Origin of the sequence: Nostoc sp. UHCC 0302, assembly GCF_038096175.1 — a bacterium.
In the GTDB taxonomy this organism is placed as follows: domain Bacteria; phylum Cyanobacteriota; class Cyanobacteriia; order Cyanobacteriales; family Nostocaceae; genus UHCC-0302.
Genome location: NZ_CP151099.1, coordinates 2,654,187 through 2,884,872, shown reverse-complemented (window position 1 = coordinate 2,884,872; position 230,686 = coordinate 2,654,187). Strand labels below are relative to the sequence as shown.

The window sequence follows — 230,686 nt, the reverse complement described above, 5'->3', positions numbered from 1 at the left end:
GCCCAAGTCATTATTGAATTTCTAGGTAATTTATGATCGAAGTGACACCAGAGCAACAGATTTTTATGCAAGATGATGTTAAGACTCGTCTACATCATTTAGCAAATCACCTTGAGCAAATTCAGTCTTTGTGGACTGAGGCATCATCCCAGGAATTGATACTCGACCTGATTAAGCAAAGCCGATACTTTCTTGAGTGGACTGTCCCAGATATGGTAAAAGCTGACGACATTGACCGAGCCTGTGAATTAGTTGATTTGGGTCGGATTTTGACCCGTTGGCTATTCCATTGGGATGAGATTTGGACTGATGCCCAACAAAAGCAGTCTGCTGCCGGACAAACCCAAGTTTGGTTACGTCGGGTTTTGGAAATAGCTGATACAGAGCCAGAAGCACTCAGCGCTTAGAAAAGCAACGCTCTAGTAGTCAAATCGCTGTGAAGCCACTACCGCCGTTTTTTTGGTGGTTCATATCTAGTCAATAAGTCAGCCAAATCATAAATCGTTACTGTTGGCTGTGGCTCTGGTTCAATCCTCGGTAGAGGTTCTGGCACAATTTCAGCCCAGCCCAAACCAAGCGCATTCCTAAGTTCTAATTCCATGTTCAGATTCCCCTGTTAATTGTTCCACATCATCAATCGCCTCTATTAACTCACCCAAAGTGTTCACAACATTGTTAAGAACCGTATCGTTCGAGGTTGAAAAGTCAGGTGACCCTTGTAGCTGACGATAATCCTTACTACTCCCCACAAGGCGCAAAGTATATTGACAGCCTTGTAAGATAGCGCGAATTTCTAATGTTGACAGTTTCATTTCCATACAGCGACACCTCTAAAATTTGTCCTGGTGAATACTAAAGCTTGTTCCTACCAAAGCACTGCCTAAAAAAGCTGAGAAACTCACCAGCATTCCTCCGAGGCAGATGTTTTTTTGGTACTGCCAACCAGAGATAATGATGTTGGGATTAGCATTCATTTCGACAATCTCCATTCCCCAGCAAGCCATTGCTCCTACTCCCGAAAATCCAGTAGTCAGTAATGATGCGATTGCTGCTGCTTCCAGAGTTCGATCAATAAAAATTTTAGGATTAAATCTTCGTCTAGTACGGCGGCGGAGAACTATTTTGGTAGAGGCCGATTGAATTGTTTGGCGTGTTCTCATGCTACGTCGTTTACCTCCACATAAATTCCTGAACCTGTATTCGTAATCTTCACTGTGTTGTTATTGATCAGTGTTTGAATTACAGCAATATTAAAATGGATGCTGCTAAGCCTTGCGCTACCTCCACAACGCTTTATATATTGCAGGCATAGAGAAGAGCTATCTTGTGAGTTCTTTCTCGGCATAATGTTTTCTCCTTGTAATATATGGTTCATGCAATTGGCCTTTTGGGATGCATCAAGTAAAATCCAAAGTACGCTAATCTAGAGAATGCCGTTGTAAGAAGTAGGTGGCAAAACAATTGTCAATTCGCAATTCGCAATTCGCAGTTAAATACAATAAATCGCTTAATTGCTTAATTGTTAATTAGCGGGTTTCAAGCCCCCACTGATTTTAATTGCGAATTGCGAATTGGAAATTGCGAATTGGTTTGGCTCTTATGACTTTCTCCCAATTACGGATAGGCGATTATTTTCGGATACCTGGGATGATTTCAGGATACGTATATAGAAAGGCTAACGAGTCTCAATGCAGTATCAATTCTGCATTACAGCCAATTAGATCCGAGATAGAAGTTAGACGACTAACTCCAACAGAGGTAATCAATCATTTCAGGCAAGAGCATGAAGAGTCTAACCAATTTAAAGATGTAGTAATTCGTCATTAAATTTACCTACTAGCACAAATCAAGATATAGTTTGGGTGGAACTTTATTCCACCTTTTTTATTTCTAGCCATTGCATCTCTCTGCTGAGAAAGCTGTTGTTGTAACTCCCATGCTTTGCTTCTAAAAATATTCATTAGACATTTTCCTTGTTATTCTCCACAGCAACTTCAACACATCCTATAGCTGCTTCCAAATAATGCAATACATCGCCTATATGTGTGGCTGCTTCTGGGTCAATCTTCATATCTGCAAGTAACTTCTGCCATTCTGGAGACTGCGCTACAGCCTGAATCTTCACGTAGCACGAGTTAAAATCTTTCAGTATTTCAACTGGTTTCATTGGTGGGTAACAAGGAATAAATTATTACAAGTAGATAATCTAGCGTGGTAAAGGGTGGGTAATTGAAATACCTACCCACTTTTCTTACGCCGCTATCAATTCCTCAGTCTGAGTCTCGAATTCTAGCATCCACTTCCACATAGGGATAGTGCTAGTCTCAGGCGTATCTATATTAGTAAAAGCATCAAATTCTTGCTTTTCCTTAATACTGATGGGGATAGAAAATACTGTCTGATGCTCATAGTTTATGCCCTCATCACTAATACTAATACCTTGTTCAACTTCCAAATAGCTCCCGAATAGAGAATCTAACTTTGGTGGTACTGTATTGTGTTCGGCATGAACTCCCGCTGACTTTAGACCTTTGATAGCATCTTTTACGGAACTAGACATTACACCTCCTTGACTCAACCAATGATACGCGGCTGGGTCATTTTCCCAAAAGCAATCGCAGTTACGAACTCTGAACACAATCCCCAGGTGTTCGTCACCCTTGTAAATATTGTAAGCAGTCTGAATATCAGTGCGTCCCAGGTAGTGCAGGCGGTAGTTGTCCTGGGGCTGGCACAAGTCCACCGCACGAATCCCGTGGTAGTTGCAGTTGCCGCAGCCACTTCCATTGCAGGTAGGGCAGATGGCAGCAGGTGAATTCCATTTGGGAATGCTGAAGTCCCATTCGACCAGGAGTTGTTTTGCTGTGACTATTTCTGTGGTGTTGTTGACTGGTGCGAGTTCTTCAGTAGTTGATGAGTGAGCGGTGGCAGGTAACAGAGCGAATAAAGTCCCCCGCTTGTAGTGCCAGCAGATATCGTTGAAACACTTTTGCCACCAGCCACGGCGGAATATTTCCTTGCCATTGACCATCACCACCCAACGCTGAGTCAAGTGATTGTCGTCGTAGGTGATAGTTGCAATCAACTTTGAAGCGCAATATATTTCGTGATCATAAAAGCTGATTTCCACAACTGTAAACTCTTCTGGTGCTACAGCTTGCGCTTGTGCTTCGATGTGACGCTCTAGTTCGGCTTGGGCAATCGCTTGTTCATTGACCTTGTGGAGTTGGGAGGATTGGTGAGCGGTGATTGCGTTTACCCAGGTTTGGCGTTGTGTTTTGTTGCCTACTGCGGTGATGCCTAATTCTAGAGCAATTTTCTTGAGTCGGTCGAGCTTGAAGTTAGAGAGTGCTTGCTGTGTATAGATGGGTTGCGTCATAATAGAATCTCCTTTAATTAGGGTCAAAGGGCGATTGCTTGGTTTGCGAGACTGGGGCGATCGCCTTTTGTTTATGCTTTCTATTATTGATGGTATCACAACTACTAGTAGTATAAATATTCAATCGCATGGTTTTCTATTAGTCTTGGTAATACAACCTTTCGTTATCTATTAGATTTTTCTATTACTAGTAGATACACAGAAAGTAACACCACAACTAGTAGTAGTGATACCATCAGGAGTATGAGTTAGGGATATGGCAGTGTTAATTACGCTTAAAAAAGTCAGAGAAGCAAAAGGGATATCCCAAAATGACTTGGCGAGGATAACTGGTTATAGCGTCCAGAATATACAAAAAATTGAGCAAGGAAGAGTATCCTCCCTCACTCTTGATGCTTTTGACCGCTTTTGCAAAGCACTAGACTGCCTTCCAGGTGATTTGCTTGAATACACGCCTGATAATAATGAGCCGACAAAGGTAATTTCTCAGGAACAAGCCAAAATAGATATCACAGTAAATCCGAAGCAAAATATCAATTCTTCTGGGAGAAAAAAGTCTGTAGGGCAGGTCTTGCCATTTGAAAGGAAAACTGCATGAGCCAAGTCAATGAACCGGAAAATGACAAAATACCTGATGAAGAACCAGAGCAACTACCTCAGTCGGTTGACTATGATTGGCGCGACCGCTCAAAACCTCGTAATCAAGAAGATGACCTAATTATAGATGGCTGGCGGCGGCGTGCTGATGGAACATTTGAGAAAATTGAAGATACAGAGGCAAAATAATGACATCCTTTTTATGTGATCAAATCATTGATTTTGAAGCTACCCAAGCTTATGAAGCCCAAGACATTGAAAGGCTAATCGAGCAGACAAAAACTTTGCTTGCACAGTCACAGAGTTCTAAAGTTGTAGTTTTGCTCAGAAATGCTCATTATTTAACTACAAGGGCATTTGCTATTCTTTACAACTATATTAGAGAACCAATTTCCTCCAATGTAGTTTTTGTGTTGGTTTCTGCTGATAAATCAAAAATATTTCCTCCCTTGCTAGATTTGGTTGAGCATCATGAAGCGGCTTAAGGAGCGATCGCCCATTATGGGCGACTAGCTTTGTCTGTTCCAAATGGGATTGCAGGGCAAAACTCAAATCAGTCAGTAATAGTCGTAAATTAAAAGCCCCACGGGTAAGTTTCTCAGGCTACCCAGCGGGGACAGTACATAACCAGGGTATAAGGCTATGAACTTCTCAACGATACCAAAACTTTCTGCCCTATGCACAGGGTTTAATTCTGTTGTTAACAGCTATATACAAAAATTATATAGCGGCAATAACAATAGTAATACTTACCCAATAAATGCTAAAGCAGAAACACTGTATCAGCCTAGCGTACTTTTAAACACCTCTCCTACCGCTGAAAGCAGGAGAGAGCCATGCTGACACAAGAACCCGAACAAACACCACCACTCGACTACAGCAGTCTCAACAGCAGCATACTTGACACCTTAGCTGCCATTGACCGTTTTGAGTGGCAGGCAATAGAAGAACTAGCCCTGATGCGGGACAACCGCTATTTTAAGGATGCTGGATACACCAGTTTTGAAAGTTATTGTGAGAAAGAACTGACCAGATATGGCGGTTACCGTCGCGTCAGGGATTTACTCGCAGCTTCTAAGGTAGTTGACACTCTGCCAGAGTCACTTAGGGAAAAGATTACTAAACCATCCCAGACTCGTCCTCTGCTCCGGCTAGTCAAAACACCTGATAAGTTGCAGGAAGTCGTTGCGAGCGCTGCCAAAGAAAAACCCTTCCCCACTGCCGCCGATTTTGCTAAAGCAGTAAGGGAGGTAATACCTAAAACATCCAATTGTACAGATGGGGATATTAGCACACAGCAAGAAAAACCCAAAACGCAATTGTGTCAATCAGTCAAGATTTCATCACAATCGCATCCCCGTTATGGCGAATCTGGAGTGATTGAGGCTGACCCACCAAACACTTCACAGCAAATTGTCACTTTCAGCGATGGCGAGAGACTACTGGTAAACAATCGTGATTTGACTGATGAAAATGACACAATTGCGTCATTTTCCACCGAGCGCAGATACCCCCAAGAATACGCCGAAGTGATTACGGAGCTTAAGAAACAGCACAGACAGGAGCTAGAGCGCCTGGAGCAGGAATTGAGGATTGGCTTGCAAACAGAAGCTAATGCTAGAGCCGAAGCACAAATAAGAGAACAACTTGAATCATCCCAAAAACTTTACCAACAGCAGAAGTCAGAGAACATTCAGTTACAGCAGCGCCTAGATGAGATGGATGGGTTGAGGCAACTGGAACTGGAAAATCAGCGATTGCAGCAACGTATTCAGGAACTGGAAAACGCCGTAGAACAACGCCCTACCCAGCAGTGGGGCAATACCATGACGACTCAAGCAACCAAGGCACTGAACAAACAGGTGAAACAGGCGCTGGAGAAAACTATTGATTTGCGATCGCTGGCCCAGGAACCGCCTAAAGAAAACGCCCAGGAATGTCTACGCTTAATGGGCATGGCTTTAAAGAATCTCGCCAGCGCAATGAATAACACCCAAGCACTCGAAGCTGCGGCGATTATCTTGCGGAGTGAGCCGACACCGCAAGCGATCGCTTATCGAGCGGAACAATTGGAAATGTTGCCCCAGGCGGTTAGTGATATTCGGCGGGTACTGTCCAAGGCAGGGTGTACATGGCAGGAGTTTTGGAGTGTTGCCCAAGAATATGAGGTAATTAAGTCGGATTATTGGGCAGAACTTACCACCCAAGAAAAACAGTTAATTAAATCTCTCGAAAATTTATCTACTGAACCCCGTACGATTGGCATTGGTTCTATTGTTGCCCACGCTGACCCGTACCGAACTCTGTATTTGCAGAGGGGTGAAGTTGTGGAAGAGCTAGGGGAAACAGTAGTTGTCGCCTGGGAGCATTGGCGCAATGAGTTGAAAAAGACTGAAAGCTATTCCAGAGACGAGTTGCGATTTTGGCAACCGCACCCATAAGTAGATGAGGTTTTGACTAGAGCGATTGCAAGCGTTAGAAACTCTGCAATCACCCTTTGAAATGTGTCCCCGCCGCAAATGGTAGACAACACTAGGATTTTAACAAACCTGCTAGTTGTACTGCTAAAGCGAAGAGTCGTTTTTTTAGACAAACAAATATGAATACTCGCACCTGCGACCGCAGCAGGGGCAAACTTTCGTGCGTCAATATAAACAAGAGGTTGAAAGATGACTGCAACTATTACCCGTTCCAAGCCTAAAAAGGCTGCTGTTAGTAAACCACAGTCACCATATAAAAGGCTTCATGTGATTATTCCCATTGAAGATTTGTTGTGGGCATCGCAGCAAAAGCCATCAGTTACGCAATTGTGGCAAGAGTGTTGGACGGCTGACCCCTATGGTTCTCGATGGATGCCTTTGACTTCTGCTTTGGGGTACAGTACTTTTATCTCTGCGAAGAAAATTCTCTCCGACAGTGGGTTGTTCATTTTCAAGCCGGACAAGTCGATACAGGACGGACGAGAGACAGCTAGCTGGATGGTGAAAAATTTGCATGGCAGTCGGATGAAGGAGTTTTGGGAGAAAGCTAATTCTGCGTCACCAAAACCAGATGCTGAAAAACAAGAACCAAATGCTGAGATTTCAGAGATAGATGCTGGCTGTGAAGAAATGGGTGCTTTAAATCAAGCATCTATTTTAGGTCAAAGTGACTCAGAGCAAGGGTTCTGTGAACCCTCACAAACTGGTCAGGAACACCTAACGAACTCTTCAAAAGAGTTCGTTAGGTGTGTCTCTGACACGCTTACAGGAAATTCGCGTGACGAGGAGACGGCTCATGCGCCCTTGGGGGGCGCTTCGCCTCAGACTGTTGAAAGCGTGTCAGAGTTGGAGGAAGACTTGCCTGTGGCAATGGACTGCACGACGCTAGCGCTTGTGGATAATGCACAGGGTGAATCTGCTTTGTTGTTGGCTGAAAATCAGAATTGTGGTGTTGAACCGAGGGACTGTCATGAAGGCACTTGTTCCGCCGCGTCGCCTGCCCAAATTGAAAAATCTTCAACTTCAGTGATCGCAGATCAGAAAATAGAACCGAATCGCCCCTCTGCTGAGTTAATGACTGAAAATTTAGTTTCGGGTGGAGAAGCCAAAACAGTTCATGAGAGTGAAAGTTCCGCCGCACGCGTTACTGAAAAATGGTCGCGTGAGGCGATTGTTGCAAGGTCAAATATGCGACCGGAGCGTATGCAGAAACTCAAAGTGGCGACGAATTCGGGGCAGAATCCGGGGTTTGACTTTTTGCAAGAGTGCTGGGATGATCCGGCTTTGCAAATTGTGATCAAGAAGTTGCTGGCGAAGTTTCCGCAATGGAGAATTGCGATTGTGGATGGGGTGTTGGTGAAGTGGGATGAGTAGCGCGATTGTCCAACATAGCAATGCAAAAGGGTGATCGCCTCCATAAACCTTGGTAGTAATTAGTGGGATAAGTAGGAAAAGTAGGATGTTTTTTATTTTCCTTGATTATTTTGTTTTCCCTTGATACAGTCAGTATGTTGTTAGTAGCTAGCCCAATAATGAAAAAACTTTCTTCATTTATTTTGGTAGTACTTTTGTTTATTAGTACCTTATTTTTTGTAAGCCCTAATGCTTTTGCCATAAGTGACTATCAAAAAGGTATCGATCAGATGTTTCAAAAACAGGGATTTAATCAAGGTGTTCTTTTTGCAACTGATGAAAACAATGAACTCTTCACTCCTTCTATCTCACATACTTCTGGATTTAATATTTCAAATTCTGAAATTAAAACATTAATCACTTTGTTCAAAAATCCTCAAAGTGCTTATTCGTCTGGCATTGTAATTAATAATATAAAATACGTTCCCATTGAAGCTAGCTCTGAAGCAATTTTTGGCACTAAGGATGGAGTTGAAAGAGCTACTAGTGGGGTAGTAGCAGTTAAAATAGATGCAGACCGAATTGTGGTTGGGATTTACGATGACCCATCTTTTGATCTCGATAACGCTAGTTTCCGCGATTTCCTTGTTTTTAGTCTTAAGAGTGAGTATAACTAAGTAGCAGGACTTGGTTAACACGTCACGACTTATAGTTAACCAATCAAAAAATCGAAAGGACATAGCTGTTCTGAAAGCATCTATTGGTTCAGTAAATGTGTTTAAAGATTTGTTCGCCCACCTACTTAGCTGGTTCTTTAGCTGATAGGTATAACTAGCTTTCTCTTTTTTTTGTACTTGCTTGACAAAGGTACAATTATTTCAATCTTTTATAGACGGTATTAAATTATTATCCTCGTAAAAACTTTTATCGAGGATTTTTGCGTATAGAGAACTTCGATTAATTCACTACCTTCACTAGCAAGACCCAATGCTAAAAATGCAAATCTATCTCTTTGAACATTTGGCAGCAGATTGTTACCTTCAGCGATGAAGCGGCTCCACGTGAGAGACTGTTTCTAAAGGATTATGAAGATGCTGATTCTGACTGCGCTAGTCGTCGCAGCATCAAGCGAATCATTACCGTATAGATCATTGCTTCACTAACTTCGGGAAGTAGTTCATAATCTTTACTTAGGCGACGATAGTGATTCCACCACCCGAAAGTTCGTTCTACACTTCCTAGCTTCGGTAACACCACAAATCCTGGTTCGGTGCGACGCACTACTTCTACTTTAGCCTCACACAATTGCTGAATCACTCGTGCAAGGTTCTCCCCACTGTAGCCTTGATCTACCCAAATCAGTACAATATCCTCTGTGGCATCTGCCGCTTCCATCACTACAGATGTAGCTCCCAAACGTTCAGGAAAATTGGCTGGGCGTGACGACGACTGCCAATAGTAGTCCCAATGTATCCACAAAAATATGACGTTTGCGTCCTTTTACTTGCTTGCCTCCGTCATAGCCATAAACCTCCCCCTTTTTTCCGTCGTTTTTACCGACTGACTATCGATCATACTTGCTGTAGGGTTATCTGCGAATGGCACTAAGTTAAGCGTAAACCCCTTATATAACTGGCTTTTGGATGTGGGGTGTGGGGTGTAGGGTGTGGGAAATCAAGAAAATGTTGAACTCCTTGACGCAACTAAAGTTTAATTGTCTTAAACACCACACCCTACACCCTGCCCCCAACACCCTGCCCTAGCGAGATTTCACGTTTTCTTAGTGACATTCGGTTATCTGCTTTCTCGACGCTGTTGCGAACTTCTTGCCTAAGATGGGTATTGAGCTGATGCCAGACCTCAAGGCGTTGCCAATGACGAAAATACTTGTAAACTGTTTGCCAGGGTGGAAAGTCGTGGGGTAAAGAACGCCACCTACATCCTTCAGATAACACGTAGAAAATCCCATTCAGCAATTCCCGCATATCCACCTCACGGGGCCGACCAATTGGACTCGTTGCTGGTAGGAGCGGTGCAATCTTCTCCCACTCCGAATCAGTCAGGTCACTGGGATAAGGTTTCCGAGACATGATTGGCGCTTAGATTTAAACTCCTTGTCTATTTTGGAATTGATTTACTCCTCCAAACTGTTAGCTTTACTTTTCTTTAGAAACAGCCTCTGATAATTCCAATAGAAGATATGTTATGGGCATCGCAACAAAAGCCCTCAGTGACGCAATTGTGGCAGGAGAGTTGGACGGCTGGCCCCTATGGTTCTCGGTGGATGCCTCTAACAAGTGCTTTGGGGTACAGTACTTTTATCTCTGCGAAGAAAATTCTTTCCGACAGTGGACTGTTCATCTTCAAGCCGGACAAATCGATACAGGATGGACGGGAGACTGCTAGCTGGATGGTGAAGAATTTGCATGGTAGCCGGATGAAGGAGTTTTGGAGAAAGCTAATTCCGAAAATCAGCAACCAAATGCTGAAAAACAAGAACCAAATTCTGAAAAACGAGAATCAAATGCTGGGGATTCAGAGATAGATGCTGGCTGTGAAGAAATACGTGCTTCGTATAAAGCATCTATCTCAGTCAAAGTCAGTTAGCGCAAGGCTTTCAGGAAACCTCACGAACTGCTCAGGAACAATGCAAAAGGGTGATCGCCTCCATAAACCTTGGTAGTAATTAGTGGGATAAGTAGGAAAAGTAGGATGTTTTTTATTTTCCTTGATTATTTTGTTTTCCACTGATACAGTCAGTCAGTATGTTGTTAGTAGCTAGCCCGATAATGAAAAAACTTCCTTCATTTATTTTGGTAGTACTTTTGTTTGTTAGTACCTTATTTTTTGTAAGCCCTAATGCTTTCGCCGTAGATAATACATTGCAATCGTATGTCGATCAGTATCTTGTAGGTCAGGGACTTAGTGGAGGCTCTATTCTTGGGCAAGACGGCGCTCAATTGGCGGCTTCTTCTGGGGTTAATGTTTCGGATAGTGAAGCTAAGGCATTAATCACTTTGTTCAAAGATCCTAAAAGTGCTTTTTCGTCTATCGTGACAGTTAATAATACACGATACATTCCCACTAGAGCTGACTCTGAAGTAATTTATGCAACTAAGGGAGCTACTGGGGTAGTAGCAGTTAAAACTCCAAAATCAATTGTGATTGGGACTTACAATGAATCACTTAGACCCGATACAGCTGGTTCTATTGTTGGTAAGCTAGGTGGTTTTTTAGCTGAAAATGATTCCTAGCTTTCTCTTTTTTTGCACTCGCTTGACAAAGGTGCAATTATTTCAATCTTTCATAGACGGTATTAAATTATTATCCTCGTAAAAACTTTTATCGAGGATTTTTACGTATCACCTTCATGGGTTTTGGGTTTGAGCCTCCAAGCTACGATGTAGAGCTAAACGCCCATGTATCAGTCTTTTTGCCATTTTTGCCAAAATTTTTGTAGGCTCTTATTTTGGCAAAGGTATTGATATAGTATAGAGAATTTTATAATAAGCAATGTATTATAAAGTTAATATAAAGCAATTAAGCGGTTATATAAAGTTTATTTGAATGTTACCTTAACTGTCTTAACTGTCCTTGCACCTTCACCATAGTTCTAAGAAGATATTTAAGTGTAAAAAGTGTAGTAATGCTTATTTACTGTCATGAGCGTTTAATGAGAAAGCTAGTCCAGAAGATGTGGGGCCAGTAGATACCATTGCCCTTGTTGGTAAGTATAGAACAGTAGTAGGAGATACATACAATCTATCAAAGATTGAACCAGATACTCGCCTTACTAATATTAATAGCTTACTAAAATACGAGTGATAGTAGCTCATACAACACTACTTTTCAATTTACAAAGGAAGCAAATCAATGATAAAAAACTTAATTGCCCTCAAAAAAATAGTAGTGCTAACTGCTGTTATCTTAAGCCTTGTTTATTCTTTTGTTAGCGTTCCAGCTTATGCTTTTGTACAATCTGACTTAGATAAATTAACTAGTACAAAAGAGGCTCCATACATTGATCTATCAGGTGCAGACTTACATGAACTTGATTTATCAGGAGCAAAATTGTATGGCTCGAACTTATCAGGAGCCATACTATACAGAACTAACTTATCTGGTGCTAGCCTGAGTGGAGCGGATCTATCAGGAGCTAGCCTTTCAGAAGCTAATCTATCAGGAGCTTATTTACAAAAAGCTGATTTAACAAGAGCCTATTTACAGAAAGCTAATCTGGAAGGAGCAGTTTTATATGGAGCTGATCTTCAAGATGCTACTTTGTTTGGAGCTAATCTAAAAGGCGCTAAAATCAAGGGTTCTAACTTTGAGGGTGCTAAGCTCAAGGGAGCCAATATTAAACTTGTCCGAAATATTAACTTAGGAAAAGAAAAATGGTAAAACGTTAGATTGGGCGTCTACCATTTTCCACAATTAGTTATGATTTTAGATTATATACAAAAGTATCCACTACGAACAAAACAGATTTTAGGGATTAGTTACGAACAATTGCAATCACTGCTAAATTGCGCCTTAAAACGAAATCGATACATCAAAGCTAAACAAGAGAGTCATAAAATTAGAATTAATGCGGCTGGTGGTGGTCGTCCCGAAAAGTTATCAACCGAAGAACAAGTATGTTTATGTCTATTTTATCTAAGACAGATGCCAACATTCCAAGTATTAGGAATGCTATTTGGTGTTTCCAAAACCGAAGCTAATGATACATTTCACGACTGGATACCAATTCTTCGTGATATATTACCTGCTAGTTTATTAGAACAAGTATCAAATAATGAAAGTGATTTACTATTTGTTCAAGAAGTATTAACAAATTTTAGGCTATTAGTCGATAGCTTAGAACAGCCAATATATAGGGATTCCGACCAAAAAGAGCAACAGAAATATTTTTCTGGAAAGAAGAGACAACATACATTAAAAAGTCTGATAATTGGCATACCAGAAGGCAAAGATATTGTAGAGGTAGAAGTAGGTGTTCCTGGGCCAACAGCAGATATAAAATTGTTTCGTCAATCTCAAAATAAATTTGATAAATCTCAACCCTTTTCAGGTGATAAAGGCTTTCAAGGAGGTGAGAATATCACTACTCCTCATAAAAAGAAACCAAAACGAGAATTAACTCAACAGCAAAAAGATGAAAATAAGGCTTTATCTAGTAATCGGATATTCATTGAACATTTGATTCGATTACTTAAAATATTCCGCATAGCCTCACAAAGATTTCGCTTAAAGCTTGAGACGTATGAGCAGATTATTTTAACAGTTTGCGGATTAGTTAGGTTAAGAATTGGTAGCTTAGTTCTGCCAACTTAGCTAGTAGCAAAAATCATAAATTTTTAGAAATTAGGAGTTAATTTTTATGCCTCTAAATTATCACTAACTATCTCAAAGCCTTATAATTACGTATTTACGAAGATATCAAAGTTTTGCCCCAAAGCTTTGAACAGTCTGGCTTTGGAATTTTCGGACAAGTCTATTGAAGAAGCTATCAAGTGAAATTTGTATAGCTTTGAATAAACCCTTCTGAATTTATTTCAGAGCTAAGCGAGTAAAAGAGTTACTTTTACTCGTTTATAAAATAGAAACAAATGTATTTGCCACAATTTACTGCATTATCACTTGATTAAGTAAAATGACTACTTCAGAATTAGCTCATATTGATCAGCCAAATAGACAAGATTTTTTAGATGTTAATGAAAATTTTTCGTTAAAAGCAGATTCAAAAAAGCTATTCAACTTAAAAGTAATTGAATATTTATTGCTAGCAGCTTTTTTCTCTGCTGGAATTTTTATTATTTTTTATTCCTCGGATAAAACAGTTGTAACTAGTGGAGTAATATCTTTAACTGTTTCATTTTTTTTGTTGTTAATTAATAGGCAGTTAGTTCAGGAAGTCAAGAAATCTATTAATCAGTCCGAGATTACTAGAAAAGCCCAACTGTATACTTATCTGTTAAATAATAATTCTGGGAATAAAGATACAGCAGCTTTGACAAGAGGGAAAGCTTTACAATACTGTCAAGATTTAATTGACGATTATAAGAGAGTTCGGAGCTCAGCCAGGAACCTTTATTATGGGCTGCAAATTGCAACAGTAATTTTATCGGGAGTTACGCCAATTTTAGTCTTAGTAGATAAATTAGAAGCAGGACAAGCATGGCTCAAGTGGCTACCTGTTCTCTGTCCAGCTATTGCCTCTATAGTCGCTAGTATAGTTACCTCTTTCCCTTTTCAGAAGAATTCGATTGCTGCTAATACAGCAGTTGAATTATTGGAAGCAGAGCAAGAAAAGTTTATATTGGGGGTGACTCCTTCTTACCGCTGTTATGATGTCTCGGATGAAGCTCAACAGCAACAGAAAGCAAGCCAAGCATTAGAATATTTTATCGTTCAAGTTAATAATATTCACCTCAACCAACTACAGCAACAAGCTCCTGAGCAACAGTCTGAAAATGCAGAGAAAGTAGTATCATCTCCAGTTAATGAGCCAAAACTTGAACAGAACTAATACCAATTCTTTGTAAGCGTTGCACCTTTTTTGCTTCTTATTTGTAATTTAAAAGTACGTCTTCAGTGGAAGACTATAACTTTATTTATATCTGAATTCATCTTTTTCTTACCTTTACTGTCTGTACAAAAGAATTAGCTTTATTCTAAATAGCTGAATTCAATTATCAAATATTATTAGTAATTAAGGTGCATTCGCCCTGCTCTGAACAAGCAATTTTTTCAAAATATCAATGATATATGAATAGTACAGTGCCATTTTTATAGACAGTATACTACAAGTTCATAAACCACTTTTCAAGTACTACAGTAAATAAGAAGATGAATTATGTCGCTACTTCGTATCCTTCATTTAGTTGGTTCTGCACAAGATAATTTTTACTGTAATTTATCACGCCTTTATGCTCAAGACTGTTTAACCTCAACAGCAGAGCGTGATCGCTATGACTTTGTGATTGCATACATCACACCCGATAGCCTCTGGCGATTTCCTTCCTCCCTCAGCCCAGAAGATATCGCTGACGCTCAATCGATGCCTATGTTTGATGCCATACAGTTTATAACAACGCAAAACATTGACTTGGTGTTACCACAAATGTTTTGTATTCCAGGAATGACTTACTACCGCGCTTTATTTGACCTGCTGAAAATACCTTACATCGGCAATACTCCAGATGTTATGGGCATCACAGCTCACAAAAGCCGAACCAAAGCCATTGTTGCAGCCGCAGGGGTAAAAGTGCCTCGCGGAGAACTACTTCGGCAAGGGGACATTCCAACAATTCTACCTCCAGCAGTCGTCAAACCCGTAAATTCCGATAACTCTTTTGGAGTAGCCTTAGTTAAAGATTTTACTGAATATGACTCTGCTTTGAAGAATGCGTTTGAATATGCTTCGGAGGTCATTGTGGAAGAATTTATTCATCTCGGTCGAGAAGTTAGATGCGGCATCATTGTTAAAAGCGGGGAACTAGTAGGTTTACCCTTGGAAGAGTATTCGTTAGACCCCCAAGAAAAACCTATCCGCAACTATGCTGACAAACTCAAACAAACAGATGATGGGAACTTGCATTTGACAGCTAAAGATATAACTAAAGCTTGGATTGTAGACTCTAACGACCTTATTACCCAAAAGATTCAGCAAGTGGCCAAGAAATGTCATCAGGCTTTAGGTTGCCGCCACTATAGTTTATTTGATTTCCGAATCGACCCAAAGGGCGAACCTTGGTTTTTAGAAGCTGGGTTATATTGTTCTTTTGCCCCTAAGAGTGTGATTTCTTGTATGGCGAAAGCAGCAGGAATCTCCTTAAATGAGTTATTAACGGCAGCTATTAATGAAACTTTGGGCAATAATCAAAAGGTTTGATAAAATCAGTTCTTTGTCCAATTTGGGGAAGATTTAGCAAAGATACTGGCTTGAAAACCTAACCGCAGCTAACAACTTGGGTAGAGGTTTGAGATTCAAGAGGAACTCGATGACCCAGTTGCCCCAGTCGCTTGACTAGCCTTTTTGTGTTCAAGGGGCGACAAACGAGTTATATTATGTCCGGATAATAACTTACAATTAAGTGCCAGTTTGAAGCCACTAATAAAAAGCCATATACGCTGCTCACAGCAATCTCCTAGCTATTCTTTTTTCTTTAAAACCGTCTGCCGTAGCAATGTTACGTTTTAGATTAGTGTCTTGTAGCAAAATATTGTGCTGATATCTCTGCACATTGCCGGTAAGGAAAAAGCTACGTTTATATCCACATTTCTGTAATTAAGAAAGTTTAAGCTATGCCTTTCTTCTATTCCTCCTATTCTGAATCAGGTTTGAATATTTCAACAGAATCTCGATAAATCCGAAATTTGCACTTGTCGTCAATTGTCCCTGCAACTATTTCTAAAATGTCTTTGAGTTGATACCATATCTTTTCTAAAGTAGGATTTTAATTATAGCCTAATGTGCTAATGTCTAGGATATTAATTTACAGCTTTGCTATCACGCAATTACTTAAAATTTACTTGAATAAATGCACAATATCAGCAGTAAATCAATAGGTTTTATTTTACTGACCCACACAAAACCGCTACAAATTTACAGGTTAATAAATAAACTGAATATGTTGTTTAATTATCCTGTAATAGTATGCCATCATGATTTTTCAAAATGTGATTTATCTGTAGAGACTCTGCCAAAAAATGTCTTACTAGTACGCCCTTATATACAGACAGAGTGGGGAGGGTTTTCTATAGTAGAAGCTACAGTACAAGCGATTGAATTAATGTATAAGTCTTCAGATGCACCCGACTGGTTTGTATTACTTAGTGGAGCAGACTATCCGATTAAACCTGCAAGGCAAATATTAGATGATTTAAGCTCAAATCCATACGATGCTTATATTCAATATGAGCAAATTACATATAAAACTTATAAGAGTAATTTAATACCAAGTATGTTATGGCTGAAAAATTCTTATGAACGATATTGCACTAAATCGTTTGTTTTCAATTATTCCAAAAAAACCTATGCTAAATTTAATCTAGAAATCTGTTTGGAACATCCGTTATTAACAAAAGCTTTTCTTCCCTTTTCAAAAAAACTTACTTGCTTCAGTGGTAGTCAATGGTTTTGTGCCAATCGCAAAGCTGCCGAGTATATTATTGATTTCCACAACAATAAAAACGCTATAACCTTGCACTACAGTAAAATCGAGAAGTTTTCAGACGAGTCATATTTTCAAACTATACTTGCTAATGCATCCCACCTCAAGCTAAAAAATGACCGTCGGCGCTATATTGATTGGTCAGATGGAGGTTCTCATCCAAAGATATTGTTGATGGAAGACTTACCAAATCTATTGGCATCATCTGCTCATTTTGCTCGGAAATTTGACATTGATATAGATAGCAAGATTCTTGATGAACTTGATATGATTACATCCTAATATTCACTTAAAATTCTGAGCAACTCAGCAACCTACAGAAAAAGGCTCTAGCTTTAGGTTTTGAGCTTACTCCTCAGCCCCAAGCAAATACTGTTTCTTAGGAGCAACTACACGGGTGGTGAACCGCTCCCTATGAATGGAAGAAACACTCGAAATCTAAAAATCTATTAATAATAAGGGTTTCGGCTCGTGTTTCTTGAAAGCGCCCCACTGGCGGCGATGGCTACGCCCGCCGCAGGCATCGTCACCCGTTACTGATGTAGAGAAACTTTTATAATGGAAAGTACCCTGACAGCTAAAACCGAATCCTCAGTAGTGCTTTTAAGCCTGCTTGAAAGCGTGGTTCTGGGCTTTTATGGTTACTAAATTGGTGAAGTGGCATTACCACTATCCCGGTCGGAAGATTATCTAAATAACACCAGCCCAGGTCAGGGTAATCATCATGATTTGATTCTAGAGTTGATATTGGCTTTAGGAAATTTCCGTGTGCCCAGAAATTCTTGTAGTACCTAAATTTTCACCTTTTTTGGTGTTTTCAGCCTTTACAAGTACAGCAAAAAGTTTCTCGGAAGAGGGATTAGAATGAAATACCCCTGGCGATAACCGAAGGCTTAAACGAAGCTTATTGTTTGTTTTTTGTCAAACATCACAAAATCGCGTTGCTCTCTTTCTTAATTTTAAACTAAAAAACAAGCAGCATCATGATAAACTGACAATAGCTTTTGGGTCAAATTATTTATTTTCTCTGTAAAAAATATTTGAATATTTTTAGGTAAGTTTCTACTTTTGCTATTGCGTATTTTTTTAATCTAAAATTGTGTAAATTTTTGCCATCTTTCACCTTTAGTCTCAAGACAAAATATTTAGAGTAGGTAATATAAAAATGGTTTCGCCTCTGTTGATAAGTACTTGTGAACCGAAAGCAGAAGCAGCAGCAGGAGCTGCACGCGCAGCTTATAGGCTACATAAGGGATTACTTAAGTCAGGAATTAATTCTCGGATGTTAGTCCAAGATAAGAAAATTGACGATCTAACTGTAATCGGTTATCCCAACAAATTAGGGACAATAATATCGAAACTTCGTCCTTCTTTGGATGCTTTACCACTAAAAGTTTATGGTCATAGCAAACAAAATCCTATATATATGCGCTTACAGTGGCTTCCCAATAACATTACCTCGCAGATCGCTAATTTAAATCCAGACGTTATTAATCTGCATTGGATATGTGACGGGTTTGTACCAATTGAAGCTATAGCAAAATTTAATAAGCCTATTGTTTGGACATTCCAGGATATGTGGGCTTTTACTGGGGGATGCTGCTATAGCAAAGGGTGCGATCGCTATACAAAATCTTGTGGAAATTGTCCTATACTCGGTAGTAACCAAGCTTCTGATTTATCGAATTGGGTTTGGAAGCGCAAAGCTAGAGCATGGCAAAATCTCAAGCTGACGATTGTCACCTGTAGTAACTGGCTTGCTGAATGTACTAAGTCAAGTTCATTACTTCAAAATACTCCCATCAAAGTTATTCCCAACGGTTTAGATGTTGATATATATAAACCAATTGAGCGCAAAACAGCTAGAAACTTACTTAAGTTACCGCAAAATAAACAACTAATTTTATTCGGAGCGCTTAACGCAACTGGTAATAAAAGAAAAGGATTTCACTTACTGCAAGGAGCATTACAAAAGTTAAGCAATACTGAGTGGAAAGACAAGATAGAACTTATTGTTTTTGGTGCATCTCAACCGAACAAACCTGTTGATTTTGGTTTTAAAATACATTACCAAGGTAAAATTTCTGATGAAAATAAGCTAGCACTTCTTTATTGTGCAGCAGATGTGATGATTGTGCCATCAATTGAAGAAGCTTTTGGACAAACGGCTTCTGAATCTCTAGCTTGTGGTACACCTGTAGTTTCTTTTGATACCACAGGCTTAAAAGATATTGTTGAACACCAAAAAAATGGCTATCGAGCCAAGTGTTTTTGTGATGATGATTTAGCCAATGGAATTACTTGGGTGCTTGAGAACGAACAGCGCCATGAAAAGCTCTGCTTGAGCGCTCGTGAAAAAGCCGAACAAGAATTTAGTTTGGAAGTAGTTACACGTTCTTATTTGTCTGTTTATGAAGAAGCACGCAATTTAAGCTAATCGGCATTCAAGGTGCAACATAACAGCTACTACCTTTGTTTTTAATTTTTCGATGCCACTTAATAACTAACTCGCCTTGATTTAACAAGCTCCTACACTTCTAGTCTTCACTGCAACTCAAATCTCATAGCGTGGCTAACAAAAAAATCAATCACGCTATAACTATCGCTCTTCCATCAGTCTTGGAAAAAGCAATCGCTGCAAGGCTTACGGGCTTCGGTTTCCAAGTTTTAGCTATATTTTTGAATTTCTATTAGAAAATAAAACCTCAAACCCTGATTGGGTCATAGTTTTAATTTTCTGCTTCAATTATTGTTTTCCGAGAGTGATGAAAGAGCGCTATTTACAAATGTCGCCAGAAGTTCCTACTGATGGTCTTGAGACTGACAACCTGGGGTTCTTCAGTTGGTTCAGTAGTAGTAGCAACAGCCGCCACAGCAACTTGTGGTGCAGGAGTGGCTAACAGAGAATTGAGTAATTCTATTTGATAATCAACATCTTCTACCGAGCAATATACCTTGTATGGTTCAATTTGCATACCCAAAGGTGTTGGGACAATCTTCAGATATTGATTTAGGACATTGATATAAGCAACTGAAAAGTTTTTCTGCTCTACATAAGGACGAATAATCTCTAGTAATTCAATGGCTCTGTTGATTTCAGAAGCTTCACAATTACTGTCGATTTGTGACTGACTTCTTCTATAGCCTTTCATCATCTTTTCGGCTACTAGATTGTTGAATTTACTTACCGCTCTCTGATGATTGCCTAATGTGTGGACTTTGGTTTGCGCCTTATAACCGACTCTGCCCCACTGCACTGTTAAATTACCATCTTCAACTTTTGCACTCCAGAACTTGTTGCTGTTATGAATTGCGTCTACAAAGACTAAATAGGTTTCCATGTTTATTACCCTGTCAATTCACGACTTGACGGGCATTGCCCCATCGAATTTGATGCTGTAATGCTTCAAGTAAGATTTCAGCTTCCAGAGTTGTTAGCTCATCTAAAACAGAGCAGACATTCTCAAACAAGTTTTTATACAAAGGATATGAAACCAATAAGCCTATATTAGACAATGCATCTTCGAGCGCATCAGCAACAGTATGCTTAGTAGAACTGTCTTTTTCTTGAGTAAAAACATAAGTTGCTAATGCCATTCGGAGCATAAGCTTAGTTTCTCTATCTAACTTTTCTAAATACACACCATATTTATCAAGGAGTTGGTCAATAATTGGAGTCTGTCCGTAATAAGTAACTAAGTCTGTTGTCATATCTAATCGCCTTGTTAACTATTAAAAGGTTGCTGTCAATTACTAAAGAAAAGAGTGATCGCCCCCCATAGAATCAGGGGCAATCGCCTTATCATCAGTTCATGTTTCTGAACTTGGCAGCACGTAGTGATTGAGTTTTCGCTGTCTGCACAACAGGACTACTGGCAGGTCGGGCAGTGCTAGCCCAAGCCTGCATCCGTTCGACCGCCGCCGCATCCTGAATGGCAAGCGGGGTAATGGTTTGACGACAAGCCTCCAGGTCAGCAAGTGTGACCTGCTGTGGTCGTCCTTCGTCGAATGCTAGTAGTGCGGCTTCAGCAGCTAGCGTTTCGAGTTCTGCGCCTGAAAACTTTGTAGTCGAGGCTGCGATCGCTTCGAGATACTCCGATTCGACAGTGATGCCAAAGCGTTGCAGATGAATCCCTAAAATCTGGACTCGTTCCGGTTCTGTCGGCAAATCAACAAAGAACATTTCATCGAAGCGGCCTTTCCGTTTTAGTTCACTTGGCAGCGCAGATGGGTCATTGCAGGTTGCAACTATAAACACACCGCTGGTGCATTCAGCCATAAACGTGAGCAAAGTACCTAAGATGCGTTGGGAAACACCACTTGTATCTCCCTGTCCTGACAGTGCCTTCTCTACTTCATCAACAAACAACACACACGGTGCGATCGCCTCTGCTGTTTTCAATGCACGTTTAACATTACCTTCAGACTCACCCACAAGAGAACCTAGAAGGGACGCAATGTCGAGTTGTAGAAGTGGTAGATTGAGTATATTGGCGATGTTTTTGGCACAGTGACTTTTACCTGTTCCGGGTGGGCCAGCCAGCAGCACACCTTTTGGCTGTGGTAACGAGAGACTTCGCGCCTCTTGGGTGAACAGCCGCCGCCGACGATTCAACCACTCGCGCAAGTTATCCAATCCCCCAAACGGTATGTTTGCAGGCTTGCCCAACTCGATACCCATCTGAGCCAATAGCCGAGTTTTGTACTCGACAGCTTTGGGTATGAAGTCGGCATCCACAACAACACCATCGTCGGTTAGCTTTTCTTTTACCGTCAGGCGTAAGAAATCACTAATCTCTTCCAAGGTCAGTCCTAAAGCTGCGCGAGAAAGGGTTTCAAGATCGGAACTGGTTAAATTCAACTCAAAAGGCTCATCAATTTGAGAAGCTAATTCCCACAGGTCGTACAAGTATGAATTAATATGTTCTTTTACCTGCTCAACAGTGGGGAGAGGTACTTCACAGTAAGGAATTAAGCGTATAAGTGACTCGTGTAGTTGAATGTTTTGCCCCAGCAGCACAATGCGTTTCCCAGTTGGCTTGAGGCGATGGTAGAGATTTTTTACTTTACTGACAATCTCCCAGGATAACGAAGGCGAATTCTTCCCAACAAAGGGGTGAATATCTCCAAGAATGAAGACTCCATCACTACTAAAATTCGCAATATAATCAAACACGTATAACAGCGGGTCAGCGTGTGGTGGTTTCTTATACTCCGCTACTGGCTTAAACATCAAGCCACCATCCGACGCAATCAGACATTGTTCTAAACTGGAAACACCGAGGTTCCAGAAGAACACAGGACTTTTTAACTTATTGTTAGCTTCAGTAGTTAACCACTGAATAATCGTTGCTTCGTCGGGGGACAGCACATCAAGCGCTGCAATGGGGATTTGTGAATCAAGCGTGGAGAGTAAATTTGAGAGTTTCATTGTTTTGGTATTTCGTAAGGGACTGGAGATAATTCGTCATGAGTATTTACGAGTTTGACGATTACCTCATAGACTTCGGCATCGCCGTCAAAAACCTCAGCCATACCATTGCGCTCTAATTGGGCAATGGCAGAAACAATTGCATTCAACAGCACGCACAATCCCTCAGTATTAGCTTTAATGATTACTGGCTCATGTGCTTTCTGTTGTGCATAAACGTGAACAAATGGGTATTCTTTAGCTAATTCGTTCATGATTGGTTTTGAGGGGGAAACTTGTTGATTCCCCCATATTGATTACTGACGCAGGCGTGTTTGACTACTGTTCGTAGTCCGAAGTTGTTGGGTTTGGGCTTCGTCCTTAAACTCTCGTTCGCCCACAACTCCCAATGCCTCTTCAAACGGTTGCGTAGCTGATAAACAACTCACTCCGTCAAATCCCTCAGCCTCCACACGAACTTCACCTGTAGCTGAATCAAAATGAATCAATATTGAACGTTCCATGCGTTATCTCCTTGTATATTGCTGTTGTTGCTGTTGTTGCTGATGTCCACTGAAGGTAAGACGTAGGGTTTGCACAGCCCCGTTGGTTTCTTCAGCGATCGCACAGTCTCCAAATTGCTGCTGAAGCTCGAAAGCCTTGGCACGAACCATCCGCTGTCCATAAGCCAGCATCAACTTGTTACTAAAGAAGTCTTGCCCTAACCGAGGGTCTGTCTCGTAAGCATCATGTATTACTTCGTACACCTCACTGTCTTGATTCCACTTGAATCCAATGTCTGCACGAGCTTTAATCGTGCGACCAGACACGATAATTTCTGCACTCCTTCCCTCAGAGCTACCGTAATAACCTTGCAGTGGCTGCGCTTTTTCATAAACCAGTGGTTGAAGTTTAAGGTCAGTGAGAGCTTGTACTAAGCATTCGCGGTTAGTGAGTTTGGTTTTTACTGTTGAGAAATGCGACATAATTTATCTCCTGTGGAGTTGAAATTGAAGAAATGTGATCAACGTACAAATGCAATGCCATATGTGAGCTATCGTGAACATCGCACTTTTAACTTCGGTGTTTAAGTCAAGAGCGATGGCATACTCGCCCTTGACCATTTCTTACCGAAATTTGAACGACATGACAGTAGCTTTGGACAAGCCCACGTCGCCAGTTGCTAGCTGTTGCAGATTGCGTTGTTCATCTAACAACTTGGTGCGGATAGAATTCATCTTTTGTTGTAACTGCGAGCGTGTATCTGAACCTAGTAGTATGCCAAGGGAAGTTTGCTAAGTAATACTTCGTTTTGATAAACTAGTCAAAAACGAGGTATAACATGGCGAAAAAGTACATTGTTGACTTGAGTGAAGATGAAGTTTTTCAACTGCAATCAATTATTAAAAAAGGTAAGCACAAGGCAAGAACTATAACCCGTGCAAACATTCTTTTGATGGCTGCTGAAGATGAAACAGACTCAGCGATCGCAGACAGAGTTAGAGTTCATTCAGCCACAGTACAAAGGATAAGAGAAAAATTTGTCATTGGTGGGTTGAATTTTGCATTAGAGGATGAAAAATATCCCCCAAAACCGAAAAAATTAGATGAAAAGCAAGAAGCATTTTTGATAGCAACTGCTTGCTCTAACCCACCAGAAGGGAGAGTACGTTGGACAATGCAATTATTAGCAGATCATTTAGTGAACGTTGGTATCATAGATTCAATTTCCGACGAAACAGTACGCCAGACTCTAAAAAAAATGAAATTAAACCGTGGTTGAAAGAACAGTGGTGTATTCCCGAAGTAAACGCAGAATTTGTGTGCCGAATGGAAGATGTATTGGATTTATATAATGAGCCATACAATCCGAAAAAACCTGTACTCTGTTTGGATGAACGCCCATATCAATTAGTAGAAGAAGTTAAAAAACCTTTGCCACCAGAACCGGATCAGCCTGAACGTTATGATTATGAATATAAACGTAATGGGGTAGTCAATTTATTTGCCCTTTTTGAACCTTTAGCTGGATGGAGGCATATTGAAGTTACACAACGTCGTACCAAGGTTGACTTTGCTAAACAATTGAAAGAACTGGTAGATGTCCATTACCGCGATGCTGAGGTAATTCGTTTAGTAGTTGATAATCTAAATATTCATACTCCAAGTACATTATATGAGGCTTTCACGCCACAAGAAGCACGTAGAATTATCCAAAAATTAGAGTTTCATTATACTCCTAAACACGCTTCTTGGTGAGCCAGTGCGTTGGGCGGGTTCCCCGACTTGAAGCAACTGGCGAACCCGAAGGGTTGAATCAAGTGGAAATTGAATTATCCGTTTTATCACGTCAATGTTTAGAACGACGTATTCCTAATATAGAAACATTAACTTCTGAAATTGCTGCTTGGGAGTCACAGCGTAATCAACAACAAACAAGTGTCCATTGGAGCTTTAAAACCAAGGATGCACGTAAAAAAATGCAACGTTTATATCCAGATTTAACTTAGCAAATTTCCCTTGGCAGACTACTAGAGTATCACTGTTGACTTGCGGTTTCTCCCACTTGTGAGCTTGGTTGCTGTCTATATTATCTGTAGCAAGAGTATTCAGTATGCTTAATTCTGAGTCTTGAGCAAAGCGATTTTTTATATCTTTTAATAGAGAATTAGTCGTGAGCGCTACCTTTGCCGAAGCATCTGCAACGATTGCTGATAACCTTGTCATTTTCTGATTGGATCGAGGTGGATAAGCCGGTACACCTATAACGCCAGCATATAAACATCCAAAGAAAGCAACAATAAATTCTAGTCCTGGTGAATAGAGTAATAAAGCTCGTTCACCTGTAAATCCAAGAGACTGTAATTGGGAAGCGATCGCTTGCGCCTGCTGTTCCAATTGTTTGTAGGTTAAGCTGTCTGACTCTGTTTCTCCATCTTGCAGAAAAGTAAAAGCCTTTTGATCCGGGTTGTGTAGTGCTCTGTTATGCAAAATATCTATAAAACTAGCAACGTTAGTAACTTGATAAGAATTATTAAAAACGGCTCTCCCAGATTAGATATGATAAATTAGTAGCAGAAATACCAATTGAGTAAAATTCTTCTTCTAAAATTATCAAAGTTAGTTAAACCATAAGCTCTTCTTTTAATCAGCTTAATCTTTTGATTAATTCCTTCAACAACTCCTTGAGTAGTTCGGCTATCAAAATAAGCGAGAATCTCATCTATCCATCTACTTATTGTTTGACAACTTTTCGGGAAGTATTTATAAGCTGTTTCTGTCCATTCTCGGAATTTATATAAGGCTTCATCACTGTTATTTGACTGTCAAATATATCTCTAAGTCCTTCTTTCATTCGATACATTTTTCCTAGCTCAGGGGCAACTTTCTCCACTGATTCTATCTTCGCCTTTTCCTCGGAGTTAAGGTTTTTTTTTCTTTAATAAAGGGTATTTACTATGAGTCAACCCCGCTAATGTACTTTCTCTCTCTTTCTTATTTTTAATTTTTTCTGCTGCTCTTTTTGCTTTCTTTCTCTTTTGATCTAACTCCTCGTTTATTTGTTTCATGACATGGAATCTATCGGCTACTATTTGAGCATTTGGCATCATTTCTTGGATTAAACTTTTATATGGTATCCATAAATCTATGCTAACTTCTTCTATTTGGGTTAAAATCTCTAAACCTAGACTAGATAAGTATTCTGCTATTACTGCTTTATTTCTTTTCTCCAATAATGCTATTGGTTTTTTTGTTTCTAAGTCCACCAGAACTGCCGCATAATTTTTTCCTCCTTTTAACTGGGTGATTTCATCTATCCCCAACTTTTTTAACTTATTAGGTTTTTCTGTGAGTAAATCAACTTCCAGTTCTTTTAATACTGTTTCCACCTCAGAGGTTGTCATTCTATTTCTGATGGCTGCACTCTTTACATTAGTTTCTAATACTTCCTTAATTACTTTCATCGCCAGTCTTTTTGTATAAGTTCTTCTGGCTTTGATAAAATCTAACTCTTCACTGAATACTTTCTGACATTTTTGACATTTCAACTGACGACGATTTACTTTTAACAATACTTGATAATCGCTTAGGGGTATATCTCTGACTCTATACCAATGATTTTGATGGATTTTATCGGAGGTATTTCCACAGTGAGGGCATTTAGCAACTTTCAGCTTATTTTCAATTTCTATTACTATTTCATCATCTGTAAGAAAATGGTAATTAATAATCTTGACATCTTCAAGATTAATAACTTTAGTAATGAAATGAAGTAAGGGATTAGATGGCATATTTATTAAAACAAAGGTTTTAATATCAATATTTTTGAATTTTTATATTATTTAATTAGTCTAGAATTCTATTTATAGCTTGGGTTTGCTCTATTAAAAAATCTAAATTATCTAAGATTTATTTAATTATTTATATTATTTTACCATAGTTACTCTGGGAGAGCCAATCTAGGACTCTTGTTGAAAGTGGTGGTTAGTGAAGCAAATGCCCCAGAAAGATTACTTGCTGCCTACGCTTTGATGGAACTGCTAGAGGAACGTCCAGAATTGTTGGAAAAAGTTGAAGTCATGTGGGTTGATTCCGGTTATGACGGGGATAAATTTGCGCTTTGTGTTTGGTTAATGATTCAAGCTCATGTTGAGGTAATGCGGCGTACTGAGCAAGAATTTCAGATTTTGCCCAAACGTTGGGTAGTAGAAAGAACATTTGGGTGGTTTAACCAGTACCGCCGTCTTAGTAAGGATTATGAGCATCTCCCAGAAATGAGTGAAGTAGCTATATATGCTGTCATGACTCGTATTATGTTACGTCGTCTTGTTGTCTAAAGATTTACTTTATAAATGGTCTCTTAGACTCTAGGTTAAATCAATAATATTAAGCTAATGAGTGCATTGAAGTTGCATAAAATCAGGGCTAAAGCCCTTACTGCAAGGGAATCAGTCTAGAAAAATGAATGACGATTAGCTTAATGTTGTTGTCGATGCGTCGTCCACGTATAAACGAAAATCCGTATAGCAAACCATACTCAAGTAATTTAAATGATGCCGAATGCTTAATTCTCAAGCTGCTTCTATCTCATTGGTGAAAAGTTAAGGTAATTGCACATTTGTCAAGAGAGTGTAGGAAAAGGCGATAAATCTTTAAAAGATTTAGTCGAAGAAACTTCCAAATATAATAAAGAGTAGCAATTACTTCGCAACAATCCATCGCGAACCGCATTTTCTTCTCCACATCCTATGAAAAATCAGGTTCGTGTTTAAGTGATTTAAAAGAACTCGAAAACATTTGAGCAATTTCCGAAACGATGGATTGTACAACGCATATTCGGCTAGCTCAACCGATATTTATCCCAGAAATTTACTATCACTACCTACTATTATTTTTTAGTTACGTCGAACTCTTAAGAAAAGGCAGTTTTTTCTCTCTTTCTGTGGGTGTACCGTTATTAGATACTTATGTGATTTTACTTACATATTATATCAAGAAAAAATGATGTAATTTTATTACTCAGCAAAAAAGCAAAACCCTTTCTTTTGCGATAAAAACCGATAAAAATTAGGTAGCAATTTTGAGCAGCTTTTTACTTTGCATGGGTTTATACGTAGATGTACAAGATATGAGTTTATCAATTTACGACTTCATTTTAGCTTCATTTATAAGGTTTTCAGGTCTCGATCTCTTCCTGATGGATGAATTTACAATCTACTTTTAGATAGTTTTAATAAATTAGGAAAAGCAAATATGCTGTTCCTAGCACCAATTAAGTATTTTTACGCTCTGCGATAATCTAGTGATCAAAGTAGTCCTATTTAATAATTTTTTGACTGTTGTAGATTAAGCACAGCATCAACAAAGTTCCACCTGATTTAGTTATCAATAATCATCTTAAGTTAGTTTCTTAGGTGCGGGTCTTCTAATCTTCTTTATATTGATATCATAAACTTATTCTATATGTAATTTCATATAGAAAGTGACTAAGACGCTGATATCATGAGAAGCATTCTTGATTTAGTTACGTCATCAAAAATTTTTGGTTTCAGTATTTTTTAGTATGCAGCTAATTTCAAATTATAAGTTTTGCGAAAATATAGTTAGTAAGCTAATAAGAAGCTGAAAACATTGAAATTAGTGTATTAAATCTGCGAGTAAATGCAACTTTTTTCTTCATAATTTGTCTAGAGATATCTTGAAGGAAAGCTTTTTCAAAAAAAAACTTTTTAAATGTTGGAGATACTTAAATGGCTAATATTCAGGATTTAGTTTTTAAGGCTCTCCCAGAGTAACTATGGTAAAATAATATAAATAATTAAATAAATCTTAGATAATTTAGATTTTTTAATAGAGCAAACCCAAGCTATAAATAGAATTCTAGACTAATTAAATAATATAAAAATTCAAAAATATTGATATTAAAACCTTTGTTTTAATAAATATGCCATCTAATCCCTTACTTCATTTCATTACTAAAGTTATTAATCTTGAAGATGTCAAGATTATTAATTACCATTTTCTTACAGATGATGAAATAGTAATAGAAATTGAAAATAAGCTGAAAGTTGCTAAATGCCCTCACTGTGGAAATACCTCCGATAAAATCCATCAAAATCATTGGTATAGAGTCAGAGATATACCCCTAAGCGATTATCAAGTATTGTTAAAAGTAAATCGTCGTCAGTTGAAATGTCAAAAATGTCAGAAAGTATTCAGTGAAGAGTTAGATTTTATCAAAGCCAGAAGAACTTATACAAAAAGACTGGCGATGAAAGTAATTAAGGAAGTATTAGAAACTAATGTAAAGAGTGCAGCCATCAGAAATAGAATGACAACCTCTGAGGTGGAAACAGTATTAAAAGAACTGGAAGTTGATTTACTCACAGAAAAACCTAATAAGTTAAAAAAGTTGGGGATAGATGAAATCACCCAGTTAAAAGGAGGAAAAAATTATGCGGCAGTTCTGGTGGACTTAGAAACAAAAAAACCAATAGCATTATTGGAGAAAAGAAATAAAGCAGTAATAGCAGAATACTTATCTAGTCTAGGTTTAGAGATTTTAACCCAAATAGAAGAAGTTAGCATAGATTTATGGATACCATATAAAAGTTTAATCCAAGAAATGATGCCAAATGCTCAAATAGTAGCCGATAGATTCCATGTCATGAAACAAATAAACGAGGAGTTAGATCAAAAGAGAAAGAAAGCAAAAAGAGCAGCAGAAAAAATTAAAAATAAGAAAGAGAGAGAAAGTACATTAGCGGGGTTGACTCATAGTAAATACCCTTTATTAAAGAAAAAAAAACCTTAACTCCGAGGAAAAGGCGAAGATAGAATCAGTGGAGAAAGTTGCCCCTGAGCTAGGAAAAATGTATCGAATGAAAGAAGGACTTAGAGATATATTTGACAGTCAAATAACAGTGATGAAGCCTTATATAAATTCCGAGAATGGACAGAAACAGCTTATAAATACTTCCCGAAAAGTTGTCAAACAATAAGTAGATGGATAGATGAGATTCTCGCTTATTTTGATAGCCGAACTACTCAAGGAGTTGTTGAAGGAATTAATCAAAAGATTAAGCTGATTAAAAGAAGAGCTTATGGTTTAACTAACTTTGATAATTTTAGAAGAAGAATTTTACTCAATTGGTATTTCTGCTACTAATTTATCATATCTAATCTGGGAGAGCCGGAATTTTTAGGACTGATTGTTTTTGTCAACCCTCGAAGAAATGGGAGTTAATGCTTAAAGTATTATCATCTCACCCTCGTAAATTGGCAAAGGTATTGAAACTATCACTAACTATCTCAAACCCTCATAACTGCGTTTTTGCAAAAATATCAAAGTTTAACCTCAAAGCTTTGAACACTTTGCTTTTGGAGTTTTCGGACAAGTCTACTACCGATGCGAGACTCCCCCATATAGCTGAAAGCAAGTGGTGTGAGAGATAGGCTGCTAGTCGTAGTGGTAAGCGGGGCGTTGCATATTTGCGGGATGATTTTACGGAGACTGCCAATTGTCTAAGCTACACATAAGCCAATCTTTCTTTCTAAACTGATATTTTCCTGAACCAAATAGATATCGCAAAACAATTAATTTGGCAAGCAGTGACCCAATACTACCTTAATCTGTGCGCGAATGGTAATGAACGTAGTTTTTGAGTTGTCGTTGTGAGAGACGATAACTCTAGTACGATAGATTTACTTCTTTATACTCTTTTTTGGTGAAGGTATTGCTAGATGAAATTCATTTATTTTTTCAACTCAATTACATCTGACTGCTGAGACCTTCAGTTGTTCGTCCAGTCATCTCACTGGGATGAATGCGGTAGATGACAATAACATTTGCCCGTCCCCAAACATCTATCCAAGTTCGATTAATTGCAGGTGAAAGCTTTGGATTCTTTGCTTGAATCAACTGCATCGCATGAGCAAACTCTTGCTGCTCAGTAATGCGATAAGCTCGACCCATGACAATTACACTTTGCCAATGGGATAAATTGTGAATTTCTTCGACCTGTAGACATACCTCCGGATTCGCATCAATGTACTCCGTCTTCATTCCTTCGGTTGTAAAAATATACAGATTGGGATTCTCGAAATAATAGTGCATCGGCACTACATAGGGATGTCCTTCTGATGTACAGCCTAAATGTCCATACTCTATCCTCTGTAAAAGGTCATGTATTTCCTTTGCTCCCATTTCATCAATATCTAACACCGTTTTTTTTCTTTTGCAACTAAAATACTTTGACGGACTCTGCTTCTATATAAATCAATTAGGATAAAATCTTAATCCTCCAGAAGAAATACACCAACCGAAATGAAAGTAACAAATCTGGATGATGCTGGTGCTGATGTTTTAGTAATATTTATCTACTTTTACTAGTCAGATATTAATATCTATGTCTGGAAGTTAAACCCAATGTAATATTAAGTACATCCCAAACAATATAATTACCTCTACACTGGATTGTAATTCTCTGTGATCGCATTTATCCTAATCCAAGAAGTTGCCAAGCCGTGCCTCTGTAACCATAGCTAAAAATATCTGGATGTAATATTTATGCCAAATTTTCCAGTGAATCTACTAAGCGTGAGCCAGGATAGTTAAAATAGAAGTTGCCATCTGTGATGTAAATTATACCAGTTAAACAGTGAATTAATCATTTTTTGAATTCGTAGTAATTCAGTTGTTAAAATTACGTCTGTTTTATTCTTGTTTTTACTTCCTTTTGGTCGTCCATGCTTACGTTTTTCTTTAAGCTTTATTTCTGGGACTGGTGTTGAGCTATTTTTTTCTACATAAATCTTTATTACCTGTTCTATTTGAATCGGAAATGAGTGCCTTTGCTCAACACTTACTAATGATAACGTAAAGAAGGATAGCCCTAATATTGGTTTACTTACTAGGCTGGAAAAAACCTATCTAAACCATAAGTATTTTTCCCTGACTTACTTATTACAACTTCATCTCCTGCAAACAAATACACCTCATTTGCATGGAATAAATGCTTGCGAAAAAATAGCCAAAACAACGTCGACCAAGGAATTACTGTATGAAACAATCTCACCATCGTCCGATAACTACCACCAGTGCCTAGGGCAAACGCATCTAAATATTGACGAGTCTAACTAAAAGTAGAATGCATCAGAGTCTAAGTCCCGTATGACTTTCAGTAGATTAAACCTTTTTTTTGAAATAATGATAATCATTATAAAGTGGGGTAGAAGCAACCAAGGGTTGTCATTGAAGAACGTGATATTCTCATAAAAGCTCCAAATAAGATTACGTTTTCCTATTTCCTCTCCATAAAGCTCAAACCAAAAATCACAATTGCTGACTATTTTTTGGGAATAGAAGACCCACGGATAGATCGCACGAAGCGGCATAACTTAATTGATATCATGACCATTGCGGTATGTGCAGTGATTTGTGGTGCAGATGGTTGGGTAGGTATAGAGACTTATGGTTGTGGTAAGTATGAATGGTTAAAAACATTTTTAGAACTACCAAATGGTATTCTGTCCCACGATACATTTGCACGAGTCTTTGCTTAAAATTTATCCTCAAGAGTTTCAGTCATGTTTCCTTAATTGGATGAAATCCATACAAAAAATCACTAATGGTGAAGTGGTTGCACTTGATGTTATCTCAAATTGAATCTCGGCTTAATCCAGATTTAGTTTGGTCAAGCTTTAATAGTGTTGGAATGGTAGAATCTATCCGTTCATTAGATGGTGAAACGACGGTTGAAACTCGTTATTTTATCAGTAGCCTTGAGTCAAATGCTAAACAGTTTGGTAATTCTATTCGCAGTCATTGGGAAATTGAAAATTCATTGCATTGGGTATTGGATGTGGCTTTAAGAAAAGATGATTGTCGGATTAGGAAAGATAATGCCCCCCAGAATTTCACAATATTACGGCAAATTTCGGTCAATCTCCTAACTCAAGAGAAGCGTGTAAAACGTGGAATAAAAAATAAACAGTTTCTCGCTGGGTTGGATAACAATTATTTAGAAAGGGTTTTAGCCTTAGCATAAACTGAATTATAAACGATTCAGTTTAATATTCCAGTGAAAAAATTTACTTACTTTCAAGGAGTAATTCTTTTTTTGTGCCTAATCAGGAAGTTTTTTAGTACTAATAAAGAGTTATTTGGTTGGAAATAAGCTAATTTATAATTTTGCTCAAAGTTGATTTATTTTATTTATCAAATCATCAGGTATTGTAATTATCTAGATAATTTTGAGAGGCTTATTAGTTTTTGTTAAGAAATAAGGTGCGTTTTCCCTACACTAGTGCCTGTCCAACGAGATATTCCTAACATGGTGACTCGTCCGCTCATTGCTAACATAGCCAGAATTATCTGGTTCATTCGGCGCATCGTCGTAGCGTTAATCTGCGGTAGCAGGCATTGTAACAGTGATAAAATATCCGGCATGGGCGAATAGAAAGCAACGGGTGTTCGCATTAAACCATTAACACATTAGGTTTTTGCTCAAAGGGCATCCTACACTTTTTTGTCATCATCAGAAAATTCAATATCTCTCAAAATAGACTACTGGAGCTTATCTTAAGTATTAACTCTAGATTAAATGTATATATTTAAGCTACTTATTAGAGTGTATATTTTAGCGTTCGCTCGTTTTTTGCCTGACTTCAGAAAATCGCGTTGCTCCCATTGTTGCCCATCTCCCCCGAAATTTTTCGCTCTTCTTTCCCAGAGCAAGACATCACAGCTAGAGAAGTTGTTGCGTTATGTTAAGAGTTATCCAACATATCAAAGATTCAGTTTATATTTTCCTGATTGTGGCTTATTATATTGATGAGAATGGAAGTTTAATATCTTCCCAACAGCAATCGAGAAATATGTTTTATCAAGTCGTTCATAGCACCCTGGGGCGCTGCCGTATTCGTGTGCCCAGACTGGCAGATGACTTAGAGTTTGCTGAAAACCTCAATCGCTTGGTTGAGTCATTGCAGTTTGTCACTGAGGTTCGCATCAATCCCGCAGCTAGTTCGTTGATTGTTAACTACAAAGTCAGTGCAGTTAATCTTGAAGATGCCCAAAAATATCTGTCAAACTGTATTGAAAAGGCAAGTTGTATTCAACAAGCGAATTTGATTGAAACTTCTAATGAAGAAACTATAGAAGAATCTGACTTGATTCCAGAAGTTAACCAATGGAGAGATTTAGGTCTACCCCTCCTCAGTCTGAGTTTGGCAATATTTGCAGCTCCGTTGGAGTTACCACCTCTGTTGATTATAATGGCGATCGCGGGTGCTGCAATGCCTTGGTTCAATCGAGCGGCTGACAGCATTGTTAATCAAGGTCATCCTAATATTGATCTTTTAGACTCGACGTGGATGACTCTACAAGTCGTCCAAGGTCAATATATTGCCCCGTCCTTGAAAACTAGTTTAGTAGAAATCCGCAGAAGCTTGCGCGGTACAGTTGAGGAAGCCAGAGAACAAAAAGCTCTAGACTATTTAAATTATTTGCATCAAGATATTTGGATACAGCGTGATCAATTACAGCCAGCAGTGAGAGCAATAGACTTGCAAGCGGGCGATCGCATCACGATTTATGCTGGTGAAATAATTCCTGTAGATGGTAGGATTCTATCTGGTAGTGGTTTGGTGGATTGCTCCTACCTCACAAGTATATCTACACCTATCCATTATTCTCTAGGGCAAGAGATATACGCCTCTTCTCGGTTATTGGAAGGAGAGTTGTCTATCTTAGTGGAACGGACGGGTGAAAATACTCGCTTGGGATTGATTGCTCATCTGATGCAAACTACTCCAGTGCATGATACGCATATTGGCGCACAACAAGCAGAATTTGTGAAAAATGCCATCGTACCAACCTTAGTTTTAGGCGGCACTATTTTTGCTGCAACAGGTAATTTAGGAGCTGCTATTTCTCCTTTTCAGTTTGACTTTGGTAGTGGTATTCCTATTTCTATCTCATCAACCATCCTCTCTGCCTTGACTCACGCTGTCCAAAATGGCATTTATATCCGTAGTGGTCGTGTTGTGGAATTGTTGAGTCAGTTAAATACTCTTGTCATTCATGACTCTGCACTATTGTATCTAAATACAACTGCATCAGAATGTATTAAGGCGATCGCTACCCTACAAGAACAGGGTATTACTATCTACCTCATCAGTGACGATAGTTTGGCAAAGACTACCATTCTTGCAAAAAAATTTGGTATTCATCCTCACCATATTCTTGCAGAATCTTACCCCCAACAACAAGCAAACTTAGTTGATGGACTCCGCAACCAAGGGGAGTGCGTAGCAGTGCTGGGAATAAATGGTGATTGTCATGCAGACATTTCTGTCTCACTTGGCTTTGGGGGGAATGTTTGTACAGAAGCAGATGTGGTGCTGCTTGATCAGCAATTGCAAGGATTGATTTATGCTATTGCGATCGCTAAACGAGCAATGGAGGTAGTTTACCAAAATACAGCAACTATTGTTGTGCCTAACCTGATGATGCAAATTGGTGGCGGTATGGTCTTGGGTGTCAATCCAGTTTGGAATGTCATTGTGAATAATGGCTCGGCATTTATTGCTGAGTTCTTAAATGGTTCGCGCCCCATTTTTGATTCGATTGGGCCATCACAACAGAAAAATCATCACAAAACAAATATTATGACAATTCCTGCAACTTCTACCGAGTTACCTTTACCTATTTTGAACGGTAAAAAATTGAATCAACAACCTTTGACTCAATGATAGAATCAAGGTAGATTGACCTATCAAAAATTCATAACAAAAGCAGATTAATGCTGACGGGCTTTTCTATATTTTCTAGCAATTTGTCTACTTTCCTCCAAGTAGGCTTGAACTACATAAAGGGCCATACAAAATAAAACAACGTAAGCAACTAAAGCAACTACAACTATGCTATCCATTTTTATTCTCCCTAGCTTGGCTCTCTTTGAATAAATTGTTTCTTTTCTTTATCTACAGACCATTTTAAGATTAATCAGGTCTGCTGTAACACAATGTAATGTAAATCTCTATTGTTTTTGATTGTCAGAAATAGTTTATGAGATATTACTAAAGAACAGAGTATTTCTCACTAAATCTATATCGTCTGGAAATCTCTTGTGTCTCATGCTTACAGGTTTCAATTAGCTGAAAAGCCATAAACGACATAACTAGATAAGCAGCAACAGAAACTATAACAATGTAATTCATTTTCTTTTATCAAAAATTGCTTAGTTATTACTTCTAAATATTAAAAAATTAAATCTTGATTGCCTTCTACTAAAATATGTAAATACTCTCCGCCCAAAGTGAGAGAATAAGCAAGCATACAAATACTTCTTAATCTAAGCAGTTAGATATCATGAAATATAAAATGAAAACCAGAGCAACCCACTCCTGTTAAGGGTTTTTCCTTCTGCTTCTTGATTTCTTCATATAACTTGATTTGATCAAAATTATTTACAGCTTTTCTAAAGGAATAAGCCAAATGACAACAAAAGATAAAATTCTGTTTTATATGTTAGTGTTTGTGCCTATTTCCTTTATAGCGGAATGGCTACATTTACATCCTGTTATTGTTTTCGTTATTTCTGGTTTAGCAATTATCCCCTTAGCAGCGTGGATTGCCAATTCTACGGAAGAAATTGCTACTGTTGTGGGGCCATCTCTCGGTGGGTTGCTCAATGCTACTTTTGGCAACGCAACTGAGATGATTATCTCTATTGTTGCTCTTCGTGCTGGTTTGGTGGAGGTAGTCAAAGCCAGCATTACAGGTACTATCGTTGCTAACCTACTTCTGGCTTTAGGAGCAGCAATTTTTTTGGGAGGGTTACGTTTTAAAGAGCAAAGTTTTCAGCCTAAGGTGGCCCGAATTAATGCTTCTTCACTAAATCTAGCTTTGGTAGTGCTACTTACGCCTACTGCTATCGACTTCACATCTAAAGGATTAAAGCCTACAACTATCAATAATTTTTCTGCGGTTGCTGCGATTTTGTTGTTAGTGTTCTACCTGTTGATGCTGCTGTTTTCTATGAAAACCCACAAGGATATGTATGAACTCAGAGCTACTGAGCTTGATGAATCAGAACAGGCAGAAATTAAGTCTCATCAACATGAAACATCTTTGTGGAAGAATGTTGCTATCTTGCTAATTTGTACCATTGCGTTGGTATTTGTTTCTGATGTCTTAGTTGCTAGTCTACAAAAAGCAATTACGACTTTAGGCTTTACTAGTTTATTTACAGGGGTAATTCTGATTCCACTTTTTGGAGGTGCTGTAGAGTATATTACTGCTGCTACCTTTGCTATGAAAAATAAAATGGATTTAGCAGTAGCAGTGGCGATGGGTTCCAGCCTGCAAATTGCTATGTTTGTTGCTCCAATTTTGGTGTTAGTGGGCCAGTTGATGGGACAACCGATGAATCTAGATTTTAACCCGTTTGAAGTATTGGCAGTGGCGATCGCTGTTTTAATTACCAACTCCATCAGCACAGATGGAAACTCTAACTGGCTAGAAGGAGCGTTACTGCTGATTACCTACGCAGTTTTAGGAGCAGCATTCTATTTTCATCCATAAACCTGTAGAGATGTTGCAACGCAACATCTCTACTACAAATACCGGGTCACAACCTAAAATGAAATCACCAAATAAGGTTCTTCAAATTTGCCTCCGGTAACTGGCTGATTTCGTAGTTCATCTGGTAAAACAATATTTCGCCGTTGATCACCTGCTTCAACCGTGAGTTCTGTACCCAACTGGGTAAGCTTGACTTGCGATTTGCTGAATCCTGGCAAGAATAATCGTACCCGACGTTGCGCCAAATCAACTGTTAAAGGTTGGGGAACATGAGGAATAGTTTTAAAATCTGGTAGTGCATCTAGTAGGGGTTGCCAATTGTGTTTTTGCAACGCTGGAATTAGGTTTACTTCCAATGGAGCAAAAGCTTGCTCTAGTTCAGTTTTGTTAGCTGCTTCATAACTTTGATAAGCTAGAACCCCACTTACTCGCAAATCAACCTGCTGTGCGCTACCCCAAAGCCAACGAGCCTCAGCGATGGCTGCTGGTTCATCTGTAGTTACTAAATAAGCGCTTAACCTTTTGGCATCTCCGACAACTGCAACGCTTTTAGCAATCCAATCTTGAATTTGCACAATAGCATCTTGCACTTTTCGAGTGTCCATATTTGCATTCAACAAAGCACTGGCGAGAGGACCCCCAATCGAGTCGGCGATTTTACTCAAATCTAGAGATTCTAACGCTTCACGAAAGCGGCGATAATACCAATCTGCAATGTTGGGGATTCCCAGCATTCTCAATGATTCTAAATCTCCCCGCCCATCATAAATGATGACATCATAGTCTTCACTTTGATAGTACTTTCGCAGAGCGTTGAAGGATAGAAGGCTATCAAAACCCGGTAGGATCATCACCTCTCCCGAATATATCTCCATTTTTACAGAGGACGGGAGGTAGAGAGCCAACCACTTTTTGACTTCTTCCCAAACTTGTTCTAATAGTACTGTTGCTTGCAACTGTACCACACTTAGATTAGGCGCAATCTCTTGGGGAGTTGCTGGGAGGGAAGTTTCTAACAGCAGTTCTGCGCTGGGATTGGGATTGTGGGTTACTAGTAGCACCCGTTGAGAATACTGAGCAAACCATTTAGCAGTGGCGATCGCCAGTGTGGTGTGTCTCGTATCCGCCTTGCCTAAAAATGTAATAATTCTGCTCATCAAGGCATAGCCCTTATGTCTTTTTCAAGGACTGAAGTTTACTCTTTAGCGAGAAGAGTGGGGTATTTATCAGTAATAGTTAACTAATAGTTAACTGATTTTTATGATTCCAAAGTACTGAAACAGAAAGCAGCAACAAGAAGAAAAGGAGTGCCAGGTACCAAGGGGAGAAGTATCCCAATTATACCCAAAACAATGCAAATGGAACCGATAACAATTCTCCCGGCGTTTCTGATTTGCTTGAGCATAGGAGTTATCCTACAAGTTGTTAAAATTGCTTGTTTAATTTAGCGTATCAGGTAATCATGCAATTATGAGCAGTATATAAAACAAGCTGCATGAATTTTCATTTACTATCACATTTGAGGTGCTTATGTCTTATTCTACAAGCTATGCCCCGCAGTCTTCCTTTGTGTCTGGGGCATTGGATAACCTGAGGATTTTATTACCCAATTTAGTTTTATCTTTGGGTATCTCTATTATTGGTTCGATTGTACTGACTGGATTAACATATTGGCTCAATGCTGCCATCGGTATTCCAGTAATTCCATTTTTGTTTATTATGATTTAGAGTAAGTTTAACGGATTAGAGATAAGTAGGGGCGTAAAGTCTTGCATCCCTACTTTAAATAAGTCCTCAGAAAGGATATGTACGGCCTGCGTTCCATTCTTGGAACACAACTTTTCACCGCAGCTTAAAATTGTTGATATTAGACAAATCCGCTATGGATTATCAAATTGTTCATGCTGTTGAAGGACGGATTCGCATCCGGATTCCCTTATTAGCTGAGGAAGCAGAGTATGCTAGTAAATTGCAAAAGCGGGTTGAGTCCTTGAACTATGTTACCAATGTTCGGATTAACCCTCTAGCTGAGTCAATGATTGTCACTTATAAATATAAGTTTGTTTCATGTACTGTGATGCAGACTCATCTTCAAGAAGCGATCGCACAGGTGGCTTCTCCAAAGTCACCGTCTGCATCTGATGTATCAGAACCAAAAATTGCACAAGTGGCTTCTCCACAGTCACCGTCTACACCTCCTGCATCAGAACCAGTAGTAATAGAAAAGAAATCTCCTAGTGTTTCAACAGGAGTTGCACAAGAGTTGTTTGCTTATAGCGTAGAACAGGTTAACCCAGATAAAGACCCTTGGGAAGAGGAGGCAACTCCAGCAATTGAGGCACCGAGCGATCAATTCCAAGCAGATTTATCTACGCCGGAGGTATCGGCGATTGAAGACGACCAAGCCAAGGATAAGTTAGTAGACACTGTTACACAGCAGGTAAATTCTGATGTAATACCGTTGCAAACATCAGCTTTAGCAAAGCGTTTAGAGGTACATCCTAAAGCTTTAAGCCGATATAAGTCAAAACCTGACTTTAGCCAGTGGAGCCAGAAAAAAGACCCAAACAGCATTGCTTGGACTTATGATAGTGTCTCAAAAATCTTTTGCCCAACGGAGCTAACTGTAAGTACAGAGCAGTCTAATCTTCAGGAACAGAGGATGCAGACGGAAGTAGAAAAAGTTGGAAGTGAAGTGCTAGGTGGAATAGTGGGAGGAATTGTCGGCGAAACTGTAGGCGGTGTAATTGCAGGGCCGATAGGAATGGTTGTTGGTGAACAAGTTGGCACCGTCATTGGCCCAATCTTGGGAGAGGATTTAGGTAAACAAGCCGAACACGTCAATCACCCAGAAGCACAAAAGCACCCTGAGCTAGAAACGCAAGAACAAATAGAAGTTTCGGCGAGTGAAACAATAGGAGGAAAAATTGGTGAGACTGTGGGAGAAATAGTCGGTGAGGTTTTGTTAGGACAAGAGGGTGGAGTAATTGGTAAAAATATGGGCGAAAAAATTGGCTCGGCTGTTACAGAAATACTTGAGAAAGAAGTAATAGTGAACAGCGAGTCTGGTGAACAAGAATCTGATCAAAATTAGTTACTGTGGGAGTGCTTGCAAGTGTTGACAACCAATGAAGAAATCATGACTTCTACAAGAAATCGGAAAAGGGAGAAGGGGAAAAGGGATTGAATTTCCTTTTCCCACCTCTTGCAAAAGTACCTTTTGCAAGAGACATTCTAAATAGAATCCACAACGAGGGTATGAAAATTTGTTCCCCTAAGCCCCTACACCCATTTTTAAGATAGGTCTAATTAAGATCTGCATATTTTAACCAGTCATAAACTAATGGCATCTCATCAGCTAATTTCCCCAATTGCAATAATCCCTTCATTGCTCCACAGTTAGAATGACCACAGACAATAATCTGCTTAATCTCTAAAGCCTGAACTGCATATTCAACTGCTGCTCCTTCACCACCATTAGTCGCACCATAAGGCGGAATAATATTACCCGCATTACGAATAATAAAAAGTTCTCCAGGTTCAGTTTGAGTTAGCAAATTTGGATCAATCCGCGAGTCAGAGCAGGTAATGAATAACGCTCTGGGGTGCTGTTCATTCCCAAGATGCTCAAACAAGTCTCGGTGTTCTTGGAAATAACTGGTTTGAAATTTATGTAAACCAGCAAACAACTTTTTCATTTATTCGAAAAACTCCAATAATTGATCCAAAAAATAAATTTTGCAGATTTATGATGAAAAATCTTCTACCAATTCTATGTAAAGATGCGCTTAATCCCACCTCCCTATAGTCCGGGTCAGAGGAGGACGCCGAAGGCGGGAGTTAGATATAGTACAACTTCATAGAGAAACGGTATTACTAAGTAAACCTTCTGCTAATTAGTTCTATGGCATCTTTGAGTTGTTCTTTGTGTTTCCAAACACAGCCGCCATAGATCATTTTTCCATCAGGATCAGCTAAAAATATATAATCGTCTCTAAAAAATGGGCTTGTCCAAGTTTTAACTAGAGTGCCATCTCTGAGGATAAACTTAGACTGAGAATGTTTAATCAAGTTTGGGCGGCAATATGCAATTCTAGGTACAGTTGCTAAAATCTGCATAACTGCTGCTGTTGTTGTGGCGATCGGTTGTGAAGATATCCACTTCTGGTCTTCTACTTTAGAACCCCATTTACCAATCTTAAATTTTGAGAATGGAATTCGTGGAAATATGTTTACCATGATTAGTGTTCCATCACTATATAGGCAAAAGAAAATTAAGAATTCTCTTTGTGTCCTATGTACAAGAAGTTTTTTCACCCCGGTTGTAGAGCAGCCGAAGTGATGGATAATCTGCCTGTGCATCAAGTACTGAAGATTTGACTATCAATTCAGTGAACAGTTATCAGCGGCAAACTGCGTATGCTGTGAAACGAGCAACTCAAATGGAGACACTGATAACTGTTAAAAATTTATAGATTGAGCGAGTGTGTTGCTTTGCATAACACAATTTTTTTGATTTGTTAGGTTGAACTGAGTTCAACCTAAACTAAAAACTACACCATTAGTTAGTGATGAGAGTATGTCAATTCTCACACTTATTTGGGTTCAGCGTTGCGACACTTACTGTCATCGCACTTGTCAAGCACGATCGCTCTGAAACTTGCAATAATTTACCGTGAGGCAGTGTAACGTCAAGAATAAAGAATAGCAGCAGCAAACCCAATGGGCCGAAAGCAAGAGCAAATGCTAATTTACGCACATTTAAGAAATTTGGATGATCAATCATGATGTCTCCTTTGAGAAGAGGTAGTTGTTGTCATCAATAGTAGTTATCGGCATTGCTGGATTAGGGTATAGTTTGCCCACGCTCCAGATACACACAGAAGGTTAATTAGGAGAATAGACATCTTCAGAAATTAATTATGCGTTCACTAAAACCTTTTGTAGAGAGGAACGGTCATACTCCTAATACCAATTCTTTGTGAATCTGTACATTATTTTGACCCCTCCCAACCTCCCTGTTTACGGGGAGGTGCCGCAGGCGGTGGGGTTCTTTTTATGCATCTTCACATGGAAATGGCATAACACAAGAAGGAAGCTATACCCTTACTTTATTACTGGTAATGTCTAACAAGAGTGTGACAGTAGGGTAATTAGTCAAAAGCCTATCATATCAGACATTGCATCTATAGAATAAGCGCCATATTCCAGAAAATCTTTACTCTTAGATAAGTAAGCTAAAACACATTTATTTTGCATATTTACTTATGAAGATAGTTCAGAGTCAAAAGCGGAGCCGGAGATGCTCCGCCTCCGGTCAAGTTTTAGTCTGCACTCTGGAACGCCAGTTGCTACAAGTCAGAAAACCCCCTACAGCCCTTCTCCTAAAGGAGACGCTCCGCGAACGGGCATCCTGCGGCAGGCGCTAACACTAACGCACTGGCTCGACTCTTGACACCCTCAACCAAAGAATGTGCAATTTTTATTTGCGTAAGAGCTTAAAGACTGATAAATGATCGAGAAGGGGTGTGAGTATGAAGATATGAGGTTTAGGGGAAAGGCTATGTAACCCCTTGCATTCAAAAGGTTTGAGCCACCTCAATTTATTTAAGACTTACGCAAAGGTAATGTATTTTCGTCATTGCGTAAGTCCTGTTATTAATAGAGTGACCCTATAGCCTTACACTCTTACTTCCTCACACCCCTAATTTTTCAACTAATAACAAGTCATCTCTTACAAAGTTCAGATGCCTGCGGCAAGCCGCAAAGCGTCTACGGAGGAAATCTCCGCTCTGACTTCGCGCTTTGTAACTTTTCACAAACTAAGTAACTGTTTACTCTTCAGGGCTTATCCAATCGTTACCTCACGGGGAGCTACTTCACTTTTGCCATTCTTGGAAGACCTGATATCAGATTTAGCTTCTGCTATCAAATCTTGGAAGGATTCAGAAGCTTCAGCAGCACTAGCTTGTACTTTGTCAAAGGCTTCAAAAACCCAAATTAATCCAGTCTTAGCTGTAGATCGCGCTGAGTCTGATAAATTATGACCCGTTGCAGCATCTACAGCACCAACGATAGGTGCAATAGCCAGTGCCCCAACACCAATTACCGCAGCAGTCATTGGCTCTAGTCCTAACAATAAAGCTTCTAGTTCAAACATTCTAAATAGCCTCCAAAAAAGGTATATCGCTAATCATGATTCGTATTCGCCACCGTGCACTACAGATGACGGCATTGGTTTCCAAACATCATCAACAAGTCTGAGTTGGCTTTACCTTATTAACTATGCATAGAAAAATGGAAACAGAATACTGCACACCCTTGACGGCAGTTACACGAAATATATTAGCAGGTAGTAAGAATCTCTTCTTGAATTTGATTCTACATCCATACTCACCAATGATACAAGTAATTATGATGCTCAATCAATGAAAAATTGTTAAGTCTAAAAATATTAGTCAGTATACCTATACATATTATAGTAAATCTTAATTTTACTTAATAATACTAGTCCTGTTAGGTATATATCATCCGTGGTGATCGCCCAAAGTGCTATGTCTCCAGCACTGATGGCACAATGTTAATGGTTATATAACTTCTCAAATAGCTAAAATTAATAGCTTTTTGGTCTGTCATCAATAATGATTGATGATTGATGTTATTAATATAATGCTAAGTAAAAATGAATTGAGATATCTTTGTTATTTTGAAGCTCACATCATATAATTCTCTTAAGCGTAACCAGATTTTGTACTCTTGTTTCATAGTGAAGACCAAGAGCTATTAAGTAGTTTCAGCACTAATGTATTATTAAGCTCTCGTAATTGTAATAGACAAGCAATAATTTACTGAATTTAATAGGCTTTTCGATGGCTGATGTCAATAATGCAGCTTTTTTGATAGTTAGTTAGCGATCGCTTAGCCAAATATCAATCAAGACCTATTAAAACTGCACTTCATATTGAGAAAAATAGTGAGATGTAAAAACAGTGAGAACTACACAACACAAGACATCTGATCCTGAACCTCATCAAAATACTAAATTTCCTCTGAGGTCGAAGAGTAGAGTATTGATGAGTGGTCTTTTATTTGGGCATAGTTTGCTCTCGCATTTAGATTCAAAAACCCGCCTGGGGCTAACTATTATGTTGGCAATGACAGTTTTTTTACGGCTGCCAAATACCATACATTTAGCCAATCGCATTCTTACAGCTTGGATTTTAGGAGTTTTCTGCTTTTTGACATTAGTAGTGTTGATGATGTGTAGTGCAACTCCCCAAAAAACGCGTTATCGCGCTCAACGTCAAGAAGCTCAGCATTTAGCTGTTTTTCTTTTAGTAGTCATTACTGCCTGTACAAGTATCTTTGCGATTGGGCTAATGCAAGCAATTAACGACAACAAAAATATTCCTGAATCTACCTTAGCACTGCAAATTGCGCTGTCTTTAGTAGCTGTGATCTGTTCTTGGTTTCTGACTCACACCATATTCGCGCTCCACTATGCCACCTGCTACTACCATCCAGATTTCTTGAACGAGGAGATAGGATATGTTGGCGGCTTGAGTTTTCCAGGCGATGAGTTACCTGACTATTGGGACTTTATGTATTTTTCTTTCACTATCGGCATGACAGCTCAAACCTCAGATATTTCGCTTCCAGGCTTGGGAATGCGAAGGCTTGCTATAGGACATGCAATGATTTCTTTTTTCTTTTACATGGTGATTTTAGCTTCGAGCGTGAATGTGGCATCGGGGCTGATTTAAAGCGGTGGATTGATGATGATTGGTAGAAAAAGTTATGGAATTTAGCATTTTACTTAGTCTGCTTGAAAATTCTAAACCTCGTTTGCTGTTATCGTTGGTACTGTCCGGGGTCGTTTTTCTGTTGATATCGCCTGCAAGCTTGGAATTTCGCCTGCTTGCGGCTTGGGATACGGGAGTTTTATGTTTTCTAATACTAGTAGGTTTAATGATGATTGGCGCGAATCATGAACAGACACGCAATCGCGCACAGCGACAGGAAATTGACCATCTGGCAATTTTTATTTTGGTTGTTTTTGTAGCTTTTGCTAGTTTGTTTATTATTGCAGCAGTGCTAGCAAAACATAAAGATAGTTTTACTCCTGAAGTTGGGCTGTCCATAGTGGCAATTATCTGCTCTTGGCTGCTGATGCACACTACTTTTGTGCTGCATTATGCCGCATTTTATTACCGTAAGCCTTCCTTTGCTTCAGAGACAGAATATATAGGAGGGCTAGATTTCTCTAGTGGAGAACCGCCTGACTATTTGGACTTTATGTATTTCGCATTTACCCTGGGTATGACCTCCCAAACTTCGGACACAGCACTTGTCTCATCTGCCATGCGACGACTAGCTTTAGGACATACAGTAATGTCATTCTTTTTCTACAGCGTCATTCTCACTCTCGCGATCAGCATTATTTCTGGGCTGATGTAACTCTACTGTTCAACAATTTTCACTTCTTCATCCTTTATTATGCATATCCTATCTGCTCTATTACTTGCGATCGCGGTTAACATCGATAATTTTGCCGTTGGTATCGCTTACGGAATTAAAAAACTCCAAATCGGCTGGCTTACTAACCTATTTATTGGTTTAATTTCCGCAATCGGCACATATCTGGCGATTTCTGTCGGAAATGACATTAAGAATTACTTGTCTGTAAATGTCGCCAATGCATTAGGTAGCTTTATCTTGATAGCCGTCGGAATTTGGAGTATTTGGAAAACACTCAAACGCCAACGTAGAAAAGTTAAAATGCGTCAAGAAATGAGTTTTTTAGTTGCAGCAGGTTCAAACCGGGCGATATCTAATAGCTGCCATAAAAATTTTTCAGAAGAATTTTCTCAAGAATTCTTGCAAGAATTTTCTTACGAAAAATTCTTGGAACATCCTGAAAAAGCAGATGTAGACCGCTCAGGTTATATTGATGTACAAGAATCTATTGCTCTGGCGTTTGGCTTGACTCTCAATAATCTAGGTTCAGGATTCGGTGGTGGAATTTCTAACTTAAATGTGGCTATTACCACCTTTTTAGTTTTTATCCTCAGCTTGTTGGGAATATCAGGTGGGTACTTTCTAGGCGATCGCTTTACGACTAAGATATCTGGACTTTGGGCTGGTATCCTTTCAGCAGCTCTGGTTATCATCACTGGGGTGTGTGAATATTTCCTTATGCCTTAGCTCTGTGATCATTCTTGGATATCAATAACAGATGATAATGCCAAAGACACTAAAGAATGTGGATAAGATAAGTCCACATTCCTTAGACCTCACATCTTTCATGAGTAAATATTCCTGTTTTGCTAGAGATTGAGTTTAACTTAACTTCCCCAACATTCCTTGGAGTTGGATAGCACTTGCCGGTTATTTTGGGGCATTAAATCAATCACATTGTTAAAGCTGCTGAAGTAGTCTTGCAGAGCAATGGCAGCAAAACCATGAAATTCGACCCATTCATACTGATAAAAATTAGTAGAAGTGGTAGAGGTCTTTTCTTGCTGATTCAGAGGAAAAGTAGGGATTGCAATTAATAAAGAAACTTTCTCTTCTCCAAAGGTGTCTTGACCTTCTAGCCTGACAGCAGCAATGTAAGTGGTATTAATGACCATATTATCAACTTTAATAAATGCCATATTTCCACACGCCTCCGGGTAAAGTGGACGATAGATAATTCTCTAACTTATGAATCAAAAATTCCTTAGTCTGCTTGCAATTATTGAAGGTATAATTACCCTCTTTGCTTTACCTACTGAGTCTTATAACGGATTTTTAAAACAAGAAAAACAGCAGTCTTGGTAATTCTAGTGATAGTTCCTCCTCACGAATTACGATATTATAGACTGCTGGACTTGCAATATTAAAGATGCGAAAGTTCAGTTATTCATAACTTTCGCTTAGTAAAAACTAATTGATTTTGTTGACAGTTGACATTTAACAGTCAACCTCAACAGAGATAATATAATGTTTTTTCTTGCAGACCTCTTACGTATAACAGTGTTTTTCTCTTTTCGCCTCTTGTCCTGTCCACTTTTGCCACCGAGTGATCGCCCGATCAACATTCTCTGTAGCTTTGTCACCAGCAAAGCAGATGCGTCCCATCCTTTCACAGGCAATTAATAATTCAGCGTTTCCCAAAGAAGGTGCAAGCACAAAGTTATCATGTTTTGTATACAAACTGATTAAATAAGCAACAATTCCTTCTACACCCTCAATACCAACAGGCTTCTCTGGTTTGAGAATGGGATCTTGAGAGTAAATCCCGACGTATAATTCACCTAAGACCCACTCAAATCTAAAGGGCATACGATGGCAAGCACAAAAATCTTGGATATGTCCTTCACGAGCTAACACAGCGACAATGTGAGCTTCATTAATGAGATAATCATGATTCCACTCAAATGAAAGAGTAGCGATCGCTAAAGCAGCATTGGAAGGAAGAAGTCCAATAAATTTATCCTCAGCCGTATCACCACAGTAAATTAAATGCCTACCAAGTATCCACTCATCTCCTAACTCTGCCTCTGGTAGAATTGGAGTAGTATTGATTTTTTTTTCAACTTGGGGTCTAGCAGATTTTATAGACTGTTTTGCCTGCTTTTGAGCAGTAGAGCTTTGTAGTGCAATCAATTGCTTTTCTTTGAGCTTGGTTCTAGCCTCTGCTGCTAACTTAGCTTGTGTTTCCATTTCTTCTTGCTTTTGCTGACGTTTTGCTTCTTGTGCTTTTTGTTCTGCCTGTTCTGCCTGCTCACGCTCTTCAGTACCCGCTCTGGCTATTTTTAACAAAGTGGAGTGACTCCTGGCAATAGGTGTTTTCTTAATCACCTCCTTAACTTCTGGGTCAATATTTTTAGCAATTTGCTTTCCTAATTGATATGTCCGCTTGTTATAACCTGCCTCTTGAGCTAGTTGTATCGTTGTTTTACTAGGGGGTGAATCAATTTCACCCCCTTTTTTGGTGTATTGGTTCTCTCCAGATTGAGCACGCAGACCTATCCGCTCTAATATTTGGTCTCTCTCTAGCCAGAGTTCAGCTCGTTCTAAGGCTTCTAGTTCATTACGAATGAGGTTTTCATCGATTTCAGCCAATCTGGCATGGTCTACATCTTCATAAGTAATAATCCGGTATTCAATCTGTTCCAGCCCCAAGAGCTTGCAAGCAGTTAGGCGGTGCAGCCCTGCAATTAGATTAAAATTTTGATCGAGGGTTATAGGGTTCAAGAGTCCGTTCGCCTTAATAGATTGCATCAACTCAGCAACTTTTTGGTCGTTCAGAGGACGCCTGTTGGGCTGGATACTAACCTTATCAATGGCAATAAAGGACATAAAAGCTACCAAATAATTAACTGGGGCTATATTTTTTATGGTGACTATAGAAAATATAGCAAAACAACAACTCTAGTAATCTTTCTTCACACTTTCTTGGTATTAAATTGTGAAATTCTATACTTATATAGAACATGGGTACTATTAAACATCACAAAACTTTCAAAGTTGAAAGCGGCTCTCTGCTACTGAAGCCTGCGCCGTAACAGATTGCTCTTACTTCTGACATCAATATTATCTGTTTATCTTTCTTGAGGATTCCTCTACACAGCAAACGAGAAGATTGCCCCAAAAAATTTTAGCTGACCATTATATCAACGCTGATATTCATTCTAGTGAGAAACTGCAAAACCTAGCTACAACAGGCTGATCAACTGAAGTAAGATTTTTACTTACGCAGAGTCTATACATAGTTATTGTAAGGTTAATCTGGTAAAAATCTTCTAGAAGTTGCTGATCACAAAAATTTGATAAATTTAGTTTTTATTCATAATGTCAACTTAACTATGTTGTAAAAGTTCTGTATCAAACAAATAACGCTTTTTGTGGCATAATCTTAAGTTAAGAGTATCTAAGAATCAGCCAAATTATAACAGTATCTCTCGGCTAATTTCTCATACCGTAAGGAGGAAAAGTATTAATCCGGAAGAAGGATTGGAAGTGTTCTGTGTTTGTAATTGAAAATTTAAGAGACTTTCCAAGAACAACCATTTCTCAAGCAGTGTAATGAAGAACACTGAGTATTTTCTACATTCATTACTGAGTACTCAGCATTGAGCAGGTAATTAGGCTGTTTAAGCAATGTAAATAGTGCTAATGCTGCAATTAGCTAATCCCTTTTGAATCTTCATCCTGTAGCTAGAAGCTACGATCTATGAGAAAATGCATGATTTTTGTAACATGCAAGCAGTGCAAACCTTTATAAATATCACTAAGATTATTGTAATAATTGGACTTTCCATATCCCTTGACCCTAATTTTCGTTATCCGGCATATTATTGATTTATTTCATCCTTTATTTTTTACACTTCAAACCTATGCACGTTAATTGTCCCTAAGAGGTAAGATTTTATGCCCACGCCAACAGGATATGAAATTCCGATCAAAAATCAATTTCAGGAAATAGATTATGAAATTGTCCACATAACTCAAGAGCGACTTCGGATTCGTATACCTCGACTAGCCGATGATCCAGAGTATGCAAGTTCGCTGAGTTGGCTGATAGAATCTTTTGATTTTATTGTTAGTGTGCGGATCAACCAGCCATCTAGCTCGTTAATTGTCTATTATGAACCCGACGTGTCTGTAACAACGGTACAAAAAAGCTTGTTAAATAGCATTCAGCAAGCTAGCGTCGTTGACCTTCCGCCGGAGACAGTGCCAATAAAAACAGAACTAAGACCAGAAATCGACTGGATAGAGCGGCTTGGACTACCTATGCTCAGCTTGGGTTTGGCTGTGGTTTCTAGCCAGTTGACGCTACCTATCCCAGGTTTAGTAATTGGTGGCTTAATTGCTGTGGCTGCTGCACCCTTTGTGGCTAGGCTTATAGAAACAACTGTAAAAGAACGACGACTAGATGCGGATATTCTTGACGTACTTTGGCTGGGTCTTTACACCATTAAAGGAGACTTTGTAGGCCCGTCACTTATGTTGAGTTTAATGGAAACAGGGGATGTGCTGCGAGATGCCACCGCTCGCGCTTCGGAACGGCAATTTATGGATTTGTTCATGGGAATGGATAAATTTGCCAAGGTGGAACGGGACGGACAAGAGGTGCAGGTTCCTCTAAAAGATGTGCAAAAAGGCGATCGCGTTATTGTCTATCCAGGTGAGATGATTCCAGTGAGTGGGAGAGTACTGCGGGGTACAGCATTAATTGATGAACATAAACTCACCGGAGAGTCTACGTTAGTTTCTCGCTCCGAAGGACAGGTAGTTCACGCCTCTACTTTGTTGTTAGAAGGCAAGATCTGCATACTAACAAAACGAATTGGCAAAAATACCCGCTTAGGAGTGACAGTCGAACTCTTGCAATCTGCTCCAGTTCATGATACACGCGTTGAAGATTATGCAGCCAAAGTTGCTGATGCAACCATTGTACCAACCCTGCTATTAAGCGGTGCAATTTTTGCTGTTACAAGAGATGTATCGCGATCACTTGCTCCTTTGCACCTCGATTTTAGCCACAGCATTCGCATTGCCGTACCTTCTACGGTTCTAGCGGCGCTTACCTACGCTGCGCGGCATGGCATCTACATCCGTAGCGGACGTGCCTTGGAAATTTTAGCACGGACAGATACAGTTGTTTTTGACAAAACCGGAACTTTAACCCAAGGTAATGCCGAAGTTGTAGCGATCAAAACCGCCAGACCAAAAATTTCTTCAGCTTATGTCTTACAAGTTGCCGCGTCGGCAGAACAAGGTAACACTCATCCTGTAGCTAGTGCAATTCTACGTTATGCCCAAGAGAATAATATCAAAACTCGACCTTGTGAAGCTTGGGATTATCGCATCGGCTTTGGTGTTGTTGCCCAAATTTCTGGACAACGGATTTTGGCAGGTAGCTATCGTCTCATGCTACAAGAAGGTATTGATGTTAATCCCACTCATCAACTTCATCCAGAGCTAAGATCAGGTAGCCAATCTACAGTATATGTGGCTATGGGTGGTGAGTTGTTAGGCGTGATTTTGTATACAGACCCCGTCCGTCCAGAAAGTGCCGAAGTAATTTCCGTCTTAGAAAGCCAAGGTCAGCAGACCTATATGTTAAGTGGCGATAACCAACGAGTTGCTAATCGTGTAGCTCAGGAGCTGGGCATTCAAAGTAGTCATGTTTATGCAGAATCATTTCCTGATCAAAAAGTCGATGTCATTCGCCAACTTCAAAGCCAAGAGCGGACTGTAGTTTTCATTGGAGAAGGTATCAATGATGCCGCAGCTTTAGCACATGCGGATGTTTCTATTTCTTTTGCTAGTGGTATTGATATTGCGCGAGAAACCGCCGATGTAGTCCTCTTAGATGATGATCTGCGGGGCATACCTCACGCCATTGCGATCGCAAAACAAGCAATGGATATTATTTACCAAAATACTGCCCTCATCGCTGTACCAAATATTGGTGTAGTACTTGCAGGCGTTTTATTTGCTTTTGATCCAGTTTTAGGTGTCATTATCAGTAATGGCTCAGCCCTGATTGCCGAGTTAAACAGTTTCCGTCCCCTGTTTAATGCCCAAGCAGTTCCTAGCTTTGATGCAGCTGCACTCAAATACACACCCGATGCTAAACACCCCGTTAAATCTGCTAGCCCTGCTGATTCTAAGCAATTGAAACTACTTACTCCCAGTCCTGCATAAAATCAATTCGCAATTAAACTAAGCTGGGCTAATACAACTTTATATGAAGCTGCATATAATGGAGAAAACAAACTTGATAAATTAAAATAACCATGAGCCGCCCTTTTAAGATTGAAATTGCAGAGAGCGAAGAAGAACTTAAAAAACGTCTACAAACAGCGAATTTAGGAAACCAAAAAGAAAAGCTTATTATGCTGTGGTGGATAAAAAGCTGGCAGGTTAAGGAGCAGCAAGAAATCGAAAACGCTTGGCAAAAGATACTTCAACAGTCACGAGATGGTTGCAGAAGTCCAGAACTGATGGGATATCAGGCTTATTAGAAATCAAAAAGGCACTAACTTTTGGATTTATGGTGCAATTGAACCATTGACTGGAGATCGTTTCCTTTATGAATATCCAAAACTAGATGGCGAATGTTTTCAACAGTTTTTAGACTGGCTATCTGTGCAATTAAGCTCAGATTATGCAATTTTACAAATTGACCAAGCATCGGCTCATACAAGTTCAGCGATTAGCTGGCCAGAGAATATTATTCCTCTATTTCAACCACCATCGGCTCCTGAACTCAATCCTATCGAAAGGCTTTGGCAAGCTCTCAAGAAACCTCTCAAAAATCAACTTTTCTCTTCTTTACAAGCTTTACGCGAACCTGACTTTTCCCGTTAAGTCTCTTTTATCTTACGTTAAGTTGATACCAATGTCCTCAGTTCCTAGTTAATAATTTCTTAAAACTTGATGTAGAATTTACATAATTCCAGCGTACAATTACTTTATTAGATTTTTCTCAATCCAAATACTGCTTCAGGTTCAGAGGAAACTATTATGCCTCGATGTCCTGTTTGCCAAACAAAATACATTGCAGAAGCCGAGAATTGCTCATTATGTGGTTGGAACCTCCAAGCACACTCTTTAATAATTGGGTTGATTCCAGAAGTTTCCTCGAAAGAGCAGGCAAGATTGGAATGGGCACAAAAGCAATGGGCAATGATCAAACCTCATAAAGAACAAATCCAGCAACTCCAGTTCCAACTTCAACAAGCAAACCAAACCATAGCCCAACTTCAATCTGAGTTAGAGCAAGCAACGCAACTGCGTAACAAACTTTCAGCAACCTTACAACAACGAGAAATCATCTTAACGCCGATTCATTCTCTAGTCTTAGAACTAGCCGAAGCACAACCCCAAGCTGAAATTTTGGAACTTGAACAACCCCACCCATTAGAAACAGCCCCAATAGCCGAAGCACAACCCCAGGCTGAAATTTTGGAACTTGAACAACCCCACCAACTAGAAACAGCTTTACCAATCAAGGTGCAAACTTTGATTTTTCAGGTAGTGGCTGTTGATACACAGGGACAACTGGCTAATTGCGATGGAAGTGAAGCTCACTACTTCCAGGAAGAACTAGAGAATGTTGCTTTAGATATGATTATCCTGCCAGGGGGTGTCTTTTGGATGGGTTCTCAAGAGGCGGAACAAGGGCGAGAAAATCACGAAGAACCTCTGCATCAGGTAACAATTGAGCCTTTTTGTATGGGAAGATTTACAATTACTCAGGCACAATGGCGCGCGATCGCTAATTTACCAACTATTAATCGCTCTCTCAATCCTGATCCAGCCCATACTAAAGGCGAAAACCAACCTGTAGAACAAGTTTCATGGCACGATGCGATCGAATTTTGTGCCCGACTAACCAAACTCACCAGACGAGATTATCGCTTACCAAGCGAAGCAGAATGGGAGTACGCCTGTCGCGCTAGAACAACAACACCTTTCCATTTTGGTGAAACCATTACACCCGAACTAGCTAATTATGATGGCAATTACATCTACAACTTAGAACCTGTAGGTCAATATCGCCAACGGACAGTACCAGTAGGAAGTTTTCAAGTTGCTAACGCATTTGGACTATGCGATATGCATGGTAACGTATGGGAGTGGTGTGCCGATGCTTGGCACGACAACTATCAACAAGCTCCCTGTGAAGCTACGATCACGAGCCAACTGCGATTGGAATCGCCACTATTCAAGAGAAATTGTTTAAGGCAATTCAGCAGGCATCGATTGTTGAAATTCCTATAGGATGGACTGGTGAAGAGAAGGAAAAAGCTAACAACGAAGTAGACTTTGTAGAACGTTTAGGCTTTCCTTTAGCAGGTTTAGTACTCAGTTTGGGTGCAATGGTTGGGCTGCCAATTCCTCCTGTTTTGATTGGTGCTGTTGTATTTGTTGGTGCAATTCCAGTATTCAAACGAGCATGGGATGCTATCCAAGAAGAGCGTCAATTAACCATTGACTTCTTGGATGGTTTAGCGATCGCGTTGCACACAGCAACGGGACATTTCTTTGCTCCATCTTTTATGTTAGGTCTGGTAGAAGGAGGCGAAGCCATCCGGGATATGACGGCGCGGGGTAGTGAACGGGCATCGCTCGACCTTCTAGATTGCTTGAGTAAGACCGCCTTCGTGATCCGCGATGGACAAGTTGTAGAAATTCCCACTCAAGATGTGATTGTTGGTGATCATGTTGTTGTCTATCCTGGTGACCAGATTCCTGTTGACGGCGTTGTTATGGAAGGGACAGGGATTATTGACCAGTGCAAACTCACGGGTGAATCAGTACCCGTCACTCGCACAGTCGGAGAAGAAGTCTTTGCTTCTACCTTATTGGTCGATGGTACATTAACCATTCTGTCAGAACGAGTTGGCAACAACACTCGTGCTGGTGTGATTGTCAACCTGATGCAGGCTGCACCTGTACATGATACACGGGTTGAAAACTACGCAGCAACAGTGGCAAATCAAATGGTAATTCCCACCTTGTTAATTGGTACAGGTGTGGGCATTTTTAGCGGCAACCTCAGCCGAGCGATCGCATTGCTGACCCTAGACTTTGGTACAGGAATTCGGGTTTCTGTACCTACAACAATTCTATCGGTTCTCACCTACGCGGCTCGCAATGGCGTACTGATCCGCAGTGGTCGCGCTATTGAAATGTTAGCGACCATTGACACCGTTGTTTGTGACAAAACAGGAACACTAACTATTGGTCATGCAGGTGTCAATGATATTGATGTTATGGAAGTCCGCTTAACCAAAGATGAAATTTTGTGTTATGCGGCTAGTGCTGAGAAAGGTCTAACCCATCCCATTGCTGAGGCGATCGTTCATCACGCCAAAGATACAGGTGTTGCCCTCAAAGAATGTGAAGAGTGGGAATATAAGATTGGTCTGGGTGCAGTAGCAAAAATCGACGGTATGAATATCATTGTCGGTAGCCCCCGATTCATGAAGCAAGAAAACGTGGATTTGGAGGAATACGACGTTCGCTATCCCGATGCCAAATCAGGCGGTCAATCCCTAGTTTACGTAGCAGGTGATGGTAGACTGCTTGGCGTGATCCGTTACAGTGATCCACCACGTCCAGAAAGCAAAGAAGTCATCCGCGAACTCAAGGAGATGGGCATTACTGTGCATATGCTCACAGGTGATGTGACACGGGTTGCTAACTCCATCGCTAATAATCTCGGCATCCATCCCAATAATGTCACTGCTGAAGCTTTCCCAGAAAAGAAAGTAGAAGTAGTTAAAGGATTACACGACAGTGGTAAGGTTGTGGCATTCTGCGGCGATGGCATTAACGACTCTGCCGCTCTGGCTTACGCCGATGCTTCAATATCCTTTGCAGGTGCCACCGACATCGCCAGAGAAACAGCCGATGTGGTGCTGATGGAAGATGACCTGCGCGGCTTAATCATGGCGGTTAAATGTGCGCGTCAAGCAATGGATATTATTTGGCAGAACACCATGATCGTAGCAGTTCCCAACTTAGGTGCGTTAATCTCCGGTATTTTCTTCGCTCTCGATCCACTTTTAGCGGTAGTAATCAACAACGGTACTGCGATCCTGGCAGAACTGAATGGTCTACGTCCGCTTATCGGCCCTGGTGAAGTTATGCCACTAGGACATCAGTTAAGTGCAGCTGAAATTGCTGAGGAAGAAAAGCGATTACAAGAACGTAGTCATAGATCCGAAGCAGTTAATATTTCACCAACTTCTATAGAAGTAGAGACTGAAGTAGTAGTTCTTTCGTCTGATGTGGAAGAACCTCAAACTAATGATTTGGGTGTGAGTGAGTCTAAATTAGAGACAGCAAACATAGTTTAGAAGAGGATATTGGGTACTTTGAAGTACCCATTCCTTTTTTTGAATTTTGAATTGCTTATGAGGTTTTATGTTTCGTAAAATTCTCGTCGCCCTCAATCGCTGTGACGATATCAGCGAGTATATCTTTCAAGAAGCACTGGAGTTAGCAAAAGCCACTAAGGCATCTTTAAAGCTGCTCCACGTTCTATCTGTTGATGAAAAAGAAAGCCCAAATATCTTGACCTTGATTAATACTCTAGAGAATAAGAAACGTTGGGAAGAGTTTGAAAAACCCGGTCTGGATTTACTCAAATCTTTCACAGAACAAGCGATCGCTGCCGGAGTATCAACTGAATATTACCAAGGTTTAGGCCGACCCGGTCATATTATTTGCGAAACTGCCCGTGTCTGGGAGGCTGGATTAATTGTCATCGGACGGCGGGGGCTTTCTGGTATGAGCGAACTAATTTTGGGCAGTGTCAGCAACTATGTCACCCACTATGCTCCTTGCTCAGTATTCATCATACAAAACCCAGAATAACTTGGTGCTGTAGGTATTCAAGAAAGGCAAACAGTAAGATTTAACGTATAGACTGTTTACAGTTGATAGTCAAAATAATTCGTAGTTAATAATATTCGCTCCACGACAAGCAAGCTAAGTAATTCGTAGTTACACTTCTAGGGAGCTTGTACCCCTTTAATTACGAATTAGTAGTTATTTCTCAGTTGTCAGCAGTCAATATATCTCAGGTGTTATGTAGGTCTTGAAAGCAAGATGTCTGCTTCACATTATATCTTTGATTAAAAATTTATATCAGTGTAAGCAGCTTCATCATCTCTTTCTTTCGGTGATTACTGTAAGCTACAAGTAAGCACCTATCCAAAGATTGAATTAGTATCTCCCAGTGATTACCAACCCATAGATTAATTGTGTGGGTTATCCAAAGGCAAACGCATCTATATATATTATTAACAATAAGTGATATTTATTGTGTTGGCCTAAAGTAGGAGTTTATCGTTCAATTTATTGTAAAAGGACGCAAACCTAAGCCAAAAGTATCCAAAAGAGACAGGGGTATAAGAGGTTCAAGGTGGTAAGGTCATCTCATCCACAATTAGCCTTAGACTTGTAGCTTGTAAGTGTAATATAGCATTTACCCCATCAACTCATAGCATTATACGCCTTCTCGGTCAGATTACCAGGTGTTCACCTGAGCAACTCTAGACTATTAAATTTATGAACTTTCAACAGAGAAGCCCGGAAGACTAAAACTAATGTCATCAAATCAATAGATTGCTCACAATTGCGATCGCTCACTAACGAAGTGACCGCCGAATTTCCATACCATCTCGACAAATAACAAGGTCTTGGAGGCTGAACAATGTCAGTTACAAAGCCCGGCAGATTATCGCGCTCACCAACAACCAAAAAAACCAAGCAACCTAGTTCAATGTCCCGTAAGGATGCATTACTCTTACGGATGCTGGTTTTTATTCCCATCTGCCTAATTTTGCACCACCTGAATGTAAATCCCAAAATTGTCTTTATGACAGCAGGTTTGGCGATTATTCCTCTAGCAGCGTGGACAGCTAACTTTACAGAAGCGATCGCCTCTCGAATTGGCCCTGCTATAGGTGGTTTGCTCAATGCTACTTTTGGCAACGCTACTGAGATGATTGTCTCTATTGTTGCTCTCAGAGCCGGACTAATAGATGTAGTCAAAGCCAGTTTGATGGGTTCCATGATTGCTAATCTGCTCTTAGGTTTAGGTATTGCCCTGTTTTTTGGAGGGTTGCGGATCAATCAGCAAAACTCCCACATTAACCAAGAACACCTGAGCGCAGTTGGTCGTGTCAATGCCTCTTTGCTTAATTTGGTGATTGTTTTCTTGCTAGCACCCACCGCCATTGAAGTTACTTCGTTGGCGCTACATCTCCAGACAACTAACGCGTTTTCCTACATCGCATCAGCACTGCTCTTAACTAGTTACATCCTCATGCTGTTGTTCTCTATGAAAACTCACAGCCATCTTTATGGACTAGATGAGGATGCCGAACCGGAGAGTTACGGTAGTGAAGCTAGAGGGGAGAAATATGGGTTAAAGCTGCATATTGGCTTGCTTTTAGGCACAACAATTGTTTTAGTGTTTGTCTCCGAAGTCCTGGTAGATAGTTTATCAGAGGCGATCGCTACTACTGGTATGAGTGGCTTATTCACCGGAGTAATTCTTCTTCCCATCTTTGGTGCAGCTGTAGAAATCATCACTTGTGGTATTTGTGGCGCTAAGAACAAAGTCAATCTTGCATCTTCAGTGGCAATTGGTTCCAGCTTACAGATTGCAATGTTCGTCACGCCTATCTTGGTTTTTAGTGGTTTCATAATTGGCAAACCGATGAACCTAGACTTTGATAACTTTACAGTTCTAGGAGTGGCTATTGCCGTCCTGATGACCAACTCAGTTAGACCCAACAGTCGTTCCAATTGGTTAGAAGGAATCATGCTTTTGATGACTTACCTAATGCTAGCCACAGCGTTTTTCCTACATCCAACTGTAGTAGGATAAGCAATTCAAAATCACAATCTGAATCAATCTAGACAATGATTCAACGTTGTAGAAATTTTGAGAGCAATTTTTAACTATATTATTGCTTGAGCGTTGAAATTATGCAGCTTCAAGAAGTTAAGCAAGTATTAAGCCAACCTAGTATTCACTGGTTAGCAATCTTTTTGCCGATAAGTTTAGTGATAGCATACCTGCCAGGACTTCGGAATGAGATATTCCTGTTCTTTACTTCCTGCCTGGGGATGGTTGTTGTTGCCTACTGGCTTGGCAATGCTACAGAGCAATTAGCAGACAAGGTTGGTTGCACATGGGGTGGGATGATGAATGCTGCCTTCAGTAACTTACCCGAACTAATTTTTGGTTTAATTGCCGTAGCTAAAGGGTTAGGGCCGCTAGCAAAAGCTGCCTGGACAGGTGCAATTATCAGCAATATGTTGGTTGCTGTTGGTGCAGCCATTATGGTTGGTGGCTATCGCTTTGGTACGGTGACATTTCCCTTAGATAGAGCCAAAGATGCAGCCGCAGGATTAATGATTGCTGCGGTGGCAATTCTTATGCCGTCAGTTTATGCTCATGCAGTTGATTTTTCTAGTGAAAGTGTAAGTGCTGCTGATGTAATCAAGAATGTCTCTGTTTGGTTGTCTGTATTTTTGCTCATGGCTTATGGCGGGAGCATAATCTATACCCTGGCTAGATTTAGATATTCGGAACCAGCACTGCAAGCTAAGAATCTCGCGGGAGCTTTTGTGCATTCCGAGTCAGCACCACAAGCCAAAAATCTCACAGACGTTTTTGTGCCAGAAGAAGATGTAGAAATGTCTTGGGGTATCCCCCTCTCTATTGGCGTACTTGCCGCTTCTAGCGTCTTGATGGCTTTTTTATCTAATTTTGTTGCTGATTGCGTAGATTCTGTTACTACTGGACTGGGATGGACTGAGATGTTTGTGGGGGCAATTGTAATTGGCATTATTGGCAACGTGGGCGCGATTATGAGTGCTGTTATGGTTGCTTACAGAAATAAATTGGATCTTAGTTTTGAGATTGGTATGAATGCTGCTTCTCAAGTTGCATTGCTAGTAATTCCAACTTTAATCGTCGCTTCTGTTTTGGTCGGTAAGCCTGTTGATTTTCTTTTCTCACCTCCGCAAATCGCTGCGCTTATTGGTAGTGTTCTAATCATGACTCAAATTTCTCAGGATGGGCGATGTAATTGGTTAAATGGATTGCAAATGCTGATTTTCTTTGGCGTTATTAGTGTCTTGTTCTTTTATGATCCGACTTAAGGAGGCAAGAAGAGAGCAGGGGAGAATGACAACTAATAACTAACAACTGACAACCAACAACAAAAATGACCACTAGAGATTTTGAATTGGGGAGTATAGACGGTTTGCCAGAGTTTAGAGTTGTGATGGACAGTAATGGCTTTTTACTAACGCCAGTACTTGAAACCAGAAAAACAACTCTCAAAGCTTTTGTGAGTATTGAACGGTCTGATAATGTTAATGAGGAAACTTGGAAGGCTTTTGGACAATGCATTATGCTTGCAGCCGCCGGAGCAGCATTTGCCGGCTTTACTCCAGGAGGTATAGCAGCTATGCCTATATTTATGCATACATTTGGTACTTGTGCCACCTCTAAAGGATTGGAACTGGCTGCTAGTCAAATTCGCTTCCGAACTGAAACTTTATACGGTGAATGGGAACGTTTTACATTTGTGGAAACCGCCAATCAGACTAAAATGAAGCGAAACTGACTTGAAAATAGGGAACAGGGGAATGGAAGGAAGGGGAATAACTGCTAACTTCTGCCTCGTGTCTTCTACCTCCTACCTTCTTTTTTACATTTATTTATCTTTACATTGTCTTATTGACTCAACAAAGATTGTAATATTTAATAGTAGCAATAAACGCATTCATAGCATTTAATCATAGTGCTATGTGAGTTCAAGTTTTTGATTTAAAAGAGAATATCTATGACTTCTACTACGTCAGACTCTGGGTTCACTCAACCAGCTGAAACGTCTGCATGGCATACCTTAGAAGTTGTTAAAGCTATTAGGCGATTAGGAAGCGATCGCACATTTGGTTTAACGACCTCAAAAGTTACAGAATATCTCAGACGTTATGGTTCAAATGAGCTAACAGAAGGTGGAACCCGCTCCCCCGGAGAAATCCTCTGGGATCAATTCAAAAACATCATGTTGCTGATGTTAATTGCTGTGGCAATTATCTCTGCTGTTCTGGATGTCCGGGAAGCTTTAACTAAAGGAATATTCGTCTTTCCTAAAGATGCCGTCGCCATTTTTGTAGTAGTGATTTTGAATGGCGTATTGGGCTACCTACAGGAAAGTGGTGCAGAAAAAGCTTTAGCAGCCCTGAAAAATTTGGCATCTTCTAAGGTACGGGTAATTCGAGATGGCAAAACCTTAGAGGTTGAGTCTAAAGAATTAGTACCCGGAGATGTTATGTTACTGGAAGCCGGTGTTAAGGTTCCTGCTGATGGGCGATTGTTGGAGGCGGTGAACTTGCAGGTGCGAGAATCTGCCTTAACAGGAGAAGCTCATGCAGTTAACAAGCAAGCCGAAGTCCAATTACCAGAAGATGCACCATTAGGCGATCGCATCAATCTAGTTTTTTCAGGTACGGAAGTAGTGCAAGGTCGAGCAACGGTGCTAGTCACAAGCACCGGAATGCAGACAGAATTAGGAAAAATTGCTAGTGCTTTACAGTCGGTAGAGTCGGAACCTACCCCACTTCAAAAACGCATGACCCAACTAGGAAATGTCCTAGTCACAGGTGCATTAGTGCTGGTGGTGATTGTAATTGCTGGTGGTACTTTCTTCAATCCCAGTTTGTTTGAAGAACTAGTCAAAGTTTCTTTGAGTATGGCGGTAGCGGTAGTACCAGAAGGCTTACCTGCTGTGATTACAGTCACACTGGCATTAGGAACACAGCGCATGGTGAAGCGAAATGCACTCATTCGCAAACTACCAGCGGTAGAAACCCTCGGTTCCGTCACCGTCATTTGTTCTGATAAGACTGGAACTTTGACTCAAAACAAAATGGTAGTACAAGCTGTTTGCACAGGCAGCAATACAGCCCACGTTACCGGAGATGGCTATACTCCTAATGGTGAATTTCAATGGCAAGATAAAACCCATCTTTCCCAAGCTCACCCAGAACTGCAAGCCTTATTACTAGCTTGCGTACTCTGTAATGATGCCATATTACAAAAAGAAAATGGCGAGTGGTCAATTTTGGGCGACCCCACAGAAGGTGCATTGTTGTCATTGGCAGGTAAAGGTTCTTTCCGCAAAGACGAGCAAGATAATCGCTTTGCACGGGTGGCAGAGTTTCCCTTCTCCTCAGAACGCAAACGGATGAGCGTTATGGTGGAAGCAGAAGGATCTGGTGCAGGTATCAGCGCCTTCCATTTGCACGCAACTCCCCATCTGATGTTTACTAAAGGCTCTCCCGAATTGACATTAGAACGATGCACTCACATTCAAGTCGGTAACGATGTCAAACCACTAACAGCAGAACAACGAAGCCGTATTCTAGAGCAAAATAACAAGATGGCAATGCGAGGGCTAAGGGTTCTCGGCTTTGCTAACAAACTATTAACTGAACTACCACCAGAAGGTTCTGAAGATATTTCCGAAAACGCTCTCACATGGCTAGGATTGGTAGGAATGTTGGATGCTCCTCGTCCGGAAGTACGGGATGCAGTTGCTCGCTGTCGCACGGCGGGAATTCGTCCGATAATGATTACAGGCGACCACCAACTGACAGCAAAAGCGATCGCTGAAGATTTAGGTATTGCCAGTCCTAAAGATGAAGTCCTCACAGGTCGAGAACTCGAAAAATTTAGCATGGCAGAACTAGAACAACATGTAGACCGCGTTAGCGTCTACGCTCGCGTCTCTCCAGAACACAAGCTGAAGATTGTGCAAGCACTCCAACATCGGGGTCATGTTGTGGCTATGACTGGCGATGGCGTTAATGATGCTCCGGCTCTGAAGCAAGCAGATATTGGTGTAGCAATGGGTATTACTGGCACTGATGTCAGTAAAGAAGCTAGCGACATGGTGCTATTAGATGACAACTTTTCTACTATTGTGGCAGCAGCAGAAGAAGGACGTGTCGTTTACATCAACATCCGCCGCTTTATCCGCTATATACTCGGCAGTAATATTGGAGAAGTACTCACAATTGCTGCTGCACCTCTGATGGGTTTAGGTGGTGTACCCCTATCACCGCTACAAATCCTCTGGATGAACCTTGTTACAGACGGAGTTCCCGCCCTAGCACTAGCTGTGGAACCGGGTAGACCAATTGTGATGCAACAACCTCCCAAAAATCCCAAGGAGAATATTTTTGCCCGTGGGTTAGGATCATACATGATTCGGATTGGAATTGTTTTAGCGATCATTAGTATCGCTATGATGTCCTGGGCTTATGGATACACCCAAGCAAATACGGCAGGTGGTACTCTTGATCCAGACCGTTGGAAAACAATGGTCTTTACTACTCTGTGTTTGTCACAGATGGGACACGCTCTAGCAATTCGCTCTAACACCCGTCTGTTTATGGAGATTAATCCCTTCTCTAATCCCTTTATTCTGGCATCGGTAATATTGACATCAATACTGCAACTGCTATTGATTTACGTTGAACCATTACGGAACTTCTTCAGCACCCACTACCTCACCTTCATGGAATTAATGATTTGTATTGGTTTTAGCGCACTTACCTTTGTGTGGATTGAACTAGAGAAGTTATTTATCCGTTGGCGTAGAAGGACTCAGTAGTAGAGGACTATTTGTAAATACAGAAACCCATGCCGAATTGGGCAAACAAGGGAATACAAATCTCTTTCCCTATATCCTGTTTTTCAGACAGAAAATTACGCCCAATTAGGCAAAAAATAATTCGTAATTTGTCAGAGGTAAGTGTTATTAAGTAGTAATTATTTGATCAAGAGACATTACTGTAAATAAAAAATAGACTAAAAACTGAGTCAAATAAAATAAAAATGAGCAAAAAACAAGAAAAAAATTCAAAATAATCTGGAAAGTAATTTTTTTAGGCGACATAAAATAAAAAGCAGAAGAAGTAACATCCATTTATTTTTAATAAATATTAAGAAGATTTTAACTAAGATTTATTTGATGATATAAGTTATAAAATGAGATTTAATAATCCTCTGAATTAAATCTCGATTGAATCCATTTTTGAATAAAATTCATTTTAAAATATTATTTACCTTGTCGCCTCAAGATGAGATTTTCGCTGAGATTTATTATGGTCTTAATTTAAATTTAAATCTAATTAATAGGGAGTGGGGAGTTAGAAGTTATTAGTTTCTAAATCTTTCTCATCCTCCTCATACTTAATGCCTCTTATTACTTTCCTTTCACACGACTTCCAAGCTAATGCAATTGATTAATAGAATTCATTTCCGAAACTTACGCGGAGATATTTCTGGCGGTGTTATTAATGCCATTGTTTCCTTAATGATCGCTTTAACGTTTGGGGTGGTTTCTGGTTTAGGAGTAGTCGTAGTCGATAGGGTTGAAATCGGTTTGCAAATCGGTTGAGATGACAGATTGTTTGGCTAGAAGTTTGGTTATAACTACTGAAAAAATGAGTAAAGTCACAATTCCATTAGAAAAACCTCTCCGCTATGACCCAGAAGCTATCGCTCAAAAATACCGCGATCGTAAAATGCAAGTCTTCAAGCGGTGGCTGCAAATTGTACTTCCCATACTTGACTTTACTGTTAAATGGTGGTGGAACCGCAAAACAGGACAGTCCACACAAAAGCAGCAGCGTCAAGCCATTCAACTGCGAGAAATTGCCACTCACCTTGGCCCCGCCTACATTAAGGTTGGTCAAGCACTGTCTACTCGCCCTGATTTACTGCCCTCAGCCTATATAGATGAACTTGTTAAGCTTCAAGATCAGTTGCCTGCTTTTTCTAACGAACTAGCATACAAATTTATTCAAGAAGAATTAGGGGAAACTCCAGACCAAATTTATGCAGAATTATCTGCTGAACCGATCGCCGCCGCTTCTCTAGGGCAAGTTTATCAAGGCCGATTACACACAGGAGAGATAGTTGCTGTTAAAGTTCAAAGACCTGATCTTGCAGAAAAAATTGCTCTAGATATATATATCTTGCGGAGTCTGGCCATTATCTTACAAAAGCGATACCAGAAAATTCGCACTAATTTAGTTGCCATCTTAGATGAATTTGCTACTCGTCTATTTGAAGAGATGGACTATATCCAAGAAGGAAAAAATGCAGAACAGTTTGCTAGTCTTTATGGTTCGCTGATTGATATTCATGTACCCCTAATCTATTGGAAATATACTAATCGCCGCGTTTTAACGATGGAGTGGATTAAGGGAACCAAGTTAACTCACCCAGCCGAGATTCAGTCTCAGGGAATTGATGCTCGTTCTATAATTGAAGTTGGAATACAGTGTACTCTCAGGCAATTGCTAGAACATGGTTTTTTTCATGCCGATCCTCATCCAGGTAATTTGCTGGTAATGAAAAATGGCAAGCTAGCTTATTTAGACTTTGGTATGATGAGCGAAATCAAGCCTGATCAAAGGTATGCCTTGATTAACGCTGTTATTCACATTGTCAATCGAGACTTTTCAGCACTGGTACAAGACTATATAGAATTGGAGTTTTTACCTCCTGATGCAAACGTAACTCCTATCGGTGCCGCATTAACAAGGCTGTTTAATGATGCGCTTACATCTAGCGTTGCTCAATTAAACTTTCAGGTAATTATTCAACAGCTTTCAGACTTAATGTACCAGTATTCTTTTCAAGTACCAGCGTACTATGCACTAATTATTCGTTCGTTGGTAGCATTAGAGGGAATTGCAATCAGTATAGACCCGGACTTTAAAGTTTTAGTTTCTGCATATCCTTACGTTCTCAAACGCCTTTTAACTGATCCAGCCCCACAATTACAACCGACTTTTAATAATCTACTCTTTAAAAATGGTAGTTTTCGGTGGAATCGTCTAGAAACAGTATTAATAAACTTTAGTAGTACTAAAGATTTTAACTTCAGTAGAACATTAGAACAGGGTGTTAGTTATTTACTATCAGATCAAGGGAAGTTTGTTCGCATCCGTCTGGCGGATGAGCTACTCAAAATCTTAGATGCTTTTGGCGAAATCTTGCTATCTAAAACACCAGTTATTTTTGGGATGCATATGAATTATCATCACCAAGATTTAGTAGTAAATATTGATTTAGAGACGCTAGAATACCTTAAACGTATTTGGATACTATTGCAAAAATCGCCAGGATTTGACTCCATACAACTAGCGCGAGCAGTTGCCCAAATTTTGATGATACCAGTGACTCATGAAATTGGCCAATATATTGTCAAAGAACTGTTGCAAAGAAGTATGAACCGACTTATAAATCATGAAATTACAGCTTAAAAGACAAAATTACAAGCTAGAGATTCCCGAATTATTTTATAAGCTCGATTTTATCCATTTTATAGCAACGCGATCGCATACACTATAACCGAATGGCACTAAGAAAAGCGGAAATGCTTATCAATTAAGCAGTCTGTAATTGTTTGCGTAATTCGTGCCGGGGTTTGGTCAATCTGAGGTAAGCTTTAGGAGGGTATTCTTTCTGGTTCTCCATAGTGTCAGGTATGGCTTGCGGGGGGACAAAAAGGGCTAGGATACAGATAGAATAAGCCTCATAGCTCTTTCTCCTTGTTGATAATACTTACGCTTATTAGGAGCTAGTGTCATTAACTCAGCCACCAATTCATAAGAATTTTCCATGAAACCGACCCAGTTAGACCCCTTCGGGTTCGCAGTCGCCTGCGGAGGGAAACCCTCCCGCAGCGCTGTCTCACCATATAATCCAATATAAAAACTGCTATGACGGCGAATTGTTCGTTCAGATTCTTTAATTCTACCGACATATTTTTGAACACCCATGCGTTTAATCTTTTGTCCGGATATTGTTGCAGCCGTATATGCAAGTGAGATTAATAATATTAAGGAAATTAGCCTTTGTCCTGATACATTAGTATCTTCTAAGTTATAACCACCGCTTTTAAAATCTCTAAACATCTCTTCAATATCAAAACGCTGTTTATAAGCCTTAATAGCTGAATCTAAATTATCTAAATTAGTTAGGATAAACCAGCCCTCCTCCGGCGCAACTCCAAAACATTTCCGTTTCCATTTACCAGCAAGATTAAAACTAATAAATCCTGTAGTCCTTGTATATTTAACACCTTGATAAAAGAATGAAATACCAAGGGATAAACCTGAATTTTTTAATTGGAGCCAAATTTCTGGTTCTATTTCTAGAAAAGCATCTTTTTTTATACGTAAACAGAAGTAGACTTTCTGCTCTGTGAGCCAGTTAGTCAACTTTATCGAACAAAATTCCCGGTCTCCTAACACTACAGTTTTATAATTCTTAAAAATTGGTAATGCTTTTTTAAATACTGCTTCTTGTTCATCAAAATTACTTGAGCCTAACTTGTCTAATAACTCAAAATATATTGGAATAGACCTATACACCCAAACCACGCTAATCATTAATAAATTAATACGTCCCCAGTTAGTCTTGTCTATAACTACATAAACAACTTCAGTTAAAGCAAAATTTATTTCTAGCCAGCTTCTAACTGCTATATATAATGTATTACCCAACCGAAATACAGAATTCAGCAATCTTGAGCTTGGGGCATTCCGAAGAGGTACTGCGAAACTTAACCACCAACCACCCAAGACATCTCCCACCACAGTTAGTTGCGACTTCTATACAAATATTAAAATAAATGGATGATATTATTAATGCAGGGATTAACCTTCTTGCTAGGTCGATGCTCTTGGAGAAAGATGTTAAAAAAATAATTTTATTCGTGGTTGATACACTGCGGGCAGATACTTCCCATTTGCTGATGTATGGATATCATTTAGAGTAGTGTTAGTGCTAATCGGATAAACCTGTTATGAAAATTCTTTTAGTAGAAGATGAATATCGGATTGCAAAAGCACTTGCAGAAGTACTAATTGATCAAAATTATCTTGTTGATATTGCAAATGATGGTCAAGAGGGATTGGAATTTGCTAAAGCCTTTCCTTATGACTTAATAGTGTTAGATTTGATGTTACCAAAGCTGGATGGCATAACTTTGTGTCGGCAACTACGACTTGAGGGCTACTCTATACCTATTCTGTTGCTAACCGCAAAAGACACTAGTACCGATATTGTAATTGGGTTAGATGCCGGAGCAGATGATTATGTTGTCAAACCCTTTGATTTACAAGAACTAATGGCTCGCATTCGGGCTTTACTCAGGCGGATAATTACTATTTTACCTCCTGTATTTGAGTGGGAAAACTTGCGTTTAGATCCAAGTATTTATGAAGTTAAATATAATGGACAACTAGTACATCTGACTCCCAAAGAATATAGGATTTTGGAATTGTTTTTACGTCACAGCCATCAAGTATTTAATCGCAACGAGATTCTGGAACACCTTTGGTCTTTTGAAGAGCCACCAGGAGAAGAAACAATAAAAGTTCACATTCGAAGTTTAAGACAAAAATTAAAATCAGCTGGAGCTAGTGTTGATTTTATTGAGACAGTATATGGTTTAGGCTACCGACTAAAACAAACTTTTTAAATTGATGTTTCAGGCTTTAGGCAGGCGGCTTTTATTTTCATACTTAGGTGTAATGGTAACAATTTGGGGTACTTCTACTACATTTGTCTACCATTTTTTATCCTACAATCTCTACCAAAAAATAGATAGCGAAATCATAAATTTAGCAAATGCAGCTTCTCACAACTTAATAGCAGCACCAGTAGACAAAAAAGCAATTAATACTAGAATTCCTCGAGTTTTAGATAATGATAATGATGGAGATTTAGATATTCCTTGGCAAGATTTACGTGAAAATCATCAAGGAGTAGAATGGTTTGATGTTAATGGTCGGCTGTTAGCAAAAGCGGGAAACACTATTTCTCGGATGTCATTTACTGCTAATTTTAACGTCAGCCAATACCAAAAAATTCGTAGTATTACTATTCCTGTTTATCTGCATAGTTTAAGTGTGGGAAAAGAACTTGAAGGCTATGTGCGAGTTAGTGAATCTACAGAAGAACTAGAAGAAGAACTTGACAGACTTTTATGGGGATTTGAGTTAGGAGGGCTGATCGTAATAATTCTTAGTGCTTTTGGTGGTTGGTGGCTAACAAGACAATCTTTACAGCCTATTGAGCAAAATATTCAGCAATTAAAACAGTTTACTGCCGATGCTTCCCATGAGTTACGTAGTCCTTTAACAATAATTAAAACTTCTGTTGAAGTGATCATGAATTATCCAGAGCGAGTTCATCCAGCTAATGTGAATAAATTGGAAGCAATATCATCAGCAACTAATCAAATGACTCAATTAGTAGAAGATTTACTTTTATTAGCTCGAACTGATGCAGTAACGAGTCCTCAAGTGATTGAATGGATAAGTATTCCTTTAGATGAACTATTAGAGGATTTGGTGGATTTTTGGGAACCGCAAGCAGTCTCTAAGGAAATTACTCTGAAGTCAAAAATATCAAGCGAAGTTTTCATTAAAGGTGAAGCTATTCAACTAAAGCGATTATTTTCTAATCTGTTGCAAAATGCCTTGTATTATACCCCGAAAGGAGGAACCGTGATAGTTTCTCTGGTTCAACTTGAGCGGCTGGTAGCAATAAATGTTCAGGATACTGGTATTGGTATTGCTCCAGAACACCTTCCGTTAATTTTTAATCGCTTTTGGAGGGCAGATCAGGCTAGAAGCCAGCGAGAGGGAGGCTTAGGTTTGGGATTAGCTATTGCCGATGCGATCGCTAGAACTCATGGAGGAGATATTACTGTCACCAGTGAAGTCGGTGTTGGTAGCTGCTTTCAAGTACGTTTGCCATTAGCTTCTTAGTTTAATTGTTGGGGTTTTGCCGAGTCCTTTTACCAAATAAACCAGACATACTTAATCCTGTCACCAACAATCCCAGAAGTCCTAATCCGTTCAAAATTGGGTAGATTCCTTCAAGATGAAAGATTTCGCCTGTATGGATACTTAAGAAGAAGCTAGCTGGAACTCCTATACTCATAGACCACTCGCGAACAAATGTTGTTAACATCCCAGTCAGTACAGTTAACACAAGTGGCAGAGATATGATGATGCCAAGGATACGATGATACTTACGAAATGAACGTTTCATGGTAGTTCTCCAAAACAGTAGAAACTTTCTTCCAATTTAATGTAGGCTCGATATCACCTGAAATACAAATTAGATGAGAAAAATCGAGTCTTCTTTGGCAAGACTCGAAGTAAGCAATTGGTGTGAGGAGTTTTTATAGACTCTGTTCTTAAGGTAAAGCACAACAGGTAAAAAACTCGGAAAGAGAAAATATTAGTTCTTTCCGAGTTTTTTACCTTGATAGCTTTAATATTTGAATGACAGAAATATCACCTAATATTTTTGTTCATAGTGAGTGCGATATCTGAACACGAGTTATTTTCTAGATCACCGTTCTCAAAAGCCTTGAGAAGACACAGTGCTATTCGGTATTTGGGAAAAAAGTCTATTTCAGAGGCCTTTTAACCCTCTTCAACTGGATAGTTAGTTCTGCAAGGCTAGACTAGTCTACAAAAACGAGTTTTGATGAGGAGTTTATAATGAATCGTTTTAATCCAGCACTGATAGTTGCTTTAATCAGCCTGATGGCTTTGGTTGGATGCAACAATGGGGAACAACCTACTGCACAGACATCACCTGCTGGCAGTTCTATCTCCGAAACAGCAGCTAGTCCCACTCTAACAACCAGCGCTGAAACATCTGCTAGTCCCACTGGGACAACCAACACTCAAACAACTGCCACTCCCACTGCAACAACCGAATTTCAAGGTCTACAGGGTGTTGTTACCAATACTAAGGCGGCAGTTGAAGCAGGAAATTTTACCAAAGCTAAAGGGGAATTTGAGAAATTTGAGGATTTCTGGTCAAAGGTTGAGGATGGAGTCAAAGTTAAATCTCCCAATGCCTACAAAGAAATTGAAGATAAATCCGATGAGATCAAGGCAGGGCTTAAAGCCTCTGCACCAAATAAACAGAAAATGTTAACAGCCTTAGAGGTTCTTCAGAAGAATATCACGAGTGTTGCCAAGCCTTAAGAGCCAAATAACATAGACTGAGTATTTGTTGGCTAGCGTCCTAGTCCTGATTAATTATTTTGTCTAAGGAATAAAAATGTCAAAAGCTATCTGGAGTTTTCTTCGGCAGGCTCCATTAATTGTGCTTGTTGCCTCAGTTTTTGGTTATAGTAGACTGGCGATCGCATCTCCTGGAAATAACACTACATCAAAATCTGAAAGTAACCAAACCGAGCAATCTCTAGATTCTACTGATGCTGTAGCGCAAGTCACCTCCGTATCTCAATTATCAGATGTGCAGCCCACTGATTGGGCATTTCAAGCGTTGCAATCATTAGTAGAACGTTACGGCTGTATTGCTGGATATCCCAATGGTACATATCGCGGTAATCGAGCGATGACGCGATATGAATTTGCGGCGGGTTTGAATGCTTGTCTGGAACGCATCAATGAACTCATTGCTACCTCAACTAATAATTTGGTTAAGAAAGAAGATTTAGCCACATTACAAAAATTGCAAGAGGAATTTACCGCAGAACTGGCTACCTTACGCGGTCGAGTGGATGCGCTGGAATCACGCACTACCGAACTAGAAGCCAATCAGTTTTCTACCACAACCAAACTCAATGGTGAAGCTATTTTTGCAGTAGCAGGAATTGTGTCAGGAGATAATGCCAGGGGAGAAAAAATCAATCGAAATACTATTTTAGGCGATCGCATCCGCCTCAACTTTGATACCAGCTTTACAGGCAAAGATTTACTCAGAACTCGACTGCAAGCCACAAACCTAAATGCCTTTTCTGGAAACTCTACATTTACACCAGAAGGTGACTTACGGTTTGCTGGTGGAACTTTTGCTAATGACAACAAAAATGATGTTGGGGTAGACGCGCTGTTGTATCAGTTCCCTCTCACCAAGAAAACAAATGTCTTTGTTGAAGCAAATGCAGGTGCAGCCGATGATTTTACTAATACAGTAAACCCCTACTTAGATGGAGATGGTGGTAGCGGCGCTCTTTCTCATTTTGGGACTCGTAACCCTATTTACTATCTAGTTAATGGTACTGGTTTAGGAATCCAGCACCAGTTGAGCAAGAATCTGGAACTAAGTTTGGGGTATTTAGCTAATGATCCTGCTAATCCTCAAAATAAAAGTGGTTTATTCAACGGCCCTTATGGAGCCATAGCACAGTTAACGGTCAAACCTAGTGAGAAATTCACCCTTGGTTTGACTTACGCTAATTCTTACAACAATGATTTCACAGCCAATGGTAGTACAGGTAGTAACCGTGCTAACCTGCGTTCAGCTTTACTGAATAATCCCAATTTACCAAATGATTTAGCTCCATTTTCTGGTTCTGATCTACCAGTATCCAGTAATGCTTATGGTGCAGAAGCATCATTACAACTGAGTGATAAATTTGTCTTGGGTGGCTGGGCTGGCTACACTAACACTCGTATCCTGGCAAGTAATGGAAGTGGAATTAATCGGGGAACTCTTGATATCTGGAACTGGGCGGTTACTTTGGGATTCCCCGACCTTGGTAAAAAAGGGAACCTAGCAGGTATCGTAGTTGGCATGGAACCTTATGTGACAAATTCAAGTGTCGCTCAAATCGGCAAAGACAAGAATAATTCATATCATCTAGAAGCTTTCTACCAGTACAAAGTGAGCGACAATATTACCGTTACCCCCGGAATTATTTGGTTGACTTCGCCCGATAACAACAGTAATAACAATGATGCTGTCATTGGTGCATTGAGAACTACTTTTACTTTCTAAAGGTAAAGCACAGTCGGTAAAAAACTCTGAAAAAGAAGATACTAGTTCTTTTCGAGTTTTTTACCTTGATAGCCTTTATCAGCTATAACTTTGAGTAATTCTCGCCGAAACAGAACTAATACTTACATTACAACAATCCGAGTTATGGTCACAAATGTGCTTTCGAGAATTTCGGGAGAAACAGCTTTTACAATTGGCTGGAGACGCTGCACTTTATATCAGTCGTTTTCTCGGTGCTAATGTTGTTAAGCTATTAAAGTCAGATGCTTATTCTGGGCTTAACAACTTTCAACCAAATGACCGTCTACATTTAGTTACTCATAGTTGGGGTACTATTATTTTATTCGATATTTTATTTGCTGCTCGTTGGGATGCACCAGATATCCCAGGGCATCAAGATGTCACGCAAATCCGTGACATCATCTTTGGAATATCGGGTATAGAAGATCAATTGCATGGTATTGAACTTGCTAGTATTCATACAATGGGTTCTCCAATTGGAATCTTTAGCCTAATTGATGTGAAGCAAGGTAAAGATGAAAGCCAAATGAAAGCCAAACATCACCTAGGCTCCTAAAAATCCAGCGCTCAAGGAGCTAAACCATATTAATAGCGAAAAATCCAGAGTATTCAAGGTTTATTCTCCACTATTTGGTTTTATGGGTAAAAACACCAATTAGTTTCACACTAGTTAGTTTGTTTTAGTTTATACTTTGAAAAAAACTGTCAAGATGATAAATTGTTTATAATCTATTCCACTAAATTTTTATCAAATTTATAAAACAGATATTTAACCAGCTAAACTACTGTAAAACCAGCTAAATATAGTAGTTTTATAAACTCACATTTATGCCATAACTTGGTCATAACTCTGTCATAACTATGTCACGGATAGCTGCTATCTTGTGGATGTTTTCTTAACAGATATTCTCTACATTTGATCGAATATGCTCTTTTTTATAGTCTTAACCCTCTTTTATCACTTTCGGAGGAGAATAATTTGGAATGCTTATAGCATAAGACTTTTACCAAAGAACCATGATTTCAGCCATTGTGTTAGAAAATAAACGCTCAAATGCCCGTTCTATCTAAAGTTCAAAATTTGGCTTTGATTTTTCTTTTCCCAGAGTGACAAAATAGGGTTAAGTACAGTTTGTAGTAAAGCTGGTGAAGTAAATACAAGTAAGAGTTATTGACTGTTAGCATCTTATTGATGAGGCTGATTCATAACATAAGAATTAACAAGTCGAATTATAAGATGGAATAATTTAGCATAGCAAATAACGTAATTCTATATTAGAGAGGAGTAAATTATGCTTGAGTTATTAGGTTCAGGCTTAGTAACGCTGTGGCTAGAAAAAGCTGGAATCCAAATCAATTATTTAGATGCTTTAGATGCACTAGCTTGGCAAATTAGTCCTAGCTTGGTTCTTGCCTCAGATCCGAATCCATCTGGAAACACTACAGTGCAAGAATATCTCAAGGAGCTAATCACATCAAAACTGATAGCACAGAATTTGAAAGAAAACCAAGGAATTTGGATACAGTCAGGGCCAATGCTTATGGCTAATCACCAAGGTACAACACCTCTGCCAGCTGCCTCTTTAACCAAAATTGCTACCTCATTAGTTGCTTTCAAAACCTGGGGGCCAGACCACCAATTTGAGACTTTGGTAAGTGCCACTGGGCCGGTAGTAAATGGGGTATTGGAAGGTGATTTAGTCATAGCTGGTGGTGGAGATCCGATGTTTGTTTGGCAGGAAGGAATAGCTTTAGGAAATACTCTCAATCAAATAGGCATCAAACAAGTAAAAGGAAATTTGGTAATTACTGGTAACTTCGCCATGAATTTCCAGCGTTATCCATTCTTGGCAGGTCAAATGCTCAAACAAGCACTAAATTATGCCATATGGAACCGCTCTGTTCTTTTCCAATATTCAACTATGCCCAAGGGAACGCCAAAGCCACAAGTCAAAATTACGGGTACTGTTAAAGTAAATTTACAATCCACTCCTCAACAAAATTTGTTAGTGCGTCATCGGTCTTTGCCTTTACAACAACTGATCAAAGAGATGAACGTTTTTAGTAACAATGATATGGCAGAGATGCTAGCAGAATCAGTGGGAGGTTTTAGTGTAGTCCAATCAACAGCCGCTAATATGGCTGGAGTACCACAGTCCGAAATTCAATTAATCAATGGTTCTGGACTAGGCCCAGAAAATCGCATTTCCCCTAGAGCAATTTGTGCAATGTTCATGGCGCTAGAGCGGGAAGCAGTAGCTCATCAGATGAATTTGGCTGATTTATTTCTCACTTCCGGGTTGGATCATCGAGGGACAATTCATCGCAGACATATTCCTGTTGCGACTGTAATTAAAACTGGGACATTGCATGATGTCAGTAGTTTAGCTGGTGTGATGCCTACACGCGATCGCGGTTTGGTCTGGTTTGCAATCCTAAACCGTGGCACAAACCCAGCAGGTTTCCGTTCTGAGCAAGATAAACTGTTGCAAAATTTGATGAAGCAGTTGCAACTACCTCAAGTAGTTCCTACTATCCTAACTCCCCACTTAGCGATGAACTCTTTACCTCAAATCGGTGTAGACAGTCGTAATGAAATTTTATTCAGAAACTAGCCTTTTCAAAAACTAAAGCTGGAGTATGAGTGTGAACTAACCTTTCAAGGTATAATCTACAAATCAATATCAAGAATATAGGCGCTTTTAATACTAAGTACAAAGTAAAAATAATTGATTATTAATTTTGAATACGGTAGATAAATTTATATCGAATTCTTATAAAAGTGTCATAGCTTATTCATAACAATGACAAATTTTTATCAAATATTTTTTCTATCCTAGAGAAAGCAAATGTTTTAATCTTTTGTCGCAAATCAAGAATTTTCAAAGCTAGAGATGCTAATATAAAGTGGAAGACTAATTCGCCACTCTTTTGAAAAAAGGTGTGCCTTTTTCTGTTTCATGCAACAAAGCCTTCTAAAATTGGAAAGTCAATTTTGGAACCTCAATCAACTGATTTTTCAACCAGAACAAGTAGGCAGCTTTGACCAAGGAGTATCAGGAACAACAGTTGAGGCAAAGCTAGTGAGAATCACTTCACCATTAGACCCGTAAACCCATCCAGTAGCTTCAAGAAATGGCGCAGGTACAGCTATTTCATGCTTATTAGTATTAGCTGTATTTTCTTGGTACTTTGAGATACTTGCGCTTGTAACAGTTGGAATCTGATAAGTCTGATAGGATGCAACTGCGGGGTCATCTGGCATCACTGGCGAGCCTCCGTTTCCCGTGATGATGAATTTTCCTTCTGGTCGTTTACTTCGTGCAATGCAACTATTAGCAATCAACTGTGAAGTATCTATGATGTTTGTGGGCAGGGCAGTTAGACCTTGGCTTGGATTAACATCAGGCGTATTGATCTGCACTGCACCATTAAACTCATAACCACGAGCAGAAGTAGCTGTAATGTCACTTAATGGCGTGGGGCTGTCACGAAACTCTGTGCCAAAGATGCCCGAAGCATTCACAATTATTTGACCACCAAAGCTATCAAGAGCATTGGCACTAATGTCACTATTTTCTTGGGGAACAGCGACTAGGTTGTTGGTATTAATCGTGATGTTACCACCAGTGGCTGCACTAGTCGCGTTGGTAGTAATGCTGCTACCTCGGCGTAGGAGTAACAAATCGCGCGCTCGCAGGTCAATGTTTCCTCCACTACCAGAGGTATCAGCGCTGATTTTTCCTTCGTTGTCGAGACGGATAGAGTCGGCTGAGACTATCAACGAGCCTGCAATCCCTAAGCCTTCACTGCTGACAGTAACTTGCGCTCCATCCCGGACAGTTAATTGCCCAGTATTAATCGTCAAGTTACCCCCTTGATTTGTCGAAGTGCTTAATGTATTGGCAAATAAACCACTGCTAAAATCTACACTATCTAATACATCGGTACCAAATTGAGCGATTCGAGTCAAATAAGTGGGATCGCTACCCGAAAGCATGACGTTTTGGGTCACATTTAAGGTGATGTCTCCGGCTTTGCCAGTATTAGTGGTAGTCGTGAGAACTTGTCCGCCACTTAGCGCCTCTATTGTATTAGCATTAACAGTAATATCACCTCCATTTCCTTGTCCGCGAGTTCTGGCACTTACTACAGCATTATTACTTAAAACAAGTGACTCGGTAGTAATGTTTAAGTTTCCCCCGTTGCCCACGCCTGTAATTGCCACAATGCTAAATATCCCACTAGAATGACCCTTGCCATCTATTCCATTAAAGGCAACCGTATCGCGGGCATCGATATTCACATTACCTGCTTTCCCCTGTCCAGAGGTGCCGGCACTTAGGAAAGCTCCATTGGTAAGAAAGAGCGAGCCGGTGGTAAGGTTAATATTGCCTCCGTCACCTTTACCTGTCCTGTACACACTGCTGAATGCCGCACTTTCTCCATCAAAGATAACTGTGTCGCGAGCATTTATATTTATATTGCCTGCCTTCCCTTTTCCAGAAGTATTGGCATTGAGTACAGCACCATTAGTGACATTAAGTGACCCAGTAGCGATATTGAGATTGCCCCCATTGCCTACGCCTAGCAATCCCAGAGCAGTAAATGCCCCACTAGAATATTCATGGCTATTTACTCCATCAAAGGTAACCGTATCGCGGGCATTTATATTTAAGTTACCCGCTTTCCCCTCTCCAACGGAGATGGCATACAGCAAAGCACCATTAGTAACATTAAGTGACCCAGTAACGATATTGAGATCGCCCCCGTTCCCCATGCTTCCATCTAACACTGAATTAGAGATCATGCCTACGTCCAAGTTTGTTGCCTCTGTCACATTAATTGCAATATCGCCCGCCTTTGAGCCAACAGAACCCAACCCTCGCGCTATTCCTGCTCTTAGCCAAGTATCTGCTCCTGAAATATTCAAGTTCCGGGCATTGATAACAATGCTCCCACCACCACCTGCCCTTACATTCACTTGACCCTTGTTTGTAAGTGATAAGTCAGCTCTTGCCAACCCTTCAGGAACATTCAACTGCAACTTCTGCCCTAGCTGAATCAGTTCTACCACTCCTGAATCCTTCACTGCTGCCAACTCTACTCGTCCTCCAGGTGCTTGTAACTTTCCCCCCTCGATAGTTATATTGCCGCCTACCAAAGCTAGAGTTCTGCCCGGTTGAATCTGAAGACCTGCACTCGGCAGGTTAACGGATGAGTTACTAATTAGCCTGATGGTGTAGTCTCCACTATCAGTACCCTTATTATCCCAACCACTTAAAGGCAACTTAGCACCAGAACCAATTGGATTACCATAACCATAGTTTTCATCAAAGATTAAACCATCGTCGCTGGTTGGCTTGTTCCCGCTGCTAGTGATGCCTAAGTAATAAGTTCCCGCTGTAGTCGGCGTAAAGGGTTGCACAAATGGTACAGTTGATTGTATAAATTCCACAGAATCATCATTGGAATAAAGACCCCTACCACTGCTATCAAATAAGAACAAACGGGTGTCCACGACAGTCTCATCTTCAGTTGTTGCTTGGAAGGATTGACCCGCAGGCAGAAAAATTTGGTACAAATCCACATCGCTGCTATCAGAAAGCCTCCCAGAAATCGTACTAGGAGATGTCCCGGAGGTGTTTACTATCTGTGCCGTATTTGGCAGTTGCCCTGCATCCCCACTCTCACTCTTCGGGTTGACAGGAGAAGCTCTACTTGATCTAACGACGATATTGCCTTCCCTGCCGTTAAATTGCAAACCAATCGGGACGCTGACGGTCAGCAACGGAGTAGTGGAGGTATCAGGTTTAGTATTAAAAACCGTACCATTGGCAAATAATATACTACTAGCTGTAGTCGCTAAAAACGAACCACCAATATCTAAGCGAGCATTCGTCCCAAAAATAATACCATTGGGATTGAGGAAAAACAGATTCGCACCTCCCACCACTCGAATCAACCCATCAATATTAGATATTGAGTTTCCTGTAACGCGAGTGAAAATGTTCTCAATTGACGTAGCATTGTTAAAAAACGCTTTTCCACCTGTAGGCACTCCAAACTCGCTGAAGCTGTGAAACAGGTTGCTACCCCGAACTGTTCCCCCTTCAATTGTGCAAGCCGTGCAGCCTGGCGTGACGCTGGAATTTATCGGCAGTGTATTATCGGGAACAATTTGAGCGTTCACAGGGCTACTTGTTACAAAAGTTGCACTTGCATAGCATCCTGTAAGAATTATCGCTCCAAAACTAAATAGCAGCGAATTCCAGCGTTGATAATACTCTGATTTTACTTTCACAACAATCTCAACTTTTAGCACCCAGTAGTCATAGTACCTCTTTTCTACTTTCACTAGAGAATAATTGAAAAACCCTATTCTTACATTCTTTTACATATAAATTACAAATAGTAAAATGGGCGTGCAATCGTCGTGTTGGTTGAATAATCCACTGCCTTTCCGATTTTGGCAAACTAAATTCCTCAAATCGCAACACACAACTAGCTATTTATTCGTACCCTAGTATCTAAGCAAAACTTTTACTGAGATGCCGGGTTAGTTTTTAATTACAAGAACTTAGACCTGCTGTAGTTTCAGCAGCTATGAAAAATTTAAAAATTATGTCAACTATCATGCAAAAATTTTTAGTCGTTGACGACCATGAAGCAATTCTTCAAGGCACAATTCCAGCACTCAAAGACAAATACCCAGAAGTAGAAATCCTCGCGGCTCAGGATGCCCAAACTGCATATCAGCAATTTGAACGCCACCACCCAGACTTGCTAATTGTTGATTTATGTCTGCCAGAAAAGCCTCAAGCCCCAGCTCAGGTTGAGGTTGGGATGCAACTGATCAAAACTTTGATGTCCAGCACTCTTGCCCCTAATTTAGTGGTGCTGAGTACCAATGTTAAACCTTTGGTGCGCCTCAAACCGATGATTAATGCCTATGAAGGTGGCTTTGCGGCTATGGATAAGTCTTTGCCTATCCGCGAAATGTTAAAGTTCATTGACTTGGCGTTGCGCGGCTCTATTTATTTATCTTCAGAACTGCGATCGCGCCCAGAATTTGACCGAAAATGGCTAGAGGTGCTGACGCTAAAATATCAAGAAGGCTTGACAGATAAAGCGATCGCCCAAAAAATGAACCTGAGCGATCGCACTGTACGAAACTACTGGATTAGACTGCAAGATGCTTTGGGTGTGTATGACGAACCTGGTAAAGAATTGAGAATTCAAATTGAAATTGCAGCTAGAAAAATCGGATTAATCAACTGATGAAAATCGCACTTTCAACTCAAAGCAATTTATGGAAAAAAGTTCATAAAGAACTGAAACTCTGGCGAGAAGTAGTGCTGCCAGGACTCTCTGTGGTAGGAATTATCATGCTTGTGCGCTCAACAGGATTATTGCAATCGCAAGAGTGGCTGGCTTTCGATCAATTGCTCCGGCTACGACCTAATGAAGCTGTCGATTCGCGGGTAGTAATTGTGGGTATTGATGAAGACGATATTAACTATGTAGGCAGGTTTCCCATCCCAGATAAAGAAATCGCCCAAATGTTGAGCATCTTAAATAGCTACAAACCCAAAGTCATCGGTCTCGACCTTTTTAGAGATAAAAGGAACTCGGCTGATGCAGAGCTTGTACCTGTTTGGAGAGAGAATCCAAATCTCATCGGAGTTGAAGTAGCATTAAACCAAAAACAATCTTTTAATGTTAAACCACCACCTGAGTTACCTGCCCAACGAGTCGGCTTTGCAGACTTAATTGTAGATCCGGACGGGAAGTTGCGACGTGGCTTAATTGCAAGTAAAACTTACACCGGAGAACTGAAATACTCTCTACCTCTGCGTTTAGCACAATTCTATTTACGTGAGCAAGGAATCAAGTTTGCTCATGGTAGTCGCTCTTTTGACCCCATTAAGTTCGGTTCAAGTCGGCTAGTCCGATTTCTCCCCGATTCTGGCGGATATGTGGGAACTGATGCCAATGGCTTTCAAATGCTACTCAACTTTCGCTCTCATCCCCAACCTTTTCGCACCATATCTCTCAGAGATGTCCTCAATAAAAAAATTGATCCTAGTTGGATTCGCGATCGCGTCGTGATTGTTGGCATGACTGCCCCCAGCGTTAAAGATAACTTTATCATCTCCGCAGTTAAAAATACACTTTACACCACGGCTTTAGGAGTTGAAAACTCTGCTAATCAATACCAATGGATTTATGGTGTAGAAGTTCATGCTCATGCTACGAGCCAAATCATTAGTCATGTTTTAGACAGACGACCACTGCTAAAAGTCTGGTCAGAAATTTGGGAGTATTTATGGATTTTAGCTTGGGGTTTACTCGGCATAATTCTGGGTTTAATCCTGCAATCTCCGGCAAAGACATTGTTGAGTCTTGGTGTAACTAGTACCGGACTTGTTGGGATTTGTTATATTTGCCTAGTTCTGGGTTGGTGGATTCCTTTAGTACCAACCTTGTTAGCTCTTACAAGTGCAGGACTGACAACATTTTTTTTTGACAGAGATTTAAGAACACTACTTGAACAGCGCAGTTTAACTCTGAAGCGCTCTTTTGAAGCAATCCATAATGGGCCTTTACAAAGCTTGGCTGTGATGTTGAGGAGCTTTGGCGAAAAAGAGATAGAGTCTGAAAACTTGCGAGCGCAGCTTGAACAACTAAATCGAGAATTACGCGCTATTCCTGAATATCTCACTCAAGAAATGCTCAGTCGTAATGATAGTGTTTATTTAGAGGGAAATGAAGTACTCGATTTGCAAACTCCCATTGCTGAGATGCTTTATTATGTTTACGACATTACCTTAAGAAGAAACTTTCAAGGATTTACGACCATCCAAAGTTTTATTCCTCCTAATTTTGAACCATTAGATGAGTGCAACCTAAATGCAAATCAAAAGCGAAGCTTGTACATTTTTTTGCAAGAAGCTTTATGTAATGTCGGTAAACATTCCCAAGGAGCTACTCGTCTTGATGTTGTTTGTACGCGCTCATCGAGGGAGTATTGCCTGCAAGTAATTGATAATGGGTTTGTGAGTATATCTAAAAACTATCAACGTCATGGGCAAGGAACAGAACAAGCTCAAGATTTAGCCCGACAATTGAGAGGTAGATTTCGACGATATCCTCACTCTCCACAAGGTACTGTCTGCGAATTGGCTTGGCCCATAGCAAGTAATTGGTGGCAGCAATTTTTATATTTAGGTAATTGGAACTTTTTAGTGAAACAAAATATTAAATCAATAAGTATTAAGAAGTAAAAGTAAAAAGATAATCTCCACTTTTGCTACCGCTATAAATGCAATCCTATTTAGAAAAACTACTTTCCACCTCGGGAATATACATCTAAGTCTTGTAATCAAATAAAGCTGGGTATGCTTACTTCAGGAATTGCAAGACCAGTTGGTTAAACTTTTCTGGGTTTTCAATGAACATGAAATGTCCTCCGCCTTCAGCTTCTTCAAAGATTTCCAATTCTGAGTTAAGAATGCTTTTATTCATCCAGACTTGCGATTTCCAAGGAATAATACTTTTTCTGCCACCAATAATTAGAGTTGGTTTACGAATCCTGGCAATTTGATCTCGCCAATCTGTATGAAATTGGTTGTATAGCGAATGGCACTAAGTTAAGCGTAAACCCCTTATATAACTGGCTTTTGGGTGTGGGGTGTGGGGTGTGGGGTTGCAGGTTTGGGAAATCAAGAAAATGTTGAACTCCTTGACGCAACTAAAGTTTAATTGTCTTAAACACCACACCCTACACCCTGCCCCCAACACCCTGCCAAGCGCGAGATTTCACGTTTTCTTAGTGACATTCGGTTGTATAGCAACGTTGCAGCAAGCGATCGCGGAAACTCAAGATTGCACTCTACCATCCACTCAAATTGTTCTTTTGGCATGGCATTCGTCACCATCGCAGCTAGGGTGTGGGCGAGAGGTATATAGCGGAGATTCGGTTTGAGGATCGTCAAAAGGACAAATTTTTTCAAACACCAGATTTTGACTGTCTGAAGACCAAACCCCATTAAACTGAGGTGAGATTGGCGAACACTTGTTATCAGAGAACAGCTTGGTTAACCCAGACCCATCAGCATTTACAGCATAAACAACATAGGCTCCATTGGCACTCAGTTGAACAAACGCAAGTCGCTGTCCATTGGGAGACCATACTGGCTGGGTGATATTACCTTCAGCAGCGATAATCGTAAAAATTTCCAATTTCTCAAATACTAGACTGAATACATGTTGCTCAAGGCTTACTAAAGCGATGTTGTCAACTGTGGCAGTGTGTCGGCTGGTAATGAGTTTGCCAATTGAGTGATTAAAGTAACTTCTCCCTGTGCATTCCTATTCACCAAGTAATTAATTCCTCGATAGCTCAATTTATAAGTTGTTGGTGGTAAAGGAATTTCCGCAGATTTGGCATTGGGATCAACAGGATAAGTAACCCCTCGGTAAATCAGATTATAAGCTGACCCAACACTAGGTGATGGTTGAAAAGGCTTTTCTGTTGTTCTATTTGCAATTTTCGAGGAGTCTAATTCGTAGCCCAAACCGCGATAGTAAAGTTTCATATATTTGCCTCGTGAATCGTTAATAAATCCATGCAACACCAGCATATTAGCTGTTCGCTTTTGTTGCATAATCTCAGAATAGATAGATTTAATCAGAAATACATCGTTAAATCAGGAAACTAGTTTTCCAATTTTGGAAATTTACTGAGGCTTATCTGCAAACTGTTTTTTGAAAAAAGGTCAACTAGTAGTTCCTTCTCGTGAGCTTGGCGGAGTCAAGGAACTCATGTTTTTAGCCCCTTCCCCTTTAAACTTTACCCTTATCCCTGTTCTGTCACTTCCGGAAAACAATAATCGTAGCGAAACACTAAAACTTTTATCTAATCAAGCTTTGAGCCTTTCTTTTCTAATAGAAACTAAAATTTGTAGCTAAAAAACCAAAAGTAAAGTTCCGAAAGGCTTTCAGGCACTGGTTTCTCCCAAAGTGACAGAACAGGGTTAGATTGCTAGTGGTAAAGCCAATCATCTATGGCGCTACTTTTTCTTTGAACTGCTTCCCAGGATAAAATGCAGGCACTTTGGTAGGCTGGGTACAAACAAGACGACAAAAAGGAAAAGTAATGGACTTAACGCGACTACTGTCCCTAAATAAATAAATTTCAATCTACAATATCAACTCGCTTTAATGCAGCAGTCAATCCTGCCATAAACTCAACAAAAACGCGAACTTTAGCCGAGAGATAGCGTTTTTGCGGGTATAACACAGCGATCGCTAACCCAGTTTGGGGTGCGTAAGATTGCAGAATCGGTTGCAAATCTCCCCGTGCGATCGCTTTGGCTGCGATAAATTTGGGAAATTGGACTACGCCGGCTCCACCAATCACCGCCTCTAAAATGACTTCTGAATTATCGAATCGCAGATAACTCTCAACACAAAGGTCAATCGCTTTTCCATCTTGTTCAAACTTCCATTTTGCCCTGCCTTCTTGATGCCCGTTCGCGGAGCGTCTCCTTTAGGAGAAGAACTGTAGGGCGATCGCTACAGCTTTGCAGTCATTGGATTGCTAGTGGTAAAGCCAATGCATCTATGGTGCTACTTTTTCTTTAAACTGCTTCCCAGGAGAAAACGCAGGCACTCTAGTAGCTGGAATAGTCATTGGTTCATTGGTTTTGGGATTACGCCCCTCGCGCTCGGAACGCTCGCGTCGCTCAAATGACCCAAAGCCAACGAGCGTTACCTTCTCCCCATTTGCTACAGCCTCAGTAACAACTGACAATAAAGCACTGATGATTTCATCGGCTTGCTTTTTTGTGACGTTGGCCTTTGCTGCTACAGCATCTGCTAATTCACCTTTGTTCATAAATCACCCTGAAGCATTGCGAGTAAAGGAAATTTACCATGACTAATACCAATTCTCTGAAATAAGGCTACAGATGAGATAATAAGATGAAACTAGATACAAAGATGAACAATGTCAGGGGTATATCAACTAGAAATTAAAGAGACTGTCGCAGAACTCAAAGATTTACTGGCAATACAAAAAACTGCGACGGCTAAAGAAAGAGTGCAGCTACTATATTTACTCAAAACAGGGCATGGTCAAACAATTTCTCAAACCGCAGAAATTATTGGTCGAAATCGAGTGACCCTACACAAGTGGATTCGACAGTACAAAGCAGGCGGTATTGAAGGACTATTAAAACAAAAATCTTCGCCAGGAAGACCAAGAACCATCCCAAACTGGGCAGAAAAAGCATTAGAGAAAAGATTGCAAGAACCACTTGGATTTAATGGTTATCAAGAAATTGTAGAGTGGCTAGAACAAAACTTGGGAGTCAATTCTTGCTACAAGACAGTTCACAAACTGGTTTATTACCGTTTGGAGTCATCGCCAAAAGTACCACGCCCCAAAAGCGTTGAACAAAAACAACCACAAGTAGAGGCATTTAAAAAAACCTTGCACACAACTTAGCAATGCTGTCTTGGTTTTGCTTAACAGTTTTATGCACAACGAAAACGATTCGTTTTTGGTGCGAGGACGAAACTCGAATTGGATTGAAAACAATCACAGGACGGAAAATCACAGGCAAGGGTGTCAAACCCGTTGGTGTACACCAGTGGCAGTTCAAAGCAACATATTTATATGGAATCATCGAACCACTGACTGGCGAAAGCTTTTTTTGGGAATTTTCACATCTTAATACTGACTGTTTTCAGATATTCCTCAATCTAATTTCTCAACATTTTACTGATTCAGTACTAATTATTCAACTGGATAATGGTGCCTTTCATAAAGCCAAACGTCTTCAAGTACCAGATAACATCATTTTATTATTTCAGCCTGCACATTCTCCCGAGTTAAACCCAATTGAGCAGGTTTGGCAATATATTAAGCGCCGACTGCGTTGGTTATTACCTAAAAAACTTGATGATTTACGTACTGCTCTCTACGCTGAAATTGGGAAATTAACCAAACAAATTATTGTATCTATTGCCCGAAGACAATATATTTTAGAGGCACTATCTGTAGCTAGCTTTTAGAGAATTGGTATAACTTTCGTGAGGCTAGGGGGAAAAAGACTAACAATCACGCAGCATACGAAAATTAACAATGCACGCCTACTGCTGTGGTGACCTTGAATTAAGGAGTACAGCCAGTTGAGTTTTAGGAGAGGGGGTATGAAATGGGATACAGCCATTTGCGAAATAATTGGGTTAGGCGCGGCATAATCACATAGGTAAGCAGAGCGACACCGAGTCCTGTGCTAATCAGTTGATTGAGCAATACAGGTAGCCCAGACAGCAATGGTACTAGCAACCGATTGAGCTGAGGAAGCGTGAAGAATACTCCTAGCCAGGTCACTAACGCCATTTTGTAGCGGGGTGGTGGAGACATCATAGGTTTGTTTGAGAGAGTAAACCAGGTTTCCAATCCGGTCAGGGTTTGAATATCTTCTGGCTTTTCAATCAAGGGTTGCAATCGCTCAATCCATTCCCGCCGAATATCTGATTCTAGCCAGGTCTTGAGATTGTCGTAGCAATCGAACTTGAGAATGACCACGTACTCAGAATGGGCGTGATTCTGGGGTCGAATAGTGCTGACACCCAAATGTCCCTTGAATTTTCGTGCATCTGCGGCAATGCCATGAAACCATGCTTCGTAACCTTGCTCACGCCCCGGTCTCACTACATGAGAGATCACAGCAGTGACTGGACAGTTTTCTTCACTGATATTAATTGCTAACGGTTCATCAAACATAGTATTTAACGTTCGTAAGCAAACTGGATAGCAATTCGGTTGCCCCGAAAAGCCCAAAGCTCTTTGATCAGACGGTATTCCAATTCTTTAAGCCACTTGCGAGTCAAGAACTGAACAATCGCCTCACGACCAGATAGAAATTCTGAACGGTTGCGCCAAACGCTATCTACTGACTTTTCCTTCTAGTTTTTTTTATGATGATGAGTCCTATGGTTGAATGCCACTAAGAAAAGGTGAAACCTCGTCAGGGCAGGGTGTTGGGGGTAGGGTTGCAGGTTCGTGTTCCAGACAATTGAATGCGAATGCGTCAAAAAGTTCAACATCTTCTTAATTACCCACACCCGAACCTGCAACCCCACACCCAAAAGCCAGTAATACCAAGGATTTACGCTTTTCTTAGTGCCATTCTCCTATGGTTGTTGAGGGCTGAAATATCTGGTGTAAAGAATTGTCAGGTGTCTGTGCTTGCTACCTGCTTACACGTTTGAAAACAGCATATTTAACCCTTCAGTCATCGTGGGATGAGTCAAAATTCCATCGCGCAGAACGGTATAGGGCATCTGAGCTTGCATCACCATTTGCACTGTCGAAATCACTTCACCCGCTTCATAACACAAGAGTGAACATCCGAGAATCCGACCCGTCTTGGTATCCACGATCGCCTTCATCAGTCCATCAGTTTGACTTTGTGTTACTGCTCGCATAATATCTCTTGCATCTAGCTTCGCCACTCGAATGGCATACCCTTGTTGCTGCGCTTCGGTTTCGGTCAGACCTATATGAGCCAGTTCTGGGTCGATGAAAAGACAAGATGGAACCAAACGACCTTGTGTGCTGCGGTTGCCGCCATCAATCAAATTCGCTTTGACAATCCTATAATCGTCCAGTGCCACATGGGTATATTGCGGCCCACCATTAATATCGCCTAACGCCCAAATCTCCGGTATGTTCGTCTCCAGGCGCTCGTTGACTGGAATGAATCCTCGTGTATCGGTTGCCACACCAGCAGCAGCTAGATTTAAGGTATCAGTGGTTGGCGCACGACCGACGGCTACTAACAAGTGTGAACCCTCAAGGCTCATCTCATGCTCGGCAGCTTGAATCTGAAGTTTAATTGCATTGCCAGGGCGATCAACTCTTAACACCTTCGCCTTCAGCAAGAAGTCAATGCCGTCTCGTTCCAGTAGTGCTTGCACTGCGATCGCAATATCTGGATCGTGCTGTGATAGAATTTGCTCACTCTGCCCAATGACAGTGACGCGAGAGCCAAAGCGCCGGAACATCTGGGCAAACTCCAACCCAATGTAGCCGCTACCGAGAACGAGCAGATGCTCTGGCAACTGTTTTAGCTCCATGATTGACTCGCTGGTGAAAAACCCAGCTTCCTTGAGTCCCGGCAGGGATGGAATCAACGGTCGCGTGCCTGTATTGATAAACAATCGTTCTGCTGTGAGTAAGCGAGTTGTTCCTTCATCTGTTGCCACTTCAATTGTTTTAGGTGCCACAAAGTGAGCGGTGCCAATGATCAGATTGTCCCCCAATGCGGTGTGCAAGTTGTTAAGATTTATTGGTCGCAGGGACTGCACGACTGATCGTTTGCGCCCAATCACTGCCGCTAAATCAACCGTGGGCGGTGCCGTGTTGATGCCATAGGCAGCACTGTTCCGCACAGTATTTGCCACCTCTGCACTTGCCACCATCGTTTTGCTGGGAATGCAGGCAATATTAGGGCACGAGCCACCAATCATGTTTAAGCTACGTTCCACCAGAGCGGTTTTGCGCCCGTCCGCGACTAGTGCAGGTGCCAGGGTTTTACCCGCTTTGCCACCGCCGATAATAATGTCGTCGTAGTATTGGGTATCCATTTCCATCTCCTTTGCGTTTGACGTTATTTCACAGCAGAGCTTGCTGCTTCAACAATCAGGTTGGCAACTTTTCTTGGATGAGAGATAAAGGCCACATGGCTTGCCTTGATCTCAATTGTTTTAGCACCGATTCGCTTTGCCATGAATCGCTCAAGCTCAGGGTTAATTGCCTGGTCTTCCTGAGCCACGAGGTACCATGAGGGAATTGTCTTCCAAGCTGCGCTTTCCACTGATTGGTCAAAGACCGCCTTGGAGGGTGGCTTCTGCGTCGCTGCCATCACCCGCGCCTCGACTATCGATACGTCTTTAGCAAAGACCTCGTGAAACTTCTCACGATCAATGTAGAGAAACCCTGCTGTATCAGCTATAAGTGCTTTGCTGAGTGGAGGGGGAGCATATCTGCTACTTAACTTGCTAATTGTTTCGCCTGGTTCTGGTGCAAAACCAGCGATATAAACCAATGCTTTCACTTGTGGGTTGCCAGCCGCCGCAGCTGTGATCACGTTTCCACCATAGGAGTGTCCGACCACAACAACGGGTCTCCGTTGGGCATCAATTACCCGCTTGGTTGTGGCAATGTCGTCTGGCAAAGAAGTAAGCGGATTTTGTACAGCGGTCACTGTATAGCCATCCTGTTGTAAAAGCGGAATGACGTGTTGCCAGGATGTAGCATCGGCATTGGTACCATGAACAAGAATGATCGAAGGTTTAGGGTTGGACGCTTGGGGTAATTCCTTAAAAATGGCTGATGCTGGATGCATGAATACTATAACGACAACACTAAATGCGAGTAGTAACAGCAAAAATCTTTGAACTTTTTTCCATGTAAAAATCATCCTTGTTGTCACCTCTATATTCCTGCTGGATTGTTGAAATCTCTAAAATGGGCTTTGTTGTTCGCATGATTAACTTGAAAGCTGATGGAATTGGTAACTGGTTCATGCTGGATATGCGGTAACACCAAATAGACAAACACAATTTCCAGTTGGATTTTTCCCTGCTTATTCTGGAATGACAATCACCTACTACCCTAAATGCTGTTTTAAAAACGCCAACGTGCGATCGCCTGCTAATTCTGCGGCTTCTTGGCGATAAGCGGAACTACCCACGCGACTAAACCCGTGACTTACTCCTTCATAGCGATAGATTGTTACCAGGGGGTTGTCTTTCAGTCCTAGCTGAATGGTCACTTGAGCGCTGGGTGACACAAACTCGTCATTTCCACTCAGATGCAATATCAGCGGTTTCTGAATCTTTGTCGCTTCTGCTAAATTCTTGTCAATGTCAACACCGTAGTAACTAACGTTGGCATCCGCATCAGTAGGTGTTGCCATGAAATATGCCAGTTTACCGCCCATACAAAAGCCCACACTGCCGACCTTGCCTGTGCTGCTGGGATACTGCCGCAGAAAAGACAGGGTTGCTTTTAGGTCTTCTACGCCGCTATCCACATCAAACGCTTGGAGTAGCTCAACGGCTTTAGCCCACTGATCCTTATCGTCAGCATCAAGTTGCACATTGGATTCCAGTCGCCAATATAAATCTGGCACGATCACCAAATAGCCTGCCTTAGCATAATCATCGGCAATCTGTCGCATAGTATTATTGACCCCAAGAATTTCTTGAATCAGCACAATTCCTGCACGAGGCTGACTACTGGGTACTGCTAGATAGGCGCTAAAACTGCCCCCGGACAAGGCTGGAATGGTTACATTTTGAGTTGTCATGATGTCCTTTCTTTTTAAGAATTTGCTATTTAGACTTTGACCGAATTAAACAACGTTGCTGACTGAATGCAAGTATGAAGCGATCGCCGTACCCAGCGGGGCTTTGTCCATCGCCAGTGCCATCAGCATGGTTGAAATGGACACCAAGAAGATAAAGCAACTGGTACACGATTCTGCTCTCCTTAGTACAACGTTTCATTAAGGGCGTCGGAAATCAAAATTTGACAACTCCTAGAAGCGAGCTATTCCTCAAACGAATTCCGAACCCTCTTTCATGGAGATGTGTGCTTAGTGCGTCCAATTGTTGTCAAGCTAGTAACTAAACCTTGCACTGATTAGGCAGAGATGGGTTGCAGCCGTGACGTGAGAAATTGACGTATGTAGTTTGCGATCGCATCCCCATCTTCCTCCAGCGCAAAATGTCCAGTATCGAGTAAATGGAACTCAACGTCTTTCAGGTCGCGCTGGTAGGCATAAGCGCCTTCGGCAGGGAATATGTCGTCGTTCTTACCCCAAACAATTAGGGTGGGAGGTTGATGTTTGCGGAAATACTCCTGCCATTTTGGATAGAGCGGTGGATTAGTTCTATAGTCATAAAAAAGCGCCATTTGAATCTCAGCATTTCCAGGGCGATCAAGGAAGAGTTGATCCATGTTCCAGGTGTCAGGGCTGATCGCTTCAGGATTGCGAGCGCCGTTGATGTATTGCCACTTCGTTCCTTCCAGTCCGAGAAAGTCTCTCAGCTTTTGAGCATTAAGAGAAGAAGGATCTTGCCAGTATGTCTTCATGGGTTCGGTAAACTCCCGCAGCCCCTCCTCATAGGCATTCCCGTTTTGCACAATCAGGGCTTGCACTCGCTCTGGGTATTTAGTAGCTATTCGATAGCCAACAGGCGCACCATAATCCATCACGTAAAGACTGTATTTTTTGAGGTCGAGCGCAGTAATAAACTTCTCCACAATCTGGGCCAGGTGATCAAATGTGTAGTCAAACTCATTCACAGTTGGCATTGAACTGTTACCAAAACCGGGATAATCGGGAGCAACGAGATGGAAGCGATCGGCAAGCGCAGGTATCAGATTACGAAACATGTGAGATGAGGTCGGGAAGCCATGCAACAGCAAAATAGTTGGATTATCGCGCTCTCCAGCTTCTCGATAAAAGATATCTAAACCATCGATTGCGATCGTGCGAAATGTAGCCATAAGATTACTCCTTGTCGGTTTATTAATACCTTGTCCTTTAGGACACGCTACGCAAACGCCAATTTATGGGGGTGAGTTGATGATCCTTGAACTATTAACTTGCGGCGTTTCGCATCGGTATATAACACGCAGTAATGGTTGTACAGATCCCAACTCCCAGTCTCAATTAGAAACAGCGAGGGTAGCAACCTGCTAGCAAAATATTCTTCTTACCTGAAATTACTTTTGTAAGGTTATAATCTTTTTGCTTCTCTACAGTATTTTTATCTTGAATTTGAGTTTGGTCGTTACTGTAATTAAACTTTAGAGCATTGTCCTCTGAGATATTATGCTTTTCAAGCGCCATGCTAGAGTCAAATTTAGATGTATTCAGATCATTATTAGGTAGAGTAAAATTCTGGCTAATTTTGGTAATAGCAGAGTTCCCAGAAAAAGCTATTACACCACCTATTACGACTCCTAAACCTTTAACCCAGCACAAAAGATTACTCATAGTCATATTGCATCTTTTCAAAGAACTGATAGTTACTGAACAGCAGTTAAGCTGTACCAATCTGAGATACTGTATATCGAAAACAGTAATCAGCATTTTATTTTTATCAAAGTTTATTAACTTCAACGATCAATTCCAGGGGGGAGTTGAAGGTGAAGTATCTCTACAACAGTATTCTCTTGAAACTTAACAATCTGATTGAGGTTGTGTTTGTGTAGCATTTTGATTCCTGGGATTGCTGATTTAATGTATGAATCTGGGTACAGAGACTAGCAATTGCTAGTCCCTACAAAGGCTTTGAAATCACCCAAAATCATTTTCATACCTGAATTCAGCAATGCCTGATTTTTCTGTTAATTAAGTTTGGCAGCGCCAAAAGTAGCGTTGAACGCATAACACCAAATAGCAACAGACTGATAATTTGCTAAATCTAGCCAGGATGGGATGGGGTAACGTTGCTTTCCAGTAAAGCTTTGTAAGCGGTCAAGCAGGAAAATTTCTTGCTCTTTAATTGGAAAATCTGGGGGAGTGGTTGAACCAATAACGTCTTCAAGGCGATGGAGAACCACTCGTAAGTCAGGGCCAAGATGGGAAGTTTTGAAGTCTGGTTGTAACTCGACGAATCGTTGCTCGGACTCTACTACAATCTGAACTGTTCCTTCAGTAGGATGTTCGCCAGAAACAAAAGTGCCAGATAAGTTCATAGTTGAAAATTCTCCAATGATCTCTAGTATTAAACTCAACGTCTTTCCAGTCGCCAGTAGACCTTTTTACTGATTTCCCACAATTAAAACTTGTTGCTTTGTGTAAGTCCTGGAAGTTGTACGGTGAGTCTTCGTGTTGTCATTGCTCAGGAGGCGGGGGAATAATCTCGATGCCGTACTTAGGTGCAGTGCTGAGGATTTTATCTAAGTCTTCAGAACTCAATGGTGGGGCAGATGTAATTTGACCATTCACCGTCTTTCCGACTTCGGCAATAAATTTCTCAAATCCTGCGGGTGTCACCCAAACCAACATTTTGGCCGGTACAGAGGTAGTATTGGTAAATCGATGAAGCTGACCTTTGGGCGAATGGAGGAAGGTTCCAGCCGTTGCGGCAAGGGTGCGATCATCAAGCTGGAATTCAATCTCTCCGTCTTGCACATAGAATGATTCATTTTCTCGGCTGTGTCGATGGGGAGGAGTACCACCACCAGGTGCAACGATTACCTCACAAAGCGCGTAAGCTTCACCTGTCTCTTCACCAATTGCTTTGAAGGTATAAAGGTCTTGGCCAAAGTAGTAAGAATAACCCCCACCTGATTCAACGAAAAGTCCGTTTTGGTTGATTGTCATTGTCGTCTCCAAGCAAACAAGTTGTTTATTCGTAAATCAGTGTTAGTGATGGTACACAGTTCTGTTGCAATCTTGATCGCGCACTGAGTTTAGATGAGGACACGCTACCGCAGGAAATAGTTGTTTATTAGACCTGCTTTGAAAATCTACGAGGCGTGGACTGCTAATTTAACGACCGCTCAACATCTCTGAGCTACTACCAGCCATTGGACGACTGCGACGCAAGTCTCGCCAGATTTGGGTAGCTGCTAATGCCCCATCTGCGGCGGCAACTACAACTTGATTCAGTCCAACTTTGAGATCCCCAATCGCAAAAATGCGGGGATGGGAAGTCCGCGCCATCTTATCGGTGACTAAGTTTTCGCCCTGCTTTTCCAAATCAAACTTTTCCAGATAATCGGCGTGATACTTCGACCCCATTGAGATCAGACCAGCTTCTAGCTTAATTATCGTGCCATCTTCCAGTTCCACTCCATTCATCTGATGGTCTTCGCCCAGGAATTGTTGAATTGGCGTTTCGATTATTTGATAACCCTTCTCTTGCAATTTCTGGCGTAACTCACCATCGACTTCAAACATTCCTTGCGTGAATAGGGTGATGTGAGGTGTAAACCAACCTAGAGAAAAAACAACCTCCGCGTTGCTGGCAGTGTTGGCAAACACGCCTACTTTTTTGTCTGTCATTTCGTAGCCATCACAGATTAAACAAACGTGCAGGTTGTACCCGGCATAGTCAAACACGTTTCGCATATTATCCAAATTAGGCAAGTAATCAATAATGCCACTGGCAGCAATCAGATATCTGGCATGAAACGTTTGATGCAAGCTATCTTGCCGACCAATTTTGACTTTTATGGCAAAGGTTTCTCCCTGATCCACAATCTCTTCCACAAAGGCATCGAGCATATCACCACCTAGAGTAAGGTAGTGCTCCTTGCCTTGTCGCAGGAGCGATCGCCCCGGTGTATCTGGCGGTAATCCAAGATAGTTATGCAGTTCTTGCATCCAGAAAGAGCGGGCTTTGCCTTTATCGATAATTAAACTGGAAAGAAGATAGCGTTGCAGATAAATTCCGGCAGACAAACCACCTGCTCCACCACCAACCACGATCGCGTCGTAAATATAATCAATACGTTCTGAGAGATTTTGCTTTGTCAGTTTCATGGCATTTTTCTCATAGCAATATCAATAGACTTCTTACAAAAGTCAACTTCAAATCTGTGCCATACCGCCATCGACAAACAGCTCGATGCCGTTGACAAAGCTGCTGTCGTCACAAGCGAGAAAGACAACGGCTTTGGCAATCTCATCCGGTGTGCCTACTCTACCCAGTGGGATGGTGCTGGCTTGGCTATCCACGAATTCCTGCACCTGCTTATCACTCAGTCCCAAGTGATTGTAGCCAGGAGTAGGAACCACACCAGGACTAATGGCATTAACCCGGATCTTGCGCTCTTTGAGGTCGAGTGTCCAATTACGGGCAAACGATCGCACAGCGGCTTTGGTTGCGCTGTAAACGCTGAAGGCTGGGGTGCCGACGGTAGAAGCAGTCGAGGCGTTCAGAATGATAGAAGCGCCCTCTGGTAACAGAGGCAGTGCCTTCTGCACGGTGAACAGCAGACCTTTGACGTTAGTGTTGAACGTTTTGTCAAAGTGTTCTTCGGTGATTTCGCCGAGTGGAGAAATCGCTCCACCACCAGCATTGGCGAATAGCACATCGAGGTGTCCTTGCTCTTGCTTAATCGTGGCGAACAGGCGATCTAGGTCTGCCAGATTGGAGACATCGCTTTGAACGCCCGTAACGTTTTCACCAATCGCTTTCACGGCAGCATCAAGTTCAGTTTGACGACGACCCGTGATGAAGACATACGCTCCTTCGGCGACAAAGCGCTTGGCAGTGGCAAGACCGATGCCGCTGGTACCGCCGGTGACAAGAGCGACTTTTCCTTCTAGTTTTTTCATGATGAGTCCTCTGGTTGTTGAGTTTGAAAGAGTCGTCCGCAGTAGGTTGCTTTCAACACGAGAATTTACCCTCGATAGGCAGCGTTTTTCACTCATGTGAGATACAGGAGATGAAGAGATAGGCACTCCATTCGACTGTTACTTCACTATCTCAAATTCTGGGATGTTCCAGTTCCTCAGTAATTCATACCTTGATTCAGCAACGCCTAATTTTCTTTAAGAAAGTCCAGCAACACAGGATTTACTTGATCTGCATGAGTCCAGTTTATGGCATGCGGGCCACCAGGTATCACTACAAGGCGGCTGTCTTTAATTAGCTGCGGCAGCCTCTTTGCGGTAGACTCAAATGGAAGGATGCGATCGCTATCTCCATGAATAATTAGAGTTGGCACGTCGATGCGTGGCAGATCATCACGAAAATCGGTCAACCACGATGGTACACAGTCCAGAGTTCCCTTAGCGGAAGCTCCTGCTGCAACATTCCAGCTCAGTCGGATAGCATCGTCGCTAATACGTTGGCGAAGCCTCTCGGAACGAGAATCACCGAGAAACACATCCACGTTGTAGAAGTCTTTGAAAAATGTGGACAGATAAGCTGGGCGATCATCTACGATACTCTTCATAATTCCGTCGAAGACAGTGCGATCGACCCCTTCGGTATTGTCGTCTGTCTTCAGCATAATCTTCAAAAACTCAGTGGCAAAAAAGCTTTTTCCATTTGGGTTCAGTATTTGTCGTAATCGCTTCAACTTTTGTTTTGTACCGTTCGTTTGGTATACTTAAACTGTCGGGTAATATTTAGCAAACATCTGTTGAAAACCGGATGCAAAGGGTTGATCCCTCACGAGAAATCCTCCTCCATTGAATGGTTCAACTGAAGTGAGAGCCTTCGCCAGCTGCAAATGATTTTGTAGGCGATCGCACCGATGCAATGACGACCAATTCCACCGCAGCATTGAGTGGTAAGGTTGTTTGTCCAAAGACTGTCCGTGCGTGACCCGCCCGATTGTTCAAAACTTGTGCAAATAAATCCGATGCTCCATCTAGTACCCCGGCATGGTTATACCAGTTCGGTACACATTGGATATGTCCATCCAGGCGCACAATACTATTTAGCGTTTCAAACTGTTGGGTTGCAGCGTGCAGTTGAGCCAACACATTCAGTCCTGCTAACTTGGCGGCTTGATAACCGTCTGCATCATCCAAATCTGCTCCTAATTTGCCTGCATACTTCAATACGCCATTAAGCAGAGGAATTTGCCCTGACACAAAGATGAGATCCCCAGTTCTGACCCAAGGATGATACTGTCCCAATGCCTGTGGAGGCTGAGGTAAGGTCAGTCCTAAGTCCGCTAAACGTTGTGTGATAGACATAGCACCATTGTTGTTGCAGTAGGTTTCATAAGCTCTAGGGCTTTAGCACAATCGTGCCAACGGCAACGCCTGCAGCCAAACGAGCATGGGCATCACGGGTTTCATACAACTCATAAACTCTATCGAGAGTGGGTTTAATCTTACCCGCTTTTACTTGTTCTAAGCCCCAACGTAAGTCATCGATATCACCCATTAAAGAGCCTCGAATTTGCTGTTGAGCAAAAAAGAACGGAAATATCTCAATGGTGGTTTCCATCCCCGTTACCATACCCATAGAAACCAAAACGCCAAGAGGTCTTAAAGCTTTCAGGGAATCGGATAGAAAACGCCCGCCCAAATTATCTAGAATCATATCAGCTCCCTGTCCTTCTGTCCAGGCGTTTACTCGTTCAACAAAATTTTCCGACTCAGTTTTAATGACGAGATCAGCGCCTAAACTTTTCACGAATGCTTCTTTCTCTGGCGTTCTAATCGTTGCTGCTACCTTAGCCCCAAGTGCCTTGGCTATTTGAACACCAATAGATCCTGTCCCGGACGCTGCACCGTGGATAACAACTGTGTCCCCTTTTTTGACTTCGCCAACAACTTTAATTGCCTTAACACAGGTAACCAATGGCATTGGCAACGTTGCCACAAGCTCATCTGCCAAACCTGTTTCATCCTTAACCAGCCATTTCTCAGGCACCACCATGTATTCGGCATAGGTTCCCCATTCAGCAACACCGCGAATTAGGTAGCTGGGGGCAGCGCTCATTGGCTTAAAATCATCGTCTTTAGAATCCAAAGGATATCCTGGCATTGGAATCACCCGTTCTCCAATCTGAAAACGGCTCGAACCCAGCCCATTTGCCTCAATCACACCGACTGCATCCGAGCCTAAAATATGAGGGAAACTCATATTTGGATTCACACCACCCAAACGCAGGTAGTGATCGATACGATTGAGACCAGTTGCAAGAATTTTGATACGAACCTCACCGACTTTAGGCTCAGGCGTATCAACATCAACATAGTCAAAGACATCCGGTTCACCAAATTTTCTGATTACAGCAGCTTTCATAGTTCTATATCAGGTATACTATTGCGCCGCAACAATTTCTATTACGGAAACGGTAACAGTGATTCAAATTGAGCAAGAATTTTCTTGCCAAGGCACCTACTAATAGAATGTTTTGAGGGAAAAAATCTAGTTTTTCACCAGTGGAATTATGACTGAAGCTACTGGTTGTGAAAGGTAGCCTGCGGCTTTGATTAAATCGGCTGCTTTTTCGCCAATCATGATCGTCGGTGCGTTCGTATTGCCTGTGGTGATCGTTGGCATGATGGAGGCATCCACAACACGCAACCCCTCAACCCCATGCACCCGCAGTTGGGGGTCTACAACTGCCAAAATCACTTCAGAGTTAACCCTGACCTGGTGCAGTGTGTCCTCGTGCAGATATTCCACCCCAACCGTGTGAGTGCCTTCAAACAACAAGCGAGTTACTAACGCTCCTGTAGTTACAGTCAAATTGGGACGCTGGAGAATGGGCATAAGGAAGGCAGCAGCAGCACTATGCCGCTTACCATCCTTAATGGTCAACTGATAAAGTCCTGCTCCTGACTGCTGCTTTCCATTAACATCAGGATTATGGTCATATCCTAGTGCCACTGCTGCGTCTACAAAGCGTTGGGATACCACAGCAGGCGCAATCAGATCGGTGACGCTCAACTCTCCATCAACCCCGTGGTACTCGGACGCGCCTCGTGAGGAGTGTTCCGATTTCTTGAAGTAGGGCAAAATATCTTGGTAACTCCAGCCAGGATTTCCCAATGACTGCCAATGGTCATAATCGTGAGGATTACCTCGCAAATAAATCATAAAATTAATCGAACTGCTGCCCCCCAGAACTTTGCCACGGGGACAAAAGATTTTGCGGTTATTCAGGTAGGGTTCTGGTTGGGAGAAATATGCCCAGTCCACCTCAGAACCTAGTAGACTGAGACATTCCGCCGGGATGTGAATCTCTGGTTTCGTATCAGGGGTACCCGCTTCGAGTAATAATACAGTTGTTTTACTGTCTTCGGTCAGACGGTTGGCGACAAGGCATCCTGCCGAACCTGCACCAATCACAACGTAGTCATAGTGAGTCATAAAATTCTCTTCCCCTGTGCCTGGAATGGATTTGCTATGTTCTCGTAGCAGCTGAGGGTAGGGTTCCAGGCGGGCCAAGGGTTTCATCGCCCATCTGGGCAGAAATGCGCGCAAGCAGTGCCATATCCAGTGTTTCTGTCTCATCCTGCATCCCCATTTCTGCAATCAGCCGAGCAGGCCCGCTTGGTGCGTTAATGACTAACCCGTGTGCTGGCTGATCGCTGAACACGGCGACCATGTGTGGTGTGCCAATAGGAATCAAGATGTTTTCACCAGCGCTCAGCACGACCTCTTTCTCACCAACAAAGACCGTGAACTCCCCGGACAGCACATATAGTTGTTGGGAATAACGCGTGTGGCGATGAAGGGGTGTCTGTGAGCCAGGAAGGGAGTATTCTTCGATCAGATCGTACTGACCTGCGGTAGTTGTGTGATCGGCAACGATGGTAAGGCGAGAACCAAACAACCAGAGTGATTGTGACATGAGATTGCTGCTTTCTCCTTTTTGATAGGTATAAAGTTGATGTTTAATTGCTGTACTAATCAGAGTGGTCAATTGCTGCAAAGGTGCGATCGCTCCGCGCCATCGCCTGCTTTGTAGGTCGAGTTCTGTCATCCCTGCTTCAAATACTTCTCAAACCAGTACAACTGCGTTGAACTGGCAATCTCAAAGCCCTCACCTTGGAAACCGTCAAAGTGTCCGCCCTTCAAGATTGTGAGAGACTTCGGCTCCATCGCCCGCGCATGGACAGAGGCGGTCAAGTCCGCAGGTGAAAGAAAGTCTTTCTCGCCTGTAATCAAGCATAGCGGGGTGGGAAAAATCGCCTCAATGTGAGGAATCGGTTCGTAATATAGACAATGTTCAATTGATTCAAAGGAGATTCGATTCTCCCATCTTCCTTCACTTGCGCTTTTGTTCGATTCAACCCAATTGAATGCGTCGGGTGTCGCCAGGAAACTGGGTTCACCAAGCGGGGCAACCAAAGGAAGGTAACTCACCTCTTTGGTTTGATACCGTTTTATCCGGTCAAGTGAAACCATCTTTGTGAGTTCTTCCATCTGAAGTGGGGAAACCAGACGGCGGGAGATGAGAAACGCATTCACCGTAGGCATCTGTGCTACGATCGCTTTCACGCGCGGATCGAATGCAGCCAGATGCAGCGCGTGACCGCCGCTATAAGAAAAGCCCCACAGACCTATGCGCTCAGGATCAACTTCGCTTTGTAGTTGAGTCCAGGTAATAGCATTACGAAAGTCTTCATGCTGCTCTGTAGGAAGCATTTGTCCGCGAGGTTCTCCCTCACTAGCACCAAGGTAGCGATAATCGAACAGCGAAACGACAAACCCAGCTTGAGCGAATTTCTCGGCAAACTGCGGCAATCCCATTTCTTTGGTCAAGCCAATTCCATGAGCCATGACAATGGCCGGAAAGCGATTGCCGGATACGACTTGATCTGGAGTGTAAAAGGTGACGGAACACTTTAGGCCTTTACTTTCAAAAGTGGTTCTTCTTTGCATAGCTGCTTACCCTATGTTTTTTAGTTGGGGTTTAAAGACCAGAAACATTAATGACTTGCAGTGGCAATGGCTGCCATCAACTGCTCACTGTTCCAGCGATCGCTATATCGAATTCCATTAATAAATAAAGCTGGGGCAGCCGTTACTCCACTGTGTAATCCACTTTCTATATCTTGATTAATGTGCGCTATGTGTACTTGGCTGGATATATCTTGCAGAAATTGGGGAATATCGAGTCCTAGATTATTGGCATACTCCACAAGATAATCGTTTCCTAACTCTTGTTGATGGGTAAACAAAATGTCGTGCATCTGCCAAAACTGGCCTTGGGTGGCTGCCGCTTGGGCTGCTTCAGCTGCACGTTGAGCATAAGGATGTATTTGCGGCTGTGGAAAGTGGCGAAATACAAAACACAAGTCATTGACCTGTTGCTGGATTGCTTTGATTAATTGGTGAGCTTCGCCGCAAGTGGGACACTGGTAGTCACCATATTCTACGAGTACTACTGAAGTACTTACCAATCCCTGAATATGATCTTGTTCTAAAATCGGCACAAGTAACCGATTATAATCACCAAGACTCATGAAAGCACCTCTAAGGAAAGGAGTGCAGCAGGTAAAGACAGATGATTGCTATGAAACCTTTTTCAAAATTGGACAGATTGATTTGGCTCTGTTATCTGTTGCATAAACTCAATTTGGCATTGCTGGGTAAAGATATGAATTTGTATCACGCAGAGCCGCAGAGGCACAGAGAATAAGAGTTTGAGAGATTGAATTTTTGACTTTCATACTCAAATTCAGCAACGCCCTCAATTTAGAGGGTTCACTCGATTTTGTCGCTGAGAAAAACTTCAGTTGATAAGCTGACAATTTAGACAGCTAATAAACTGACAAATTTGACAGGTATGACGCTATAAGTTAACAATGCCACGCCTTAACGCAACGATTACAGCCTGAGTGCGATCCTCCACGCCCAGCTTACTTAAAATATGATTGACATGAAAGTTGACAGTGCGTTCAGTAATATATAGAGCCTTGCTAATGGCTTGGGTACTCTTGCCCGTTGTAATGAGTTGAAGCACCTCTAACTCGCGATCGCTCAATTCTGGACTTGCCATGCGCTCTAAAAGTTTGGCACCGACGCGGGGTGGAATGTGCTTCTGTCCTTTGTGAACGGCACGAATCGCGGACAGCAATTCTTTTGGCTCGGCATCCTTGAGTAAATACCCTTTAGCCCCTGCTCGCAATCCCTGATAAATGTCTTCATCGCCCTCGTAAGTCGTCAATACGATGATCCGAGCAGCAGGAAACTCGGTGCAGATGGCAGTAATCGCAGCGACTCCATCCATCTGGGGCATTCGCAAGTCCATTAAAGTTACATCTGGCTGTTCTTGACGAAAGACAGCGAGTGCCTCCTGACCATTCCCAGCTTGTCCAACAACAAGGATATCTGGCGCTTCTTCCAGCATCGCAACCAAACCCTGACGTACAACGGGGTGATCGTCTACAACCAAAACATGAATGGTATTAAGTTGACTCATGATGGTTTTTCTTGCTGATTCACGGACACCGCAATTTCTGTTCCTTGTCCGGGGGCACTCTGGATCTGGATCTGTGCTCCAATGAGTTCGGCACGTTCTGCCATCCCTAATAAACCAAAGCCATTGTGACTAAAAGAACGATCAATTGCAAATCCCTGTCCATCGTCCTTAATTCGTAATATGCACTGCGTGGACTGATAGATTAGTTCAACACGAATTTCAGTTGCTTGTGCATACTTGAGTGCATTCGTCAACGCTTCCTGTCCAATTCTAAGAAGATTATTTTCCACCTCAGAGGGTAGCGGATAGGGGATGCCGATGGCTTCACACATAATTTTTATACCAGTGGATGATTCTAGCTGACTTGTCAGATGTTTGAAAGCGCTGAGTAAATCACTATTTTCTAACAAGTAGGGACGGCGTAGCGCCTCTACAGAGCGGCGTGCTTCCGAGAGTCCAGTTTGGGCTAAGTTCTGGACTTGAGCTAGGTGAGCCTGAGCTTTTTGAGGGTTTACTGTTATCTTGTTCGCAGCAGTTCTGGCGTGAATGATAACACCCGTGAATGACTGGGCTAGTGTATCGTGAATTTCTCGCGCCATGCGATTGCGTTCTTCTAGGATAGAATCGCTAACGTATCTAAATTAAATTCAGCACCGATACAAGCTGCTAACTGGAGAATTTGCTGTGTATTTTCTGGTAATTTCTTTAACTGGATCAGTAGCAACTCTACCACATTATCGGTAATATCCTGGGCTTGAATATCAGCAATGTTCCATTCCCAGCATAAGTGTTGTGCATCAAAGGTCAGCAGGTTTTCGCTATGCAGCATTCTCAAAAACTCACCGACAAAGAAAGGATTGCCCTCAGTTTTATGCAGTACTAACTCGGCCAAGGAAAGAACTGTGTCTGCATTCTGATGTAGTGTCTCGGAAATCAACTGAATCAGTGGCTCAAGCGTTAATGGTGAGAGGATTATCTCCTGAAGCACTGCCCCTTGTTTTTGGAGTTTCTCTAGCGTTAACATCAACGGATGGGTTGAATTTACCTCATTATCTCGATAGGCTCCAATCAAAAATAGCGATTGGGTTTGCTCATCAAGCAGCATCAACTCGATTAAGTTAAGTGTCGCTGAGTCTATCCACTGCAAATCGTCTAAAAAGATCACAAACGGGTGTGACTCTGAGCAAAACACCCGCACAAAATGCCCAAAGACACGATTAAAGCGATTTTGAGCTTCAGTAGCTCCAACGCCTGGTACAGGCGGCTGCTTGCCAATAATCAGTTCAACTTCAGGGATCACATCAATGATGATTTGTCCGTTGCTTCCCAAAGCTGTCAGTAGGCGCGATCGCCACTGTTGTAACTGGTCGTCTGGTTCACCAAGCAGTTGCTGCATCAATTTTTGCAAAGCATCTGCGATCGCGCTATAGGGAATATTGCGCCCAAATTGGTCAAATTTCCCAGAGATAAAATAGCCGCGCTTTTGGGTGATTGGTTTATAAATCTCCTGCACTAATGCTGATTTTCCAATTCCGGCATAGCCGGATACCAGCATCATTTCAACAAAGAATGTTGAGTTGCTATTTTGTTCCTGTTCTAAAGTTTTTCCTGCATAACTTTGTGAAGAAGCAACGCGGTCAAAAGCCGCCATTAACATTGCAACTTCTTTGTCTCTTCCATATAGTTTTTGGGGAATTTGAAACTGATCCCAAACATCTTGCTGACCCAATTTAATGCTATTAATTTGACCGATGTCTGCTAGCTGGTAAGCACACAGTTCTAAATCCGCTTTGATTCCCCAAGCGCTCTGATAGCGATCTTCTGCATTTTTCGCCATCAGTTTAAGAATGATATCTGAAACGAGTTTGGGAATCTTTGTATTTATTTCATGAGGTGAAGGTGGCTGTTTGGCAATATGACAATGAACTAGCTCAAGAATGTCCGTTGTTTTAAACGGCAGATGTCCGGTTAGCAGTTCGTAGAACGTCACCCCAAGCGAGTAAAAATCGCTGCGGTAATCGAGCAAACGGTTCATTCGTCCTGTTTGCTCTGGAGAAAGGTAGGCGAGTGTCCCTTCTAAAACATAATGGTTCTTGAAAGTCGGATTCGTGCGGTTAAATTGGGTGGCAATCCCAAAATCAATAATTTTGACAACCCCAGTATCCAGATTAAAGACTATGTTTCCAGGGTTGATATCTTTATGAATGACATTAGCTGCATGAATTCTGCCCAAAATGTCGCAACTAGCGATCGCAAGACCAAGAAAAGCCGATAAAGGCATTGGGCAGAAAATGTCTGGGCGCTTGTGCATCCATTGCTCTAAGGACTCTCCCCCAAAATCTTCTAAGAGAATCGCCAGAGTCCTTTGATAGTCCTGCTGGCTGTATGCCTTGACCACTCCTTCCAGGTTAAGGAAACGGGTAATTTTATATTCCTGTCTGTAGCGGGTCAGTTCTTGAGGTGAGGGATAATCAAGCTTTAGTATTTTTACTACAATCGCTACTCCATCGTCTCTAATGCCCCGATAAACCAAAGAATTAGAACTTTCGTATATTTTGCTTTGGATAGCAATACCAGGTAGAGCAATCATAGAGCAACTCTTGAGAGTTTGATCTGGAATACCTCAAACTATACAGTAATTCTCATTCCGAAAATAATTACTTATTGTTTGGTAATCGAGAATAAATTTGATAAAAAAATAGATGACTAAACTCTGATTTCAGACTTTAAAACACTCAACAATTTTTCCTACAGTCCAGTTAAATAAGCCCGCTTCAGCTTACCCAACGATTCCAAAAACTTCTGCACCGATTCTTCCAACCCACTAGAATACACCCGATTGATGCGATCAGCGAAGCTGGGCGTTCCGCCATCGCAAATCACCTGCATCTGCTCACACTCGTTCGGCAAGTAATCATAAGACTTCAAATGCTGCACCCCAACCGTCAATTCACCATCCCAGGTTCTCACAGTACAACTAAAGTCGTTTACTTGGCTAACAATCGCCCAGCAGCCGCTCTTGCCCCTGAGTTCGGGATTATCCTTTGCAAGAATTTGACAGACTTCACCTAGCTGGTAGCTGTTAGGGACTTGGGTGCGTTCCATTATTTGCTGCACTACGTTTTTAACAATTCTAGCTGGTGGCACTTTACCCCCTGCCTGCTCTACCGCTTTTAGCCACACTTCCTGCTGTTGCTGGGGTTCAAGCTTTGTCATTGGTCGAACTTGTCCCTCTGCTGCCGGCAAAATGTGATCAAATTGATCACATTTTTCTATCAAATTATCGAAAACAACAGCCGCATCCATTAAAAGATAAGACTGGCGGCGGCTGTGACCAAACCTATCACGGCAATATTCCTCAAATGTGCGGTGGGTGGAACGATAGAGTCTGCGATCGCCTACGGCGGGGCGTAAGCCCATCGCGTAACTCTGCCAGCGCTTTTCCTGCCTCAAAAAATGCTCGTTCCACCTTTCGCTCCAATGCAGGCGATCGCGAATCTCTTGCTCGGTTAACTCTGGAATTTCAACAGCGGTAACCGTAATTGTTGCTGTAGCTGGGTTTTCTGCCTCAAAGATATCCTCCGCAGAACTAGCAGGTGGCGTGTTGTCACTATTGCAACTGAAATCCATCGCCCGTCTCAAGCAAATCTACAGCAAAATCGGCTGCACAGTGGAGGTAAGCGACAAACGCTGCAAAGATTCTTGGATTAGCGCGATCACTGATTATCAATCCACCCAGGCTCAGAAGATTGCTCCAGCTACCCCTGACGAACAAGCCACAGCCCAAGCCGTTGCACCCGTAGCACTCACCCTTGTAGAAATATCTTTTGATCATCACGAATATTACGCTGGTAGCCAACTGATAGCCAGCATCGCCCATGACGACGACCACTTAACACAACGCTGGGTAGTCATGGTGGAGGGTGTAGAGAAATTTCGCGCTAATACTTGGGCAAGATGCCATCGCTTCATAACTTGGCATCACAAACAAGGCACACTCAACACACTACCAATCCCACAAGTACAAGAACTTACATTTTTAGAAATCTCGTATTACGACCAAGAAGTACATATTGGTGATTATCATACTGATAGTTATCTGGTAGCCAGTATCAGCTTCGACTACGACAACTACGAAGATTTATACTGGCGAGTGATGATTAACGCCCAAGAGATTTACCGAGACATTACACCCGCGCTTTGCTACGAATACATCAAGCAGCAGTACTACCAAGGCACGTTACCTGTGCAAGAACAGTTTCCGAAGACTTCTATCTCTGCATGAATTTCGGAGAGTTATATATGATTATCAAGACTACAAAATGGACTGAAGCAGAACTCACAATTCTTGAGGCAAAGGCTGAACTTTATACCCCTAAACAAATTGCCTCAATTCTCAAAAGACATGGCTATTTCCGCACTCCTGATGCTATTTCTACTAAACTCTGGAGTTTGGGTTACTCCACACGCCCATTTCTTGATAACTACAGTGCTGCTGAAATTGCGCGTATTCTTTGTGTTCACCGTACTACAGTTTCTGGTTGGGTAAGGCGCGGTTGGCTATCTAATGGTAGACATTCTGTTAGATATTATCAGATTCGTAAATGGCATCTTAAAAGGTTTTTTGATAACCCACCACAGCATCTTAAAAAGCGCATTGCCGAAATTGACCCAGAAGCCATTAACTACTTGTTAGGGAGACGAGCATCATGATTGACCAAATCAATTCACTTTATTTGTGCTGGTACATCGCCCCACCTTGGGGCGATCGCATTCCACCAGTTGAAGTCAATCTGCTGGAGCGAGTCTACGTCGGAGCTTCGAGAACATTCGGCTACTGCTGCGGGGTGCAGTGGAAACAAGACCGATGGATTTATGCAATTGCTTCTGCTGGTGAGATTATCTACACCACAGAACATGAAATCATCGGCACTGGGGAAATGCAACTGGCTGCACTTGAAAAACCCACTTTTGTTTTAGGCGATCACGTAATACTCCGTTCCGATGACGAGTGGACAAAGCAGCGGCTAATTCTGGGGATTCAATTACTGAACAGGTCTTGGTTCTATTACGTTGAGTGGATGCCCCCTGCACTGGAAGAAGCCACTACTTTGGATGACCGACTGGCTTTTGTACAAGAGAAGGATTTGGTACGGGTATTTCCCAGTCACCTACTATCTCGATTTCTTAGAAAGGCAGCAAGCCTCTGAACTTTACCAACACTGTTTGAAACTAGAGTGGCAACAGAATTACATCAGGATGGTCGGTAAAACTATGCCCGTCCCGCGCCTCGAATGTATCAAAACAAATTATTCTACCTCATGGTTGATGCGTCACCGACTGGGGTTGAGGCCAGTGTTGATGGATTTGTTCGCTGGGGTTGAGGTAACGGGAACTGAGGCAGTTATTCAAGCGGTAAGCGTTAGCCATGCCGTTAGGCTTATCGCGGATTTCTCAAAACGCAATGCACCGCACATCAAGGGTATTTTGAATCTCACCATACCGCTTGATGAGTCCCCAATCTGGGTTTTGGGTCAGTATTTAGAGCAACTTGGTTTATCTACCGAATCGCGGCAGCCTGTGGAAGACGGGAAACGGGTTAGGTATTATCGGCTCAATACTCTTGCTGTCGCGTTTGTGCAACAAGTTTTAGAGTATCGTCAGCAGCAGCGAGAACAGAGAGAAAGCAAACGCCAAGAAGAGCAAGAGCGTCACGCTGCTTATGCTGCTATGATGCAGGCTCAGTATGGTATTGAAATAGATAGACCGTCATCTAATCTCCCGTCCACACCCCCCACTAATAAAGATGGAAGTAATAATTGGGGGGGTATGGACGGACAGCAAAATCTCAGTAATCCGTGGTGGAATAGAGTTAAATATTAGACCTCTTGCACGAATCAAGAAAACAGAGCAAGTTCATAATTGAGAAGTCCAGCAATCAAATTGCAACGTAAGGCAAAGCGTCTTCTGCGGTTACGATATTGTTCTTTAAGAATGCGAAAAATTTTCAATCTGCGGTTAATGTGTTCGCCAATAACACGCAGTTGAGCTAAATTGCGATTGTGGTGGCGTTCAGGAGTCGATAAATCAGTAGCACGAGGTAATAAGCGTGGGAATACAGCTATGAGTATGGAGTTTAGCAATTCCTTGATAGCCTTTGTCGGCTAAACACAACTGTGAAGTATGAAATCTGACTTTTGTGTTTTTCAGTAAGCAAAAGTCATGAATGCGACCAGTTCCATAAGCGGTACAGATGATGAAAGCCACTGGCTTGGTCAACTACCAATTGCGCTTTCAAAGTATGACGTTTTTTCTTGCCGCTGTTGTAGTGACGCTGTTTTTTTTTGGACGTTCCACATGTGTTTCAGTCACATCTATTACCAATACTTTCCATTCATATGCTGGTTGATAAAGCTCTTTTTTCCCAGGCAGTCGGAATGCTCCTGACTTAATCAAAATATTTTCCACCTTCCGTACTATTCGAAGCTATTTCTTGTGATTAAGATCACACCACTTATCAAATCAAGATAGCTATTATCAAGTTACTAGATAGCTAATATCTATTAAAAAAATAACTAGAGGTTTCCATTGGAATGTATAAACTAGTACATAAACTTATAGATACTAAAGTTAATAGATTTTAATTTTACTTAGCCATCTGAAAATCAGAAAAAGGTCAATAGTAATGCTTGAACTTTTACTAAAAAACCAATTAAGCGCTCCGAGAAAGCAAAATTTTAAAAATGAGATTTTGACCAGAATAAAAAATAGAAAAGTAGAATTCATAGCATTGTACTGGCTCTAACCACCATTTTAGGATAATTTTCGCTTATTATAAGTGTATATGTACTATTTCAGGCTGCGTGCTACTGCCTTGGGTTATCTGAGGTTAAACAACTGGATTCTGGAGCAGGTGACCGCTTCGCTGGATGAATAGCGCACTTTACTCTTGGGAGCGAGCGTACACAATAGTCCCGGAGTTATCCGAGGCTGATGATGGTATGCCACAGAGTGACGAATGTAAACCAATGGTTGTCATACATCTGACTGGGTTACATGGGTGGTGGTGTTGATACTGACGCTTAACTCTTGTGTGACGGCAGTTTCAAGATTTTTCGTGATTTCTGCATAAAACACAAAACTTTAACTCAAGGATCGCGCCTCAAGAATGATTTCTCGTCAACTGCAACAAGATGGCCTCAAGACTCTGTAGTGCTGCGTTTGTAGTGCGTTGGTGTTCTTCAAAGTTACGCTGGTGTATCTCGTGGCTTTCACGTAACTCAAGTAGTACATCATCTAAAATTGCACTACGACTTAGCACACGGTCAACGTTGCTAGTCAGTTCTCGCATTTCCCGTTTTAGCTCATCGAGTTGGATCTGGGAGGTAGCTTGTCTAAGCGCTAGGTTATCTAACTGCACTTGAGTATTGGCTTGTCGTTCGGCAAGCCCTAGCATTATTTGTTCAATGCGGTCTAGTCTGTTGGGGAAGTACTCAGGCGTGTCAGTCATTTTTGCTTTCAGCTTAGTCCTCTATAGGGATTATATAAAGTTGTGACTGATGATTGCACGTTATTTTAGCAACAGTCTCCAGTAGACTTCTTGGCACTTGTGGGGAAAAGGGCAGGGGGAAGGCGGAAAGGAATAAGAAAAAACCTTTACCCTTTTCCCACAAGAGTGCAAAAGTTACTTTTGCAAGAGACTCCATGAGCGGCGCTCACAAGGAACAATTAAAATATGATACATTTTGCTCAAGCAGTTGGAACAAAATACCGAATCTTCGCTGCTATAAAAGAAACGCTCCTAAGCGATCGCTCTTGAGTGTACTGTGGTAACGGCATTATAGACAAGACTGGAATTGCTCATGGATGAAAGGTGATGAGTACGCAGATACGAGCGATATTCTGCTTAGAGATTAGCAGCAACTTGCTCGCTTTTTTCTCTCAATTCTGTCGAGGCGATTAGTTGATTGTCCGGCGTCGCTTATGTAGGTACTTCAGGTGAACATAGGAAAGCGATTCGGTCTAACTAACTCATCATATCAAAGCTGGCAGAGTGATTTAAACCGGAAGGCAACGCAGTTCTCATGCATAAGGGAGTGATGGCTTCTCTACGAGACGCTCTGCGAATGCCAATGCGCCTGGGCGAACGCCCAGCAGTATCTCTATACTCTCGATTTTATCTGCGTTTAATCATTTATGCTCTGTACGCTGCTCCCTCGAAACACGGTTGCAATGGCGATAAGCTGTTCTTAAGCCTTGGACTTCTCCCACTCGTGAGAGGCTACGTTAATGGAGATGCTAGCACGTAGCTTGCTTCTCCGAAGGAGTACGGCGATCGCCAGACATAGCTTGAACATTGCGGCTTAGGTGGGGCAACAGAGCAGTGTAATTATACAGTAGAGCTTGTCTAAATGTGTGACAACTAATGGGTGTCATGTATTCGGCCGATGGTGTTGTTCCCATTCCTTGGGTTAAGAGCGACAAATCCTTATGCAATGACACTTTCAAAGTTTTTGGTTCTTTTGCGTAAAACTTGACAACAACCTAGATAACTCTATATAAGACATTGCTTTTGTGTTGTAGCCTTAAGTAAGCTTAATTCTAGACTCTAAGTAAATACAAGGGAGAAGGAAAGTGGTAAAAGCTAAACAAGAACAATTGTTAAAAAATCAAGGTAATTTTAAACCACCTAAAGTAGGCTTTCCTGATAATCGACAAGGAGGGGCAACTCGTCAAGTAAAAGCACCTGATATCAAATTGGAATAATAACTGCCTTGTTTTGTGTCTTTCTGGAAAGTCCAAAACTCTAGCTGAAGAATATTACATACCGAATCTCTTATATATAAAGCCAGGGACAACAGCCTAAAAGTCCCTTATATAAATTCCACTGCTTAAAACTGCTCCGGTTCTACTCCTGGGCAGTTTTTTATTACAGTGGCTTCAAGAGAGCCTGCACCCATTGTCAGCAATTGAAATTCTCGTGCAGTGTGTTGTTTACTCGCTGTAGCCGGACTATTGCGCTACAGTCCGTAAAAGCGTTAACCTCAATTGTAGCAAGCATAAACCTTTATATTTAACAGCAGTTGTTATGCTCCTTGACTACTCCGGTCAAAATCTAATAGGTCATTCTTTCAAAGGTCAAGACTTGACTGGGGCAAACTTTAGTTATGCAGATATCCAAAATACAGATTTTAGCGGGGCTAACCTCAATAGCGCTAACCTTTCACGTGCCAACCTCTCTGGCGCTAACCTTGATAGTGCTAACCTCAATGGCGCTTACCTCTCTGGTGCTAACCTTGATGGTGCGAACCTCGATGGTGCTAACCTCTCTGGCACTTACCTTGATGGCGTTAACTTCTCACGCGCATACCTCTCTGGCGCTAACCTTGATGGTGCGAACCTCGATGGCGTTAACCTCAATAGTGCTAACCTTGATGGTGCGAACCTCGATGGCGCTTACCTCAATGGTGCTAACCTCTTGGGCGCTTACCTCTCTGGCGCTTACCTCTCTGGCGCTTACCTCTATGACGCTGACCTTCTCAATATTATTTGGGATGAAGATACAAACTGGGATAACGTGCGAGGATTAGAAAAAGCACGAAACGTACCAAAAAAATTGCTTTTCCAATTAAACTTAACTACCCACTCATCGCCCCCACAAGACACTCCACCCTCAACCTGACCCCACCGTCGCCACCAACCGCCCCCGATAGAACTCCTGCTGTAAAAGAGACAGCACCCCCAGTACTCCAAGCTCCGACCAATCCCCCAAATCTTCGCCATGCAGAGATACCCGGTAACACCCACAAACCAAGCGATGCCTACGGCAACCGTACAGGTGGAACTCGAAGCGCTGGACTTTCATGTGGTGTATTTTGAATCCAGCGAAGACTTAGAAATGACTGATGTGTTACTCGCGATCGCGCATTGTGTAAGCCAAAGCCTGGAGAAAATCACGCTCTCTGAACCGAACAAATTCCATGAACTGCTGCAAGGGGCATTGAGGGCGCTAGACTCCGAGGTGACGGGGTTCAAGGTAAAAACACCAGTTGGCGATGTTGGCTTGTCTACAGAAAAAGAGAAGTTCTCCCTAGCGTTGGGTATCGGGGAAATCACAGCGAAGACAAAGAGTAACCCTCAACTGCGGGAGAAACTGAACCAGTACCTGGGGCCACAGAAGACCAGACTGCTGGAAGCGATTAACCGAGAGCTGCTAGAGCCGGCGATCGCCAAGTTAAAGCAGCAGGGTAAGAAGGGATTGGTGGTGTAAAATTCAGGTATTGCAACTTAAAGAATCGGAAAGAACTCTCTACACTGCAATCCGTGAAGAATTACAGCCAGATACCCAAGCTTTGATGATTGTCGGCTGGGAATCATTGCAGGATTTACCGCAGATGTTGACAAGTGCTAATCAGGTACGCGAAGAATTTCGCAAAAACTTGTCTATTCCCGTAGTCGTGTGGATTAGTGAAGAAATCCACCACACGATCATGGAGATTGCCCCTGATCTGGAAAGCTGGGGAACTAGCAGAAGTTTTGCGATCGCGCAGCCTGATTTAAGCCAATTCATTAAACAACTTGCTGATGAATATTTTGGCAGTAATTTAAGTATAAATAAATACTCTATACTAGAATTAGAATTAGAGGCAGCACAGAGAGAATTGCGGTCTAATGACCAGGAAACAGAAGCTAATTTAGCCTCTGTGCTAGGTTTTGTAAAACAAACTAATAAGAAAATAGACGAAGCTTTAAAGTATTACCAAAAAGCCTTATTGCTATGGCAACAACTGAATAATACCCAAAGACAGGGAAAGATTCTAGGTGAGATAGCTTACTGTTATTATCTCAAAGCTTTTAAAATAAAAGATACCAGTCATCTAGATTGGCAAGTAACGCGCCAATATACGCAAGAATATATTACATATCTTAACGAAGCTAATAGTCAAGATTTAATTGCTAGCTCTATTACCAAATTTGGTAATATCCTACGTGATTTAAAAGAGTGGGAGCAACTCAAATATTTAGCTTCACTTGCTTTAGAAGTACATCAAGCTAACATTCAGCTTATAAAGTTAGCGAAAGATTACGGTTTTTTAGCCCAGGTTGCACTGGCTCAATCGCGCTGGAGCGAAGCTAAAGAATTAGCACAAAAAGCAAAAGATATCTTACCAGTAATTTCTGGCACAGAAGTAACAGATAGTTCAGGGGTAGTGTCTGGCAGTCCAGAAAAACCAACTATTCCATACGATTTAAGCCTGTATCACTTTATTTTGGCACAGGCTGAATATGAATTAGGCTCACCCCAAGAGGCAATTGTCAACTTAGAAGCTGCAAGAGATCCTAGCAGCTCTATAAAAGATTTACAGCTTCATCTCGATATTCTTAGTTACTTGCAAATACTCTACTTTGAGAAGAAAGAATATCTCAAAGCTTATGAAACCAAACAGCAGCAGAGGTCTATTGAACAGCAGTTTGGTTTACGAGCGTTTATTGGTGCAGGAAGATTACAGTCAACAAAGCAGGCTCAAGTAGCACTAAGCAAAACTGACATTCAAGAAAGCATTGCCCCTGAAATCGCTGCATCAGGTCGGTTACTAGATATTGAACGATTGGTTGAACGTTTAGGACGGCATGATCACAAACTAATAGTCATTCATGGGCAGTCTGGTGTAGGTAAAAGTTCGCTGGTAAATGCTGGGTTAGTTCCAGCTTTAAAGAATAAAAGCGTAGGCATTCAAGACTATCTACCCGTAGCAATGCGAGTTTATACCAATTGGGTAGAAGAACTAGGAAAGCTAATGCGGGAGACATTAGAACAGAAAGGGAGAGCTAAGAATGAAGAATCTTTGAAACTTGAAGTTGTCAGTTCAGAATTTCAAAGTTCTGCTTTAATTACCCAACTGCGGGAAAATGAACAGCACAATCTCAGAACAGTGCTGATTTTTGACCAGTTTGAAGAGTTTTTCTTTGTTTATACTAAACTGCATCAAAGACAGCAGTTTTTTTAATTTCTGGGAGAATGCTTAAATATTCTGTCAGTGAAAGTAATTTTGTCATTGCGAGTGGATTACCTGCATTATTTGCTGGAATGTAATCGCTTGTCTAGTATGGCAATTATTGGGAATGATCTTCTTAGTAACAATGTTCTTTATGAGTTAGGTAATTTTTCACCTGAAGATACCAAGTCAATCATCCAGCGTTTGACCCAGACTACTAGTTTTCAATTAGAACAAGCTTTAATTGAACAATTAGTAAATGATTTAGCTAGTGAACTAGGTGAGGTACGTCCAATTGAGTTGCAGATAGTGGGAGCGCAATTACAAACTGAGAACATAACGACTCTGGCAAAATATCAGGAGCGTGGTAGGAGAGAAGAACTAGTTAAAGGCTATTTGGCTGAAGTCGTTAATGATTGCGGTGTCGAGAATCAGCAGACAGCCGAGTTTTTGTTGTACTTACTTACCGATGAGAAAGGGACACGTCCACTAAAGACTCTTGTAGAATTAGAGCGGGAACTGCAAGTCTTGACAGCAGATTTAGCTACCGGCAGTAGTAATTTAGATTTGGTGTTAGAGATTTTAGTCAAATCTGGCTTAGTAATTTTGTTACCAGAGAATCCGCTTGATCGTTATCAGCTAGTACATGATTACATCGCTGTGCTTGTTCGCCAGCAGCAGGAGCCGAAGCTAAATCAGTTGATGGCTCAACTAGAACAAGAAAAGCAGCAAAGAAAACTCAGTGAAGAACAAAGAAGACTCAGTGAAGAGCAAAGAAAACTCAGTGAAGAACAAAGAAAACTTGGTGAAGCTAAACTTAATAGTTTTTTGAAACGCGCTCTGTTTGGTTCAGTTGCAGCCGGAGTAGTTTTAGCTGTACTGGCAGTTACAGCGTTCTTTCAAACACAGCAAGCTCAAGAACAAAGAAATCAAGCCACAATTAACGAAATTAAAGCATTAGTTAATTCTAGTGAAGCACTTTTGCTTTCAGAACAAAACTTTGATGCTTTAATACAATCCTTAAAAGCAGGGGGAAATCTGAAGAATACAGAAGCTTCAAAATCAAATAATATCAGGATGGAGACAATTGTAGCGCTACGGGAGGCGAGCTATTTACAATTAGGCGAAAATCAATTTAGAGAACGTAACCGTTTAGAGGGGCATAGCGGTGAAGTCAATAGTGTAAGTTTCAGTCCGGATAACCAGACCATCGCCACTGCAAGTTATGACAAGACAGTAAAACTTTGGGATTTAAATTTAGATAATTTATTAAAAGATGGTTGTAGTTGGCTGAATAATTATCTCGCTATTCATCCTGATATCTTGGAAGAATTATCAGCTTGCCAGATTTCAGAAATCAAAAAACAAGCGGCTAGTGCGTTAGTTGCTCAAGGTGAAAACTTAGCACGCAAGGGTAATATCCAAGCTGCTGTTACTAAGTTTCACAAAGCACAGGAGTGGGATGTTGATTTAAAACTTGACCCAACTGACCCAAGCAAAAAAGCGCAGCAATTAGCTGATTCTTCTTCTCTAGTTGCTCAGGGTGAAGAGTTAGCACAAGCAGGCAATCTTGAGAGTGCAGTTGTTAATTTTCAAAAAGCTTTGAAACTAGATTCCAAATTAGAGATTGAACCAAAGGCGAAAGCTGTCTCGATTTTGATTGACGAAGGTACAAGCCTTGTTATACAGGAGAAATTTAAAGAAGCGTTAGAAGCTTATAGTAAAGCCCAAGCATTTAATAGTAAGATGAAAGTCTCTGCTGAAAATTGGCATTCTCTGTGTAAGCAAGGTAGCTTAAAAAGACAAGCCAACATTGTGTTGCCTGCCTGCGATAAAGCCGTTGCACTTTCGCCAGATGATCACAGTATGCAACACAGCCATGGGTTAGCCAGAGCGTTGACAGGGGATTTCAAAGGAGCAATTGCAGACTTTGAAGCATATATTGTTCAGCTTGATAAAAAAATTAAATTATCTCAAGGATATAAGCTTGAATCACTTAAAGCTAAAAAAGTACAGCGTCAAAGCTGGGTGAAAGAGTTACGGGTTGGCAAAAATCCGTTTACAGATGCAGAACTCAAGAAGTTGCGTGGCGAGTAGATAATTTTCGTAATTTTTACTACTGCACAGTAGAGTTTGCTACAGCCTTCTCTCCCCCACAAACACCGCCACACACTCCCCACTGAAGACCTTCTGTACCCGTCTCCCACAGCGCACCACCAGAAAGCCCCCTAGCTCCCAGTAGTCCTTCACTACCCCAGGTTGCCACTGCCGGGAGACGAGGTTGTAGACTTCTACTGGAGTTCCGATTGCTAAATCTGCAATAACCTCCACATTCTCCCAGGCGGGAGGAAGGTAGTCGTAACTCTTGACACCACCAAGCAGTTCAGGAATGGTCAAGTGTTCGGTGTAGATTTGACTGGTAGAAGGGTACTCTCATTATGAGTACCAAAAGATTCAACTGTAGATTGTTCCCTTGAAAGGACAATAGTTTGGGTAATTGCACCTTTATCACTGCTGGATTGTGATGTGATTGACTTGGTGGGGTTACGAGTGTAAAACTCTTTACTTAGTAAGCTATCAGGAACTTGGGTATCGGTTAAACCGTTACCCTTATTTTGCCCACAAATTGTAGACATTTGAGCATTCGCTAATCCAACTTCCCCGCCCCACAATTCTGGTAGCGTCAAGGACGAACGCCCAATCACCTCCCGCAAGGGCGATATGCCTGTGGCAGAAATCCTCGATTTCAAAGGAACAACACAGTGTAATATCTGCACTAGAAAAGCTGCTGTTTCCGCATCCAAAGGTTAATCAACTGTGCTGGGATTGGAGAATCAACAGAAATCGGCGCTCGTATTCAAGTCTGATTACGTTCTACTCGATTCACGAATTTGGATAATACTTATATAAATCTTTCTATTTCTTCCAAATGAGGCATATGTGAACTGTTTTCAAATAGCACTTACTCACAAACAAACATACCCTTCTTTAATTTTTCTATACAAGCTGGGGTTACTTCATTATACCTGCCTGAAAATAGTAGTGTCGGAACAAAAATTTCACTCAAGCGGTTTTCAACATCTCAATCGATGATTTTGCTAACACTCCGAGACTCTATACCAACTTTGCTGTAGGCTTAACTAAATAAAGTTTTTATCTAAAAATTTTTATTGTAAATAAAATTACCAATAGTACTTGATGTTTAAACTATCAAATGATTTCAGATATTAACACGGTCGATGTTAATACGATGAGCCTTTAAATATTCTATGGATAATTGTTAAGAGTGAGATAAATGAATATAAAAAAATTAGCTTTCGCGCTTTGTGTATTATTTTCGGCAAGTAGCTGTGGAGTAAAAAACAACTCATCTGCTCAAACTCAGCAATTAAAGCAAGCAGCTAAAGTAATAAATTCTGAAAACAAAACGACAACAATCAAAATTGATGGTTCTAGCACAGCTTATCCCATTACACAATTGATTGCTAACAAATTTCAAAGTTCGTCAGCGTATCCAGCACAAATTCAAGTAAAGATTTCAGGTACTACGGCTGGGTTTACAAAATTTTGTGCGGGAGAGACAGATATTAATAATGCTTCACGACCAATTCTCTCGTTAGAAATGGAAGCTTGTAAAAAAAATGGGATTGTGTACATGGAGTTACCTATTGCTTTTGATGCTTTAACTATCGCAGTTAATCCGCAAAACAACTGGGCAAAAGATATTACAGTAGCAGAATTGAAAAAGATTTGGGAGCCATCAGCACAAGGAAAAATCACCCGATGGAACCAAGTACGTGCATCTTGGCCAGATCGCCCACTCAACTTGTATGGTGCTGATAAAAAATCTGGTACTTTCGACTACTTTACACAAGTAGCTGTAGGTAAAATTAGAGCTAGCCGCAGTGATTATACAGCCAATGAAGATGATGAGGTATTAGTAGATAGTATAAGTAAAGACCCAAACGCCTTGGGGTACTTTGGCTATGCATATTACGAAAAATATATAAATAAGCTTAAAGCCTTAGCAGTTGATCGGGGTCAAGGGGCAGTATTCCCATCAGTACAAAGTGTAAAGCAAGGCGAGTATCAACCATTTTCTAGACCTTTATTTATCTATATTAATCCCCGCTTTTCTGGTAGTAAAATAGTATTATATAAATTTATAGATTTTTATATTGCGAAAGTACCAGAAGTAATAAACACTGTCAAATATATACCTTTATCAGAGGAATGCTATCATCTTAACTATATTCATTTTTATACTGGAAAAGTAGGAACAGTATTTCAAGGACAAACTGCAACCAACTTGACAATTCCTGATTTATTAAAAAAAGAAGCAAGATTTTAATTGATTTTAACGAGCAATTTCACCTTAATAGTATTGGATTGTCGGGTAATAGACGCGCTATGAAAACCATTAGGGGAGCAAAATCAAATATTAGATAAAATATGTTGCAATGGGTTATAAAACCTTACTGGTGTTACTTCAAGAGTTAGTTTATTACCTATGCTTTCTTGCTCTCAGAGCAACTTTATTTGAGCGGATCGTGTCCCCAATTTTTTAAAGAGTAGCGCCAGCGAGTATGTTCGATATCGCCGGACGGTCTTTGTGCTGTATGGCGATGAACGTAACTGATAACTTTCTTCATGTGCGATAGTTCGTCTTCGGTGTAGTCATCTTTTTTTTGCAACAGCTGCACAATGCGTTGCCCGGACTTGTGACCAATAGACTCGTTTTCTTCATCAAACTGCCCTACTTCTTTAGACTCATCTGTATCTAGCCAAGAATCTAATTCTTTGGAAGTCATATTCACGACTTGACGAAACTCGGCAATCGTTGATTCAACAGAGTTACTCATGACTGAGCTTTACTCCTCTACTTTTTTCAAAGTATCAGGCTTATGAGCAGCCTGTTTTCCTGTCTTGTCACTTTCAACCAGGTATTCTGGATTATCAACACTTGCGGCAACATGGTGTCCTTTAATATCTGTAGGTGAGGAGAGTTTCTTAACCACTTTGCCGGATGTCACGCCTTGTGAAGTTTTCCATTCAACCTTATCACCTTTTTTGAATTGCTCAGTCACAATTGTCTCCTAATTAACGTTTATACCTTCTCAAGTCACATTATGTTTGTAAATTGAAAGCTAGCCATCGTTCTATTGATAGAAAAAAGTTTGTAATATCTGCACTGGGAAAGTTACTGTTTCCGCACTCAAAGTCAATCAACTGCTGCCACTTCTGAAGAACCAGCAAGAACTGACGCTCGTATTCAAGTTCAGCTTCAGCATCCTGGGCTGATGACTTCCACCATTTGAGCAGTTCTGGAGTTGGGGCGAACAGAGGAAGGTGCTTGCCTTTCCAGTTTTTGGGAGGGTACAGCGAGATTGAGATGCCCACGAAGAGGATTTCGCCACGGTAATATGAGGTGTACACTGTCATAATCGTACCCGCTCCAAATCGTAGTCGGTCACTCGCGCGATCGCATCTCTGGAGGTAAAAACCTCGTCCAAGCAATTCGTAATTCGCAATTCGCAATTTGCGGACGAAATTAGAAATTAAACTGTTGGAGTACAAAGCTAATATACTAATTCTTGATATATTATTTATCAGGTGATAATTTTAAGTTATTAGTGATTTAATTGCGAATTGTTTTGGCATTCTCTCATGAGAGTGATGAAAGAGCGCTTACCATCAAACTGTACTCCATAAATAGGTGTTTAATAACTGCACAGTTCATTGTCAATAAGTTCCATTTTTTGGAGAGGGTCTTTTACTTCAAGCCCTCTACCTGTAAGGCTTTGACAATTATTGTCGCCCCCTCAACCCATAAGCTCATTGTCATGGGTTTTCTTACGCCTGATGCTAAGGCGCAACCATCTGCCCTCAAGACTGCTTCGATGGTTGAACAAGACCCAAGGATTAGTGTCATCTTCGTGAATCTCGAAGAGGAATAGTTACCAGGGAATAAAATTATGCCTTCTTGGTTTCCACGGTTTTTCTCATTACCAAAATTCTCGTTATTACAATTGCATTTTGTTGAATGGCGTTGGTGGTTAGGGGTTGCAAAAAACAATCTATTGCTGTTGGTTTTAGTTGTAGCTTTGCTGTGTGTTACAGTTGAGCAAATGAAGCGAGAGTTTACCCAATGTCAGCAGACTGATCAATTGTGGAGTTGTTTGTTTTCTACTGACCGAACACCTTAATTTGTAAGGGTTAAACAATACTTTTTCCCACATTAAAACTTTATCCTTACAAATTAAATTTTGCCTACTTAGGTTAATCCCTACTTCATCAGATTTGGAGAAATCAACTTATGTTTAATCTATCAATTTTTGTTTTTGAGTCTTAACAAGTACGAGAAAGTCGGTACAGCAGAAAATCTAGAGTGGATTGCTCAAGGTGTGTGCGATGTTTTAAAAAACGGAGAAGCTATCAAGGCTCTAAGAAATTTTGCAGCTTTAGAGCTAGCATAACTCTATAATTATCAGTGACAAATATAAGTAATAATATGAAAAGGTATTGGCTGTACACTTTTGTGAAACGCCTGCTTGAAATTCCAGAATCATAGAGAGATTTTAGCAAAAAATATTTTTCTGAAACGTTTGAATCCTTAGAAATTTTTTATTCTTATATATGGGCAAGTGATATGGTTCGCAGTGGGATTGTTAATATTAATGACTGGCTAGAAAAAAATTCTCATTTGGCAAATAAACCAGAATAAATATATATCAATATTGAACGATATTCATTATTTATTAATAATCGAATTGTTACCAGATGTACTCCTTTTTATGACTAAGAACATTTGGTAATCCAGACCTCCCATCATGAACATAAGTTAATTTAGGTAATAGGTTGCATCGATTGCACTAGCTATCATAGAGTTGAGTATAGGGGCAACGTGCTATTCTGCGCGGTACACGCTTTCCGGGTGGGATAGCGAGATTTGCCCAGACACCTGCACAGATACTTGTTTGCACTGGATGATCAGGTTATTGACGTAGAGGTAATTTTCCAGTGCTTTAGCAATTTATTTTTAATTGCCAAACCTGTGAATATTCACAATCTCTAACATTGACTACTGCTGAAGCTTTTTGATTAACTCCATCACTCTTTGGTATAAATCTGTATTTCCTTCTTTTTGAAAGAGGTTAGCAGCTTTTTGATAGTCTGCGAGCGCCTCTTGGTTGTCACCTAACTCAGCACGGATATTTCCCAGGCTGTAGTAAGCTACGGCGGCATCATTAGGACTAATCTTTATAGCTTGGTTGTAATCATTAATTGCCCCTTGCTTGTCACCCAATTCAGCACGGCTAGTTCCCCTGTTGGTGTAGGCTTCGGCATAATTAGGATTAATTTTTATAGCTCGGCTGTAATCATTAATTGCCCCTTGCTTGTCACCCAATTCAGCACGGCTAGTTCCCCTGTTGGTGTAGGCTTCGGCATAATTAGGATTAATTTTTATAGCTCGGCTGTAATCATTAATTGCCCCTTGCTTGTCACCCAATTCACCGCGGGTAAATCCTCGACCGTAGTAAGCGACGGCATAATTGGGATTAATCTTGATGGCTTGGTTGTAATCATCAATTGCCGCTTGTTTGTCACCCAAGGTAGAGCGAGTAAATCCTCGATTGTTGTAAGCGAGGGCATAATTGGGATTAATCTTGATGGCTTGGTTGTAATCATCAATTGCCGCTTGTTTGTCACCCAAGGTAGAGCGGGCATTTCCTCGTCCTACATATGCTATAGCTAAGTTAGGATTAATTTTTATAGCTTGGCTGTAGTCATTAATTGCCGCTTGTTTGTCACCCAAAGCAGCACGGGTAAGTCCTCGGCTGTAGTAAGCTTCGGCTAAGTTAGGATCAATCTTTATAGCTTGGTTGTAATCATCAATTGCCGCTTGTTTGTCACCCAATTCAGCACGAATAAGTCCCCGGCTGTTGTAGGCATCGGCATAATTATGGTTAATCTTTATAGCTTGATTGTAATCATCAATTGCCGCTTGTTTGTCACCCAATTCAGAGCGGGCATTTCCCCGGTTGTTGTAGGCTATGGCATAATTAGAGTTAATCTTTATAGCTTGATTGTAATCATTAATTGCCGCTTGCTTGTCACCCAATTCAGAGCGGGCATTTCCCCGGTAGTTGTAGGCTATGGCAAAATTAGGGTTAATCTTTATAGCTTGGTTACAATCACTAATCGCCCCTTGTTTGTCTCCTGACTGTAAACGAGCATCAGCTCTGTTTATGTAATCTCCAGCCTTTGGGGGGCGAAGTTGAATAACTTGTGTATACAGGGCAATTGCTCCTGAATAATCTTTCATCAATAAACGAATACCGGCTTGGCTCTGGTAAGCCTCAAATTTATTGCCTTGTTTAAGATATAGGTCAGCAGCCTTTTGTAAATTTGCGGCGGCTTTCTCCTGCTGTCCTAATTCACTATAGATGACTCCCAAACCTCTATAGGCATAAGCATTGTTGGGAGCGAGGCGGAGACTTTGGTTTAAGTCTTCAATTGCTCCCTGGAAGTCTCCCAATTCTCTACGGGCTAACCCTCGGCTATCATAAGCATCAATATATTTAGGATTAATTTGAATAGTTTGAGTGAAATCAGCAATTGCTCCCTGTAGATCATTCAAGTCCCAACGGGCCAGTCCCCTCTCATTGTAAGCTATAGCATTTTTACTATTGAGTTTAATTGCTTCAGTGAAAGCAGTAATTGCTGCTTGATAGTTTTTTAAAATTCGCAGAGCATCACCTTTGCTTCTGTAGCCATCAGCTTTATTTCCTTGAGCAAAAAACAGGTTTGCGGCTTTTTGGTAATCTGCTGCGATTGCCTCGTCTTTCTCTCTAAGATTATTTCTGGCATCTCCACGCCACAGGTAAGCAGAAGCATAGTTAGCATTGAGGCGAATTGCTTGAGTAAAATCTGCACTAGCTCCTTGATAATCTGCTTGTAAATATTTATCTACACCCTGAATAAAGAAGTCGTCAGCTTTCGGTGCTGTAGCTATGGGTTTGCTAGGAGGATTAACGCCTACATTTACTTCAGCTTGAGATGAAACTCTTAAAAAGGTATTAATTGGAATGCCTAAATTAAAGCCAGTCTTGATAATCACGTTGGGATTTTTATCAGAGATTTTATAGTTCTCTGTCGTGTCGCTTCGACCATGAATTCCTATAAGTTCCCCTTGGTCATTCAACACCGGGCCGCCACTCATCCCTGCCAACGTGTCATTACTGTAGACCAATGCATAGCCATCACGCAGAGGTTTGGAGGCATTAGCTGTAATCCGCCCATCAGTGAAGTTATAAATTGAGGTAGAAATGGCAGCACTGATTTGTGGAAAACCAGCTACATAAACAGTTGCACCTTCTGTTGACGAGTCGGAGTTGCCGACTTTGGCAACAGGATAACTTTGGTTACTGGTAAATTGCATAACAGCTAAATCAACCGAAGGCAGCTTTTTAACAGTGCTGTAATTAAGTGGGTAATGCGTTCCCTCTGGAGTCACGATTTCGTATTGAGCTTGAGCTTCGACAACGTGCTTGGCAGTGAGAATGGTGTAAGTATTACCTTCTCGTTTAATAATGACTCCAGTGCCTGAGCCATTAGGATTAGAAATTTCTACAGTAATAGCTTTGGCAACTTTCCCAACTTCTACTGAGGAAAGTGCAAAAGCGTTTTGGGGTTGCACAAAAGCAACTGACACACCAATTAACGCTGGCACAAGTGAATAATAAAATTTCATTTAATTAATATGAGGGAGAAGTACCTGTAAGAGATACAGCAAGAGTTAGTAAAATTCCCCAAATGGGACGATTTTACTAAAATACCCTAATTAATTACAGAAAAGTTAGCCTAAATAAATTAATTGGCACACAGCCGAGGATTAATTAAGCGAGCGGACTTTTCCCTATTCCTCAAATAATTTATTTAAAGCTCCCGCCAGTAGAGCCGGAACTGTAGTGTCTTTCTCCAGCACTAGTTGACTCAGCTACTTTGACACTGCTGGGTCAAAAAAAACTGTAATTGCCTTCTTCCCTTATTGGCTAAGAGGCACAGCAGATTTTTCAGGAACAGAATCTTCAAAATAAATGATGTTGGTAATCAAACACAACGCAACAACAGCACTTGAGCAAGGATTTAGTCACATAGTTCCAAGCGATCGCCTTTATGCTTAAGCGAGAGCTTATCGCCCCTATCTCAAAACAAGAAATTACCCCGCTATACCTTTCCCACTTTTGTAGTTCATCGCTCTGGGCTTTCGTTTCTGGATCGGCACTACTGTTGATTTCTTGGGGGAATGGGGTGCGCGGCATTTTTCACAGTAGAGCGGTCGCGGGCCAAAGGTTTCTCTTTGCGTTGGTTCTTGGCACTGCTGGCAAATAAAGTTAAAAACGCGGGTGTGGATCTCACGCTTATGCGCTCTGACGGTGTACTCTCGGACTTCAATTATCTTGCTGGGCATTGGCTAATAAAATGGCTCTACTTCTTTAATAATAAAGAATACATTCGTCAGGTGGTCACCGAGCATAGCCGAGGTGAGTCAGGAGCCAGAATTGAATGGGAGCGCAACACAACGACCGACTCAGTGCATCGCCGTCAGATTAACGCAGCGAAGCACTCCAAACAAGTAAGAATAAAGTACCAAAGGGAGTATTTGTTACTAAAGCCTCTTGTGGCACAGGTGAAATAGTTATGTAATTGCACCATTTGAATAGACAAGGAAAGAGAAAATTGTGGTTGCAATGTCGGGCAGAAATTTTTATACGCCGGATGGGGAGGCTGTGAAACTGCAAGTCTTATGATGCAGACCAAATAGTTAGTAAAACATACATTGATTGCTAGAAGGGACTTCCAATTTCTGCGCTTTTACTTGTGATTGACAATTCTCCCAAAATACTTTTCATTCGTCGTCGATACCCTGCACTTGTGCCTGTAACCGTTTCGATAAAAAAACCCCTACTTCTGGCATTACGTGATCAAAGCATTTGACTCCGCACTGCTTGTTTTATTCCTGCAAGACTGGTTAGCCTTTCTGGTGACGTGTCTTCGTACAATATTTTAGCGATCGCTTGAATATGTTCTTGGAGGGCTTGCTTTTGTTCTAGGGTCATTGGTAGGTAAATACACTCATCTTAATTATCCTGACTGATTTTCGCCCTCTTTGCAAAAAACTGGGATGCTCCCATTAATAATCCTGTAGGCTTTATTGCCGGAAATATTTTTCCAGCATTAGATTACCTCCAAGACATATTTAATTTACTTGATTTATATCAACAACAATATCCTCAGCCAGGTGCAATTATTGCAGATGAAATAGAAACAATTGATTTAGAATATGTAAAGGAAGATTTGCCAAAGCTAATTGCATCAATGAAATTGGGAATTAACCACATCCGTGATATTAGCACCAGCTTAAGAACATTTTCACGGGCAGATCAAGACTACAAAGTAGCTTTTAATATTCACGACGGTATTGATAGCGCCATCTTAATTTTGAAGCATCGCCTCAAACCAAATGAAACCCGTCCGGCAATTGAAGTGATTACTGAATAGGGTAATTTACCCCAGGTTGAATGCTTCCCAGGACAACTAAATCAAGTATTTATGAATCTGCTAGCTAATGCTATTGATGCACTGGAAGAATCCAATCAGGGACGTACTTTTCTACAGATTCAAGCTAATCCTAATTGGATCACAGTTAGAATGGCTCTGGAAGATAGCCACGTCAGAATTTGTATTGCTGATAATAGTATGGGGATAACTGAAGCTGTAAAACAGAGAGTTTTCGACCATCTATTTACGACCAAAAGTGTAGGTAAAGGTACGGGTTTGGGACTCGCGATCGCTCGTCAAATTGTGGTAGAAAAACATGGTGGTCAAATCATTGTGGAATCTGAGATTGGTCAATGCACAGAATTTACGATTTTCATACCTGTCAAAGGTTATTGCTTAATTACAGCAATTTGCATCAATTCTTCTCATTCACTTCCCGTTCACTCTGCGGATGAGCATTTTCGATATGCTCAATTAAGCTTTCAGCCATCTCAACAGCCACAATAATCAGTTGCTGTTCCATCTGTCCGTAACCCCCCTCACTACTGACTTGGGCATAAATGTGAGGGTTAGATAGCATCGCAGCCAGTAGTTGGGATGCAGTTTGTTTCAATTCATAGACTTGTAGATTCATGGAGCTACTTCCTCCAATTCAACATACAGCAGAATTCAGAAGTAAAACAATCTTTCTACCTAGCTTTGAGAGCTAGTTTGTGTACTGCACCAACTTGAAATCTGCTGTAAAAAATCAATCTTGGTAGTTCTAAATGCCAAGGGATAATGGTTGATAGTTATTTGCAGCTTTTGCAAGTAGGTTGTGAACTTCTTCATCAGTGGTTTGAGGAAAATCTTCATACCAGGAACCGACACTATAGAAGGGGCTGGGTGTCGAAATACAAACGACTTCATCTACCTCATTTGCCAACAGTTTGCAAGTTTCGGGTGCGGCGATTGGTACAGCAATAACAATCCGAGCAGGTTGCTGTTTTTGCACAGCTACCACAGCAGCCCACATAGTTGCACCTGTTGCCAAACCATCATCTACCAAGATTACGGTGCGTCCCTGTAAATCTGTATCAGGGCGATCGCCCCGATACAGCCGTTCCCGTCGCTCTAGTTCCCGTTCTTCCTGAACTGCAATCCTGGCAATGACTTCATCGGAGATATTGATCTCGCTAATAATACTTTCATTGAGTATCCGCACACCACCGGAGGCGATCGCTCCCATTGCTAACTCTTCTTGATCGGGTACACCCAGTTTACGTACCACAAGAATATTTAAGGGAGCATTTAGCGCTTTGGCAACTTCAAAGGCTACGGGTACGCCACCTCTTGGCAGCCCTAATACCAACACATCTGAACGATTAGCATAAGTTTCTAACTCCTTAGCCAAAGATTGACCCGCTAAACTTCGGTTTTTAAATCGCATGGTGTGACGCTCCTGATAGTTTCTCAGAAAAATTAAGTATTTACACGCATTCGCCCTTGGCTTCCTGCCTCAAACAATGGATCAAAGTCTGATGGCAATTGAGAGCGAATATCACTAATTTCACCAGGGCTAACTGCCTCAGTTAATACCTCAATGACCACACGAGCATGATGAATAGCATCTGGAAGCTCTATACCTTCTCGTTGACTAACTAGCTGAAAAAATTCATCTAGTGAGAAACGTGTTCCAGAGCCTGCGTATTCGTGTTGTAAATATTGTGCAATGCCTCTTGGAAGCTGAGCAGCGGCGTTGAAAGGCTCACGTCCGGCTAGGCGTTCAGCTAGGGTTTCTAAAGTCGCACGGGTTGCAACTTCTGCATCTCCCCGTGAACTCAGGTGAGCGCGATTTTGCACCTGTCCAATAAACTCATCGTGTTGCATTTTTCCTCCAGATTTGTCTTGATGTTTGACTTGTTCTGGTCACTAAACTTTTTGCAGAAGAAGTAAAAAGATAAACTCAAAGACCCTACCTTCTGGAGATTGGAGATCAAAGCAAGGGTATAGAATTTTTCATTAGCCCATTCTCAAAAAGATTGCAAAAGTTATTGGTGCAAGAAGTCTATTAATCTCAGTAATCAATTTTTGCCACTTTTTTACTCTTCTGGACTGATCTTAGAAAGTTACAAATTTCGTGTCCTCTGACTTACGGGGCGACATCTCCAATCTCCAAATCTACCTAATGGATGAATTAGTCTAAATCGCCCTAATTTTTACATCTTACGTAAATCAAGTTGATTTTTTTTCTGCAACACAAAGATGTGCGATCGCGCTGAGTCCTGTTAGCCTCGAATCAGAATTTCGGAGGGTTCCCCCGCCCTTAAAAAGTAACGTCAGACGACTGTGAATCGGTTTGCCTTGGTCTTTGCCAGGAGAAGAAAGTCTGGTGAGGCCCCCTCTCCCTTTGGGAAGACCTTACTGCCTCAAGAATTACGAATTGATATTAGATATACGAGTCATTTCAAATAATTGTTGGGCATTACTTCCTAAAAAAGCATCAAAAAGCATCTGCTTTCCTGGTACTACTTCCACTTGATAGCGCTGGGCAATTTCATAATAGGCGTAAGTCCAAGGAATTTGAATTTCTGCGCCAGTAATATCATCTAAAACTATTACCATCTCGGTTACTGCTTGAGTTGCTGTTTGACGCAAACCACAAGCCACATTTCCTTCGATTTCTACTTTCATCGGTACACCCAGGTTAGCCAAACCACGAGCAGTAGTATCTATATCTGGGTACGCGGATGTGTTTTGGCGGTTGACATAGCCGGTGAAGTGGTTGACTGCGTAACCATGCAGCAATACCCAAGCACCATACTGAGTCACCTGATTTACCTCTTCGACTACAGAATGCTGTGGAGGTTGCCAAGGGCGGGTGAAGACTTTTTGGAGCTGTTGAGCAATACTTTGAGTGTTCCCCTCTTGTTTTAAAAGCGAAGTTAGGGGATAGGTTAATTCGCATCTGTTTAAAGATACGGTTTTAGAAATCAGTTCGACAACCCTAGCAGGTAATTCATCTACAATCAACTCGCTGATAAACAACTTTGGCAAGTTAAATTCTTCTTGCTGAGGATGACGATAATGACGGGCGTACAGATGCGTTTGAGCAAAAGTATACTCTCCGGCCACCACGTAACCCAAAGCTTCAACAAGTTGTCCAAGGTAATCAATTCCCAAGCTAAGTTGGTCCTGTGGGCTATCTACTAATAGACGCAAAGAGCGGAAGGCAATGTGGTCATTAGCGACAGTCCCACCCGCAAGATTAATCATTTGCTGATAGGTACGGGCATGGCTGACTCTGGCGCTGTATTCTTGCCAAAGCAATTCCCACAAATGAATAGCAACTTCAGGTCTCATAAGTTATTTGTATAAATTTATTTATACTTTGCAATAATTGATAATCAACTTTTGAATCGATAAAAATTCTAATTTAACGAGAGCTTAGAGATGGTCTACTAATATCTTGCATCATTCTCAATAACCGTAGGTTATGGCATTTTGGCATTGCTGGGTAAAGATATGAATTTGTATCACGCAGAGCCGCAGAGGCACAGAGAATAAGAGTTTGAGAGATTGAATTTTTGACTTTCATACTCAAATTCAGCAACGCCACCATTTTTATAAATATTTATAACAAATAAAATAAAAAGTCGGATTTATGTATGCAATTTTTTAACTAACCATGCTAAAGCAGCATTAATATCTGTGACTTGCTCTCCTTCTGGTGTCGCGGGACGACTTACCATTACAACTTGCATTCCAAGTTCCCGCGCCGCAAGAATCTTGGCATAAGTTGCATCACCGCCACTATTTTTGCTGACAATGGTGTCAATTTTGTGGTGAATCAGGATTTCTCGCTCATTGTTCAGGGAAAAAGGGCCGCGATCGCACAATATTATCCCTGGTGGAACCAAAGCATCATGATCAGGCGGTTCAATCATCCGCATCAGAAACCAAATTTCCTTTAAGTGTGCGAAGGCGGCAAGTTCTTGCCTACCAATTGTCAAAAACACCCGTTGTGACTCTTTTTGCAAAACTGCGGCTGCGGCTGCAACACTGTCAACTTCAATCCAGCGATCGTCACTGGATTTCTCCCAAGTGGGACGGATCAACATCAGGCGGGATACTCCGGCTTTGGTGGCAGCAGCTGCTGCGTTGAAAGAAATCTGGCTAGCAAAAGGATGGGTAGCATCAATTAGTAAGTCGATTTTCATTTGATGAAGGTAGTTAGCCAGTCCAGCGACACCACCGAAGCTTCCAATTCGCAGATCGCCTAGCGGCAGTGATGGCTCGCTGGTGCGGCCTGCTAAAGATGTGATTGCCTCTACTCCTTGGATAGTCGCCACTCTGGCAGCCAGTTCTGCGGCATCTCCCGTCCCACCCAGAATCAACACACGCATCATAATGTTTTCTCTGCGTTCTACTAAAGCTATGCAAAAGCCTTAGCTTAGATTTCTCTCTGCTTCCTTGACGGATGATTAAATTTCTATCGTGCTAACTTTCTCTACAGATAAAGATGGAATCTTTGCCAAAATCCCCTTTTTCAGAGGTTCAGGTCGCTCTGACCAAGGCAGTAAACCATCAGAGTGGGCATAGTATTTACTAGCACACTCCAGCACAGCAGCTGCACTGCAATCAACAGCTAAATCGCCAAAGAGATATGTTAATTTACCTTTAGCAGCAAAGGCGACGACACATGAACGATTACAAGCACTCATACATTCAACTTCCTGAATTGGGAATTCTTCTCTTAACTCCCAATCTTGTGCAAGGTGCTGAAGCTGCTGTAGTAATTTTTCACCACCACTTTCACCTAAGCGTTTTCCATCTTGCCAAACGCTAGCACAGGTTTTACAAACAAATAGAGTATGAGCGGCGATACTAAAGGAATTAAGAGCAGTCATCTGTACCTCGCAGATATGTAAAACCGATTCAGTCTACTTCGGTGGGCATCCTGACTCACTCAATTTAAGATTTTGAATTACTTCTACCAATTTTCCGTAAAATTGCACTTAATTATTACTCTTCTTCCTTGGCGTATTTTACGCTTCGTTTAATAAATATCTAAGTGCATTTTCATAGAGAATTGATATTATTTCGCTAACTCAAATCTCAAAATGGTTCACAGTTGCGGGACAGCGCCGGATTCACACCGAACTTTCCCCGTTACCTCTAGTGGCTGATCCCCACCAGAACCGAATAACCTTTTTGATCATACACTAGTGTCTTCTAGGAAGAGTTGAGTCATTGGGAATTGGTTATTTGTCATCGGTCATCGGTCATTTGTCAGTAGTTATTATCCCTCTCTCTCCTGCTTCCCCTGCTCCCTCTGCTTCCCCTGCTCCTCCTGCTCCCCTGCCTTCCTCTCTTTGCGTCCCACGTCCTCTTCACCGCAAATAACTGGCTCCATTCACATCTACAATAGTACCCGTGAGATATTCAGCACCCTCAGAAGCTAGGAAAAGAACGGTATGCGCCACATCCTCTGGAGAAGCTACACGATTTAAAGGGCTTTGCTGACGAATTGCTTCACCCGCAGGACTTTCCAAAATAGCACGAGTCATATCAGTTGCTACCCAACCAGGAGCTACGGCCGTCACAAAAATGTTATGGGGAGCTAAATGCTGCGCGAGAGACTGGCTAAAGGCATTCAGACCGGCTTTACTAGCTGCGTAAGCTGTAGCTGTAGGCTCGCCCCGAAATGCACCACGAGAAGTCACATTAATAATTCGTCCGCTACGGCGTTCAATCATGTGTTTCGCAACACAGTAAGATACATTGACTGCACCGAGTAAGTTTACATCAATAGTCTGTTGCCAAGCGGCTTGCCAGTCTTGATAACTGGTTTGATTAAGGGGATGCTCTTGATAAATACCAGCGTTATTCACTAAAACATCTATTTTTTTTAATTGAGCGATCGCTTGCTGTACCAGTTGCTCCACAGCAAAAGCATCAGCAAGATCAGCCTGCACCAAAATGTGACCTTTACCTGCCAAAGATTCCCTCACTTCCTCAGCAACTTGCTGCTGCTGATGGTAATGAACTGCAACAGTAGCACCAGCTTGGGCAAAAGCAGTTGCGATCGCTTTTCCGATTCCTCGCGAAGCACCTGTAACCAACACAGTTTTTCCTGGAAAATTGAAATTGAGCATAATAGCTAATAAACTCCCCAAGGATTTGCTGCTAAAGAGAGGTGAATCTAAACAATATTGAATATTAAGTATATGGGGAAATTTTGCCTCAGCCTTGCTTAACAACTGTCGCTGTCCATTTCGACAAAACAAAGCATGAAAATCTTTTTCCCCACTTCTTAATCCCTATTTTGAGATAAGTAGGAATCGACTGTAAAAAATTCTTGACCCTTGCCAAACAGTAATTAAAATCTCAAACCAACACCACCTTGCACAGAAATAGCTGTACTACCACTATCACGGTAAGCATCAAAAGCAATGATAGCGTTGCCAAAAATAACCGTATTGCTATTTGGCACTATATAGTCAACTCCGGGTTGTAAGGCAAAACTAATTTTGTCGCCTACAGGAGAAGAGTCACCACCACCAGCTAATACCAACCCAGCTCCCAAGTAGGCATCAGTTTGCCAGTTGAGGGGAACATCATAAGAAACCGTTGGTACAACTGCCGTATTCCGACCTATTAACGCTTGAGCGCGGAAAGAAATCGGTGATTCTAGAACCTTGTAGCGGGCGGCTAAAACCCCCCCGATTTGGATACCGTCAGTAATACCAACTGTTGGCCCTATACCAATATAGCTACCATATGCTACTTGAGCTTGTGCTGCTTGAGTCATAGCCATACACAGAACTGAACTAGCTCCTAGCACTGAAGCCAAATACAAAAGATGTTTCATTACCCGACTCCTCACACCATCTTAGATTTTGTCATTTATCATTAGGGATTGAGAGTCAGAAGTCAGAAGTCAGAAATCAGAAGATAGTAATTATTTTGTTAATCTCCCCCTTGTCTCCTTGTCCCCCTGCTCCCCTGCCCCCTGCTCTCCTCCCATTCTACGGGCAACGGCGATGAATGCCTCCTTGAGTACAAATGTAAGCCAATTGTTTGGCATCTAAATTTTTGGCTTGAGAAAAATCAACTCCTTGTACTACAGCAGACTGTGAACCTGTATCTGGCGTTTGGACAAATTGATCCGCTGGATCTTGTTTGCTAGGGGCGAGAATTGTCCCCTGAAAATCAGCTCCTGCTACATTTGCCCCCCGTAAATCTGCTAGGCTGAGGTCGGCATTCCGCAAGTTGGCATTTTCCAGTTGGGCTGAGCGCAAAACAGCACCAGTCAGACGAGTGGCGCTCAGGTTAACATTGCTGAGATTGGCGTGTTCTAAATCCGCTCCTGAGAGGTCTGCTCCTTGCCAATCGGTTTTAGTTAAGTTGGCATAGGACAATTGTGTTCCTATGGCAATCACACGACCTAAACGAGCAGCATACAGATTGGCTTCGTTCAATTTGGCATCACCTAAATCAGCTCCTGTTAAGCTGGCATTTTCCAAGACTGCGCCACGCATATCGGCTCCGACTAGCTGGGCGCTGCTGAGGTTAGCACCAAATAGACGTGCATCAGCTAAGTTGGCTCTGTTGAGGGTAGCACGACTCAAATCGGTACGGTTCATTAAGACGCGGCTCAAGTTAGCATCAGTGAGATTAGCTTGCTGCAACTGAGCTTGGCTCAAATCAGCGGTTACATCGTCGAAGGTATCCCAGCGTCCATCTTCACCCACACTACGGAAGCGGCTACCTTTAAAACTGCCTTGGTTGAGATTAGCAGACTTGAACTTAATTCCTGATAAGTCAACGTTGTCTAGTACCAAGTTGAATAAGGAATTTCCTGTTGTGCCGCTTTGACCTAATTGAACGCGACTGAGATCAATACCCTCGTTAGTTTTACTGCTATGAACAGACAGAATCTTATTGATTGTCTGCTGGTTCATTTGTAGCCGCTTTTGCCGCACTTCCCGTTCTGGGGATGCCTTGCTTCCCGCAGATTCCAGTTCACCAACGAGAAACTGATTCTTGTTTTTTAATTCTGGGATGGCTTTAGGCCCAGCACTTGCCAAAGCTTGTTGAATTGTATCCTGGAGGGTAGGGTTAGTTTCACTAACTTGGAGATCCGCAAGAAACTGGATTGCTTGTGGGTCATCGAGACTGCCCATAGCCAGAATTGCACCCTGGCGTTCCTCATTAGTAGCGCCAGAGTTGGGACTTAACTGTTTTACAAGTGCGAGAAACTGTTGGCTGTGAATTTGCTTGGTTGTCCGCTGGGTTTGCTGGGTTTGAATGTACACTTGAGTGCCTATTAAAGTAGCTAACACAGCAGTCATACTCACCAAGGCTACGCCAAACAAGGTTAGATTCGGATTTTGCTGTATCCGCCGCCAGAGGTTCGGGGATGGGGAGGTTTCTGTGGCTGTTGGTGCGGTAGCTAGTTCCTCATTTCCTTCCTGCCATTCCTCTGGTTGATTACTTCTATTAGGCTGACTTTGCCTGTCACCACCCAAAGCTGAGGACGCTAAGGGGCGAGTTGCATCTATGGCGTAAGTCCCTGCCAAGTGATCGTGCAGTGCACGTCGCCCTCGACGCGACTGCGAGCCGATACTTTCTCCCAGTACCATCAGCACGGCGAGAAATGTGAACAACTCTAGATTAGGAAAAGCAAAGCTGTAGCGCCACAGCAGATAGGCGATGGAGATTGGCACACTCCAACGACCAACTCCTTCTCGCACCACCGCTGCACCCAAACCAGGCGGTTTTCCTTGTTCATTCACAACCCGGACACGAAACCGACGCTTGGGAATTGTGCTACCAGTTTTAGCTAGTAAATATAATTGCCACCATGAAAGAGTTACAGGTGCAAATAGAGCTACTGTCCACAAGATATTAGTCGGCCATGCCACGTAACGGATGCCATAGCTGACAGGTACAGCCAAAGGTCTAGCGATCGCTCTTTCTGCTACTACTAGCATGGGGTTTAGCGGTACGCGGTTGAGATCGCTTCTAGAATTGGCATATACACCAAGCCCAAAAGGAATCAATCCACTGGTAACCACTAGTGTAATTTCAGCTGCCCAAGCAGCAAATCGCCTAGTTGCTAACGGCAGCGATTTGGTTGTTCCTGTTTCTTTTGACCGACTAGAATCATCGCTACCTCTCCTCACAATTGGGGTCGTCATCGCATACTTTCCTTTGACTTTAATTTCTATACCTATTGGCGTTGTTAAAAAATTAGACTATTGCTTACGTTGAATCTTATTAGACACTAAAAATTTGTATCCAAGATACACTAACAATGCCAACACTGCCAGACTAATAACAGATGCAACCAGTTTAAAGACTGCTTGCAGGATCGCAAACCCCAATATTACTGCCACACCAGAAAACACCAGCTTTTTCGTTCCAGATAAGCTGTTGAACCAAAGCCGAACTCGCTCTAAGTGCAAGTTAAAGTCAGCAAACCCCGACTGGGGTGTCTGTTTTTGTTCTTGTGCTTGAGAAACCTCCCCAGGCGAGGTATTAATCTCTGCCTCTAGCTTTTGGAGGCGACGCTGCAAGTCTTCTTCTCTTTGGGGATTCATTAATCTTTTCTACCTCTGCTAGAACACTTATTCAATAACAGGCTAGCCAAATCGTATTTTTGACGCTTGTCTTAGTGATTTTAGCTAATTCATAGCTGTACGAAACCTTTGTAGGCAAGGAAAAATCATGTTTTTATTTTGTTGTCTTTCAAAGGTCGCGATCGCCTAATGGTGATCAAGCATAGAAAACTGGGATGACATTTGTCCTTATTCTCAGCCCGATATTTTTTAATATTTACTCATATGGCGATTAAGTAAAAACAATAAAGATATATACGATACCTTTCGGAACAAAGCCGGATTGATGTCGTCTATAAATTTATAACTATATATAACAATTATGATTGCTCTAGAAACAGTCGGGAGCATTAATTAAAATGAAGGCGCTGAGGCTATTTACATTTGTTCCCGTGACTTTGGTGATTAGTTTACTTCTCACAGAAGCTAACCTAGCACAGAAATCAACTGTACAAATTAATCGTAGTTTTAAACCCGATCCCTTGGTCTTAGCTGGTATGTCTGGGGGATCAGTTGAAAGTAGCTGTGGCAATATTACTGCTGTACCCAATGAAGTTATCCAGGTTACAGAGTCACTACCTTACTTACGATTAACTGTTGAGAGTCAGGGACAGCCAACTTTATTAATAGACGGCCCTGGTGGACGCTTCTGCGTACTGGCAGATAAATACTCTGGAAGTAAGCCCGAACTTTCGGGTTACTGGAAAGCTGGAAAATATTTGTTATTTGTTGGTAATTCCCAAGGACAGCATAGCTATAAACTCTCAATTTCGCAACAAAGAGAATAGTTAATAAGTCCAAATTCTAATGTGCAAATCTTGACTCTTAAAAGCTACTTGACGCCAGTCCACTCAAATCGGGAGACCCCTTCGGGTGACGCTCGCTAACGCTGCGCTAACGCCAGTTGCCTACTCCGGGAAACCCTCCCGCAGCACTGGACTCACCGCCCACGCGGCTGGCTCTTCTACTTAGGGAAACGCCAGACGCTCCTTCGCGCTTCCCAGGCAAACGACTATCATCTTTGGCGTCTCGTCTCCCGTGAGGAGAAGACCCTTCGGGTGACGCTCCTGCGTCGCTCTAAGCGTTCGCGTTAGCGTCTCGTAGAGAAGCTATGCCGAAGGCTTTACGCTGCGCTAACGCCAGTTGCCTGACGCCACTTGCTCCACTTGGGGAGACCTCTACAGCCCTTCTCCTAAAGGAGACCAAGGCGAACGGGCATCCTACGGCAGGCGCTAGCCTCTCCCTTTGGGAGAAGACCGCAGTGGCTCACCTTGACTTTTGACTAATCTTCCAGTGATTTTGCTGGCACTTCGACTGCTTTGATGTCAATTGTGCCTTCTGGCGCGAAGCGCTGAAAATGACTATTTTTTACTAATAGCGACTCCCCACAGCTTGGACATTGTAACTGAGTGTTATTTAAACCTGTAAATTCATATGTACAAACGGGACATTGATCAGCAACCAAGTTGCGTTGTAACCACCAACGAAACCCAAAAAAGGCAATCACGGGTGCTAACAACAATAACCCGACAATAATTAATAACGAATTAACTAACCAACCCAAGCCCAATGAAGCCAGCAACCAAATAACTGCCAGCAGGGTGAGCCAAGGGCGGAGATTCAAAAGATTCAATTGAAATGACTTAAGGCTCATTTTTTAAATATCGTCCTGCTTTCCCTCTAGGATAGCGAGTTTAGCCAACAGTAGAGACGCTATTAATCAGCCAGTGCGTTGTGGGGGTTCCCACGCCACTTGCTTTAAGCCGGGGAACCGCTCCGGGTGACGCTCTCTGCGAGACGCTGCGCGAACGCAAGCTCGCTCTAAGCGTTCGCGTTAGCGTCTCGTAGAGAAGCCATGCCGAAGGCTTTACGCTACGCTAACGGCAGTCCACGACGCTCCTCCGTCGCTACCGCTGATGCTAACGGCGACAAAGCCCTTACGGGTGACGCTCGTGCCTCGCTCTAAGCGTTCGCGTTAGCGTCTCGTAGAGAAGCTATGCCGAAGGCTTTACGCTGCGCTAACAGCAGTCCCTCTACTTAGGGAGACCCCAAGATCGGGCTGCTTCACCGCACGTGTGGCTGCACTCCCCGTCCAACGCAGTGGCTCCCCGTTGTAGCAACTGGCGTCGCGTCTGTACAAGAGTCAAGAAATATTACTCTAGACTTAGGACAAAAGCAGCTTTTGTAAACGCTTTTGGAAAGCGTCCATACCGAAGAGTGCGATCGCCTGCTCTCGTAGCCACTGTCCATCACAACGCTGGTCATCTCCTTTGAGTATTTCAATACAAGCTGCTGCTACAGCATCAGGATCGCGGTGTGGTACTCGCCATCCTAGTTTACCATCCTGTAAGGGGTCAGCAGAACCATCGTCATCACCTGATAACACAGGCACTTGGCAAGCCATCGCTTCTAGATATACAATGCCGAAGCCTTCTTGAGAAGGCATAATATAGGCATCAGCAAGGCGATAATGTTCCATCAATTTTTCTGTAGGAACGAAACCAGCGAAGACAACGCGATCGCTTACACCTAAATATGCAGCTAGTTGAGCTAATCGCGGTTGATCATCACCGCGACCAATTACCAAGTATTTTACTTCTGGAAAAAACTGGGCGATTTTTGGTAAAGCCCGAATTGTCATATCTACACCCTTGTAGATATCCCCTGACCACAGCCGCGCTACTGTCATTAACACCTTGGCATCAGTTAAACCATACTTCTCAACTAATTCTGGCTGCTTAGAACCTGGAGTAAATTTATCTCCATCAATAGCACAAGGAACCATCTGTATAATCTTGGGGTCTAGACCATTGACAGCACAAGCGCGATCGCGACTGTAACGACTAATTACCCAAATTGCTGATGCTGATCTCAATGCCCGACATTCTTGTTTTTTGAGCGGTTCCCAGACTTCCTTGCCGTAAGTTAGCACGGTGTAGGGAATACCCAAAGGCTGGCAGAGGGTTTGTATTAAGACTGCTAGGTTAATATGACCGCAAAAAACTTGCTGAGGACGGCTTTGTAACAGACATTTGAGCAAAGCCGCTGCCATTTTGAGTCTACCCAGTTGGGGAGACTGATGTTGAAAGTAATGAAATTTTAAATTTTGGGACTCAAAAAGATTTGAGCAGTCAGGACTATCTCTGAGCAAAAAGACTTCCGCCTTGTAGGTTGGGTTCACTCCTTGATATGCGCGAAAAATATCTTTGACGTAGGATTGAATACCACCTTCGCGAGCGAAAATTTCTAAGAACACGAAGACATGGTTAACTTTTTTGTGAGATTTATTACCTAAATTTAGGTTTTCTACCACTGTAATGCTCAGTATGTTGGGTTATTTAGGTTCGCGGTCATGCTGCGCTATTGCTCTTAAACTTTCTTCAAAAAGTCTTCAGTGCTGTAAAGTTAATTGTCGAAGGGACGCTGGCCATACTGTCTCGCAAATCAACTGTGTAAATATCTACTTGGTTTGCAAGAGTTCCTAATTTTGTCAGATTAGGTTGTCGGTGTGGAGACACTAATCCCACAACTCGGTAACCTTGGTTGAGCAGCAAATGGCTAAGATAGTAGCTATCTTGACCAGTAATTCCTGTAATTAGGGCCGTCTTAGTCATCTTTGGTTCTCTATTCTTTGTGTCTCTTACAGCGCTTCCGGCTATTATGCAATATATTTTTCTCCTTACCCCTCTGCTATCATCGCTTTCAGCTTTTAGGATGTACCTCATAGCTGCTGAAAGTGCTGTAAAGCACTAAATGGCACTTGTTGGAGAACAAAAAATCAGACTTCCAACACTGCTGACAGATCCTAACAAAGGAGTTACGACAACTCGAATGCTGTCTTTACTGACATCAACTATTCTTTTTATACATAACTGAGTATAATTACTATAGTATAAAAATTCATACCTCTGTCCTTTTGTATGGCATAAACCAGAATTTTTTGTAACTGCTCAATGAGATTCATATTGTTTCCAACCAACCATAGATCCTTAAATACCCTTATGAGTATTTTGATTTTTCTACGGTTGTATGAAACCACCCTGTCTTACCTACAAGGGAATGGAGGCTGGAGGTTAGATTTTTAATTACTGAATCAATGCTCTAGCCACTCCTTAAAAAAGAGGAAATTTCTAAAGCCTGCTTTTTAAGGGCGTTAGGGGATTTGAGTGCGTAAGTCCTGAAAGCTAAAGCTTAATCTCCGATTTGTCTATCGGGATATGATTGTATTTCTAAATATTTCATGTTATGATTACGCTTGTAGTGTATACTTCCAAGGATAAATGAGTCATCAAAGTAGCCACTCACACCACCGTTGGGTGCAATCTCATAATCCTCCAAAGTCAGAGTTGAAATTGCTACAAAAGCCACAGAAAGAGCCGATGTTTTACTATTTTGCTTATGGCTCGTGTATGTGTCCAGTGGATTTGAAGCGATCGCTAGGGGAAAACACCCACCCTTACATCATTAGTCCTGGAATCCTCAAAGGTTATAAGCTTGGGTTTTATTTGTATTATCATATGCGGCAATCTGGGGTTTTGGATATAGTCAAAGACCCTAGAACCAGCGTCAAAGGTGTACTTTATCAGCTACCTTGGCGATTAAGTGAAGCTCTGGATATACGTGAAGGTGTTTCGCAGGGTGTGTATCGACAGGAATTAGTAGATATTCACTGTCAAGATCAAATTTATAAAAATGTTCGCACTTATGTAGTGGTTAACAAGCTAGCAGAAGAAGTCGCACCAAACGACTGGTACTTTAATATTGTGCTACGAGGCGCTGTCACCTGCGGACTGCCAGAAGAATATTGCTGGAATTTATTTAACCATATGCACCAATTGCAACAGCGGTATCAAGACACGGGAACAAGCCGATCTGCTTAGTAAATGCCGTGTTTCATCTATTTGTATATAAATAATTTATAAAAAATTATATTGTTAGGAAAACATAGGTGAAAGAAATATATATAACAGGCGACATCTTGAGAATAAAACTTAATTAAAAAAACTCCGGTAGACCCGTAAGTTTATAGTATATAAGAAATACGACTATTAATATTGTTATCGGCTCATTAAATAGTTTTAATTGGCGCTGGAATTTATCAAGTGGATCTTTACTTTTTGTATCAGTTGAGAGTGAACTTCTGATAATTTGAGGCATTAGAGTAATGGCTATATCTACAATCGTTAATTCCACCCTTGGTGACATCTGCATTCGTATTCCTCAGCACTATCATCGCCAACCTGTGCTATCGAGATTAATCTCTCGTTACGCCTTAACAGTTAATATCGCTGCGGCTCTTTTAGAAACCGACACCAGGAAAGACGGTTGGTTTAATCTAGAAATTCAAGGTAGTTATCAACAGGTAGAAGCAGGTATTAGCTATATACAAGGGTTAAATATAGAAATTCACCAACTAAATTTAAAAAGTCTTGAAGAAGATAGAAAGACGTTAAATAGTTTATGTTTAAGTAGTTACTGTGCTGGATTTCACGCAAATACCAAAATGCAAACTGATGAAGAAGACTTGGATTGGAATGTAGTACAAAGACAAACAAATCGAGCCAAGTTTCATGTCTGTATTCCCAAAAACTACCGTTATTCGCCGGTAATTGCTGGGTTAATTTCATGCTGTGGATTAACTGTAAATATTGTTGGAGCTTCGTTAAATACTAATACGAAAGATGAAGGTTGGTTTGATTTGGAAATTTGGGGAAATTCGCAGCAAATTGTCTTAGGATTGAGGTATTTGAAACAATTAGGCTTACAAATTTGGTTGTAACTATTAAGTAATAGTGTAATCAGCAATCGCAGAACGTGCAAGAATTCATAGTAATTGTAATTTTTTAGAGCTTGTTGAAGGTGTAAAACTATGACTCATGCTTGCTGCGGCCCTGGTTACGCAACTCCCGAAGCAGCCATTAATGCAGAACGGGAAAAAGTGCTTTATGCGATCGCACTTTATACTGGTACAGGTATTGAAGAACCAGATTACCTTGCCACCGTAGACGTTGATCCCACTTCTCCAACTTACTCCCAAGTAATTCATCGCTTACCTATGCCCTACATTGGTGATGAATTACACCACTTCGGCTGGAATGCGTGTAGTTCGTGTCATGGCGATGCTAGTAAATCCCGGCGGTTCACTGTCATACCTGGACAACGTTCTAGTCGGATTTATATTGTTGATACAGCAGAGACGAAAGCACCAAAACTACACAAAGTTATTGAACCAGAAGAAATTAAACAAAAGACCAATTTAACTGCGCCCCACACAGTACACTGCTTAGCAGATGGTCATGTAATGATTTCCATGCTGGGCGATAGCGAGGGAAATGGCCCCGGTGGTTTTTTGTTACTAGATGAAAATTTTGACATTGCTGGACGCTGGGAACGCAATACCGACGCTATGCGGTTCAACTATGACTTTTGGTATCAGCCACGTCATAACGTCATGGTGAGTAGTGAATGGGGCGCACCCAAAACCTATTATCCTGGCTTTGACCTCAACGATATAGCAGCTGACAACTATGGTCATCAAATACATTTCTGGGATTGGTCAAAACGTGAGATTATCCAGAGTTTTGATTTAGGACAAGAAGGATTAATTCCTCTAGAACTGCGCTTTCACCATAACCCCGATAGTACTCATGGGTTTGTTGCCGCCGCACTCAGCAGCAATGTTTGGCATTGGCACAAGTCTAACGGCCAATGGGAAATTGAGAAAGTAATTGATGTGCCATCGGTGGAGCTGGAAGGCTGGCCGATTCCTGTGCCATCGCTAATTACTGATATCTTGATTTCAATATGCGATCGCTATGTTTATTTTTCCAACTGGCTGCATGGAGATATTCGTCAATATGATATCAGTGATCCTGCTCAACCCAAACTCACTGGTCAAGTTTGGTGCGGTGGTTTACTAGGTAACAGTGGCGAAGTTCAAGGTCATAAATTGGTTGGCGGGCCACAAATGCTTCAATTGAGTCTCGATGGTAAGCGGCTTTATGTGACGAATTCCCTATTTAGCACTTGGGATAATCAGTTTTACCCTGACTTGTCTAAGACTGGTTCATATCTGTTGCAAATTGACTGCGATACTGAAAATGGTGGACTAAAAATCAACGAAAATTTCTACGTTGATTTTGGCAAAGAACCAGCCGGCCCCTCTCGCGCCCATGAGATGCGTTATCCTGGCGGTGATTGCACCTCGGATATTTGGGTGTAAATATCTATACTAATGGTGAGCTTGTCTGCTCACCCAATCAAAAATAATATGAAAACCTATAAGGTTGAACTCGTCAATCGCGATAACTTTGTTGTGGAAGTGGCGGAAAATCAATATATCTTAGACGCTGTGGAAGCAGTAGGATTGTGTTTACCCGTAGGTTGTCGATACGGTGCTTGCATTACCTGTGCAGCACGTTTAATTGAAGGCGAAATACATCAATCTCAAGCAGTTGCGCTCAAACCTACACAGTCAGCAATGGGTTACGTTTTATTGTGTATTGCTCATCCCTACTCAGATTGCAAGTTGGAAGTAGGTGTAGAGTGTCAAGATGAACTTTATATCAATCCGTTTAAAGGTCGCCGCTGATTTATCTCTAAACACATTCATAGCAAGGATTTCACTTTTTCTTAGTGCCATTCGGATTTGTTACCGAGAGACTCAAAAGCATAGGAACAAGCAAGATACTGTGCTGAAGCTACACAAGCGTCTACGGTTTTCGCCGAACAGGGAGCGTTTCCGGCTTTGCTAAAAATCTAAAATTTATTGCTCATCCTGCGGAAGAGATTGCTATTTTGCTAGATTTGGCTATGAGGGGTGACTTTAGAGCTATTGCTTTGGCAGGCTACAAAACTAAAAGTGTGGGATAAGTTATGGGTGGTAAACGTCGCCCATCCTTGTTGACTTGCCAAAAATTTTAAAAGTAAATAATTTCAATAATTTTTTAGAATTTTAATAGAGGTAATAATGAGTTTTAACAAACTTGAAAAAGATGTCATTTTAATAGTTGATGACACTCCAACTAATTTAGAAGTATTATTCAATTTTTTAGAAGATTTTGACTTTAAAGTTTTAGGGGCTGAAGATGGAGAAATGGCAGTTAAAATGGCAGAATATGCCCTGCCAGACCTGATTTTGCTAGATGTATTAATGCCGAAAATCGACGGTTTTGAAACTTGTAGACGGTTAAAAAGCAATTTAGCAACTCAAGATATTCCGATAATTTTTATGACTGCACTGAGTGAGAAAGTAGATAAAGTCAAAGGATTGAAACTTGGAGCAGTAGATTTCATCACCAAACCCTTAGAACATGAAGAGGTTATAGCTAGGCTAAACATCCATCTCCGAATGCGAAACCTCACAAAAAAGCTCACAGAGCAAAAAGAACATTTGGAGATGGAAATCTTTGAACGCAAGCGAGTAGAAGAAGAACTGCGGTGTCACTCAGCTGCATTATCTGAGTGGAATAATCGTTATCAAGCATTAATTCAAGCGAGTGGCCAGATTCTCTACGATTGGAATCCACATACAAACAATATCAACTATGCTGGCAATGTAGAAAAAATATTAGGTTACTCCATGCCTGAAATGTCAGGAGGTGTGAACCGTTGGTTAGAGTTGATTCATCCTGATGATAGAAACCTGTTTAATGAGGAATTTAACCGCGTTTTATCCACAAAAGAGCGATTTCATTTAGAATTTCGTGTATGTTGCAAAGATGGAACTTACATCACAGTTGAAGACAATGGATATTTCTTTTTAGACTCTACAAGCAAAGTTGCTCGAATTGCAGGTTTTGTGATTGATATTAGCGATCGCAAACAAGCACAAACAGAACGAGAAAAAGCTTTTGTTGCACTTCAGCAAAGTGAAGCCCGATTTCGGCGGCTGGTGGAATCGAATATCATTGGCATTACTTTGACAGACCTGAATGGCAAGATTACAGAAGCTAACGATGCGTTTCTGAAGATGCTGGGATATAACCGGGAAGCACTGCACTCAGGAAAACTGCTTTGGCAAGACATCACGCCGTCAGAATATCACAGATTGGATGAAAAGGCGATCGCAGAATTAATCAGTGCTGGAGTTTCTACTCCCTACGAGAAAGAATACATTTGCAAAGATGGTAGCCGTGTTCCGGTTGTAGTTGGTTGTGCGCTTGTAGAACAGTCTCAACCGACTACTGTCGGTTTTGTTCTCGATATTACTGAACGCAAGCAAGCAGAACAGAAAATTCGCGAACAAGCTGCTTTGCTCAACATTACTAGAGATGCAATTCTGGTGCGAGACTTGCATAACCAAATTCAATTTTGGAACAAAGGCGCTGAATGTTTATATGGTTGGATGGCAGAAGAAGTGTTGGGTAAGAATGCTAATCAATTATTATATCGTAAAAAAACTTTAGCTCAAATCGAAAACATCCAGAAAAGTATAGCTGAGACTGGTTCTTGGGAAGGTGAATTACATCAGATTACTAAACAAGGTAAGGAAATTATTGTTGCTAGTTGCTGGACAGTAGTACACGATGAGCAGGGAAAACCTAAATCTATCCTCAGTGTCAACTCTGATATTACAGAGAAAAAACAACTCGAAGCGCAGTTTCTCCGCGCCCAACGCATGGAGAGTCTCGGCACTTTAGCAAGCGGTATTGCTCACGACCTCAACAATGCGTTGACACCAATGATGATGACTGTGCAACTTTTAGAGACAAAAAATTCTGATGAGAAAAGTCAGCAATGGCTGTCAATCATGGAATCAAGTATTAAACGTGCGGCAGATTTAGTCAAACAAGTTTTATGGTTTTCACGCGGCGCTGAAGGAAATTTTAAAACTTTACAAGTGCAGGATTTAATATCAGAAATTAAAAAGATTGTTAAACAAACATTCTCTAGAGCTATTGAAGTCCGTATTAATATTCCCAAGCAAAACTTGTGGCATATTTTTGGCGATACTACTCAGTTGCACCAAGTACTGATGAACCTCTGCATTAATGCTCGCGATGCCATGCCTAATGGCGGCATTCTGAGTATTTCTGCAAAGAATTTTTGGGTTGATAGTGACTATGCCCGTTTGAATCTTGATGCTGAAGTGGGTTCTTACGTAATGATTAGCGTCTCCGATACAGGCACAGGAATTTCTAAGAAAATAATAGATAGAATTTTTGAGCCATTTTTCACAACGAAAGAAGTAGGTAAAGGCACAGGGCTTGGTCTTTCAACGGTGCTTGGTATTGTTAAAAGCCACGGTGGTTTCGTAAATGTAGTTAGTGAAGTGGGGCAAGGAACAGAATTTCAAGTATGCTTACCTGTTACACAAACAAGTGAGTTAGATAGTAAAGTAGCAGGTGTATATAATGAATTACCCACAGGAAATGGAGAATTGATTCTCGTAGTTGATGATGAAGATTACATTCGGGAAATTACTAAAAGTTGGTTAGAAACAAATGCTTACAAAGTATTAGTAGCTGGTGATGGAATGGAGGCGATCGCTTTATATACAAAACATCAACAAGAGATTAGTGTTGTCTTAATTGATATGATGATGCCATCTATGGATGGGCCAACAGCTATTAGTGTTTTGGAAAAAATTAACCCAGACATCAAAATTATTGGTGTCACTGGATTAGCATCAAATCATCAAATGATGAAAAACCTTAGTAATAAAGTTAAAAAGTTTTTATCCAAGCCTTATACATCAAATGACTTGTTGAAAAACTTACAGATGGTGATTAATGCAAAATAGAAGACAGGAGACTAGGGGAAGCAGGGAAAGAATATGACTTCCTGATCTCCTTTATCTCCCCTAATCGCCAGGCAAGACGGTGATGAGCGATGATAGGATGTTTTTGTGACTGCTTTAATCCTTGCTATTAATGAAAAAACTATTGGATGAACCGCTGTCAATCGAAATCGCAGAACGCGTAAACAGCAAAGCTAGTACCCCTTTTGAGAATGCTTTCAAAGCAGCATTAGCAACTAAGGGAGCAACGTATGTTCAGGGATTTTTAGTTTCTCCAGGGAAGCCGTATCGACCGATTGAACACAGTTGGATTGAGCTTGACGAGCGCATTATCGATCCTACATTACCGCAACTGCAAAAAAATCCCCAGGAACTATGGTATTTTCCAGCACAAAGCCTAACTGTAAAGAAACTGAAAGCAATAATCGAAGAATCAAAAGAAGATTATCCAGAAGACGAGCCGCTGCCAGTTTATGGCGACCCACCTTATGAATATTACGGTGACGTGATGTTGGGTGGTCAAGACTATTTAACAGCATATCAAGCCGCTGAGGCTAAATGCAAGGAAATTAACAACCCCAATGCTGATAGGAACTAACTAAGTATAAAGTTAATAAGGAAATTGGCGTAAGGGTCATTAGTTATTTGTAAATACAAATGACAAATGACAAATGACCAACCCTAATTAATAAGATTTTCCATCACTACCAAAGTATTCGCGATAACCACAAATTTTGTCTCCACGCACATCAAAAGAAACTGCTACCCGATTCTTATAAGGTTCCCCAAACAAAAGCCCCTCATCCCGAAACTCAAATACAGCAGTCGTTTCATTACTAGTAACACGGTCTAAAGCAGTTAGTGTTAGTCCTGGAGTGAAAGCTTCAGAAACATAGTGAAAAAACTCACTAGCTTGCTCTTTTCCTACATTTAAACCGTGAAATTTACCCATTGGAAACCAAAGAGTAAAATCTTCTGTGAGCATATCTAGTAATGCTTGCCACTCTCCAGTTGCCATTCCATGAGTGAGATTCTCAAATGCTTGCTGAGCGACTTTTAAAGTATTTTCTGATTCTGCTGTCACTGTCAATACCCTCTAATAATTCGTAATTCGTAATTCTGCTCGAACGCGAACAGCGTGTCGCAGACAAGACTCACTAGCGTAATTCGTAATTACAGCGCTTTGTGTAAAGATTTTAATTCCTATTCTTTGACCCTTAAAATCTGACAACTACTTTGCCACAATTTTGACCGCTAAGGAGGTATTCTACAGCATCGGGGATTGATTCTATGCCTTGAAACTGGGTTGCGTCTACAGCAATTTTGAGTTTGTCGGTGTAGAGTAGGTTTAACAGGCGATCGCGTGCCTCTGGTATATATTCTTTATAATGAGGCATGAGAAAAGCTCGAACAGAAGCAGCTTTCCAAAATAGTTGGTGGTAGATGCGGGGTTGAGTAATTTGTTCTACATTCTTCGCGTATTCGGAGATGAAACCGACTACTACTAAACGTCCCCGCACTGCTAAATTTTCAACGCAGGTATCGAAAACCTGTTTACCTACGCAGTCAAAAACCAAATTAATGCCTTCGGGGTATTCTTGCTTGAGGACTTGGTTGAGATTTTCTGTGTGATAGTTGATAATGCGATCGCATCCCAATTCTCTGAGTAATTTTGCCTTCGCCTCAGAACTACAAGTACCAATTACATGATTACCTGCTAATTTCGCCAATTGCACTGCAATATGACCAGTTCCCCCCGCTGCTGCTGTCACTAAAACCACTTCATTACTTTTCATTTCCCCGACTTGTTCTAATGCAACTAAAGCTGATACACCTGTAGGCATTAGTGTTAATAGCTCTGGTGTTGCTTCCCGCACCTTCACCACTAAGTTTGCATCAATAACTTGATATTCTCGATAGCCGCCACCACGCGCTGTAGTTATAACAGCATCTCCTATTTGAAAATCTTTGACGTTTTCGCCCATACTGACAACTTTTCCCACCACTTCCACACCCAAATCAAAGGGAGGAGTTAAGTTAACATAGGGCACTTCACCACGACAAAGTAAAGTGTCAAATCCACCGTTAATACCAGCGAACTTATTTTGAATTAAAAGTTGGTTAGCATCAGGTTTGGAAATAGGAATTTCAACAATTTCTACAGCAAATTTAAAATCTTGATTGAGTTGTTTTGCTATTAACTTCCTATAGGTTTCTGCATTCATTTCTAAATTTTATGTTTAATACTAATTCAATTAATGATTGCAACATATCCTTGGGTGAAGACGCGATGAATCGCGTCTCTACAGATGGTCTATTTGTAACAAATGAATCGGCACTCTGGGCGTACAACTGTACGCCCTTACTATGTATCTGTATCAGGTATTTAGTCGCTTCTCAGACATCCTCTAGGCTTTTAAAGCTTTATCCCACTCTAACTGATGAGCTAAACCATACTTGATAAAATCTTCTACCTTAGCTTTATCGTTTTTACCAAAAACACCTAAGCTATAAGGATTATCTTGCATACGTTGTGTGACTTGCTCTTTTTCAAATCGGATCATTTCCTCTCTAGGCTTATCCGGTTTAAAAAAGTCTACAACCAAGACAGTTCTATCATAATTGGTGTAATTATGCGGACAATGTGGAAAGCTATGATCTAAAATCATGAATTCTCCTTCATGCCAATAAAGTTGCTCATGGCATATTTTCATAGCTACATCCCCCTCTGGCACAATCAATCCTAAATAGCCACGATTCATATGAGGATTATAATTCACGTGGAGCTTGACATCCAAACCAGGGCGAAATGTACCAAAATAGACGTTTCTGATAACAGAATCATCAAGAAATTTCACTTTTTCTATTACATTAGCCAAGTTTGGAAAATATTTTTCTCTTAATTTAAGGGCTTTTTGTGATGCATCATCTGTTCTATAATCAGGATATTGTATTTGATGTAATTGAATGTATTCTTCAATAAACATCCCTTGAAATAATATACCAAAAGCACTATATTTCGCATTGCCCTTGGTTTTAATCGTTTGACTTTTCGGCCCCAAAACATCATAAGTGAAATTTAACTCTTCATTAGAGGCATGAGCAATAAAGTGTGTAAACTCGTCTCTAATTACCCGCCAATTTTCTTGAAAACTTTTGAGAAAAGTAAATTTTTCTGGGTTCAGATGATACTCATTAAAAGTTTCCATTGTCTTTTCTCCTGAAATTATTTGCATAAAAAACCGTTACATAGGATGGGATTTTATCTGCGTCCTGGTACGATGTGGGAATTATTATCTAAATTAAGTGATGCATCCATCACTAAGTAAAAGACTAGTCCTAAAGTTCTGGGTCTAAATTTGTACAATGGTTGCATAGAATAATATCATCAGTATTGATATCATTTTTGAGCATTAAAACTTTGGGTTCTGTACTCATTGTAGTGTGAGGTCTACTGTGTCTGAGGCTCCTTTCTTAGATAAAATTATCAAAAATGTCCGGGTAGTTCGCCCCCATGATGATGCTGTGGAACTACTGGATTTGGGAATTAAGGATGGAAAATTTGCTCATATTGCTCCAAATATTAGCCCAGACCAAGGTAAAGAGCTATTTGATGCCCAAAACCTGCTAGGTTTTCCTGGTGTTGTGGATGCCCATATGCACATCGGTATCTATCAACCCCTCGACAAAGATGCAGTTACCGAAACTAAAGCTGCGGCAATGGGAGGAGTAACAACCAGTCTCAACTACATCCGTACAGGGCAATATTATCTTAACAAAGGCGGTTCTTACCGCGATTTTTTCCCAGAGGTATTGGCTTTATCCGCAGGTAATTTTTTTGTAGATTACAGCTACCATGTTGCACCCATTGCCAGTCAACATATCGACGAAATACCTCTACTGTTTGAGGAACATGGTGTATCTTCGTTTAAAATTTTCATGTTTTATGGTGGTTATGGCTTACATGGTTTGTCAGACCAGCAAAACCTCTTTTTAATGATTAATAAAGAGGAACGCTACGATTTCGCTCATTTTGAATTTATTATGCGTGGTCTAACTCGCTTAATGGAGAAACATCCAGAAGCGCGAGATACTATCAGCTTGAGTTTGCATTGTGAAGTTGCAGAAATTCTCAACGCGTACACTAAAATAGTTGAAAATGATTCTAGTCTTAGTGGACTAAACGCCTACAGTGCAGCACGTCCGCCTCATTCTGAAGGGTTAGCAATTTGCATTGCTTCCTATTTGGCACATGAGACTAACTGTGCAAACATCAATTTGTTACACCTGAGTTCGCGTAAGGCAATGGAAGCAGCTTTGACTATGCAAACTGCTTTTCCCCATATCAATTTTCGGCGCGAAGTTACTATCGGACATTTACTATTAGATATTGATACGCCCAATGGTACTTGGGCAAAAGTCAACCCCCCTATTCGTCCCCGTGCAGATGTGGAATACTTGTGGCAGGCAGTACTCAATCATCAAGTAGATTGGATAGTTAGTGACCATGCTTGCTGTTCTGCCGAACAAAAAAGAAGTGCTAAAGACCCGAATAATATTTGGTTAGCAAAGTCTGGTTTTGGCGGTACAGAATATTTACTTTCTGGGGTATTGAGTGAAGGTAGCAAGCGAGGAATGTCCTACAACCATATGGCTAAGTTGCTATCTTGGAACCCATCGCGGCGCTTTGGGTTATTAACAAAAGGCGATATTGCTATTGGCTATGATGCTGATTTGGTGTTGGTAAATCCAAACGAAACCTTTGTAGTAAGTGCTGCTGAGTCAGAGTCGCAACAAGGCTATACGCCGTTTGAAGGAATGGAGTTAACTGGACGAGTCAAAACTACCTTTTTGCGGGGGAGGAGAATTTACGATCGCGGACAGATACTTGGTGTTCCCAGTGGGCTTTATTTAAACCGCAGATGAAAGTAGCACGTATTCATGACTACAGTGGCCCGACTGCTGTACGGGTAGATGAGGTAGAAGTTTTGCAACCCGGCCCTGGTGAAGTCAGAATTCGGGTAGGTGCTGCTGGAATTAATAATTCTGACTTACAGACAACCTATGGAACCTATCGAGGATATGGCTATCAGGGACTACCTCACATCCTGGGCCAGGAGGCTGCTGGTGAAGTTGATGCTGTGGGATTAGGAGTGAAAGAATTGCTGCCCGGAATGCGTGTAGTTGGACACGTGAGGGGTGCGTTTGCAGAAATGGCAATTGGCTTTGCAAGCGAGTTGTTACCTCTTGCCGATGAAGTGTCATTTGCAGTAGCAGCCAGCTTGCCTATTGCTTATCTGACTGCCGGGATGGCACTGATCCACAAAGCCAATATCCAGCGTGGAGAGTGGGTTTTGGTACATCCAGGTAGTGGCGGCGTTGGCACCGCAGCAGTTCAACTTGCTCAGTTGTTAGGAGGGCGAGTTATTGCCACCGCGGGTAATGGGGCAAAGGTACAGCGATTACTCCAGTTAGGTGCATTACAGGGGATTGACTATAGCATTCAAGATGTAGCTTCCGAGGTAAGTCGAATTACTGAGAACTCAGGGGTACAGGTGGCACTTGATGGTGCGGGAAAAGTAACCTTTGCTCATTGCCTAGAAGCGATCGCCAATAATGGTCGGATTGTCAGCTACGGCACTACGACTGGCATGGATGCTGCCCTGCCTATTGCGAAACTGCTGGGGCGCAATGCCACAGTTTACGGCATCGCTCTCTGGTATAACAATGATTATCAGTCAAGTTTAGGGACACTTCGAGATTTAGTTATTCCAGCAGTTGCTCAGGGCAAGTTACAGCCAACAATTGATGAGATAGTTGGTCTAAAAGGGGTGTCTGGGGCATTGAGGAGAATGGAAAACCGAGATTTGATAGGAAAGATTATTGTAGTTCCGTAATATGAAATCTAAATATAAACTCCAGTAAAGTAAGGAGTATAAGAAAGTATAAGAAAATGAGCCAACGTATCAAGAGAGCATTTTTAGACACAGAAGATGGACAAATTCTTTACCGTATAGGTGGAGAAGGTGAACCCATACTTTTATTGCACATGACTCCTCGCAGTAGTGATGAATTTCGAGAATTAATGCCTATTTTGGCTCCTAAAAAATTAGTAATTGCAATGGATTTAATGGGATTAGGTGATTCTGACAAACCCCCCAGAGTTTATTCAGTTGCAGACTATGCCAAAAGTGCGATCGCACTTTTGGACGAATTAGGCATAAAAAAGGCAAGCATTTTCGGTAGCCTTACAGGGGGTTATATTGCAGGAGAAGTGGCAGCAGCTTACCCAGAAAGAGTTGAAAAACTCATCCTCTGCAATGTAGTTGGATTTGACGAAGAAGAAAGAGACAAGGTTTTAAAGACATATTCTCAAGGGTTTCAAATAAAAGAAGGTGGCTCTCACCTGATAGAAAGATGGTCAGCTCGTGTCAGTTACGTCGGCAAGGGGGAGTTAAATCACCGTTGTGTTTTAGATGATTTGAAGTGCTTTGGCTCTCCTGTATATCCTGGTTTAGCTGTAGCAAACTATTGTCTGTCTGCTAAACAACGATTTCGGTTAATTAAGTGTCCTAGTTTGATTTTGTCTGGGGAAAAAGCGTTAGAACCTTTAGAAAAAGTTGGTTTAGCCAACGCTGAGAATCAATCTTGGCTCAGGGAAGTAATTGCTGATAGCCAAAGTGTCGAACTAGAAGGTGGAACCCTTTGGATGATCAATCAAATGCCGGAAGAAGTATTAAAAGTAGTAGTCGATTTTTTGGAAGAATAGTAAGTATAGCAAAGTACTAAGTAATAAATGCTGAGTTCTGAGTAAAAACCTAGTTACTTCAAGGCTTTTAGCAATAAACACTGTCTTAATCTATATAAATATGGCTATATTTTATACACATTTAAAAAGAATGTGACAAATAAACCATGTTGTAGAGACGCGATTCATCGCGTCTTCACCCAAAGATGTGTTGCAATCATTAATTGAATTGGTATTAGCTAAATAAGTATTACAAGAGACACGAAATTATTGAAGGTGCGTTGCGTTACGCGACAACACACCCTTGTATGTCAGTTTCGCGCAGTCTGTAGCAACTTCCGTCTTCCCTGCAAGAGCTTCTGCTTTAACGTTTCCGTGTTTCGCGCAGGCTGTAGCGACTTCCGTCTTCCCTGCAAGAGCTTCTGCTTTAACGTTTCCGTGTTTCGCGCAAGCTGTAACGACTTCCGTCTTCCCTGCAAGAGCTTCTGCTTTAACGTTTCCGTGTTTCGCGCAAGCTGTAGCAACTTCCGTCTTCACTGTAAGAGCTTCTGCCTTAACGTTTCCGTGTTTCGCGCAGGCTGTAGCCAATACAGTTTAGTTAAGCATTCCTTCCTTCTCTTTGCGTCCTTAGCGTCCTTCTCTAACGAGACGCTAACGCATAGCTTGCTTCTCCGTAGGAGTATGCGGTTCGTAAAATTGACTATTAACAAAGAGTTTTAGGCTTAACTGAACCCTACATTTTGATCTAAAATTATTTGCGATCGCTGAACAATACATCAAAGTGTTTAACTTTGGTTTCCGGTTTTATGAGATATTCGTTATCTTTCGGAAGAGGACTAACTTTTTCAATATCATTACCAGCAAACTTGCGAATTGCATCGCGTGATTCCCAGTAAGAGATAACAGTAAATTCTGTGTTATCGCCATCAGTACGGCGAAGTACTTGCACTCCCAAATTACCAGGAATTGATTGGATTTTTTTAATACCAGCTTCTAACAAATAAGCATAATATTCGTCTGCTTTCGATGTCAGGGTTGTACCATGCCAAATACGTGCGACTGCTTTCTTAGATTGGGTAGTAGCCGGATTATTTGGTAGAGGCTGTGCTGAAACTGCAAGGGTTTCAAACTGTGAAAAAGCAGCTAATGGTAAAATCAAAGCTGAAACCGCTAATCCACAAAGAATACCAAAAAAATTACTTGTTCTAATCATTAGGTATCTCCAGGTATATATGACAATACTGTACCTGACTTGAAAAAGTTCTGTTAGGGGTAGCGGGACGTTGAGCAGCGTACTGAGTAAAAAATACTAGCCTCTAGCCCCTTTTTCATCCGTTCTGGCGTACGCAGTTCATGACGACTACTTAGGAAGAAGACAATGAATGACGAATTACCCCTGATTATCGAGTGTCGTTGTAACGAAATAGCTTATCGCGAAGACAATCCTGCTTTACCCTACTCTCCAAAAGAAATCATCCGCGAAGCAGTTCGCGCCTGGGAAGCAGGGGCTTCAATTTTTCATTGGCACGGGCGAGACCCAGATAGTGGAAAACCGCGCAACGAAGTTGAACTCTATCTCGAAGTTATACAGGGAATTCGCGAACAGACGGATCTCCTAATTCATCCGACGCTTGGCTACATTACACAGAATCAGGTAGAGGATCGCGTCCGGCACATCTTGGCAGTGAATGACGATCCAGTGCTGCGGGTTGACATGGCTCCAGTAGATTTTGGGTCGCTCAACGTGGACTTCTGGAATCCTCAGACGAAACAGTTTACTACCTATGATCAAGTCTACGTTAATACCCGCGCTAACCTCATGGCAGTGCTTGAAGTATTCAAAGAACACAATCTCTACGTCAGTTCAGTCTGTTGGGACGTAGGGCAAATGCGAACAGCGCGTTGCTTCCAGGAAATGGGACTTCTGCCACAGCAAACGCTTTGGGAGTTTGTCTTTACTGGGGAAGTGATGCCGGCTGGAGCTGCGGCTACTATATCGGGTTTGCAAGCGTTTGTGGCTGAGGTTCCTGCTGGTAACCAGTGGTTGGCGCTTTGCTGGAATGGAGACGTGATGCGGGTGGCATCCTGGGCAATCACGCTTGGCGGACACGTCGGAATCGGACTTGGAGATTATGCTTACAGTCGCTTTGGCAAGCCGCACAATGGCGAGTTAGTGGACAAGGTTGCAAAGATGGCACATACGCTCGGTCGAGAAGTTGCAACGCCAGCGCAGGCACGCAAAATTCTAAAGATGCCACTGCGAGCTTCCCAAACAGAAAAGTTACAGGCAACTGTCAACTAAAGCTGGGATGAGTATAGCAGCAAATTTTGGTAATGAATTGGGATCTAGAATGTAGGGTGGGCAATGCCCACCTATAGGGAATGTAACTGCGATCGCTCAAATAGAATGAACCAAAAAATTAAACGAGCTTTTTTAGACACAGAAGATGGACAGATTCTTTATCGAATCGGTGGCGAGGGTGAACCCATACTTTTACTCCACATGAACCCCCGCAGTAGTGACGAATATCGCGAACTCATGCCTATCCTTGCTCAACACAGACGAGTCATAGCAATGGATTTGATGGGGTTTGGTGATTCGGATAAACCACCGAGAATGTATACAGTTGCCGACTACGCGAAAACGGCGATCGCACTTTTAGATGAATTAGGTATAGAAAAAACGAGTATTCTGGGAAACCATACAGGTGCTTTTGTGGCTGGAGAAATAGCAGCAACTTATAGCGATCGCATTGAAAAACTCATCTTAGGTAACGTGGCTGGTTTTGGTGAAGGAGGACAAGCAGAGCTATTTAGAATGTTTGAGGAAGGTTTTAAAATCGAAGAAGATGGCTCTCACCTCATGAAAAGATGGTTAGCCCGTTCTCGATACGTAGGCTCTGCCGAATTAAATCACCGTTGGGTATTAGACGATTTAAAATGTTTTGGTCATCCTTTGTACGCAGTTTGGGCGGTAGGCAATTACTGTCTAGATGCACCAGAAAGATTTCGTTCCATCAAGTGTCCAACTCTGATTATTTGGGGAATGGATGATGTCAAAGAATTTGAAAGACTGAGCTTAGCAAAAGCTGGCGATCGCTATTTTCTTTCTCAAGCAATTCCTCATGGCAAAGTCGTTGAATTTTCACAAGGAACAATTTGCATGATGAATCAGATAGCTGAAGAAGTAGCGCAGGCAGTAATCGAATTTCTGAACAATTCGGAATAGTTCAGGTTCTAATTTTCTAGTACTGCTGTACACTTAATCTCTACGATTAGTCCTGGTGTAGATAAAGCAGTTATCCCAAATCCCGTCCAAGTAGGGAATTGATTAGTGAAATAGCGATCTTTTACTTTGATAAACAGCGGCAGGTGTGGAATACTAAACTGTTGTTGCTCAGAAGCATTAGAAGGCTGATCTGGCAAATTCCCAAGATTTACCCCTGTCACATGGTAAGTAATCATCTCTACCACATCGTCAAAAGTGGCTCCTGCTGCTGAAAGTACCTTTTTCACATTCTCAAAAGTCTGAATAAATTGGGCTTCTACTCCCTCTACTACCTGTAAATTTTCATCGCGTCCCACCTGTCCTGAGATATATAATGTATTGCCTACCTTAATGCCAGGGCAATAGTGATACTTTTCGTATAAGATTTCCATCCCTTTGGGAATAATTACTTCACGAGTCTTCGCCATCTAAGTAGCTCCACACTTTTTAAACTGAAAATTTTAACCTTTCATGGCAGTGACAATTGAATGCGCTGCATCCGACAGCATCCAGCAATCAGCAGCAGGTAGCACAAAATCATAGCCCTTAGCGAACAGTTCGCCACCTCCTGCGGCATTGCGACTGACACCCCCAAGCCAACAATTGGGGGTGGAGCGAACTATCGCTTCAGCTTCCGCCATCAATCGGTCAAGTTCTGAATTATTGTAAGTTCCTAACTTAGTCAGTGCAGCAAAATCTTCCGCGATGTCTGCCATCAGATCGCCTGCTCCTAGAAATACCATATCGATCCCTTCAACTGCGGCAATTTCCCTAACATTCTCGAAACCTCGACGGGTTTCAACGATCACGGCTACAAGTAGGTTCTCTCGATAGTTGGCAGGATACTCTAGCTCTGCCAAACCCCAGTTGGCTGCTCGGCTCTCAGGATAACCAACACCTCGGTGTCCGCCATGAGGTCGATAGCGAGTAGCAGCAACAATTGCTCGCGCTTCATCAGCTGATTCTACAGTCGGAACGAGTATACCTTCCACGCCCATGTCCAAGGCTCGCTTGATATAGACTGGATCGTCTGAAGGCACACGCAAAATACAGGTAGCATCTGTAGCCTGGGCAGCGCGGAGTTGCTCTACTAGGACGTGCATATCCGTAGCGCCATGTTCGTGGTCGATGATAAAAGCATCAAATCCACACATAGAAAGAAGTTCGATTGAGTCAGCATCTGAGAAAAAAATCCAGCAACCGATTGGTTTGGAATCGGTTTGGAGCATTTTCTTCAGCCTATTAGGTCTGAACATAATTTTTTATGTAGCGCTTCTCGTTTAGATAGAATACATTCTGACCTCTCTCCAAACTTCTCTCCTACAAGGCACAGAGGCTTTGAGGCTTATACCATTTCATTTTAATAATGATACAAATACACTGGTAGTGGCATGGCATTGCCATGCCACTACGAGAAATCTATATGTATCAAGATTTTCGTGAATTAGTATTACTACCCTTCCCTTGTAGGGAAGGGGCTGGGGGTTAGGTCTGTATTGGATTCAACTGCAAACCGCTATATTATCATTACTTCCAACACATAAATAATTGTATAAGTATCCTACCAATCTCCTTGAAAATATAAATTTTCGCCTCCTCAAAACTTCAAGAAACTTATTAACCTGTGTGTTGGCTGTTCAAGAAAAAACTCTCTATCCCTTTCTTTTCCAAATCAGCTAAATCATTGAAGCCTGCGTTTTAATTCTTCAGCTAAATTATCAAGTGGTATTTCTACTTGTTCGCCTGTTTTCAAATCTTTGAGCGATGACTTTTGTGCCGCTGCTTCTTCAGAACCAATAATTACGCAAAATTGAATTCCTTGTTTATCAGCTAGCTGGAATTGTTTACCTAATCCTTTCTTATCAAAACTAGTTACAACATTAATTCCAGCCTGACGCAGATTTTGTGACACTTTTAAATAAGTGGGCATTAAATCTTCTTGCATATTCACTACCATCACCTGTGCAGGTGTGGCAGCTAAGGTATTGAGAATACCAGCTTTTAACAATCGGCTAATTAAGCGAGTTAAGCCAATAGAAATACCAACTCCAGGCATTTTCTCGCCTAAAAATGTCCCGACTAATTCTTCATATCTGCCGCCAGAGCAAATACTGCCCAAGGCTTCATGTCCTAATAGAGTTGTTTCGTAAACTGTACCAGTATAGTAATCTAGACCACGAGCGATCGCTAAATCAATACAAAACCGATTTTCAGCAACTCCTAGATTACGCACACCTGTAATTACCGTTTCTATTTCAGCAACTCCTAGACTAAATTGCTCGGCTTCTGGCAGATTTTGCGCGAGATGTTTGAGTTTATCTATTACCTCATCAACTGTGCCATTAATTTTAATAAAATCAATTATTTTTTGTGTCTGTTCTGTTAGAATTCCTTCTTTTTCTAATTCCTGCTTAACTTTAACTTCGCCGATTTTTTCTAAATTATCAATAATGCCAATACATGATTTAATTTTGTTCTCTGCAATTCCCACTGACTTAAAGAAACCTGTGAGAATTTTACGATTGTTAATGCGAATCAGAAAATCACCAATATTGACTGCTTCAAATATTTCAGTGATAATTGCAGGCATCTGAGCATCATAAAGTAAGCTGAGTTCACGACGCGCAACTACATCAATATCGCACTGACGGAACTGACGAAAACGTCCATCTTTTGCTCGTTCACCACGAAAAACAACATCCATTTGGTAGCGGGCAAAAGGAAAAGTTAATTCATTAAGGTGACGCGCAATATACGCCGCTAAAGGAACAGTTTGGTCAAACTTTAAAGCTCTAGCTTCTGAACCAGTTTCACCTGATCTATCCTTTTCTGCTTGCCGATTTGGTGGCAGGATGGGGTCAATACCATAAATGATATTGTCGCCTTGATTGCCTTTAGCTTGCAGGACTTCTAACCTTTCTACAGCAGGCGTTTCGATGGGTGTAAATCCATAGCTTTCAAAAACTCTACGGATGGTATCTAGCAAATATAATTCTAGACGCTTTTCGCTAGGTAGAAATTCGGGAAAACCACTAGGAGTAGAAAAGTTTATTTTGTCACTTTTTGCCATGCGCGTACCTTTTTATCATCGCTAAACTTGTCTTGATCAGCCAAGATAAGTTTTTTTATCTTAGCCGTTCTTCTTGAATTAAAGTGCGTTGATAGATTTGATTGTTCTTAAACCAATGCCAAGTCCGCGCACGATTATTATTGTCAGGACTAATATAAATCATTTCATACAATCCCATTTCTGGGTTTGTTTTATAGGAAAACTGCAAAATAACGATGGAATCGTCCGCTTCCCAAGCTTTTCCATAAATGCGATCGGTATCAAACCAAAGCTTATTATCTTTATAACTTCCGGGGAATTCATACTCCTCCTTTTTTCCATCAGACCACTTGTAGCGATTGATTTGGTAGTAGGGATGAGGGCCACTTTCTGGGAACTGACAAGTTAAGTGAGATTCATATTTATCTAGAATATTTCCAGCTGTATCAACTACTGTATAAGTTCCTAGCCAGTCTCCTTCATGACGGACAAGTACAGGCATTCCTTCTCGAATATTTGACATTGCAATTCACCTTTTATTGTTCTAACATTTGGAAAAATTGAGTAAAGTAATCGGGAGAAGTTTTCGCTGTACAACCAGGGTCTTTTATTACAAGGCTTGGAAGCTTTAAGCCAGTGACAGCAAATGCCAGTCTTCACTAAATAAGGCATTTTCTAAAATCGAGTCACTTAGCGCTAAGACAGCGATGAGTAATGCCCGATTGGTAATACTTTTAGAAACAGGAATCTCTACCGTGGCATTTACTGGGCGATTCAGAACAGGGATTGCAATGGTATCCATTTTAAATCTCTGTGCAGGTAGTCAGCTACAACTTAATTATGTTCGCATATTATGAGTGGGGAGTGGGGAAGGTTGTCAAAGACGGCTTTAATCATCGCTGGCATAACTTGACGCGAAACATAGCGAATTCCGTTTTTCTTCCAAGCGATGCCTGCGGCGGGCTACGCCTACGCGTTTCTCGTCGGCTTCTAATGTTCCGTTTGATCTGCTGCAAGTAACCTCTGTATCCACACCAATATCTTTCGCCAGTCCGCTCCAATTGGGTTGTTAGACCGCTATGCTTACCAGTTTACTATTGTCCACGCCCTGGCTTTAACTGCTTTCATTGCTAATCCAAGATATTAAGTAGTAGTGGTTGGATTAATGTCCAAGGCTTTTTCTAAACTCGACTTTCACGCTTTCAGCTCTAAAAGTGGAAAGATGGGCTCACGGCTAACTAGTTCAGTTGTTTCACCTTCAGCGATCGCTTGATCCATTGCCACGTCTTCAAGAATTTCTGCCAGAAATTCAGAGACTTCTTTTCGATTGTCACGAATTAATTCGAGGATCGCGCTTTTCAAGATTTCCTTATTACATCGTTAGTTTTGACAAACCATTGCGCTCGACTAGGGGCTTCTTCCATCGCCATTCTACCCCCCGGTTTCAAAAAGTCCAAATTGCGCTCAATAAACAAAATATCGCGCCCTACCTTAGTTTGCCACTTACCATCTGGCTTTTTTGCCAAATCATAGCGGCAAAGGGCGGATTCGCCATCAACACATCAAACTAAAACTCCCGAAAATCTTTACTGCCTTTTGGTCGCAACCGTTTCAGCCGTTTGAACCCAGCATTACTGCGGCTTTTGGCATGGTCAATCCATACTGACAACACATACAAATAATCTGTGTCAATCTCTCGGCATGGTAAACTGCGTAGTATCTGCCCAATTGCTAATAGTTGCTGATAGCGAATGGCACGCTTGAAAAGCTAAAATCCATGAATCAGGCTCTTTGTTGGGGGCAGGGTGTGGGGTGTAGTCAGAAATTAAGAAAAATAGAATGGAAGTGCAAACATTAATAAACTTCTTGATCACTACACCCTACACCCTACACCCCACACCCAAAAGCCTTATAAATAATAGGTTTGCCCTTATCTTAGTGCCATTCTTGCTGATAGCTGCTTAACCCGCCCCACCTAACAGGTTTACGACTGGTACAATTGACACAATATTTAAGTTGTTAAATACTTTGTAGATAATGACGATTTTGAGTATTTTAACTGATTGACAAAAGGTGCTTTATCTTAACCTCTCAAGGATGCTACTGATGAGCGGTAGAGGGTGATGTTGGAGTTTGAAGAAAGAGATTTATCCAGAAAAGTTTGCTCAACTGGTGATATGGCTCTCACCAGGTAGTTTAAGACATCAAATAAACATAAAACCTAGACATCAAAAGACTTTCAAACCTGTTCCCTGCGATGCACTGAGTTTCGACTACTTCGGCTCCCTTCCCTACGGGACGCTATGCGTAGCTTGCTTCCTCGGAGGGGTACGGCTACGCTACCTCGGCTCCGGTTCCATCGAGCGAAGTCGAGATGCTCGGCACAAGTCAGGGCAAGACGCTCAGCACAAGTACGCGGAAATCGAGCGAAGTCGAGATTCAACTACCGCCTGTCGTAAAGCCTGCGGCATAGCTGTGCTTAGGGCGCAGCCTCTTGTAGAGAAGTGTTCCTTGTCTCCTGCTATATCTGCGCCCAATTGGGTGAAGCTTAGCACCAGTGAGATAGACAGGCTTGATTAGTATAACCGCAGACTTGAGGCTGACGACTTTAATAATGGCTGCCCGATTTTCGATGTTCAAGGGCAGTTACACCATCATTTTCAAATACTTCTCCTGTATCTACTACGGCATAAAGCAACCACCCGTCACCGCATTCCAGCTGATTTTGCACTGTACATTCCAAATAAGCTAGCGCCTCATTCAGAATTAGACAACCATTCTGAGCAGTTTGTGTGGAAAGATTAGCAAAGGGATTATCGCCTAAAGTACTATGACGAGAAAAATATCGTCGCACATTTCTTCCTTCTTTAAGGATATTCAACACAAATTTATCCCCTGGATGACGCATTAAATCTGCATTTTGCTCTTTAGCAATGGCAATCATGATCCCTGGCGGATTAAAAGTTGCTTGAGACACCCAAGAAGTTAAAACTCCTTTGTGAGTTTCTTCATCACGAGTTGTCACAACGCACAAAGAACCAATAATTCGCCCCACTGCTTGTTCAGTACGGTCTACAGAAGCTTCTGTTACAGCTTGACGAGGAGTACGCAACTTCTTGGTTTTCTTCAGGTTTTGGGCAAAAGAAGCACCTGCCTCTTGACACTGCTGCATAATTTCAGGAGTAGGACTAAAGCGCACCCGAATTGTTTCAAACCCTAAACGATAATTGGCGTCTCTGAGTTTGCTTTCTAGTAAATCAATTGCCTCTCCACTCCAACCGTAGGAACCAAACACCCCTACTAACTTGGTTTTAGTTCCTGTAGAAAGGACTATACCTAAAGCGGTTTGAATTTGAGTCGGTGCATGACCGCCTAAAGTCGGTGAGCCAATAATAAAGCCATCACAAGCTTCTATAATGCGGGTAATCTCTGCGGGATCTGCTAGTTCACAATTGATTGGCTCTACATTGACTCCATTTTTAATCAAACCTTGGGCGATCGCATTAGCTAAAATTGCTGTATTTCCATAAGCTGAGGCATAGAGTAAAGCAACGCTCAACTCCTGAGATTTTTGTGCTTGGCACCATTGACGGTAATCATAAGTCAAACGACTTAGGCTGTAACGAACAACTGGGCCATGAGCTGGGGCGTAACATTTTGCTTCCAAAACTGTCAATTTATCTAAAGCGACTTCGACTTGTTTGGCTTGGGGTGCATGGAGACAGTCAAAATAGTAGCGACGTTCTACGTCTAATCTCTTCCAATCTTCATCAAATAAAGTATCTTCGCAAATATGAGCGCCCAAAAATTTGTCTGTATAAAGAATTTTGCTGGCAGAATCATAAGTACAAAGTCCATCTGCCCAACGGGGAGTCGGTACGGTGATAAAGGAAAGATAATGTCCCTGTCCTAAGTCTAGAGTATCTTCTGAGCGCACAGATTGAATACGTGATTCCCACTCTTGAAAGGTAGTTTTGAGAGCATTAGCAGCAGGGCGAGAACATATCAGCGTGGCTTGGGGGGCTTGAGCTAGCAATACTTTTAACGTTGTTCTGCGGTTAGGATTGACATGACCCAGAACAATATAATCTAAAGTGTTGAAGTCTAGATGTTGTGCCAGTTGCTGAATGTAAATTTCGGTAAAAGATTCACCAGGGGGATCAATTAAGACCTTTTTATCAGCTTGGATTAAATAAGAATTTGCTGTAGTTCCTTGTTGGCGAGAATACTCAACCTCAAATTTTAGTCTTTCCCAAGTCCGCGATCGCAATATCAGGGTATTTTTACCAATTTCAGCAACCTGCACATCTCTCTTACGGCTGGGTGTTAAAGTAGCAGCAGACATAGTAACCTCCTGTTGGGGATTGAGGACTGGGGATTGGGGATTGGGGATTGGGGTATTTATAATTCCTAATTCCCCTTGTCTCCCTTCTTAATGGCTGTTATTCTGAGTTAATTCTGATTTGATACGATTTTTGTAGCGTTTAGATATTTCTTGTTCTGGGTCGATACCGTCAAAGGTAGGGGGTAACCAAACTCGGACAACTAGTAATACTCCCAGAACTAATAAGAAGGCACAAGTTGCTAACACTTGGCTCCAATTAGTTTCGAGAACACCTTTAACAATGACTTCTCGCAAGACGGAAACAATGGCTACTTCAACAGCTACCCCAATAGATATTCGTTGTTCTTGTAGATAAATAATCAGCAGCCGGAACAATTCAACCAAGATAAGTAAAAAGAGAATATCTGCGGTAACAGCATGAAAATCTAGCGGGGGCAATAGAGAGAGGAACATATCTCTCACTTGAAGCACCATGAAGCTAAATAAACCCATGCACAGAGAAATCACAATCACATCTTGAATCAATTCCAAGGTTCGCACAATGCGTCCACGATTGATTTCATACAGAGAAAGTGAGGTATTTTCAACAGGCTTATACATGGCTTTTTTCTGATATGTATTGGGGACATTTCGACAAGCTCAGTGCATCGCTGGGCATTGGGGACTAGGGACTAGGGAAGTGAGGGAGAAATAAATAACTAATGCCCAATGCCCCATGCCCAATCCCCAAGTTAGTAATGATTTCCAACTTTGCGGTGATGGGCGGCAGTAAGTGCATTGATGTTGGCAACTCGTCCAGTTTGAACGGTGCTATAAATAACCCAATGATCTCCACAATCCATGCGGCTAGTGATTTCACATTCCATATAAGCTAAAGCTTCTGCAAGAATGGGAGATCCATTAGTGGCAGGATATGTCTTCACTCCCACAAAACGATCTGCACCAGGGGCAAAGCGCTTGAGAAAATGTTTCATGAATCCTTGATATTTGCCTTCTTCTAAGACGTTCAAAACAAAGCGATCGCCTACTTGCATAAAAGATTCAATTGCCCGTTCTTTGGATACAGCAATCGCCACTCCTAAAGGATTCACACTTGCTTGAGTGACCCAAGAAGCCAACATTGCACTTTGAATCTCTCCTTTTCTGGCAGTGATAATATATAGTCCTGTGCTAATACGCCCTAGGGCTTTTTCTAAGTTGGTATTGATAGATTTGATTTGTTTAATGGTGCGATCGCGAGTTAACCACTGCCCGATATCTGTTCCCGCTTCATCACAAAGTTGTTCTGTCGCTTGTGTAGGAATTTCCTTAACTAAAATTGGGGGAAAGGCTTCAGTTAATCCCAATTCTTGAAATTTATTGCGTAAGGGATAAACAGGTTCATCTTCTCCCCCTCCTGACTCTAATAAACCAATGGTCTGCTTATTGTGCGCCGCAGCTAAAATAGTACTCAAAGCAGCATGAGCCGTGATTGAAGATTGAGGCGGCATTCCAATAACTAAACCAGAAGCTTGTGTAACTAATTCGCGAATTTCTTGAGGCTCAGCGTTATTGAATACTACCAATTCTACTGCCACGCCTGTTTTCACGCATCCATGTGCTACAGCACGTACTAATTGCTCACTGTAACCATAATCTTCAGTGTAAAACAGCGCTACTAATGTCTCTGTTTTAGCTTGTTCTAAACTCCAGTTTTGATAACGTCCAAGCCATTCTGAAATATAGTGTTGTAGTAAAGGGCCATGTCCCGTTGCAACTGTTTTGATGTCTAATTTTTCAATCCGCTTCAAAGCTGCCAATACAGAACGTGCATTGGGGGACATCAGACAATCATAGTAATATTTAAAGTCCTCTTCTAATGAACCTATATTTTCATCATAGGTATGGTCATCACAGTAGTGCATTCCAAACACATCACAGGTGTAAAGAGTGTAAGTTTTATGGTCGTAGGTCAATATTGTATCGGGCCAGTGTAAGTTTGGTGCAGAGATAAATTCTAATTCGTGTCCGTTGCCTAAATCTAAGCGTTCTCCATTTTTGATCACCCTTGTTTTAAATGGCTGGTGAACCATATTTTCTAAAAATTGAATAGCTATTTTAGCCCCGACAACGGTAATGGAGGGAGCTAACTGTAAAATATCTTTGACCAATCCACTGTGATCTGGTTCTGTGTGACTAATAATTAAATAGTCTATTCTAGCTGGATCAATTAATCCTAAGAGTATTTCCAGATATAACTGCTCAAACTTCCGGTGAGAAGTGTCAATTAAAGCAATTTTTTCTCCTTGAATTAAAAAAGAATTATAGGTTGTCCCATTTCGTAAACCAAACTCTACATCAAAACGGTCTCTATCCCAATCGAGACAACGAATAGCAGTTGTTTCAGCAGCAATTTCAACAGTTTTAATTGTTAAACGTCCTGGATTGGAAATAATTTGATTATTTTCTCTGAGTGCAACCATTTGTTTTCTCCAAAATCTATTATCTGGAGTGAATGTTCTTCTCTTTATATTTACTTAAAAAAATCATTTGGTAAAATGCTAATTTCTAAAGGTAATCATCAGTAAGATTTATGATTCATTAAATTTGATTTACCATAGAAAATATCAATGTATATCATTATTTTCCTTCGTAATAGTTACAGTTTATGAGAGGATAATCGGCTTGAGAAAGAATTTAATGTAGCAAGATATAGCAATCCTTAAGGTGTTATATAAAAATTGCCTATAATCCTCTACGATGTACACACAAGTCTAATTTATGGTTTATTTAAGTAAGCTCAGAAAACCTCACCCTGGTTCTGCTATGCAAAACCTGTCCCATGCCCTATACCAAGTTGCGTTCTGTTGTAGTAATTTCTCGTGAAGGGAGATTGTTTCGTAGCTTAGTGACATCACGTAAGTTTCAGCCAATAGGTAAAATACTGCTGGCTTAATGATGGTGGTAAGAGTTGCCAGAAAGCTTTGTAGTTTTTGGCGGACTCACTGCTTTTAAAGATATGGAACTTCATCTGCTCACTGTAGCAAAGAAACAGATGGATGACGCAGCAATTGCTCACCTGCAAACTGCCCAAATAAAAGCATGTACACCTAGCTTTGCGCCAATTTGTCAGATAATACATGGCGAACCAGAAAGGATTACAGCTAACTACGTAGAAAAGCAAGATATCAATTTACTAATTATGCGAGCCTACGGACACAGCCGCATTCGGCACTTAATTATTGGCAGTACTACAACCCCAATGCTAAGCAGCAGCTACATTCCTGCTTTGCTCTTTAGGTAGTTTTTTTCAAATATAAGTACAAAAGTTACTGCTAATACTTAAAAGTATAAATTAACGGTAAAATTGACAGTCTAATGAAGCACCATAAATAAAATAATGGTCGCTTTTTAATATCTGTATTTACTCTGATTTTTAGCGGCTATCTATTTAATTAATAGTAACTAAGAATTGGTATCGTGAAGGTCAAGATACTTTTATTGTCCCTAGCGTTTGTATTGCTGGCCTTGGAAACATCAAAATAGTTATTATATGGTTCGTCTGAATCGTTTTATCAAAATTACATTCATTGAGCATTTTGCTTGTTGATAGTAGGTGTAAGTTGGGCAATTGATTAAATTGTTCTCAGCTTACTTCTCAGTTCTGCGAGAAAGGTAAATAATGAAAGGATGCGTCCTTTTAAGCAAGCTAGTAAACTGCTCTAAATTCTAAGCCCCCTGTTCACAAGTTAACGAATATAGGCGTGACACGGAGATAAAAAGTGCAAATCACTAAACGCAATGTTGAGTTAAGAGTAGATGACAGTTTGATGCGCGTCTATGTAGCAGCTCCCAAAACAGTAGGGCTTTACCCAGGTATTGTATTTTACAGTGATATATATCAGCTAGGTGATCCAATGATTCGTTTAGCTAACTATTTAGCAGGATATGGCTATGTAGTGGCAGCACCAGAAATTTATCATCGCATTGAGCCAATTGGTCTAGTTATCGAACCAGACGATTTAGGTCGGATGCGGGGCAATGATGATGCTCGTCGAACAGCGATCGCTGATTATGATGCAGATTGTCGTGCTGTAGTTGAATTTCTTCAAGCAGAAAGTTTGGTTTCTCCAGGCAAAATAGGCACTCTAGGTTTTTGTATTGGTGGACACTTGGCTTTCCGAGCCGCTTTCATGAGCGAAATTAAGGCTTCTGTCTGTTGCTACCCGACTGGTATTCCCAGTGGCAAGTTGGGACAAGGGGTAGCTGATACAATTCATCGGGTGAGTGAAATCAAAGGCGAGATGCTATTAGTATTCGGTACACTCGACCCACATATACCAGAACATGATCGAAAAACCATAATTAAAGCTTTGGATAATGCGAGTGTAACGAATAAAGTTTTCCTTTATGAGGCAGAGCATACTTTCATGCGCGATGACGGTTATCGCTACGATTCGGCTGCTACTACCTTGGCTTGGGCTGAAATAACCGCGTTTTTGGAACGTATATTTGCTAGCTGAGAAATAAATACAGCAGAATTCAGAGCTAAATTTTACTCAGGTGTGGGTAGAGTCATGAAAAAGCCCAAGTCCATGCCAATAAAGGTTAAGGAAAGCGAAAACGGCAACGCGATCGCCAAAACGAGTACGGCATAGCTGCTGAATAAGGCTGTTGCGTCAATGTACTTCGATACAGTAAAAGATGTCAAATGGACTCTATATATATCTATATAAAGATCCAAAAAACAAGTTTTTGTCTGATTGATTGTGTTGTGTGATCACTTCACCCTATCATTAATATTTAGCTGACAAAAACTCGCATAATAATTGCTTTTCAAAGGAGAATGCCAGAGGCGATCGCAAGGATTAATAAACTTGGCTAATTTACTCAGTGAAACACAGGTTTGTTACAGCAGATTTCAAGTTGATGAAGTACACAATATAGGCCTCAAAGTCATGTATAAAGCCTATTTTTCTTCCTAATTATGACGAATGTATTCTGAATTCTGCTGTAAGAGTAACTGACTATCATTTCATGATCACAGGCGATCGCTCTTAATTTTGGCAGGGTAGTACAAGTTAAAGACACCTATGTCTGTAGTTTGGCTAAGTCAGCATCAGTTAGCCATACAAATTGGGTTTCTGAAAGCGCCGTTTCTTCTAAAATTGGAGAACGCCACTCGACACCGTAAAGCCAATTGTTTTTCAGGCTAAAAACTCCTTGTATAATTCGGCGTTGAGGTTGTTCGCTGAAGTTAACCTCAACTACATCGCCTAACCAAAAAGCTGGAGTAAGAATAGTGAGGTTTTCAAGTACATTTGTTGGATGAAATTCTTCACTAGACAAGTAGAGCGTTACGTCATTGAAGACGATTGCATAAATCCACTGCTTTATTGACCACTGAACGCCACAGCAGTAGCCTGATAGATTTAAGTTTGGCAAGAAAACTTTTTCCTGCATTTGAACTGCTAGCGGAGGCATAGACTGACCCCAGGGTGAAGAAGAATGCCAACAGGATTCCAAAGCGGTAATCTGGTTAATCATAATGAAGTGCAGCTCTCTTTTTATACATACACTTGATTACTACAGTGATATCCGGAAGGTAATTCCAACTCTTAACCTCGTCATAACCAAGACTTTGGCAGTAGCATATCAAACTCTGGTTTTAAGCAGCATCACCCGTATATCTCTAGCCCATCTAAACTATGACTTAACGGCAGAATTAACCCAAGGAGAGGAAGCGCGCCCTGCGCCCGAATCTGGGCTAGAACGCTGTTAGCATATGCAATTCTTGGATTGCAACACAAAAGTCGGGCAAATTATCTTGGACTGCTATCACTATTTTCAGGGGATGTTGAGCGAGTGCAGCGGGGAGCTAGCAGTGGGAGAGTTAAACAAAAAATGTATTTCTTTGCACTCAGAATAGTTGAGTTATAATCCTCATGTCAGTCGTGAAAACACGAAAAATAAATTTAAAGATAATGTGAGAGAGTCTAACACTAACAATAATGAATGCCGTTCACTGACAGATCACATTAGTTTAGATAGAATGGCTATATTTTAATTAATTGATATGAAAAGAATAGAAGTTGAACAAAGAACTATTTTAGTTGGTTTGGCAGGTAGCCACGGCTATGGTTTAAATCGCCCTGGCTCAGATTTTGATTATCGGGGAGTTTTTATTGCACCCAAGAAATACTACTTGGGATTTGATCATATAGAGCAAAAAGATACTGGTTGGGATGAACCTGGAATTTTTCCATTCATAGATGGGAACAAAGACACCGTTATATATGAATTAAGAAAAATTCTCCAGTTATTAGCAGGAGCGAATCCTAATATTTTGGAATTGCTTTGGCTAAATAACTATCCTGTTTTAACTCCAGTAGGACAACATTTAGTTAACCATAGACAACTATTTCTGAGCAAAAAGGTAAAGCACACTTATACTGGTTATGCGTTTGCCCAAATCAAAAAAATGGAAACTCATCGTAGGTGGTTGTTAAAACCACCGCAAAAGAAACCAATTCCATCTGATTTCGCTATAGAAGATGAAGTACCACTGAGCAAAGATGAGTTAAACGCTTTTCTAGAATACCTTTATATTTTAATCAGAGGCAGGATTGAGTTTTTAGAAGAAGCTGAGCAATTATACCAATTGCTAACAGCTGATATTGATTTTAAAGGAGTATTGAAACAATACACTTTACCCGATGAAAGTTTGGAATATACCCAAAACTTAACTAATAGCCGTAAAGATTTTATTCGCCTGCTTCAGAAAAGTCAGAACTATCAAATCGCTTTAAGAGAGTGGAAGGCTTACTTATCTTGGCAAGCAAACAGGAATCCGGCTAGGGCAGAAATGGAAAGAAAGTCGGGTTATGACTTGAAACATGGAATGCACTGCATTAGATTGCTACGCAGTGGGTTAGAAATATTGCGGCAAGGAGAAGTGATTGTAGATAGGAGGACAGCTGGTGATGTTGAAGATTTAAAAGCCATCCTCAAGGGTGAATATTCTTATGAACAAGTGATGAAAATGGCAGAGGATTTAGTTGCCGAAATGGAAACTGTTTACGAACAATCTACTCTACCTCACAAACCTGATTTGGAGGAAATTAATAATTTGTCTATGGAATTGGTAGAAATGCAAGGGTGGTAATTGGGAATGGGGCATTAGTCAATAACAAATGACAAATACTTCTCTACGAGAGGCTGCGCCAACGACTTACCTCGGCTCCGGCTCCATCGAGCGAAGTCGAGATGCTCGGCACGAGTCGCTCAGTACAAATGACAAATAACTAAAGGGTATATATTAAGTCAGCAAACCCATAGATGCTGATGAAGAGCAATAGTAATGCTGTTAATTTAGTGACTTGCGTCTGTGGTGAGGGGGCGATCGCTTCCCGCACTAAAATGGAAATAGATGCTCCAACTACTAAGCTCAAACCTAAAATTAAATATGGTCTGTCTGGCAAAAAACTAGCTATTGCCAGCATAGCGATCGCTAGCAATAGCATCAACAATTCTACAAACCGAGGCGGGTTGTATTGGCTAGATAAAACAAAGGTGTTGAACCAAAAATGCCAAATTCTCATATTTGAGTGCTTAGTGCTGAGTAGTAAGTGCTGAGTTAGGAGTCAAGAGTCAAGAATTAGAAGTTAAGAGTCATTAATTATTCTCCCCTGCCCCCTGCTCCCCTGCTCGTCTAACTCCTTGCTCCTAACTTTTGACCTGTGCCATTTTTCTGTGCAGTATTATCTTCTGGTAGTTCAATACCAAAGACACGACTAAAAGCTTTTGAGACTTTGTAGCCTGTATCAATCGATTCTAAGGGGTCTTTCCGCAGTCTGTGACGTAGACATAAGGTAATTACACGGCGGATGTCATCAACTGTAACTTCAGTGCGTCCTTCAAATGCTGTTAAGGCTTTGGCGGCGCGGTTGCTAACAATATCACCCCGTAAACCATCTACATCTAGTTCTGAACAGACTTCAGAAATTTTCACCCGAAAATCATACTCAATTTTAACTTCTGGTAAAAGCTGTTGAGCATTGACAATTTGCTGTTGCAGTGCTTCTTGCTGGGGTTTGTACTTTTCGAGAAATGTCGGGGGATTTTGGTCAAATTCTGCCCGTTGTTCAACGATTTGCACGCGCAAAGCAGGTTCTTTTACTGTGTGAATTTCTGCGTGCATCCCAAAACGGTCTAGGAGTTGGGGACGGAGTTCGCCTTCTTCTGGGTTTCCAGAGCCTACAAGCACGAAACGAGCCGGGTGACGAATGGAAATGCCTTCCCGTTCTACGGTGTTCCATCCACTAGCGGCAGAGTCGAGTAGTACGTCTACAAGGTGGTCATCTAGCAAGTTGACTTCATCGACGTAGAGAATACCTCGGTTAGCCTTGGCTAGCAGTCCGGGTTCAAAGGCTTTGACACCCTCAGATAAAGCTTTTTCGATGTCGATAGTGCCGCAAACTCGGTCTTCTGTGGCTCCCAGTGGTAAGTCTACCATTTGGACTTTTTTGTGAGCTACGGGAATTTCCGCCCCTTGTTCTAACTGCTGGCGGACTTCATCGCTCATCAAGTCAGGGTCGCTGGGGTCACTGTTGAACGGGTCATTGGCAACCACGGAGATTTCTGGCAGTAGATCCGCCAGCGCCCGGATAGTTGTGGATTTACCAGTGCCGCGATCGCCCATAATCATGACACCACCGATTTTGGGATCAATCACGTTCAACAATAACGCCAGTTTCATTTCTTCCTGGCCTACAATTGCCGTAAAAGGAAATACCACGCGACGCGCACTTGCCGTAGATTGAGCAGTTGGACTCACTAAATTACCTTAACAATATTTTTCTTATTACAGTTCTTTATTGTGACACAGGTGGGGGCAGGGGAGAGTGAGAGAGAAGGAGAATAACTACTGAACCAATGACGCCAGTTTCCTCAATGGGGAAAACCCCCGCATGGAACTAGCTCCCCAATGCTCCACGACTTCATCAATACTTTGTCTACACTATAACTTGACGAAGTTCTTCAGGAGCAGTACAGACCTAATGTCTAAAAAGCCGTTCCAAAGCCGTCCATTTGCCTCAAACAATCCGTACACAAGCAATAACTATCTTTCAGACAAATGGCAGGAAAGAGTTGCACAAGTAGCATATCGCTTTAATCAACAGTATCAAAATCAAACTTTTGAACTCCCAGCAGAAGTACAAGCGATGCCAATATATCGGGAGTGGGTTGCTGGCATATTAGCAGCAAAAATTGCTTCTCCTTTCTGGGAAATTGCTCAACCTCAAAAGAATCAGCATTGTTTGGACATTGGCTGCGGTGTCAGCTTTTTAATCTATCCTTGGCGAGATTGGCAAGCATTTTTTTATGGGCAAGAAGTGAGTAATTTCGCACGGGATACTCTCAATTCTCGTGGTTCGCAGCTGAACTCAAAATTGTTTAAAGGTGTCGAGTTAGGCCCAGCTCACCACTTAAACTACTCTAATGAGCAATTTGATTTAGCGATCGCCACAGGATTTAGCTGCTATTTTCCACTTGAATATTGGGCTGCTGTGTTAACAGAGGTCAAACGAGTGTTGAAACCAGATGGTCTGTTTGTGTTTGACATTCTCAATCCAGAACAGCCTTTAGCGGAGGATTGGGCAGTTTTAGAAACCTATTTAGGTGCTGAGGTGTTTTTAGAACCTCTAGCTGAGTGGGAAAAAATAATTAAAGCTGCTGGTGCTAAAGTAATTGGGCGGCAATCTGGAGAATTATTTGACTTGTACAAGGTGCGGTTTTAGGATAAAAATTTAACTAGCTTGGCGTTAAGTCTCCCGCCACAATCTATTGATTTGGTAGCGGGATGAGCGCCGACTTTAGGCGCTCAGAACTTCAAAGGCGATGCATCAAAAAACTTCGGTTATTACAAACCCCAAGGTGAAGGAATTGCTGTTGTCGAAATTACTTTCTTTGCACTCAGTCTGATAGCAGTTTGCTCACAAGCGGGGCATTTAACTTTAACCAGAATTACTGATGGGCGTCCCTTGAATTCACCCATCGCAGGCTCACCAGTGTACTCACTTATTATTCCCTGTTTACAGTGCCAGCACTCAAATAAAATACGGTTCACTGGTTTGTCACAATCTAAAAACTTAATGTGCTGAAAATGGTCGGGCGGTGATTCTTTATAGTCAGAGTGACGTTCATTTGATTGTTGTAGCCTAATTTTTGGCTTTTGCTCCAACTCTTGATTATTAGGTCTAGTGGGCTGCTGTGGCTCAACTGGGCGTGCTGAAATCGTCTCATTACTAATAGGGGCGGGGTCAGACTGATGCTCAGTTGAGGCTTGAGATTGAGACTCATCGCTAACAATATTATCGCCAACAATAGTAGAGTCAGATTTTGGACTTTCGTCGTGCGATTGTAGCTGAGATTGTTTTGGTGGTTTAGGTAGTCTTTCTGTAGATTTCATCAACACCTCTGTTTTAATGAACTAAGCCAGATTGAGAATAAGCCTTTGTATTTTAACCGCCAATTTATTAACCGTGTATTTTTACTATAATGAGTTTTTTTATACTTTATTACTTGTCAATTTAAGCTAAAACCATCCGTTGGATGGAGAAACTGGTTAAATAGAGAAGCATAATTTTTCAAATAAGATATTAGCATTTTGTCTCCAGTTAGATCATAAGCTAAAGGCTTTTTATGTAACATTATATTAGCGCAAATTTATGAAATTTATTATAGGGATTTTATTCTGATTTCATCTACAGAAGTTAATACTGATAGGCTCTGCCTTGAGGAAGATTTTTTGCTAAGTGTAAGCGTATCCTTAAGCACTGTAAATACACTCAAGCCGTAACAGGATTAACAGGCAAGCTGCGATTAGGCGATCGCCCCACCAAGCAAATCCTCGAATTTGCTTTTCAAATCGCGTTCTTAAGCATTCAATCTAAATAATATAGACCATTTTAGAAACGTTGCAGTGCAACATTTCTAACAATTGAATCAATATTAAATTATTTAGATTCACCATTCATTTTAAAACTGATATTCAAGAGCAGTTAGCAATACCCCCTACGCAGGATTAACACCTACTTATCCCTTAAAAAGAGTGTTGTTAGACACTCACGGTTTCAACTGATTTCTTAAATCTCTAATTCAGTCAAAGGCTAATTGACAAAGCTTTCATAGATAATTAACAGGCGAGGTATAAATAGCAAAGTCAGCTTTGTTCCCTTTATTTATAGATATTATCCACAATTGTTAGCCCTGATAGAGATTACAGGGATTGTTGCATATCTATTAATTATTGTGATATTCATCTGGTATTATTTCTCAAGAATATAGCCAGCTTTATATGGGCATGAACAAACCTATGTTGTCTCGTGTCTATGGAGTTCTGGCAATATTCATCTGGCATTGTCCCCCCAAGGATATTGCCATAATTTACTCCTATTAGGGCCAGGGGTGCGCTCCTGGCTTTTCTATTTAGATGCGATCGCTTTAGTTTATTGTCACTCCTCAAGTGTTTTTCTTTCAAGCGATCGAGGAAGATCACAAATTTCTGCTGCTCTCGAACAGATGGTGGAATTGCTAGTTGTATTAGTAACCTCTCTAGTGGTATGGAGAGGATTTTACTTTACTTCTTAATTTTTAATTCAAAAAAGGTCATGCTATGAGATTTTCGCAATTGACTTTGGCACTTGGTGAAGGGCAATTGCTCTTAATCTTATTTTAAATCAAGTTTTATATGAGTTTTTATATGAGTTTTTATATGAGCTTTGGAAAGTCATATATATCAGGTTTTAGTGTGATGATTATTTTGATCTGCAATTAACTAACAGTTAAAATACAGCGTTTTGTATCTAAATGGAGTACATCCTTTACCCCCCTTCTAAAGGGGGGAAATTGCCAATCTAGTTCCCTCCCCTTGGAAAGGGGAGGGTTAGGGAGGGGTATTTTTGTACTTCACTAACTTGCAATCTGCTGTAAATCTGAGGAAAAACGGTAAATATTTCACTAACATAAATAATGTTTATTGAATACTGTAATGAGAACTGAGTTAAAGGGATTGTATTAAATATTTTGAGTAACTAAACATATGTAAAATTGTTGACTTACTCTGCCACAAACGCATAGGTTTTCAAAACAGTTACAAAATTAGGAAATATAAACTATGATTGGTGCTACTCAAATATTCTCAGTTCAGTTCCGCAGTCGCTTACAAACAGGGATCAAACGCCGTTTACAGAGAGGGATTGAAGCAATATCAGATATTCTCAATCCAGACAGACCACCAAGTCACCTTAGAAACTGGATATCTCCTCTGTGGTTTGATTTTGAGGAGACTGGGCGAGATCAGCTTGAATTCTTTGTAGAATTAGCCGGACTGAAGCCCTCTGATCATTTCCTGGACATTGCATGTGGAATCGGAAGGATTGCCATCCAACTGTCTCGGTTTCTAAACTCTGAGGGACGCTATGAGGGCTTCGATATTGCAGTGGCAGCAGAACACATTAAGTGGTGCCAGAACCACATATCATCTAAGAACCCAAACTTTTCATTTAGAGTTTGTGATGTGAAAACTAGTTGGACTCCGGAAAGCCGATACCCAGTCGATGAATATGTATTTCCATACGAAGAGTCATCTTTTGAATTTATCTATGCTGGTTCGATATTTACCCATATGGATACTTTAGGTTCTCAAAATTATCTCAAGCAAGTAGCGCGCGTAATGAAGACTAATGGTCGCTTTGTTGCTACTTGGTTACTCTATAACAAGGATTCGGCTCAATTGACATTAGGTGGTGGAGATGCTGCCAGATATTGGAAATATGACCACGGCGATTACCGAACAAAAACAGAACAGTTCCCTGAAAGCAGTGTAGCAGTTGAATATTCAAGAGTGCGGCAGCTCTACTCCGAAGCTGGTTTGACAATTATTGATCCGATTCGGACTGATGCTTCGTACTGCTCTGCAAGAATTCCGTCCAATCGGGAGCAGGGAATGCACCTTTATTATTGTTGTAGCATTATTGCTGTACTTAACACCTCTTTCAAGGAGGTTTAACGCACATCAGTAATTTTATAGAGGAAATAAAAGAGGAAAATAACCCTGTTTTGTCACTTTTGGAGAACCAATAGCTGAAAGGCTTCCAAAGCTACAAACTCTTGTGGAGGGACAAAAAAGGCTAGGATGCAGATAGGATAAGCCTTATTGTCCTCTCTTCTTGTAGATGAACATAGACACTCGTAAGGGCGCACATCTGTGCGCCTCTATCTATGTACCTCATTCAAATGAGAATCACTATATCTCTCTTTTATCAGTCTTGTAAAAATTAACGAATTTTTGACGTTTCAGCCAACGAAAAATTAAGGTTTCACCCTAGATTAATGTAAGCAGGGATATTGCCGAAGTCATCAATATTTTGATTGATACTGTTACTGATATCTGAGATAGATGTTTTTTAAATACAGCAGAGTTTAAGGAAGCTGAAGTACAAAGTCACTGCTTTTGAGGCAGGAGAGAGAAGAATAATTTGATTTGTGAGTTCTTGATTCTGTACCTCACTTAGTTGCAAACCGCTGTAGGTCTCAAAGTCAGCTAGGAAGCCTGTTTGCCTTCTGAATTCTGCTGTATATTACTCTCAATCAGTAGGAGCATTAGGAGTTTGAATGTCAATATCTGCTTGAGCTAAATTAGGAATTTGCCAATTTACTTGTCCAGCCTTTAGTACTTCAAATAACGCAGGGGGAACGTTAAACTCCATTTCCTGAGTGGTTGGATTAGTTCTAGCAACAAGATGAGTACCATCCACAATCTTTAAAACTGCTGGTTCTTCTATCGGTTGGTTTAGCCCTGCTATTTTGCTCCCATTGGGCAGATATATAGCATCACAATCCCAATCTTCGTCTGTACTTTCTCCTTGTCCTAGATAGTAGAGACTGTTCTGAGTGGAGTTTTCAGGTTTACGAGCGTATATAGCCAGCTTCTTTCCTGTCTCATTGCGGCAAATCGCCCAATCTTCGGAATTCTCCATTGTCTGTTTTTGTAATTGAAGAGCAGCAATTTTCTGCTGCAATTCTTCTGCCGTATATCCAGCTTGCTCAGGATTATTTGTTGCTGTTAAAAGACTATTAAGAGTTTGAACAACTTGAGGATATTCTGGGCTGTCTTCAGAAATTCTATCTGCCCATGAAGGTTGAGCGAACCCCAAATTTATCAAAAATAGTAAGACAACTAGAACAATTTTCAAAGGTTTCATTTACTTTCTCCTTTGCAATAAAAGCATTTTTTCTGTAGGAAAATTTGCTTTTTAGTGCGAAACATTTATCTCTACTTTCAAGATATTCATCCTGAGTAGTAAAATCAAATACTCTTTTTTGTCAAAACGATAAACTAAAATAATCAAACTGCAATAATTAATATAGTTTAATTAAGAAAAATCATGCTGATTGTGGCTTGTGCCACAATGCAGTTGTTAGATAGATTTTAAGGGCGATCGCCTCCGCTAAGCGTTTACAGGGCTTATGAAATCTCAAATCTCACAGAAAAAACTTGTTTATTGGTGGCAAAAATGGTTACGTCCCAGCATGGTACGTGTCACTGTTAGAGTAGTGGTTACAATTTGTCTAACAATTGGGGTGTTGGGTATCTTGGGAAGCACCGCTCCAATAAGCAATGCTCAGGTTGCAGTCAATACTCAACTAGTAAATAGCAGTAGGCACATTCAAAATCAACAGCCAGTATTAAAAGCAACAGCACCAGTTGCTAGTGTGTATCGCAGCCCCGATTGTAATTGTTGTGGTGGCTGGATTGATCATTTAAAGGCAAAGGGTTTTGAAATTAAAGACTTTTCAACACCTGACGTTGAAGCAGTCAAACAGAAGTACAACGTGCCAGATAACCTAACATCTTGCCACACAGCAATTGTGAATGGATATGTTATTGAAGGACACGTACCAGCAGAGGATATTAAACGTCTACTTCAAGAAAAACCAAATGTTGCTGGCTTATCTGTTCCGCAAATGCCTGTAGGTACTCCTGGGATGGAGATCGGAAATCAAAAAGACCCGTTTACCGTGTTTTCTTTTGATCGCAAAGGTAGAGTTGCAGTATTCAATGAATATCAGTCCTCTTGATATCGCAATTGCTGTAGCTGCAATCTATATCCTCTACCAATGCCAATGCTTGATCATGTGGTTATATCAAGACATCCTACACAGATATAACTTTTCTAAACTTCTAGTCAGTTGTAGAACGATGTCAAATGCTGTATCAATCATCTAAAGCCGAATGGCACGCTTAATCAGCTCTAAGCTGTGTAGAATAAGCACTACAGCTTTTAAAGCTAGTCAAGCGATTGTGCCAAGCGCAGTGCACTCATGCGATCGCTGTGCTTTGCAGACAAAGTGAAATCAATGCAATGATAGCCCAGGAGTTATCTAAATTTTTGTGGATATAGAAAAAGCTTATGCGTTCGGGAAATACTTTCTATGATCCGAATAAGCCAACATCATAACTACCACTGTGACAAATCGTGTGATAACCCTCAAGCAGAAGGCGCAGAGATCATTAGAGTATGCAAGGTGCGATCGCTGCGTGCAAATGCTCCCGTTCAGTTACCAGGAATCAATCCTTTGTAAGGGAAGTATGGAGGAGGAACTTGAGTCTTAAATACTATGTCAATCCAGTAATTACTAGCTAAATAACCCTCTGTAGGAAAACCACCTTCTAACCCATATTTAAATACACCATTGCGCTCGCAATTGCTGTCTGTGACTTGAGCGCATGGTCTTAAGAAGATACCATCACTGCTATACACGCCTTGACGTAGGATGTGGAGTGGCCCGTTCTCGACATTAACATCAGTCCAGAAGTTATCTTTGACTAAATAATTGCCTTTACTTGCATAGTAAGAAGCAGTGTAAATTTCTCCTGCTTTGATAGCAGCTGGAGGATAGACTATGACGGTTTGCCACCCTGGAGTTGGCCCCTGTCCCTCAATCGCTACGCCACTACCTAGTAGCTCACCTGTTGCACTCCAAACATTAACTTTATAACCACTATCAATTGGTACACTGCGATAAAAACGGATTGCAGTCACTTGTCCATCGACATCGCTGCGGAACTTGACCCCCAGTTCTACGGGTTCAGTATCAGGGTCAAATGAGTTACCTAAATCTGGTAAATAAGGCCATAAGGAGTAAGAGTAAGTTGGGATATCTGCTAATACTGGCTGTAAATCTGAGTAGGCAGAAAAAGATCCAGTTAGTAGGATAACACCCACAATGTGCATCGCAGCGCGATGCACATTGTACTGCTTGGTAGATTGCATTGAGTTTTTGATGATAAAAGGAACTTTGGTCTCAGCACTGTCACCAGACTACCACTTGTTTTGAAATACAATGTTTAATAATTGGTTATGTGAAGCTGTGGACAGTAAATGATTAGAGTATTATGCCGAGTTTGCTGTACATTGGTCAATGTCAACATCTAAAATACTAGATTTACAAACTACTGTTATTGTATAAACCAGCAATCTGCTGGAAGTTTATAGTCCTACTAAAAAGTTGATTAAATCAGGTAAATAAGTTAAAGTTTGAGAAAAACTTTCAGTTCCTTGAGTGAGGTGATGGTGGATTTCATAACCTTATAGATGGAATTATTGCTCAAATAATGAATGTATTACCACTACTGCACCGACTCCATGTGCTAGCTGTTGTCAATGCCCTTAGACATAGAAGATACAAAGAAAAAAAGGCGATCGCAATCTCATTCCTAGATAAGTTATAGTTAAATCCATCATTCTTACTCTTATTTTTAAGAATTTATTGCAGCTATATATTGATGCATTTACTAACGTTTTTTCACATCCACTTGAGCTTCTTTAAGTAACTGATGTGCCGTTTATTGGCTATTCTTAATCAATATTGTGAAGCGGTTTTCTAGATATATATAATATTCTCTAGCGGTAAATTTGGTGTATGCGAATTAAGTTGTAGTGGATTTTCTTTTTCCCATTTCGCTGTACCAGTGGGATAAGTACCATCTGCGGATAAAGACTAACTGGTAGTTCGTTACCTTAACAGGCAATTATTTTATTGCTGATTTGTCCCAACAAAAATTTAATTGCAGACCTAATTTGAGTATGATGATTATGGGTTGAGTACAGTAAAAAAACATCTTGTCACTAACACGTTCTGATCTCGAATCAAGACGCTTGCAGCAGACTATTCTACAGTCTGGCAGTGGCGTAATATTAAGTGAAGCTCAGTTACAAGAATCACTCCACCAAACTCTTCGGCAACAAAAGCCAAATTCTGACGTTTGGTTGTTTGCATATGGTTCGCTTGTTTGGAATCCTATCTTTAAATTTGCAGAACAGCGGATTGGTAAAATTTACGGCTGGCACCGCCGTTTTTGCCTGTGGGTTCCTCAAGGTCGCGGTACACCAGAAAATCGAGGATTAGTATTAGGTCTAGATAGTGGTGGTAGTTGTCGAGGTATTGCCTACCGAATAGCTGCTGCTGATGTATCGTCGGAACTACCACTGCTTTGGCGACGCGAAATGGTAGTCGGTTCTTATATCCCTCATTGGGTGAGAGTGTTTGACGGTATTGAACAATTGCCAGCGATTACCTTTGTCATCAACCGCCAGCATCGTGCTTATGCGGGTAAAATTTCATTAGAAACAACGATTAACAGCATTGCGACGGCATCTGGAGAGCTTGGTTCTTGTGCTGATTACCTCATGCAAACTATCAACGGATTGATGCAAGTTGGAATAACAGACAAGCAATTGCTTTGGCTTTCTAAGCAGGTATTGGCCAGACAGGATTAACAATTAATTAATATTAATTAAATTACAGCAGATTTCAAGTTGATGAAGTACACGATATAGGTCTCATGGTTACTGAGCGGCTTGCCTTGAGCGTACTCCTACGGGGAAGCAAGCTACGCCTCTGGTCTCGTAGAGAAGCCGAAAGGAGTCGAAGTAAAGTCAGGTATAAAGCCTTTTTCCTTTCTGTTAGCATAGCGGGGCGTAGCCTATTCTGACTACTGAATTCTGACTCACCTCGGCTACGCTCGGCGGCCACCTGAATTCTGCTGTATTAATGTGAAATTCCATCTGAGTACCTTGATGCAGTTGTCCGTGGTGCAACTATAAAAGCATCAGATGTCTAGATTCCTGGTACTTCAGTTGAAGACATTGGGTTCTTGCTGCGTAGATGCTTTTAGCGGCTTGTTGCAGACATCTAAGTTGTATTTTCTGCACGGAACTGGGTTATGTAATAATTGCGCTAACTGTAATGAATCAATTATTTATCTGAAATTTCACTTCTGTCCTTACTGTGAGTTTGCTTACAAGAAATCTGGAAATTGTAAATCTAAAGTTAAGCCACAATAATGTTTACTACCTGACAGCAAACTAGCGTTACAGATGTGGGAACAATAAAGTCAGAAATCACCAAAATTTAGCAGTATGGTCAGCGCTTTTGTCAATATTCCCGGATACCACGTAAACGAAGAAATCTACAATGGTTCGAGAACCCTAGTTTATCGTGGGGATCGAGAAACTGACTCATTACCTGTAGTGATCAAACTGCTAAAAAATCCATATCCCACCTTAAATGACCTGGTGCAGTTTCGCAATCAGTATACTATTGCCAAAAATCTCAACTCATCCCTGATTATCCAAACCTATAGCCTGGAAGCGTATCAAAACGGATATGTGTTGGTGATGGAAGATTTTGGGATTTCTCTCAAAGATTATTTTGCTTGTAGACAGATGCGATACATCGAATCTTTACAAGAGTTTTTACAAATAGCGATCGCTCTGTGTAATACGTTAGATATACTCTATCGGGAACGGATCATTCATAAAGATATTAAACCTAGTAATATTTTAATTAATCCCGAAACAAAACAAGTTAAATTAATTGACTTTAGTATTGCATCTCTACTTCCACGGGAAACGCAAACCCTGATCAATTTTAATGTATTAGAAGGGACACTAGCTTATATTTCCCCAGAGCAAACAGGAAGAATGAATCGGGGGATTGACTACCGGACTGATTTTTATTCTTTAGGTGTGACATTCTACGAATTACTTACGGGTCAGTTACCTTTTCAATCAAATGACCCGATGGAGTTAGTGCATTCTCATATTGCAAAACAACCCCCTCCTTTAGAGCAATTTAAAATTCCTAATTCGATTTCTGATATTGTGATGAAATTGATGGCTAAAAATGCCGAAGACCGCTATCAGAGCGCATTTGGGCTAAAATTTGATTTAGAAAATTGTTTAAGTCAACTTCAGTCTACTGGTAAAGTAGAGAACTTTCAAATTGCTCAAAGGGATCTGTGCGATCGCTTTATTATCCCAGACAAACTTTATGGACGAGAAACCGAAGTAAAAACCCTACTCGAAGCCTTTGAACGGGTTAGTCTGGGCGCAACAGAAATGATATTGCTGGCTGGTTTCTCTGGCATTGGTAAAACAGCAATTGTCAATGAAGTTTACAAACAGATTGTGCGCCAACATGGCTATTTTATTCAAGGCAAATATGACCAATTCCAACGTAATATTCCTTTAGGTGCATTTGTACAAGCATTCCGAGATTTAATTGGGCAATTGCTTACAGAAAATGATATTAATATCCAACAATGGAAGAGGAAAATATTAAATGCTGTGGGAGAAAATGGACAAGTAATTATTGAAGTTATCCCAGAATTATCAAGAATTATTGGTCAACAGCCACCAGCACCAGAATTGTCAGGAACGGCTGCCCAAAATAGATTTAATTTATTATTTCAAAAGTTTACTCAAGTCTTTAACACTGCCACACATCCATTAGTGATGTTTCTAGATGATTTGCAATGGGCAGATTCAGCCTCACTAAAGTTAATACAGTTATTGATGGCTAATACAGAGCATCTTTTTTTAATTGGTGCGTATCGTGATAACGAAACAGCACTTACTTCTCCTAACAAAGACGCTACGCGAACAAGGCAGGGAACCTGTCAAACACAGCATATCGTCAACGCAACACATCCCTTAATGTTGACTTTGAGTGAAATCGCAAAAACACAAGCAAAAATTAATACGATTACTTTAGCACCACTGAGTCAAATACAAATAAATCAATTAGTTGCTGATACCCTGAAATGTACAGAGAATTTAGCATGGAATCTTTCTCAGTTGGTATCTCAGAAAACTCAAGGTAATCCATTTTTCGCGACTCAGTTTCTCAAAGCATTGCATCAAGATAAGCTTATTCAATTTAACTTTGAATCAGGGAGTTGGGAATGTGACATTACACAAGTGACTCAGCAAGCACTTACAGATAATGTTATTAGTTTTATGGCATTTCAATTGCAAAGACTGCCGACATCAACTCAACACGTATTGCAGTTAGCTGCTTGTATTGGGAACCAGTTTGATTTAGGAACTTTGGCTATTATTTCGGAAAACTCAGAGATAGAAACAGCAGCTAGTTTGTGGAAAGCCTTACAAGAAGGGTTGATTCTGCCTACTGGTAATATTTATAAATTTTATGTCGAGCAAGAAAGTCAAGCAGTTACTCAAGAAATTTCTCAAACCGTCACATATAAATTTTTACATGATCGCATTCAACAAGCAGCTTACTCGCTGATTCCAGATGAACACAAACAACTTACTCATCTAACAATAGGACAACTGCTATTACACAATACCGATGAAATGCAACAAGACGAGCGAATTTTTAAGATTGTCAATCAGTTAAATTGTGGCATTTCGCTCATGACTTCACTTGCTCAGCGTCGGCAGTATGCTCAATTAAACCTGAAGGCGGGTCGCAAAGCGAAAGAATCAACCGCCTACAGCGCAGCATTGCATTACCTCGATTATGGGATGCAGTTGTTAACGGCAAGTGGTTGGGATGTTGATGCTGATCTGATGCACAGCTTATACGAGGAAGCGGCAGAAGTTGCATTGCTCAATTGTGATTTTGAGCAGATGGAATCTCTGATTCAAGTTGTGTTGCAAAAAGCCAGTACCTTGCTTAAGCAAATAAAAGTGTATGAAGTTAAACTCCAAGCTTATCAGGTACAAAATCAACAACTTCAGGCGATTACAATCGGGCGAGAAATCCTTCAGAAGCTGGGAGTAATTCTTCCTGAGTCCGTCACCCTTTTAGATATTCAGCAGCAGGTAGAAAACACGCTGGCATCTCTACTGAGTCGCGCAATCAAAGACTTAGTAAATTTACCACTGATGCAGGAAGCGAAGGCTGTAGCTGCTTTGCGGATTATGACTAGCCTTGTCCCATCCATCCATCAGGCAGCTCCCCATCTCTTTCCAATCATTGCCTGTGAAGAAGTCAATTTATCGCTTAAATATGGGAATTCGCCCTTCTCTGCACCGGGGTATGCAGATTTTGGCATTGTTGTCAGCACAGTGTTGAATAAGTTAGAAGAGGGCTATGAATTTGGACAGTTAGCACTCAGAATAATGGATAAATTTTCCGATAAATCTGTCCAGAGCATGGTTCAGTTTAAAGTCGCTGCATTTAATCAATCGAATCAACAAAGTATTCGACAGGCAATCGATTTATTGAAAGAGTCTTATAAAGTTGGATTAGAAACGGGGGATTCGGTTCATGCCCTTGTCTCCACTTCGTTCAGGTTACTTTACACCTATTTAAGTGGAGCAGAGGATTTAGAAAACTTGTTAAAAGAGATAGAAATTTATCAATCGAGATTTGCTACAAGTCAAAATTTTTTAACTTGGGCGCATATCATTAGTTGCTCTATTAAAAATTTCACTGAGTTTAGCGAAAACCCAAGCTGTCTTGGTCGTGATGCTGGTGACGAACAACAGCGCTTATCGGCGCTTCTCAAAGAAAATGATGAACTGGCACTCCATCTGTTTTATCTGAGTAAGTTGATACTTAATTACTCATTTGGGCATTTTTCTACTGCTATTCAGGATGCAGACCAAGGAGCAAAATACCTCAAAGCAGGTATGGGGATGCCTTCTGCTTTGGTTTACTACTATTACGACTCATTGATTTGTTTGGCTCTTTATCCCACGGTTGATCCCCCGCAGCAAGAGAAACTGCTCTGGCAGGTTGAGGAAAATCAAAAAAAACTGAGAATCTATGCCAATGCTGCGCCAATTAATTATCAACACAAATATGATCTGGTAGAAGCAGTACGATGTCATATCTCAGGCAACAAGTTAGAAGCAATTGAATACTACGATCGCGCGATCGCTTTAGCCAAAGCCAACGGCTACATTCAGAATGAGGCATTAGCAAACGAACTTGCTGCCAAGTTTTATCTCGACTGGGGCAAAGAGAAAGTTGCCCAAGCATATATGCAAGAAGCATACTACTGCTACGCCCGTTGGGGAGCAAAAGCCAAAACTAATGACTTAGAAAAACGCTACCCTCAATTACTTCAACCCGTCCTGCAACAGCAACGACTCAACCTTAAAACCCTAGAAACTATTGCCTTTTGTGGGACTTATTCATCCACTTGCACTTCTAATACCGACAGCATTTATATTTCCGATGCCCTAGATTTTGCCTCTCTCCTCAAAACCGCTCAAGCTATTTCTAGTTCTCTGGAATTAGATATATTCATCACCAACCTCACGCGGATTATTCTAGAAAACTCTGGCGCGAAAAAATCTGTACTAATTCTTCCTCAAGATAATATTTGGCAAGTCCGAGCAATTACCTCTATAGATCATCAGGAAATACAAACTATCCTCACTCCACAGTTACTAGAGAATTGTCAAGAAATTCCTGTAAAAATTATCCAGTACGTCAAAAATACCCAAAAAACAATTGTTATAGACAATTGTCAAACAGATATTCCTGGTGTGATGGGGGAATATATGCACAGAACACAACCCCAGAGTGTGTTGTGTATGCCAATTATTAATCAAGGACATTAGACTTGTCCGAAAATTCCAAAGCCAGACTGTTCAAAGCTTTGGGGCAAAACTTTGATATCTTCGTAAATACGTAATTATAAGGCTTTGAGATAGTTAGTGATAATTTAGAGGCATAAAAATTAACTCCTAATTTCTAAAAATTTATGATTTTTGCTACTAGCTAAGTTGGCAGAACTAAGCTACCAATTCTTAACCTAACTAATCCGCAAACTGTTAAAATAATCTGCTCATACGTCTCAAGCTTTAAGCGAAATCTTTGTGAGGCTATGCGGAATATTTTAAGTAATCGAATCAAATGTTCAATGAATATCCGATTACTAGATAAAGCCTTATTTTCATCTTTTTGCTGTTGAGTTAATTCTCGTTTTGGTTTCTTTTTATGAGGAGTAGTGATATTCTCACCTCCTTGAAAGCCTTTATCACCTGAAAAGGGTTGAGATTTATCAAATTTATTTTGAGATTGACGAAACAATTTTATATCTGCTGTTGGCCCAGGAACACCTACTTCTACCTCTACAATATCTTTGCCTTCTGGTATGCCAATTATCAGACTTTTTAATGTATGTTGTCTCTTCTTTCCAGAAAAATATTTCTGTTGCTCTTTTTGGTCAGAATCCCTATATATTGGCTGTTCTAAGCTATCGACTAATAGCCTAAAATTTGTTAATACTTCTTGAACAAATAGTAAATCACTTTCATTATTTGATACTTGTTCTAATAAACTAGCAGGTAATATATCACGAGGAATTGGTATCCAGTCGTGAAATGTATCATTAGCTTCGGTTTTGGAAACACCAAATAGCATTCCTAATACTTGGAATGTTGGCATCTGTCTTAGATAAAATAGACATAAACATACTTGTTCTTCGGTTGATAACTTTTCGGGACGACCACCACCAGCCGCATTAATTCTAATTTTATGACTCTCTTGTTTAGCTTTGATGTATCGATTTCGTTTTAAGGCGCAATTTAGCAGTGATTGCAATTGTTCGTAACTAATCCCTAAAATCTGTTTTGTTCGTAGTGGATACTTTTGTATATAATCTAAAATCATAACTAATTGTGGAAAATGGTAGACGCCCAATCTAACGTTTTACCATTTTTCTTTTCCTAAGTTAATATTTCGGACAAGTTTATTTGGTAGGAATTCTTTACTTAGAAAATAGTTTAACTTCCGGAGTATTTACTAGCGATCGCTTGTTGATTACGACTTTTCTCTGCGTTCAGGCTGCCATTTCCCTAGAAAATGCCAGACTTTATCAACTTGAGAAAGAGAGATTCCAAGCCCTAGAGTTAAAGGCAAATATTTTATCATTTCGAGCAGAAATTGACTCTTCATTAATTCGTAGCACTGGTTTGACAGAGATGTTACAAACTTGTACACAAATCATTGTGAAACATCTTGATGCTGCTTTTGCTCGAATTTGGACAGTGAATCCAGCAGAAAATATGCTCGAACTACAAGCCAGTGCAGGTTTATATACACATATTGATGGCGCACATAGTCGAGTCCCCATCGGGAAATTTAATACCAATTCTCTAAAAGCTAGCTACAGATAGTGCCTCTAAAATATATTGTCTTCGGGCAATAGATACAATAATTTGTTTGGTTAATTTCCCAATTTCAGCGTAGAGAGCAGTACGTAAATCATCAAGTTTTTTAGGTAATAACCAACGCAGTCGGCGCTTAATATATTGCCAAACCTGCTCAATTGGGTTTAACTCGGGAGAATGTGCAGGCTGAAATAATAAAATGATGTTATCTGGTACTTGAAGACGTTTGGCTTTATGAAAGGCACCATTATCCAGTTGAATAATTAGTACTGAATCAGTAAAATGTTGAGAAATTAGATTGAGGAATATCTGAAAACAGTCAGTATTAAGATGTGAAAATTCCCAAAAAAAGCTTTCGCCAGTCAGTGGTTCGATGATTCCATATAAATATGTTGCTTTGAACTGCCACTGGTGTACACCAACGGGTTTGACACCCTTGCCTGTGATTTTCCGTCCTGTGATTGTTTTCAATCCAATTCGAGTTTCGTCCTCGCACCAAAAACGAATCGTTTTCGTTGTGCATAAAACTGTTAAGCAAAACCAAGACAGCATTGCTAAGTTGTGTGCAAGGTTTTTTTAAATGCCTCTACTTGTGGTTGTTTTTGTTCAACGCTTTTGGGGCGTGGTACTTTTGGCGATGACTCCAAACGGTAATAAACCAGTTTGTGAACTGTCTTGTAGCAAGAATTGACTCCCAAGTTTTGTTCTAGCCACTCTACAATTTCTTGATAACCATTAAATCCAAGTGGTTCTTGCAATCTTTTCTCTAATGCTTTTTCTGCCCAGTTTGGGATGGTTCTTGGTCTTCCTGGCGAAGATTTTTGTTTTAATAGTCCTTCAATACCGCCTGCTTTGTACTGTCGAATCCACTTGTGTAGGGTCACTCGATTTCGACCAATAATTTCTGCGGTTTGAGAAATTGTTTGACCATGCCCTGTTTTGAGTAAATATAGTAGCTGCACTCTTTCTTTAGCCGTCGCAGTTTTTTGTATTGCCAGTAAATCTTTGAGTTCTGCGACAGTCTCTTTAATTTCTAGTTGATATACCCCTGACATTGTTCATCTTTGTATCTAGTTTCATCTTATTATCTCATCTGTAGCCTTATTTCAGAGAATTGGTATAAGATTGGCTTAATTGCTGAAGAACGCCTTCCCCATTTAACCAATAATGTTATGACTGATCCTCGTATTGGTGACAAAGAATGGGCAAAACGTGAGGGAATGCAGGCATTTGCAGGCTATCCATTAATATTTAACAATCAATTACTAGGAGTAGTTGCGATATTTTCTCGACAGCGACTAATGGAAGACACCTTGGAAGCACTTGCATCAGTTGCTAGTGGAATCGCCATCTGGATTGCGCGAAATCAAGGGGAAGTTGCCCTGAAGCAGTCAGAGTATCAAGTCAACCAACGGTCACAAGAATTAGAACAAACCTTACAAGATTTACAACAGGCTCAATTACAAATTGTTCAGGGTGAGAAAATGTCGACATTAGGTAATTTAGTAGCAGGCGTAGCTCATGAAATGAATAATCCTTTGGGTTTTATTTCTGCCAGCCTCCAACAAGCTAAACCTACTCTTGCAGATATTGTTGAACACTTGAAACTATATCAGGAAAGTCTACCTAATCCCCATAATGAAATCAAAGACCATGCCGAAGAGATTGACTTGGATTATAATTTAGAAGATTTACCCAAGATAATTGATTCCATGACGATGGCGTGCGATCGCCTCAAAAATATCAGCACTAGTTTACGGACTTTTTCCCGCGCCGATAAAGATTACAAAGTTCTGTTTAATATCCATGAGGGGATTGATAGTACAATTTTAATTCTCAAACATCGCCTCAAAGCCAACGAACAACGCCCTGCTATTGATGTGATAGCTGAGTATGGAAATTTGCCCCAAATTGAATGTTTTCCTGGTCAATTAAATCAGGTATTCATGAATATTTTGGCGAATGCAATTGACACATTAGAAGACTCGAACAAGGGCTGCACTTTTGACGAAATTAAAGCCAATCCCAACCGCATTATCATTAAAACCACAGTCAAAACTCACCAAATTCAAGTTGCTATTGCTGATAATGGCATGGGGATGAGCGAACAAGTCAAACAAAAAATATTTGACCATTTATTTACTACTAAAGCGGTTGGCAAAGGAACAGGTTTAGGATTGGCGATCGCTCATCAAATAGTCAAAGAAAAACACAACGGTTTGCTAACTGTGAATTCTACACCCGGTGAGGGAACTGAATTTATCATCACCTTACCGATTTTGGCCCAGGCTCTGGGTTAACTTAGTGGAGACTGTGAATTTATACTGATAACCAATTTACTCTACTATCATTAACCAATCGGACACTACAGACTTATACCCATACGCAAAGCTAAGACTAACAGGCGATCGCGTTCTATGAAAATGAGTAAAGTCGAGCTTAACAAATGTGCTATTTTATCTAATACTTAATTTTTAATAAGTAGCTAGACACAAATAAATTAAAGCTTGTAGTTACGCTTTAGCGCTAAAGCGTAACTACAAACTACAAAGCATCTTCAGTTTAATTATGTCTAGTTACTTATTTTTAACTGGCTTCGGTCGAGAAAACTTAGAAGGCGTTTTGAAATTCTGTATTGGTACGTTTTTAAGAGCTTTTTGCATAAAATCGCGCCAGATGGGAGTAACCATACCTCCACCTGTCGCACCGTGAGCTAATTGTGTGTTGTCGTCTCTCCCTACCCAGATGGCAGTTGTTAATTGTGGTACTGAACCAATAAACCAAATATCCTTTTCCGAAGAAGTTGTCCCAGTCTTGCCAGCAACTGGACGATCTATAGCTGCACCTCTCCCAGTTCCTTCTTTAACTACCGTTTGCATCACATCTAAAATTGTGGCTGACGCCCAAGGGTCAAGAACTAGACTAGGTTTAGGGGTATTATCCAGTAAGACATTGCCACTGCTGTCAGTCACACGAGCGATGAGCGTTGGGGGCGATTGCCAGCCATAATTAGCAAAAGTCGCATAAGCACTAGCTATTTCCAATGGTGTAATACCGATAGCACCTAATGGCAAAGAACTCACAGGTTCCATCGGACTCATAATTCCCAAGGTGCGGCAAGTTGCGATGACTTTATTTACTCCTATAGCTTTACCTATCTTAACAGCAGGGACATTACGGGACAGCGCTAAGGCAGTACGAATCGGTATTGCACCCTTAAAGCTATTATCATAGTTGCGTGGAGAGTACCAATTATCACCATCTCTGTAGCTGACTGGGGCATCAACCACCGTTGTCTCTGGTGTAAACTTACCGCTAGCAAAAGCAGTATAGTAAACAAAAGGTTTAAAGGCAGAACCAGGCTGACGCAGCGCTTGAGTTGCCCGGTTAAATTCGCTAGCTTTCGAGTCTACACCACCCACTAGTGCTTTTATAAAATGTGTGCGTGGATCAATTGCCACTAAAGCGATTTGATTTTTATCTAACCCTTGACTTTCAAGGGTTTTATGCCACTTTCTGATGGTTTCTTCTGCCATCATTTGAAAGTCTGCATCTACCGTGGTTTGCACCTGCATTCCGCCTTTGAGTACTGCGTCACGCCCAAACTTTTTAATCAGTTCTTGTGCCACAGTATTGGTGACATAAGGATGGGTACTAGCCTGAAATGACGTGATTTTACCAAGCTTAATTTCTTGGTTAATGGCGCTATCATGCTCTTGCTGGGTAATCCATTTCAATTTCAGCATCCTTGCCAGCACTACTTTTTGTTTTTGCTTGGACAAATTTATATTCACAAAAGGGCTAAATTCTTCTGGGCCCTGAATTAAACCCGCCATCATTGCTGACTCGCCCAAAGTCAAATTTTCTGCTGATTTGTCAAAGTAAGTGCGTGCTGCGGTTTCCACACCATAGTTATTATGTCCCCAATAAACTTGATTGAGGTACATTTCTAAAATCCGATTTTTACTAAGAATTTGCTCTACACGAATTGCTAGTACCGCTTCTGCTACTTTGCGCGTCAAAGCACGCTTGTGAGATAAAAATAGATTTTTCACCAGTTGCATGGTGATTGTAGAACCTCCCTCTTGCACGCCACCTGCCATCCAGTTAACTAACGCAGCACGTCCGATACCGCCAGGATCAATACCTGGGTGGTTGTAAAAATAACTATCTTCACTGGCTAATACTGCTCGTTTTAAATTTGGGGAAATTTTATCTAACGGTACGACTTTTCTATTGGCTTCACCGTGTATACCGAATAAGGGTTTGCCTTTGATGTCGTAAATGTAAGTTGTTTCTGGGGGTAAAAAGTTTCGTATTTGTCTGGCATCTGGCAAGTTGCGGAAACTAATGGCTAAACCAATCAGCCCTCCAGCCACAACAGAACTTGTCAGCATACTGATTGATAAGAGAGTGCCACCAGTGATTAGGCCTACTTGTCTCCAAAACTCGAAGCTAGGAGAAGTATGAGTTTCTGCCTTCTGCTGTTCAAAAATGTTTGATGAAGACATGGCAATTACGCTTGTTCAATATAACTACAATTTATTCAACGAAACTTTGATAGTTACGAAAGTTAAAAAATTGCTTGCCAATATAATTAATCTAACTTTGGGTAGGCTGTAGAAAATAACTAATAATAAGATTGCACTGGTATTGCCTATATCCTATGTATTTATCCTTAGATAACAATTGAAAAGCCGAAAATCTAACTAAACCCTAAACGATGACTTTTTGTGTATAAGGATAAAAGCCTCATTAAATGAGGTTTTTCCTATATCATTGTCGATTCAATCGCGAATTTTAGGGTTTTGAAGAGTATGGTGCTGAAAAATACTTCCTTGAAAGAAGTTATAGTTTCAAGTTAGAGCTTGAAAATTTGAATAAAATACCGCCACATAATTACTTAAGACAATTATGGCAGTTAAAGATATCCCTAAATGCTGAATATTTTGTCTTCTATATCAGCTATATCTATCTATTGTGATGATTCTGAAAAGATTATCATCTGATAAAAGATAGATTACGCTAATTTCTCACGAAGCTTGACAAAAGAGTAATCAACAACTGGCAAAATGTATATAGAGAAAGAATTCCAGCGTTTTAAAGCATGAGCTAAAGTAATACAGATTGTATACCAGAGCAATTCACATTTGAAGGAGAATAGCCATCTTCAATCATAGTTAATTTAAAGAGTGGGCTGTAACATCGGATGCGGGATTAGCCTTAATTACGAAACTAGAAAGTTTAGTATTACAAACTACGGTATGCTTACCAAGTTATAGCAGTATAAAAGTATCTAAACTACGGTAAATACATGGAGTTTTAGATATTTGCACAGTTCGAAAGGCCGGTAAAGTTATCGACTTTTGAGTGTATTTATTAATAAAAATCTCGCAAATATTAAAGGTTAAATTTGGATTTAAATATCTGTTTTTTCTACCTGAACAACTTTAAAATCACGTGCTAGAATTACAACACAATTTGCTAAAAAGTAGCTAGCAAACTTGATTAAATTCGCTGACTAACAGGGCTGGAGTAATTTATTTGCTCAAGCTTTGCCATGAAAATTTGAAGTAAAAATCAAATGATATAAATCTAGAAAAAACGTCGAGGTGTAAATATAAAGATGAAGTATACTACTGGTTTATTTAGCGCTTTATTTGTTGTTAGTGCTGGGCTGAGTTCATTACCTCAATCGATAGCCAATGCAGTTACTTTAGGTGATGGCACGATCGCTTTTGTCCAACCACCTCGTTTGGTTAGTGCCAGCACCCCATACGTTGATACAAGCGTTTCGGATACAACATACTATTTCACCTTGGAAGTGCCAGCGACTGCTGGGGAACCACTGCAACAGGTTACCTTTACCCAAATTCGCGGTACTGAAGATATTGAATTCAATCAAAAAGATACTTTTGCTTTTGAAGGAACACGCAACCACCAAGGAGCAAAATTGGCACTCAAAGCTGTTAACAGCAATGATAAAGAACAAACAGTGACAGTATCTTTTGACACTCCTGTGCCACCGGGTAAGACAGTTACTATTGGTCTGCGAACTTACCGTAATCCCTTTTATGATGGCGTCTATTTATTTGGTGTTAAAGCTTTTCCCTATGGGCAGAAAACTGCTGGTCAGTTTCTCGGCATTGGTCGCCTACAATTTTATGCACCAAGTACAGACAATTAATTTCATCTAAGTTATTTGAAGCAAAATCTGTTATTTTAACCATTGAGGACAAGAATTATACTTGTCCTTTATTTTTGAAGAAAGTTTTCGCCACCGATGCGTTAACGAAGTGACTCTGAAAGAGTATCGCCTTTACTACGTAATATCAATAAATCTTAATAGCCTCTTGTCTTTTAGCAAAATCTATGTAAATCTCATAACTATAAACTACGGCAAATCAGTCAAGTTACCGTAGTTTTAGCGGTAAATTAGATAGATTGCCCAATAAACTCAAAATTTAGTGGCAAGCAAACTTTTAGTGTCTATAACAAAGGTTCTTGAAAGCTATGTCTGAGCCACGCTACGGAATTTGGATTCCCGTTTACGGTAACTGCGGCGTGATGAACCACCCTCTTGAACCTCGTAACGCCAGTTACTCACGAGCCAAGGATCTCCTTCAGTTGGCTGAACGGTGCGGGTTTACTACAACTTTGATAGCAGAACATATTATTAATCCCAGAAATCAAGAATTAGATCAGCTGGAAACTTGGACAGCAGCAGCAGCACTTGCCGAAGCCACCAACTCAATTGAGATTATTGCTGCGGTGAAGCCTCTACTTTTCCATCCAGCAGTTTTAGCAAAGATGGCATTAGGCATTGATGCAATTAGTGGAGGGCGTTTTGCGATCAACTTGGTAAGTGCTTGGTTCAAGCCAGAAATGGAGAAAGCAGGTATATCTTTTCTTCCACATGATGAGCGTTACCGCTATTCCGACGAATGGATCAGAGTAGTGAAAGCTCTGTGGAGCCAAGAGAGAGTTAACTTCCAAGGAGATTACTTTCAGATCAATGATCTGAGTTTCAGGCCTCGTCCAGTAGCAAATCCGTACCCGCGTGTCTATGTGGGAGGCGAGTCAGAACCAGCGCACACACTAGCAGCAAAAGAAGCAGATATATTTTTTCTCAATGGTCGTCCGATAGAAGTAATCCGCGAAACAATTGCCCAAGTTCTCAAACAACCGCGTTCTCGCCCCAAAGCTCTGGGCTTTGCCATGTCAGCATTTGTAATTGCTCGACCCACAGATGAAGAAGCTCAAGAGGAATATCACAACTTGAGGGCAATGATAGGAGCGCAAGACGATCGCTCAGAGCTTCTCAAAGGAGTCGATTCCGAAGTAGTCATGTTCAAAAACATGGCCAAGTACCCTGGTGTTGGTAGTAATGGTGGCACAGCTGCTGGTTTAGTCGGTAGCTATGACACCATTGCAACTCGCATAGCCGACTTTACCAGAGTGGGAATCGGTACATTTATGCTGCAATTTCAGCCTTTCGCGACTGAAATGAGGCGTTTTTCCGAAGAAGTAATGCCACGAGTTCGTTCCTTAGAACTTGTGGCAGCAAGGGGATGAAGGGGGCTAGGCGGGAGGACAGAGGAGCATACTTCTCTACGAGAAGCTGCGCCCTAAGCGTAGCTGTGCCGCAGGCTTTACGACTGCGCTCAGTAACAGGGGGAGCAGGAGGCAGAGGGAAAAGAATTGAAGCCCCCAGTCCCCAATTCCCAATCCCCAATCCCCAGTTCAATAAGTTAGGAGATGTAAATAATGGTAAGTGCTTATCAATCTGAGTTAAGTAATAGTTCTACTTCTTTTCTTGAACTAGAGACTGATGTTCTAGTCATAGGCGGTGGGCCTTCTGCAACTTGGGCGGCTTGGAATGCAGCTGCTCAAGGAGCAAGGGTAGTTCTTGTGGATAAAGGTTACTGCGGTACAAGTGGGGCAACAGCACCCTCTGGTACTGGTGTTTGGTACGTTCCACCAGATCCACAGCAACGTGAAGCTGCGATGGCTAGCCGGGAAGCTTTGGGGGGTTTCCTTTCAGAGCGCTCTTGGATGGAGCGTGTATTGGATCAAACATACACTAACCTCAATAAACTCTCAGATTGGGGCTATCCTTTTCCAGTGGATGACGAAGGTAATCCCCATCGGCGATCGCTTCAGCAAGCCCATGATTATATGCGCTTAATGCGGAAAAAGATTACCAAGGCAGGGGTGAAAATACTTGACCACAGCCCAGCCTTAGAACTCTTAGTAGACGCACAAGGTTCAGTAGCTGGTGCTAAAGGGATTCGCCGCCAAACAGGAGAGCGATGGACAGTCAGAGCGGGAGCAGTTGTAATTGCTACGGGTGGCTGTGCTTTCCTCAGTAAAGCTCTTGGCTGTAACGTCCTTACAGGCGATGGTTACTTGATGGCAGCTGAGGCAGGGGCTGAAATGTCAGGGATGGAGTTCTCCAATGCTTATGCCCTATCACCTGCTTTCTCCTCGGTTACTAAGGGAGCTTACTACCGCTGGGCAACCTTCTATTACGAAGACGGTACAGAAATTGAAGGAGCAGGTTCCCAAAAGGGTCGCTCTATTATTGCCCGTATTTTACTCACCCAACCTGTTTATGCTTGCCTAGACAAAGCAACTCCCGAAATTCAGGCGATGTTGCGGACTGTGCAACACAACTTCTTGCTACCCTTTTATCGCATGGGGATCGACCCCTTTACCCAACGCTTCCCCGTGACGCTGCGTTTAGAGGGAACTGTGCGTGGTACAGGTGGCATTCGGATAGTTGATGAAACCTGCGCCACCACAGTTAAAGGACTCTATGCTGCTGGCGATGCGGCAACACGAGAACTCATTTGTGGTGGCTTTACCGGTGGTGGTAGTCATAACGCCGCTTGGGCAACCTCTTCTGGATATTGGGCAGGTGAAGCAGCAGCTATTTATGCCCAAAAACTCGGAACGAAAGCCAATCAACGCTCCGTGCGAGGATTGGGAGAAGCGGCAATATCTACTAGTAACACTAGCCGCCGCAGCTTTAATCCATCAGAAGTGATTAAAGGAGTACAAGCAGAAGTATTCCCTTACGATCGCAATATGTTCCGTACCGAGAAAGGATTGACAGAATCTCTCGGTCGTCTAGATGATTTGTGGAAAGAAATTCGTAATAGCGAGGCTGTATCAGAAGAACAAGCTGTCCAAGCCAGGGAAGCCACTGCAATGGTAGCAACAGCACGTTGGATGTATGCTAGCGCCCTAGAACGCAAAGAAACTCGCGGAATGCACAAACATCTAGACTATCCCGAACAAGACCCGAACCAATACCACCGTCTAGTCAGTGGTGGTTTAGATCAAGTCTGGGTGAAGCCTCAAAAACTGAAAAATGCCATCAAGGATAGGGAGTTAGTAACACTGTGATTGAATTAGTTAGTGAATCTCGTTGCATTAAATGCAATATTTGCGTTTCTGCTTGCCCTACCAACGTCTTTGACAAAGTACCAGACGGGCCGCCGAGAATTGCCCGTCAAAGCGACTGCCAAACTTGCTTTATGTGCGAGTTGTATTGTCCGGTAGATGCTCTATTCGTTGCTCCACAAGCAGATGAGTCTGTCCCAGTTGACGAGGAGACTCTCATAGAAGCAGGATTGTTAGGCGGATATCGAGAAACTGTTGGTTGGAAACCCGGAGGTATTCCAGCAGGACTCAGAGAACAGTCGGCTCAAATGTTTAGAGGCTTTACCAGTAGTTTGCCTACAGATGCTCAAGGCAGAATACAACCCTGGAGCAATCAGTCTCAGACAAAGAACTAGGAACTAGTAGTCCGCCAACCTAAAAATGTTAGGTGAGGGCTGAGAAAAGGGGTTCATGTTAAAGGGGAAGGGATTTAAAACCTTTACCCCTTACCCTTTACCCCGCCAAGTTCACGAGTCCGCAAACTACACGACCAATTCTTGAGTTACTGCGCGACCTTAACAAACGTATGTCCTAGGTACGATTGTCAATACCGGGCGATCGCTTCCTTTTATTATTCTGCTGGTAGTTTTAACCCCACTAACGCGATTAATCGTCGATACTTCCATCAGTAGCACAGCCGCACTAGTTTCCCTAACTCTAGCTGCTATTCTCTTTTTTGGTCGTATTGCCGAAATCAGTATTTTAGAAGTTGATGAAAGACTGATAAAAGCCGCCCAGGCAATGGGTTGTAACTACTGGCAAATTATTCTCAAAGTCCTAATTCCAGAAGCTTTACCATCACTAGTACTCGGTATGACCATTCTTGTCGTGAGTCTACTAAACTCCTCAGCAATGGCTGGGGCAGTTGGTGGCTGTGGATTAGGCAATTTAGCAATTCAATACGGCTACCAACATTTCGATGTAGGAGTGATGGTTGCAACAATCATAGTGTTGATTACTTTAGTGCAAATAATGCAGTTTTTAGATGATTTACTAGCACAACGGATGAGAAAACGATAATTCTCTATTTAATAGAAACTTAATTATGAAAACACATCATACTTAAGGAAAATAGCAAAGAATTCGTAACCCAAAGAGATATTGCTGAGAATCCCCAAAATTTACAAATCAAAGAAGTAGAAGGAGTACAAGTAGTTCGAGCTATTAACGATGTAGACTTTATTGTTTCTTCATCTCAAACTGTTGCTCTAGCAGGAATAAAACCGCAGACTATGGGACAGGAGACAGCCAAAGATAACAAATATACTCTGGCATTAGTCATATTAAAAGGTAGAGAAAATGAACCTAAAATTTAGAAATTGAACAAATTATTTGTTGATAAACAAGTGAGATACTTTATCAATAAACAGTATGCAGGCGATTAATACCTGTGTTTTGATGACTGTAAAAATATCAATTACGAAAGATAAAAATCTTGCAATTTTATCTTTCATAAACTAGTAATTACTTGGAGTTACGCATTTCAAAAATTAACTACAATGTGGATATGAGCTTTTTGCTGACTTAAGCGCTTTTGCACAAGTACATTCTATTTTTATATAGACTGTAGATAATGCAAAAATTGCATAGACAATAGCTAAAGTAGCCAAAATTTTGTAGTAAATATGTATCCTGCGTAAGTTCATTTAGTAAAACTAAATACTCGCATATATGGAGAATAAAATAATGTTTCCTGGACATATTGAAAGAGAATTATTCTGTGGGGAAATTTGGTCAATATGGCAAAAAACTAAATTACCTGAGCATCTAGAGTTATTAGTCCATCAAGAAAAAGGAAAATGTGATATTTGGGAATGTCAGAGTCAGGAGTCAGAAGACAGAGAAAAGTCCGAGCAAAGAGTCAGAAAGGAATGGCACTAAGTTAAGCGTAAATCCTTGATATAACTGGCTTTTGGGTGTAGGGATTTAAGAAAATGTTGAACTCCTTGACGCAACTAAAGTTTAATTGTCTTAAACACTACACCTTACCCCCTACCCCCAACACCCTGCCAAGCGCGAGGTTTCACGTTTTCTTAGTGACATTCGAGTCAGAAAGCAGGAGATGGGAGACAAAATATAAAGAAATCCTAATTTCTATTAATTACGAATTACGTTAGCGTAGCGGTAGCGAGTCTGCGTATCGCTAAAGCGAAAGCTCCGCCAACGCCTTGGTCTCGTAGAGAGCGTCATTACGAATTACCAATTTCTAGTAAGAGTGGTTTGCAGGCAATTGAGAACTACCATAAGTTACTATTCCATACTTTGGGTTGGTCATAATGGATTCTAAAGAGCAAAACGCTCTAACTACTGCTAGCCAAATGCTGGCACAGCGAAGTACTGTTTTAACTTTAGCGATCGCCTGCGGTTTATCAGTAGCAAATGTCTACTACAACCAGCCGCTGCTTGCAGATATGGGGCGCAGCTTAAATATCTCTGTGCAGCAGGTAGGATTTATTCCGACTCTAACTCAAGTTGGCTATGCAGTAGGGTTACTTTTGTTAGTTCCTTTAGGGGACAAGATAGAACGTCGCTGGTTAATTGTTAGTATGCTAGGCTTACTGACTTGCACTTTAGTGGCAGAAGCTACAGCCCCTAATCTTGTTTGGTTGTCTGTCTCCAGCTTTGCACTTGGTTTCTGTAGCATCGTGGCACATCTAGTTCTGCCACTAGTTGCACAGCTAACACATCCCTCAGAACGAGGCAAAGTGATCGGCGCGTTACTCAGCGGTATGATTCTTAGTGTCCTTCTGGCGCGGACAATTAGTGGAGTGATTGGCAACTATCTGGGCTGGCGAGCCGTATACTTAATGTCTGCTGCTGTGATGCTTGTTTTTGCTTTTGCTATCAAAGGGCGAATACCAGCAAGTGAGCCAGCATCTACACTATCGTACAAACAACTGATGCAGAGTCTTGTGCAACTTGTTCGCGAACAGCCCGTGTTACGTGAATCAGCACTCAACATTGCACTCATATTTGCAGCCTTTAATACCGTATGGGTTAGCCTAATTTTTCTGTTGGAATCACCCATTTATAATTACGACAGTCGAGTTGCAGGCCTATTTGGCTTGCTTGGCATAGCTGGAGCCTTGACTACCCCTATCGTTGGACGCTTAGTAGACAAACGAGGCCCCAGGATGTTGGTTGGTATAGGCGTTGCTCTTGTCCTTTCAGCTTTTGTCATACTTTGGATAGCAGGAAAGCATCTTATAGGCCTCGCATTCGGGGTGCTTGTTCTGGACTTAGGAATGCATACTGCTTACGTCTCCAACCAAATCCGCGTCTATAGCTTGGTTCCAAATGCTGAGAGCCGATTGAACACAGTGTTTATGGTCACAAATTACAGCGGTGGCGCACTCGGCTCTTTTCTTGGTACTTACAGTTGGGCATTGTGGCAATGGAATGGCGTTTGTGCGATCGGATTCTTTTTGTTAATTGTGGCATCCATTACTCACTTCAGCGTAGGGAGCAGAAAACCTACAGCTATTTAACAAGTTGCGCTAAGGAGTCCCCAGTACCCAATCCCCAATCCCCAATCCCCTTATCCCCAACCCCCTAGCATGAGAAGGAATTAATACTAATGCCTCACCTATTTGAACCATTCAAGATCCGTGAAGTTACCTTTCGCAACCGCATCGCCGTTTCACCGATGTGCCAATATTCAAGTACAAATGGATATGCTAACGATTGGCACTTGGTTCATCTAGCTTCTCGTGCAGTTGGTGGTGCGGGTGTAGTGCTAACAGAGGCAGCAGCAGTAGAACCTCGTGGGCGCATTAGTCCGCAAGATTTGGGAATTTGGTCAGATGCACACATAGAAACTTTAGCCAAGATTGCCGCGTTAATTCATAACTTTGGCGCTGTTGCAGGTATTCAACTTGCTCATGCAGGCAGAAAGGCCAGCACTGCCAAACCGAGTAAGGGCGGGAAAGTGCTGGATGAATCTCAGGAAGGTTGGCGTCCATTGGTTTCGAGTAGTGCGATCGCCTTCAGCAAAGAGAGTCCAGTACCAGAAGCACTCAGTATCGAAGGAATTCAACAGATTATTAACGCCTTTGTCCAAGCTGCCAAACGTTCTCTACAAGCCGGCTTCAAAGTAGTAGAAATCCATGCTGCTCACGGTTACTTACTGCACCAATTTCTCTCGCCTCTTTCTAACCAACGCCAGGATGATTATGGTGGGAGCTTTGAAAACCGTACTCGTATACTCAGAGAAGTTGTTCAAGGAGTGCGAGAAGTTTGGCCCGAAACATATCCCCTGTGGGTACGCATCTCCGCCACTGATTGGGTTGACAAAGGCTGGGACATAGAGCAAAGTATCGCTTTAAGCGACAAACTCAAGTCTCTAGGTGTTGACTTAATAGACAGTTCATCAGGCGGAATTATCCCAGGTATCAATGTATCACTCAAACCAGGTTATCAAACTCAGTTTGCCGAACGCATCCGCCGTGAAGCCAATATCCCTACAGGAGCAGTCGGTTTAATTACATCTCCCGAACAAGCTGACCAGATTATTAGCACAGAAGTAGCTGATATAGTGCTGTTAGGGCGCGAACTACTTCGTAATCCTTATTGGCCACACCTAGCAGCCAAGCAGTTAGGACACGATAAACTCTGGCCTGTTCAATACGATCGCGCTTGGTTGTCATAACTAATAAACTCCCTACATCAGACACAGGTGTAGTGACGTGACCGGATTAAAATAGTGGATTAATAAACCGCAGAGGCGCAGAGAAGCCAGTGCGTTGCGGGGGTTCCCCCCGTTGTAGCAACTGGCGCGACACAGAGACAGAAAAGAAAATTGTCTTGATGTTTTATGCACTAAATTAACCCGGTCACTCTACTACATCAGGATGGATGAAAACCCTTTGTATCCTAGTGATTCAATATTTTTTTCAACAAAGACACTAGTATTATCAAGACACTCCAACTTCTACGCGATCGCGCTAGGGCTTCGAGTAAAAACATACGCACTAATATTCAGTACTTAGTCAGACGCGTTAAAATAAATGCCTGGCAATCCTGCCACTATTTTTTTAAACTAATAGTAAGCGTGCAAACTTTATGGCAAACTAATAGTAAGTTTTACTAACACTAGTTTATAGCCTGTGATGTGCAAATCCCCTAAAGCTTCATTAGAAACATAAAATAGCTGGCAAATATACAGCAATTACTAGGCACATAAAATACACCCCACCTGCGCTATCGCGCACCCCCCTTTCATCCCCCTTATAGGAAATCTAGTTCCCTACCCTTTCCAAGGGTAGGGATAGGGTGGGGTAAAACCTTGGTTAATCAGCTATTTCAGACTTGTGTGTACACCGTAGCTTACCAAGGGGGAAGGGGTTATTTTGTACCTCACTGGAGTTGAAAACGCTATGTCTTTTGCCAGATGTAGGGAAAGTTTAAAAGAGAAAAGCTTTCAGCATTATAAAAATTTTTAACCAGGGAAATGAGAATGCTATCAAGTAATAGAGAAAATTCTAAAAAAGACAAACTTAGGCTTGTTTTTTTTGAAGTTCCACCTGCTCTTAAATCTGCAAATGTGTCTTGTTATCTTATCGGAGCTAGCTTATCTTTTTTTGGCTCTTGGATGACTCAAATTGCTTTAGTTTGGTTAGTCTATCAACTAACAAATTCAGCTATGTTAGTTGGTGTAGCTGGATTTACAAATCAAGCATTAGGCTTGATTATTACACCCTTAGCAGGAGTATTACTGGATCGCTGGAACTTAAGATATGTCTTACTTACTACTCAGCTAGTTTCTATTGTATTATCATCTACACTAACTTTTCTAACTTTGAGTGGTCAAATTAATGTAACTTCGATTATTATCATCGGGATGTTACAAGGCATAGTTAAAGCTTTCGATTTGCCAGCGCGTCAGGTGATTATTCCTAGACTTGTAGATAAAAAAGCAGACACTTATAGCGCAATGGCTAGCAATTCGTTCTTAATTAATACAGCTAAATTTGTTAGTCCGATGATTGGGGGTTTAATGATTGCTCGTTCTGGAGCAGCCTCATGCTTTTTAGTTGACAGTATTAGTTATTTACCTTTGCTATCCGCTATCTTAACTGTCCGAATCAAGCCATTGCCTAGCAATTCATTAGCCCAAAAACCGCAAATCTGGAAAAATCTGAAAGAAGGATTTACTTTTGCATACGAATTTTTACCAATTAAATATGCATTAATGTTGCAAATGTTGATTTGTTTTATGGCGATGACCTATGTAAATTTAATACCTATTTTTGTGAAAGAAATATTAAAAGGTAATGCCGAGACTATGGGATTTTTGATGACAGCTTCAGCATTTGGTTCTATAGTTGCAGGTCTTTATTTAATTTCACGCAAAAAAATCATAGGACTGGGAAAAGTTATGGCGTGGTCTGCGGCAACTCTCGGTTTATCGTTAATAGTCTTTTCCCGCTCAACTCAATTAGAAATTTGCCTCTTATTCATATTTATGATAGGTATGAATAACACTTTAACTCTAGCGTCAATTAATAACTTTACGCAATTAATTCTCGTAGACGAAGATAAAAGAGGTAGAGTAACTAGTATATTTACAACAGGTTTTTTAGGAATACTGCCTTTTGGAAATTTATTTTTTGGAGGATTAGCTGCTCAAGTGGGTGTAGCAAATTCTTTATTATTTGGCGGTGTTTGTTGTGTTTTAGGAGCCTACTTATTTAGTACAAAGCTGCCTACTATCAGCAAGATAGTACAGCCAATTTATGTAGACATGGGGTTAATTCCTCAATCAAGCCAAAGGTAAGGCATTCTTATATTGCAATACAGTTCAGTTAAGCAATTCTTTCTTCTCTTTGTGTCCTTTGCGTCCTTCTCTAACGAGACGCTACGCGAATGTGGTTCGTTAAAAAAATTATCTTTGACAAAGAGTTCTAGACTTAACTGAACCGTATTGTCTTATATTGTGGAGAAAAATTAAACCAACTCTTGGCAGACAAGATTTTATTTTTGCTGTCTTAGTAGAATAATGATTTTTCACCACCAAGGTAGAAAGACACCAAGAGGCTAATTCTCCATATTGTCTTAAAGCGATCGCCTCATTCTCTCTGCTTGACACATATCGTCACCAATACAGGGCTGAGATATCTTGTATCAACTTGGTAAAGACCTCTTGATTTTCATGGTTGTTTGTGAGAAAGTCTGTTTTAACAACTAAAGGCGGTAATCCGATAGATTTACAGTAGATTTTAGTCTAACTGGAAGAAAGCAGTGGTTTTAGCTGTGCTACTAGCGATGCTTAAACCTTAGCGGCAACATATCAGACTGATGAAAACTACACAAGCTTTCTAGTATTGGCTATCACAAATGTATTTGGCTCAAAGTCTTTCAAGCTTTAAGTCAACCATTTACTTATGGCCAGATTTTTGTATTTTTTTGTCCAGTGGAGAACATCTCATGCAAGTAGACCCCAATTCTCATCAAGGTTCCGAAAAGGATAATCAAGTACAGAGCGAAATAGCTCAGGGAAAGCAACCCCCAGTAGCTAGCTCACGTAGCAAACGCTTCTTGGGTAATAGCGCTAGTAGACGTGCATTTCTCGGTCGCGCTAGTTTGTTCACTACCGCTAGCGTTGTTGCGGGAGTTCTAGGTTCACCTTTCTCTAAGAAAGGGGATATTGTTCAGGCCCAGGATATCGACGGACGCTTCTTAGGACGTTATCCAAAAAGGCCTCGGTTCGACTATGAAAGATTTGTTGATAGAGCCTATCGAGTGCGTGTTGAAGCAGCAAAGCTTGAACGAAATATTCCTATTCCACCACATCCGACTAATGGTGACGAGGAACTTTACCCGAACAAAATCGGCAGTGATAGTAGGGCGCTACCACATGACAAACTGGGTGAAGTCAAATTAGAAGCATACAACTCTTTGACTAAAGCACTGTTAACGCAAAACCCAGATGATTATGAAAATATAATTTTGGGTGGTAGTCGGAAACTGGTCAATCCTCAAGGCCCTTTAGCAATCAGCCTGGAAGGGATTAATGCAGCACAGATAGCAGTTCCACCACCACCAGCTCTCGCTAGTGCAGCTAGGGCTGCTGAAGCAGTCGAACTCTACTGGCAAGCTTTACTACGTGACGTTCCTTTCTCTAAGTTTGAGGACAACACCGACGAGCCGAAAGTTTTGGCAGCAGTCCAAGACCTCAACAAGCTTTCAGCATTCGTAGGGCCAAAACAGAATGGTGTTGTCACTCCTAGAACCTTGTTTCGTGGTAGCGTCACCTACATCGACCCGTCTGACGGTTCAAGTAAGACAGCTAAACACGTTATTCCACCAGGAGTTCTAGACGGGCCTTACATCTCACAATTTCTGTTGCGGAGTATCCCTTGGGGAACTCAATCAGTTTCGCCATTGATTCGTACTGCTTTACCTGGCAATGACTTTCTCATCGATTTCGAGGAATGGTTGACTGTCCAAAATGGAGGCAGTTCAGGCAAACTAATTCAGTATGACCCTACAAACCATTACATAGTCACAGTTCGTGACTTAGGCGAGTACGCCCATGTCGGTGGCCCTACCTACCTTGGAGCCTCCTTGATTCTCGGTGCTATTAACGCACCTTTAAATCCGGGCAATCCTTATATCAACTCAAAGACTCAACAGGGTTCTAATGCAACGTTTGCAGTGGGACATTTACAAGCCTTACTCGGTCTTGCTGGCTCACGTGTGATCAGAGCATCATACTGGCAGAAGTATTATGTACACCGCATTCTACGCCCGGAAGCTTATGGTGGGCTAGTCTACAACAATCTTGTCAATAAAACTCAATATCCGATTAATTCTGAGGTTTTGAATTCCCAAGCTTTGGCTCAGACCTTTAGCAAATTTGGCAGCTATCTATTGCCCCAAGCTTACCCAGAAGGCGCTCCGGCTCATTCCTCCTATACTGGCGGTGCTGCTGCTACTGCCGCTGTCAATGTCACACTGCTGAAAGCGTTCTTTGACGAGAACTTCGTTATTCCTGATCCGGTAGTGCCTGATCCCAATGATCCGACGAAGGTGATCCCCTACAGTGGGCCGCCTCTAACAGTCGGTGGGGAGTTGAACAAACTGGCAACTAACTATGCTATTGGTCGCGGACACGGCGGTATTCATTGGCGCACCGATGGTTCAGCTGCTTTAGCTTTAGGAGAAGAAGTTGCTATTAGTATCCTCAGAGATGAAAGACTAGGATATAACGAACGTTTCAACGGTTTCACCTTCACCAAATTTGACGGTACAAAAGTTACTGTCTAAGGGACTTCCAAAAAATAAATTATCCAAAATTATTTGTACATTTGTAGTAGGGGCGCAAGGCCTTGCGCCCCTACGATAGGATGTTACCCGATTTTCGGCAGTTGACCTTGGGACGTAACGCGCTGTAAATGTCCACAGTTAGTGATGCGTCCCTACGAAATTCTTAATCTAATCATCATTTCTACTGTAAACTGATTGAGATACAGTAGATGATGGAATTGTTTATATGATTCAACTACACCACTGCTGATCATAACCATAGTCTATAAACCTGAAAATTGTTGTAATACCTGGCTTTTGCAAAGTAAGACTTGTAACTGTGCAATGCTCTGGGAAATTCAATGTTAAAAGATTTATCTCAACTCGAAATTACTACCGACTCGTCAACAGCGGTAGATGCCATAGATAGCTTTGTTGATCAATTATTGAGTGTCGGTAACGATGCCCAAGTTATTCTCAAAGCAGTTGAGGCAGATCCGACCTGCGCGATCGCCAATGCTCAAGTTGCCGCTTTTTATCTGTTTGCTGGTGGTTCTAATGCTTTAACTCAGGCATCATCTTATCTCAACGTGGCGACAGTAAACCTCACCCACGCTAATAATCGCGAAAAACTTTACGTTGCAGCAATTGAGGCTTGGGCAAAGCGCGATATTCAGCAAGCGATCGCCTATCATGAAGCGATCGCCGATGATTATCCTCGCGATTTAGCCTCAGTGCATCTGGCGCAATACCACTACAGAAATTCTGGTAATAGTCAGGGAATGCTGCGGATTGCCGAAAAAGTTTTTGCCGCCAATCGAGATAACCCGTATATGTATGGAATGCTAGCCTTCGGGTTAGAAGAGTGTCATCGTTTAGCAGAAGCAGAAGCATTTGGACGACAAGCGATCGCTCTAAAACGAGATAACCGTTGGGCGCACCACGCCGTTGCTCATGTATTAGAAACTCAAGGACGCTTAGAAGAAGGAATTACCTTAATGGAAAATCTCAGTGATACTTGGGAAGATGGTAGTTCCGCTTTTTACGGACATCTTTGGTGGCATACATCCCTTTATTACCTAGATATAGAAAATTTTGCCAAAGTACTAGAAATATATGATACGCGCATCTGGGGACGTGCCAAAAAAGACAATGGTCGGGAGCAAATCAATGCCATTTCACTACTGCTACGGCTAGAGTTGCGTGGTGTAGATGTCGGTTTGCGCTGGCAGGAACTAGCTAGCTATTTGCAACCACGACTGCACGAACACGTCCTCGCATTCCTGGATCTGCAATACATCTATGCACTGGTACGAGGTGGTAAAGAAGATTGGGCATCTGAGTTGTTAGATAGTATGCAACTTCATGCCGAGAAAGTATTACCTTATGCCCGACGTACTTGGGCAGAGGTAGGAGTACCTGCGGGCAAGGGTATGGCAGCTCACGCACGTGGTGATTGGCAAAAAGCGATCGCCTATCTAGAACCAGTATTACCAGATTTGCAATCCACCGGTGGATCTCATGCTCAACGAGACTTATTTGAACAAGTTTATCTCGATGCCCTGCTTCACACCAGAGAGTATCACAAAGCACTGAATGTCCTAGAAAAGCGCAACGCCTCTCGCAGTAATATTCCTGTAATTAAGCGAGAATTAGCTAACGCCTACAGCCAACTAGGACGCACCGATGAAGCAAATCGAGTCTAACAAATAGCCCGTGAACTATCACAAAATTATCGAATAAAGCAACAAGAAGTAGAGCAAACAGTATGACAACATACGTCAATCTTGGAAAAAGTGGACTGAAAGTGTCGCGCATTGCACTAGGCACTATGACTTATGGTTCTCGTAAATGGCGAGAATGGGTATTAGAAGAAGAAGAAAGCCGCCCATTTATCAAACTAGCTTTGGATTTAGGGATTAATTTCTTTGATACGGCTGATGTTTATTCCTTGGGTGTCAGCGAAGAAATCTTAGGGCGGGCATTAAAAGATTTCGCTAAAAGAGATCAAGTAGTAATTGCTACCAAAGTCTACAATAAAGTAGGTGATGGCCCCAATGACCGGGGACTGTCTCGCAAACATATTTTCGATAGCATCGATACCTCATTGCAACGGCTACAGACAGATTACGTAGATTTATATCAGATTCACCGTTGGGACTACGAAACACCAATTGAAGAAACCCTAGAAGCGCTACATGATGTAGTCAAATCAGGTAAAGTACGTTATTTGGGAATCTCAAGTGTTTACGCATGGCAGTTTGCCAAAGCTTTATACCTAGCTGACAAACACGGCTGGACTCGCTTCGTTTCCATACAAAACCACTACAACTTGGTTTATCGCGAAGAAGAACGAGAAGTAATACCTTTATCCCTAGACCAAGGAATTGGGATTATTCCTTGGAGTCCTTTAGCACGAGGCTTTTTAGCGGGGAATCGGGAAAAACAAGCCTATGGCGAGACAGTAAGGGCAAAAACAGATGAATTTGCTCACAATCTCTACTATCAAGATTCAGATTTTCAAATAGTTGATCGCGTCGTAGAATTAGCACAAAAACGCGGTGTAAAACCAACACAAATTGCTCTAGCGTGGCTTTTACATCAACCAGGTGTAACAGCTCCAATTATTGGCGCGAGTAAGATAGAACATCTCAAAGAAGCAGTCGAAGCTGTAGATTTGAAGCTTTCGGATGAAGAGCGGAAATTCCTTGAAGAACCTTACAAACCCCATCCCATCTTAGGACATCAGTATCCAAGTGCCTCCGCCAGTCGCCCATAACAATATTTGGGAATGGGGAGTGAAGAGACAAGGGGGACAAGGGAGAAATCTAATTCTTTAATTCTGCCCAATCCCCAATCCTTAAAAAATGCTTGTGATAATCGGTAGTTGATCAAGAATCAATAATTAGGAGTGCAAACAAAACTAGTTATTTTTAACTGTGACGGAGTGTTGGTAGACAGCGAGACATTGGGTAATCGCGTTCTTGTCGAATTTGTCGCAGAATTCGGACTCGTGTTAGAACTTGAAGAAGCCATTTTATTATTCAAGGGTTGCAAAATGGCTGATTGTGTTGCTGTTATTGAGCAAAGGCTTGAGCAGAAATTACCGCAAGATTTTGTGACTCAGCTTCGTACCCGCACTGCCGAAGCATTTGAGCGTGAACTACTTCCTGTGGAAGGAATAGAAGCGGCTTTAGACAAAATTAATTTACCTATATGTGTTGCTTCTAGTGGGCCACTGGAAAAAATTAAGTTAGCTCTACGTGTCACTAACCTACTACCTCGATTTGAAGGGTGTATCTTTAGCTCGTATGAAATTGGAAGCTGGAAGCCAGCACCTGACTTATTCTTATATGCAGCTAAAAATATGGGAGTTCAACCTTCATCTTGCATTGTTGTAGAAGATAGTGTTTTGGGTGTGCGTGCAGCTATTGCCGCTAATATGAAAGCCTTAGGGTATACCAACCAAAGTGAGGCTACTTTACTACAGTCATTTGCAATACCTATCTTTGACTCTATGTACCAACTGCCTTGTTTACTGTCAGACTATTAGTTTTTAGCCCCGTGTCAGAATCTGGTAGGGTGCGTTAGGCTCAAGCGGCTTCTGCTTTCACTGTAGCGACTTCTGCTTTAACGTTTTCGTGTTTTGCGCAGCCTGTAGCGGCTTCTGCTTTCACTGTAGCGACTTCTGCTTTAACGTTTCCGTGTTTCGCGCAGCCTGTAGCGGCTTCTGCTTTCACTGTAGCGACTTCCGCTTTAACGTTTCCGTGTTTCGCGCAGCCTGTAGCGGCTTCTGCTTTCACTGTAGCGACTTCCGCTTTAACGTTTCCGTGTTTCGCGCAGCCTGTAGCAACTTCTGCTTTTACTGTAGCGACTTCTGCTTTAACGTTTCCGTGTTTCGCGCAGCCTGTAGCAACTTCTGCTTTCACTGTAGCGACTTCCGCTTTAACGTTTCCGTGTTTCGCGCAGCCTGTAGCAACTTCTGCTTTCACTGTAGCGACTTCCGCTTTAACGTTTCCGTGTTTCGCGCAGCCTGTAGCAACTTCTGCTTTCACTGTAGCGACTTCCGCTTTAACGTTTCCGTGTTTCGCGCAGCCTGTAGCAACTTCTGCTTTCACTGTAGCGACTTCCGCTTTAACGTTTCCGTGTTTCGCGCAGCCTGTAGCAACTTCTGCTTTCACTGTAGCGACTTCTGCTTTAACGTTTCCGTGTTTCACCTAAATTGTAACGGCTTGTGCCTTGACATTTTTGGCTTAAGACCAATTCTCTAAAATCAGGCAATAGATGTAAGTAAGGATTGTCTTGCTGCATCTAAATTTCTTAATTGCGAATTGGTATAAGACCAATTTTCTAAAAGAGCGCAAACGATTGCTTGACTTTTAAGACAGTCGCTACTAAAGTTGCTAGCTTGCCTCATTGTTAAACGAGTAAACCTTTGTACTTGTAGAAAGTTGTGCAACCATCTCGGCACGAGACGAAACCTCAAGCTTGCGAAACATTCTTTTTAGGGCTTGCTTCACAGAATTTTCAGTAATCCAAAGTTCAATGCCAATTTCTGCGTTGGTTCGTCCCAGAGCAACCAATTGGGCGATTTGCAGTTCACGGAATGTTAGGCAATCTGCCCTTAAGGGGCAGTGTTGTGAACGCACCGTTGCAGCCCAAGTTGACAAGTGTAGACAAAGTGCGCTCAAGTCCACTAGGTTTTGTGCGTTAAATGCTGGCGTTGCCTGCTCACGGGTAAAGCCCACAGCACCCACTAATTGACCATTGCTCACAATTGGCCCTGCCATAACGTGCCAATGATCAGCACGAGGGCAAATTAGACTCCAGACCTTTGGTGATACCACCAATGCTTCGTGAACTGGAGCATGACGCTCCACCAAGTAGCGCACAACTGGATTATGTTCGGTGGTTAACCCAAATTGCAATGCTTTCTGAAGTCTTCGGTCAGCGAAGGGAATTTGATCTAGGAAAAATAATCCTGACCGTTTAGCAGCAAAATGCTCTCTCGCCTCTACCGAAAGCTGCGATCGCAACGCCTGCTCATTTTTCGCTTGAGCGATCGATTTAAACAGAGACTGTAGCGAGTTCGTCATAGTTGTGCCTTTAAGAGTACTCGTTCGAGGACTGGGCGTGGTCAGTTACCACTCCTATTATGGATTTCATTGCAATTGTCATCAAGAAATTTATCCATGACTCACTCACAAAAGCACATCATTGGTTTGGTAATTTATCCGGGCATGACAACACTTGATTTTACAGGGCCACAGCAAGTTTTTAGTACGCTTCCCAATATCCAACTGCATCGAATCTGGAAAACGCTAGACCCGATCAAAACTGAAGAGGGATTGATCATTTTGCCCGATACCACCTTTGAAAATTGCCCGCGTTTAGATGTTATCTGTGTCGGCGGCGGCTCAGGACAAATAACAGTAGTAGATGATCCAGAGGTGATTGGATTTTTCCAGATGCAAGGTAGTACAGCAAAGTACATCACCTCTGTGTGCGGAGGTTCTGAATTTCTTGCTAAGGCAGGGCTACTACAAGGCTATCGAGCAGCGACTCACTGGATGGCACGCAAACAGCTAGCTCTTTTGGGAGTTGAGGTTGGAACAGAGCGAGTCGTAATTGACCGAAATCGCATCACTGGTGGGGGTGTTACGGCAGGTATTGATTTTGGCTTAGTTATTGCTAAAATGCTTTGTGGTGAGGAAACTGCCAAGATCACTGAACTATTAATGGAGTACGATCCAGCCCCTCCATTCAATGTAGGTTCACCAGAAAAAGCGGGAGCTGATTTAGTGAGCAAGGCGATCCCCTTCTATTTTAATTGGCTAAAGACTACTAAACCAGAGTTGGCTGAACTGTATGCTAAGGCATTTGGTGTAAAAGCAACATAGGCAAATCTGTCCTTTGCTGCACAAATAACCTCACGAACTATTGATCGAAGCTATGCGATAGCCGTAGGTTTAAGCTTCGCTTATCGCTCCTGCTCGTGAGGGTTTGATTGTAGTCTCTATAGCTTACAGCAAACCCAAATCTTTTAAACTTCGTCGTGTAATCTCAATTCGCCGAGGTGCATCCTCTGCTTTTTGCATATCAATAGTTGTTGCGAAAAAGTAAACGTTTTTATTCTGTTCTAAATATCCAACAAACCAACCAACTTGTGGATTAGTAGTGTTTAACCATCCTGTTTTTCCTCGCAATGTATATGCTGGAGTTTGTTCACGCACCATAATATCCTTGACAAGATTTATAGTCCGTTGCGAGAAGGGCAAATTGCCTCGATACAACCTTTGCAAGAAATTAATTTGTTCTTTGGGAGTAATTTGCAATGGCCCTTGCAGCCAGAAACGATCAATGTCTGCGGTAGTACCAATCTGACGATTACCGTAGCCAACTTTTTCGATAAATTGTTGCATCCGCTCATGTCCGGCTCTACGTGCCAATACTTGATAGAACCACACGGTTGAATCTTTGAAGGCTTGACGCAAATTTGTATCATGATTCCAGGCTTCGATATCTCGGTGAATCCCATCCCAAGTTAGGACAGCCACATCATCAGGAACGATACCCGTTTCTAAGGCTACCATCGCATTGAAAATTTTGAATGTCGAAGCTGGAATAATGGAAGTTGCGTTACGTTGAGGATTGTGTTCGTAGCTGCGATTATTATTTAAGTCATAAATTAAGATTGATCCCTCAAGTCCAAATTCTCGGAAGTGTCGCCCCAAATTTGGCGTTTGAGCAGTGATTTTAGCTGGATTTTCTGATGAGGTGGAAGCAGGTTGAGCCAGAACATGAATTGCTGTGAAACTAATCACAAGCAACAAAGCAAGGCATCCAATGACCTTGAAAATAAGAGATTGCGGCGATCGCTTTATGCGAAACAAGATTTTTACTCCTCGCAGATTAATAATAAACGGGAAATACTATACCGCAATCCTGTTCATTTCATCTTTCTAGCAATGAAGTGTCACACTTCAGCCGCAAAGAGCGCAGAGATTAACTTTATTTTTTACTCTGGAAAAATAAAAATAAGAGTCAGTTTTTTAAATTTTAGATATGAGGGGAATTTGAGCGTATCTTTTTAAGATAATAGTTGAAACAAAGGTTTTTGAGAAAAGCTTTATCTTGTAAGGATTACAAGTTATTCTCTCATAAAAGTAATATAAGAGCAGTATTTAGCAAGCAAATAGTGATTGTTTATATACCGCTTTTTGATACATTAAGAGCGAAATGCAAAATTTTTACAAAAATGAAAAATAAAGATGAATCATTTCAAGCTTTGCGTGGGCTAGCGATTGCGGCAGTAGTTACGATTCATGCATGTGGTATTAACAATAAAATTGCCTGGAACTATGAGTTATCGCTAATTATCAGGCAACTTATTAATTTTGCGGTTCCCATATTTATCTTCATTTCTGGTTATTTTGCATATAAAGGTGAGTTAAAAAAACGCTCAGACTATTTAGATTTTTATAAAAAAAGACTCAGCAGAATATTGCTACCTTATATAGCATGGTGTGTTTTAATAATATTGTTTTATAAGCCTAATTATCAATGGCATTGGAGCAAAATTTTTTATCATGTGATAACTGGACAGATTGTTACCCCTTACTACTTCGTCATTGTTCTTATTCAGTTAATTGTGTTGACACCTTTTATGGTTATGTCAACAAAAAGCACAGTTAAAAACTTTCTATGGTTGTCGCTGTCGCCTTTATCCTTAGTTGGGTTATATTTTTCTCACTTGTATTTTCACTATGAGATCAAACTTCCTTGGTACGCGCTCCCTTTTACTGTGTGGGTTAGCTTTTACTACTTTGGTATCCTAGCATCTCAAGGTAAGCTAGTAGTTCCAAATAAAAATATTAAAAATATAACTTTACTATATATATGTTCTATATTTTTAGCTGTTGCTGAAGGATTTTACCTTTGTAAAGCCCACAATCTTCATGGTTTTGCAGGTTCACAGATTAAGGTATCATCCTTTTTATCTTCGTTTTTATTAATACTACTATTCTTGGGGACAAGAAAAAAAATTGGTAATTGGCCAAAAGCTTTAATTATTCTTGGGGAATTTTCTTTTGGGATATATCTATTTCATGTACCAGTACTTGATTTGTTTAGTAGAATAACCAGCAAAATTGGTTTACAAAACTTTTGGATCACGCAATTACTAATAAATTCTTGGGGAGTGATAGCTTTATGCTGTGTTGTGATAATTGCCGCTAGAAAAGTTTTAGGGATTCAGGTTTCGCAGAAATACTTGGGAATGTAGCAAACACCAAATTAGGATGCTAGATCCCATCATAATTACTAGAAACCATCTTTAATTAATCTGCAAGGATTAATGATGTATTTTTCTTAGTGTCTTAGTAGGGGCAGTCCGTTTAAGTCGAGAAACTCACACACGGCTGCCCTCATCTTTCTTGTAAAAAATTGACTTTTGAACTACAAAGACATAAAGGTGAAAAGCTGACAATTAAGCATAGGATAAAAAATTAAACCAAGTGCGATCGCTTTAAGAGTTTTCTTCAGAGAGGATAGCAATAATATCAGTAAGTGAGCGATCGCGAGGGCGTTCTTCTGGAGTTTCTTTACCCAAGGATGTGTCTTTGACAAAGCGATAAATATCTGCGGCTCCTTCAAAGGTGCGTTCTGTTAAACCAACAGCACCAAATGTAGCTGCTATCTCTTCCATCTCACCAACCCAACGATGTGCCTTCGGTATCATTTATTTCCCGGCTCCAAATCTTCGCAGTATCACCTCACATCATCGCCACTCACCTTGTAAAGTAAAAGCCGCCCAGACATTAGTCCGAGAATAATTGGGATTGGGACTGCGCCACATTTCTAATTGTGCAGCCCTCAGCGCTGCTACAGGTCGTAAATTATCTTTGAGCATTTTTGTGTAAAATTTTGTCATTAATTCTGCTGTTCCTTTATCGTCTACACTCCACAAACTGACAGCAACTCGTGGACTACCTGCATACATAAATCCTCTTGTCAATCCTACCAAACCTTCACCTTTTACTTGTTCTCCAAGTCCGGTTTCACAAGCGCTTAGCACCACTAATTCTGCTGGGAGGTTGAGGTTGAAAATATCTTGAAGTTGAAGAAAACCATCTTCAGCATTTCCTTTTGAATCTACCAAAGACAGCACTACACTAGAACACTTAGGATTGTTCGTATCGAAAAATCCGTGAGTTGCAAAGTGTACAATTTGGTATTGACTCATTTCTGGATTCGTTACGGTAGTGCGATTAGCATCAAAATCAAAAGCTGATTTGCTTGATGATTTGGGAACTAAACTCAAAATATTTGTGGCTTCTGTATGTGTGCCTTCAAGGCGAGGAAAGCTAAGATTTGAATCACAGCTATAACGCTTCATTGCTAAAGCATTTAACTCAGTAGAGTTGGGATTTTTACCTCTATTTTGACCACCTTGAGCTACACTTGGCTTTAAGCGATTATCATCTTTACTAAATACCGGGTCTGCCAACACAGCTAATTTTTTTACAGCAATATTGCGGTTTTTAATTTCATTCCTCACCACCGCAATTGTAGAAGCTGAAGGCGCATTCACAATTTCATGTTCTACTAACAACGGTTGTAATTTTGTTGATGTTGGATTTGGCAACGCTGCAAAGGGTATATATTGTAAAATTCCATCACCCACAATCAACAATCGCTTATTTCCTAATTCCTCCGCTACAGGCTGAAGTAACATTTGACTTAATTTAGTGGCAACTTTTTCAGGATTTTCAGCATTTTTTCTAGGTTGAACTGTAATTCCACCTCGTGAATATAATTCCCCGCCGCCTTTGATATTTTGAGCAAACTTCTTAGCTACCGTTTCAATATCTTCACCTTTGGGTAATTCATAACTTTTTATTCCCGTCTTTGTCACTAGCCAAAGATAACTGTGTTCCTGTCCAAGGGAATATTGTAAAAGAATTGTGTTGTCATCAAGAACTAAGGATTGAATTTCTGCGAGTGTCAGGGGTTGGGGTTGGGTGATTGCTGCATAACCCGGACTTTTAGCGCGGATAGAAGCTAGGATTTGCTGATATTTCTCTGAAAGTTCCTCAATTTCTTTATTTAATTCATCTACTTGCTCTGGGGGTTTTTTACTTGATAAGAGTTCAATCCGGATTTTTCTTCTGGCATCAATTTGTTGTTGTAGACTACGTTCCTCTTCTAAGAGTTTTGGATCTACTCCTTTACGGATATCTGCATGGGCTTCAGTCAGGAGTTCTAGCAGACTGCGGGCGCGGGAGCGTTCGCTGGTGTTGAGGGCAAGAGTGTTGTATCCTTTTGATGGGTCTTGTTTGTGCAGTTCCATCAAAATGTCGATTTTCAGTTGATAATAATCTTGTACGGTAGCGAAAAAAGAAGTTTTTAAATCTTCACTAGCGACTTCTTTGCGGATGTTTTCAATGATTTTGATTGCTTTATCTATTTCGCTGAGGGATTCTGGTAATTGGTTGTTTTGGCGTTGCAGTTTGGCGATATTGTAGTGACTTTGGGCTTGTTCAGTACTTAAGCCCATTTGAGCATAAAGAGCAAGTTGTTCTTGATAAGCTTGGATGGCTTTTTGGGGTTGTTTGAAGGCGGCGTAAGCTTCAGCCGTTCGGGTGTAAGCTATACCTTCTATCTCCCTAGCGCCTATTTCTCGTGCCAATTTTCTGGCTTTTTGAGAGTCTTCTAGAGCCTGGGAATAATTTCCTTGTTTACTCTCAACTTGAGCGTGGATATTCAGCATATTTGCTTCTATGGCTGATTTAAACTCAATCACCTCTAAATTACGAGATAAATCTAGAGCCTGATTGGCAAAACTAATTGCTTGTTGATCATTTCCGGAATTGAGGTAAGTTGGACTAATAAGCTCTAATGATAAGGCTTCATAGTGACAGTTTCCCGTTATTCGGGATGTAGACAAGGCTTGCTGATAATAGTTCAGAGCTTGTGGGTAATTTTGTAACTTTCGATATATATAACCAATATCCCACAGAGTACTAATTTCACTGCTGCGATCGCCAATATTTATCCATAAAAATAATGCTTTATTATAAGCATTTAAACTCTCAGGATACGCCCCTAAAGATAAGTAAACATTACCAAGAGTATTTAAAGTATCTGCTTCTGCTGGAAGAGTTTTAATCTGACGTTGAATGTCTAAAGCTTGGTTGAGGGAATTAATGGCTTCTTGTTTTTTACCTTGCTTATTTAGAATATTAGCAATCTCGGTGATTGTCTCTGCTTCCTTGGGTTTAGCGCCCATAATTCTTATCAATTTTAGTGCTTGTTGATAAACTTCCAGGGCTTTTGGATACTCCCCGATGATTTCGTATTGATCGCCAATAAATCCTAGCTTATCTGCTTGAAAACTCAGAATTTCTTGTTTACCAAACTGTTGGGCTTCTCGTTTCGATTTTTCGATCAGATTGTAGGTAGCTGCATTAAGATTAGCCGTTTCTGATTGGTTCGACGAATTCTTTGGTTGCTCAATTTGGGGAGTTTTTTTTAATGATACTAATTTATTTGTACATATGGATTCTGATAACAATTCGTACTCCAAATTAGATACACTTCTATCTCTTTTAAATTCTGGATCGAAAGTATTAGCTTGCTTGAAGATTTCAACGCTTTTATTTATTTCACCTAAGTGTATATAAAAACCAGCAATTTTTTCAAGTATTTCAGATTGTTTGACTACATCACCTTTTTCTTTCCAGTATTCCAAAGCTTTGTTGTAATACTCAAGTGCTTTCTTTTTTTCGCCTAAGTCAATACCGTAAATACGCCCAATTTGACTTAAAGAAATAGGTCGGTAATTCGGATTTTCAGAAACCCGTGATGCAAGTTGAGAGTTATCGATCGCCTTTTGATATTCTCCCAAGCGATCATAGCTCCAGGTAAGAAAGGTAATAGCTCCTTCCTCACAGTTGCGTTCTTTTAAAGCTTGACAAATAGGTAGTGCTTTCTCGGCATATTCCACACCTTTGGCATATTCTCCCCGAAACGAGTAGAATCCAGCAATTTTATTGAGAGTTTTGGCTTCTTTGTTCAGGTCTTTTGCTATACGCCAATATTTTAGCGCTTCTTCCCATTTAGCAATGACTTGGGTAATGGGTGTCGTTTTTACGTCTAACTTTTTAGCTTCTGCTTCTGCTTTTTCAGCCGCAGCACGGTTGCTGTTTGGAGTGTTGGTTTGGGTTTGGAGTTGAGGCGGTGGGGTTGAAGGTGTCAGTTTGGGATAGGCGTTGACGCTTTCTGAATACAAAGATACATACAACAACAGGATTGACCCTAGAAGATGCAGTTGAGGCGTGTTGGCGTTAACGATTTTCAGGACAAATTTTCCCCATTTTGAAAAATTTTTAGCCATTACTGTACTTCTTCATTTTCCACTATTTCATAATTTACGCATATTTCTGGCGGAATGAGGCGTATGCAACGAATGGCACGCTTGTTTCGACCAAACCCTTGCCAGTAAATTTGTTGCAAGATGCGAAAGTAGAGCGAATTGTTTTTAATCCCTTCGTAAGAGCCTATCAATCTATTGTTCCTCTAGCAGAGCGACTTGGGTTGCACATTGAAACAGATAATAGACTGAGTGAGCGCGTACTGAGTTCACAACCATTGGATGATTGGCGCGATCGCTTGGCTGAGACATTTGTCAATCTAGATATTTTTTTCGAGGGAGGTGAATCGAGCCGCGTTGCAATGAAGCGAGGAGTCGCTGTATTAGATGAGATATTATTACAACAGTCAACAACCACGAGCGTTATAGTTACACATGGCAATTTAATGACACTAATGTTGAAACATTTTGATCAGTGTATTGGCTATACTGAATGGGAAAATCTGAGTAATCCAGATGTGTATTATTTGCGATTTATTGACTCTGATATATCTATTGAGCAACTGAAAAAAGTTTCCTAAAAAATCATTGTAGCGGATGTTTTAAGCTGCTGTTGATGATACCAAAGCGATTAATTATTAAAATTACAAACTTTCTGGCAATTTTGGCGGTTCTATATTAAACCATTTTTGGTAAATTTGTTTGTAAGTGCCATTAGATAGCAAAGTAGCTATGCCTTGATTAATAGCATCCAGATGAAGAGAATCTTTAGGTGTAGCAATGCCGTAGTATTCCTCTGTGAGTAACTCACTCACAACTTTGATACCGTTGATTTTGCCATTTTTAATTGCATATAAAGTAGCAAAAGCATCGCTAACTACAGCATCAGCATTACCATTGAGCAAGTCTTGAAAAAATTCTGGCCCAGAATTAAACGTACTAATTTTGGCATTAGGGATAGTTTTAGCAAAGTCTGCGCCAGTTGAACCAATCTGCACAGCAATTTTTTTACCTTTAAGACTGTTGAAGTCTTTGATATCTTGGTTGTCTTTGCGAGTTGCGATCGCCAGCCCTGCTTTAAAATAAGGACGGGAAAAAGAAATTGTTTTCAAGCGTTCAGCAGTGATTGTAATACCACTAATTGCTGCATCAACTCTTTTGGCTTGCAAAGTAGAAATCATGCCATCAAAGGGCATACTTTCAAACTGAACTACAAATCCAGATACCTTGGCGATCGCATTCATCAAATCAATATCAAAGCCTTGTATTTTACCTTGAGGTGTTTGAAACTCAAAAGGAACAAAGGTAGGGTCTGTAGCGATTTTCCAAGTTTTAGCACTTGGATTTACAGATGGATTATAACTATTACAAGCAATAACCAATAGTAAACAGCCTAAGCCTAAAAATAGGTTTCGCCAATTAAATTTAAGCAATTCCGTCATAGTCTGGATTTGTGTTACAGCCTCTAGCTTAAACAGAGATATAGTACACAATACAGTTTAGAGGCATAAGCCGCATAAGATGCATGATAGTAGATATGGCGCTCGCAGTCCGCCCATTATATAATTCTGAATTCTGTCATTGAGCGTTTTTAACTTTTTATGACAAGAGTAGTAATGATGATTTCGATATTACACCTACTACTACAAAATTAGCAGACAATCATGAAACTTTACGCTCAGGTACTTGTCTACAAATTTTATTGCTGATGCAGATTCTCTTTCCAAAAAGCTCTTACAGAAAAGAGTTTGCGGCATTTTACCCTATTGTTCTCTCATGAGAGTTACGGAAGATTGATAGTTTCTATGTACTAAGTAAAATACATAATTGCTGTTACTAATATTTGCTGCTTGATTCTTGGATGAGTACATGTTACTATCCGTAGAGTCATTTAAAAACTTAATCTGATTAGTTTCCCATAAATTGAAATTTTACTTAGTAATTAGGCACTATTTATACAGTTGCCTAAGCGTAATATAAGACTTTCTCCGCTTGAACTTTCAATTTCTTTGAAAGTTTACAGTTAAACTATCGTGCATTTAACTTGCATAAATTTTCGTCTAGGAAGTCCAGAGTCCAGTTTCACCTTGACTTTAGACTCTTGACAACCCTCATGAGTAAATATGCAATTTAAAAGTATAATAGCTTACTTGTGGTGAAGGAATGTGTATAGCATTAATGTTCTTTCCCTCAGTGGTTGGAGCTAAAAAATTTATGTACCTAAATAATGGCAGTTAGACCATGAAAATCATGGGAAAATTATGTTGCTTACAGGCATCCTACAGCTTTTGGAACGTAATGAAGATGCAACCAGAAAACTCAGTTAGCCGTAGGGGATATCGCAGTAATATATTCAAGTTCTGGCACATAGGAATTACTCTGGCTGCAACAAGCGGAGTTGTTTTCAGGGCAAACGCATCTAAAGTATAAGAATCCTTTAATAGCAAGGGTTTCGGCGTTTTTTAATTTAGCCTATTTTTTCATCAAGATCCATGCCCAGCAAAGGTTTCAGAAATACCGTGCGTTCGCCCTGGAGTTGTTTTTTGTGGGAATAGTGTAATAGCTCAAATTGTTCCAGATCAAACTTTAGGGGTAGAAAATTCTGTTGTCACACCTAATGTTGATATTAAAGGTGTGTCGAGCGATCGCATAGATGGTGGTGCTATTCGCGGTTCTGGTCTATTTCATAGTTTTCAAGAATTCAATGTCAGAGAGGGACGAGGAGCTTATTTCAGCAATCCCACTGGAATTGAGAACATTTTTAGTCGAGTGACGGGGAGCAATGCCTCAAATATTTATGGAAGACTGGGTGTTCTAGGGAATGCGAATTTGTTCTTGCTCAACCCCAACGGAATTATTTTTGGCCCTAATGCATCCTTAGATTTGAATGGTTCATTTTTAGGTAGTACAGGCAATAGTTTTAATTTTGGGGATGGGAAAGAGTTTAGCGCTACCAATCCCACAGCCTTGCCATTACTATCTGTGTCAGTACCTTTAGGAGTGCAATTTAATCAGGGACAGCCGAGTGCGATCGCCAATTTTGGGAATCTCTCAACAAGCCAAAACTTAACGCTGTTGGGAGGTACAGTTGCAAGTACAGGGCAGTTGTCAGCAGCAGGACAGATTGCTGTTGCAGCAGTGCCAGGTGGTAGTGTTGTGAACCTGAGTTCAACAGGACAATTTCAAAATATTGATACTTCATCTATAAAGACTGGAAATTCAACTTCTCTGGCTGAGTTACTGACAAATATTGATGAGCGATCGCGTTTAGGGTTGACAGTGAATAGCAACGGACAGGTTGAATTATCAAGTTCTGGCTTACCTGTAGTAGATGGTGATTTAGTCGCAAACAAAGTTACAGCTCAGAGTGCAACACTCACAGCGCATAATAATTTAACGTTGGTAGACAGTCAGATAGCGACAACTGGAGATTTGAACCTGCTAGCAGGGGATACAGTGCGAGTGCGAGATAGCGTAGCGAATCCCTTTGTGGCGCAAGCTGGAGGAAACTTATTAGTTCAAGGCAGACAAGCAGTTGATATTTTTGCTTTGAATAATTCTTCTAGCGGTCTATTGTCGGGCGGGAATATGGTGTTGCGATCGGCTAACGCAGTCGGAGGCGATGCACATTACTGGACTGGAGGCAGTTTTCGGATTGAACAATTAGATGGGAGTTTAGGCGGTCTATTTAGCCCTTATGATCCGATTATTCGAGCTGCTGAAGATGTGAGTTTTGAAAGCTATAGCGGAGGTTCATTACACATTCTTGCTGGAGGGAGTGTGAGAATCGATAGCACAGTTGTAATTACAGGTGCAGATGGAACGAATGGGCTTATTGAAGAAAATGTACCACTATCAGATGGGACATCAATAAGCATTAACGGCAGAAACTCTTCAACTCTGGATATTCGAGCAGGTACAACCGCCTTTAATCCTGTAGCGAACATACCAGATCCTGTTCCAGGAATTGTCAATTTAAGGATTGATAGTGTACCAACAAGTGCAAATATTACGAATAGGAAGCATTAGCATACAAGGTGATGGTCAAGTATTTTTAACCAATCAATTTCAGTCAAATAATCTACAAGGTTCAATTGAAATTACAAGTGGAATAAATACTTCTAATGGTTTGACATCAGTTCTTGCCTCCGGTAATCCAGTCACGATAGATGCTATAAGCGATGTTACGATTGCTGCAAACATTTTTAATAGTATAAATAATGGCACAGTTGGAAATGTCAAGATACTTAGCGAAGGAAACATTACTACTGCTGGAATAGAGTCCTTTGTGGCTGCTGGCGGTAATGGTGATGGTGGAAATATTACTCTCACAAGCAGAAATGGAAGCATTAACACTAGAGGAAAAATAGTTTCCTCTACTCCTGATGGTAATAGTGGGAACATTCGCCTTCAAGCTAACAGCAACATCACAATTGCAAATGAAATTGCGTCTCGTATCCTCGAAGCTGGAGCAGGAAGAGGAAGAGCAGGAACAATCGATATTATCAGTAACACTGGTAACATAAATCTTGTAGGAGAAGATACACCTTCTGCTATTGAAATTGAAAACATTAGACTGAGAAAGTTGATTAGAGATATCAGGTCTTCTAACCCTAATGGAATTGGTGGAAATATAACACTTACTGCTTCTCAGGGTCAGATTCTAGTAACTCCGACAGGGAGGGGTCAGACTGTACGAACTGTTGACAATCAAGATGACACAACAGGGTGGAAACTCAGAGCAGAGTCGAGTAATGGAGTAGCTGGAGATGTTACCCTTACCGCTCTAGGTAATATTCAATCTCCCAACATACAAGCTTCTAGCGTTAATAATCTCCCAGATAGAAACTTTGCTGGTATCTCTATTAATTCGTCAACAGGTACGGTGTTTATAGACAACGCCACATTAAACACCACTAACACCAGGGGAAACGCATCTTATTTCTTACTAAGAATTATCTAGCATAATGGCAATTGTCCCTACACAATGTGCTACCAAGGCGTTGAACAAGTCTATTGCCGCTCGCTGAAGGACAGCCAACATATCAATGCTGTGTTTCTGGCAGGCTCCCTGCTCAACAAAACTAACTATGGTGAAGCTGACTATCAGTATTTTTTATCTACAATGCTGATACACCCGTAAATCTAGAAGAAAAGCTGACTATGGCTTCCACCCCTGCTTACCGAATTGCTGATTTGTTCGCTGCACGAGCCAAAAATATAGCGCCACCAACTTACGGGACAGAGTTAACCAAGATTATCACCGTTAGTTTTGCTTACGGTCTAGCTGATCCAACTCTGTTTCCTCATGACGATTTGGCTGCTGCAAGTGCCGAGGTCTTAACAAAAGAGGCTCCTACTGCCCTGAATTACGGCCCACCCGCAGCACAACTATATGAGCAAATCATCCTCCGCTTGCAGGCACAAGGGATTACCGCCGATCGCGATCGCATTCTCATCGGTTATGGTTCTGGTCAAATATTGGGCTTACTTCCAGATGTATTTGTCGAACCAGGTGATGTGGTAATTGTTGAAGGGCCAACCTTTTTGGGAGTAGTTACCAGATTCGTCAGTGCTGGTGCAAAGATAATTACTATTCCTGTGGATGAGTTGGGGATGGATGTAGATGCGCTGGAAGCAACTTTGATTGATTTGCAAAAACAGGGCATTCGACCGAGATTTATTTACACCATCCCGACTTTTCACAATCCTACAGGTGTAACTATGCCGTTGTCTCGGCGACAAAAGCTAGTAGCGCTGGCGGCAGAATATGGGGTTTTAGTGGTGGAAGATGATGCCTATAGTGATTTACGTTTTCGTGGCGAAACTGTACCTACCCTGGCATCTCTAGATAAGGCGGGATGGGTATTGTATGTGAGTACCTTCTCGAAAATCATTGTACCCGGTGTACGCTTGGGATGGGCTTGCGGCGCTCCACCGATTATTGAGCGGTTGGCAATGTTCAAAAGCGAGGGGCCTGTAGGGCCGTTTATCAGCCATGTCATCGCCCGCTATTGTGCCGCAGGCAAACTAGATGCACACATCCAAAAACTCGTCGCCTCTTACCAGCATAAATGTGATGTGATGCTAGAGGCGATCGCTCATGAATTTCCTAGTGATGTCATTGCTTTACGGCCTGATGGAGGTTTTTTCGTCTGGTGTAAATTGCCCGCAGACATCAGTGCTAAAACGCTCTTGAACGCTTCTGGCGAACACGGCGTGACATTTTTACCAGGAACTCGCTGCTATACCAATGGAGAAGGAGATGATGCCATCAGACTAGCTTTTAGCTATCAGCCAACTGAGAAGATTGTCGAAGGAATTGCCACGCTGGGAGCGGTGTTGCGCCAACTGCGGCAGTGAAATCAGAAGGTAAAGGATATTGTATGTCACCTCATTTGTTTGTTTCTCAAATTGCTGAGAGCTTTTCGAGTTCGATATAAGGAACAACACGTTTAGAGTCGCGTTCTGCTGAGCTTCTTGTTTGCTAATAATTACCTGCACTATGCTGATTTTTCTTAACGATACAACTGGTGATATTCTGGGTTTGCTAACCAACCAAACGCTTTTGTCAACCGTTTAGTGAAGTTGAACTGCGCCGCTATTTCTCCAGCTTCTAAAATTGCCTCATCAGTCAAGCCCAATTCACGCAAAGGCTTGAGGTCTTGTGGACTCATCTCATAGGAATCTCGCGTAATCTTGACAGCAAAATCGAGTAAGGCTTGTTCTGTTTGGCTGAGGTTAGCACGATGGTAGTTAAGTGCAACCAAGTCAGCCAGCACAGGATCACCAACAACCTCTCGCAGTTGTGCTTGGTGAGTCACTACGCAGCATTCACAATGAACTTCTGCTGAAACCACAACTGCAATCAACTCTCGCTCTCTGGAAGAAAGTTGTCCTGGAGTGTTCATCACCGAATTATAGTACTGAAACCAGCGCAGCAGATGTTCGGGATTTAAGGCAAAACCCCGAAAGAAGTTATGAACAAAACCATAGCGATCGCGTAGATTATGGAAAATAGCTTGCACTTCTTTTGGTAAATTCTCTTCTTCAGGCAGCTTGAGCCAAGAGATTTCTGTATCAGTGGTTGGATGTTGCAAAATCGTTGTATTAGAGCCATTGTTAGACATAAAAATTCCTCTTTTTGTTGACTATTGAATGTTGAGAATAACTATCAGTTTTCGCTTTTTTATCTGTTCTCCATCAAAGTTCCAGACTAAGAAGCCTTAGCTTAGACTTATCTCTGTCTCTTGGTGGTTAAAAAGTAATTGATCAAACCGCAGAGGCGCAGAGAACACAGAGATAAGAAAAATAGAGGTTTCTTTTCTATACCTTCTGCAACTGTCGCACACGGGGCATAATTTCCTGAGCAAAGCGAGTCATTTCTGGTACAAAGGGATTGAATTGCAACATGAAAGTGTCTATACCTGCATCGACGAAAGCCGCAACTCTTTTTGCTACTGTGTCATAGCTGCCAACTAAGCCCGCTGCTGTACCACCATTACCCCCAACAGCAGGATTTTTAGCAAACAACTGGAACATCACAGCGTCCGGATCAATTCCTTTGGCAACACTTAATTTCAGGTGTTCTTCCTGCTTTTGTAGTGCCATGAGTCGCTCAAGCTCTATTTGTGCCTCAGCATCAGTGGGACGAGCAATTACAAAGGCCGATAGACCAAAGCGCACAGGTTTGGGTAAAGCACGCGGTCGACTCAGAACTTGTTTAATTACCTTGACGACATCTTCAATCGGTTGACCGTTAATAAAGTAAATATCTGCTTGTTCAGCCGCCAGAATCTGGGCTGGGCTAGATGCACCCCCAAGGTAGACAGGGGGATATGGTTGGGCTACAGGAGTTGGTTGGAAGCTCAAATCTTGAATCTTGAAGTATTCTCCTTGGAAGTTAACTCTTTCGCCACTCCATAAAGCTCTTACAACCTGCAACCATTCATCAGAATAGCGATAACGCTCATCGTGGGGCGGGAAGGGGATATTAGTACGTTCCATTTCTGGACGGAACCAAGCACTGATTAAGTTGATAGCAAAACGCCCGCGACTGATGGCGTCAATGCCCAATGCCATTTTTGCTAAAACTGCGGGATGAAACAGTAGAGGTTTAATAGCAGCGATAATCTCAATTTTTTCTGTGGCTTCAGCTAAAGCTGCGGATGCTGTCCAGGTTTCTAACTGGTCTAACTCTAGACTGCGGGGGTTAGCGATGTGCTGTGCTATCAAGGTTGTGGCATATCCCAACCGCTCTGCTTCTTGAACAAGCGATCGCGTCCGCTCATAACTCGCATCAATAGGTTCTTCTGACGTGTTGAGGGGGCCAAAGTTGCCACCGACAGGGGCCCAAATCCCGTAACGTGGTTCTGACATAATTATCTCCAAATCTAGAGTTAGCGAAAACTTCAAATTCTCTGCGCGACTCAGCCATAAAATGCACTAACTCATTATGAAAAGCTTGTTTCTCCTGAATTTATGGAATTGAAAACTGCTGTAAAAGCCCAGTAGCAAAGGTGGCTAAAGGCTTCACGATATGATTGAACTAAAGTATATGCACCTTCAGGCTAATTAATTTTCCATTAAATACGGCAAATCTATCGGAATATAGTAGTATTTCATTGAGTACGAACATCTCACAGATGGCTGCAAAAAGCAAGAGCAATAATGAAAGCTAGAGGTGTAAAGGTATAGACAGGGGGAATAAACAATTAATTGTCCCTTGTACCCTTACACCGAATGGCATTAAGAAAAGATAAAACCCTTGATTTTTCGTGTGTATGCGTAAGTCTTAATAGCTTTTAACAAGCGTAGTTTTTGTGAGGAAAATTATAGATGATTATCGATCCCTCCCAAATTGACCCACGAAATACCTATCAATTACTCGTCGGCTCAATTGTTCCTCGACCGATCGCTTGGGTGTCCACGATCGCCAGTGATGGCACGCCTAACCTTGCACCTTTCAGTTTTTTTATGGGTGTGACAGCTAACCCACCGACTCTAGCTATCTCCAGTGGCTCTCGTAGTGGTGTAAAAAAGGACACGTTAGTAAATGTGGAACAGTCTGGGGAACTAGTAGTCAACTTAGCTGTAGAAGAACTGGGGGAACAGATGAACGCCACTAGTGGCGAATTTACGCCAGAGGTTGACGAGTTCAAAGTGGCAGGACTAACTCCTGTACCCTCGAAACGGGTGCGTCCGCCGAGAGTTGCCGAGTCACCAATTAATATTGAGTGTCTGCTCAAACAAGTAATTTATGTGGGAAACGAGAGCAGTCCGTCGGGCTTAATTATCGCTGAGGCAGTTTTGTGGCACGTTCGCGATGATTTACTTACACCCGAAAATACAATTGATGTTGCGAAGCTACACGCGATCGGTCGCCTTTCAGGAAACTGGTATACTCGCACACATGATTTATATGAGATTATTCGTCCAAACTAATGGGTTTTACTCATTTATACTTACAATTCTAGCCTAAATGCTTGATTTTTGGTTTTCATGCGTAAGTAGTATTTGGGTATAATCACATATTTAGCTGGCAAAAAGCTTAACCTAAATTTGTACAACAGTTAACTCAATCTTTGCTAATAGCGTATGCCTTAGTAAGAAGATTGTGAGGTAACTATGGTAAAGTACACTATTTCTATCGGGCTTTAGATGTATCACTTCCATCAACCTAGAGTCAAAACCCAGATTAGAGGCTTTCAACAGTTGCTGTTCAACGCAAATAAGGATTGGAGATTCATGAAACTGCAACTTCCTAACATACGTAGATTTTGAGCATAACTAAGTAAAGCGTAGATGCAGAATATACAGAACAGCTTTGGTTGAGAGATATTTATCTACGCGATCGCCTTGTTTTGCATGAGATTTGAACAATTTTCTGTGTGGAGTTTTCTTAGTGAACTTGAGGAGTACAAATGCTTGAGGCTATCGCTGTTGCTTGGCTATTACTATTTTTGGGCGATTTCCTTTCTACATTCGTTTACCATATACCTGAGCATGTATTTGGTAGCCTCCATCTGACAACGCACCACTCCTGGAAGAAGGATTTCCGTCACTACGCCATCTTAACCTTCAATCCCCAGGTTCTTTTAGATGGTATCTTGGGTGCGCTACCGTATCTGCTTGTGGCAGTGGTTTTATGGTCTTTCTCTCCCATAGGCGTTATCTCTGGACTATTGTTTGGTCAGTTTCATGTATGGTGGAGACACATAGCAGTCCTGGGTTGGCAAACTCCAAAGCCTGTAGCTTTTTTATGCCAGTTTCTATTCATCACGACTCCTGAGAGACACTGGCTACATCATCAAAAAACTAACCTGGGTTTCGGTGATATTTTTACCTTCTTTGAGCAACCTTCTAAAACCTGGATGCGTTGGTTACGTCTGCTAAGGCTTCATTTTCGCTATTCGCGTGTCTAGGTAGCTTCAATACTAATTTTTAACTAAGAAAGTCAGATTAAATTTGAGTTTCTAGGTTTAAATTTGTACTCTTCTTGGAGAGAAAAGGCTTTTTGGCAAAATTTGATGTAGAGACGTTGCAATGCAGCGTCTCTACAGATATTATTGGTCGTGTAAATTGTCTTATACCAAGCGTATTACTAAACACGATTCATTAAGGTCTGGAGTAAAAGATGTGATTGATTTTGATAATTACAAAGTTTTAACGTTTGACTGTTACGGAACCCTAATTGATTGGGAAAACGGTATTTTATCAGCAATCAAGCCACTTTTGCTTGCCCACGAAACTCATTTGAGTGATGATAAAATTCTGGAACTTTTTGCTGAATTTGAGGCAGAGCTGGAGCAAGGAAAATACATCAAATATCGAGAAGTTCTCAGGAAAGTAGTACAAAAGTTTGGCGAACAATTTGGCTTTAATCCAACGGCTGAGGAACTAGATTCGCTTGCCGATTCGATTCGGCATTGGTTACCTTTTCCTGATACAGTTGAGGCGCTTAAGACCCTTAAGCAAAAGTTTAAACTTGTAATTATCTCAAATGTAGATGATGATCTCTTTGCTTTCTCTGCGAAACATTTAGAAGTTGAATTTGAGCAAATTATCACCGCAGAGCAAGTAAAAAGTTATAAGCCTTCTCTGAATAACTTTAGACTGGCATTTGAAAGAATTAATCTGCCGCTTGAGCAGATATTACACGTTGCAGCTAGCGTTTATCACGACATCGTTCCAGCCAAGTCTCTAGGATTGTCAACAGTTTGGGTAAACCGGAGAGTAGGACAAGAAGGGGTTGGTGCTACTGTCTCAGCAATCAGTCAACCTGATTTAGAAGTGCCTGATTTAAAGACCTTGGCTGCTTTTATTTCCAAGTAGCTTACAAATTAACTGAAGAAGAAAAAGTAGTATCCAGTGCAGTTGCAATTTGTATAAAAACTAGGCTAGCTATCGAGTCAGGGTCAGTCAGTGTTAATGGCTGCCCAGCATCGCCTCCATTACAGATAGCAGGATCAAGGGGAATCTGCCCTAATAGGGGTGCTTTGAGTTCCTCTGCTAATTGTTGACCACCACCACTGCCGAAAATTGCTGTAGGCTTGCCATCACCACTGATAAGATAGCTCATATTTTCGATAATACCGAGAACCGGAACCCCTACTCGACGAAACATATAGATACTGCGACGTACATCAGAGACGGCGACTTGTTGGGGTGTGGTCACAAGTATTACCCCACAAATTGGGCTTTCTTGGATGATAGTGATTTGAGCATCTCCAGTCCCAGGAGGAAGGTCAATCAGTAAATAATCCAGTTCTCCCCATTCCACTTCATTAATAAATTGAGTAATTATTTTGTGTAAAACAGGCCCACGCCAAGCTAAAGGATGATCTGGTTCTGCTAACAAACCCACAGACATCAGCTTAATCCCATGAGCTTCCAAGGGTAAAAATCTTTGACCGTTGGGAGTGTCTATAACTTTGATTTCAGATTG

At 41.2% G+C, this 230,686-nt stretch carries 216 protein-coding genes, 19 pseudogenes and 1 riboswitch (2 of these 236 only partly in view); of the genes and pseudogenes, 114 read left to right on the top strand and 121 right to left on the bottom strand.

What is annotated here, in order from left to right:
- Window positions 1-36 carry the end of a DUF5674 family protein gene (locus WKK05_RS12165; RefSeq protein WP_341529962.1) on the top strand. Its footprint begins 297 nt before the window's first position, so only the last 36 of its 333 coding nucleotides appear in the window; its start codon lies off the left edge, out of view; its stop codon occupies window positions 34-36.
- Window positions 33-407 carry a hypothetical protein gene (locus WKK05_RS12160; protein ID WP_341529961.1) on the top strand — a complete coding sequence of 125 codons (375 nt, stop codon included), beginning with the start codon at window positions 33-35 and terminating at the stop codon, window positions 405-407. The genes WKK05_RS12165 and WKK05_RS12160 overlap by 4 nt, the downstream gene beginning before the upstream one ends.
- Before the next feature lie 38 nt (window positions 408-445).
- Here the strand turns inward: WKK05_RS12160 and WKK05_RS12155 are convergent, their stop codons facing one another.
- From WKK05_RS12155 to WKK05_RS12140, 4 genes are read right to left on the bottom strand one after another with little or no spacing between them, the layout of a single operon-like run.
- A complete protein-coding gene (locus WKK05_RS12155; RefSeq protein WP_341529960.1) occupies window positions 446-601 on the bottom strand; it encodes a hypothetical protein in 156 nt (51 codons plus the stop codon).
- A complete protein-coding gene (locus WKK05_RS12150; protein ID WP_341529959.1) occupies window positions 585-818 on the bottom strand; it encodes a hypothetical protein in 234 nt (77 codons plus the stop codon). Before WKK05_RS12150 ends, WKK05_RS12155 begins: the two co-directional genes overlap by 17 nt.
- Before the next feature lie 12 nt (window positions 819-830).
- A complete protein-coding gene (locus WKK05_RS12145; RefSeq protein ID WP_341529958.1) occupies window positions 831-1,160 on the bottom strand; it encodes a hypothetical protein in 330 nt (109 codons plus the stop codon).
- Window positions 1,157-1,345: a hypothetical protein gene (locus WKK05_RS12140; protein WP_341529957.1), complete on the bottom strand. Its 189-nt coding sequence runs from the start codon at window positions 1,343-1,345 to the stop codon at window positions 1,157-1,159. The genes WKK05_RS12145 and WKK05_RS12140 overlap by 4 nt, the downstream gene beginning before the upstream one ends.
- A gap of 254 nt (window positions 1,346-1,599) precedes the next feature.
- Between WKK05_RS12140 and WKK05_RS12135 the strand changes: the two genes are divergently transcribed.
- Window positions 1,600-1,827 (top strand): hypothetical protein, encoded by a 228-nt coding sequence (locus WKK05_RS12135; RefSeq protein ID WP_341529956.1) that lies wholly within the window; start codon window positions 1,600-1,602, stop codon window positions 1,825-1,827.
- A gap of 133 nt (window positions 1,828-1,960) precedes the next feature.
- Here WKK05_RS12135 and WKK05_RS12130 read toward each other — a convergent pair whose 3' ends face one another.
- Together WKK05_RS12130 and WKK05_RS12125 are read right to left on the bottom strand one after the other, a co-directional pair.
- Window positions 1,961-2,167, bottom strand: a complete 207-nt coding sequence (locus WKK05_RS12130; RefSeq protein ID WP_341529955.1) for a hypothetical protein — start codon at window positions 2,165-2,167, stop codon at window positions 1,961-1,963.
- Between the two features lie 84 nt (window positions 2,168-2,251).
- A complete protein-coding gene (locus WKK05_RS12125) occupies window positions 2,252-3,379 on the bottom strand; it encodes a hypothetical protein (RefSeq protein ID WP_341529954.1) in 1,128 nt (375 codons plus the stop codon).
- 256 nt (window positions 3,380-3,635) lie between these two features.
- Here WKK05_RS12125 and WKK05_RS12120 point away from each other — a divergent pair, with 256 nt between their 5' ends.
- From WKK05_RS12120 to WKK05_RS12095, 6 genes are all read left to right on the top strand, one after another.
- Window positions 3,636-3,977: a helix-turn-helix domain-containing protein gene (locus WKK05_RS12120; RefSeq protein ID WP_341529953.1), complete on the top strand. Its 342-nt coding sequence runs from the start codon at window positions 3,636-3,638 to the stop codon at window positions 3,975-3,977.
- The gene (locus WKK05_RS12115) at window positions 3,974-4,165 is read left to right on the top strand and encodes a hypothetical protein (RefSeq protein WP_341529952.1); all 192 of its coding nucleotides are present in this window, start codon (window positions 3,974-3,976) and stop codon (window positions 4,163-4,165) included. Before WKK05_RS12120 ends, WKK05_RS12115 begins: the two co-directional genes overlap by 4 nt.
- Window positions 4,165-4,461 carry a hypothetical protein gene (locus WKK05_RS12110; RefSeq protein WP_341529951.1) on the top strand — a complete coding sequence of 99 codons (297 nt, stop codon included), beginning with the start codon at window positions 4,165-4,167 and terminating at the stop codon, window positions 4,459-4,461. The genes WKK05_RS12115 and WKK05_RS12110 overlap by 1 nt, the downstream gene beginning before the upstream one ends.
- 351 nt (window positions 4,462-4,812) lie before the next feature.
- Window positions 4,813-6,417, top strand: a complete 1,605-nt coding sequence (locus tag WKK05_RS12105; protein WP_341529950.1) for a hypothetical protein — start codon at window positions 4,813-4,815, stop codon at window positions 6,415-6,417.
- A gap of 228 nt (window positions 6,418-6,645) precedes the next feature.
- The gene (locus WKK05_RS12100) at window positions 6,646-7,830 is read left to right on the top strand and encodes a hypothetical protein (protein WP_341529949.1); all 1,185 of its coding nucleotides are present in this window, start codon (window positions 6,646-6,648) and stop codon (window positions 7,828-7,830) included.
- A 134-nt stretch (window positions 7,831-7,964) separates the two neighbouring features.
- Complete coding sequence (locus WKK05_RS12095; protein WP_341529948.1) at window positions 7,965-8,486, top strand: profilin; 522 nt, start codon at window positions 7,965-7,967, stop codon at window positions 8,484-8,486.
- Window positions 8,487-8,504: 18 nt separating this feature from the next.
- Here WKK05_RS12095 and WKK05_RS12090 read toward each other — a convergent pair.
- The 3 genes and pseudogenes from WKK05_RS12090 to WKK05_RS12080 form a co-directional block, all read right to left on the bottom strand.
- Window positions 8,505-8,639 (bottom strand): annotated as a pseudogene (locus WKK05_RS12090) (IS701 family transposase); the annotation flags it as partial.
- A gap of 253 nt (window positions 8,640-8,892) precedes the next feature.
- Window positions 8,893-9,396, bottom strand: a pseudogene (locus WKK05_RS12085) (transposase); the annotation flags it as partial.
- A gap of 146 nt (window positions 9,397-9,542) precedes the next feature.
- Complete coding sequence (locus WKK05_RS12080; RefSeq protein ID WP_341529947.1) at window positions 9,543-9,899, bottom strand: IS5 family transposase; 357 nt, start codon at window positions 9,897-9,899, stop codon at window positions 9,543-9,545.
- A gap of 110 nt (window positions 9,900-10,009) precedes the next feature.
- Between WKK05_RS12080 and WKK05_RS12075 the strand changes: the two genes are divergently transcribed.
- The 8 genes from WKK05_RS12075 (at window position 10,010) to WKK05_RS12040 (ending at window position 19,422) form a co-directional block, all read left to right on the top strand.
- Window positions 10,010-10,354, top strand: a complete 345-nt coding sequence (locus WKK05_RS12075; protein ID WP_341529946.1) for a hypothetical protein — start codon at window positions 10,010-10,012, stop codon at window positions 10,352-10,354.
- Between the two features lie 244 nt (window positions 10,355-10,598).
- Entirely contained in the window at window positions 10,599-11,063 is a 465-nt protein-coding gene (locus WKK05_RS12070) for a profilin (protein ID WP_341529945.1), read from the top strand.
- A gap of 619 nt (window positions 11,064-11,682) precedes the next feature.
- Entirely contained in the window at window positions 11,683-12,210 is a 528-nt protein-coding gene (locus WKK05_RS12065) for a pentapeptide repeat-containing protein (RefSeq protein ID WP_341529944.1), read from the top strand.
- A 39-nt stretch (window positions 12,211-12,249) separates the two neighbouring features.
- The gene (locus WKK05_RS12060) at window positions 12,250-13,143 is read left to right on the top strand and encodes a transposase family protein (protein WP_341525207.1); all 894 of its coding nucleotides are present in this window, start codon (window positions 12,250-12,252) and stop codon (window positions 13,141-13,143) included.
- A gap of 319 nt (window positions 13,144-13,462) precedes the next feature.
- Window positions 13,463-14,338 (top strand): DUF4231 domain-containing protein, encoded by an 876-nt coding sequence (locus WKK05_RS12055; protein ID WP_341529943.1) that lies wholly within the window; start codon window positions 13,463-13,465, stop codon window positions 14,336-14,338.
- A 327-nt stretch (window positions 14,339-14,665) separates the two neighbouring features.
- On the top strand, window positions 14,666-15,703 hold the full coding sequence (locus tag WKK05_RS12050; protein WP_341529942.1) for a D-alanine--D-alanine ligase: 1,038 nt from the start codon (window positions 14,666-14,668) through the stop codon (window positions 15,701-15,703).
- 649 nt (window positions 15,704-16,352) lie between these two features.
- On the top strand, window positions 16,353-17,267 hold the full coding sequence (locus WKK05_RS12045) for a beta-1,6-N-acetylglucosaminyltransferase (protein ID WP_341529941.1): 915 nt from the start codon (window positions 16,353-16,355) through the stop codon (window positions 17,265-17,267).
- An 883-nt stretch (window positions 17,268-18,150) separates the two neighbouring features.
- Window positions 18,151-19,422: a glycosyltransferase family 4 protein gene (locus WKK05_RS12040; RefSeq protein WP_341529940.1), complete on the top strand. Its 1,272-nt coding sequence runs from the start codon at window positions 18,151-18,153 to the stop codon at window positions 19,420-19,422.
- A 343-nt stretch (window positions 19,423-19,765) separates the two neighbouring features.
- On the opposite strand, the gene WKK05_RS12035 is transcribed toward WKK05_RS12040, so the two are convergent.
- From WKK05_RS12035 to WKK05_RS12010, 6 genes are all read right to left on the bottom strand, one after another.
- Window positions 19,766-20,326, bottom strand: coding sequence for a WGR domain-containing protein (locus WKK05_RS12035; protein WP_341529939.1), 561 nt, complete (start codon window positions 20,324-20,326; stop codon window positions 19,766-19,768).
- Window positions 20,327-20,339: 13 nt separating this feature from the next.
- The gene (locus WKK05_RS12030; RefSeq protein ID WP_341529938.1) at window positions 20,340-20,696 is read right to left on the bottom strand and encodes a hypothetical protein; all 357 of its coding nucleotides are present in this window, start codon (window positions 20,694-20,696) and stop codon (window positions 20,340-20,342) included.
- Between the two features lie 94 nt (window positions 20,697-20,790).
- On the bottom strand, window positions 20,791-22,416 hold the full coding sequence (locus WKK05_RS12025; protein ID WP_341529937.1) for an AAA family ATPase: 1,626 nt from the start codon (window positions 22,414-22,416) through the stop codon (window positions 20,791-20,793).
- A complete protein-coding gene (locus WKK05_RS12020; protein ID WP_341529936.1) occupies window positions 22,413-22,670 on the bottom strand; it encodes a hypothetical protein in 258 nt (85 codons plus the stop codon). Before WKK05_RS12020 ends, WKK05_RS12025 begins: the two co-directional genes overlap by 4 nt.
- A gap of 42 nt (window positions 22,671-22,712) precedes the next feature.
- On the bottom strand, window positions 22,713-22,919 hold the full coding sequence (locus WKK05_RS12015) for a DUF2997 domain-containing protein (RefSeq protein ID WP_341529935.1): 207 nt from the start codon (window positions 22,917-22,919) through the stop codon (window positions 22,713-22,715).
- 3 nt (window positions 22,920-22,922) lie between these two features.
- Window positions 22,923-23,381: a DUF1257 domain-containing protein gene (locus WKK05_RS12010; RefSeq protein ID WP_341529934.1), complete on the bottom strand. Its 459-nt coding sequence runs from the start codon at window positions 23,379-23,381 to the stop codon at window positions 22,923-22,925.
- A gap of 356 nt (window positions 23,382-23,737) precedes the next feature.
- Between WKK05_RS12010 and WKK05_RS12005 the strand changes: the two are divergent.
- Window positions 23,738-24,905 (top strand): annotated as a pseudogene (locus WKK05_RS12005) (IS630 family transposase).
- On the opposite strand, the gene WKK05_RS12000 reads toward WKK05_RS12005, so the two are convergent.
- From WKK05_RS12000 to WKK05_RS11990, 3 genes and pseudogenes are all read right to left on the bottom strand, one after another.
- Window positions 24,850-25,386 carry an AMP-binding protein gene (locus tag WKK05_RS12000; protein WP_341529933.1) on the bottom strand — a complete coding sequence of 179 codons (537 nt, stop codon included), beginning with the start codon at window positions 25,384-25,386 and terminating at the stop codon, window positions 24,850-24,852. The pseudogene WKK05_RS12005 and the gene WKK05_RS12000 overlap by 56 nt on opposite strands.
- A 77-nt stretch (window positions 25,387-25,463) precedes the next feature.
- Window positions 25,464-25,697: pseudogene (locus WKK05_RS11995) on the bottom strand (transposase); the annotation flags it as partial.
- Window positions 25,631-26,687, bottom strand: a pseudogene (locus WKK05_RS11990) (ISL3 family transposase). The pseudogenes WKK05_RS11990 and WKK05_RS11995, both read right to left, overlap by 67 nt.
- Window positions 26,688-26,852: 165 nt before the next feature.
- On the opposite strand from WKK05_RS11990, the pseudogene WKK05_RS11985 reads away from it, so the two are divergent.
- The 3 genes and pseudogenes from WKK05_RS11985 to WKK05_RS11975 form a co-directional block, all read left to right on the top strand.
- Window positions 26,853-27,233 (top strand): annotated as a pseudogene (locus tag WKK05_RS11985) (transposase); the annotation flags it as partial.
- A gap of 1,607 nt (window positions 27,234-28,840) precedes the next feature.
- Window positions 28,841-29,710 carry an ISL3 family transposase gene (locus WKK05_RS11980; protein WP_341529932.1) on the top strand — a complete coding sequence of 290 codons (870 nt, stop codon included), beginning with the start codon at window positions 28,841-28,843 and terminating at the stop codon, window positions 29,708-29,710.
- Between the two features lie 28 nt (window positions 29,711-29,738).
- Complete coding sequence (locus WKK05_RS11975; RefSeq protein WP_341529931.1) at window positions 29,739-29,897, top strand: hypothetical protein; 159 nt, start codon at window positions 29,739-29,741, stop codon at window positions 29,895-29,897.
- 770 nt (window positions 29,898-30,667) lie between these two features.
- Here the strand turns inward: WKK05_RS11975 and WKK05_RS11970 are convergent.
- The gene (locus tag WKK05_RS11970; RefSeq protein ID WP_341529930.1) at window positions 30,668-31,120 is read right to left on the bottom strand and encodes a pyridoxamine 5'-phosphate oxidase family protein; all 453 of its coding nucleotides are present in this window, start codon (window positions 31,118-31,120) and stop codon (window positions 30,668-30,670) included.
- A 431-nt stretch (window positions 31,121-31,551) separates the two neighbouring features.
- Window positions 31,552-31,976 (bottom strand): annotated as a pseudogene (locus tag WKK05_RS11965) (transposase); the annotation flags it as partial.
- 235 nt (window positions 31,977-32,211) lie between these two features.
- On the opposite strand from WKK05_RS11965, the pseudogene WKK05_RS11960 reads away from it, so the two are divergent.
- Window positions 32,212-32,945 (top strand): annotated as a pseudogene (locus WKK05_RS11960) (ISAs1 family transposase).
- Between the two features lie 263 nt (window positions 32,946-33,208).
- Here the strand turns inward: WKK05_RS11960 and WKK05_RS11955 are convergent.
- A pseudogene (locus tag WKK05_RS11955) lies at window positions 33,209-33,346 on the bottom strand (IS4 family transposase); the annotation flags it as partial.
- Window positions 33,347-33,663: 317 nt separating this feature from the next.
- Here WKK05_RS11955 and WKK05_RS11950 point away from each other — a divergent pair.
- A complete protein-coding gene (locus WKK05_RS11950) occupies window positions 33,664-35,652 on the top strand; it encodes an HMA2 domain-containing protein (protein WP_341529929.1) in 1,989 nt (662 codons plus the stop codon).
- Between the two features lie 47 nt (window positions 35,653-35,699).
- Here the strand turns inward: WKK05_RS11950 and WKK05_RS11945 are convergent, their stop codons facing one another.
- A complete protein-coding gene (locus tag WKK05_RS11945; protein ID WP_341529928.1) occupies window positions 35,700-35,831 on the bottom strand; it encodes a hypothetical protein in 132 nt (43 codons plus the stop codon).
- Window positions 35,832-36,397: 566 nt separating this feature from the next.
- Here WKK05_RS11945 and cax (WKK05_RS11940) point away from each other — a divergent pair.
- Window positions 36,398-37,486, top strand: coding sequence for a calcium/proton exchanger (gene cax / locus WKK05_RS11940; RefSeq protein ID WP_341529927.1), 1,089 nt, complete (start codon window positions 36,398-36,400; stop codon window positions 37,484-37,486).
- 53 nt (window positions 37,487-37,539) lie between these two features.
- Here the strand turns inward: cax (WKK05_RS11940) and WKK05_RS11935 are convergent, their stop codons facing one another.
- Entirely contained in the window at window positions 37,540-38,643 is a 1,104-nt protein-coding gene (locus WKK05_RS11935) for an ArsA family ATPase (RefSeq protein ID WP_341529926.1), read from the bottom strand.
- Window positions 38,644-39,016: 373 nt separating this feature from the next.
- Between WKK05_RS11935 and WKK05_RS11930 the strand changes: the two genes are divergently transcribed.
- Together WKK05_RS11930 and WKK05_RS11925 are read left to right on the top strand one after the other, a co-directional pair.
- Window positions 39,017-39,214 (top strand): hypothetical protein, encoded by a 198-nt coding sequence (locus WKK05_RS11930; protein ID WP_341529925.1) that lies wholly within the window; start codon window positions 39,017-39,019, stop codon window positions 39,212-39,214.
- 154 nt (window positions 39,215-39,368) lie between these two features.
- Window positions 39,369-40,580 (top strand): HMA2 domain-containing protein, encoded by a 1,212-nt coding sequence (locus WKK05_RS11925; RefSeq protein ID WP_341529924.1) that lies wholly within the window; start codon window positions 39,369-39,371, stop codon window positions 40,578-40,580.
- Window positions 40,581-40,800: 220 nt separating this feature from the next.
- On the opposite strand, the pseudogene WKK05_RS11920 reads toward WKK05_RS11925, so the two are convergent.
- The 4 genes and pseudogenes from WKK05_RS11920 to WKK05_RS11905 all read right to left on the bottom strand — a co-directional run.
- A pseudogene (locus WKK05_RS11920) lies at window positions 40,801-41,184 on the bottom strand (carbonic anhydrase); the annotation flags it as partial.
- A gap of 178 nt (window positions 41,185-41,362) precedes the next feature.
- Complete coding sequence (locus tag WKK05_RS11915) at window positions 41,363-41,725, bottom strand: hypothetical protein (protein WP_341529923.1); 363 nt, start codon at window positions 41,723-41,725, stop codon at window positions 41,363-41,365.
- Window positions 41,726-42,068: 343 nt separating this feature from the next.
- The gene (locus WKK05_RS11910) at window positions 42,069-42,272 is read right to left on the bottom strand and encodes a hypothetical protein (RefSeq protein WP_341529922.1); all 204 of its coding nucleotides are present in this window, start codon (window positions 42,270-42,272) and stop codon (window positions 42,069-42,071) included.
- 1,062 nt (window positions 42,273-43,334) lie between these two features.
- Window positions 43,335-43,646, bottom strand: coding sequence for a DUF5132 domain-containing protein (locus tag WKK05_RS11905; RefSeq protein ID WP_341529921.1), 312 nt, complete (start codon window positions 43,644-43,646; stop codon window positions 43,335-43,337).
- Window positions 43,647-44,559: 913 nt separating this feature from the next.
- Here WKK05_RS11905 and WKK05_RS11900 point away from each other — a divergent pair.
- Genes WKK05_RS11900 through WKK05_RS11890 form a run of 3 tightly spaced genes read left to right on the top strand, consistent with a single transcriptional unit; the run spans window position 44,560 to window position 46,690 of the window.
- On the top strand, window positions 44,560-45,249 hold the full coding sequence (locus WKK05_RS11900) for a DUF1345 domain-containing protein (protein WP_341529920.1): 690 nt from the start codon (window positions 44,560-44,562) through the stop codon (window positions 45,247-45,249).
- Between the two features lie 34 nt (window positions 45,250-45,283).
- On the top strand, window positions 45,284-45,943 hold the full coding sequence (locus WKK05_RS11895) for a DUF1345 domain-containing protein (RefSeq protein WP_341529919.1): 660 nt from the start codon (window positions 45,284-45,286) through the stop codon (window positions 45,941-45,943).
- A 39-nt stretch (window positions 45,944-45,982) separates the two neighbouring features.
- Window positions 45,983-46,690, top strand: a complete 708-nt coding sequence (locus WKK05_RS11890) for a manganese efflux pump (protein WP_341529918.1) — start codon at window positions 45,983-45,985, stop codon at window positions 46,688-46,690.
- A 140-nt stretch (window positions 46,691-46,830) separates the two neighbouring features.
- On the opposite strand, the gene WKK05_RS11885 is transcribed toward WKK05_RS11890, so the two are convergent.
- Window positions 46,831-47,142: a hypothetical protein gene (locus WKK05_RS11885; RefSeq protein WP_341529917.1), complete on the bottom strand. Its 312-nt coding sequence runs from the start codon at window positions 47,140-47,142 to the stop codon at window positions 46,831-46,833.
- A gap of 349 nt (window positions 47,143-47,491) precedes the next feature.
- Window positions 47,492-48,832, bottom strand: a complete 1,341-nt coding sequence (locus WKK05_RS11880) for a ParB N-terminal domain-containing protein (protein WP_341529916.1) — start codon at window positions 48,830-48,832, stop codon at window positions 47,492-47,494.
- Window positions 48,833-49,903: 1,071 nt separating this feature from the next.
- On the opposite strand from WKK05_RS11880, the gene WKK05_RS11875 reads away from it, so the two are divergent.
- The 12 genes from WKK05_RS11875 to WKK05_RS11820 all read left to right on the top strand — a co-directional run bounded on the left by WKK05_RS11875 (window position 49,904) and on the right by WKK05_RS11820 (window position 66,373).
- Window positions 49,904-52,189: a heavy metal translocating P-type ATPase gene (locus WKK05_RS11875; RefSeq protein WP_341529915.1), complete on the top strand. Its 2,286-nt coding sequence runs from the start codon at window positions 49,904-49,906 to the stop codon at window positions 52,187-52,189.
- 92 nt (window positions 52,190-52,281) lie between these two features.
- Window positions 52,282-52,509: a hypothetical protein gene (locus tag WKK05_RS11870; protein ID WP_341529914.1), complete on the top strand. Its 228-nt coding sequence runs from the start codon at window positions 52,282-52,284 to the stop codon at window positions 52,507-52,509.
- A complete protein-coding gene (locus WKK05_RS11865; RefSeq protein ID WP_341531071.1) occupies window positions 52,496-52,855 on the top strand; it encodes a transposase in 360 nt (119 codons plus the stop codon). Before WKK05_RS11870 ends, WKK05_RS11865 begins: the two co-directional genes overlap by 14 nt.
- 156 nt (window positions 52,856-53,011) lie before the next feature.
- Window positions 53,012-54,271 carry a formylglycine-generating enzyme family protein gene (locus WKK05_RS11860; RefSeq protein WP_341529913.1) on the top strand — a complete coding sequence of 420 codons (1,260 nt, stop codon included), beginning with the start codon at window positions 53,012-53,014 and terminating at the stop codon, window positions 54,269-54,271.
- The gene (locus WKK05_RS11855; protein WP_341529912.1) at window positions 54,226-56,355 is read left to right on the top strand and encodes a heavy metal translocating P-type ATPase; all 2,130 of its coding nucleotides are present in this window, start codon (window positions 54,226-54,228) and stop codon (window positions 56,353-56,355) included. Before WKK05_RS11860 ends, WKK05_RS11855 begins: the two co-directional genes overlap by 46 nt.
- 67 nt (window positions 56,356-56,422) lie before the next feature.
- On the top strand, window positions 56,423-56,875 hold the full coding sequence (locus WKK05_RS11850) for a universal stress protein (RefSeq protein ID WP_341529911.1): 453 nt from the start codon (window positions 56,423-56,425) through the stop codon (window positions 56,873-56,875).
- 910 nt (window positions 56,876-57,785) lie between these two features.
- On the top strand, window positions 57,786-58,898 hold the full coding sequence (gene cax, locus WKK05_RS11845; protein WP_341531070.1) for a calcium/proton exchanger: 1,113 nt from the start codon (window positions 57,786-57,788) through the stop codon (window positions 58,896-58,898).
- 101 nt (window positions 58,899-58,999) lie between these two features.
- On the top strand, window positions 59,000-60,181 hold the full coding sequence (gene cax, locus WKK05_RS11840; protein WP_341529910.1) for a calcium/proton exchanger: 1,182 nt from the start codon (window positions 59,000-59,002) through the stop codon (window positions 60,179-60,181).
- 65 nt (window positions 60,182-60,246) lie between these two features.
- Window positions 60,247-60,651 (top strand): hypothetical protein, encoded by a 405-nt coding sequence (locus WKK05_RS11835; protein ID WP_341529909.1) that lies wholly within the window; start codon window positions 60,247-60,249, stop codon window positions 60,649-60,651.
- A gap of 219 nt (window positions 60,652-60,870) precedes the next feature.
- The gene (locus tag WKK05_RS11830; RefSeq protein ID WP_341529908.1) at window positions 60,871-63,708 is read left to right on the top strand and encodes a cation-translocating P-type ATPase; all 2,838 of its coding nucleotides are present in this window, start codon (window positions 60,871-60,873) and stop codon (window positions 63,706-63,708) included.
- 630 nt (window positions 63,709-64,338) lie between these two features.
- Window positions 64,339-64,497 (top strand): hypothetical protein, encoded by a 159-nt coding sequence (locus WKK05_RS11825; RefSeq protein WP_341531302.1) that lies wholly within the window; start codon window positions 64,339-64,341, stop codon window positions 64,495-64,497.
- 46 nt (window positions 64,498-64,543) lie between these two features.
- Window positions 64,544-66,373, top strand: a complete 1,830-nt coding sequence (locus tag WKK05_RS11820) for an AarF/ABC1/UbiB kinase family protein (RefSeq protein WP_341529907.1) — start codon at window positions 64,544-64,546, stop codon at window positions 66,371-66,373.
- Window positions 66,374-66,622: 249 nt separating this feature from the next.
- Here the strand turns inward: WKK05_RS11820 and WKK05_RS11815 are convergent.
- A pseudogene (locus tag WKK05_RS11815) lies at window positions 66,623-67,594 on the bottom strand (IS4 family transposase); the annotation flags it as partial.
- A 326-nt stretch (window positions 67,595-67,920) separates the two neighbouring features.
- On the opposite strand from WKK05_RS11815, the gene WKK05_RS11810 reads away from it, so the two are divergent.
- Complete coding sequence (locus WKK05_RS11810; RefSeq protein WP_341529906.1) at window positions 67,921-68,598, top strand: response regulator transcription factor; 678 nt, start codon at window positions 67,921-67,923, stop codon at window positions 68,596-68,598.
- Between the two features lie 4 nt (window positions 68,599-68,602).
- Entirely contained in the window at window positions 68,603-69,892 is a 1,290-nt protein-coding gene (locus tag WKK05_RS11805) for a HAMP domain-containing sensor histidine kinase (protein ID WP_341529905.1), read from the top strand.
- Between the two features lies 1 nt (window position 69,893).
- On the opposite strand, the gene WKK05_RS11800 is transcribed toward WKK05_RS11805, so the two are convergent.
- A complete protein-coding gene (locus WKK05_RS11800) occupies window positions 69,894-70,178 on the bottom strand; it encodes a peptidase (RefSeq protein WP_341529904.1) in 285 nt (94 codons plus the stop codon).
- Window positions 70,179-70,636: 458 nt separating this feature from the next.
- On the opposite strand from WKK05_RS11800, the gene WKK05_RS11795 reads away from it, so the two are divergent.
- From WKK05_RS11795 to WKK05_RS11780, 4 genes are all read left to right on the top strand, one after another.
- Entirely contained in the window at window positions 70,637-71,131 is a 495-nt protein-coding gene (locus WKK05_RS11795; protein WP_341529903.1) for a DUF4363 domain-containing protein, read from the top strand.
- A 76-nt stretch (window positions 71,132-71,207) separates the two neighbouring features.
- Window positions 71,208-72,893, top strand: a complete 1,686-nt coding sequence (locus WKK05_RS11790; RefSeq protein ID WP_341529902.1) for an iron uptake porin — start codon at window positions 71,208-71,210, stop codon at window positions 72,891-72,893.
- Between the two features lie 154 nt (window positions 72,894-73,047).
- Window positions 73,048-73,470 carry a hypothetical protein gene (locus WKK05_RS11785; RefSeq protein WP_341529901.1) on the top strand — a complete coding sequence of 141 codons (423 nt, stop codon included), beginning with the start codon at window positions 73,048-73,050 and terminating at the stop codon, window positions 73,468-73,470.
- 736 nt (window positions 73,471-74,206) lie between these two features.
- Entirely contained in the window at window positions 74,207-75,529 is a 1,323-nt protein-coding gene (locus WKK05_RS11780; protein ID WP_341529900.1) for a D-alanyl-D-alanine carboxypeptidase, read from the top strand.
- A 404-nt stretch (window positions 75,530-75,933) separates the two neighbouring features.
- On the opposite strand, the gene WKK05_RS11775 is transcribed toward WKK05_RS11780, so the two are convergent.
- Complete coding sequence (locus WKK05_RS11775) at window positions 75,934-79,218, bottom strand: filamentous hemagglutinin N-terminal domain-containing protein (RefSeq protein ID WP_341529899.1); 3,285 nt, start codon at window positions 79,216-79,218, stop codon at window positions 75,934-75,936.
- A gap of 320 nt (window positions 79,219-79,538) precedes the next feature.
- Between WKK05_RS11775 and WKK05_RS11770 the strand changes: the two genes are divergently transcribed.
- Both WKK05_RS11770 and WKK05_RS11765 read left to right on the top strand, forming a co-directional pair.
- Window positions 79,539-80,195: a response regulator transcription factor gene (locus tag WKK05_RS11770; protein ID WP_341529898.1), complete on the top strand. Its 657-nt coding sequence runs from the start codon at window positions 79,539-79,541 to the stop codon at window positions 80,193-80,195.
- The gene (locus WKK05_RS11765; protein WP_341529897.1) at window positions 80,195-82,201 is read left to right on the top strand and encodes a CHASE2 domain-containing protein; all 2,007 of its coding nucleotides are present in this window, start codon (window positions 80,195-80,197) and stop codon (window positions 82,199-82,201) included. The genes WKK05_RS11770 and WKK05_RS11765 overlap by 1 nt, the downstream gene beginning before the upstream one ends.
- 118 nt (window positions 82,202-82,319) lie before the next feature.
- On the opposite strand, the gene WKK05_RS11760 is transcribed toward WKK05_RS11765, so the two are convergent.
- The 6 genes and pseudogenes from WKK05_RS11760 to WKK05_RS11735 form a co-directional block, all read right to left on the bottom strand.
- On the bottom strand, window positions 82,320-82,442 hold the full coding sequence (locus WKK05_RS11760) for an alpha/beta hydrolase (protein WP_341529896.1): 123 nt from the start codon (window positions 82,440-82,442) through the stop codon (window positions 82,320-82,322).
- A 242-nt stretch (window positions 82,443-82,684) separates the two neighbouring features.
- Complete coding sequence (locus WKK05_RS11755; protein WP_341529895.1) at window positions 82,685-82,840, bottom strand: hypothetical protein; 156 nt, start codon at window positions 82,838-82,840, stop codon at window positions 82,685-82,687.
- Window positions 82,821-83,159, bottom strand: coding sequence for a hypothetical protein (locus WKK05_RS11750; protein ID WP_341529894.1), 339 nt, complete (start codon window positions 83,157-83,159; stop codon window positions 82,821-82,823). The genes WKK05_RS11755 and WKK05_RS11750 overlap by 20 nt, the downstream gene beginning before the upstream one ends.
- Before the next feature lie 41 nt (window positions 83,160-83,200).
- Entirely contained in the window at window positions 83,201-83,584 is a 384-nt protein-coding gene (locus WKK05_RS11745; RefSeq protein WP_341529893.1) for a DUF4278 domain-containing protein, read from the bottom strand.
- Window positions 83,585-84,114: 530 nt separating this feature from the next.
- Window positions 84,115-84,420: pseudogene (locus WKK05_RS11740) on the bottom strand (LysR substrate-binding domain-containing protein); the annotation flags it as partial.
- Window positions 84,421-84,540: 120 nt separating this feature from the next.
- Entirely contained in the window at window positions 84,541-84,816 is a 276-nt protein-coding gene (locus WKK05_RS11735; RefSeq protein WP_341529892.1) for an HU family DNA-binding protein, read from the bottom strand.
- A gap of 111 nt (window positions 84,817-84,927) precedes the next feature.
- Here WKK05_RS11735 and WKK05_RS11730 point away from each other — a divergent pair, with 111 nt between their 5' ends.
- Complete coding sequence (locus WKK05_RS11730; protein WP_341524716.1) at window positions 84,928-85,428, top strand: helix-turn-helix domain-containing protein; 501 nt, start codon at window positions 84,928-84,930, stop codon at window positions 85,426-85,428.
- Window positions 85,429-85,430: 2 nt separating this feature from the next.
- The gene (locus tag WKK05_RS11725; RefSeq protein ID WP_341524715.1) at window positions 85,431-85,997 is read left to right on the top strand and encodes an IS630 family transposase; all 567 of its coding nucleotides are present in this window, start codon (window positions 85,431-85,433) and stop codon (window positions 85,995-85,997) included.
- A 124-nt stretch (window positions 85,998-86,121) separates the two neighbouring features.
- Here the strand turns inward: WKK05_RS11725 and WKK05_RS11720 are convergent, their stop codons facing one another.
- The 24 genes and pseudogenes from WKK05_RS11720 to WKK05_RS11605 all read right to left on the bottom strand — a co-directional run bounded on the left by WKK05_RS11720 (window position 86,122) and on the right by WKK05_RS11605 (window position 105,501).
- Window positions 86,122-86,715 carry an antibiotic biosynthesis monooxygenase gene (locus tag WKK05_RS11720; RefSeq protein ID WP_341529891.1) on the bottom strand — a complete coding sequence of 198 codons (594 nt, stop codon included), beginning with the start codon at window positions 86,713-86,715 and terminating at the stop codon, window positions 86,122-86,124.
- Between the two features lie 5 nt (window positions 86,716-86,720).
- Window positions 86,721-86,876, bottom strand: a pseudogene (locus WKK05_RS11715) (DUF1348 family protein); the annotation flags it as partial.
- Between the two features lie 315 nt (window positions 86,877-87,191).
- Window positions 87,192-88,580 carry a mercuric reductase gene (locus tag WKK05_RS11710; RefSeq protein WP_341529890.1) on the bottom strand — a complete coding sequence of 463 codons (1,389 nt, stop codon included), beginning with the start codon at window positions 88,578-88,580 and terminating at the stop codon, window positions 87,192-87,194.
- Between the two features lie 23 nt (window positions 88,581-88,603).
- Window positions 88,604-89,416, bottom strand: coding sequence for an alpha/beta hydrolase (locus WKK05_RS11705; RefSeq protein ID WP_341529889.1), 813 nt, complete (start codon window positions 89,414-89,416; stop codon window positions 88,604-88,606).
- Window positions 89,417-89,430: 14 nt separating this feature from the next.
- Window positions 89,431-89,598 (bottom strand): hypothetical protein, encoded by a 168-nt coding sequence (locus tag WKK05_RS11700; RefSeq protein ID WP_341529888.1) that lies wholly within the window; start codon window positions 89,596-89,598, stop codon window positions 89,431-89,433.
- Window positions 89,599-89,605: 7 nt separating this feature from the next.
- Window positions 89,606-90,307: a dienelactone hydrolase family protein gene (locus WKK05_RS11695; RefSeq protein WP_341529887.1), complete on the bottom strand. Its 702-nt coding sequence runs from the start codon at window positions 90,305-90,307 to the stop codon at window positions 89,606-89,608.
- 25 nt (window positions 90,308-90,332) lie between these two features.
- Window positions 90,333-90,476, bottom strand: coding sequence for a hypothetical protein (locus WKK05_RS11690; RefSeq protein ID WP_341529886.1), 144 nt, complete (start codon window positions 90,474-90,476; stop codon window positions 90,333-90,335).
- A 166-nt stretch (window positions 90,477-90,642) separates the two neighbouring features.
- Window positions 90,643-91,512 carry an alpha/beta hydrolase gene (locus WKK05_RS11685; protein ID WP_341529885.1) on the bottom strand — a complete coding sequence of 290 codons (870 nt, stop codon included), beginning with the start codon at window positions 91,510-91,512 and terminating at the stop codon, window positions 90,643-90,645.
- 166 nt (window positions 91,513-91,678) lie between these two features.
- The gene (locus WKK05_RS11680; protein WP_341529884.1) at window positions 91,679-92,005 is read right to left on the bottom strand and encodes a hypothetical protein; all 327 of its coding nucleotides are present in this window, start codon (window positions 92,003-92,005) and stop codon (window positions 91,679-91,681) included.
- A 353-nt stretch (window positions 92,006-92,358) separates the two neighbouring features.
- Window positions 92,359-92,709 carry a DM13 domain-containing protein gene (locus WKK05_RS11675; protein ID WP_341529883.1) on the bottom strand — a complete coding sequence of 117 codons (351 nt, stop codon included), beginning with the start codon at window positions 92,707-92,709 and terminating at the stop codon, window positions 92,359-92,361.
- 139 nt (window positions 92,710-92,848) lie between these two features.
- A complete protein-coding gene (locus WKK05_RS11670; protein ID WP_341529882.1) occupies window positions 92,849-93,340 on the bottom strand; it encodes a cupin domain-containing protein in 492 nt (163 codons plus the stop codon).
- Window positions 93,341-93,508: 168 nt separating this feature from the next.
- On the bottom strand, window positions 93,509-94,504 hold the full coding sequence (locus tag WKK05_RS11665) for an NAD(P)/FAD-dependent oxidoreductase (RefSeq protein WP_341529881.1): 996 nt from the start codon (window positions 94,502-94,504) through the stop codon (window positions 93,509-93,511).
- 48 nt (window positions 94,505-94,552) lie between these two features.
- Window positions 94,553-95,302 (bottom strand): glucose 1-dehydrogenase, encoded by a 750-nt coding sequence (locus WKK05_RS11660; protein WP_341529880.1) that lies wholly within the window; start codon window positions 95,300-95,302, stop codon window positions 94,553-94,555.
- Between the two features lie 206 nt (window positions 95,303-95,508).
- Window positions 95,509-96,051 (bottom strand): alpha/beta hydrolase, encoded by a 543-nt coding sequence (locus WKK05_RS11655; RefSeq protein WP_341529879.1) that lies wholly within the window; start codon window positions 96,049-96,051, stop codon window positions 95,509-95,511.
- A 121-nt stretch (window positions 96,052-96,172) separates the two neighbouring features.
- Window positions 96,173-96,676, bottom strand: coding sequence for a RidA family protein (locus WKK05_RS11650; protein WP_341529878.1), 504 nt, complete (start codon window positions 96,674-96,676; stop codon window positions 96,173-96,175).
- Between the two features lie 34 nt (window positions 96,677-96,710).
- Entirely contained in the window at window positions 96,711-97,736 is a 1,026-nt protein-coding gene (locus tag WKK05_RS11645; protein WP_341529877.1) for a zinc-binding alcohol dehydrogenase family protein, read from the bottom strand.
- Window positions 97,737-97,862: 126 nt separating this feature from the next.
- The gene (locus tag WKK05_RS11640) at window positions 97,863-98,810 is read right to left on the bottom strand and encodes a GMC family oxidoreductase (RefSeq protein WP_341529876.1); all 948 of its coding nucleotides are present in this window, start codon (window positions 98,808-98,810) and stop codon (window positions 97,863-97,865) included.
- 34 nt (window positions 98,811-98,844) lie between these two features.
- Window positions 98,845-99,426 (bottom strand): cupin domain-containing protein, encoded by a 582-nt coding sequence (locus WKK05_RS11635; protein WP_341529875.1) that lies wholly within the window; start codon window positions 99,424-99,426, stop codon window positions 98,845-98,847.
- Window positions 99,423-100,328: an alpha/beta fold hydrolase gene (locus WKK05_RS11630; RefSeq protein WP_341529874.1), complete on the bottom strand. Its 906-nt coding sequence runs from the start codon at window positions 100,326-100,328 to the stop codon at window positions 99,423-99,425. The genes WKK05_RS11635 and WKK05_RS11630 overlap by 4 nt, the downstream gene beginning before the upstream one ends.
- A 47-nt stretch (window positions 100,329-100,375) precedes the next feature.
- Window positions 100,376-100,912, bottom strand: a complete 537-nt coding sequence (locus WKK05_RS11625; RefSeq protein WP_341529873.1) for a DsbA family protein — start codon at window positions 100,910-100,912, stop codon at window positions 100,376-100,378.
- 329 nt (window positions 100,913-101,241) lie between these two features.
- Window positions 101,242-101,871 carry a response regulator transcription factor gene (locus WKK05_RS11620; RefSeq protein ID WP_341529872.1) on the bottom strand — a complete coding sequence of 210 codons (630 nt, stop codon included), beginning with the start codon at window positions 101,869-101,871 and terminating at the stop codon, window positions 101,242-101,244.
- A complete protein-coding gene (locus WKK05_RS11615; RefSeq protein ID WP_341529871.1) occupies window positions 101,868-102,470 on the bottom strand; it encodes a sensor histidine kinase in 603 nt (200 codons plus the stop codon). Before WKK05_RS11615 ends, WKK05_RS11620 begins: the two co-directional genes overlap by 4 nt.
- A gap of 14 nt (window positions 102,471-102,484) precedes the next feature.
- Window positions 102,485-104,461 (bottom strand): AAA family ATPase, encoded by a 1,977-nt coding sequence (locus WKK05_RS11610; protein WP_341529870.1) that lies wholly within the window; start codon window positions 104,459-104,461, stop codon window positions 102,485-102,487.
- 158 nt (window positions 104,462-104,619) lie between these two features.
- The gene (locus tag WKK05_RS11605) at window positions 104,620-105,501 is read right to left on the bottom strand and encodes a hypothetical protein (RefSeq protein ID WP_341529869.1); all 882 of its coding nucleotides are present in this window, start codon (window positions 105,499-105,501) and stop codon (window positions 104,620-104,622) included.
- On the opposite strand from WKK05_RS11605, the gene WKK05_RS11600 reads away from it, so the two are divergent.
- The 4 genes from WKK05_RS11600 to WKK05_RS11585 are packed head-to-tail and all read left to right on the top strand — an operon-like array spanning window position 105,476 to window position 107,754.
- Window positions 105,476-106,156 (top strand): hypothetical protein, encoded by a 681-nt coding sequence (locus WKK05_RS11600; RefSeq protein ID WP_341529868.1) that lies wholly within the window; start codon window positions 105,476-105,478, stop codon window positions 106,154-106,156. The two genes, WKK05_RS11605 and WKK05_RS11600, sit on opposite strands and share 26 nt — an antisense overlap.
- A 17-nt stretch (window positions 106,157-106,173) precedes the next feature.
- Entirely contained in the window at window positions 106,174-106,584 is a 411-nt protein-coding gene (locus tag WKK05_RS11595; protein ID WP_341529867.1) for a hypothetical protein, read from the top strand.
- Entirely contained in the window at window positions 106,581-107,081 is a 501-nt protein-coding gene (locus tag WKK05_RS11590; RefSeq protein ID WP_341529866.1) for a DUF1392 family protein, read from the top strand. The genes WKK05_RS11595 and WKK05_RS11590 overlap by 4 nt, the downstream gene beginning before the upstream one ends.
- Entirely contained in the window at window positions 106,987-107,754 is a 768-nt protein-coding gene (locus WKK05_RS11585) for a hypothetical protein (RefSeq protein ID WP_341529865.1), read from the top strand. The genes WKK05_RS11590 and WKK05_RS11585 overlap by 95 nt, the downstream gene beginning before the upstream one ends.
- Before the next feature lie 14 nt (window positions 107,755-107,768).
- Here the strand turns inward: WKK05_RS11585 and WKK05_RS11580 are convergent, their stop codons facing one another.
- The gene (locus WKK05_RS11580) at window positions 107,769-108,014 is read right to left on the bottom strand and encodes a transposase family protein (protein WP_341529864.1); all 246 of its coding nucleotides are present in this window, start codon (window positions 108,012-108,014) and stop codon (window positions 107,769-107,771) included.
- Between the two features lie 786 nt (window positions 108,015-108,800).
- On the opposite strand from WKK05_RS11580, the gene WKK05_RS11575 reads away from it, so the two are divergent.
- Complete coding sequence (locus tag WKK05_RS11575; RefSeq protein WP_341529863.1) at window positions 108,801-108,944, top strand: hypothetical protein; 144 nt, start codon at window positions 108,801-108,803, stop codon at window positions 108,942-108,944.
- 89 nt (window positions 108,945-109,033) lie between these two features.
- Here the strand turns inward: WKK05_RS11575 and WKK05_RS11570 are convergent, their stop codons facing one another.
- Window positions 109,034-109,381 (bottom strand): hypothetical protein, encoded by a 348-nt coding sequence (locus WKK05_RS11570; protein ID WP_341529862.1) that lies wholly within the window; start codon window positions 109,379-109,381, stop codon window positions 109,034-109,036.
- A 589-nt stretch (window positions 109,382-109,970) separates the two neighbouring features.
- Here WKK05_RS11570 and WKK05_RS11565 point away from each other — a divergent pair.
- Window positions 109,971-110,180, top strand: coding sequence for a hypothetical protein (locus WKK05_RS11565; protein ID WP_341529861.1), 210 nt, complete (start codon window positions 109,971-109,973; stop codon window positions 110,178-110,180).
- Here the strand turns inward: WKK05_RS11565 and WKK05_RS11560 are convergent.
- Window positions 110,170-110,373: a hypothetical protein gene (locus tag WKK05_RS11560; RefSeq protein WP_341529860.1), complete on the bottom strand. Its 204-nt coding sequence runs from the start codon at window positions 110,371-110,373 to the stop codon at window positions 110,170-110,172. The two genes, WKK05_RS11565 and WKK05_RS11560, sit on opposite strands and share 11 nt — an antisense overlap.
- A gap of 132 nt (window positions 110,374-110,505) precedes the next feature.
- Here WKK05_RS11560 and WKK05_RS11555 point away from each other — a divergent pair, with 132 nt between their 5' ends.
- The 5 genes and pseudogenes from WKK05_RS11555 (at window position 110,506) to WKK05_RS11535 (ending at window position 115,964) form a co-directional block, all read left to right on the top strand.
- The gene (locus WKK05_RS11555) at window positions 110,506-110,637 is read left to right on the top strand and encodes a hypothetical protein (protein WP_341529859.1); all 132 of its coding nucleotides are present in this window, start codon (window positions 110,506-110,508) and stop codon (window positions 110,635-110,637) included.
- 322 nt (window positions 110,638-110,959) lie between these two features.
- Window positions 110,960-111,553: a pentapeptide repeat-containing protein gene (locus tag WKK05_RS11550; protein ID WP_341529858.1), complete on the top strand. Its 594-nt coding sequence runs from the start codon at window positions 110,960-110,962 to the stop codon at window positions 111,551-111,553.
- A 150-nt stretch (window positions 111,554-111,703) separates the two neighbouring features.
- Window positions 111,704-112,138, top strand: a pseudogene (locus WKK05_RS11545) (ATP-binding protein); the annotation flags it as partial.
- A 13-nt stretch (window positions 112,139-112,151) separates the two neighbouring features.
- A complete protein-coding gene (locus WKK05_RS11540) occupies window positions 112,152-113,879 on the top strand; it encodes a hypothetical protein (protein ID WP_341529857.1) in 1,728 nt (575 codons plus the stop codon).
- Between the two features lie 30 nt (window positions 113,880-113,909).
- Complete coding sequence (locus WKK05_RS11535; RefSeq protein ID WP_341529856.1) at window positions 113,910-115,964, top strand: hypothetical protein; 2,055 nt, start codon at window positions 113,910-113,912, stop codon at window positions 115,962-115,964.
- A 19-nt stretch (window positions 115,965-115,983) separates the two neighbouring features.
- Here the strand turns inward: WKK05_RS11535 and WKK05_RS11530 are convergent, their stop codons facing one another.
- Entirely contained in the window at window positions 115,984-116,133 is a 150-nt protein-coding gene (locus WKK05_RS11530; RefSeq protein WP_341529855.1) for a hypothetical protein, read from the bottom strand.
- 127 nt (window positions 116,134-116,260) lie between these two features.
- Entirely contained in the window at window positions 116,261-116,671 is a 411-nt protein-coding gene (locus WKK05_RS11525) for a hypothetical protein (RefSeq protein ID WP_341529854.1), read from the bottom strand.
- Window positions 116,672-117,162: 491 nt separating this feature from the next.
- On the opposite strand from WKK05_RS11525, the gene WKK05_RS11520 reads away from it, so the two are divergent.
- Window positions 117,163-118,218 (top strand): PstS family phosphate ABC transporter substrate-binding protein, encoded by a 1,056-nt coding sequence (locus WKK05_RS11520; protein ID WP_341529853.1) that lies wholly within the window; start codon window positions 117,163-117,165, stop codon window positions 118,216-118,218.
- A 184-nt stretch (window positions 118,219-118,402) separates the two neighbouring features.
- Here the strand turns inward: WKK05_RS11520 and WKK05_RS11515 are convergent, their stop codons facing one another.
- From WKK05_RS11515 to WKK05_RS11505, 3 genes are read right to left on the bottom strand one after another with little or no spacing between them, the layout of a single operon-like run.
- The gene (locus WKK05_RS11515) at window positions 118,403-118,729 is read right to left on the bottom strand and encodes a DUF3140 domain-containing protein (RefSeq protein WP_341529852.1); all 327 of its coding nucleotides are present in this window, start codon (window positions 118,727-118,729) and stop codon (window positions 118,403-118,405) included.
- A gap of 9 nt (window positions 118,730-118,738) precedes the next feature.
- Window positions 118,739-118,954, bottom strand: a complete 216-nt coding sequence (locus tag WKK05_RS11510; RefSeq protein ID WP_341529851.1) for a DUF2945 domain-containing protein — start codon at window positions 118,952-118,954, stop codon at window positions 118,739-118,741.
- Window positions 118,955-118,994: 40 nt separating this feature from the next.
- On the bottom strand, window positions 118,995-119,444 hold the full coding sequence (locus WKK05_RS11505; protein WP_341529850.1) for a hypothetical protein: 450 nt from the start codon (window positions 119,442-119,444) through the stop codon (window positions 118,995-118,997).
- Window positions 119,445-119,842: 398 nt separating this feature from the next.
- Between WKK05_RS11505 and WKK05_RS11500 the strand changes: the two genes are divergently transcribed.
- A complete protein-coding gene (locus WKK05_RS11500) occupies window positions 119,843-120,073 on the top strand; it encodes a hypothetical protein (protein ID WP_341529849.1) in 231 nt (76 codons plus the stop codon).
- 135 nt (window positions 120,074-120,208) lie between these two features.
- Complete coding sequence (locus WKK05_RS11495; RefSeq protein ID WP_341529848.1) at window positions 120,209-120,343, top strand: hypothetical protein; 135 nt, start codon at window positions 120,209-120,211, stop codon at window positions 120,341-120,343.
- Between the two features lie 605 nt (window positions 120,344-120,948).
- Here WKK05_RS11495 and WKK05_RS11490 read toward each other — a convergent pair.
- The 4 genes and pseudogenes from WKK05_RS11490 to WKK05_RS11475 form a co-directional block, all read right to left on the bottom strand.
- Window positions 120,949-123,621: a tetratricopeptide repeat protein gene (locus tag WKK05_RS11490; protein ID WP_341529847.1), complete on the bottom strand. Its 2,673-nt coding sequence runs from the start codon at window positions 123,619-123,621 to the stop codon at window positions 120,949-120,951.
- Between the two features lie 337 nt (window positions 123,622-123,958).
- Complete coding sequence (locus WKK05_RS11485) at window positions 123,959-124,192, bottom strand: hypothetical protein (protein ID WP_341531301.1); 234 nt, start codon at window positions 124,190-124,192, stop codon at window positions 123,959-123,961.
- Window positions 124,090-124,341: a hypothetical protein gene (locus WKK05_RS11480; RefSeq protein WP_341529846.1), complete on the bottom strand. Its 252-nt coding sequence runs from the start codon at window positions 124,339-124,341 to the stop codon at window positions 124,090-124,092. Before WKK05_RS11480 ends, WKK05_RS11485 begins: the two co-directional genes overlap by 103 nt.
- A 369-nt stretch (window positions 124,342-124,710) precedes the next feature.
- Window positions 124,711-124,990: pseudogene (locus tag WKK05_RS11475) on the bottom strand (ISKra4 family transposase); the annotation flags it as partial.
- Window positions 124,991-125,063: 73 nt separating this feature from the next.
- Here WKK05_RS11475 and WKK05_RS11470 point away from each other — a divergent pair.
- Window positions 125,064-125,939 (top strand): annotated as a pseudogene (locus WKK05_RS11470) (ATP-binding protein); the annotation flags it as partial.
- Window positions 125,940-126,195: 256 nt separating this feature from the next.
- Here the strand turns inward: WKK05_RS11470 and WKK05_RS11465 are convergent.
- The 9 genes from WKK05_RS11465 to WKK05_RS11425 all read right to left on the bottom strand — a co-directional run bounded on the left by WKK05_RS11465 (window position 126,196) and on the right by WKK05_RS11425 (window position 135,019).
- Complete coding sequence (locus tag WKK05_RS11465) at window positions 126,196-126,861, bottom strand: phosphoribosyltransferase (RefSeq protein WP_341529845.1); 666 nt, start codon at window positions 126,859-126,861, stop codon at window positions 126,196-126,198.
- 32 nt (window positions 126,862-126,893) lie between these two features.
- On the bottom strand, window positions 126,894-127,301 hold the full coding sequence (locus tag WKK05_RS11460; protein WP_341529844.1) for a DUF2267 domain-containing protein: 408 nt from the start codon (window positions 127,299-127,301) through the stop codon (window positions 126,894-126,896).
- A gap of 546 nt (window positions 127,302-127,847) precedes the next feature.
- Entirely contained in the window at window positions 127,848-128,774 is a 927-nt protein-coding gene (locus WKK05_RS11455) for a DUF1338 domain-containing protein (protein ID WP_341529843.1), read from the bottom strand.
- Between the two features lie 299 nt (window positions 128,775-129,073).
- Window positions 129,074-129,817, bottom strand: coding sequence for a cobalt-precorrin-6A reductase (locus WKK05_RS11450; protein WP_341531069.1), 744 nt, complete (start codon window positions 129,815-129,817; stop codon window positions 129,074-129,076).
- A 78-nt stretch (window positions 129,818-129,895) separates the two neighbouring features.
- Window positions 129,896-130,321, bottom strand: coding sequence for a DUF1636 family protein (locus WKK05_RS11445; RefSeq protein ID WP_341529842.1), 426 nt, complete (start codon window positions 130,319-130,321; stop codon window positions 129,896-129,898).
- A 22-nt stretch (window positions 130,322-130,343) separates the two neighbouring features.
- Window positions 130,344-130,632: riboswitch (cobalamin riboswitch) on the bottom strand.
- A gap of 172 nt (window positions 130,633-130,804) precedes the next feature.
- Window positions 130,805-131,569, bottom strand: a complete 765-nt coding sequence (locus WKK05_RS11440; protein WP_341529841.1) for an SDR family NAD(P)-dependent oxidoreductase — start codon at window positions 131,567-131,569, stop codon at window positions 130,805-130,807.
- A 224-nt stretch (window positions 131,570-131,793) separates the two neighbouring features.
- Complete coding sequence (locus tag WKK05_RS11435; protein ID WP_341529840.1) at window positions 131,794-132,285, bottom strand: hypothetical protein; 492 nt, start codon at window positions 132,283-132,285, stop codon at window positions 131,794-131,796.
- Window positions 132,286-132,442: 157 nt separating this feature from the next.
- Window positions 132,443-134,617, bottom strand: a complete 2,175-nt coding sequence (locus WKK05_RS11430; RefSeq protein WP_341529839.1) for a pentapeptide repeat-containing protein — start codon at window positions 134,615-134,617, stop codon at window positions 132,443-132,445.
- A gap of 57 nt (window positions 134,618-134,674) precedes the next feature.
- Window positions 134,675-135,019, bottom strand: coding sequence for a hypothetical protein (locus WKK05_RS11425; protein WP_341529838.1), 345 nt, complete (start codon window positions 135,017-135,019; stop codon window positions 134,675-134,677).
- Between the two features lie 377 nt (window positions 135,020-135,396).
- On the opposite strand from WKK05_RS11425, the gene WKK05_RS11420 reads away from it, so the two are divergent.
- On the top strand, window positions 135,397-135,825 hold the full coding sequence (locus tag WKK05_RS11420; protein ID WP_341529837.1) for a hypothetical protein: 429 nt from the start codon (window positions 135,397-135,399) through the stop codon (window positions 135,823-135,825).
- Between the two features lie 494 nt (window positions 135,826-136,319).
- On the opposite strand, the gene WKK05_RS11415 is transcribed toward WKK05_RS11420, so the two are convergent.
- From WKK05_RS11415 to WKK05_RS11405, 3 genes and pseudogenes are all read right to left on the bottom strand, one after another.
- On the bottom strand, window positions 136,320-136,691 hold the full coding sequence (locus WKK05_RS11415; RefSeq protein ID WP_341529836.1) for a hypothetical protein: 372 nt from the start codon (window positions 136,689-136,691) through the stop codon (window positions 136,320-136,322).
- 510 nt (window positions 136,692-137,201) lie between these two features.
- Window positions 137,202-138,362 carry a glycosyltransferase gene (locus WKK05_RS11410; protein ID WP_341531068.1) on the bottom strand — a complete coding sequence of 387 codons (1,161 nt, stop codon included), beginning with the start codon at window positions 138,360-138,362 and terminating at the stop codon, window positions 137,202-137,204.
- 100 nt (window positions 138,363-138,462) lie between these two features.
- A pseudogene (locus tag WKK05_RS11405) lies at window positions 138,463-138,651 on the bottom strand (GDP-mannose 4,6-dehydratase); the annotation flags it as partial.
- 666 nt (window positions 138,652-139,317) lie between these two features.
- Between WKK05_RS11405 and WKK05_RS11400 the strand changes: the two are divergent.
- The 6 genes from WKK05_RS11400 to WKK05_RS11375 all read left to right on the top strand — a co-directional run bounded on the left by WKK05_RS11400 (window position 139,318) and on the right by WKK05_RS11375 (window position 146,376).
- The gene (locus tag WKK05_RS11400; RefSeq protein WP_341529835.1) at window positions 139,318-139,917 is read left to right on the top strand and encodes a gamma-glutamylcyclotransferase; all 600 of its coding nucleotides are present in this window, start codon (window positions 139,318-139,320) and stop codon (window positions 139,915-139,917) included.
- A gap of 284 nt (window positions 139,918-140,201) precedes the next feature.
- The gene (locus WKK05_RS11395; protein WP_341529834.1) at window positions 140,202-140,816 is read left to right on the top strand and encodes an NIL domain-containing protein; all 615 of its coding nucleotides are present in this window, start codon (window positions 140,202-140,204) and stop codon (window positions 140,814-140,816) included.
- A gap of 90 nt (window positions 140,817-140,906) precedes the next feature.
- Entirely contained in the window at window positions 140,907-142,259 is a 1,353-nt protein-coding gene (locus WKK05_RS11390) for a selenium-binding family protein (protein WP_341529833.1), read from the top strand.
- Window positions 142,260-142,307: 48 nt separating this feature from the next.
- On the top strand, window positions 142,308-142,628 hold the full coding sequence (locus tag WKK05_RS11385; RefSeq protein WP_341529832.1) for a 2Fe-2S iron-sulfur cluster-binding protein: 321 nt from the start codon (window positions 142,308-142,310) through the stop codon (window positions 142,626-142,628).
- A gap of 378 nt (window positions 142,629-143,006) precedes the next feature.
- Window positions 143,007-145,781 (top strand): PAS domain S-box protein, encoded by a 2,775-nt coding sequence (locus tag WKK05_RS11380; protein ID WP_341529831.1) that lies wholly within the window; start codon window positions 143,007-143,009, stop codon window positions 145,779-145,781.
- Between the two features lie 130 nt (window positions 145,782-145,911).
- A complete protein-coding gene (locus WKK05_RS11375; RefSeq protein WP_341529830.1) occupies window positions 145,912-146,376 on the top strand; it encodes a hypothetical protein in 465 nt (154 codons plus the stop codon).
- 87 nt (window positions 146,377-146,463) lie between these two features.
- Here WKK05_RS11375 and WKK05_RS11370 read toward each other — a convergent pair whose 3' ends face one another.
- From WKK05_RS11370 to WKK05_RS11360, 3 genes are all read right to left on the bottom strand, one after another.
- Window positions 146,464-146,862 carry a nuclear transport factor 2 family protein gene (locus WKK05_RS11370; RefSeq protein ID WP_341529829.1) on the bottom strand — a complete coding sequence of 133 codons (399 nt, stop codon included), beginning with the start codon at window positions 146,860-146,862 and terminating at the stop codon, window positions 146,464-146,466.
- A gap of 133 nt (window positions 146,863-146,995) precedes the next feature.
- Window positions 146,996-148,003 carry a zinc-binding dehydrogenase gene (locus tag WKK05_RS11365; protein ID WP_341529828.1) on the bottom strand — a complete coding sequence of 336 codons (1,008 nt, stop codon included), beginning with the start codon at window positions 148,001-148,003 and terminating at the stop codon, window positions 146,996-146,998.
- A gap of 183 nt (window positions 148,004-148,186) precedes the next feature.
- Entirely contained in the window at window positions 148,187-148,987 is an 801-nt protein-coding gene (locus WKK05_RS11360) for an aspartyl/asparaginyl beta-hydroxylase domain-containing protein (protein WP_341529827.1), read from the bottom strand.
- A gap of 247 nt (window positions 148,988-149,234) precedes the next feature.
- Between WKK05_RS11360 and WKK05_RS11355 the strand changes: the two genes are divergently transcribed.
- Genes WKK05_RS11355 through WKK05_RS11345 form a run of 3 tightly spaced genes read left to right on the top strand, consistent with a single transcriptional unit; the run spans window position 149,235 to window position 152,547 of the window.
- A complete protein-coding gene (locus WKK05_RS11355) occupies window positions 149,235-150,704 on the top strand; it encodes an amidohydrolase family protein (RefSeq protein WP_341529826.1) in 1,470 nt (489 codons plus the stop codon).
- Window positions 150,701-151,675 carry a zinc-binding dehydrogenase gene (locus WKK05_RS11350; protein WP_341529825.1) on the top strand — a complete coding sequence of 325 codons (975 nt, stop codon included), beginning with the start codon at window positions 150,701-150,703 and terminating at the stop codon, window positions 151,673-151,675. The genes WKK05_RS11355 and WKK05_RS11350 overlap by 4 nt, the downstream gene beginning before the upstream one ends.
- Before the next feature lie 56 nt (window positions 151,676-151,731).
- Window positions 151,732-152,547 (top strand): alpha/beta hydrolase, encoded by an 816-nt coding sequence (locus WKK05_RS11345; RefSeq protein ID WP_341529824.1) that lies wholly within the window; start codon window positions 151,732-151,734, stop codon window positions 152,545-152,547.
- A gap of 246 nt (window positions 152,548-152,793) precedes the next feature.
- On the opposite strand, the gene WKK05_RS11340 is transcribed toward WKK05_RS11345, so the two are convergent.
- On the bottom strand, window positions 152,794-153,114 hold the full coding sequence (locus WKK05_RS11340; protein ID WP_341529823.1) for a hypothetical protein: 321 nt from the start codon (window positions 153,112-153,114) through the stop codon (window positions 152,794-152,796).
- A gap of 163 nt (window positions 153,115-153,277) precedes the next feature.
- Entirely contained in the window at window positions 153,278-153,739 is a 462-nt protein-coding gene (locus WKK05_RS11335) for an antibiotic biosynthesis monooxygenase family protein (RefSeq protein ID WP_341529822.1), read from the bottom strand.
- Window positions 153,740-153,904: 165 nt separating this feature from the next.
- On the opposite strand from WKK05_RS11335, the gene WKK05_RS11330 reads away from it, so the two are divergent.
- Both WKK05_RS11330 and WKK05_RS11325 read left to right on the top strand, forming a co-directional pair.
- Window positions 153,905-154,828, top strand: coding sequence for a 3-keto-5-aminohexanoate cleavage protein (locus WKK05_RS11330; protein WP_341529821.1), 924 nt, complete (start codon window positions 153,905-153,907; stop codon window positions 154,826-154,828).
- 105 nt (window positions 154,829-154,933) lie between these two features.
- Window positions 154,934-155,755 carry an alpha/beta hydrolase gene (locus WKK05_RS11325; RefSeq protein ID WP_341531067.1) on the top strand — a complete coding sequence of 274 codons (822 nt, stop codon included), beginning with the start codon at window positions 154,934-154,936 and terminating at the stop codon, window positions 155,753-155,755.
- 8 nt (window positions 155,756-155,763) lie between these two features.
- On the opposite strand, the gene WKK05_RS11320 is transcribed toward WKK05_RS11325, so the two are convergent.
- The 6 genes and pseudogenes from WKK05_RS11320 to WKK05_RS11295 form a co-directional block, all read right to left on the bottom strand.
- Entirely contained in the window at window positions 155,764-156,222 is a 459-nt protein-coding gene (locus WKK05_RS11320; protein ID WP_341529820.1) for a RidA family protein, read from the bottom strand.
- Between the two features lie 33 nt (window positions 156,223-156,255).
- The gene (locus WKK05_RS11315) at window positions 156,256-157,023 is read right to left on the bottom strand and encodes an aldolase/citrate lyase family protein (RefSeq protein ID WP_341529819.1); all 768 of its coding nucleotides are present in this window, start codon (window positions 157,021-157,023) and stop codon (window positions 156,256-156,258) included.
- A gap of 452 nt (window positions 157,024-157,475) precedes the next feature.
- A complete protein-coding gene (gene hisS / locus WKK05_RS11310; RefSeq protein ID WP_341529818.1) occupies window positions 157,476-158,864 on the bottom strand; it encodes a histidine--tRNA ligase in 1,389 nt (462 codons plus the stop codon).
- A 55-nt stretch (window positions 158,865-158,919) separates the two neighbouring features.
- The gene (locus tag WKK05_RS11305) at window positions 158,920-159,366 is read right to left on the bottom strand and encodes a DUF3598 family protein (protein ID WP_341529817.1); all 447 of its coding nucleotides are present in this window, start codon (window positions 159,364-159,366) and stop codon (window positions 158,920-158,922) included.
- Window positions 159,367-159,495: 129 nt separating this feature from the next.
- Window positions 159,496-159,645, bottom strand: a pseudogene (locus WKK05_RS11300) (3-phosphoshikimate 1-carboxyvinyltransferase); the annotation flags it as partial.
- Between the two features lie 392 nt (window positions 159,646-160,037).
- Window positions 160,038-160,205, bottom strand: coding sequence for a hypothetical protein (locus WKK05_RS11295; protein WP_341529816.1), 168 nt, complete (start codon window positions 160,203-160,205; stop codon window positions 160,038-160,040).
- Window positions 160,206-160,362: 157 nt separating this feature from the next.
- Here WKK05_RS11295 and WKK05_RS11290 point away from each other — a divergent pair, with 157 nt between their 5' ends.
- On the top strand, window positions 160,363-160,509 hold the full coding sequence (locus WKK05_RS11290; protein ID WP_341529815.1) for a hypothetical protein: 147 nt from the start codon (window positions 160,363-160,365) through the stop codon (window positions 160,507-160,509).
- Window positions 160,510-161,451: 942 nt separating this feature from the next.
- Here the strand turns inward: WKK05_RS11290 and WKK05_RS11285 are convergent.
- The 3 genes from WKK05_RS11285 to WKK05_RS11275 all read right to left on the bottom strand — a co-directional run bounded on the left by WKK05_RS11285 (window position 161,452) and on the right by WKK05_RS11275 (window position 165,650).
- Window positions 161,452-163,188 carry a diflavin flavoprotein gene (locus WKK05_RS11285; RefSeq protein WP_341529814.1) on the bottom strand — a complete coding sequence of 579 codons (1,737 nt, stop codon included), beginning with the start codon at window positions 163,186-163,188 and terminating at the stop codon, window positions 161,452-161,454.
- An 87-nt stretch (window positions 163,189-163,275) separates the two neighbouring features.
- On the bottom strand, window positions 163,276-163,788 hold the full coding sequence (locus tag WKK05_RS11280) for a phosphate-starvation-inducible PsiE family protein (protein ID WP_341529813.1): 513 nt from the start codon (window positions 163,786-163,788) through the stop codon (window positions 163,276-163,278).
- Window positions 163,789-163,919: 131 nt separating this feature from the next.
- Window positions 163,920-165,650 (bottom strand): diflavin flavoprotein, encoded by a 1,731-nt coding sequence (locus tag WKK05_RS11275; protein WP_341529812.1) that lies wholly within the window; start codon window positions 165,648-165,650, stop codon window positions 163,920-163,922.
- Window positions 165,651-166,138: 488 nt separating this feature from the next.
- Here WKK05_RS11275 and WKK05_RS11270 point away from each other — a divergent pair, with 488 nt between their 5' ends.
- Together WKK05_RS11270 and WKK05_RS11265 are read left to right on the top strand one after the other, a co-directional pair.
- The gene (locus WKK05_RS11270; RefSeq protein ID WP_341529811.1) at window positions 166,139-166,471 is read left to right on the top strand and encodes a universal stress protein; all 333 of its coding nucleotides are present in this window, start codon (window positions 166,139-166,141) and stop codon (window positions 166,469-166,471) included.
- A gap of 478 nt (window positions 166,472-166,949) precedes the next feature.
- The gene (locus WKK05_RS11265; RefSeq protein WP_341529810.1) at window positions 166,950-167,690 is read left to right on the top strand and encodes a dienelactone hydrolase family protein; all 741 of its coding nucleotides are present in this window, start codon (window positions 166,950-166,952) and stop codon (window positions 167,688-167,690) included.
- Between the two features lie 32 nt (window positions 167,691-167,722).
- Here the strand turns inward: WKK05_RS11265 and WKK05_RS11260 are convergent, their stop codons facing one another.
- Window positions 167,723-167,878: a hypothetical protein gene (locus WKK05_RS11260; RefSeq protein WP_341529809.1), complete on the bottom strand. Its 156-nt coding sequence runs from the start codon at window positions 167,876-167,878 to the stop codon at window positions 167,723-167,725.
- Window positions 167,879-168,258: 380 nt separating this feature from the next.
- Window positions 168,259-168,714: a DUF1392 family protein gene (locus WKK05_RS11255; protein WP_341529808.1), complete on the bottom strand. Its 456-nt coding sequence runs from the start codon at window positions 168,712-168,714 to the stop codon at window positions 168,259-168,261.
- Window position 168,715: 1 nt separating this feature from the next.
- Here WKK05_RS11255 and WKK05_RS11250 point away from each other — a divergent pair, with 1 nt between their 5' ends.
- Window positions 168,716-168,949: a hypothetical protein gene (locus WKK05_RS11250; protein ID WP_341529807.1), complete on the top strand. Its 234-nt coding sequence runs from the start codon at window positions 168,716-168,718 to the stop codon at window positions 168,947-168,949.
- Between the two features lie 294 nt (window positions 168,950-169,243).
- Entirely contained in the window at window positions 169,244-170,332 is a 1,089-nt protein-coding gene (locus WKK05_RS11245; RefSeq protein ID WP_341529806.1) for a nucleotidyltransferase domain-containing protein, read from the top strand.
- A 139-nt stretch (window positions 170,333-170,471) separates the two neighbouring features.
- On the opposite strand, the gene WKK05_RS11240 is transcribed toward WKK05_RS11245, so the two are convergent.
- Together WKK05_RS11240 and bchI are read right to left on the bottom strand one after the other, a co-directional pair.
- The gene (locus tag WKK05_RS11240; RefSeq protein ID WP_341529805.1) at window positions 170,472-170,768 is read right to left on the bottom strand and encodes a hypothetical protein; all 297 of its coding nucleotides are present in this window, start codon (window positions 170,766-170,768) and stop codon (window positions 170,472-170,474) included.
- Between the two features lie 110 nt (window positions 170,769-170,878).
- The gene (bchI, locus tag WKK05_RS11235) at window positions 170,879-172,003 is read right to left on the bottom strand and encodes a magnesium chelatase ATPase subunit I (RefSeq protein ID WP_341529804.1); all 1,125 of its coding nucleotides are present in this window, start codon (window positions 172,001-172,003) and stop codon (window positions 170,879-170,881) included.
- A 223-nt stretch (window positions 172,004-172,226) separates the two neighbouring features.
- Between bchI and WKK05_RS11230 the strand changes: the two genes are divergently transcribed.
- The gene (locus tag WKK05_RS11230; RefSeq protein ID WP_341529803.1) at window positions 172,227-172,967 is read left to right on the top strand and encodes a class I SAM-dependent methyltransferase; all 741 of its coding nucleotides are present in this window, start codon (window positions 172,227-172,229) and stop codon (window positions 172,965-172,967) included.
- A 122-nt stretch (window positions 172,968-173,089) separates the two neighbouring features.
- On the opposite strand, the gene WKK05_RS11225 is transcribed toward WKK05_RS11230, so the two are convergent.
- Complete coding sequence (locus WKK05_RS11225; protein ID WP_341529802.1) at window positions 173,090-173,638, bottom strand: hypothetical protein; 549 nt, start codon at window positions 173,636-173,638, stop codon at window positions 173,090-173,092.
- A gap of 950 nt (window positions 173,639-174,588) precedes the next feature.
- Here WKK05_RS11225 and WKK05_RS11220 point away from each other — a divergent pair.
- Window positions 174,589-174,819: a hypothetical protein gene (locus tag WKK05_RS11220; RefSeq protein ID WP_341529801.1), complete on the top strand. Its 231-nt coding sequence runs from the start codon at window positions 174,589-174,591 to the stop codon at window positions 174,817-174,819.
- Between the two features lie 526 nt (window positions 174,820-175,345).
- Window positions 175,346-176,239, top strand: coding sequence for a class I SAM-dependent methyltransferase (locus WKK05_RS11215; RefSeq protein WP_341529800.1), 894 nt, complete (start codon window positions 175,346-175,348; stop codon window positions 176,237-176,239).
- A gap of 577 nt (window positions 176,240-176,816) precedes the next feature.
- On the opposite strand, the gene WKK05_RS11210 is transcribed toward WKK05_RS11215, so the two are convergent.
- Window positions 176,817-177,434: a hypothetical protein gene (locus WKK05_RS11210; protein ID WP_341529799.1), complete on the bottom strand. Its 618-nt coding sequence runs from the start codon at window positions 177,432-177,434 to the stop codon at window positions 176,817-176,819.
- Window positions 177,435-177,699: 265 nt separating this feature from the next.
- Here WKK05_RS11210 and WKK05_RS11205 point away from each other — a divergent pair, with 265 nt between their 5' ends.
- The gene (locus WKK05_RS11205; RefSeq protein ID WP_341529798.1) at window positions 177,700-178,311 is read left to right on the top strand and encodes a DUF411 domain-containing protein; all 612 of its coding nucleotides are present in this window, start codon (window positions 177,700-177,702) and stop codon (window positions 178,309-178,311) included.
- A gap of 476 nt (window positions 178,312-178,787) precedes the next feature.
- Here WKK05_RS11205 and WKK05_RS11200 read toward each other — a convergent pair whose 3' ends face one another.
- Entirely contained in the window at window positions 178,788-179,507 is a 720-nt protein-coding gene (locus WKK05_RS11200; protein WP_341529797.1) for a DUF4082 domain-containing protein, read from the bottom strand.
- A gap of 849 nt (window positions 179,508-180,356) precedes the next feature.
- Between WKK05_RS11200 and WKK05_RS11195 the strand changes: the two genes are divergently transcribed.
- A complete protein-coding gene (locus tag WKK05_RS11195; protein ID WP_341529796.1) occupies window positions 180,357-181,013 on the top strand; it encodes a gamma-glutamylcyclotransferase in 657 nt (218 codons plus the stop codon).
- A gap of 642 nt (window positions 181,014-181,655) precedes the next feature.
- Window positions 181,656-186,119 (top strand): AAA family ATPase, encoded by a 4,464-nt coding sequence (locus WKK05_RS11190; RefSeq protein WP_341529795.1) that lies wholly within the window; start codon window positions 181,656-181,658, stop codon window positions 186,117-186,119.
- Window positions 186,120-186,279: 160 nt separating this feature from the next.
- Here the strand turns inward: WKK05_RS11190 and WKK05_RS11185 are convergent, their stop codons facing one another.
- Entirely contained in the window at window positions 186,280-187,173 is an 894-nt protein-coding gene (locus tag WKK05_RS11185; RefSeq protein ID WP_341529794.1) for a transposase family protein, read from the bottom strand.
- Window positions 187,174-187,256: 83 nt separating this feature from the next.
- Between WKK05_RS11185 and WKK05_RS11180 the strand changes: the two genes are divergently transcribed.
- The gene (locus WKK05_RS11180) at window positions 187,257-187,679 is read left to right on the top strand and encodes a GAF domain-containing protein (RefSeq protein WP_341529793.1); all 423 of its coding nucleotides are present in this window, start codon (window positions 187,257-187,259) and stop codon (window positions 187,677-187,679) included.
- On the opposite strand, the gene WKK05_RS11175 is transcribed toward WKK05_RS11180, so the two are convergent.
- Both WKK05_RS11175 and WKK05_RS11170 read right to left on the bottom strand, forming a co-directional pair.
- The gene (locus tag WKK05_RS11175) at window positions 187,659-188,225 is read right to left on the bottom strand and encodes an IS630 family transposase (RefSeq protein WP_341524715.1); all 567 of its coding nucleotides are present in this window, start codon (window positions 188,223-188,225) and stop codon (window positions 187,659-187,661) included. The two genes, WKK05_RS11180 and WKK05_RS11175, sit on opposite strands and share 21 nt — an antisense overlap.
- Before the next feature lie 2 nt (window positions 188,226-188,227).
- Window positions 188,228-188,728: a helix-turn-helix domain-containing protein gene (locus tag WKK05_RS11170; protein WP_341524716.1), complete on the bottom strand. Its 501-nt coding sequence runs from the start codon at window positions 188,726-188,728 to the stop codon at window positions 188,228-188,230.
- 63 nt (window positions 188,729-188,791) lie between these two features.
- On the opposite strand from WKK05_RS11170, the pseudogene WKK05_RS11165 reads away from it, so the two are divergent.
- Window positions 188,792-189,973: pseudogene (locus WKK05_RS11165) on the top strand (ATP-binding protein); the annotation flags it as partial.
- 276 nt (window positions 189,974-190,249) lie between these two features.
- Here the strand turns inward: WKK05_RS11165 and WKK05_RS11160 are convergent.
- A complete protein-coding gene (locus WKK05_RS11160; protein ID WP_341529792.1) occupies window positions 190,250-192,184 on the bottom strand; it encodes a transglycosylase domain-containing protein in 1,935 nt (644 codons plus the stop codon).
- A 1,115-nt stretch (window positions 192,185-193,299) separates the two neighbouring features.
- Here WKK05_RS11160 and WKK05_RS11155 point away from each other — a divergent pair.
- The 10 genes from WKK05_RS11155 (at window position 193,300) to WKK05_RS11110 (ending at window position 203,895) form a co-directional block, all read left to right on the top strand.
- Window positions 193,300-193,860 (top strand): DUF2808 domain-containing protein, encoded by a 561-nt coding sequence (locus WKK05_RS11155; RefSeq protein WP_341529791.1) that lies wholly within the window; start codon window positions 193,300-193,302, stop codon window positions 193,858-193,860.
- A gap of 326 nt (window positions 193,861-194,186) precedes the next feature.
- A complete protein-coding gene (locus WKK05_RS11150; RefSeq protein WP_341529790.1) occupies window positions 194,187-195,248 on the top strand; it encodes an LLM class flavin-dependent oxidoreductase in 1,062 nt (353 codons plus the stop codon).
- A gap of 192 nt (window positions 195,249-195,440) precedes the next feature.
- Window positions 195,441-197,084, top strand: coding sequence for an FAD-binding protein (locus tag WKK05_RS11145; protein ID WP_341529789.1), 1,644 nt, complete (start codon window positions 195,441-195,443; stop codon window positions 197,082-197,084).
- Complete coding sequence (locus WKK05_RS11140) at window positions 197,081-197,476, top strand: ferredoxin family protein (protein ID WP_341529788.1); 396 nt, start codon at window positions 197,081-197,083, stop codon at window positions 197,474-197,476. The genes WKK05_RS11145 and WKK05_RS11140 overlap by 4 nt, the downstream gene beginning before the upstream one ends.
- 184 nt (window positions 197,477-197,660) lie before the next feature.
- Complete coding sequence (locus tag WKK05_RS11135) at window positions 197,661-198,140, top strand: methionine ABC transporter permease (RefSeq protein ID WP_341531066.1); 480 nt, start codon at window positions 197,661-197,663, stop codon at window positions 198,138-198,140.
- Window positions 198,141-198,175: 35 nt separating this feature from the next.
- On the top strand, window positions 198,176-198,436 hold the full coding sequence (locus WKK05_RS11130) for a MetQ/NlpA family ABC transporter substrate-binding protein (RefSeq protein ID WP_341531065.1): 261 nt from the start codon (window positions 198,176-198,178) through the stop codon (window positions 198,434-198,436).
- A gap of 370 nt (window positions 198,437-198,806) precedes the next feature.
- Window positions 198,807-199,001, top strand: a complete 195-nt coding sequence (locus WKK05_RS11125) for a hypothetical protein (RefSeq protein WP_341529787.1) — start codon at window positions 198,807-198,809, stop codon at window positions 198,999-199,001.
- A 395-nt stretch (window positions 199,002-199,396) separates the two neighbouring features.
- Window positions 199,397-200,608 carry an MFS transporter gene (locus WKK05_RS11120; RefSeq protein ID WP_341529786.1) on the top strand — a complete coding sequence of 404 codons (1,212 nt, stop codon included), beginning with the start codon at window positions 199,397-199,399 and terminating at the stop codon, window positions 200,606-200,608.
- A gap of 89 nt (window positions 200,609-200,697) precedes the next feature.
- On the top strand, window positions 200,698-201,768 hold the full coding sequence (gene namA / locus WKK05_RS11115) for an NADPH dehydrogenase NamA (protein WP_341529785.1): 1,071 nt from the start codon (window positions 200,698-200,700) through the stop codon (window positions 201,766-201,768).
- A gap of 807 nt (window positions 201,769-202,575) precedes the next feature.
- Entirely contained in the window at window positions 202,576-203,895 is a 1,320-nt protein-coding gene (locus tag WKK05_RS11110; protein ID WP_341529784.1) for an MFS transporter, read from the top strand.
- A 108-nt stretch (window positions 203,896-204,003) separates the two neighbouring features.
- Here WKK05_RS11110 and WKK05_RS11105 read toward each other — a convergent pair whose 3' ends face one another.
- Window positions 204,004-204,207, bottom strand: coding sequence for a hypothetical protein (locus WKK05_RS11105; protein WP_341529783.1), 204 nt, complete (start codon window positions 204,205-204,207; stop codon window positions 204,004-204,006).
- Window positions 204,208-204,545: 338 nt separating this feature from the next.
- Between WKK05_RS11105 and WKK05_RS11100 the strand changes: the two genes are divergently transcribed.
- The 4 genes from WKK05_RS11100 to WKK05_RS11085 all read left to right on the top strand — a co-directional run bounded on the left by WKK05_RS11100 (window position 204,546) and on the right by WKK05_RS11085 (window position 209,919).
- Complete coding sequence (locus WKK05_RS11100; RefSeq protein WP_341529782.1) at window positions 204,546-206,387, top strand: vanadium-dependent haloperoxidase; 1,842 nt, start codon at window positions 204,546-204,548, stop codon at window positions 206,385-206,387.
- A gap of 341 nt (window positions 206,388-206,728) precedes the next feature.
- Entirely contained in the window at window positions 206,729-208,072 is a 1,344-nt protein-coding gene (locus WKK05_RS11095) for a tetratricopeptide repeat protein (protein ID WP_341529781.1), read from the top strand.
- 62 nt (window positions 208,073-208,134) lie between these two features.
- Window positions 208,135-209,145, top strand: a complete 1,011-nt coding sequence (locus WKK05_RS11090; protein ID WP_341529780.1) for an aldo/keto reductase — start codon at window positions 208,135-208,137, stop codon at window positions 209,143-209,145.
- A gap of 132 nt (window positions 209,146-209,277) precedes the next feature.
- Complete coding sequence (locus WKK05_RS11085; protein ID WP_341529779.1) at window positions 209,278-209,919, top strand: HAD family hydrolase; 642 nt, start codon at window positions 209,278-209,280, stop codon at window positions 209,917-209,919.
- 40 nt (window positions 209,920-209,959) lie between these two features.
- Here the strand turns inward: WKK05_RS11085 and WKK05_RS11080 are convergent, their stop codons facing one another.
- Together WKK05_RS11080 and WKK05_RS11075 are read right to left on the bottom strand one after the other, a co-directional pair.
- A complete protein-coding gene (locus WKK05_RS11080; RefSeq protein WP_341529778.1) occupies window positions 209,960-210,583 on the bottom strand; it encodes a hypothetical protein in 624 nt (207 codons plus the stop codon).
- Between the two features lie 186 nt (window positions 210,584-210,769).
- Window positions 210,770-211,462 (bottom strand): LuxR C-terminal-related transcriptional regulator, encoded by a 693-nt coding sequence (locus tag WKK05_RS11075; protein ID WP_341529777.1) that lies wholly within the window; start codon window positions 211,460-211,462, stop codon window positions 210,770-210,772.
- A gap of 96 nt (window positions 211,463-211,558) precedes the next feature.
- Here WKK05_RS11075 and WKK05_RS11070 point away from each other — a divergent pair, with 96 nt between their 5' ends.
- Window positions 211,559-212,266 (top strand): DJ-1/PfpI family protein, encoded by a 708-nt coding sequence (locus WKK05_RS11070; RefSeq protein ID WP_341529776.1) that lies wholly within the window; start codon window positions 211,559-211,561, stop codon window positions 212,264-212,266.
- 123 nt (window positions 212,267-212,389) lie between these two features.
- Here WKK05_RS11070 and blaOXA read toward each other — a convergent pair whose 3' ends face one another.
- Entirely contained in the window at window positions 212,390-213,262 is an 873-nt protein-coding gene (gene blaOXA / locus WKK05_RS11065) for a class D beta-lactamase (RefSeq protein WP_341531064.1), read from the bottom strand.
- Window positions 213,263-213,483: 221 nt separating this feature from the next.
- On the opposite strand from blaOXA, the gene WKK05_RS11060 reads away from it, so the two are divergent.
- Window positions 213,484-214,650: an acyltransferase gene (locus WKK05_RS11060; protein ID WP_341529775.1), complete on the top strand. Its 1,167-nt coding sequence runs from the start codon at window positions 213,484-213,486 to the stop codon at window positions 214,648-214,650.
- A 243-nt stretch (window positions 214,651-214,893) separates the two neighbouring features.
- On the opposite strand, the gene WKK05_RS11055 is transcribed toward WKK05_RS11060, so the two are convergent.
- On the bottom strand, window positions 214,894-215,106 hold the full coding sequence (locus tag WKK05_RS11055; RefSeq protein ID WP_341529774.1) for a DUF1932 domain-containing protein: 213 nt from the start codon (window positions 215,104-215,106) through the stop codon (window positions 214,894-214,896).
- A 39-nt stretch (window positions 215,107-215,145) separates the two neighbouring features.
- Entirely contained in the window at window positions 215,146-218,763 is a 3,618-nt protein-coding gene (locus WKK05_RS11050) for a CHAT domain-containing protein (RefSeq protein ID WP_341529773.1), read from the bottom strand.
- Window positions 218,764-218,861: 98 nt separating this feature from the next.
- Here WKK05_RS11050 and WKK05_RS11045 point away from each other — a divergent pair, with 98 nt between their 5' ends.
- Window positions 218,862-219,320 carry a histidine phosphatase family protein gene (locus tag WKK05_RS11045; RefSeq protein ID WP_341529772.1) on the top strand — a complete coding sequence of 153 codons (459 nt, stop codon included), beginning with the start codon at window positions 218,862-218,864 and terminating at the stop codon, window positions 219,318-219,320.
- 63 nt (window positions 219,321-219,383) lie between these two features.
- On the opposite strand, the gene WKK05_RS11040 is transcribed toward WKK05_RS11045, so the two are convergent.
- Window positions 219,384-220,181, bottom strand: a complete 798-nt coding sequence (locus WKK05_RS11040; RefSeq protein ID WP_341529771.1) for a basic amino acid ABC transporter substrate-binding protein — start codon at window positions 220,179-220,181, stop codon at window positions 219,384-219,386.
- Window positions 220,182-221,253: 1,072 nt separating this feature from the next.
- On the opposite strand from WKK05_RS11040, the gene WKK05_RS11035 reads away from it, so the two are divergent.
- From WKK05_RS11035 to WKK05_RS11025, 3 genes are all read left to right on the top strand, one after another.
- Entirely contained in the window at window positions 221,254-222,768 is a 1,515-nt protein-coding gene (locus WKK05_RS11035; protein WP_341531063.1) for a filamentous hemagglutinin N-terminal domain-containing protein, read from the top strand.
- Complete coding sequence (locus WKK05_RS11030; protein ID WP_341529770.1) at window positions 222,728-223,702, top strand: hypothetical protein; 975 nt, start codon at window positions 222,728-222,730, stop codon at window positions 223,700-223,702. The genes WKK05_RS11035 and WKK05_RS11030 overlap by 41 nt, the downstream gene beginning before the upstream one ends.
- A gap of 200 nt (window positions 223,703-223,902) precedes the next feature.
- Complete coding sequence (locus WKK05_RS11025; RefSeq protein ID WP_341529769.1) at window positions 223,903-225,102, top strand: PLP-dependent aminotransferase family protein; 1,200 nt, start codon at window positions 223,903-223,905, stop codon at window positions 225,100-225,102.
- Between the two features lie 155 nt (window positions 225,103-225,257).
- Here WKK05_RS11025 and WKK05_RS11020 read toward each other — a convergent pair whose 3' ends face one another.
- On the bottom strand, window positions 225,258-225,869 hold the full coding sequence (locus WKK05_RS11020) for a peroxidase-related enzyme (protein WP_341529768.1): 612 nt from the start codon (window positions 225,867-225,869) through the stop codon (window positions 225,258-225,260).
- 196 nt (window positions 225,870-226,065) lie between these two features.
- Window positions 226,066-227,118, bottom strand: a complete 1,053-nt coding sequence (locus WKK05_RS11015) for an LLM class flavin-dependent oxidoreductase (RefSeq protein WP_341529767.1) — start codon at window positions 227,116-227,118, stop codon at window positions 226,066-226,068.
- Window positions 227,119-227,577: 459 nt separating this feature from the next.
- Between WKK05_RS11015 and WKK05_RS11010 the strand changes: the two genes are divergently transcribed.
- The 3 genes from WKK05_RS11010 (at window position 227,578) to WKK05_RS11000 (ending at window position 230,073) form a co-directional block, all read left to right on the top strand.
- Window positions 227,578-228,183, top strand: coding sequence for a flavin reductase family protein (locus WKK05_RS11010; protein ID WP_341529766.1), 606 nt, complete (start codon window positions 227,578-227,580; stop codon window positions 228,181-228,183).
- A gap of 479 nt (window positions 228,184-228,662) precedes the next feature.
- The gene (locus WKK05_RS11005) at window positions 228,663-229,163 is read left to right on the top strand and encodes a fatty acid hydroxylase (protein WP_341529765.1); all 501 of its coding nucleotides are present in this window, start codon (window positions 228,663-228,665) and stop codon (window positions 229,161-229,163) included.
- A 214-nt stretch (window positions 229,164-229,377) separates the two neighbouring features.
- Window positions 229,378-230,073 (top strand): haloacid dehalogenase type II, encoded by a 696-nt coding sequence (locus tag WKK05_RS11000; protein ID WP_341529764.1) that lies wholly within the window; start codon window positions 229,378-229,380, stop codon window positions 230,071-230,073.
- Window position 230,074: 1 nt separating this feature from the next.
- On the opposite strand, the gene WKK05_RS10995 is transcribed toward WKK05_RS11000, so the two are convergent.
- On the bottom strand, window positions 230,075-230,686 hold the 3' portion of the coding sequence (locus WKK05_RS10995) for an Mrp/NBP35 family ATP-binding protein (RefSeq protein WP_341529763.1). Its footprint extends 465 nt past the window's final position; the window shows 612 of its 1,077 coding nt (coding positions 466-1,077); its start codon lies off the right edge, out of view; it ends in the stop codon at window positions 230,075-230,077.

Bases quoted from the DNA above. Each gene is read 5' to 3' on its own strand.
- WKK05_RS12010 (WP_341529934.1), bottom strand. From the start codon at position 23,381: ATGTCGCATTTCTCAACAGTAAAAACCAAACTCACTAACCGCGAATGC.
- WKK05_RS11285 (WP_341529814.1), bottom strand. From the start codon at position 163,188: ATGTCTGCTGCTACTTTAACACCCAGCCGTAAGAGAGATGTGCAGGTT.
- WKK05_RS11040 (WP_341529771.1), bottom strand. From the start codon at position 220,181: ATGACGGAATTGCTTAAATTTAATTGGCGAAACCTATTTTTAGGCTTA.
- WKK05_RS11005 (WP_341529765.1), top strand. From the start codon at position 228,663: ATGCTTGAGGCTATCGCTGTTGCTTGGCTATTACTATTTTTGGGCGAT.
- WKK05_RS11660 (WP_341529880.1), bottom strand. From the start codon at position 95,302: ATGAAAAAACTAGAAGGAAAAGTCGCTCTTGTCACCGGCGGTACCAGC.
- WKK05_RS11625 (WP_341529873.1), bottom strand. From the start codon at position 100,912: ATGAGTCTTGGTGATTATAATCGGTTACTTGTGCCGATTTTAGAACAA.
- WKK05_RS11595 (WP_341529867.1), top strand. From the start codon at position 106,174: ATGATTATCAAGACTACAAAATGGACTGAAGCAGAACTCACAATTCTT.
- WKK05_RS11250 (WP_341529807.1), top strand. From the start codon at position 168,716: ATGAAGTGCAGCTCTCTTTTTATACATACACTTGATTACTACAGTGAT.
- WKK05_RS12020 (WP_341529936.1), bottom strand. From the start codon at position 22,670: ATGAACGAATTAGCTAAAGAATACCCATTTGTTCACGTTTATGCACAA.
- WKK05_RS12060 (WP_341525207.1), top strand. From the start codon at position 12,250: ATGATTTTAGATTATATACAAAAGTATCCACTACGAACAAAACAGATT.
- WKK05_RS11465 (WP_341529845.1), bottom strand. From the start codon at position 126,861: ATGCGATTTAAAAACCGAAGTTTAGCGGGTCAATCTTTGGCTAAGGAG.
- WKK05_RS11675 (WP_341529883.1), bottom strand. From the start codon at position 92,709: ATGAACTTATCTGGCACTTTTGTTTCTGGCGAACATCCTACTGAAGGA.
- WKK05_RS11485 (WP_341531301.1), bottom strand. From the start codon at position 124,192: ATGCCGCGCACCCCATTCCCCCAAGAAATCAACAGTAGTGCCGATCCA.
- WKK05_RS12115 (WP_341529952.1), top strand. From the start codon at position 3,974: ATGAGCCAAGTCAATGAACCGGAAAATGACAAAATACCTGATGAAGAA.
- WKK05_RS11905 (WP_341529921.1), bottom strand. From the start codon at position 43,646: ATGTTTGAACTAGAAGCTTTATTGTTAGGACTAGAGCCAATGACTGCT.
- WKK05_RS11490 (WP_341529847.1), bottom strand. From the start codon at position 123,621: ATGAAATTTTATTATTCACTTGTGCCAGCGTTAATTGGTGTGTCAGTT.
- WKK05_RS11075 (WP_341529777.1), bottom strand. From the start codon at position 211,462: ATGACGAACTCGCTACAGTCTCTGTTTAAATCGATCGCTCAAGCGAAA.
- WKK05_RS11200 (WP_341529797.1), bottom strand. From the start codon at position 179,507: ATGCAATCTACCAAGCAGTACAATGTGCATCGCGCTGCGATGCACATT.
- WKK05_RS12140 (WP_341529957.1), bottom strand. From the start codon at position 1,345: ATGCCGAGAAAGAACTCACAAGATAGCTCTTCTCTATGCCTGCAATAT.
- WKK05_RS11705 (WP_341529889.1), bottom strand. From the start codon at position 89,416: ATGATTTTTACATGGAAAAAAGTTCAAAGATTTTTGCTGTTACTACTC.
- WKK05_RS11025 (WP_341529769.1), top strand. From the start codon at position 223,903: ATGGCTTCCACCCCTGCTTACCGAATTGCTGATTTGTTCGCTGCACGA.
- WKK05_RS11820 (WP_341529907.1), top strand. From the start codon at position 64,544: ATGAGTAAAGTCACAATTCCATTAGAAAAACCTCTCCGCTATGACCCA.
- WKK05_RS11860 (WP_341529913.1), top strand. From the start codon at position 53,012: ATGCCTCGATGTCCTGTTTGCCAAACAAAATACATTGCAGAAGCCGAG.
- WKK05_RS11910 (WP_341529922.1), bottom strand. From the start codon at position 42,272: ATGATTGATCATCCAAATTTCTTAAATGTGCGTAAATTAGCATTTGCT.
- WKK05_RS11440 (WP_341529841.1), bottom strand. From the start codon at position 131,569: ATGCTCAATTTCAATTTTCCAGGAAAAACTGTGTTGGTTACAGGTGCT.
- WKK05_RS11950 (WP_341529929.1), top strand. From the start codon at position 33,664: ATGTTAAGAGTTATCCAACATATCAAAGATTCAGTTTATATTTTCCTG.
- WKK05_RS11170 (WP_341524716.1), bottom strand. From the start codon at position 188,728: ATGTCAGGGGTATATCAACTAGAAATTAAAGAGACTGTCGCAGAACTC.
- WKK05_RS11725 (WP_341524715.1), top strand. From the start codon at position 85,431: ATGCTGTCTTGGTTTTGCTTAACAGTTTTATGCACAACGAAAACGATT.
- WKK05_RS12105 (WP_341529950.1), top strand. From the start codon at position 4,813: ATGCTGACACAAGAACCCGAACAAACACCACCACTCGACTACAGCAGT.
- WKK05_RS11605 (WP_341529869.1), bottom strand. From the start codon at position 105,501: ATGGATTTCAGTTGCAATAGTGACAACACGCCACCTGCTAGTTCTGCG.
- WKK05_RS11550 (WP_341529858.1), top strand. From the start codon at position 110,960: ATGCTCCTTGACTACTCCGGTCAAAATCTAATAGGTCATTCTTTCAAA.
- WKK05_RS11795 (WP_341529903.1), top strand. From the start codon at position 70,637: ATGAATCGTTTTAATCCAGCACTGATAGTTGCTTTAATCAGCCTGATG.
- WKK05_RS12100 (WP_341529949.1), top strand. From the start codon at position 6,646: ATGACTGCAACTATTACCCGTTCCAAGCCTAAAAAGGCTGCTGTTAGT.
- WKK05_RS11430 (WP_341529839.1), bottom strand. From the start codon at position 134,617: ATGACGACCCCAATTGTGAGGAGAGGTAGCGATGATTCTAGTCGGTCA.
- WKK05_RS11205 (WP_341529798.1), top strand. From the start codon at position 177,700: ATGAAATCTCAAATCTCACAGAAAAAACTTGTTTATTGGTGGCAAAAA.
- WKK05_RS11160 (WP_341529792.1), bottom strand. From the start codon at position 192,184: ATGTCTTCATCAAACATTTTTGAACAGCAGAAGGCAGAAACTCATACT.
- WKK05_RS11575 (WP_341529863.1), top strand. From the start codon at position 108,801: ATGAATAGCGCACTTTACTCTTGGGAGCGAGCGTACACAATAGTCCCG.
- WKK05_RS11455 (WP_341529843.1), bottom strand. From the start codon at position 128,774: ATGAGACCTGAAGTTGCTATTCATTTGTGGGAATTGCTTTGGCAAGAA.
- WKK05_RS12040 (WP_341529940.1), top strand. From the start codon at position 18,151: ATGGTTTCGCCTCTGTTGATAAGTACTTGTGAACCGAAAGCAGAAGCA.
- WKK05_RS11020 (WP_341529768.1), bottom strand. From the start codon at position 225,869: ATGTCTAACAATGGCTCTAATACAACGATTTTGCAACATCCAACCACT.
- WKK05_RS11635 (WP_341529875.1), bottom strand. From the start codon at position 99,426: ATGACAGAACTCGACCTACAAAGCAGGCGATGGCGCGGAGCGATCGCA.
- WKK05_RS11365 (WP_341529828.1), bottom strand. From the start codon at position 148,003: ATGAATGCAGAAACCTATAGGAAGTTAATAGCAAAACAACTCAATCAA.
- WKK05_RS11930 (WP_341529925.1), top strand. From the start codon at position 39,017: ATGTCTTATTCTACAAGCTATGCCCCGCAGTCTTCCTTTGTGTCTGGG.
- WKK05_RS11125 (WP_341529787.1), top strand. From the start codon at position 198,807: ATGTTTCCTGGACATATTGAAAGAGAATTATTCTGTGGGGAAATTTGG.
- WKK05_RS12045 (WP_341529941.1), top strand. From the start codon at position 16,353: ATGCACAATATCAGCAGTAAATCAATAGGTTTTATTTTACTGACCCAC.
- WKK05_RS11055 (WP_341529774.1), bottom strand. From the start codon at position 215,106: ATGATACCGAAGGCACATCGTTGGGTTGGTGAGATGGAAGAGATAGCA.
- WKK05_RS11645 (WP_341529877.1), bottom strand. From the start codon at position 97,736: ATGAAAGCTGCTGTAATCAGAAAATTTGGTGAACCGGATGTCTTTGAC.
- WKK05_RS11805 (WP_341529905.1), top strand. From the start codon at position 68,603: ATGTTTCAGGCTTTAGGCAGGCGGCTTTTATTTTCATACTTAGGTGTA.
- WKK05_RS11810 (WP_341529906.1), top strand. From the start codon at position 67,921: ATGAAAATTCTTTTAGTAGAAGATGAATATCGGATTGCAAAAGCACTT.
- WKK05_RS12030 (WP_341529938.1), bottom strand. From the start codon at position 20,696: ATGACAACAGACTTAGTTACTTATTACGGACAGACTCCAATTATTGAC.
- WKK05_RS11190 (WP_341529795.1), top strand. From the start codon at position 181,656: ATGGTCAGCGCTTTTGTCAATATTCCCGGATACCACGTAAACGAAGAA.
- WKK05_RS12075 (WP_341529946.1), top strand. From the start codon at position 10,010: ATGTTATGGGCATCGCAACAAAAGCCCTCAGTGACGCAATTGTGGCAG.
- WKK05_RS11685 (WP_341529885.1), bottom strand. From the start codon at position 91,512: ATGGCTACATTTCGCACGATCGCAATCGATGGTTTAGATATCTTTTAT.
- WKK05_RS11610 (WP_341529870.1), bottom strand. From the start codon at position 104,461: ATGATTGCTCTACCTGGTATTGCTATCCAAAGCAAAATATACGAAAGT.
- WKK05_RS11565 (WP_341529861.1), top strand. From the start codon at position 109,971: ATGGCTTCTCTACGAGACGCTCTGCGAATGCCAATGCGCCTGGGCGAA.
- hisS (WP_341529818.1), bottom strand. From the start codon at position 158,864: ATGGCAAAAAGTGACAAAATAAACTTTTCTACTCCTAGTGGTTTTCCC.
- WKK05_RS11870 (WP_341529914.1), top strand. From the start codon at position 52,282: ATGAGCCGCCCTTTTAAGATTGAAATTGCAGAGAGCGAAGAAGAACTT.
- WKK05_RS11785 (WP_341529901.1), top strand. From the start codon at position 73,048: ATGTGCTTTCGAGAATTTCGGGAGAAACAGCTTTTACAATTGGCTGGA.
- WKK05_RS11015 (WP_341529767.1), bottom strand. From the start codon at position 227,118: ATGTCAGAACCACGTTACGGGATTTGGGCCCCTGTCGGTGGCAACTTT.
- WKK05_RS11050 (WP_341529773.1), bottom strand. From the start codon at position 218,763: ATGGCTAAAAATTTTTCAAAATGGGGAAAATTTGTCCTGAAAATCGTT.
- WKK05_RS11245 (WP_341529806.1), top strand. From the start codon at position 169,244: ATGAAAAGAATAGAAGTTGAACAAAGAACTATTTTAGTTGGTTTGGCA.
- WKK05_RS11110 (WP_341529784.1), top strand. From the start codon at position 202,576: ATGCTATCAAGTAATAGAGAAAATTCTAAAAAAGACAAACTTAGGCTT.
- WKK05_RS11620 (WP_341529872.1), bottom strand. From the start codon at position 101,871: ATGAGTCAACTTAATACCATTCATGTTTTGGTTGTAGACGATCACCCC.
- WKK05_RS11640 (WP_341529876.1), bottom strand. From the start codon at position 98,810: ATGACTCACTATGACTACGTTGTGATTGGTGCAGGTTCGGCAGGATGC.
- WKK05_RS11710 (WP_341529890.1), bottom strand. From the start codon at position 88,580: ATGGATACCCAATACTACGACGACATTATTATCGGCGGTGGCAAAGCG.
- WKK05_RS11395 (WP_341529834.1), top strand. From the start codon at position 140,202: ATGGCTATATCTACAATCGTTAATTCCACCCTTGGTGACATCTGCATT.
- WKK05_RS11585 (WP_341529865.1), top strand. From the start codon at position 106,987: ATGACCGACTGGCTTTTGTACAAGAGAAGGATTTGGTACGGGTATTTC.
- WKK05_RS11335 (WP_341529822.1), bottom strand. From the start codon at position 153,739: ATGATTAGAACAAGTAATTTTTTTGGTATTCTTTGTGGATTAGCGGTT.
- WKK05_RS11570 (WP_341529862.1), bottom strand. From the start codon at position 109,381: ATGACTGACACGCCTGAGTACTTCCCCAACAGACTAGACCGCATTGAA.
- WKK05_RS11760 (WP_341529896.1), bottom strand. From the start codon at position 82,442: ATGAATAAAAGCATTCTTAACTCAGAATTGGAAATCTTTGAAGAAGCT.
- WKK05_RS11780 (WP_341529900.1), top strand. From the start codon at position 74,207: ATGCTTGAGTTATTAGGTTCAGGCTTAGTAACGCTGTGGCTAGAAAAA.
- WKK05_RS11435 (WP_341529840.1), bottom strand. From the start codon at position 132,285: ATGAAACATCTTTTGTATTTGGCTTCAGTGCTAGGAGCTAGTTCAGTT.
- WKK05_RS12065 (WP_341529944.1), top strand. From the start codon at position 11,683: ATGATAAAAAACTTAATTGCCCTCAAAAAAATAGTAGTGCTAACTGCT.
- WKK05_RS11680 (WP_341529884.1), bottom strand. From the start codon at position 92,005: ATGAGTAATCTTTTGTGCTGGGTTAAAGGTTTAGGAGTCGTAATAGGT.
- WKK05_RS12135 (WP_341529956.1), top strand. From the start codon at position 1,600: ATGACTTTCTCCCAATTACGGATAGGCGATTATTTTCGGATACCTGGG.
- WKK05_RS12145 (WP_341529958.1), bottom strand. From the start codon at position 1,160: ATGAGAACACGCCAAACAATTCAATCGGCCTCTACCAAAATAGTTCTC.
- WKK05_RS12080 (WP_341529947.1), bottom strand. From the start codon at position 9,899: ATGTCTCGGAAACCTTATCCCAGTGACCTGACTGATTCGGAGTGGGAG.
- WKK05_RS12025 (WP_341529937.1), bottom strand. From the start codon at position 22,416: ATGAAACTCTCAAATTTACTCTCCACGCTTGATTCACAAATCCCCATT.
- WKK05_RS11225 (WP_341529802.1), bottom strand. From the start codon at position 173,638: ATGAAATCTACAGAAAGACTACCTAAACCACCAAAACAATCTCAGCTA.
- WKK05_RS11070 (WP_341529776.1), top strand. From the start codon at position 211,559: ATGACTCACTCACAAAAGCACATCATTGGTTTGGTAATTTATCCGGGC.
- WKK05_RS11665 (WP_341529881.1), bottom strand. From the start codon at position 94,504: ATGAAACTGACAAAGCAAAATCTCTCAGAACGTATTGATTATATTTAC.
- WKK05_RS11215 (WP_341529800.1), top strand. From the start codon at position 175,346: ATGATTGGTGCTACTCAAATATTCTCAGTTCAGTTCCGCAGTCGCTTA.
- WKK05_RS12050 (WP_341529942.1), top strand. From the start codon at position 14,666: ATGTCGCTACTTCGTATCCTTCATTTAGTTGGTTCTGCACAAGATAAT.
- WKK05_RS11155 (WP_341529791.1), top strand. From the start codon at position 193,300: ATGAAGTATACTACTGGTTTATTTAGCGCTTTATTTGTTGTTAGTGCT.
- WKK05_RS11745 (WP_341529893.1), bottom strand. From the start codon at position 83,584: ATGCAACAAAAGCGAACAGCTAATATGCTGGTGTTGCATGGATTTATT.
- WKK05_RS11120 (WP_341529786.1), top strand. From the start codon at position 199,397: ATGGATTCTAAAGAGCAAAACGCTCTAACTACTGCTAGCCAAATGCTG.
- WKK05_RS11630 (WP_341529874.1), bottom strand. From the start codon at position 100,328: ATGCAAAGAAGAACCACTTTTGAAAGTAAAGGCCTAAAGTGTTCCGTC.
- WKK05_RS11445 (WP_341529842.1), bottom strand. From the start codon at position 130,321: ATGACTGCTCTTAATTCCTTTAGTATCGCCGCTCATACTCTATTTGTT.
- WKK05_RS11515 (WP_341529852.1), bottom strand. From the start codon at position 118,729: ATGAGTAACTCTGTTGAATCAACGATTGCCGAGTTTCGTCAAGTCGTG.
- WKK05_RS11150 (WP_341529790.1), top strand. From the start codon at position 194,187: ATGTCTGAGCCACGCTACGGAATTTGGATTCCCGTTTACGGTAACTGC.
- cax (WP_341529910.1), top strand. From the start codon at position 59,000: ATGCAGCTTCAAGAAGTTAAGCAAGTATTAAGCCAACCTAGTATTCAC.
- WKK05_RS11460 (WP_341529844.1), bottom strand. From the start codon at position 127,301: ATGCAACACGATGAGTTTATTGGACAGGTGCAAAATCGCGCTCACCTG.
- WKK05_RS11230 (WP_341529803.1), top strand. From the start codon at position 172,227: ATGTCTAAAAAGCCGTTCCAAAGCCGTCCATTTGCCTCAAACAATCCG.
- WKK05_RS11255 (WP_341529808.1), bottom strand. From the start codon at position 168,714: ATGATTAACCAGATTACCGCTTTGGAATCCTGTTGGCATTCTTCTTCA.
- WKK05_RS11385 (WP_341529832.1), top strand. From the start codon at position 142,308: ATGAAAACCTATAAGGTTGAACTCGTCAATCGCGATAACTTTGTTGTG.
- WKK05_RS11730 (WP_341524716.1), top strand. From the start codon at position 84,928: ATGTCAGGGGTATATCAACTAGAAATTAAAGAGACTGTCGCAGAACTC.
- WKK05_RS11330 (WP_341529821.1), top strand. From the start codon at position 153,905: ATGAATGACGAATTACCCCTGATTATCGAGTGTCGTTGTAACGAAATA.
- WKK05_RS11010 (WP_341529766.1), top strand. From the start codon at position 227,578: ATGATTATCGATCCCTCCCAAATTGACCCACGAAATACCTATCAATTA.
- WKK05_RS11320 (WP_341529820.1), bottom strand. From the start codon at position 156,222: ATGGCGAAGACTCGTGAAGTAATTATTCCCAAAGGGATGGAAATCTTA.
- WKK05_RS11090 (WP_341529780.1), top strand. From the start codon at position 208,135: ATGACAACATACGTCAATCTTGGAAAAAGTGGACTGAAAGTGTCGCGC.
- WKK05_RS11520 (WP_341529853.1), top strand. From the start codon at position 117,163: ATGAATATAAAAAAATTAGCTTTCGCGCTTTGTGTATTATTTTCGGCA.
- WKK05_RS11345 (WP_341529824.1), top strand. From the start codon at position 151,732: ATGAGCCAACGTATCAAGAGAGCATTTTTAGACACAGAAGATGGACAA.
- WKK05_RS12160 (WP_341529961.1), top strand. From the start codon at position 33: ATGATCGAAGTGACACCAGAGCAACAGATTTTTATGCAAGATGATGTT.
- WKK05_RS11375 (WP_341529830.1), top strand. From the start codon at position 145,912: ATGAAAAAACTATTGGATGAACCGCTGTCAATCGAAATCGCAGAACGC.
- WKK05_RS12070 (WP_341529945.1), top strand. From the start codon at position 10,599: ATGAAAAAACTTCCTTCATTTATTTTGGTAGTACTTTTGTTTGTTAGT.
- WKK05_RS12110 (WP_341529951.1), top strand. From the start codon at position 4,165: ATGACATCCTTTTTATGTGATCAAATCATTGATTTTGAAGCTACCCAA.
- WKK05_RS12035 (WP_341529939.1), bottom strand. From the start codon at position 20,326: ATGGAAACCTATTTAGTCTTTGTAGACGCAATTCATAACAGCAACAAG.
- WKK05_RS11500 (WP_341529849.1), top strand. From the start codon at position 119,843: ATGCCTTCTTGGTTTCCACGGTTTTTCTCATTACCAAAATTCTCGTTA.
- WKK05_RS11885 (WP_341529917.1), bottom strand. From the start codon at position 47,142: ATGGCATTTATTAAAGTTGATAATATGGTCATTAATACCACTTACATT.
- WKK05_RS11890 (WP_341529918.1), top strand. From the start codon at position 45,983: ATGCATATCCTATCTGCTCTATTACTTGCGATCGCGGTTAACATCGAT.
- WKK05_RS12155 (WP_341529960.1), bottom strand. From the start codon at position 601: ATGGAATTAGAACTTAGGAATGCGCTTGGTTTGGGCTGGGCTGAAATT.
- WKK05_RS11945 (WP_341529928.1), bottom strand. From the start codon at position 35,831: ATGGATAGCATAGTTGTAGTTGCTTTAGTTGCTTACGTTGTTTTATTT.
- WKK05_RS11420 (WP_341529837.1), top strand. From the start codon at position 135,397: ATGAAGGCGCTGAGGCTATTTACATTTGTTCCCGTGACTTTGGTGATT.
- WKK05_RS12055 (WP_341529943.1), top strand. From the start codon at position 13,463: ATGACTACTTCAGAATTAGCTCATATTGATCAGCCAAATAGACAAGAT.
- WKK05_RS11095 (WP_341529781.1), top strand. From the start codon at position 206,729: ATGTTAAAAGATTTATCTCAACTCGAAATTACTACCGACTCGTCAACA.
- WKK05_RS11350 (WP_341529825.1), top strand. From the start codon at position 150,701: ATGAAAGTAGCACGTATTCATGACTACAGTGGCCCGACTGCTGTACGG.
- WKK05_RS11425 (WP_341529838.1), bottom strand. From the start codon at position 135,019: ATGAATCCCCAAAGAGAAGAAGACTTGCAGCGTCGCCTCCAAAAGCTA.
- WKK05_RS12095 (WP_341529948.1), top strand. From the start codon at position 7,965: ATGTTGTTAGTAGCTAGCCCAATAATGAAAAAACTTTCTTCATTTATT.
- WKK05_RS11900 (WP_341529920.1), top strand. From the start codon at position 44,560: ATGAGTGGTCTTTTATTTGGGCATAGTTTGCTCTCGCATTTAGATTCA.
- WKK05_RS11450 (WP_341531069.1), bottom strand. From the start codon at position 129,817: ATGCGTGTGTTGATTCTGGGTGGGACGGGAGATGCCGCAGAACTGGCT.
- WKK05_RS12120 (WP_341529953.1), top strand. From the start codon at position 3,636: ATGGCAGTGTTAATTACGCTTAAAAAAGTCAGAGAAGCAAAAGGGATA.
- cax (WP_341529927.1), top strand. From the start codon at position 36,398: ATGACAACAAAAGATAAAATTCTGTTTTATATGTTAGTGTTTGTGCCT.
- WKK05_RS11770 (WP_341529898.1), top strand. From the start codon at position 79,539: ATGTCAACTATCATGCAAAAATTTTTAGTCGTTGACGACCATGAAGCA.
- WKK05_RS12125 (WP_341529954.1), bottom strand. From the start codon at position 3,379: ATGACGCAACCCATCTATACACAGCAAGCACTCTCTAACTTCAAGCTC.
- WKK05_RS11360 (WP_341529827.1), bottom strand. From the start codon at position 148,987: ATGGAAACTTTTAATGAGTATCATCTGAACCCAGAAAAATTTACTTTT.
- WKK05_RS11880 (WP_341529916.1), bottom strand. From the start codon at position 48,832: ATGTCCTTTATTGCCATTGATAAGGTTAGTATCCAGCCCAACAGGCGT.
- WKK05_RS11670 (WP_341529882.1), bottom strand. From the start codon at position 93,340: ATGACAATCAACCAAAACGGACTTTTCGTTGAATCAGGTGGGGGTTAT.
- WKK05_RS11915 (WP_341529923.1), bottom strand. From the start codon at position 41,725: ATGGTAAACATATTTCCACGAATTCCATTCTCAAAATTTAAGATTGGT.
- WKK05_RS11695 (WP_341529887.1), bottom strand. From the start codon at position 90,307: ATGACAACTCAAAATGTAACCATTCCAGCCTTGTCCGGGGGCAGTTTT.
- WKK05_RS11765 (WP_341529897.1), top strand. From the start codon at position 80,195: ATGAAAATCGCACTTTCAACTCAAAGCAATTTATGGAAAAAAGTTCAT.
- WKK05_RS11755 (WP_341529895.1), bottom strand. From the start codon at position 82,840: ATGCCAAAAGAACAATTTGAGTGGATGGTAGAGTGCAATCTTGAGTTT.
- WKK05_RS11615 (WP_341529871.1), bottom strand. From the start codon at position 102,470: ATGGCGCGAGAAATTCACGATACACTAGCCCAGTCATTCACGGGTGTT.
- WKK05_RS11415 (WP_341529836.1), bottom strand. From the start codon at position 136,691: ATGAGCCTTAAGTCATTTCAATTGAATCTTTTGAATCTCCGCCCTTGG.
- WKK05_RS11390 (WP_341529833.1), top strand. From the start codon at position 140,907: ATGACTCATGCTTGCTGCGGCCCTGGTTACGCAACTCCCGAAGCAGCC.
- WKK05_RS11590 (WP_341529866.1), top strand. From the start codon at position 106,581: ATGATTGACCAAATCAATTCACTTTATTTGTGCTGGTACATCGCCCCA.
- WKK05_RS11305 (WP_341529817.1), bottom strand. From the start codon at position 159,366: ATGTCAAATATTCGAGAAGGAATGCCTGTACTTGTCCGTCATGAAGGA.
- WKK05_RS12130 (WP_341529955.1), bottom strand. From the start codon at position 2,167: ATGAAACCAGTTGAAATACTGAAAGATTTTAACTCGTGCTACGTGAAG.
- cax (WP_341531070.1), top strand. From the start codon at position 57,786: ATGTCCCGTAAGGATGCATTACTCTTACGGATGCTGGTTTTTATTCCC.
- WKK05_RS12150 (WP_341529959.1), bottom strand. From the start codon at position 818: ATGGAAATGAAACTGTCAACATTAGAAATTCGCGCTATCTTACAAGGC.
- WKK05_RS11875 (WP_341529915.1), top strand. From the start codon at position 49,904: ATGCCCACGCCAACAGGATATGAAATTCCGATCAAAAATCAATTTCAG.
- WKK05_RS11325 (WP_341531067.1), top strand. From the start codon at position 154,934: ATGAACCAAAAAATTAAACGAGCTTTTTTAGACACAGAAGATGGACAG.
- WKK05_RS11925 (WP_341529924.1), top strand. From the start codon at position 39,369: ATGGATTATCAAATTGTTCATGCTGTTGAAGGACGGATTCGCATCCGG.
- WKK05_RS12015 (WP_341529935.1), bottom strand. From the start codon at position 22,919: ATGGAACGTTCAATATTGATTCATTTTGATTCAGCTACAGGTGAAGTT.
- WKK05_RS11850 (WP_341529911.1), top strand. From the start codon at position 56,423: ATGTTTCGTAAAATTCTCGTCGCCCTCAATCGCTGTGACGATATCAGC.
- WKK05_RS11100 (WP_341529782.1), top strand. From the start codon at position 204,546: ATGCAAGTAGACCCCAATTCTCATCAAGGTTCCGAAAAGGATAATCAA.
- WKK05_RS11720 (WP_341529891.1), bottom strand. From the start codon at position 86,715: ATGTTTGATGAACCGTTAGCAATTAATATCAGTGAAGAAAACTGTCCA.
- WKK05_RS11980 (WP_341529932.1), top strand. From the start codon at position 28,841: ATGCCATCTAATCCCTTACTTCATTTCATTACTAAAGTTATTAATCTT.
- WKK05_RS11935 (WP_341529926.1), bottom strand. From the start codon at position 38,643: ATGAGCAGAATTATTACATTTTTAGGCAAGGCGGATACGAGACACACC.
- WKK05_RS11185 (WP_341529794.1), bottom strand. From the start codon at position 187,173: ATGATTTTAGATTATATACAAAAGTATCCACTACGAACAAAACAGATT.
- WKK05_RS11240 (WP_341529805.1), bottom strand. From the start codon at position 170,768: ATGAGAATTTGGCATTTTTGGTTCAACACCTTTGTTTTATCTAGCCAA.
- WKK05_RS11735 (WP_341529892.1), bottom strand. From the start codon at position 84,816: ATGAACAAAGGTGAATTAGCAGATGCTGTAGCAGCAAAGGCCAACGTC.
- WKK05_RS11835 (WP_341529909.1), top strand. From the start codon at position 60,247: ATGACCACTAGAGATTTTGAATTGGGGAGTATAGACGGTTTGCCAGAG.
- WKK05_RS11830 (WP_341529908.1), top strand. From the start codon at position 60,871: ATGACTTCTACTACGTCAGACTCTGGGTTCACTCAACCAGCTGAAACG.
- WKK05_RS11895 (WP_341529919.1), top strand. From the start codon at position 45,284: ATGGAATTTAGCATTTTACTTAGTCTGCTTGAAAATTCTAAACCTCGT.
- WKK05_RS11275 (WP_341529812.1), bottom strand. From the start codon at position 165,650: ATGGTTGCACTCAGAGAAAATAATCAAATTATTTCCAATCCAGGACGT.
- WKK05_RS11650 (WP_341529878.1), bottom strand. From the start codon at position 96,676: ATGTCTATCACACAACGTTTAGCGGACTTAGGACTGACCTTACCTCAG.
- WKK05_RS11315 (WP_341529819.1), bottom strand. From the start codon at position 157,023: ATGCTCCAAACCGATTCCAAACCAATCGGTTGCTGGATTTTTTTCTCA.
- WKK05_RS11480 (WP_341529846.1), bottom strand. From the start codon at position 124,341: ATGCCCAGCAAGATAATTGAAGTCCGAGAGTACACCGTCAGAGCGCAT.
- WKK05_RS11210 (WP_341529799.1), bottom strand. From the start codon at position 177,434: ATGAAACCTTTGAAAATTGTTCTAGTTGTCTTACTATTTTTGATAAAT.
- WKK05_RS11175 (WP_341524715.1), bottom strand. From the start codon at position 188,225: ATGCTGTCTTGGTTTTGCTTAACAGTTTTATGCACAACGAAAACGATT.
- WKK05_RS11790 (WP_341529902.1), top strand. From the start codon at position 71,208: ATGTCAAAAGCTATCTGGAGTTTTCTTCGGCAGGCTCCATTAATTGTG.
- WKK05_RS11380 (WP_341529831.1), top strand. From the start codon at position 143,007: ATGAGTTTTAACAAACTTGAAAAAGATGTCATTTTAATAGTTGATGAC.
- WKK05_RS11800 (WP_341529904.1), bottom strand. From the start codon at position 70,178: ATGAAACGTTCATTTCGTAAGTATCATCGTATCCTTGGCATCATCATA.
- WKK05_RS11400 (WP_341529835.1), top strand. From the start codon at position 139,318: ATGAGTCATCAAAGTAGCCACTCACACCACCGTTGGGTGCAATCTCAT.
- WKK05_RS11145 (WP_341529789.1), top strand. From the start codon at position 195,441: ATGGTAAGTGCTTATCAATCTGAGTTAAGTAATAGTTCTACTTCTTTT.
- WKK05_RS11280 (WP_341529813.1), bottom strand. From the start codon at position 163,788: ATGTATAAGCCTGTTGAAAATACCTCACTTTCTCTGTATGAAATCAAT.
- namA (WP_341529785.1), top strand. From the start codon at position 200,698: ATGCCTCACCTATTTGAACCATTCAAGATCCGTGAAGTTACCTTTCGC.